150 protein-coding genes are annotated in these 172,821 nt (G+C 49.9%); 55 read left to right on the forward strand and 95 right to left on the reverse strand.

Annotation, left to right across the window (positions count from 1 at the left end):
- Positions 1-133 precede the first annotated feature (133 nt).
- Entirely contained in the window at positions 134-2,077 is a 1,944-nt protein-coding gene (acs, locus tag CWE21_RS10330) for an acetate--CoA ligase (protein WP_126834369.1), read from the reverse strand.
- Positions 2,078-2,445: 368 nt separating this feature from the next.
- On the opposite strand from acs, the gene CWE21_RS10335 reads away from it, so the two are divergent.
- The gene (locus tag CWE21_RS10335) at positions 2,446-3,606 is read left to right on the forward strand and encodes a DcaP family trimeric outer membrane transporter (RefSeq protein ID WP_126834370.1); all 1,161 of its coding nucleotides are present in this window, start codon (positions 2,446-2,448) and stop codon (positions 3,604-3,606) included.
- Between the two features lie 85 nt (positions 3,607-3,691).
- Here CWE21_RS10335 and CWE21_RS10340 read toward each other — a convergent pair whose 3' ends face one another.
- Positions 3,692-6,376, reverse strand: a complete 2,685-nt coding sequence (locus tag CWE21_RS10340) for a putative bifunctional diguanylate cyclase/phosphodiesterase (protein WP_198675109.1) — start codon at positions 6,374-6,376, stop codon at positions 3,692-3,694.
- Positions 6,377-7,124: 748 nt separating this feature from the next.
- On the opposite strand from CWE21_RS10340, the gene csrA reads away from it, so the two are divergent.
- Positions 7,125-7,313: a carbon storage regulator CsrA gene (gene csrA, locus CWE21_RS10345; protein WP_126834372.1), complete on the forward strand. Its 189-nt coding sequence runs from the start codon at positions 7,125-7,127 to the stop codon at positions 7,311-7,313.
- A 15-nt stretch (positions 7,314-7,328) separates the two neighbouring features.
- Here the strand turns inward: csrA and CWE21_RS10350 are convergent, their stop codons facing one another.
- Positions 7,329-9,239, reverse strand: coding sequence for a nucleoside-diphosphate sugar epimerase/dehydratase (locus CWE21_RS10350; protein WP_241970279.1), 1,911 nt, complete (start codon positions 9,237-9,239; stop codon positions 7,329-7,331).
- 239 nt (positions 9,240-9,478) lie between these two features.
- On the opposite strand from CWE21_RS10350, the gene CWE21_RS10355 reads away from it, so the two are divergent.
- Both CWE21_RS10355 and CWE21_RS10360 read left to right on the forward strand, forming a co-directional pair.
- The gene (locus tag CWE21_RS10355; protein WP_126834373.1) at positions 9,479-9,847 is read left to right on the forward strand and encodes a hypothetical protein; all 369 of its coding nucleotides are present in this window, start codon (positions 9,479-9,481) and stop codon (positions 9,845-9,847) included.
- Between the two features lie 66 nt (positions 9,848-9,913).
- Complete coding sequence (locus CWE21_RS10360) at positions 9,914-11,413, forward strand: MBL fold metallo-hydrolase RNA specificity domain-containing protein (protein ID WP_241970280.1); 1,500 nt, start codon at positions 9,914-9,916, stop codon at positions 11,411-11,413.
- Between the two features lie 80 nt (positions 11,414-11,493).
- Here the strand turns inward: CWE21_RS10360 and CWE21_RS10365 are convergent, their stop codons facing one another.
- A complete protein-coding gene (locus CWE21_RS10365; protein ID WP_126834374.1) occupies positions 11,494-12,345 on the reverse strand; it encodes a DMT family transporter in 852 nt (283 codons plus the stop codon).
- 97 nt (positions 12,346-12,442) lie between these two features.
- On the opposite strand from CWE21_RS10365, the gene CWE21_RS10370 reads away from it, so the two are divergent.
- Positions 12,443-13,351 (forward strand): LysR substrate-binding domain-containing protein, encoded by a 909-nt coding sequence (locus tag CWE21_RS10370; RefSeq protein WP_126834375.1) that lies wholly within the window; start codon positions 12,443-12,445, stop codon positions 13,349-13,351.
- Between the two features lie 90 nt (positions 13,352-13,441).
- Here the strand turns inward: CWE21_RS10370 and asnA are convergent, their stop codons facing one another.
- Entirely contained in the window at positions 13,442-14,386 is a 945-nt protein-coding gene (asnA, locus tag CWE21_RS10375) for an aspartate--ammonia ligase (RefSeq protein WP_126834376.1), read from the reverse strand.
- A gap of 161 nt (positions 14,387-14,547) precedes the next feature.
- On the opposite strand from asnA, the gene asnC reads away from it, so the two are divergent.
- Positions 14,548-14,994 carry a transcriptional regulator AsnC gene (gene asnC / locus CWE21_RS10380; RefSeq protein ID WP_126834377.1) on the forward strand — a complete coding sequence of 149 codons (447 nt, stop codon included), beginning with the start codon at positions 14,548-14,550 and terminating at the stop codon, positions 14,992-14,994.
- A gap of 113 nt (positions 14,995-15,107) precedes the next feature.
- Entirely contained in the window at positions 15,108-15,806 is a 699-nt protein-coding gene (locus tag CWE21_RS10385) for a transposase (protein WP_126834378.1), read from the forward strand.
- A gap of 60 nt (positions 15,807-15,866) precedes the next feature.
- On the opposite strand, the gene galE is transcribed toward CWE21_RS10385, so the two are convergent.
- A complete protein-coding gene (gene galE / locus CWE21_RS10390; protein ID WP_126834379.1) occupies positions 15,867-16,877 on the reverse strand; it encodes a UDP-glucose 4-epimerase GalE in 1,011 nt (336 codons plus the stop codon).
- A gap of 172 nt (positions 16,878-17,049) precedes the next feature.
- Here galE and CWE21_RS10395 point away from each other — a divergent pair, with 172 nt between their 5' ends.
- Positions 17,050-17,787, forward strand: coding sequence for a class I SAM-dependent methyltransferase (locus tag CWE21_RS10395; RefSeq protein ID WP_126834380.1), 738 nt, complete (start codon positions 17,050-17,052; stop codon positions 17,785-17,787).
- Positions 17,784-19,646 (forward strand): ATP-binding protein, encoded by a 1,863-nt coding sequence (locus tag CWE21_RS10400; RefSeq protein WP_126834381.1) that lies wholly within the window; start codon positions 17,784-17,786, stop codon positions 19,644-19,646. Before CWE21_RS10395 ends, CWE21_RS10400 begins: the two co-directional genes overlap by 4 nt.
- Before the next feature lie 1,044 nt (positions 19,647-20,690).
- On the opposite strand, the gene gabT is transcribed toward CWE21_RS10400, so the two are convergent.
- Positions 20,691-22,022, reverse strand: coding sequence for a 4-aminobutyrate--2-oxoglutarate transaminase (gabT, locus tag CWE21_RS10405; RefSeq protein ID WP_126834509.1), 1,332 nt, complete (start codon positions 22,020-22,022; stop codon positions 20,691-20,693).
- Between the two features lie 8 nt (positions 22,023-22,030).
- The gene (locus CWE21_RS10410; protein WP_126834382.1) at positions 22,031-23,488 is read right to left on the reverse strand and encodes an NAD-dependent succinate-semialdehyde dehydrogenase; all 1,458 of its coding nucleotides are present in this window, start codon (positions 23,486-23,488) and stop codon (positions 22,031-22,033) included.
- Positions 23,489-23,610: 122 nt separating this feature from the next.
- On the opposite strand from CWE21_RS10410, the gene CWE21_RS10415 reads away from it, so the two are divergent.
- From CWE21_RS10415 to CWE21_RS10445, 7 genes are all read left to right on the forward strand, one after another.
- Positions 23,611-24,519, forward strand: coding sequence for a LysR family transcriptional regulator (locus CWE21_RS10415; protein WP_198675110.1), 909 nt, complete (start codon positions 23,611-23,613; stop codon positions 24,517-24,519).
- A 1-nt stretch (position 24,520) separates the two neighbouring features.
- Positions 24,521-25,909 carry a hypothetical protein gene (locus CWE21_RS10420; protein WP_126834384.1) on the forward strand — a complete coding sequence of 463 codons (1,389 nt, stop codon included), beginning with the start codon at positions 24,521-24,523 and terminating at the stop codon, positions 25,907-25,909.
- Positions 25,910-26,070: 161 nt separating this feature from the next.
- Entirely contained in the window at positions 26,071-27,294 is a 1,224-nt protein-coding gene (locus tag CWE21_RS10425) for an MFS transporter (protein WP_241970282.1), read from the forward strand.
- A gap of 67 nt (positions 27,295-27,361) precedes the next feature.
- Positions 27,362-29,254 (forward strand): MocR-like pyridoxine biosynthesis transcription factor PdxR, encoded by a 1,893-nt coding sequence (gene pdxR / locus CWE21_RS10430; protein WP_126834385.1) that lies wholly within the window; start codon positions 27,362-27,364, stop codon positions 29,252-29,254.
- A 95-nt stretch (positions 29,255-29,349) separates the two neighbouring features.
- Positions 29,350-30,210, forward strand: a complete 861-nt coding sequence (locus CWE21_RS10435) for a carbon-nitrogen hydrolase family protein (RefSeq protein WP_126834386.1) — start codon at positions 29,350-29,352, stop codon at positions 30,208-30,210.
- A 30-nt stretch (positions 30,211-30,240) separates the two neighbouring features.
- A complete protein-coding gene (locus tag CWE21_RS10440; RefSeq protein WP_126834387.1) occupies positions 30,241-32,685 on the forward strand; it encodes a TonB-dependent receptor in 2,445 nt (814 codons plus the stop codon).
- A complete protein-coding gene (locus CWE21_RS10445) occupies positions 32,675-34,099 on the forward strand; it encodes a sulfotransferase family protein (RefSeq protein ID WP_126834388.1) in 1,425 nt (474 codons plus the stop codon). The genes CWE21_RS10440 and CWE21_RS10445 overlap by 11 nt, the downstream gene beginning before the upstream one ends.
- A 66-nt stretch (positions 34,100-34,165) precedes the next feature.
- Here CWE21_RS10445 and CWE21_RS10450 read toward each other — a convergent pair whose 3' ends face one another.
- Positions 34,166-35,812: a diacylglycerol kinase family protein gene (locus CWE21_RS10450; RefSeq protein WP_126834389.1), complete on the reverse strand. Its 1,647-nt coding sequence runs from the start codon at positions 35,810-35,812 to the stop codon at positions 34,166-34,168.
- Positions 35,813-35,954: 142 nt separating this feature from the next.
- Here CWE21_RS10450 and CWE21_RS10455 point away from each other — a divergent pair, with 142 nt between their 5' ends.
- The 6 genes from CWE21_RS10455 to CWE21_RS10480 all read left to right on the forward strand — a co-directional run bounded on the left by CWE21_RS10455 (position 35,955) and on the right by CWE21_RS10480 (position 44,353).
- A complete protein-coding gene (locus CWE21_RS10455) occupies positions 35,955-36,137 on the forward strand; it encodes a hypothetical protein (RefSeq protein ID WP_126834390.1) in 183 nt (60 codons plus the stop codon).
- Positions 36,138-36,277: 140 nt separating this feature from the next.
- A complete protein-coding gene (locus CWE21_RS10460) occupies positions 36,278-37,825 on the forward strand; it encodes a COG3904 family protein (protein ID WP_157982763.1) in 1,548 nt (515 codons plus the stop codon).
- 119 nt (positions 37,826-37,944) lie between these two features.
- On the forward strand, positions 37,945-38,529 hold the full coding sequence (locus CWE21_RS10465) for an RNA polymerase sigma factor (protein ID WP_126834392.1): 585 nt from the start codon (positions 37,945-37,947) through the stop codon (positions 38,527-38,529).
- Positions 38,519-39,904, forward strand: coding sequence for a FecR family protein (locus CWE21_RS10470; RefSeq protein ID WP_198675111.1), 1,386 nt, complete (start codon positions 38,519-38,521; stop codon positions 39,902-39,904). Before CWE21_RS10465 ends, CWE21_RS10470 begins: the two co-directional genes overlap by 11 nt.
- A 115-nt stretch (positions 39,905-40,019) precedes the next feature.
- A complete protein-coding gene (locus CWE21_RS10475; protein ID WP_126834394.1) occupies positions 40,020-43,169 on the forward strand; it encodes a TonB-dependent receptor in 3,150 nt (1,049 codons plus the stop codon).
- Complete coding sequence (locus CWE21_RS10480) at positions 43,157-44,353, forward strand: M14 family metallopeptidase (RefSeq protein WP_126834395.1); 1,197 nt, start codon at positions 43,157-43,159, stop codon at positions 44,351-44,353. Before CWE21_RS10475 ends, CWE21_RS10480 begins: the two co-directional genes overlap by 13 nt.
- Positions 44,354-44,386: 33 nt before the next feature.
- On the opposite strand, the gene CWE21_RS10485 is transcribed toward CWE21_RS10480, so the two are convergent.
- From CWE21_RS10485 to CWE21_RS10505, 5 genes are read right to left on the reverse strand one after another with little or no spacing between them, the layout of a single operon-like run.
- Positions 44,387-45,421, reverse strand: coding sequence for a cyclase family protein (locus CWE21_RS10485; protein ID WP_126834396.1), 1,035 nt, complete (start codon positions 45,419-45,421; stop codon positions 44,387-44,389).
- 32 nt (positions 45,422-45,453) lie between these two features.
- Positions 45,454-46,896 (reverse strand): NAD-dependent succinate-semialdehyde dehydrogenase, encoded by a 1,443-nt coding sequence (locus tag CWE21_RS10490; protein WP_126834511.1) that lies wholly within the window; start codon positions 46,894-46,896, stop codon positions 45,454-45,456.
- Positions 46,877-48,277, reverse strand: coding sequence for a sigma-54 interaction domain-containing protein (locus CWE21_RS10495; protein ID WP_126834397.1), 1,401 nt, complete (start codon positions 48,275-48,277; stop codon positions 46,877-46,879). The genes CWE21_RS10490 and CWE21_RS10495 overlap by 20 nt, the downstream gene beginning before the upstream one ends.
- Positions 48,274-49,617: a hypothetical protein gene (locus tag CWE21_RS10500; protein ID WP_126834398.1), complete on the reverse strand. Its 1,344-nt coding sequence runs from the start codon at positions 49,615-49,617 to the stop codon at positions 48,274-48,276. Before CWE21_RS10500 ends, CWE21_RS10495 begins: the two co-directional genes overlap by 4 nt.
- Positions 49,618-49,628: 11 nt before the next feature.
- Positions 49,629-50,792, reverse strand: a complete 1,164-nt coding sequence (locus CWE21_RS10505; protein WP_126834399.1) for an iron-containing alcohol dehydrogenase — start codon at positions 50,790-50,792, stop codon at positions 49,629-49,631.
- A 344-nt stretch (positions 50,793-51,136) separates the two neighbouring features.
- Here CWE21_RS10505 and CWE21_RS10510 point away from each other — a divergent pair, with 344 nt between their 5' ends.
- The gene (locus tag CWE21_RS10510) at positions 51,137-52,300 is read left to right on the forward strand and encodes a porin family protein (protein WP_126834400.1); all 1,164 of its coding nucleotides are present in this window, start codon (positions 51,137-51,139) and stop codon (positions 52,298-52,300) included.
- Between the two features lie 52 nt (positions 52,301-52,352).
- Here the strand turns inward: CWE21_RS10510 and CWE21_RS10515 are convergent, their stop codons facing one another.
- The gene (locus CWE21_RS10515) at positions 52,353-53,378 is read right to left on the reverse strand and encodes a hypothetical protein (RefSeq protein WP_126834401.1); all 1,026 of its coding nucleotides are present in this window, start codon (positions 53,376-53,378) and stop codon (positions 52,353-52,355) included.
- A 316-nt stretch (positions 53,379-53,694) separates the two neighbouring features.
- Here CWE21_RS10515 and CWE21_RS10520 point away from each other — a divergent pair, with 316 nt between their 5' ends.
- Positions 53,695-54,429: a hypothetical protein gene (locus tag CWE21_RS10520; protein ID WP_126834402.1), complete on the forward strand. Its 735-nt coding sequence runs from the start codon at positions 53,695-53,697 to the stop codon at positions 54,427-54,429.
- 32 nt (positions 54,430-54,461) lie between these two features.
- On the opposite strand, the gene CWE21_RS10525 is transcribed toward CWE21_RS10520, so the two are convergent.
- Positions 54,462-54,920: a helix-turn-helix domain-containing protein gene (locus CWE21_RS10525; RefSeq protein ID WP_126834403.1), complete on the reverse strand. Its 459-nt coding sequence runs from the start codon at positions 54,918-54,920 to the stop codon at positions 54,462-54,464.
- A gap of 222 nt (positions 54,921-55,142) precedes the next feature.
- Between CWE21_RS10525 and CWE21_RS10530 the strand changes: the two genes are divergently transcribed.
- Entirely contained in the window at positions 55,143-55,754 is a 612-nt protein-coding gene (locus CWE21_RS10530) for a hypothetical protein (protein ID WP_126834404.1), read from the forward strand.
- Between the two features lie 38 nt (positions 55,755-55,792).
- On the opposite strand, the gene CWE21_RS10535 is transcribed toward CWE21_RS10530, so the two are convergent.
- From CWE21_RS10535 to CWE21_RS10555, 5 genes are all read right to left on the reverse strand, one after another.
- Positions 55,793-56,587: a DUF3307 domain-containing protein gene (locus CWE21_RS10535; protein WP_126834405.1), complete on the reverse strand. Its 795-nt coding sequence runs from the start codon at positions 56,585-56,587 to the stop codon at positions 55,793-55,795.
- Complete coding sequence (locus CWE21_RS10540) at positions 56,584-57,222, reverse strand: hypothetical protein (protein ID WP_126834406.1); 639 nt, start codon at positions 57,220-57,222, stop codon at positions 56,584-56,586. Before CWE21_RS10540 ends, CWE21_RS10535 begins: the two co-directional genes overlap by 4 nt.
- A gap of 210 nt (positions 57,223-57,432) precedes the next feature.
- A complete protein-coding gene (locus CWE21_RS10545) occupies positions 57,433-58,377 on the reverse strand; it encodes a hypothetical protein (RefSeq protein ID WP_126834407.1) in 945 nt (314 codons plus the stop codon).
- Positions 58,378-58,574: 197 nt separating this feature from the next.
- Entirely contained in the window at positions 58,575-59,231 is a 657-nt protein-coding gene (locus CWE21_RS10550) for a hypothetical protein (protein WP_126834408.1), read from the reverse strand.
- Between the two features lie 79 nt (positions 59,232-59,310).
- Complete coding sequence (locus tag CWE21_RS10555; protein WP_126834409.1) at positions 59,311-59,559, reverse strand: hypothetical protein; 249 nt, start codon at positions 59,557-59,559, stop codon at positions 59,311-59,313.
- A 217-nt stretch (positions 59,560-59,776) separates the two neighbouring features.
- Here CWE21_RS10555 and cysQ point away from each other — a divergent pair, with 217 nt between their 5' ends.
- The 9 genes from cysQ to CWE21_RS10600 all read left to right on the forward strand — a co-directional run bounded on the left by cysQ (position 59,777) and on the right by CWE21_RS10600 (position 70,842).
- Positions 59,777-60,553, forward strand: a complete 777-nt coding sequence (gene cysQ, locus CWE21_RS10560; RefSeq protein ID WP_126834410.1) for a 3'(2'),5'-bisphosphate nucleotidase CysQ — start codon at positions 59,777-59,779, stop codon at positions 60,551-60,553.
- Positions 60,554-60,691: 138 nt separating this feature from the next.
- On the forward strand, positions 60,692-61,603 hold the full coding sequence (gene cysD, locus CWE21_RS10565) for a sulfate adenylyltransferase subunit CysD (protein ID WP_338068223.1): 912 nt from the start codon (positions 60,692-60,694) through the stop codon (positions 61,601-61,603).
- Positions 61,604-61,621: 18 nt separating this feature from the next.
- Positions 61,622-63,514 (forward strand): sulfate adenylyltransferase subunit CysN, encoded by a 1,893-nt coding sequence (cysN, locus tag CWE21_RS10570; RefSeq protein WP_126834412.1) that lies wholly within the window; start codon positions 61,622-61,624, stop codon positions 63,512-63,514.
- A gap of 149 nt (positions 63,515-63,663) precedes the next feature.
- Positions 63,664-64,578, forward strand: coding sequence for a LysR family transcriptional regulator (locus CWE21_RS10575; RefSeq protein ID WP_126834413.1), 915 nt, complete (start codon positions 63,664-63,666; stop codon positions 64,576-64,578).
- Between the two features lie 113 nt (positions 64,579-64,691).
- Complete coding sequence (locus CWE21_RS10580) at positions 64,692-67,415, forward strand: TonB-dependent receptor (RefSeq protein WP_126834414.1); 2,724 nt, start codon at positions 64,692-64,694, stop codon at positions 67,413-67,415.
- Positions 67,416-67,425: 10 nt separating this feature from the next.
- Complete coding sequence (locus tag CWE21_RS10585) at positions 67,426-68,277, forward strand: N-formylglutamate amidohydrolase (protein WP_241970283.1); 852 nt, start codon at positions 67,426-67,428, stop codon at positions 68,275-68,277.
- Positions 68,252-69,640 (forward strand): YfcC family protein, encoded by a 1,389-nt coding sequence (locus CWE21_RS10590; RefSeq protein WP_126834415.1) that lies wholly within the window; start codon positions 68,252-68,254, stop codon positions 69,638-69,640. The genes CWE21_RS10585 and CWE21_RS10590 overlap by 26 nt, the downstream gene beginning before the upstream one ends.
- 84 nt (positions 69,641-69,724) lie before the next feature.
- Entirely contained in the window at positions 69,725-70,036 is a 312-nt protein-coding gene (locus CWE21_RS10595) for a hypothetical protein (RefSeq protein WP_126834416.1), read from the forward strand.
- Positions 70,037-70,224: 188 nt separating this feature from the next.
- A complete protein-coding gene (locus CWE21_RS10600) occupies positions 70,225-70,842 on the forward strand; it encodes an SDR family oxidoreductase (RefSeq protein WP_126834417.1) in 618 nt (205 codons plus the stop codon).
- Positions 70,843-70,939: 97 nt separating this feature from the next.
- On the opposite strand, the gene CWE21_RS10605 is transcribed toward CWE21_RS10600, so the two are convergent.
- Complete coding sequence (locus tag CWE21_RS10605) at positions 70,940-72,004, reverse strand: hypothetical protein (RefSeq protein WP_126834418.1); 1,065 nt, start codon at positions 72,002-72,004, stop codon at positions 70,940-70,942.
- On the opposite strand from CWE21_RS10605, the gene CWE21_RS10610 reads away from it, so the two are divergent.
- Both CWE21_RS10610 and CWE21_RS13430 read left to right on the forward strand, forming a co-directional pair.
- Positions 71,992-72,705: a hypothetical protein gene (locus CWE21_RS10610; RefSeq protein ID WP_126834419.1), complete on the forward strand. Its 714-nt coding sequence runs from the start codon at positions 71,992-71,994 to the stop codon at positions 72,703-72,705. The two genes, CWE21_RS10605 and CWE21_RS10610, sit on opposite strands and share 13 nt — an antisense overlap.
- Positions 72,702-73,343, forward strand: coding sequence for a hypothetical protein (locus CWE21_RS13430; protein ID WP_198675112.1), 642 nt, complete (start codon positions 72,702-72,704; stop codon positions 73,341-73,343). Before CWE21_RS10610 ends, CWE21_RS13430 begins: the two co-directional genes overlap by 4 nt.
- 117 nt (positions 73,344-73,460) lie before the next feature.
- On the opposite strand, the gene CWE21_RS10615 is transcribed toward CWE21_RS13430, so the two are convergent.
- Together CWE21_RS10615 and CWE21_RS10620 are read right to left on the reverse strand one after the other, a co-directional pair.
- A complete protein-coding gene (locus CWE21_RS10615; protein ID WP_126834420.1) occupies positions 73,461-73,715 on the reverse strand; it encodes a helix-turn-helix transcriptional regulator in 255 nt (84 codons plus the stop codon).
- Positions 73,716-73,928: 213 nt separating this feature from the next.
- Positions 73,929-74,204: a hypothetical protein gene (locus tag CWE21_RS10620; protein WP_126834421.1), complete on the reverse strand. Its 276-nt coding sequence runs from the start codon at positions 74,202-74,204 to the stop codon at positions 73,929-73,931.
- Positions 74,205-74,516: 312 nt separating this feature from the next.
- Between CWE21_RS10620 and CWE21_RS10625 the strand changes: the two genes are divergently transcribed.
- Positions 74,517-75,494, forward strand: coding sequence for a hypothetical protein (locus CWE21_RS10625; protein WP_126834422.1), 978 nt, complete (start codon positions 74,517-74,519; stop codon positions 75,492-75,494).
- Positions 75,495-75,821: 327 nt separating this feature from the next.
- On the opposite strand, the gene CWE21_RS10630 is transcribed toward CWE21_RS10625, so the two are convergent.
- Positions 75,822-77,861 carry an InlB B-repeat-containing protein gene (locus CWE21_RS10630; RefSeq protein ID WP_126834423.1) on the reverse strand — a complete coding sequence of 680 codons (2,040 nt, stop codon included), beginning with the start codon at positions 77,859-77,861 and terminating at the stop codon, positions 75,822-75,824.
- Between the two features lie 229 nt (positions 77,862-78,090).
- Between CWE21_RS10630 and CWE21_RS10635 the strand changes: the two genes are divergently transcribed.
- A complete protein-coding gene (locus CWE21_RS10635; protein WP_126834424.1) occupies positions 78,091-79,047 on the forward strand; it encodes a hypothetical protein in 957 nt (318 codons plus the stop codon).
- A 39-nt stretch (positions 79,048-79,086) separates the two neighbouring features.
- On the opposite strand, the gene CWE21_RS13565 is transcribed toward CWE21_RS10635, so the two are convergent.
- The 4 genes from CWE21_RS13565 to CWE21_RS10650 form a co-directional block, all read right to left on the reverse strand.
- Positions 79,087-79,212 (reverse strand): hypothetical protein, encoded by a 126-nt coding sequence (locus CWE21_RS13565; protein ID WP_276567302.1) that lies wholly within the window; start codon positions 79,210-79,212, stop codon positions 79,087-79,089.
- 20 nt (positions 79,213-79,232) lie between these two features.
- Positions 79,233-79,604, reverse strand: coding sequence for a type II toxin-antitoxin system HicB family antitoxin (locus CWE21_RS10640; RefSeq protein WP_126834425.1), 372 nt, complete (start codon positions 79,602-79,604; stop codon positions 79,233-79,235).
- A gap of 3 nt (positions 79,605-79,607) precedes the next feature.
- Positions 79,608-79,877, reverse strand: coding sequence for a type II toxin-antitoxin system HicA family toxin (locus CWE21_RS10645; RefSeq protein WP_126834426.1), 270 nt, complete (start codon positions 79,875-79,877; stop codon positions 79,608-79,610).
- A 187-nt stretch (positions 79,878-80,064) separates the two neighbouring features.
- On the reverse strand, positions 80,065-80,343 hold the full coding sequence (locus CWE21_RS10650; protein WP_126834427.1) for a hypothetical protein: 279 nt from the start codon (positions 80,341-80,343) through the stop codon (positions 80,065-80,067).
- A 280-nt stretch (positions 80,344-80,623) separates the two neighbouring features.
- Between CWE21_RS10650 and CWE21_RS10655 the strand changes: the two genes are divergently transcribed.
- From CWE21_RS10655 to CWE21_RS10670, 4 genes are all read left to right on the forward strand, one after another.
- Positions 80,624-80,995 (forward strand): hypothetical protein, encoded by a 372-nt coding sequence (locus CWE21_RS10655; protein ID WP_126834428.1) that lies wholly within the window; start codon positions 80,624-80,626, stop codon positions 80,993-80,995.
- Positions 80,996-81,092: 97 nt separating this feature from the next.
- Complete coding sequence (locus tag CWE21_RS13605) at positions 81,093-81,359, forward strand: TonB C-terminal domain-containing protein (protein WP_198675113.1); 267 nt, start codon at positions 81,093-81,095, stop codon at positions 81,357-81,359.
- Between the two features lie 30 nt (positions 81,360-81,389).
- Entirely contained in the window at positions 81,390-82,445 is a 1,056-nt protein-coding gene (locus tag CWE21_RS10665; RefSeq protein WP_126834430.1) for a tetratricopeptide repeat protein, read from the forward strand.
- Positions 82,446-82,573: 128 nt separating this feature from the next.
- Positions 82,574-83,683 carry a hypothetical protein gene (locus CWE21_RS10670; protein WP_126834431.1) on the forward strand — a complete coding sequence of 370 codons (1,110 nt, stop codon included), beginning with the start codon at positions 82,574-82,576 and terminating at the stop codon, positions 83,681-83,683.
- Positions 83,684-83,859: 176 nt separating this feature from the next.
- Here the strand turns inward: CWE21_RS10670 and CWE21_RS10675 are convergent, their stop codons facing one another.
- From CWE21_RS10675 to CWE21_RS10800, 26 genes are all read right to left on the reverse strand, one after another.
- Positions 83,860-85,035: a DegT/DnrJ/EryC1/StrS family aminotransferase gene (locus tag CWE21_RS10675; protein WP_126834432.1), complete on the reverse strand. Its 1,176-nt coding sequence runs from the start codon at positions 85,033-85,035 to the stop codon at positions 83,860-83,862.
- Between the two features lie 17 nt (positions 85,036-85,052).
- Positions 85,053-85,685, reverse strand: coding sequence for an acetyltransferase (locus CWE21_RS10680; protein WP_126834433.1), 633 nt, complete (start codon positions 85,683-85,685; stop codon positions 85,053-85,055).
- A gap of 6 nt (positions 85,686-85,691) precedes the next feature.
- Positions 85,692-86,456, reverse strand: a complete 765-nt coding sequence (locus CWE21_RS10685) for an SDR family NAD(P)-dependent oxidoreductase (protein ID WP_126834434.1) — start codon at positions 86,454-86,456, stop codon at positions 85,692-85,694.
- Positions 86,453-87,502 (reverse strand): ketoacyl-ACP synthase III, encoded by a 1,050-nt coding sequence (locus CWE21_RS10690; RefSeq protein WP_198675114.1) that lies wholly within the window; start codon positions 87,500-87,502, stop codon positions 86,453-86,455. The genes CWE21_RS10685 and CWE21_RS10690 overlap by 4 nt, the downstream gene beginning before the upstream one ends.
- A gap of 23 nt (positions 87,503-87,525) precedes the next feature.
- Complete coding sequence (locus CWE21_RS10695; protein ID WP_126834436.1) at positions 87,526-87,750, reverse strand: phosphopantetheine-binding protein; 225 nt, start codon at positions 87,748-87,750, stop codon at positions 87,526-87,528.
- Between the two features lie 12 nt (positions 87,751-87,762).
- The gene (locus CWE21_RS10700) at positions 87,763-88,785 is read right to left on the reverse strand and encodes a 3-oxoacyl-ACP synthase III family protein (protein WP_126834437.1); all 1,023 of its coding nucleotides are present in this window, start codon (positions 88,783-88,785) and stop codon (positions 87,763-87,765) included.
- 9 nt (positions 88,786-88,794) lie between these two features.
- Positions 88,795-89,400 (reverse strand): sugar transferase, encoded by a 606-nt coding sequence (locus tag CWE21_RS10705; RefSeq protein WP_126834438.1) that lies wholly within the window; start codon positions 89,398-89,400, stop codon positions 88,795-88,797.
- On the reverse strand, positions 89,397-90,530 hold the full coding sequence (locus tag CWE21_RS10710; protein WP_126834439.1) for a glycosyltransferase family 4 protein: 1,134 nt from the start codon (positions 90,528-90,530) through the stop codon (positions 89,397-89,399). Before CWE21_RS10710 ends, CWE21_RS10705 begins: the two co-directional genes overlap by 4 nt.
- The gene (locus CWE21_RS10715) at positions 90,527-91,894 is read right to left on the reverse strand and encodes a phenylacetate--CoA ligase family protein (protein ID WP_126834440.1); all 1,368 of its coding nucleotides are present in this window, start codon (positions 91,892-91,894) and stop codon (positions 90,527-90,529) included. Before CWE21_RS10715 ends, CWE21_RS10710 begins: the two co-directional genes overlap by 4 nt.
- Before the next feature lie 92 nt (positions 91,895-91,986).
- Entirely contained in the window at positions 91,987-93,207 is a 1,221-nt protein-coding gene (locus CWE21_RS10720) for an O-antigen ligase family protein (RefSeq protein WP_126834441.1), read from the reverse strand.
- A gap of 1,268 nt (positions 93,208-94,475) precedes the next feature.
- Positions 94,476-95,513, reverse strand: a complete 1,038-nt coding sequence (locus CWE21_RS10725) for an NAD-dependent epimerase/dehydratase family protein (RefSeq protein ID WP_126834442.1) — start codon at positions 95,511-95,513, stop codon at positions 94,476-94,478.
- Between the two features lie 60 nt (positions 95,514-95,573).
- Entirely contained in the window at positions 95,574-96,848 is a 1,275-nt protein-coding gene (gene tviB / locus CWE21_RS10730; protein WP_126834443.1) for a Vi polysaccharide biosynthesis UDP-N-acetylglucosamine C-6 dehydrogenase TviB, read from the reverse strand.
- Between the two features lie 103 nt (positions 96,849-96,951).
- A complete protein-coding gene (locus tag CWE21_RS10735; protein WP_126834444.1) occupies positions 96,952-99,186 on the reverse strand; it encodes a polysaccharide biosynthesis tyrosine autokinase in 2,235 nt (744 codons plus the stop codon).
- Positions 99,168-99,620: a low molecular weight protein-tyrosine-phosphatase gene (locus CWE21_RS10740; protein WP_126834445.1), complete on the reverse strand. Its 453-nt coding sequence runs from the start codon at positions 99,618-99,620 to the stop codon at positions 99,168-99,170. Before CWE21_RS10740 ends, CWE21_RS10735 begins: the two co-directional genes overlap by 19 nt.
- Before the next feature lie 178 nt (positions 99,621-99,798).
- Positions 99,799-100,944 carry a polysaccharide export protein gene (locus tag CWE21_RS10745; protein ID WP_126834446.1) on the reverse strand — a complete coding sequence of 382 codons (1,146 nt, stop codon included), beginning with the start codon at positions 100,942-100,944 and terminating at the stop codon, positions 99,799-99,801.
- Between the two features lie 15 nt (positions 100,945-100,959).
- Positions 100,960-103,266, reverse strand: coding sequence for a YjbH domain-containing protein (locus CWE21_RS10750; protein WP_126834447.1), 2,307 nt, complete (start codon positions 103,264-103,266; stop codon positions 100,960-100,962).
- Positions 103,263-104,747, reverse strand: a complete 1,485-nt coding sequence (locus tag CWE21_RS10755) for a YjbF family lipoprotein (RefSeq protein ID WP_126834448.1) — start codon at positions 104,745-104,747, stop codon at positions 103,263-103,265. Before CWE21_RS10755 ends, CWE21_RS10750 begins: the two co-directional genes overlap by 4 nt.
- A 29-nt stretch (positions 104,748-104,776) precedes the next feature.
- A complete protein-coding gene (locus CWE21_RS10760; RefSeq protein WP_126834449.1) occupies positions 104,777-105,040 on the reverse strand; it encodes a hypothetical protein in 264 nt (87 codons plus the stop codon).
- Positions 105,041-105,483: 443 nt separating this feature from the next.
- Entirely contained in the window at positions 105,484-105,999 is a 516-nt protein-coding gene (gene rfaH / locus CWE21_RS10765) for a transcription/translation regulatory transformer protein RfaH (protein ID WP_157982764.1), read from the reverse strand.
- Between the two features lie 216 nt (positions 106,000-106,215).
- The gene (locus CWE21_RS10770) at positions 106,216-107,724 is read right to left on the reverse strand and encodes an MATE family efflux transporter (RefSeq protein ID WP_126834451.1); all 1,509 of its coding nucleotides are present in this window, start codon (positions 107,722-107,724) and stop codon (positions 106,216-106,218) included.
- Positions 107,725-107,732: 8 nt separating this feature from the next.
- A complete protein-coding gene (locus CWE21_RS10775; protein ID WP_126834452.1) occupies positions 107,733-109,025 on the reverse strand; it encodes a hypothetical protein in 1,293 nt (430 codons plus the stop codon).
- Positions 109,026-109,631: a 2OG-Fe(II) oxygenase gene (locus tag CWE21_RS10780; RefSeq protein WP_126834453.1), complete on the reverse strand. Its 606-nt coding sequence runs from the start codon at positions 109,629-109,631 to the stop codon at positions 109,026-109,028. It abuts the gene before it with no gap.
- 11 nt (positions 109,632-109,642) lie between these two features.
- Complete coding sequence (pgi, locus tag CWE21_RS10785) at positions 109,643-111,091, reverse strand: glucose-6-phosphate isomerase (RefSeq protein WP_126834454.1); 1,449 nt, start codon at positions 111,089-111,091, stop codon at positions 109,643-109,645.
- A 107-nt stretch (positions 111,092-111,198) separates the two neighbouring features.
- Positions 111,199-113,955: an SLBB domain-containing protein gene (locus CWE21_RS10790; RefSeq protein WP_241970285.1), complete on the reverse strand. Its 2,757-nt coding sequence runs from the start codon at positions 113,953-113,955 to the stop codon at positions 111,199-111,201.
- Positions 113,956-113,978: 23 nt separating this feature from the next.
- Positions 113,979-115,082, reverse strand: coding sequence for a UDP-N-acetylglucosamine--undecaprenyl-phosphate N-acetylglucosaminephosphotransferase (gene wecA / locus CWE21_RS10795; protein WP_126834455.1), 1,104 nt, complete (start codon positions 115,080-115,082; stop codon positions 113,979-113,981).
- Between the two features lie 14 nt (positions 115,083-115,096).
- Complete coding sequence (locus CWE21_RS10800) at positions 115,097-116,263, reverse strand: nucleotide sugar dehydrogenase (RefSeq protein ID WP_126834456.1); 1,167 nt, start codon at positions 116,261-116,263, stop codon at positions 115,097-115,099.
- A 116-nt stretch (positions 116,264-116,379) separates the two neighbouring features.
- On the opposite strand from CWE21_RS10800, the gene CWE21_RS10805 reads away from it, so the two are divergent.
- Genes CWE21_RS10805 through CWE21_RS10820 form a run of 4 tightly spaced genes read left to right on the forward strand, consistent with a single transcriptional unit; the run spans position 116,380 to position 120,558 of the window.
- A complete protein-coding gene (locus tag CWE21_RS10805) occupies positions 116,380-117,105 on the forward strand; it encodes a WecB/TagA/CpsF family glycosyltransferase (protein WP_126834457.1) in 726 nt (241 codons plus the stop codon).
- 21 nt (positions 117,106-117,126) lie between these two features.
- Positions 117,127-118,260 carry a non-hydrolyzing UDP-N-acetylglucosamine 2-epimerase gene (gene wecB / locus CWE21_RS10810; protein WP_126834458.1) on the forward strand — a complete coding sequence of 378 codons (1,134 nt, stop codon included), beginning with the start codon at positions 117,127-117,129 and terminating at the stop codon, positions 118,258-118,260.
- 4 nt (positions 118,261-118,264) lie between these two features.
- On the forward strand, positions 118,265-119,518 hold the full coding sequence (gene wecC / locus CWE21_RS10815) for a UDP-N-acetyl-D-mannosamine dehydrogenase (protein WP_198675115.1): 1,254 nt from the start codon (positions 118,265-118,267) through the stop codon (positions 119,516-119,518).
- Entirely contained in the window at positions 119,515-120,558 is a 1,044-nt protein-coding gene (locus CWE21_RS10820) for a glycosyltransferase family 4 protein (RefSeq protein ID WP_126834459.1), read from the forward strand. Before wecC ends, CWE21_RS10820 begins: the two co-directional genes overlap by 4 nt.
- A gap of 2 nt (positions 120,559-120,560) precedes the next feature.
- On the opposite strand, the gene CWE21_RS10825 is transcribed toward CWE21_RS10820, so the two are convergent.
- Positions 120,561-121,646: a polysaccharide pyruvyl transferase family protein gene (locus CWE21_RS10825; RefSeq protein WP_126834460.1), complete on the reverse strand. Its 1,086-nt coding sequence runs from the start codon at positions 121,644-121,646 to the stop codon at positions 120,561-120,563.
- Between the two features lie 207 nt (positions 121,647-121,853).
- Between CWE21_RS10825 and CWE21_RS10830 the strand changes: the two genes are divergently transcribed.
- The 6 genes from CWE21_RS10830 to CWE21_RS10855 are packed head-to-tail and all read left to right on the forward strand — an operon-like array spanning position 121,854 to position 128,383.
- Positions 121,854-122,663, forward strand: a complete 810-nt coding sequence (locus CWE21_RS10830; RefSeq protein ID WP_126834461.1) for a glycosyltransferase — start codon at positions 121,854-121,856, stop codon at positions 122,661-122,663.
- The gene (locus CWE21_RS10835) at positions 122,653-123,582 is read left to right on the forward strand and encodes a GumC domain-containing protein (RefSeq protein WP_157982765.1); all 930 of its coding nucleotides are present in this window, start codon (positions 122,653-122,655) and stop codon (positions 123,580-123,582) included. The genes CWE21_RS10830 and CWE21_RS10835 overlap by 11 nt, the downstream gene beginning before the upstream one ends.
- Positions 123,557-124,396 (forward strand): hypothetical protein, encoded by an 840-nt coding sequence (locus CWE21_RS10840; RefSeq protein ID WP_126834463.1) that lies wholly within the window; start codon positions 123,557-123,559, stop codon positions 124,394-124,396. Before CWE21_RS10835 ends, CWE21_RS10840 begins: the two co-directional genes overlap by 26 nt.
- The gene (locus CWE21_RS10845; protein ID WP_126834464.1) at positions 124,393-125,691 is read left to right on the forward strand and encodes an O-antigen ligase family protein; all 1,299 of its coding nucleotides are present in this window, start codon (positions 124,393-124,395) and stop codon (positions 125,689-125,691) included. The genes CWE21_RS10840 and CWE21_RS10845 overlap by 4 nt, the downstream gene beginning before the upstream one ends.
- Entirely contained in the window at positions 125,688-126,890 is a 1,203-nt protein-coding gene (locus CWE21_RS10850) for a hypothetical protein (RefSeq protein ID WP_126834465.1), read from the forward strand. The genes CWE21_RS10845 and CWE21_RS10850 overlap by 4 nt, the downstream gene beginning before the upstream one ends.
- Positions 126,887-128,383: a hypothetical protein gene (locus tag CWE21_RS10855; protein ID WP_126834466.1), complete on the forward strand. Its 1,497-nt coding sequence runs from the start codon at positions 126,887-126,889 to the stop codon at positions 128,381-128,383. Before CWE21_RS10850 ends, CWE21_RS10855 begins: the two co-directional genes overlap by 4 nt.
- A gap of 7 nt (positions 128,384-128,390) precedes the next feature.
- Here CWE21_RS10855 and CWE21_RS10860 read toward each other — a convergent pair whose 3' ends face one another.
- The 31 genes from CWE21_RS10860 to gspC all read right to left on the reverse strand — a co-directional run bounded on the left by CWE21_RS10860 (position 128,391) and on the right by gspC (position 161,417).
- Positions 128,391-129,965 (reverse strand): right-handed parallel beta-helix repeat-containing protein, encoded by a 1,575-nt coding sequence (locus CWE21_RS10860; RefSeq protein ID WP_126834467.1) that lies wholly within the window; start codon positions 129,963-129,965, stop codon positions 128,391-128,393.
- Between the two features lie 485 nt (positions 129,966-130,450).
- Positions 130,451-132,688: a heparinase II/III domain-containing protein gene (locus CWE21_RS10865; RefSeq protein ID WP_126834468.1), complete on the reverse strand. Its 2,238-nt coding sequence runs from the start codon at positions 132,686-132,688 to the stop codon at positions 130,451-130,453.
- A 159-nt stretch (positions 132,689-132,847) separates the two neighbouring features.
- Entirely contained in the window at positions 132,848-134,584 is a 1,737-nt protein-coding gene (locus CWE21_RS10870; protein ID WP_126834469.1) for a hypothetical protein, read from the reverse strand.
- A 308-nt stretch (positions 134,585-134,892) separates the two neighbouring features.
- The gene (locus CWE21_RS10875) at positions 134,893-136,926 is read right to left on the reverse strand and encodes a type II secretion system protein D (protein WP_126834470.1); all 2,034 of its coding nucleotides are present in this window, start codon (positions 136,924-136,926) and stop codon (positions 134,893-134,895) included.
- Positions 136,927-136,970: 44 nt separating this feature from the next.
- A complete protein-coding gene (locus tag CWE21_RS10880; protein WP_126834471.1) occupies positions 136,971-137,483 on the reverse strand; it encodes a hypothetical protein in 513 nt (170 codons plus the stop codon).
- Positions 137,480-138,034 (reverse strand): hypothetical protein, encoded by a 555-nt coding sequence (locus tag CWE21_RS10885; RefSeq protein WP_126834472.1) that lies wholly within the window; start codon positions 138,032-138,034, stop codon positions 137,480-137,482. Before CWE21_RS10885 ends, CWE21_RS10880 begins: the two co-directional genes overlap by 4 nt.
- On the reverse strand, positions 138,031-139,164 hold the full coding sequence (locus tag CWE21_RS10890) for a hypothetical protein (protein WP_126834473.1): 1,134 nt from the start codon (positions 139,162-139,164) through the stop codon (positions 138,031-138,033). Before CWE21_RS10890 ends, CWE21_RS10885 begins: the two co-directional genes overlap by 4 nt.
- A gap of 12 nt (positions 139,165-139,176) precedes the next feature.
- The gene (locus tag CWE21_RS10895) at positions 139,177-140,043 is read right to left on the reverse strand and encodes a hypothetical protein (protein WP_126834474.1); all 867 of its coding nucleotides are present in this window, start codon (positions 140,041-140,043) and stop codon (positions 139,177-139,179) included.
- The gene (locus tag CWE21_RS10900; protein WP_126834475.1) at positions 140,036-140,722 is read right to left on the reverse strand and encodes a PulJ/GspJ family protein; all 687 of its coding nucleotides are present in this window, start codon (positions 140,720-140,722) and stop codon (positions 140,036-140,038) included. The genes CWE21_RS10895 and CWE21_RS10900 overlap by 8 nt, the downstream gene beginning before the upstream one ends.
- Positions 140,686-141,123 (reverse strand): type II secretion system protein, encoded by a 438-nt coding sequence (locus CWE21_RS10905; RefSeq protein WP_126834476.1) that lies wholly within the window; start codon positions 141,121-141,123, stop codon positions 140,686-140,688. Before CWE21_RS10905 ends, CWE21_RS10900 begins: the two co-directional genes overlap by 37 nt.
- The gene (locus tag CWE21_RS10910; RefSeq protein WP_126834477.1) at positions 141,107-141,586 is read right to left on the reverse strand and encodes a type II secretion system protein; all 480 of its coding nucleotides are present in this window, start codon (positions 141,584-141,586) and stop codon (positions 141,107-141,109) included. The genes CWE21_RS10905 and CWE21_RS10910 overlap by 17 nt, the downstream gene beginning before the upstream one ends.
- Positions 141,583-142,782 (reverse strand): type II secretion system F family protein, encoded by a 1,200-nt coding sequence (locus CWE21_RS10915; RefSeq protein ID WP_126834478.1) that lies wholly within the window; start codon positions 142,780-142,782, stop codon positions 141,583-141,585. Before CWE21_RS10915 ends, CWE21_RS10910 begins: the two co-directional genes overlap by 4 nt.
- The gene (locus CWE21_RS10920) at positions 142,782-144,458 is read right to left on the reverse strand and encodes a GspE/PulE family protein (RefSeq protein ID WP_126834479.1); all 1,677 of its coding nucleotides are present in this window, start codon (positions 144,456-144,458) and stop codon (positions 142,782-142,784) included. The genes CWE21_RS10915 and CWE21_RS10920 overlap by 1 nt, the downstream gene beginning before the upstream one ends.
- A 13-nt stretch (positions 144,459-144,471) precedes the next feature.
- Entirely contained in the window at positions 144,472-144,876 is a 405-nt protein-coding gene (gspG, locus tag CWE21_RS10925; RefSeq protein WP_126834480.1) for a type II secretion system major pseudopilin GspG, read from the reverse strand.
- A 12-nt stretch (positions 144,877-144,888) separates the two neighbouring features.
- Positions 144,889-147,114 carry a YjbH domain-containing protein gene (locus CWE21_RS10930; RefSeq protein ID WP_241970286.1) on the reverse strand — a complete coding sequence of 742 codons (2,226 nt, stop codon included), beginning with the start codon at positions 147,112-147,114 and terminating at the stop codon, positions 144,889-144,891.
- Complete coding sequence (locus CWE21_RS10935) at positions 147,054-147,908, reverse strand: capsule biosynthesis GfcC D2 domain-containing protein (protein WP_126834482.1); 855 nt, start codon at positions 147,906-147,908, stop codon at positions 147,054-147,056. Before CWE21_RS10935 ends, CWE21_RS10930 begins: the two co-directional genes overlap by 61 nt.
- Entirely contained in the window at positions 147,905-148,537 is a 633-nt protein-coding gene (locus CWE21_RS10940; RefSeq protein WP_157982766.1) for a YjbF family lipoprotein, read from the reverse strand. The genes CWE21_RS10935 and CWE21_RS10940 overlap by 4 nt, the downstream gene beginning before the upstream one ends.
- 178 nt (positions 148,538-148,715) lie before the next feature.
- Positions 148,716-149,057 carry a hypothetical protein gene (locus CWE21_RS13435; protein WP_198675117.1) on the reverse strand — a complete coding sequence of 114 codons (342 nt, stop codon included), beginning with the start codon at positions 149,055-149,057 and terminating at the stop codon, positions 148,716-148,718.
- Between the two features lie 81 nt (positions 149,058-149,138).
- Positions 149,139-149,966, reverse strand: a complete 828-nt coding sequence (locus CWE21_RS10950) for a mechanosensitive ion channel domain-containing protein (protein ID WP_126834484.1) — start codon at positions 149,964-149,966, stop codon at positions 149,139-149,141.
- Positions 149,967-150,010: 44 nt separating this feature from the next.
- Positions 150,011-150,784 carry a type II secretion system protein N gene (locus tag CWE21_RS10955; RefSeq protein ID WP_126834485.1) on the reverse strand — a complete coding sequence of 258 codons (774 nt, stop codon included), beginning with the start codon at positions 150,782-150,784 and terminating at the stop codon, positions 150,011-150,013.
- Positions 150,781-151,293: a type II secretion system protein GspM gene (gspM, locus tag CWE21_RS10960; RefSeq protein ID WP_126834486.1), complete on the reverse strand. Its 513-nt coding sequence runs from the start codon at positions 151,291-151,293 to the stop codon at positions 150,781-150,783. The genes CWE21_RS10955 and gspM overlap by 4 nt, the downstream gene beginning before the upstream one ends.
- Before the next feature lie 3 nt (positions 151,294-151,296).
- Positions 151,297-152,460: a type II secretion system protein GspL gene (gene gspL, locus CWE21_RS10965; RefSeq protein ID WP_126834487.1), complete on the reverse strand. Its 1,164-nt coding sequence runs from the start codon at positions 152,458-152,460 to the stop codon at positions 151,297-151,299.
- Positions 152,460-153,527, reverse strand: a complete 1,068-nt coding sequence (gene gspK / locus CWE21_RS10970) for a type II secretion system minor pseudopilin GspK (protein ID WP_157982767.1) — start codon at positions 153,525-153,527, stop codon at positions 152,460-152,462. The genes gspL and gspK overlap by 1 nt, the downstream gene beginning before the upstream one ends.
- Positions 153,493-154,200 (reverse strand): type II secretion system protein GspJ, encoded by a 708-nt coding sequence (locus CWE21_RS10975; RefSeq protein ID WP_126834489.1) that lies wholly within the window; start codon positions 154,198-154,200, stop codon positions 153,493-153,495. Before CWE21_RS10975 ends, gspK begins: the two co-directional genes overlap by 35 nt.
- A complete protein-coding gene (gspI, locus tag CWE21_RS10980) occupies positions 154,197-154,655 on the reverse strand; it encodes a type II secretion system minor pseudopilin GspI (protein WP_126834490.1) in 459 nt (152 codons plus the stop codon). Before gspI ends, CWE21_RS10975 begins: the two co-directional genes overlap by 4 nt.
- Positions 154,652-155,236: a pilus assembly FimT family protein gene (locus tag CWE21_RS10985; RefSeq protein WP_126834491.1), complete on the reverse strand. Its 585-nt coding sequence runs from the start codon at positions 155,234-155,236 to the stop codon at positions 154,652-154,654. The genes gspI and CWE21_RS10985 overlap by 4 nt, the downstream gene beginning before the upstream one ends.
- The gene (gspG, locus tag CWE21_RS10990; protein ID WP_126834492.1) at positions 155,202-155,624 is read right to left on the reverse strand and encodes a type II secretion system major pseudopilin GspG; all 423 of its coding nucleotides are present in this window, start codon (positions 155,622-155,624) and stop codon (positions 155,202-155,204) included. Before gspG (CWE21_RS10990) ends, CWE21_RS10985 begins: the two co-directional genes overlap by 35 nt.
- A 12-nt stretch (positions 155,625-155,636) precedes the next feature.
- Positions 155,637-156,881 carry a type II secretion system inner membrane protein GspF gene (gene gspF, locus CWE21_RS10995; protein ID WP_126834493.1) on the reverse strand — a complete coding sequence of 415 codons (1,245 nt, stop codon included), beginning with the start codon at positions 156,879-156,881 and terminating at the stop codon, positions 155,637-155,639.
- 2 nt (positions 156,882-156,883) lie between these two features.
- Positions 156,884-158,359, reverse strand: coding sequence for a type II secretion system ATPase GspE (gspE, locus tag CWE21_RS11000; RefSeq protein WP_126834494.1), 1,476 nt, complete (start codon positions 158,357-158,359; stop codon positions 156,884-156,886).
- Entirely contained in the window at positions 158,352-160,403 is a 2,052-nt protein-coding gene (gene gspD, locus CWE21_RS11005; RefSeq protein WP_126834515.1) for a type II secretion system secretin GspD, read from the reverse strand. Before gspD ends, gspE begins: the two co-directional genes overlap by 8 nt.
- Positions 160,404-160,490: 87 nt before the next feature.
- Positions 160,491-161,417: a type II secretion system protein GspC gene (gene gspC, locus CWE21_RS11010; protein ID WP_126834495.1), complete on the reverse strand. Its 927-nt coding sequence runs from the start codon at positions 161,415-161,417 to the stop codon at positions 160,491-160,493.
- 132 nt (positions 161,418-161,549) lie between these two features.
- Between gspC and hslO the strand changes: the two genes are divergently transcribed.
- The 3 genes from hslO (at position 161,550) to hslR (ending at position 163,558) form a co-directional block, all read left to right on the forward strand.
- Positions 161,550-162,377: an Hsp33 family molecular chaperone HslO gene (gene hslO / locus CWE21_RS11015; protein ID WP_126834496.1), complete on the forward strand. Its 828-nt coding sequence runs from the start codon at positions 161,550-161,552 to the stop codon at positions 162,375-162,377.
- Positions 162,378-162,544: 167 nt separating this feature from the next.
- Positions 162,545-163,174, forward strand: a complete 630-nt coding sequence (locus tag CWE21_RS11020) for a DUF4760 domain-containing protein (protein ID WP_157982768.1) — start codon at positions 162,545-162,547, stop codon at positions 163,172-163,174.
- Positions 163,175-163,183: 9 nt separating this feature from the next.
- The gene (gene hslR, locus CWE21_RS11025) at positions 163,184-163,558 is read left to right on the forward strand and encodes a ribosome-associated heat shock protein Hsp15 (RefSeq protein ID WP_126834498.1); all 375 of its coding nucleotides are present in this window, start codon (positions 163,184-163,186) and stop codon (positions 163,556-163,558) included.
- Positions 163,559-163,701: 143 nt separating this feature from the next.
- On the opposite strand, the gene der is transcribed toward hslR, so the two are convergent.
- From der to rlmN, 8 genes are all read right to left on the reverse strand, one after another.
- The gene (gene der, locus CWE21_RS11030) at positions 163,702-165,177 is read right to left on the reverse strand and encodes a ribosome biogenesis GTPase Der (protein ID WP_126834499.1); all 1,476 of its coding nucleotides are present in this window, start codon (positions 165,175-165,177) and stop codon (positions 163,702-163,704) included.
- Positions 165,178-165,179: 2 nt separating this feature from the next.
- Positions 165,180-166,376, reverse strand: a complete 1,197-nt coding sequence (gene bamB, locus CWE21_RS11035) for an outer membrane protein assembly factor BamB (protein ID WP_126834500.1) — start codon at positions 166,374-166,376, stop codon at positions 165,180-165,182.
- Positions 166,373-166,996: a YfgM family protein gene (locus CWE21_RS11040; RefSeq protein ID WP_126834501.1), complete on the reverse strand. Its 624-nt coding sequence runs from the start codon at positions 166,994-166,996 to the stop codon at positions 166,373-166,375. Before CWE21_RS11040 ends, bamB begins: the two co-directional genes overlap by 4 nt.
- Before the next feature lie 28 nt (positions 166,997-167,024).
- A complete protein-coding gene (gene hisS, locus CWE21_RS11045) occupies positions 167,025-168,293 on the reverse strand; it encodes a histidine--tRNA ligase (RefSeq protein WP_126834502.1) in 1,269 nt (422 codons plus the stop codon).
- Positions 168,294-168,359: 66 nt separating this feature from the next.
- Entirely contained in the window at positions 168,360-169,472 is a 1,113-nt protein-coding gene (gene ispG / locus CWE21_RS11050; RefSeq protein WP_126834503.1) for a flavodoxin-dependent (E)-4-hydroxy-3-methylbut-2-enyl-diphosphate synthase, read from the reverse strand.
- Positions 169,473-169,525: 53 nt separating this feature from the next.
- Positions 169,526-170,566, reverse strand: coding sequence for a RodZ domain-containing protein (locus tag CWE21_RS11055; protein ID WP_126834504.1), 1,041 nt, complete (start codon positions 170,564-170,566; stop codon positions 169,526-169,528).
- An 11-nt stretch (positions 170,567-170,577) separates the two neighbouring features.
- On the reverse strand, positions 170,578-171,354 hold the full coding sequence (pilW, locus tag CWE21_RS11060) for a type IV pilus biogenesis/stability protein PilW (protein WP_126834505.1): 777 nt from the start codon (positions 171,352-171,354) through the stop codon (positions 170,578-170,580).
- 83 nt (positions 171,355-171,437) lie between these two features.
- A complete protein-coding gene (rlmN, locus tag CWE21_RS11065) occupies positions 171,438-172,571 on the reverse strand; it encodes a dual-specificity RNA methyltransferase RlmN (RefSeq protein ID WP_126834506.1) in 1,134 nt (377 codons plus the stop codon).
- Between the last annotated feature and the right edge of the window lie 250 nt (positions 172,572-172,821).

Genomic DNA, 172,821 nt, shown 5'->3' on the forward strand with positions numbered 1-172,821 from the left:
ATCTTTTGCCAAATCTAGTCCGATTCTGGTTACAATACTCACCTGTGTCTCCTCCAGCATGTAAATGATCACGTATCATTTTGGCACATTGCGATGCCGTATTGTTGGAGGAGACCATTACATCGGGCTACGCTTACTTGTTTAAGCGATTTTCGATTAGAGAATCTACCACACTTGGATCGGCGAGCGTAGAAGTATCGCCAAGATTTTCAAACTCATTGGCAGCAATCTTGCGCAAGATCCGACGCATGATTTTACCCGAGCGAGTTTTCGGCAAATCCGGCGCCCAGTGAATAAAGTCTGGCGTCGCAATCGGGCTCAATTCTTTGCGCACCCATTCGCGCACTTCTTTAGTCAAGTCATCGCTAACTTCGGTGCCCGACATGGCAATCAGATACACATAGATACCTTGGCCTTTCAAGTCATGTGGGTAGCCGACCACAGCCGCTTCTGAAATAGCTGGATGCTCAACCAGTACGCTCTCAATTTCAGCAGTGCCTAGGCGGTGTCCGGAAACGTTGAGTACGTCATCGACTCGACCGGTGATCCAGAAATAATCGTCTTCATCGCGGCGCGCGCCATCGCCTGAGAAATACAAATTCTTGTAGGCTGAGAAATAGGTCTGCTCAAAACGCTCATGGTCACCCCATAGCGTGCGTGACTGACCCGGCCATGAATCTTTGATCACCAGGTTACCATCGACCGCACCCTCGAGTTCATTTCCGTCAGCGTCGACCAGCGCAGGCTGCACGCCGAAGAATGGACGCGTCGCTGAGCCTGGTTTCAGGTCAGTTGCACCCGGTAATGGCGTGATCATGATGCCGCCGGTTTCCGTCTGCCACCAAGTATCGACAATCGGACAACGGCTATCGCCCATCACCTTGTAATACCACTCCCAAGCTTCAGGGTTGATCGGCTCGCCCACCGAACCCAACGTGCGTAGCGACTTGCGTGAACTGGTATCGGCAGCAGCCGTGCCTTTCGCCATCAACGCACGAATGGCCGTCGGTGCTGTGTAAAGAATATTCACACCGTGCTTGTCGACCACCTCACCAATACGACCCACACCTGGGTAAGTCGGCAAACCTTCGAATACCAACGTCGTTGCACCGTTCGCGAGCGGACCATAAACGATATACGTATGACCGGTGATCCAGCCCACGTCCGCGGCACACCAGTAAACATCTTCTTCATGGTAGTCAAACACATACTCATGGGTCATCGATGCCCACACCATATAACCACCGGTAGTATGCAATACGCCCTTTGGCTTACCTGTTGAGCCCGAGGTATATAGAATAAACAGCGGGTCTTCCGCATTCATGACTTCTGGCTGACATTCAGTAGCAACGTCCTTCACTAACTGATCCCACCAAATATCACGTTGCTCATCGAACGCCACGTCGCCATGGGTAACCTTCGCTACCACAACATGTTCAACCGACGGACAACGATTGTCTTTTAGTGCTTCGTCGACGTTGGCTTTCAACGGCGTGGTTTTACCGCCACGACGACCTTCATCGGAGGTGATCACCACCTTCACACCACAGTCGTTGACACGATCTGCGATAGCGTTAGGTGAGAAGCCACCAAAAATCACCGTATGCACCGCGCCAATGCGCGCACATGCCAGCATGGCATAGGCCGCTTCAGGCACCATTGGCATGTAAATCGCTACGCGGTCGCCCTTCTCTACACCAAGCTTCTTCAAACCATTGGCAAAACGCGACACTTCCGCATGCAGTTGCTTATAGCTGATCTCTTCACTCACTGAAGGATCATCGCCCTCCCAGATAATCGCCGTTTTGTCACCACGCTCCGCTAAGTGACGGTCGACACAGTTGTAGCAGGCATTCAACGTGCCATCTTCAAACCATTTAATGGTGATATCGCCCGGCTTGAAGCTGGTATTCTTTACTTTGCTATACGGACTAAACCAGTCAATACGCTGGCCTTGCTCGCGCCAAAAACCTTCAGGGTCCTCAACACTCTGCTGATACATTTCAAGATAACGATCATTGTCGATGTGCGCACGGCTCTTCGCTTCCGCCGGCACTTTGTATACGTTCTGCTGCATAAAACCTCCTAAATTCGTGCGCTGCGCTACTCGCTGTTTGGGTAGCCCGTGGTTCTACCACGGGTCACACCTGCCATTTTGACCATTTTCGTCGAGTTCGAGGCTCCCCGTGGTAGAACCACGGGCTACGAATAACGAATAACGAATAACGAACAACGAATAACGTTTTTTGTATGGCTATACCTTCAGTTATTGCGGCGCTGGGGACCATTAGACCATAGTCTAGATTGATTATTTGCCCCAACCATTCGATGCTTTTCTGCACTAAATCGTTGTTCGCTATTCGATGTTTGTTTAAACCTTTTTCTTTTCGAACAACGAACATCAAACATCAAACAACGCTTTTTTCTTTAACAAGGAGCACCGCAATGCTGCCAAAAACACTAACTAAATCGCTGCTTGCCAGTGCCGTAGTAGGCGCAATCGCCATGACACCGGCTCATGCTGCTGACCCCGAATGGAGTTTCAGCGGTTATATTAAACTTGATGCCTTCATGTCAGATTATCAAGACGGCACCGCACCTTCCAGCGGCTTTATTGGTCGTCAATTTTATATTCCGAGCACCACTCCAGTCGGTGGAAACGGTGACGACGTAGTGACCGATGTGCATGCGCGCCAGTCGCGCTTTTTCTTTGACGTCAGCCAAGATCTTGATAACGGAGAAACGGTCAAAGCACGCATCGAGCTGGACTTTTTGACTGTTCCAGTCGGTGACGAACGCATCACCAACTCGTATGCGCCGCGCTTACGCCAAGCCTACTTCACCTATGGTAACTGGTTGGTGGGTCAGGCGTGGTCAAACTTCCAAAACTTGAGCATCTTGCCTGAATCAGTCGACTTTATCGGCGCTACCGATGGCATCATCTTCGCCCGTCAGCCACAAATTCGCTACACCCAAGGTGGCTTCAGTGTCTCGGCAGAGAACCCAGAAACCACAGTGACACCATTCGGTGGTGGTGGCCGCATCACTTCGAGTGACGGCGTGGTACCTGATTTAACAGCTAAATACGTCGGTAAGTCGGGAGATTTATCGTACAGCATCGCCGGTTTAGTGCGCCAGCTTGCACATGATGTGGATGGCGATGGCAGCGACGAAACCGCTTCGGGTTATGGCATTTCCGTCGGGGCAAAATGGCAGCTCGGTAAAAATGACATTCGGGCGTCGTTCCAAACCGGTTCGGGCTTCGGTCGTTACTTAGGTTTGAATACCTTTAACGCAGCAGTTGTCGATGCCAATGGCGATTTGGAAACCATCGATTCGTCAGGGATCACTCTTGCGTATCGTCATATGTGGAGCGAAAAGGCGCGCTCGAACTTCGTTTATAGTCGCGGCTGGGCCGATAACGACACCGCACTGACCGGCGTAAGTGTGACCGAATACACTCAACGCATCGGCGCGAACTACATGTACTCGCCAGCGAAAAATCTTACTTTCGGTGCGGAACTTTCACGCGCGACACGTGAGACTGAGGCTGGTGTCGATGGCGATATGACCCGTCTACAGTTCATGGCCATGTACAGCTTCTAAAAAACGTTGCTCGATGTTTGCTGTTCGCTGTTTGTTCAAACCTTTTGTTTTTCGAACAGCGAACATCAAATAGCAAACAACGCGTTTAGAGGTCTTCCAGCGGGACTGGGCGGCCGAAGTAAAAACCTTGCAGAAAATTACACCCCAACTCCGTCACAAACTCCGCCTGCTGCGGCGTCTCGATGCCCTCTGCTAGCACTGCAAAATTCAAACTCTGTGCAATCTTGATCACACTTTCAATAAGCACCCTATCGCCCTTATGATGGCGAATCCCAGCGATGAAACTGCGATCGATCTTCACCACATCAAGCGGCAAACGTTTCAAGTAACTTAAACTTGAAAAACCCGTACCAAAGTCATCTAAAGCGATGCTCAAACCATGCTTACGCAACATTTCGAGACGCTCGATGGCATACTGGCTGCCTTCTAACAGAATACTTTCGGTTAACTCGAGTTCGAGCCAGGCACCGCGACAGCCGGTTTCGGCTAGGGTATCCAAAACGAAATCGACAAAGTTAGCGCGATTGAAGTGTAGAGCAGAAATATTCACGGACATTCGCAACTTAGGTTCGCGTTGCTGCAGCTTGATGGCGTCCTCACACGCCCGCTTAAAGACCCACTCGCTAAGCGGAATAATTTGCCCGGTCATTTCTGCTACTGGGATAAATTCATCAGGCGCAATAAAGCTGCCGTCAGACTGTGGCCAACGCAACAGCGCCTCCACTTGCACAACGTGCTGATCATTACTACGCACAATCGGCTGGTAATGCAGTTCAAGCTCGTCGTTATCAATCGCCTCTTGCAAGTTACTGCGCATCGATGAGGTCGAAATAAGGCGTTTCGCCATATTCGGCTCGTATTCGAGCACGTAGTTATAACCGAGCTTCTTGGCTTGGTGCATGGCCATATCCGCACGCTGGATCAGCTCTAACGGGGTCCGCACATCCGGGGTTTGGTGCGCGACGCCAATGGTCGCCGTCAGATAAACCTTGTTATCTCCGACGCGATATGGCTGTGCAACGAGGCTCATAATATCTTCGGCTAAGTTTTTTACGCGCTCTGGGAAGGTCGTTGCACCATCGAGCACCAAAATAAATTCGTCACTGGCAAAGCGCGCGAGCTCACTGCGGCGCGGCTGCTCGCTCTCCAGCCGTTCAGCCAGCTGATTTAGTATTTCATCACCGACATGCAGGCCAAGGCTGTCATTAATCAAGGTAAAGCCGTCGAGATCGATAAAGAGTACTGTGACATCTTTGGTCTCGTAGAACTTGGTCCCGATATACTGCTCAATGCTCGAGCGGTTCCACAATCCAGTCAGTGCATCATGGTGCGCTTGATAAAATAACTGTCGTCCTTGAACCTCCAGTGATACGTTACGTTCAACGGCAAGCACTACAAGCAACACCAGTCCGATACCACCGACAATTATCAGCATCTGTAAGTTCGAGGTTTCTTGAAGGGTATCAAGTCGATACAGATACGCTTCGGTCGGGATGCCGGAACTGTAATACATGGACAGTGTACTGCTATAAAGCTTAATCGCTTTGTTTTCGAGGTAGTTTGCCGTCGGCTCGGTAACCCAAAAACCACCACGGTCCATCCAACGCCCCGGTCGCACGAGGGTATAGGTTTCGATATCTGAATCGACGGTGTTCATTACAGCAGTGCCAAGCATGGCCCGCACATCGAGTACCGCAAGTACCGAATAGAGACCACTATCACGCTGCCCCTCGGGATCGACGAAATCAATGGGTACGCGCACCACCAACTTGGCGGTCAAGTCTTTTACCGCAAACTCTGGTACTAAGATCTCAGTACTTTCGCTATTTCTGGCAAGACCTTTGAGGATCTCAGGGTCATTCATCATCGCTTCGTAATAGCTGTTACGTGATGGTTTTAACCGCTCGAACACCACACTTTTATCGGGTGCAATTAAAAACAATGCGTCGAGATAATTGATGTCCTTGAGGTAGGTGACAATATCGACTTCCATCAATTCTGAATGCTCACGCAAAGGATACATTTCCCAGCGCTGCCCCAAACGGTTGAATAACTCGATAATGCTCTCGCCAATGGCGGTCCGCGTTTGCTCCAACTGCTGCACCGCACGCTCGCCGTCAGAACGTAAATCGGCCATTTGGGTATGGAACATACCGATACCAAACACCATGACCGTCAATACCGCCAAAGTGGTGAAGTTTGCCGAGGTCGGCGATAACTTGGGCAACGGCCGCCGGCCACGGTAATGCGTCGCATAGCATGCAACACCTGCGAGCAATGCGGCGACACAGACCACTAAACTGCCGGTCGGGTGCTTGGCGAGCAGCGGCGATTTTAAGAACAGGTGCATCATCAAAAAAGCAAAGCCAATGCCGGCAAAGGCAAGACCATACCCCGCACTCGCCTGCAAAAACAGCTGCTGCCAAGGCTTGCGTTGCGTTGCTTCCGGAAAAAGACTCAAAAGGCTAACGGTAAGAGGCAAAAAGCCAAGATAGGCGAACCAGGGGATCTGTGCGTTAAACGTATCAAAGTAACTACCCGTGATGCCATCGAGAATGGCAATCGAACCCAGCAGAGCAAAAACCGCGGAGAGTCTTGCTGCAATTTGGCTCCGTCGAAAGTAACTGCGGAGCAACACGGCAAGGCCAAGACTTACCATCAAGACTTGAAACGACGAGCTAGTGGAATGGTAAAGCAGTTGTTGTGAGGGTTCTAAAATGCGATAAGCAAGTATCAGCACACCGGCGAAAAAAAGCGCCGTCGCCGTCACGAGTTGTAGAACAGCTCTAGCCTGTATGTCTGTGTTTATAATTTTCATCGGCCAGTAAGATACTTTTGGTTAACGTTACTGACTCATCTAAACACAAAATTTTTTATTTGGATAGCTTCTTTATTGAGGCCAATAGAGAGTCAATAGCGGCCAAGCTGCGCTGTTAGCTTAGGCGTAAAAGAATCCAAAAAAGTCGCATGCGGCCTGTGTTTCGACCGATGTGCCAACTTTTGCCACGAACATCAATGAGATCGGCATGAGTTAAGGTGGGGTTGCGCTTGAAATGGTCACAAATAGAGGAAATAGAGCGGAACCGAGAATCCGTACTTGGTTGCACGTAAGTCGAGACAGCCTCGTTTCCGCGATACAGATAGACTTTCCGTGTTTTCTTCCTTGGCGCCATGAGTTTATCTTGTTCCGTTGTTCGTTATTCGTTGTTCGTTGTTCGTTATTCGTTTTTCGTTATTTGGTCCAATGAGTTTACATTGTAAATGTTGTGAATTACATACTTTACTGTGAAGAATTTGCGTAGCGCAGAAACGGCTTATGAAGCATTTAAGCACAGGCACTTAGCTACGGGTATATGACATATGACAGGGGTTGGAAGGATTTCGCCTACTTCGTCGGACAATTAAACGACAAAAGTTGTATCTTTTGCGTTAAAAAACCAAGACATTTGCTACCCAGGGATTATACTAGTCACGACTTATTCATTTGGAAAAACAAAAATATATAGGGATATTCAGCTATGCTTATCATCACACGTAAAGCCGGTGAGTCACTGAAAATTGGTGACGACGTAACAATCAACATCGCCGAAGTTCGTGGCACTCAAGTCAAAATTCAGATTGAAGCGCCTCGTGAAGTACCCGTACATCGCGAAGAAGTGTTCTTTCGCATTCAACGCGAGCAAAACAAAGAGTTTTCTGACGTTTAACCCTTTGGGTAAACCCTAACGCATATGTTGCCAGATGAGATCGTTGATTTCGCCGTCGCTCGGCTGGTAGTCGGTCGGCGCATTGAGCAGCAGTTCGCGCAAGTCGTCAATTCGAAAGTTTTGGCAAGCGTCGTTCAGTTGCTCAAGTAATGCGTCCATCTGCTGCCAACTCAATGCCTGCTCGTGCGCACGACAAATGCGCGGATGATCACAGTCGGTAACATTGTCGCCAATGAGTAGCTCTTCATAAAGCTTCTCGCCGGGGCGTAAACCGGTGTAGGTTATCTCGATATCGCCATGCGGGTGTTTGTTGGAGCGCACTTCAAGACCACTCAAGTGAATCATCTTACGGGCCATATCAACAATTTTCACCGGCTCGCCCATATCAAGCACGAATACCGCTCCAGAATCGCCCATGGTACCCGCTTGAATCACCAGCTGTGCAGCTTCAGGGATGGTCATAAAATAGCGCGTGATATCAGGATGCGTGACGGTCACCGGCCCGCCCTGCTCGATTTGACGCTTGAATAGCGGTACCACCGAACCAGATGAGCCGAGTACGTTACCAAAGCGCACCATACAGAACCGGGTGTTGCCTTGCGCCGCCTTGGTGCGCTCCGCTAAGCCTTGTAACACGAGCTCGGCAAGACGCTTGGTGGTACCCATCACATTGGTCGGACGCACCGCCTTGTCCGTTGAGATAAGCACGAATAACTCGACATTGGCCTTAAGTGCCGCCTCAGCCGTATGCCAGGTGCCGAAGACATTATTGCGCACGCCTTCGACCATATTGAACTCAACGAGAGGCACATGTTTATAAGCCGCAGCGTGATAGACCGTTTGCACATGGAACGACGTCATCACGGCCTCAATGCGGTTACGCCGCTGCACCGTACCAATAATCGGATAAATATCGATTTCAGGTAACTTGTGTTTGCTGATCAGCTCCCGCAACTCTTTTTCAATACTGTACAGGCCAAACTCCGACAATTCATAAAGAATCAGCGCTTTCGGCTTTTGTAGGATAATCTGCCGACACAGCTCAGAGCCAATAGAGCCCCCAGCACCAGTGACGAGCACCACTTTACCTTTGATGTGTTTCTGCATCAGCGCCGGATCAGGTTCAACTGGGTCGCGTCCGAGTAAATCCTCGATGCGGACGTCTTGCAGCTGATCAATGGTCATGTCGCCATTCACCATATCGGCCATGCCTGGCACTGTGAGCACCTTCACGTTCAGCGTTTCAAGCGATTCAAGGATTGCCTTGCGCGTCGCTCTCGAGGCACTCGGTAAGGCGAGCAATATACGTTCAATCCCTTGTTTCTTAACGGTACGTTCCACTTCACTTGGCTCAATCACCGGGATGCCCAGCAACATCGCGCTTTGCAGCGTTTTGTCGTCATCTACGAACACTACGGGGGCAAATTCTTCACCATTCGTTAAAGCTTGCGCAAGTTGACGCCCCGCCGAGCCAGCACCGTAGATCATCACCGGCGTTTTTTTGCGGCTCACCAAACGATGATAGATCTCACGCATCGCGAAACGACTGCCGCCAACAATAAGTAGCGCCGTCAGCCCGTAATTCACGATGCCAGTCGCTGGCAGGTTAATCTTAAATGCGTAAGCTAATGCCGCGAGGAGTAGCGTCGAAATGAATGCACCGGTGAAAACCACAATGAACGCCCGTACCGAAACATAGCGCACCACCGCTCGATACAACCCCAACTTCACGAACACTGCGATTGAACCGATGATTAAATAACTGTAGACACTCAGCCAACTCACCAGATTCTCTGGAATGACCGTGTCTTTACTCAGTAACATCGCCAATAGCAAAGCGATGGTCACCGCCAAGATATCGACAATAACGCTAATCGCACGCTTTGCTGGCCGTGGAAGTTGTAGAAGTGAGGTTAACAGTTTCACGTTGGCTTACATCCGAGTAATGGGCGGTACTTGAGTTCGCATGAGCCTTGGGCTTGGCTGCGAACTGTTCCTTAGTTGTGGTCAGTATAACTTTGCCTCGCTGACGCAGCAAGAGATCACGCTTAAGTGTTACGAAAGAGTACAAAAAAATTGTTTGTATTCACCCTCTCGCGTGTTATCTTTTTGTTTGCTTCGTGTAAAGCATGATGGAAAGACCGCGAAAGAAGGACCTTGGCACTATGAAATTCTTATTAATACTGTGTGCAGGCGTAGCACTTGTAACCGCCATTTGGACCGCCAATATCTTTGTCTGGCTCTTTGTTGCGCTGGGGATAATCTGCGCCTTGTCGTTAGGCGTTATTCAGCACCACCGTGAACTTTCCAGCTTGATTGGCAGCGCCTTTTTTATTGCCGCGGGCTTCACCGCTTTGCACGCACGTATCACCACCATGGCAACAGACACGCTGGAACCACAAGTCACCACTTTCGCCGCCCCCGTTGCCTTAGTCCTGCTCTCCTGCTTATTATTCTGTATTGCGATGGTTGAACGCAGCGCGGTCAACGCCGCCGAGCTCTCGGGTAAACTGCGCGCCGGTCGGAGTTTGTAAGCGTCGCGAACAAGGGACGAGCGTGTCAGCCGTAGAGGACGAGTGTGCCAGCCGTAGGAGAAGAGTGTGCCATCGATAGGAGAAGTCATTCATCACGGCGCCTTTAATGGCGTTACCGGTTCGTGCCACGAGCTCTTCCTGAGCGCCAACGACTCGGTGCTAATCGATTGTGGCTTGTTCCAGGGCGAAGAAGCTGCTGGTTCTGGGTCTTCGGGTTCTTTTGAATCGTCTGGGTCGGCCGGTGCTCCAGAAATTGGGTTTTCGTTAGCCAATGTCCGCGCGCTTATCGTCACCCATTGCCACATTGACCACGTCGGTCGTATCCCTTATTTATTAATCGCCGGCTTTCGCGGGCCAATTTACTGCACTCGCGCCACCGCAATGTTGCTCCCGTTAGTCATCGAGGACGCCTTGCGTTTAGGACTCACCCGCGACAAGGCCTTGATTGCCTCGGTATTGGAGCTTTTGCAGTCTTTGTTAGTGCCGGTTGAATATGATGCGTGGACTGATTTGACGAAGCTAATCGGGGCGGATAGTGGTGCTGGGGCTGCTGGTGCTGTTGGCAAGAATGGTCCGGCATCGCTGCGACTGAGATTACGTCAGGCCGGGCATATATTAGGTTCCGCCTATGCTGAATTTGACTGGCCCGAACGTAGCAAAGCACTTGCGGCGACAAACACGACTGACAACACCCCTGCCGACGCCGCGAAAGCTGACAGTTACCGCATCGTCTTTTCTGGTGACATCGGCTGCCGAAATACGCCATTACTACCCGACCCTACCCCCTTAGAGCGCGCCGACGTACTCTATTTGGAAAGCACTTATGGCGACCGCCTGCATGAATCGCGCGCCGATCGCGAAGAACGCTTACGAGGTGTCATCGAACACTGCGTTGCCGACGGCGGGGCCGTATTAATTCCAGCTTTCAGTATCGGTCGCACGCAAGAATTGTTGTACGAGATCGAAGACATCATCGCCACACACGGTAGCTTTTGGCCCAAGATCACCGTCATCTTGGACTCGCCCATGGCAACCGCATTTACCAAGCTCTACCAACAACTGAACGACCATTGGGACGCCGAAGCACTAGCGCGTAACCTTGCAGGTCGTAACCCGCTCGACTTCAGTCGTTTGCACGTTGTTGAAAGCCACGCCGACCATGAACATATCGTGAACTTCCTACGCACCTCAGGAGAACCCTGCATCGTCATTGCAGCAAGTGGCATGTGCGCCGGCGGTCGCATGGTGAATTATTTACAAGCTCTTCTACCCGACCCGCGCACCGACGTCGTCTTTGTCGGCTACCAAGCCGAGGGTACCCCGGGCCGCGACATCCAGCGCTATGGCCCAGAAGGCGGCTACGTCGAACTCGAAGGCGAGCGCATTACCATCCGCGCCGGCGTTCACACCCTCGGCGGCTACTCCGCCCACGCCGACCAAGCCGAACTCCTCGACTTCGTCCTGCAAGCCTCACATATCGGCCGCGTACGCCTTATTCACGGCGCTCCCAGCGCTCAACGCGCACTCACCCACGCACTCCGCCAACACCACATCACCACCCCCTAACCCCTTTAGCACCTAGGGCAGACGTCCCCCCACCCCCACTTGCATTAGAGAGGGCAGCCCTCCCTTCTGACACAGTTTTGCTATTGACCTCTGCCCTCACGCTGCAAAAAGGTTAATGTAACCAGCGGCACGACAATCAACATGGCGCCAAGATAGAACCGCAGCTCGGGTTGCTCCGCGAAAAACACCATCCCTACAAGCACTGCGCCAATCAAGCCAGTGTATTCAGCACTTGACACCACACTGCTCTGGGCGGCGCGATAGGCAAAGACGCAGGTCGCCGCGTAGATCAATACAAACACGCTGGAGCCGAAGGCCAACAGCGCCATACTCCATGACCACGTAGCACCTTCAATCCACGCCCCAAGCGCCGCCAATGGGAGTGCCAAAAGCGTTGTGTAATAGAGCGTTTCAACCACGCCATGCTGGGCAGGAAGCTTTTTGATTAGCAGGTTATTAATCGCTAACGACAGTGCTACGACCAACGCTGCGAGAGCGAAGCCGTTCATTTCCGTAGGATTTACAATCACCAATACGCCCACAAGCCCTAAGCCAGAAGCAATAAAGGACGCCAGCGACGCGCGCTCACTAAACAGCAGCACCGCCAGCACCACGGTAATCAGCGGCGCAGCGTAAAAAACCGCATTCGCAGTCGCCAGCGGCAACGTCGTCAACGAAATCACCATGCACAGCGAACTGACCAACCACACATGTGCGCGGACCCAATGCCATCGTGTATGTGTCGGTTTCAGGGGCTTTTTCAGTAGAACCATTAGCGGCATAAGCACAACTAACGCACTGATTAAGCGCAAGAAAGCAAACTGAAACGGCGCGTCATGACTGCCGACCAGCTTGATCAGCGAGTCAGACAAAATCGCCACATTGTTGCCGAACACTAGCATGATAACTGCTTGAATTACCGAACGATCCATTGCCACCTCTGTTGAGTTTGAAGGCGGCATTTTACTTTCGTTATTGCATTACATAAAATGATATAAATTTTACGTTATATGAGATTTATAGATACCAATGACCACGCCATTTCGCGCGATACATTACTTCACTGAAGTCGCTAAATCAGGTAGCTTCTCGACTGCAGCGGAGCGTCTTTTTGTGACACAGAGCGCGGTCAGCCATCAAGTCAAACTGCTTGAAGAACACCTAGGGCAGCCCTTATTTATTCGACGCGGAAGACACCTACTTCTGACCGCAGTCGGGCGAAGCTTTATCGATAAGATCCAAACACCTATCGAGACCATACAATTGGCCACAAGAAGCATTCGCAAAGGCACCGAAGGCCCGCTGCGCCTAGCGTTATTCGGTTCGTTAGCAGTGAAGTGGCTCATTCCGGCGATAGATGAATTTCGAGAGCGGTTTCCCAATGTCGAGTTAAGCTTGCAAATTCTAACCCGCGACGGAGACTTCGACAGTAGCATTGCCGATTGCTTCATAACCACCCGTCCGCCGAAGTCCGGCTTCGTGAGCTGTCATTTGTACGACGAGACACTGAAGCCCTATTGTGCGCCGCGCCTGTGGGAAGAGTTGAGCAAAATATCCGATTTTCGCGAGCTTGCGAAATATCCATTATTGTCGGCAGCTTCAACGTTTTCTGTCGCTGAGCCGGGCCGCGATTGGCAAGAATGGTTTGCCGCCGGTGGCGCTGGTGATGGGGTTCCCGAAGGTACCCGTGTGCATCATTTTAGTCATTTATTGCTAGCAGCTGAGGCCGCGAAATATGGGCAAGGCATCGCGCTTTTGAATGAGTTCTTAACGACCGAGCGTGAACGCCAAAACGAACTGTTTGAACTGCCTTTTCACGGCATTAGAACTGCCGATAGCTTTTACTTTATTTACCCTGAAGCCTTTCGTGATAGCCCCTCCCACGAAGCGCTCCGCGACTGGCTCAGCTCCCTCTGCAAAGGCCACCCCCTCAGCTAGCCTCCCGCGGGGCAGAGGTCCCCGCCTCCCTGCTGGCATGAGAGAGGGCAGCCCTCTCTCATGCTACGGCTTTCGGAGTGACCTCTGCCCTCAAGCAGCTGGAGCCTGCACATGCTGGATATGCTCCTGTTGTAACAACCACATAGCGACTCGCGACTGACCAATCCCACCTCCGATAGTGGCGGGGAATTCGCCCGCAACCAGCTGTCGATGCCAAGGTAAATCCAAAGAGGGCAGCCCTCCCTTCAGCTCTAACTGCTTAACCATAACCTCTGGGGTCACACGAATTCCCATCGAAGAGAGTTCGAGTGCATCATCTAGACCATCATGCCAGACCAACAAATCGCCGTTTAAACCATAACGCCCATCTTCATTTAATGAAGTCCAATCATCATAATCTGCAGCACGGTCATCATGTTTTTGACCATCACTTAATTCACCGCCAATCCCAATAATAAATACCGCCTTATGCATCCGAGTAATTTCTTTCTCACGCTGTTTGGCCGAAAGCTTCGGAAACATTTCGCGCAATTCTTCACTGTGAATAAAGAAGACTTTGTCCGCATAACTCTCGCTCCAGTGACCCGTAACTTTTGCCGCTGACTTTATCGCCGTATAAATTAGCTCTACGGTTTTTCTGAGCGTCATTAATGTGCGCATTTCGGGCGCAAGAACCTGCTCCCAATCCCATTGATCAACCTGTACCGAATGACGCGCACTTAATACCTCTTCATCCGGCCGCAATGCTAGCATGTGCGTAATAACTCCCTCGCCTGGCTGCGCATGGTATTTAGCGAGAATAGCTCGTTTCCACTTGGCCAAGGAGTGCACCACCTCATAACGTTGCTGCTCGGCACGCACCTCTAAACTCACAGGCCTTTCATGACCACTGAGCGTATCTTGTAATCCGCTATCCGCTGGAACAATTAGAGGAGCCTGAACAATCGCAAGGTTCAACTTTTCACATAACTGCTTCGTTATTTCATGCTTGATTGCATACGACTGTGAATGGATTTTTAATTGAGCAATAGACATGACCGTATCCTTCTTGTTGGTTTTGTCTATACTCTTCTGAAAGCACGCTAACTTTCAATAGTGACTAACAAATAAATGCTTTACTTGTTTTTTATTTGGAATAATAATCAAATTTATTAAACATAATCTACCCCCACTTTGTTTTATGGAGTAAAAATTAAATGATCGATAATTTAGATAGAGCAATCATGAGAACTTTGCAGCAGGATGCGCGAGTTTCTTATGCTGAAATAGCTAAAGCCAATAAAGTTAGTCCTGCGACAATACATGTTCGCGTGGAAAAGCTTCGTAAATCCGGTTACATCGATGGCACGCACGTTCATTTGAATGCAAAAAAGCTTGGATATGATGTTTGTTGCTTTATCGGCATTAATTTAGCCCGAGCTGGCGATTATCCGACCACCTTGGCCAAGCTTGAGGCTCTACCCGAAGTGGTAGAAGCGCATTATACGACGGGGCAATACAGTATTTTTATTAAAGTGATGGTCCAATCTATAAGTGATTTGCAGCATCTTTTAATAGAAAAAATCCAGCCCATCGATGAGATTCAAGCGACGGAAACCTTAATAAGCCTGCAACAACCCATACTTCGCCAAGTTTCGGTATAGCCGAGCAGCCCCTAGGGCAGACGTCCGCATCACCGCCCCTGCATAAGAGAGGGCAGCCCTCCCTTTTGCAAGGCTTTGCTAGACTCACCTCTGAGCCAACAAGGAGGTGCTCTATGCCGAATCAGAAACGAAATGATATACCGGGAATAGCCTTACACATCACCCAGCGAGGCAACAATCGACAGCTAATGTTTCGGGAAAACGAGGATTATCAACGCTTTGCAGGGATGTTGATTAAGTACTCAGAAAAATATCAAGTCATCGTTCATGCTTGGATGTTGATGCCGAATCACATCCATCTGTTAGTCACCCCACAAGAAAAAAATATGGTTGGCCGCATGATGATGTGTGTAACTGGAGCGTACACCAAATTCTATAATCAAAAGTACAAGCGCACCGGTACACTTTATGAAAAGCGCTATTACTCAGCTCTTGTCGATTACGATGAATACGTGATTAACGTCTATCGCTACATCGAGTTAAACCCCGTCAAAGCACGACTTGTGCAGCACCCAGGGTACTGGCATTGGAGTTCGTATCGACACAATGCTGAGGGGCTTGAGTCCTCTATGCTTGTGCCACATTTATCGTTCATGAAGCTAGGTTTGACGATCGAGGACTGTCGTAATGCCTATCAGAAGTTGGTTAACGATACTGACGTCACAAGTGAAGACTATGAGTTCTTACGACATGAAATCCGAACTGCACAAAAGAAAAACTTCGCCTTCGGTGGTGAAGAATTTAAGAAGGAAATGGGTGCGAAGCTGGGCCTAGATGGCGAAGGGGCAGAGGTCGAGGCGACCGAGGTATGAGAAGAGAGGGCTGCCCTCTCTCATGCAAGGCGTTTGATGCAAACCTCTGCCCGTAGCGACTCAGTCGCGATAACCGTTCGGGTTCTGCGACTGCCAACGCCAAGTATCCCGCATCATATCTTCCAAGGAGTGCGAAGCACGCCAACCCAGACGCTGTTCGGAGTATGCAGGATCTGCAAAGCATTGAGCTATGTCGCCAGCACGGCGAGGAACTATTTCGTATGGAATTTTCTGTCCCGAAGCTGCTTCAAACGCTTTCACCATTTGCAGAACCGACAAGCCAACGCCCGTACCCAAGTTGATCGCATCAAAGCCTGGTTGATGCAGTCCTTTAAGCGCGGCGAGGTGCCCTAAAGCCAAATCAACAACATGGATGTAATCGCGTACGCCAGTACCGTCCGGCGTTGGGTAGTCGCCGCCATAGACATTCAGTTTCGGCAACTTACCGACCGCGACCTGCGAAATATAAGGCATCAGATTGTTTGGAATATCGTTAGGATCTTCACCGATAAGTCCTGAGACATGCGCCCCAACTGGGTTAAAGTAGCGTAAAACAATCGCCGACCACTCTGGATCCGCGTGGCAGATATCGGCCAGCACCCGCTCCACCATATATTTCGATGTGCCGTAGGGGTTCGTTGTCCCACCCGTCGGACTTGATTCCTTGATAGGCACTTCTAGCGGGTCACCGTAAACCGTAGCAGATGACGAAAAGACGATTTTCTTTACGCTATGCGCCGCCATTACGTGGCAAAGTTTGAGCGTACCGACAACGTTGTTTTCATAATAACGCAGCGGTTGCTGAACGCTTTCGCCAACGGCTTTAAGCCCCGCAAAATGAATCACCGCCTCAATATCGTGGGCTTCGAACAGACTCTGCAGAAGCTCAACATCACAGACATCCCCCTCAATAAGGAGAGGTTTGCGCCCAGTGATTTGCTCCACACGCCGCAAGCTTTCGTGCGAACTGTTACTAAAATTATCTAGGACAACGACTTCATGCCCTCGCTGCAGCAACTCCACAACCGTGTGAGAACCAATGTAGCCGGCACCTCCGGTAACTAAGATCATAGCCTTTCAATCCCTTTTTCTTAAGTCAATGCTAACGCGTGATGCTTTGGGCAGAGGTAGTAATTATACAGACTTACATGAGGGAGGGCAGCCCTCTCTTATACACACAAAACCTTGCATACCTCTGCCCCATCGCCTAAAAATAAACAAAATAAACGGAGTTAAAACAAAAATGACAAAAAGTTACACCGAACATTTTGAAGAAAGAGGAACGGCCTATGAGTGCGCCATGCGTCAGTTCCCACACGCAAGAGACGAAGAATTTCAGCAACTTATTCATGCAGCACAATTGAAAAGTGGTATGCGCGTCGCTGATGTTCCCGCAGGAGGTGGCTACCTGAAGCGCTACCTACCCAACGACACTCATTGGCTGGGCCATGAGCCATGCGAAAGCTTCACTAATCATGCGACATCAAACGGCGGTTCAGCCCCGCTTCTACCGCTGCCATGGCTCGACGCCTCTATCGACTGTGCGATGAGTTTAGCTGGCGTTCATCATTTATTAGATAAAAAACCTTTATTTAAAGAATTTGCTCGCATTTTGAAGCCCAAAGGCAAATTAATTATATCTGATGTCGAGGAAAACTCCCCCGTTGCCCTCTTCTTGGATCAGTTTGTCGGAGCTTATAACAGCACGGGGCACGAAGGCATTTATTTGAATAAACAAACTACCGAAGAAATTGCTGAACAAGACTTCGAGATCATTAAAACTGAGCGCATTAACTTAGTATGGCGGCTTCCGACGAAACAGGATTTAGTCGTCTTCTGCAAACAACTATTTGACTTAAAAAATGCAAATGAAGAACAGGTAGCTCAAGCAATTGAAGACTATCTCGGTTTTCAATCTTTGGCTGACAATCAAATTGGCATGAATTGGCAACTCACTACTATTACGGCACAACGAAAATGACGCAAAAATCACTCATCGAATTTAGCCATCATCGCTACTTGCCAGGATATTTAAGAGGACGTCGACAACCCGGTTTGATTGTGTCGCTTAAACCATCTAGCGCTCTACTGAATGGGTTAGCCAAGCCAGAAAAAAGTAGAGATTTGGCAAGGTTAGCAAACCAATTTAATGATTATTGCGGGACTGCAGAAAATCACGAAAATACTCCCTCACAATACGATTGGCTTGCTCTTTTAAAGCAAATTGGAATCTGTACATCAAGCGTACTTCAATACTTCAAGTTTCCACAACTCGATAACCCTGAGATTCTTTTCGCGCCAACTTCGGATAAGTATCTGCAAAAACCAACGCAACTTCTGATAACAATCCCACATTGCGATCCTAGCCTTAATTTAAAAGCTTTAAAGTTAGTGCTTGATATCATTTCAGATGCACTGATTCGCGAAAACTTTGAATTACCGATTACTAAAATAAGCGACGTATTGTCAGACATCAAGAAGAACCTTAACTTCAGTGTTAATGCTCTATTTTTAAAAGCCGCGTACGATAACGAAATGCCCGTACTGGTATTAAATGGAGGTACCGTTCAATACGGTTTTGGTGCTCGCTCAGAATGGTTTGAGCATACGTTTTCGATGCAAACGACCAATATTTCAGTGCGTATGGCGCGCGACAAAACTAAATGCAGCCTTCGCCTACAACAGGCTGGCCTCCCCGTCGCCCCCAATACTAAAGTACGTAGCACAGAAGAAGCACTCCAATTTGGAAAACACGTTGGTTTTCCGATCGTTATTAAACCAGCGAACCTTGATGGCGGAACCGCGGTCACCGCAAATTTATCGACCCCCAATGAGGTGCGTGCAGCGGTGCAAAAAGTGCAAAAGGTCTCGAAGCAAATTAGAGCCGAGAAGCACATTATTGGACGAGACTATCGGCTCACGGTGCTTGATGGGCGCGTCGTGTGGGCGGTCGAACGCGTACCCGGTGGAGTCTTTGGCGATGGCGAGAATACCGTCGAGCAACTCATCGCCAAGGAAAACGAAACGCTTAATCGTCGTCAGGGACCCGCACAAACACTACAGCCTCTGACCTTAAACAATGAATCGATGTCACTGTTGACAAAGCAAAAATTATCAAAAGATACCGTTCCAACCAAAGGTACATTTGTGCGGCTCAGTAGCATTGCCAATGTCGCAACCGGCGGTCGACCAGTGCCGGTCTTCGAGCAAGTACACCCCGACAATATAAAACTAGCTGAGCGAGCTGCCCGCGCCCTACGCCTTGATATAGCTGGTGTTGACATCTTGATCCGCGATATCACAAAGTCTTGGCGTGAAGTTGGTGGTGTGATTTGCGAGGTCAACGGACAACCTGATTTGGGCGCGACCACTGCCCTACATTTATACAGTGATGTACTGCGCTCACGCGTCGCCGGTACCGGACGCATCCCGATCATCGCCGTAGTTGGAGGCGCTAAAGCCGCCGCCCTTATTAAACGCGGTGTCGAGGCGACTTCAGATGCCGTCAGCCTCGGCTGGATGAGTACCTCCGCCATTGGTATAGGTGATGCGGTTCTGCAAACCGGCAAGTTTAAAAGCTTTTCTGGCAGCCAAATACTCCTGACTGACAATCAGGTCGAGGCACTAATCTTTCAGGTCTCAGGTGAAGATATTCTGCAAACGGGGTTACCTTCAGATCGCCTAGATCTCGTCATCATAGCCGACGAAATCTCTCCCCCACCACTGCATCGAGAGATCGAGAAGTCACTCATTCCGGCCTGTTCAGGCGATGTTATTAGACTTGCTGGAGACGTTAGCGAGCAAACCGCCGTAGATTCGATAATGCGATTGTTGACTTAAGGGCAGAGGTAGGTGGCTTTCCATGTCGCGAAGGGAGGGCAGCCCTCCCTTCGCAACTTGCAAAAATGATGCACCTCTGGCTTCCATTCCAGTGCCAATCCTTAGCTCAGTGCTAGACAGGAAGAAACTTCGCTATCCATGTAAAACAACACCAGACAAATCAATACAGTAGATTGCTTGCTCAGCATCATTTGTACCAACTCTACCCCAAGATTCAGAACAATGGAACAACTTTTTAACCAATGGGTTACATTATTTTATGCCGAGGGCAGAGGTTGCTCATAAATAAGTACCATTAGAGAGGGCTGCCCTCCCTCGTGCTAGCCCATATGTAGCGACCTCTGCCCCTTGTTATTACCTTTTCTTTAAATATCAGCTAACCTGTAACTTGTAGCAAATATCCTACAAAACGATTAAGTGATCACTGAAAAGAAAAGCAGATTTGAACTCACTTTTTCATAACCTATAAACCCATTGAAGAGTTACACCCATTCATTCAATGTGAATTCATCATGAATTCGTTTTGTGACTTATTTTTGAATTCAATTTGAGCTCATTTATTGAGCTCAATTATTGAGTTCAACCAAAGTCTCCCACTCGCCCTCTAGCCCTTATTACGAGCGCACCACAAGGTTTACTTCGTATACATCTATTCAACTGTGCCTTGAAGCCGGAGGTAGACTTCCCAATATCATGCGTAAAGAGTCGTCCAAGGACGATAGTCGGGAGTATGATCGACAGCCTGGGTGGTCATAAGTGATGGCGGCTGTCGTGATATCAGAGGTCGTTGAAATGATTAGTGGTAGTTGGAGTGACCCATACTCCAGAAAGGTATTCTTGAACGCGGCTGAAATGGACAACAACCACTTGGTACACCTCGCTTGGGCGTGGTGATCAGCTGTGAATTTAGTAGCGACAGGCGTAACGAGATTCGGCGCCTACGTGACCAACTCTGCGATCCGAAATAACGGGGCAGAGGTTGGCACGCAAAGACTATGCACAGAGAGGGCTGACCTCTCTCATGCAAGGAGGAAATGAGAAACCTCAGCCCTCAGGGCTAATTGCAGCACGAAACAGCACTTCAAACTTGTCCAACGCCTCCGCTACAAGGTCATCCGACATGGTCAGAGGTGGCAAAAAGCGCAGGACATTACCGTAGTAGCCGCAAGCCAGTAGAATTAAACCATGTGAGGGAGCCAGCTGGATGCAACGCTGTGTCAACGCGACATTCGGCTCACCGACATCTGCGGCAGAGCCACCACCACCGGCAGAAGCACTACTCGGCGCAAATCCCGTAACCAACTCTAACGCAATCATCGCCCCCACTTGGCGTACCTCCAAAATCAACGATGGAAATTCCTGCTGCAATGACCGTAAGCGCGAAGCAAACGCCGCGCCAATTTCACCAGCTCTGCGCATCAACTCTTCTTGCTCAATCACTCGCAATACCGCCAACGCGGCAGCGCAAGCCACCGGCGAGCCGCCATAAGTGCCGCCCAGACCGCCGGGCAGAGGTGCGTCCATGATCTCAGCTTTGCCGACCACCGCCGCCAACGGAAAACCACCAGCAATACCTTTCGCCATAGTCATCAAGTCAGGCTCAACATCGGCATGCTCAAACGCAAACATTTTGCCGGTACGCGCAAAGCCCGTCTGGATTTCATCAGCAATTAACAAGATCCCATGCTGGTCACAAATGGCACGCAACGCGAGCAAAAACTCCGCAGGCGCCGGGTAAAATCCACCCTCGCCCTGCACCGGTTCAATAATGATCGCAGCCACATCAGAGGGCGCAATCGAAGCCTTGAACACATGTTGCAAACCGCGTAGCGCGTCATCAACTGAGACATCATGCGCGGCAATCGGAAACGGCGCATGATACAAATCTGCGGGAAACGGCCCAAACAAATGCTTATATGGAGCGACTTTGCCGGTGAGCCCCATGGTCAAGTTGGTACGGCCATGAAAGCCCCCAGTAAACGCAATCACACCGCGCCGTCCAGTCGAAGCTCGTGCTATTTTCACACAGTTTTCAACGGCTTCTGCCCCCGTGGTTACAAACATTGCCTTTTTCGCCGAAGCGCCAGGTGCTAATCGCGTCAATTTTTCCGCCAACTCGACTGCAACCTCGTACGGATTAATCATCACGCAAGTATGCGAAAACGCTGCCACCTGCTTGCGCACTGCCTCGACCACGGCCGGATGCGAATGCCCCGTGTTACACACGGCAATGCCAGTACCTAAATCGATATAACGATTGCCCTCAACGTCCCACACTTCGGCGTTTTCGGCACGCGATACAAACACCGGATAAACGTTGCCCTGTCCGCGCGCAAAGGCTGCAAGCTTGCGCTCTTGAAGTTCTTGATTACTAATAGCTTTACTCATAATCCACCCACACTTAAATATTTAATCGAAAGATAATCATCGAGCCCGTACAGCGAGCCTTCGCGCCCATAACCACTTTGTTTCACGCCGCCAAACGGCGCCGCAGCATTGGAAATCGCGGCGTCGTTCATGCCGACCATGCCAAACTGAAGCCCCCGTGCGACACGCCACAGACGCCCGTGATCACGACTAAATACGTAGCTCGCCAGTCCGTACTCGGTGTCGTTGGCAAGCGCCAGCGCTTCAGCCTCTGTAGCAAACTTTAAAATCGGTGCCACAGGACCAAAAATTTCCTGCTGCGCAATCGCCATATCCGCTCGGACGTCAGTCAACACCGCAGCCGGCAGCCAAGCTCCATCGGCAATGTAGTCTTGACGACGACCGCCGGAATCACCCACATGCAGCCGAGCACCCTCGGCCACTGCCTGCGCCACCAGCGTCGCAACTTTACTCGCCGCATCTGCATGAATCAGCGGGCCAAGCGACAACTCCTGCAAGCGCTCCAACAAACGCTCTACAAAAGCATCATGAATTTCGTCTTGCACCAACACGCGGTTCGCACAAACGCAGGTCTGCCCGGCATTGCGGAACTTCGCCAACAGCAAGCCCTCTACCGCCTGTTCGATATCCGCATCCGCAAATACGATAAACGGTGCATTGCCGCCGAGCTCCAGCGACAAACGTTTCACCGTTGGCGCGCATTGCGCCGCCAACTTGCGTCCGGTTGCGGTGGAGCCGGTAAAAGTAAATTTAGCCACCGTCGGATGTCCGGTTAACACCGCTCCAATACTCGCGGCATCAGTGCCGACCACCAGTTGAAACACCTCTGCTGGAATCCCCGCCTGCACCGCCAAGGCTTGCAGCGCAAAGGCCGACAAAGGCGTTTCCGCAGCCGGCTTCGCCACCATTGCACAGCCAGCTGCCAACGCAGTTGCAGCCTTGCGCGCCAGCATCGCGTTCGGAAAATTCCAAGGTGTAATCGCCGCCACAACACCGACCGGCTCCTTTATTACGGCGACTTCCTTGCTTGCGGTTGGCGCCGGAATCGTGCTGCCATAAACGCGCACAGCCTCCTCGGCAAACCACTCAATATACGAAGCCCCATAGGCGATTTCGCCCTGCGCTTCGCTAAGCGGTTTGCCTTGCTCCGCGTGCAGAATCTCCGCCAGAAGTTGTGCGTGCTGCTGCAACAACTCGGCCCAGCGTCGCAACAACGTTGCACGTTCACGGGCGGGCCGCGCAGCCCATTCACGCTGCGCCTGCTGCGCTGTTTGAACGGCCTGCTCCGTAGCGTTTGCCGCAGGCTCACTGACATAAGCAACTAAGGCCGCAGCTTCATCTGGCGCATAGGCCGGATTGTGAATCGCAAAATGAGCCGTCGTCGGCTTCGGTACCGAGACCTGCGATGGCAGCAATGACAATGATTGCGCGCGTAGAATAATGTTTTCGGACATAGCGTTTTCCCTTATTTGCGAATAGCGGCATTGCAGCATGGTCCCAAACAATGTTAAATATCAACGTATCAACCTTTGGTTTTGAAACTTTCAAACTTTGTATTCAAATATTGGGAACGCCTATGTCATGGTTGCAACGAGACCTAACCGACTTCGATCTCAAACTCTTGCAAGTTTTTCGCACCGTTGTGGAATGCGGAGGTTTTACCGCCGCTGAGACAGAGTTAGGCATCAGTCGCTCAACCATCAGCATCCACATGAGTAGTCTTGAAACACGCCTTGGCATGCGGCTATGCCAGCGTGGGCGACAGGGCTTTTCGCTGACTCGCGAAGGGCAAGCAGTGTTCAATGCACTACTCTCATTGAGCGAAGCGCACGAGGAATTTCGTCACCAAGTAGCCTCGATAAATCAAGATCTTAGTGGAGAGCTAGTGCTTCTAGCCGCGGATCAGCTTGACCCTCCAAGGCAGTTGCACATCGCCCAAGCGTTGCGCCGCATTAAGCAACAAGCACCTGATTTACAGATTCATTTTGACTTGCTGCCGCTTCAGCAGATTGAACTCGCGTTGCTTAAGAACCAAGCGCACCTGGCGTTGATGCCTGGTTATCGACGCATTGATGGTTTGGCATACGCGCATGCTTTCAGCACCCCGATTTATCTATGCTGCGGGGCCACGCACCCGCTGTTTGAGGTGGCAGATGACGCCCTAGATATCGCACGTTTGGCGGAGTTCGAGACCGTGCATCCGGGCGTTAATATTAATCCGGAAGGCCGTAAGTTATTGCAAAAGTTGAAGACTTCTGGACGTGCCTACCAATTTGACAGTCGGTTGAGCATGATTTTGTCGGGCGCCTATTTAGGCTTCATGCCGAGCGCCATCAGCGCACCGTTTCTGGCACAGAGACAACTTCGCTACTTGCTGCCTGAGACCTTTAACTACCCATTTGAGCAATTTTATGTGAGTCGGAAGCAGCCACGCGAACCAGAAAAGGTAACGCTTGCGCTCGAAGCACTGCAGGGAGAAAACTAATATGTGGCTTATCGCATCCGCCGTTTTAACCCTCACGTTTCAATTTGAACATGCGGATATTCCTGATGCTGAGGTACAAGTTCTGGAGCTTGCCGACAGCGGGCAGAGGTTACCGCTGAATCCTGGCTTCAGCGGAGGGCAGCCCTACTCCTTTGCCCTCACTCCCTCCGCCACCTCGCAAGAAATCCACTTTGCCTTGCGCGAGTACAACGCCAACTGCATCCACAACGGCGTCATCGACTTACCGCAACCGTTCACGCAAACCCCATTTACCATCAGCGCAACATTCCGCATCACCCAGAACACTTGCGCTTACGCCACCTTCGCCACCGCAGGGCAGACCTCCGTCACCATCACCGCTAGCAAAGAGAGGGCAGCCCTCCCTAATGCAAGCAAAAACACGCTGACCTACGAGCCGCTGGGGCGATCTCTCAAGCATGCGCCATGGGCGCCGCAGCCGCCGCAGGCCCAGCCTACGGTCTATGGGTGGTCGCGAATCACCAATGATCAGCAATTCGAGCACTATTCATCCAACACGCACATCGCGGTACCGGCATATTCGTTAAGCAAAACATTCATTACCACAGCGACAGCTCTACTTTATCGCAATCAGTATCAGTCGGACCTTTTGCAATTGTCGCTAGATACCTGGGGGGATATTTGCCCACAAAATACATGGCAAAGTGTCACACTCATCGACGCACTGAATATGCAAACGGGCCATTATGCATCTAAGCAACATGGCCAAGACGAAGCTTCAGCCGCAATGATCGAGAACTTCTTTGAGGCAACAACGCATCAAGAGAAAATCGCCCACGCCTGCAGCTATCCTGAGCGCGAACAGCGAAATGTTGTCTACCAAACCTCAGCAACCTACCTTGCTGCGACCGCACTACAGAACCTTTTAAGTACAGAGCAAAACACCCGGCTCGATACCTTTCTTTACAACGGCCTTTGGAACGAGCTCAAGCTTAGCCCACTGGCGTATAGTATCGACACCACCAAGGACGACAAGCGCCAGGTCTGGGGTGGCTACGGCCTGACTCTACTTCCGACCGACCTAGTGAAACTTGCACATTTTGTGCAACAAGATCCGCTAAAACTTGGCTTCGAAGAAATTCTTGAGAACCCGGAAACAGCCTGCCCAATCCCAAACACGCCCAACCTCCGCTATCGCCAGAGCATCTGGTTTTGGCAGCATCCTGAAACGCAAAAATGGTATCCGTTTCTCAGCGGCTATGGCGGCATCATCGTACTTTTTCTCGATGACCAGCACATCTACTACATGGTCAGCGATCAGCATGATCATCGCTTCAAAAGCGTCATCGATAGCTTCGAAAACTATCAACGTCAGCGTACAGCGCCCAGAGCTAGCTCACCCGGAGAGTAGCAAAGAGAGGGCTGCCCTCTCTTATGCAAGCAGAAATGCGTGGACGTCGGCCCAACTGGCACCATGAGCAGCAGCAAACTGGCGCTAGCCAGTGCAGAGGGAACAAGGCAAGCTAGCCATAACAAGGCAAACTAATAACGATAACAAAGGCGAAGAGCGACATGATGAAGGTAAAAGCAAACGGCTACGCAGCGCGCGTCATGCTAGCATTCTTAGCAACGGCAGGGTTGTTCTACGTGAACATTATGCCGGCGCTGGTTTCAGGTCTCATAAGTGGACTCGAATTTAGCAACAAAGACGCTGGCCTCATCGGTAGCCTCAATATCTACGGTGCCGCCGTTGGTGCCTTCGCTGCCATCTTTATTATCCGCCGCATTGAGTGGAAGCCGGTTTGCATCACGCTATTACTCACCATTATCGCCATCGATTTCGCCTCGATGCTACTCACCACGGAAATCGCACTCATGGTTCTGCGTGCGATCCATGGCTTCGTCGGCGGTCTTCTCGTGGGCGTCAGCTTTGCCGTCATCGCGCGCACCGAAGAGGTCCATAAAACTTTTGGCATGCTGCTACTTGTGCAGTTCGGTCTCGGCGGCCTCGGCGTGTGGGCACTTCCTCCACTGGTGCCGGTTTACGGCAGTTGGATATTATTCATGGCGCTCATCGCCTTCAGTACCGCCGCGCTTATCATGACCTTCTTCTTGCCAGACTACCCAGTCAAAATGAGAGACCCAAAAGCCGTCATCGCGCCAGTTCAAAAAGGCCCATTAGCCGCATCGGTCACCGCCGTCTTTCTTTTCCAAGCCGCCAACATGGCTCTCTACGCTTACATCATCGACCTCGGCGAACAAGCCGGCTTAACCCTCGACACCATTTCGCCAGCCTTGGGCGTCTCCGCGTGGATGGGCATCCTCGGCTCGCTTGCGGTCATCGCCCTGGCTACCAAATGGGGCCGTACCTTGCCGATCATGCTTGGCATTTTCGTCACCGCCGCGGCCACCTACGCGCTGCATTATAGCTTCAGCCCAGCAGTCTTCTGGCTCGCGAATATCGCCGTCGGCATCACTTGGGCGTTTTCCATCGCGTACATGCTTGGCGTCTGCAGCGAATTCGACAAAGCTGGACAAATGGCCGCACTCGGTGGATTTGCCTCAAAAATGGGGCTCGCCTCGGGGCCGATGTTCGCTGCCTTTATCGTCAACGACAGTAATTACGAGCAACTCATCAACGTCGCGGTGGCCCTTCTGATCATCGGCGCACTGGCAACCATCTACCCATCACGCCTGCTCGACCGCCAAGACCGCCAAGCCGCCGCCAACACCGGAGCCGCAAACGAAGCCGAAAACGAAGCCGAAGCAAACGAAGCCGCGCAAACGCCGCCCTAAACAAACGCCGCCCCAGACAAACGCCCCCCTAGACAAGCGAGCCCAAGCCACCGTACACTCGAGTCCTATGATGCAGCCGCTTTTTGTACTCGACAACGACAGCCCAGCGAACCTTCAGCAGCAACTGATCCAAAAGCTGATCCAGGCCATTCAAAATGGCCACTTCGCTTGTGGCAGTAAAATGCCCTCGACGCGCAAACTCGCCGAGCAGCTCGGCATTGCGCGCAACACGGTAGTGAACGCTTACGAACAGCTGATCGACGAAGGCTACCTGATCAGTAAAGAGCGGAGTGGCATTTATGTCGCCGAAGACCTTTACGAGCAACACGCCCAAAACGCCAGCCATAAGAAGCCAAACCAAGAAAACCAGCAACACGAACAAAACTGGCAGCAGCGCATCAATAAGCTACGGCTCGACAAACTCGCATCGCCGTATCCACACAACTGGCAACAGTATCCATTTCCATTTATTGACGGCCAGTTCGACCCAAGTTTGTTCCCAGTACAGCAATGGCGTGAGTGCTCAAAACTCAGCCTCAACGTGAATGAAATTAAAACCTGGGCTTCAGACTCAGGGCACGACGATGACGCCCTACTCGCGGAAGAAATTCGCACCAAAGTACTGCCGAGGCGCGGGATTTACGCTAATCCCGACGAAATTCTTGTTACCCTCGGCTCGCAGCATGGTTTATACCTGCTGACCAAGCTACTGCTCAACAACCAAACTCTGATCACCGTCGAGGAACCCGGCTATCCAGGCATAAGACAATTGGCGCATCAGGCTTATAGCCCGATCCACCACGCCGAAGTCGACGAGCATGGCATCATTCCCGAGCAGATCCCGCAGCACACCGACCTGCTGTACGTAACCCCGAGTCATCAAATGCCGACGGCAGTAACCATGCCACAGCAACGTCGCGAAGCGCTCATCGCCAAAGCCAACGACGACGATTTCATCATCGTCGAAGACGACTACGCCAGCGAAAGCAATTTCATGTCGTCACCGCATCCTGCGATCAAAAGCCTCGATAGCCAGGGGCGCGTCATCTATGTTTCCAGTTTTTCAAAAGTCTTGGCCCCGGGCCTCAGGCTTGGCTTTATGGTCGGCCCAGCGCCGCTTATCAAGCAAGCGCGTCAGCTACGAACCCTCATATCGCGCCATCCACCGGCCAATAACCAACGCGTCATGGGGCTGTTTCTATCACTCGGCTACTACGACCAAGCCTTAAGAAAACTCAATCAAGAAATGGCGGTGCGCTGGCAAGAACTTCGCGAGGCGCTCAACCACTATTTGTCAACGCACATCGTCACCTCACGCACCATGGGCGGTAGCACGTGCTGGATCGAAGGTCCAAGCCAACTCGACGGCCAGCAATTCGCCGCTGAAGCAGCAAAACACGGCGTGCTCATTGAGCCGGTTCAGCGCTTTTTTGCCAGTACACGCAACAACGGCAACGGCGGCAACAACGGCGCACCACAAAACTACTTCCGCCTCGGCGTCAGCAGCATCCCAACCGACAAAATCCGAGAAGGTATCGAGTTGCTGGCACAAATTATGCGCCAATGGCAAGACGACAGCAGCGGAACCGACACCGCCCGCAGCACCAATCAACAAAATTGGGGCAAACGTCTCAAGGGCGAACAACTCCGCGACTTCGCCAGCCGTGTCGAGTTCATCGGCCAAACCGTATTCGGTGACCCCTACCGCATCCGCCTGTATGCCGACGGCAGCATGGCCGGTTGGGAAGGCTACCAAGATGAACGCCAAGACAAAGGCCAATGGTGGCTCGAAGGCGACCGCTGGTTCCGTCAGTGGAAGGACTGGTCGTACGGCGAAACGCTCGGTTTTGAAATCTACATCCAGAAAAATCGCATCAACTGGGTACGCGACGGCAAACGCGTCGACTCCGCATTCTACCTGCTCCACAGCAACGAACCAGCCACCGAAACCAGTAGTTAAAACCAAACTGGCACCAGAATTCCCCCCAAACTGGCTCTACTCGCCAACCAGTTACGCTTCTAGGCTAATCAGCACATTAGTTAACGGAGCGACGCATGTCAGTTTTTACCATCGCCGGCTTGCAATTGAGCTTGAGCGCACAAGGCGACAACCTGGACACGATCAAGCAGCAAGTGCTCGCCACCAAACGGCGCTATCCGAACGTGCAACTCATTATGTTGCCCGAGCTCGCCACCTTTGGTCCGGCCCCACGCCACGCGGCAGAATTTCCGAATAATACTGATCAGGCTTTGCAACAGCTGGCCAAAGAAGCCCACGTATGGCTTTGCAACGGCTCACTATTTGAACGTGATGGCGACCGTATTTACAACACAGCGAGCGTTTACGACCCGCAAGGTAATGTCGTTTGCCGCTATCGCAAAATGTATCCGTTTTTACCCTACGAAGAAGGCATATCCGCTGGCGATACACCCGCGACCTTTACCATCCCTGGCGTTGGCGAGTTCGGGCTTTCGATCTGCTATGACATGTGGTTCCCGGAGACCACCCGGGCGCTCGCATGGCAAGGTGCTGAGGTGATTTTGCATCCAACCCTCACCAACACCATCGATCGCGATACCGAACTCGCCATCACTCGAGCATCGGCGGCAACCAATCAGGTGTACATGATTGATATCAACTCCGCTGCACCTTTGGGCAACGGTCGCTCGATTGTGGCTGGCCCCGGCGGCGAAGTTATTCATCAAGCCGCCGACAACCAAGAAGTCATCGTTATTGACCTCGATCTTGATTACCTACGCCGTGTGCGCGAACGCGGTTGGCATTGCTTAGGCCAACCGTTGAAGAGCTTCCGTGACCACCCAATTAGCTTTCCGCAGTACCAAGGTAAGCCGTCACCGGCCTTGGCCAAGCTTGGGGCTCTCGAAAAGCCAAAAAATCCAGAAAAATCAAAATAAAAACTGCATAATAACCACAGGGGAATCCTGATGAAACAGAGCAACAACCACTTTAAAATCGCACCGCTGGCACTCGCTGTCGGCTCAGCTTTAATGCTTGGCGCACCGGTGTACGCGCAAGCACAAGCGCAGTCTCAAGCGCAGTCGCAGTCGCAGCAAGAGCAAGCGGAACAAGCCGACGAGCGCATTATTGTGACGGCAACTCGCCGCCCGCAAACCGTCAACGAGATCCCGTATAACATCTCGGTGGTTTCCGGTGAGGAACTGGAAGAACAGCTCATCGTCGACCAAGTTGACGTCATGCGCCAAACGCCAGGCATTACTGTCGTTGATCGCGGCTACCGCAACTCAGGCGTGATCAACAATATCGTCATTCGTGGCATGAACGTCGACTCGGCCGGTAACGGTGACTTTGCCCTAAACGCAGTACCGACGGTCAGCACCTACGTAAATGACACGCCACTATTCGCCAACTTCATTCTAAAAGACATCGACGCTGTCGAGATTTTGCGTGGTCCACAAGGTACGCTGTACGGCTCCGGCTCCCTGGCGGGGACCGTGCGCTACACCTTGAATAAGCCAGACCTTTACGGCGGCTACGCCAAAGTTGACGCGAAGCTCAGCCAAACCGAAGGCTCCGATGGCTTTAACCAGCATTATGATGTGTTGGTCAACCAACCGCTTAGCGACAGCGTTGCCGTGCGGGCCTTCTTTGGCCGCATCGATAATGACGGCATTGTCGACTACGCCAACGTTTATCGCTTGAACAGCAACGGTGCGCCAGTAGCCGAGGGCGGTGATATCGCCAACGGCGACCCAGTCTTCACCCGCGTCGAAGATGCCGATACTGTCGCCATCGATTACGGTCGTGTGAGCATGCTGTGGCAGCCTTCCGAAGACTTCTCGGCGCTGTTAAGCCACCAGTTCCAGTCCGATGATATTGGCGGTCGCCGCCAAGTCACCACCGGCACCAACTGGGTCGGCGGCACCGAAAGCAGTTACGGTGACTACGAGAACGGCGCCGTACATCGCGAACCTTCTGAGCGAGAGGTCAGCATGACCTCATTGGAACTCGAATGGGACCTCGGTTTCGCCACCTTATCTTCAACCACCTCGGACTACGAACATGACGGCAGCTCAACCAGTGACAACTCAGGCTTCTACGCACAAAACAACTGGTTCGCTTGGTTCTACGGTGGCAGCCCGCGTCCATTAGCGATCGCTGAGCGTTTTTATGAAGACTCAGGCTTCAGCCAAGAATTGCGTTTAGTGTCAAACGGCACGCAAACGTTCGACTGGATTGTCGGTGCGTTCTACTTCGACCAAGACACCGCATCAGGCCAAGACAGCCTCATGCCAGGCTTCAGCGAATGGGCCGAAGCTAGCGGCTTTGACGAAACCCTTGCCAGCTGGGGCGGTGTGCTAGGTGACCAAGACTTCTTATATCGCGACAACCGCAGCCTGCGTGATTTATCGGTTTACGGTGAACTCACCTGGAATGTCTCGGACGTATTTCGTATGACAGCTGGTCTGCGCAGCTTTAACAATGACATTGATAATGACACCGTCATTGAGCTACCGATTTATCCGGGGCCTGCTGACGTGAGCTCATCATTTGACGACAGCGGCACCTTGTTTAAATTTAATGCTTCGTACGATATCTCTGACAGCATAATGTGGTATGCCACGGTTTCAGAAGGTTATCGTCGCGGTGGCACCAGCGCCGTGCCGATCACCGGAGGCTTTGCCGAAAACCCAGCCTATTTGAGCTACGCACCAGACAGCGTGCTCAACATGGAAACTGGTGTGAAAGGCCGCATTGGCCGTCACAATTACTCGGCAACCTTGTTCCGCATGAACTGGGACGACCCTCAATTGAATGTGGCCACACCAAATTGGGGCTTCTATGCCGCGGTGAATGGTGAAGAAGCAGTCTCACAAGGCTTGGAACTCGAACTGAAAGGCTATTTGACCGACAACTTGAAGTACAACATCGGCTACGCCTATGTGGATGCTGAACTCACCGAAGACCTAGTGGTCCCTTCAGGTACGGCGGCAGATCCATCAAGCTATGTCTATGCAGAAGCCGGCGAGCAACTACCAAGCATGGCCGAGAACACTTTCAGTGCTGGCTTGAACCATTCAATGGACTTGCCGTCAGGTATGTATTTGGTCACCAATGTGAGCACCTACTATCAGTCTTCGTCACGAAATTCATTGGGCTCAAATCCTAAATTCGACATCGACCTGGATAGCTTTGCGATTACCAATCTGAGCACCAGCTTGCATGCCGACCAATGGAAGTTTACCTTATTCGCCAAGAACATCTTCAACGAAGAAGGCGTAACTGGCGTGTTATCAGAGGCTTACATGGGTACTGACCCAGACGAAAACTTCTACGGCAACAGCTCGAAACAGTACATTTCGCAGCCGCGCACCATTGGCTTGCAGGTGAGCTATCAGTTTGGCTGGTGATGCTTTGAAGGCTCGTGAGGCTTTGAAGGCTGGTGAACTTGCTAACGCCGCGCTTCGGGAAACCGAGCGCGGCGCTTATGCTTCTGCCCTCAAACTTTATGCCTCGGCGGCGGCGTTGGCGCCGTCAGACGCTGACTTACTCTTTAACTACGCTTCGTTGGCGCGCATCACAGGTTCGTTGCCGCTGGCCGAGTCATTGTTGACGCGGGTTGTGGCCTTGCGCCCTGGGGATTCTGCTGCGTGGTTGCTGTTAAGCGGGTTGCGCCGCTGGAGCGCTGGCGATAATCATGTTGCTTCGATGCGACGAGTGCTGGCTGAGATTGCTGGGTCTTCGGCTGGGTCTGGGGTTGGGGTTGGGGCTTCGGCTGGGTCTTCGGTTGGGTCTTCGGCTGGTTTGGGGTCGGGGTCGGGGTCTGGGTCTGGGTCGGGGTCTGGGTCGGGGTCGCCGCGGCAACGGGTTGAGTTGCTTTATGCGCTCGCCAAAGAGTGCGAAGACATCGAAGACTACGACGCCGCGCGCGACTATTTGCAGCAAGGCGCCGCTCTGCGCCGCAAGCACTTGCGTTATGACGTACGCGACGACGTTACAACGATGGCGGCATTGCGAGATTTGGTGGACGAACTGGCGGGGTCGCGCGCAGCATCTGCTTCAGCTTCTGCGGCGACGGAAACTGGACCGACCCCAATCTTCATCGTTAGCCTGCCGCGCGCGGGGTCGACGCTGTTGGAGCGCATGCTCAGCACCGACTCAGGCATTGAGACCGCCGGCGAATTGCCGTTTTTCCCGCAGTTACTTGGCCGCGCATTGCAGCAGGCATATATCGCCCGCAACGGCAAACTTGCACGTCCGAAGTCCAAAGCAGAACTCGTCACTTACGCCACCGAACTCGACTGGCCACAAATCGGACGTGACTACCTACAAATGCTGCGGCAAGCAGGCCATGGTGACGCACCGTACGTTATCGACAAAATGCCTTTGAACCTTCTCAACATCGGCTTTTTACGGCGCGCCTTGCCGCAAGCGCGCATCATATACTTGCAGCGCGACCCTGACGACCACGCCCTCGCGCTCTACAAGCACCTATTCAACGAAGCCTATCCATGGTCGTACGACTTAACCGAGATTAGCGCCTACACTGACGCCGCCCGCAGCCTCTGCACCGCCGCCAGCGCGGAGCCCACCAACCACATCTTCACCCTAAGCTACGAAGACCTAGTACAGAAACCTCAGAGGTCGCTACGCAACCTCATCGACTACTGCAGCATTGACTGGAGTGACGGGGCCTACGAGCGCGCTTTGCAGTTCAATGAGAGTAATAAAAATGCCTCTACCACCGGCAGCGCCAGCCAGGTCCGAAACGCCCTGCACGCCCGCTCCATCGGCCTCGCCGCCAAATACCACCTGTTTGACTAGCATGAGAGAGGGCAGCCCTCTCTCATGCTAGCCGGAAAGACGGGACCTCTGCCCCACGAGGTGCTGTTAGTATTCGGCTTGTTCAGGAATGAGGATATTCAATGCGCGAGGCTGCAGTGAAATACGGATCTCTGTATCAGCATATATTTCGCCGTCGACGGCAAATTTTAGCTCTGCGCCATCCGCACGTCGCACCCTAACTGAAGTTGCTTGTGTATGCCCCGTGTTCACACCGAGATTGTCTTCGGTCATTCCGGCATACAGTAACTCCATCAAACTCAGTACGTTTTTCTCTCCCGAGTCTTTAGGTTCCAGCCAGGTCAGATCTAGCTTGCCATCGTCCATCATCGGATTACCTCTGCCCTGCGCTAAAAGCGTGGTAATTGGGGCCGCATTTGCCACTATCAAACTACTCGTGCGCCAGCTCTCGAACGGACCATCGTCGAGCGCGACTTCAAACTCTAACACCTCGTTTTCATTGACCGCTTGCCACAACGCCTGCAAGTACGCGAATTGGCCTAGCTTATCTTTCGCCTCGCGATCGGCCTTAGAGATCATCCGCTCCTCAAAGCCCACCGCAGCGCAGAGCAACATCGGCTTATCGTTTACCAGCCCAACATCGACCGCGTGGCATCGCCCCTCGATAACCGTGGTACAGGCGGCCGACACCGGCGATAGTTTCGAGCTCAATCCCCACAGAGCTTGGCTCAGAGAGTTCGCTGTTCCCATCGGAATCATCGCCATCACCGCGTCGGTATTGCGCAGCGCGCTGGCAACCTCGGTAAGCGTACCGTCACCACCCACCGCAATCAGCAGCTTAGCACCATGTTCCATTGCCTCTTCAGCTCGCTTTGTAGCGTTAATTTCTGGCGTAGTTTCAAGAACATGGTTATTAAAATAGGGAGCTAGGAAGTCAAGCACTTCGGCTTTCGCCTTCTTCCATTTGCCGCCGCCAGAGACCGGATTTGCGATGATCCAAACATCCTTCGCCAGCAGCAGTTTATTATCTTTGGCAAAGCGCTCAAGTGCTTGTTCCTGCATGCTATTTAGCCGCGCAATCGAGCGTTCACCCTGTATCGAGTGCAGCACCTCTGCCACCTCAGACGCCTCGGTCCGCATCAACAGGTACGCAGCCACGACAAACACCGAGCGGCCGCGGCCTAACGCGCAATGCACCAGCACTTTGCGCCCCTCATCATGCTGATGCTGAATCCACTGCAGCGCTTCATGGATCTGATGATCCGATGGCGCAACATGATCCAGAACCGGCAAATTCAAATACACCATTTCGGCCTCTTCCGAAGCCCAATCTAGCGCATCAAACTCGGCGGTCACATCCAAAATTGCACCAATACCTTGCTCTTTCAACGCCTCCACATCCGACGCAAACAGTCGACGCCCGACGTACAAGCCATCGGCAACCTCATGCCACGCGGCTACATTGTCACGCCGGCGCGCCAACCAGTTATAGACACTGACGCCCGCGAGAAACGGGTACAACAGCCAGCGAATGTAAATCGGGATCTTGCCACCTTGACGCTTGCGGAACACCCCTGCCAAATTAAACCAATAAGCCGCTGACACCATCGCCAGCGCCAAAAAGCACCAAAATAACAACGCCTTAATTATCCAGTGCTGTGCGAATATCGCCGCAAATAACGCCACCAAAGCGCCAGCTAAATAAGCCGTCGGAACCACCGGGCGGATGTGCATAAACAACTCCTTGCATGAGAGAGGGCTGCCCTCCCTTTCTACCACAAAAACGCGATGACCTCTGCCCAAGAAAAACTTGACACCTAAATGCGAATGGTTATCATTTGTATACACTCACATAAATGCAGATATGGCGGCAAATATGGCAAACCGAACGACAAACCGCGCGAATCGTCTCCGCTATAAACTTATCTACATGGCGATCATCTCAGCGCCATTGGTGTTTCATCTACTGCTGGTTGGCGGCGGGACTCTCCTCTCCTCTGCTCAGCCATCCGCCGCCACCAGCAGTGATGTCTCAAAATCAACGCCTGGTAAGAGCTAGGGCAGAGGTCAGCCGTTCGCAAGTAGCATGAGAGAGGGCAGCCCTCCCTCATGCGAGCGACGCTGGCGTTGCCGAAAGCGCACACTCACGCTAAAGTAAAGCACACAAAAACAACAACAACGGAAGTTCAAAAGTACAAAATGGAAAGTAAAAAACCGAATTATTTCGTCCGCCATTGGCGCGGCGAGCTCCCGTTGTCCGTGTCGTTTTGGGGCAACGTTGTTTTCCTAAATCTGCTGATAACCATGATTTCGCGCATCACCACATTCGGCGGATTCCTTGACGGAATTAGATGGCAAACCGCGCAAATTGTCGTTCTTAGCCTCATTCTTTTCGCAGTTATCATCGGCGTCTGGCAAATCGTCGGCACTTGGCGCAGCGCCACGAGCTATCGCGCCAAAGGTGGAAGCCCCGTCATCACTGGCATCGTCAAGTTACTCATGGCATTCGGCGTACTCTCACTTATCGGTAACCTCGGCATCGCCATCGAAGACTTCAACCTGCGCACCGAAAACGCAAAAAACCAAGATTTCGACGTTTACGTCAGCGAAAATGGCTACGAACTCGTGATCACCGGCGAAATCGGCGTCACCATTTCAGATAGCGTCGTTGCACAGCTCGAGCAACATAAAGCCATTGACACCCTAGTACTCAACAGTCACGGCGGCGATCTCAACGAAACATTTCGTATCATTAATGCCCTCAAAAACTATCGCAACGACGAACATAAAATTACCACCTACGTCGACGAACATTGCGCCTCGGCATGCAGTATTTTGTTCATCAGCGGCGACACACGCATCCTCGCGAAAGGCGCCCAGCTTGGCTTTCACCAGTTGCAGTCCTACGCCACAGCCGATCCCGACACCTCCAATATCGAGCGCTTACAACGTAAAGTGAGGAACTACTTTCAGTTGCAGGGTGTCAGCCCCAGCTTTTTGCGCGATATGTATCAAGCCGCACCGGATGACATGTGGTACCCGGAAGAAGAGCTATTGCTGACAAGTAATGTGGTCCATCACCTAGTCGAACGTGAAAGCATGGTCCCGACCTCTGCCCCAACAGCACAACCAAGCGCGGCCCAAGGTGCCGAAACGGAAAGCCAGCTCGATGTTGTAGCGCTTATACGCAACATTTCGCCAGCCCAATACGAAGAACTTGAACGTCAGCTTGAAAGCATCCCAAACGACGCCAACCACACACAAAACGCCGAATTAACAATAAGCAACTTTGTCAGCAACCTAAAACTGGAGTCCCTGCGACGCGTTGATGACCAATTATTGCTGGAGGTCATCGAGAACGAAACCGCCCTCTACAACCAGTTAGCCGAACACGCTCCCGATTTATGTATGCAAACCTTGTACCCAGGCGAGTATGGCTACCCCGACTACGAGCGCGTCATGCGCTATCAAGACGATGCGTTATTTGCCGAAGAAATTACACGTATTTTCGAGCAAGGCTTGCGGCAAGGGTTACCCACCATCGACTACGAGATGGCGTACGCAGATCTCGACCATGTCTTGGCAACAATCAACCAAGACATTACCGCCCTCGACGCATTCGAACCCTCCAACGAAGGTTACCGACTGCACTGTCAGTCCATCGCACATTTCTACGCGTACCTCGCCAAGGCCTTGCCAGACGCGCGCGCCGCGAATTTAGTACGCTATTTAATCGAGCCGGAGTAACCCCCAAAATTTCTCTAACATGAGGGAGGGCTGCCCTCTCTCATGCTAGCGGAAATGCGCGGACCTCTGCCCGCGAAAAAAAAGTGGAGGTTTTGCGGCGCGATTGCGTAAAGTAAGGTATGGGTGAGAAATTGATGGTGCGGAAGGCTCGGCGAGCGGCGAGTCATGGGTTAATCGAGCGATTGCTGGCGGAGCATACTTTTGCGCTGCGCCGGTTCATTCGCGTACGTCTGCACACCGAGCAACAGCATGAGTGCGATGACGTGCTGCAAGACGTTTATATGCGCCTCAGCCAAATCGAGGACCTTCCGGCAAAGCTAGCCGGGCGCCTCGACACCACCCGCAACTATCTTTTGCAAATTGCCAGCAACTTGATCATCGACCGCGCCAGACGAGCGCAAGCACGCAAACAAGCGAGTCATATTTCAAGTAACGATGACGACGACGAGGTTCCGCTCTACTGCGAGGTCAACTCGCCTGAGCGCAGCCTCGCCAACAAACGTAAGCTGCAGCGCATCGATCATGCGTTGCAAAAGCTCAAACCCGCGCAACGGCAGGCTTTTATGCTGCATCGCATCGAAGGGTTGAGCTACCGAGAAATTAGCGATCGGCTAGGCTTATCGGTGAGCACCATTGAGAAACACATTGCCGCGGCACTCACCAGTGCCCGCCATGCCATCGCTAAGGAAGAGCATGATGTCTAAAGCGAACGCGAACGCCAACGCACCACACGCCGCCACGGCGAGCTATTGGGTCACGCGCCTGTACTCGGGCGAGATGACGGCACAAGAAGAGCGCGAACTGCAACGTTGGCGCCTGGCAGACGCTGCGCACGAGCAGGCCTTCGAAGAGGCGCTAGCGGTGTGGGATTTGAGCGCCGAACTATATCGCAGCGGCAGCGAGAGCCACAACAGCGAGAGCCACAACAGCGAGTGCCACGACAGCGAGAACCATGACAGCGGAATCAACGGCGAAATCAGCGGCGACATCGCCAACGAAGCAAACGCTACTCCGGCGCACCCCGCTCAGCAGCAACAACGGCAACAGCACGCAACAAAAGCCACAAAAGCACCAAAAGCAACAACCGCACCACAACTATGGAAAAAGCTCGCACTAGCCGCCAGTATCGCCTTCGTCAGCGTCTTACTGGCGGTGAACTTCGTGCCGACGCCAACCAGCAAGCAGCCAGTAACACAAACCGTGCAAGTGCCAACCAGCAACGGCAATAAAACCAACGCAGAAACAGGCGCGCCAGCAAACACCGACAACGATACGTTTCGCATTACACACCAAGCCGCGCAAATGCCGCTTGCGCAAAGCCGCGTATTCAGCACCAAAGTTGGTGAAGTCAGCCACATTAGGCTCGACGATGGCTCCGAAGTGAGCCTCAATACCGACAGCACGATTCGAGTGACAATGCTGAAAGAAGAGCGCCAAATAGAGTTGCTCAGCGGCGAAGCGTTCTTCGATGTCGCCAAAGACGCCAATCGCCCGTTCACCGTGGCCACCCAAGAACAGCAAATCACAGTGCTTGGCACAGCCTTTAATGTGCGCCAGCGCGATGATGAGAATGTGCTAAAAGTCGCGGTAATAGAAGGTCGTGTCGCGGTTCAACGCCGCGCGCCAAGCGCCCGTCAAGGCACGGACACAGGCACAAGCTCAGGCCGAGACCCAGCGCAAAACTCAACCCCAACCCCAGACGCTGACGCCCAAGCTCAGCAAAATAGCCAGCAATCACAGCCAAACAGCTACACCGAGTACCTACTCGCCGGCGACATCGGCGCCTTCAGCGATGACAACAAAATCATCCAAGCACAACAATTCGAGCAAGCACAAACCAGCCAAGCTTGGCGTCGCGGCGTGGTGCGTTTCGACGATGATCCATTACAAGACGTAATAAAAGAGCTTAACCGCTATCGCACCCACAAAATCGCGCTACGCGGCCAACACACCAAAGATCTCAAAATCAGCGGTGTATTCCACCTCAAAAACGGTGATGCGATTCTTGACGCCATCGCTGCAACCCTGCCCGTGCAAGTGATTAAAGACCAAGAGCACATTTATATTGCAGCAAAATGAAAATTTCTTTGAGGTTTTCTGACCACGCTGCGTAGATACCTATGAAAGAACACCTTTGAAAGAACACCTTTGAAAACTAATAACTAAAATTCCAAAACAATTACAGGAAACCAGGATGAAACAGCCAAAACTCAGCTATGTCGCCTGTTGTACCCTACTCGCGCTCGGTACCAGCGTGGCCAGCCACCAAGCCAGTGCCCAAACAAGCAACGCCCAAAACAGCGCACAAGCCAACACACAAACCAGCGCCGCAACTACCAGCACGTACCAACTCAATCTCGAAGCGCAAGCAACCAGCGACGCCCTGCTCGCGCTCGCTGAACAAACCAATACCCAAATTATCTTCTCCCCTGAGGTCACGCGAGGCAAAAGCTCCCGCTCTGTTCAAGGCAGCCTCAGTGTCGAGCAAGCACTCAACAACGTGTTGCAAGGCACTGGGCTGACCTTCGAACAACAAGGCGCCGCCACCTACGTTATCAAAACGCAAACTAACACCTCGCGGGTGCAGCAAAATTTTCGTGAGCAACTTACCAACGCCGACGACGAAAATAGCGCAACCAATGTTGAACGTATTCAGGTCGTTGGCTCGAACATTCGTGGTGCACGCGCCGCAGGCAATTTGCCGGTCACCATTCTCAGCGCCGACGACATTGAAAATACCGGCGCCGCAACCGGTGACGAACTACTGAGAACCATCCCGCAAGTCGGTGATATCAGCTTCAACAACGAGCGTACCATCGGCGGTGTGAACGACGCGCGCGGTGACGTCGCCTCGATTAACTTGCGTGGCATCGGCACTGGCAACACCCTGACCTTGCTTAACGGCCGCCGCCTAGTGTTGCACCCCGGCACGCAAACCGAGAACTTTGTTCCGGTCACCACCGTTAACTCGAACACCTTGCCAGTCGCTGGCTTACGCCGCCTCGAAGTATTGCGTGACGGTGCCGCCGCCATCTACGGTACCGATGCCGTCGCCGGCGTTATCAACTATGTGCTGAAAGACAACATTGACGGTACCCGCTTCCGCGTGAACTACGGCGCCTCGGAAGGCACCTCGTACAACCAGATCTCCGCTAGCGGCGCAACCGGCTTCAGCTTTAATGAAGACAAAACCAAAGTCACTCTGTCGATGGCTTACTACTCGCGCGACGAGATGCCAGCCAGCGACCGCGACTACTCAGCGAGCGAAGATCGCCGTTTCCATCCTGATATTCCAGAACAGTTTCAGGGCGATACCCAACTCGACAACCGTTCACTCTCGAGCCCCTGGGCGATTTTTGACACCGACAGCTTTGGCCGTATTCACCTAGCACCTGACAGCATGGGCGACTGTGAAGTCTACGATTTCGGCGGTGGCGTTTGCGCCAACGAGGGCTCACTGCCACGCAGCATGCGCTATGACGCCGCACCGGCTGATCAAAGCATGACCTCGGCAGTTGACCGCATCAACTTGTTCTCCCATTTCACCCACAGCTTCAGCGATGACTTAGAGCTGTTCGGTGAAGCTTTGTACTACGAGGCAACCGCCAAACGCCGTCGCGAACAAAACGCCAACCTTACCGCCCAACGCTTCACAATTAGTGCCGACGCCGCATTTAACCCGTTTGGTGAAGACATCGGCTTACGTAACATCCGCCCAATGGATGTTGGTGGCCGTCGCATCGAAGTGAAAGACACCAGCTACCGCTTGCTCGCTGGCCTACGCGGCTACATTGACCTGTGGGACTGGGAAAGTGCGGTGCTCTACTCGCGCGCCGACACTGAAGATATGGCTTACAACCGTATTAACGTGGCCGCACTGCAAGCAGCCATCAACGAAACCGACCCGAGCCGCGCCTATAACCCGTTCATCGGCGGCAACTTCGACCACGTCAACTATGGCGCTGGGGCGCGTAACCCTGAAGCCGTGCTCGACGGCATCCGCACCAACATTAGCCGCGACAGCAAAAGCGAGCTCGCGTTGTGGGACTTCAAGATCTCCAACCCAGCCATTACCACCTGGTATGCAGGCGATATCGGCGTTGCCGCGGGGGTTGAATACCGCTACGAAGGCTACGCCGATGACCGCGACCCGTTACTCGACGGCTCAAACCCATTCTACGACCAAGTGACTGGAGAGTTACTCTCTGACTCGTCAGTGCTAGGCAGCAGCTCAAGCCCTGACTCTGGCGGCAGTCGCAACGTGTTCTCAGCCTATGCTGAATTCTTGGTACCGCTGCACGACACCGTTGATATGCAAGTGGCTGTGCGTCACGAACGCTTTAACGACGTCGGCAATGTCACTAAGCCGAAGCTAGCGCTGAGCTGGGTGCCAGCTGACTGGGTACAACTACGTGCCGCTTATACTGAAGGCTTCCGTGCACCGAACCTACCGCAAGTTGTTGAACAAGGTATCAGCCGCTCAAACACCCGTACCGACCCGGTTATCGACCAGCGCTACGGCATTGAAGAGCGCCGCGGCGGTAACACCAACCTCGAGCCAGAGAACTCGGAAACACTGAGTTACGGTATCGCCTTGGCACCAATTGATGGCTTGCTTATCACCGTGGACTGGTGGGACATCGAGCAAGACGGCGTAGTTGGTATCCTCAACAGCCAAACGCATCTGCTCTATGATTCATTGCTGCGCTCGGAAGGCTCACGCAATGAGGCAGTGGTGCGCGACGACGACCTTGAAGTTATCTACGTTGCCAACCAATACAACAACCTCGATGTGCGCACCATCAAAGGTATCGACACCAGCATCAACTATCGCTACGACACCGAGAGCCTGGGCCGCTTTGAGTTCACCATCAATGCAGCGCACCTGAAAGAGTTTGTGCAAAAGCCTGATCCCATCAGTGCCATCGTGCTCGAAGCGCAAGCGGCGGGCAACCCTGCAGTACCCATTGACTTGCCGGTGTACGGCGCCGGTGACCTGTTACGTCAAAGCGGCAACCCTGAATGGCGCGGCTTTGCCGGCATCGACTGGCGTTTCGACAACTGGGGCGCAGGCGTACGTTATAACTACGTCAGCGACTTTATCGAAACCAGCGTTGCCACGTCTTCAGGCGAAAACATGATCATCCCGAACTGGAGCACCGTCGACATCTATGCCGACTACCGCTTCCGCGAAGGCGCGTTAGACGGCACCCGCTTACGCTTCGGTGTCCGTAACATAGCCGACAAAGAGCCACCAATTGCTGATGAAAGCTTCGGTTACTTCTCTAGCGTGCACTCGAACCGCGGTCGTTACATCTATGGGACTTGGTCATGGGCGTTTTAAGCCATTTAACTCGCTCGGGCAGCTCTCTGCTACTTAGCGTTGCCGCTCTGACTTCGGTCGGGGCGGTGGCTGCCGCGCAATGTGAGTTTGCGCAGCTAACCATCGCCACCGACTTCGACACCGCGCGTGTCGATGGTTGCGAACAAACAGGTGAGCACGCCTACCGCTTGCACCTCAAGCCAGAAGACCTGCCGATTAATCCGAGCCCTTGGTATGCCTTTCGTCTAGAACCAAACGGCCTAACGGCGCCACAGGAAGTCAAGCTCACGCTGGTCAGCCACAACGGTCCCGCGCGCTATGCGCCGAAAGTGAGCACTGACAAATTTCAGTGGCAGCCGATCCCGTACAGTGAAAACGACAACCGCATGCAGTTCAAGGTAACCTTGCAGCCGTCGCAGCCCGTGTACGTTGCCGGCCAAGAGATCATCGACGCAACGATGTACGCCAACTGGCTGGAGAGCTTGCCACAAGGGCCACAGCAACAGCTATTTACCCTCGGCGAAAGCGCCCAAGGTCGTCCACTGCCGGCGTATCAACATATTGCCGGCGAAGGCAAGCCGTGGTTTGTCATCATCGGTCGTCAGCATCCCCCCGAAGTAACCGGTGCGCTGGCATTGATGCATTTCAGCAATGAATTGATGTTTTCGGACGCGGCCGTACTCGAACGCTTACGGAAAGAGTTTAATATTCTGCTGGTGCCGCTGATGAACCCCGATGGTGTTGCCCTCGGCAACTGGCGGCATACCACCGGCGGCGTCGACTTGAACCGTGATTGGTTTAAACGCGCCGAGCCCGAGTCTCAGCAACTCCACGCGTTCTTGCAAAAACGTGAAAAAGCCGGTGAAGAAGTATTTTTCGCGCTGGATTTTCATTCCACTCATTACAACATCTACTACACCATGCCGGCCGACTATAAGCGCCCAGATGGCTCCCCTTTGCAGCATCCGCATTTGGTGACCGACTGGCTTGCCGACCTCGCTGCACGCATCGACTGGGAAGTGAAAGACAAGCCGGGCTCGAACCCTGACCGCGGTGTGTTCAAACAGTACGTGGCCGACACCTTTGCCGTGCATTCAGTCACTTACGAAGTCGGTGATAACACGAATAGGCAGGAAATTAAAACAACCGCTGAAGCAGCTGTAGTTACACTTGCTGAAACGTTATTAGAACACTTACCTAAATAAAGCTCTGCCCCACGAAGGGGCAGAGCTTTTCTTTTACTTGATTACGATTGGATTAATCGGTGAACCCGAACCGCGCTCCATTTTCAACGGTGCAGCGGTAAACATGAAGGTGTATTGACCATCTTCAGCGCTATCAGCCGCTAGGTCATCAAGCCAATACAGTTCGCTCAACACCACACCTAGGTCACGAATTAATGCGCCATGCAATGGAATCACGTAGTCAACGCCATCAATGTTCTGCGGTACTAATTCTACCGCCAAGTTATCAGCTGCAATCACTGGGATTTCCATATCGTCGATCCAATTCACGAGTTCTTTGCTGTAACACAAGCCTGGTTCAGTTGTTGCGGTCCACTCAGCATCAGGTGTATCGGTATAGAAACGGCCGACAGAGCCAGTACGGATAAGCAAAATATCACGTTTTTCAATAGTAACGCCTTGCGCTTTTGCAGTCGCTTTTAGGTCGTCCAAGGTTACACAACTACTCGGTGCTAAACGACCTGATTCGCCACCGTTTTGCAGACCTACATCCAATAAAACACCGCGGCCGACAATACCGTGGCTTGCCAATGCACCAATATCGACATGGTCATGGCCATGCACAGTGCTATCGGCACTGACACCACCATAAACCTCATCGCCATACCAAGCATGGCCCAAAGCGTCCATGTGCGTGGTACCTTGCAAATACATGAATACCGCGTCATCAGAGTATTTAACGCCGCCCGCAAGCTCATCCAGCTTACCCGTTGAGTACATGCTTTCGTCTTGTGTCATGTAATGCATTGCTGGCACGCGCCCAGGGAAAACAGGGCCAACACCGTGAATCATTGGCAACTGTAAGGTGAATTTTTCGCCCTGCTTCACCGCTTGTACGCCACGCAAAGCTTGCGCATCGTCTAAGTAGTTCAATGCACCAATTTGGTCGTCATCGCCCCACTTACCCCAGTTCTTTGGCATGTCGGCTTGCAGCTTCTCAATCGCTGTTTGCTCGGCAACAGCACTTGCCGAAAGGCCTAAAAGCGCAGTAGCAATGGTGAGTGATAAAAGACTCTTTGTTGTTTTCATGGATTGCATCCTTTTTCTTATTGGAATTGTGGTTAGTTGTTCAGTTTGATGTACTTCGTTTCGAGGTATTCCTCGATGCCTTGTCGACCGCCCTCGCGGCCCATACCCGACGCTTTGACGCCACCAAAAGGTACTGCTGCATCCGAGATAATACCGGTGTTGAAGCCCACCATGCCTACCTCTAAATGCCGCGCAAAGCGTTGAATTTTTTCTAGGTTTTGACTGTACACATAAGCGGCTAAACCAGCTTCCTGCGCACGTAATTGCGTTAATAAGTCCTGCTCATCGGTAAAGCGAACCAATGGTGCAATAGGGCCAAAAATTTCTTCTCGAACACACTGCATGGCACTAGTGGCATCGGTTAGCACGGTAGGCTGAAACCAACGCTCAGACCAACGCTCGCCACCACATTGAACGGTGGCACCACTCGCGACTGCCGCCGCCAATAGGCCTTCAACTTTTTGCAAGGCCGCGCGATTAATTAGTGGACCAATATTGACCCCCTCCTCATCACCACGGCCCAACTTTAACTGTTTGACCTGCGCCACCAGTTTTTCAGCGAAGGCTTGGTAGACCTCGTCCGCCACGTAGATAGCATTAGCGCAAACACAGGTTTGTCCGGCGTTACGGAATTTTGCGAGCATGGCTCCTTGCACCGCAGCATCAATGTCGGCGTCAGCGCACACAATAAACGGAGCATTACCTCCTAGTTCCAACGACAGACGCTTCAAGGTAGGCGCGCACTGTGCCATGAGCGTGCGTCCAACTGCGGTTGAACCGGTAAAGCTTAACTTGCGAACTGTTGGCGATCCGGTGAGTCGCTCACCGACTTCCTGAGCATCCCCTGTCACAATGTTCAAAACACCTGCTGGAATTCCAGCCTCAGCCGCTAATTCAGCCAAAGCCAAAGCGGTAAACGGTGTATCCGGCGCCGGTTTTACAATCATCACACAACCCGCGGCAAGCGCTGGGGCGACCTTACGGGTGATCATGGCAGCCGGAAAATTCCACGGCGTAATGGCTGCACAAACACCGACAGGCTCGCTGATCACCATCATTGACAATGGCTCCTCGGCAAACGGCAGCGTCGCCCCCGTGTCTAAAAGGCTGGGTTGAGCAAACCAGTGAATGTAGCTTGCGGCATAATCGATTTCACCAAGCGCTTCGGCATAAGGCTTGCCTTGTTCAAGCGTAAGAATGCGCGCAAGCTGTTCACGCGCGGCCCGTATCTGTTCATACCACGCCAATAACCGTGCACAACGCTCACGCGCAGGAACCTCGCGCCAACGGTAAAATGCGCGTTCAGCAGCCTCAATACAGGCTTCTATTTGTACCCCACTGAGCAGCGGTACCGTGCCAAGTGTCTCGCCCGTAGCAGGATTAACAACCGTTTGCTCGCGCTGATCTTCAGCCACAAGCCATTGCCCATTCACGTAGGCTTGCTGACGTACTGCGTTAGCGTCGCTTTCGAACATCATCTGACTCCACTTCCTCGTTTTGAGTTACATCATTTGCTTTTTGCTGTGCTCGCCAGCGCTGTTGCTTTTTCACCAAAGTAGATTGATCAATATCGAGCGCGGCGGCAGCCTGACGCGTCGTACCATAGCGCTCTAGCGCTTGCTCGATTAACTGTTGCTCTAGGGCCTCAACCTGCTCTTTTAGGCTTACCCCAACACGCCCCATGCCATTGTCCGCACGCATTTCACGCGGCAACTGGGCCGTCGTTATCAACGACTGTTCAGCGGTTACCACTAAGCGCTCGGTGAGGTTGATAAGCTCGCGAATATTGCCCGGCCACGGGTACCGACAAAGCAAGTCAATAACGTCACGATGCCAGCGGCAATCAAGCTCATATTTGCAATTAAAATGGTGGAGATAGTGATTCAACAACGCTTCAATTTCTTCGGTGCGCTCACGTAATGGAGGGAGCTCGAGCGGAACCACACTCAGGCGATACAAAAGGTCCTCACGGAATGCGCCCGCTTGTACCAATTCACGCAGGTTGTGATGGGTTGCTGAAACCAAGCGCAGATTGGTGCGCTTGAACTGGGTACCGCCGACCGGAATAAAGCGATTTTCAGCAACCACTTTAAGTAACTTGGCCTGTAGACTCAGCGGTAAGTCGCCAATTTCATCCAAAAACAACGTACCGTTATTGGCCGCTTCGAGCAGGCCGGTTTTCCCTTTTTGTGAAGCGCCAGTGAACGCCCCAGGCTCGTAGCCAAATAATTCAGCCTCAAGCAGGCTTTCTGGCATCGCCGCACAATTTATCTCGATAAACGGGCCTTGCGCCACCGCACTATAGTCATGGATAGTTCGCGCCAGTAACGTTTTCCCGGTACCTGTCTCACCTTTAATCAAGATTTTCGCCGCGGTCGGCGCAACCCGCTTGGCTAAGTCGTAACACTGCTGGGTGGCGCGACTAATGACAAAAGGGTCACGTGCCTCGCGGCCACTATAGTTTTCACGCACCTGCAGAATCTGCTCGAGTTGTTCCTCTGCCCGCTTGGCCTGCAACAGCTCAGTCACATTGCGCACCGTTGTCACGATATATTCGAGCCGCCCCTGCCGATCAAACATTGGGGTACCCGAGACAAGAATTTTATGATCGTCACCAATGGTTTGTGTGAGCGTTACCGGGCCCTTCTCTTTTAGTACTTCGAGCGAGACCGAACGCGAAATATAGCCACGGTTTACCACCTCTGACATGTGCAGTCCCACCAAGACCTTGCGCGGAATACCCGAGATCCGTTCATAGGCTTTATTGACTGTAACCGTCACCCCGTTGCCGTCAGTGATGTAGACACCATCGCTCATGGCGTCGATCACACGCTGAAGATTATCACCTGACATCATGCGCGTTGCTCCCGTAACCGCCACCCATAGACCAAGAAGCAAAGCAACAGACCTGCCGCAAACGCCCAGGTCGCGCCTTTCACCACAAGAATGGCGGCAATCACACCAGCGATACCAAGATCACGCTCTGTTTGCGCCTCTTGAATACCAATACGAACACTTACATAGCCTTGAATAAGTAGGGTTAGGGCCAAGGCAATACCAAGAATCGGCTGAACTAGACTCACGACCGGAAGCAATAGCAAACCGGTATTAGTGCCCCAGCGGAAAGAGCCAGCACCACCAAAGATCGAGTCCATCGCCTTACGACCTTTTTTGAAGCGTTCGACGATAACCACGTGCATTGCCGCCCACAGCGGCCCACACATGGTGACATCCGGACCAATCACACTCATACCAAGGTTACGCGCGCCAAAAATCATGTGCGCGCGGTTAGGGTCATAATCGATCTTCTCATCTTGACGAACCTCATCGGCCTCATCAAGAATCGCTTTGCTCTGCAGCACGTCACCGAACAATACAATGTAGGCGGCAAGCACCGTAGGAATCGCACTTAGGTACATGCTTAAAGGCGGGAAACCTACACCAAACAGGGTGTATTGGCTAAACATTGTAGCGAAGTCTGGCGCGGTAAATCCCCACTCGATCTCGGGCCACGGTGCTTCAGAAAACAACGGCGCCACTACAATAGCCAATGCAATAATTGGGAAAATACCGAGTTTGCCGATGGTGGCAAAAACCCAATGCCGTGATTGCAGGCCAGCAAAGTGCTTGGAAAAGATCAGATAAAAAGCGATACCCACCGCAATGGAAATTGTAAATGGATAACTCTCAAAACGTCCGCCATCATCAAACACCACAGCAACGGCCGCGAGCCCTGCGCCCATGATAATCCCAGCTTTGATGGCACTCGGGATAAGCTGAACCACACGTTTAGCCGCGCCTGAGGCGCCAAGCACAATCGCGAATAAACCAAGCAGCATTTGAAACGCAATCAGTGCGTGTACGCGAGCCTCCCCCTCGGGAAACATCGACACATACATCATTAATAGCGGTATTGCTGGTGTTATCCAGCCGGGCACCACTGGGTCACCCAACAGGTGATGGAGTAGATAAAATAGACCGTTTAGTACGACGATTGCTAACGCCGCTTCGAACGGCATACCTAACAACTCGGTCATCAATGAGATCGCAGCCAAGTCGACTGCGCACATCAATAACCCTTGAAAATAGTCCGGCCACTCAAAACGATAGTGCACAAACGGCAAACGTACTTTGAACGGTCCTAGCGCAAAATACGGAGCTTCGGCACCCGCAACACGTTGTTTCCATAGCGACATGATGCGGCTCCTTAGTAAGCTTCGCGATAAATCGCTTCGATATCATTCAGCGATAGCTCTCGCGGATTATTCCGCAACAAGCGCGTGACGCCACTTGCCGCAACCGCCAACTCGGGGAGCTCTGACTCAGGGATATCAAAGGTCCGCAGAGTACTAGGGATATTCACGGCCTCGCACAGCTCTTTAATTTGCGCGATGACAAAATCCCCCGCCGCCATGGTTTGGATCGAATCTGGCGCGCCAAAGGCTTTGGCCAACTCCACAAACTGTTCGGGGCAACTCGACTGGTTCCAACGCATCACGGGTACAAACATCATTGCGTTACTTAAACCATGGGATAAGTGATAGCGGCCACCGAGCGGATAAGCCAAAGCATGCACAGCGCCAACGCCGGCGTTACCAAATGCCAAGCCAGCCATTAAACTGGCAGTCGCCATTTCTTCACGCGCCAGCATGCATTCGGGATCTTCATAAGCTCGGACCAAGCTGGCCTTTATTTTTCGTACGGCGGCGAGCGAGTACGGTTGCGTGAGGGCGGTTGCGAAATTTGAAAGGTAGCTCTCAACCGCATGCACCAACGCATCGATACCACTTGCAGCAGTCACCGACGGTGGACAACTCAAGGTGAGTTCGGGAGCAACAATCGCTACGTCAGGCAGTAGCTCATTACTGACAATCCCTTTCTTAAGTTGCGCTGCCGTGTCAGCCAAAATAGATATATTAGTTACTTCTGAGCCAGTACCCGCAGTCGTGGGCATACAAATCAAAGGGTAGCGGCGTGGACGCACTTGCTCTTCGCCGAATAACTCGACTAACGGTCGATCGTCACCAGCGTAGACAGCGACTGCTTTGCCGGTATCCATGGCGCTACCGCCACCAATCGCGACAATACCATCACAGGATTTTTCGACGAACAGTTGACGACAGGCTTTTACTACGGCCATCTCAGGCTCAGCATTAATCGCAGCAAAAATTTCCAGCTCGGTAATTCCTGCTTGCTGTAATTGTTCTTTGATCGTGTCAATGATGCCAGCCTCGCTGACACCGCGGTCAGTTACGATCAATGGCCGCTGCATATTAAGTTGCTGCATTTCGCGAGCCAACTCGTGACTTGCGTGGGCTCCGGTCAATAACCGACGCGCCGTTTTAAATATTTGAACGGTTGAAGTACGCATAGTCTTCCCTTGTTGTTCTAGTTCTTAGCGTTCGATGCCCAAATAGAGTGCAAGCACCGTACCAATTTTACAATATTTTATAAGACTCTGTTTTATATGCACTTTTATAAATGTTAACGGAGAAAACAGACAAGAATTGATGAAATATTTCATCAAGATAGCCTTATCGATGAATGCTATCATCATTGTTAACGTAATGTGATGATGTAAACAGCTTTAAAAACAATAAGTTAAAAATATGAACTAAGTTGGCACAGCCATTGCACCAACATGATGCACCAGAGGTCACCAGACGCTGACATCTGTCATCAAAACGATAACAACAACTACAAGAGGCAATGGTAATGACTCACAAAACAACTCGGCTCTATTTACCCAGCATCATCGCAGCACTCATGGCAGGCAGCGCTCACGCAGCCACCGAAAACGCAGCTTGGGATTTCAACTTTCATGGCTATGTGAACGCGCATGCCGTGTTTGCCGACTGTGATGATTCTGGCGCAGTTGTCGCTGGTAATGCGCTTTTGTGTACTGGCGAAGATGCGACATCAGTTTCGAATGGCTACAGCCCAGCGAGCTTTCAATTTTCTGCAAGCACACAACGCGAAGGCTTTGACATCACGGCAATGCTCGCCGTTGAGCCTGGCACCACCGATAATAGTGCTTTTAATGGCAACGGAGATAACCGCGCCTACCGCGCCTTCTTTACTGTTGGCAATGCTGAGATGGGAACGCTGAAAGTCGGTCGTGACTACGGCGTCTTCGGTATTGATGTGGTTTTGGAAGATATGGCACTCGGCGGTGTTGGTGCCCCGGCAGCAATTCGGAGCCCGCTGAATACAACTCTTGGCGCAGCCGGTTATGGTTATGTATTTGCCGACCGGCTGTCACAAATCACCTATAGCCGTCAGCTAGGTGATAACTTTCAAGCAGACATCGGTATTTTTCAGCCTCTTGATCCAGTGAGCTTCGGTGGCAACGGCTACGTCGGCGACTCAGGTTCAGAGCGGCCAGGGATTCACGGGCGCTTGCGTTATAATCACGACAAGGGCTACATCTCCAGCACCTTCTATAGCCAAGACGTAGCAACACCGAGTGGTGACTACACCGCACGCGGTATCGACGTAACTGCCGCCCTGCAATTAGGCGACACGCGCCTGGCAGCATCGGCATTTGACGGTCAAGGTTTTGGTTACTACGGACTTCTCGTTGATGGCGCAGACATTAACGGCACGCCACGCGATACCTCAGGCTGGTTTACCCAAGTTACGCACATGATGGGCGCAACTAAGTTTGGCTTTAACTATGGCGTATCGAAAGTTGACCTCGCCGGTGTCGACACACAGATCCAAGTCGAACAACAGACGAAAGCTAGCCTAGGTGTTTACCACACGCTATGGAGCATGTTCACAGTTTCAGGTGAGCTATCACGCATGGAAGCTGAAAGTCATGCCAATGAAAGTATCGAAAATACTGCCTTCAGTGTCGGTCTTGCATTGAGCTTCTAACGCATAAAAAAGCACCTCTGCCGCGGCCGGTAGAGGTGCTTCTCGTATAAGGCTAGCGGCGCTGATGCTCTAAATCAAAATACTCAGCGGATTTATACGTCGCCACTAACTGATGCAGTTTAGTGTCATCGGAGTCACGCATAAGGAGATACTTTAGAATTGCACTCAGCGTAACCATCACCTCTTTACAGCATTTATTCGCATCTTGCTGACGGTCACGACCGAGGATTAATACCTGCGCAAAAAGGCGATGCGGATTACGTTGCAACTGTCCAATCAAGCTCACACAGATATTGATAAAACGTGAGCGATCAGACTCTTCCATTTCGGCTAACGAAGTGGTGTTGGAAATCGAATGCAAAAAGGCCTCGTGCTCTTCGTCATCAATAAATGACTTGGTCCAATGATAATATTTTTCATCGTAAACCACCGAAGCCGCGAGGGGCATTAACTGACCCCGTACCTCATCGTTTTGGATAAGCGCTTCAGCTGACGCAATGTTGTTTTCAGCGCATAATTTTTCAATCTGTGCCGATAAGTCTTTCAATTCGCGAATCAATAACTGGATTTCACGCCCCTGTTCGCCATGTACTGCGGCAATCTTAAATAGCTGCTCAAGAAACTCGCGAACCAACTGCGAATCATCTTCAATGGAGTCAATCACCGGAATGATGTTGTACCGTTCAGCACTCAAGATCTCATAAAACTCACCGTTGGCGGCACGCATTTCAGATAGCAGTTCCAACACCCGCTCAAAACGCTCAGGATCTTTTAACGCTTCAATTTCTCGGTCCAAGTGCGACACGTTCTGGTTCACCCGCAACGCGCTATCGTATTCCGCGAGCGCTGCAATCAGTTTATGGATGAAAAGATCAGAAAGCTTAGAAATCGACGTTCGCAGCTGCTCTGCGGCAACACCACGGACTTGCTTATCAAAGCGCTGCTGACGCTCTTCGCGGATACGCTTGCGCATGGAAATAACGAAATAAGTTAAAGAACCGATAATAGTGAGTGAGGTAGCAATATCAAAACCAAGTTGAATGGGAACTTGAAAATAACTCTCCATGAGTGCGTTCACGGGTTTTCCTTTAATTATTAGATGGTTGGGACAGGAAATATAAAAGTTTGTTGACGTATTGTAAATACTAAATAGCCGCGATTCAGAGCTGGGCACCATGAAACGCGTCGGCAGTATCACTCCCAGAATTAGCCCGCGGCGCTCTCGCGGGACCCACCTCTGCCCCAGCAAAACCCACACCCGAACAAACACTTAGCTGCCCAACCCCACCAAAACCACCGAAAAACAACAGAGAGGGCAGCCCTCCCTTCCCATAGATTGACACGGCGACAGGTCTCGAGCTAAATTGGCAACAAATCAATAACATTGGATCGTTATGCTCAAACAACTCACCTCAGTACTCATGCTCATCGCGCTGACGGGCTGCGCAACGCAGCAGGCGCAGAAACAGGAGCCGAAAACCGAGACTGACGAGCGCAATGCCGTCGTCACAGCTACGCTAAATGACATCGGAGAAGTCGAAGTGCTCAAAGAGCACGCGCCAGAGTATTATCAAGAATTACGCACATTAATTGATCAGGTTCCGTATGAAGACGACTTTCAGCGGGCTATTGACCGGCTCATCGTTGATTATATGGTGAGCCTTCGTCGTGAATCCGTCATGCGCGTCTCAGATCTGCTGCTGCTGGAACTCTACACACGCGAGACAGATTTCTATGAAGCAATGGCCTTGGAAGAACCATTCTTGTGTGTCCAAGTCATCGACACTTCGACCTACGGTGAAGGCGATTTTGAGAAGATAATCGCTTATAAAGGTGGCCATGCAGATGAGATAGCTTTTAACACGCGCTTGCTCAAAGAGGGCTTACAAAATGACTACTATCCGATAGATTACGAACTCGCTGCATTTGACCAAGATCTGCTTTACAACACCCTCGATATGAGCGGCTTCGACGAGCGCAGTGAAACGCCTGAAGGTTTTGCCAAGCGTTGCATGGCGTCAGTCGATTACTTTCGCTTCGCCTTCTCGGCATTGCCGGCACCGAGAGTTGCGAATTTGATGCGCTATATGATGTTGGACGCTCCTCATGCGCGAAAAGATGCAGATTAGAGAGCCCGTGGCCACAACCACGGGCTACAGAGCTAAAGCTTACGGCCGAGTTTGCGCTCAACGAGCCGCTTTTCCCAGCCGGGGCTTAAGAAGCTAATCTTCTCAAAGGCAATCAGCCCCTGCACGACCAGGCCTAAACCGATACCACCGAAAACCCAATACAGCAGTGGCTCGTCGTAACCGAAGTAGAAGAATACCGCGGCCATGACAAGATAGGTGATTAACCCTTCGTAAAAGCTCTTTACTCGCTTGGCGTATTGCAGAGCGCGTTGTTCGTCGTGTTGTAATATTGCGTCGTCTTTCATTGTGTCGTCCTCAGGTTGAAGTTGAGATAAGTCGACCTCCAAGACTGCAGCAAGCGCTTTGTTTGTTTCCATACTGGCCGGGTGGCCGCGTTCAATGCGTTGAATGGTGCGTGTCGTTACACCCGCCATCTCCGCCAATTGAGCTTGTGACCAGCCGTTTTTCAAACGTAATTTCCTAACTAACATAATTCGCTTACCTTGTGTGCTTGAGGTGACTGCAGTCTGCCCCAAAAGCGACAACCGCAACACGTAATGAACACGAAATGTCGACGAAACCGATACGACAGTTTCTTAAAATCAATAACTTACTCGAACATCGGAGGGAGTGCTAGTATAGTGAACCTAAAATAATTAAGACGAGGCGGACATATGCCGCAAGTCACAGTTTGTATTTGAAGGGTACTCCCAGTGCTTAATCATTTCAGCTTCTTACTATTATTCACTCAAATCATCGCATCAGAGCCAAGTTGGTACACAGAGCCGAACACACGACAGGCGATTACGTTTGCAGTCGACTCCGTTGAACATGGATTCAAACTCACACCGAAGGACGCAGAAGCATCCGCTGGATTCGAGATCCGCTTCAATGCTGACCTTAAGTCAAATGGCTATTTCGTGGCCCCCGAAACACTCGCGATTCGAGCGTTAAACAAACAACACAAAGATACTTTGAGCTTCATGTTGCCGCGTTTTGGCTACCATTATTCAGCTGAAGTGCAGGTTCCTGAAGCGGAGTTCTCAATTCAGGCTCGCCAGCTGTTACAACCAAGCACAAACGATGTCGTGAAAATACTTATCTTCATTAACGAATCCGAGCCGGTTGCCACTTTAATGCTAGACCTGACGGCTAACGAAGCTATGCTCATCGAAAACCGCCCGTACTCGATGGCTCCGTTTTTGCTCGAGCTGATCGCGTTTGAACCGCGTAAAGACGACAACATTGGTAGTTGCTTGCAACGCTATTCAAACGATAGCTATATCTGTAAAAAACCCGGAAATTTAACCCGATTTCAAATGTAACCAAAATGGGTTACATTTTTGATTGTAACCTTATTAGGTTACACCTCGAACCCTAGCGCTACCCGTGCCAAAATACCTACCAGTAACACAATCCCAAAGCTTGCGAGCGTGCCGAGTAAAACATATTCATTCAGTTTGGTATTATTGCCACCGCTTTCGCCATACCGAAGTACCGATTTTGCCGCAATGATAAAACCAATTGCAGTGTACTGATCCACAAAAATCAGAGTCAGTACCACCGCACGTTCAATGTACCCGATCAGCTTGCCAGCCTTGGGGATCTGATTGTCGCCATTTTTAGGGGTATGGGGTGAGAGTAACAACATGACTAAGATTGACGTGGGTCTCAAAACCAGCAGGTAAGCGCCGAAAATAACTAAATGATTGACGGTCAGCAGGCCGGAAAAATTATTCAGGTCGTCGAACAGCCAAGCCCATACAATCAATATCCACATCAGATGTGCCATCTGGTCACCAACTAAGGTAATTACGGCGTTGTCGTCCGACATCATTTTAAGACGCCATCCTGACTTAAGTAGGTCAATGACAAGGTGACCTAACGCGATCGCTAGGATGGCAAGATACAAATTTGTATCGCTTAACCTAATGACTTCAATCCCTCGCAGGAAATATAGCACAAACGCCATAACCAGTGCGTGAAGAGCAATATGCAATAGGTGCGCTATCATAACGCCGAGCTCTTGGTCGAACACAATAAGCGGCTTTCGTTTTTGGCCAAAATGCTTCGCATCAACCATTGCCTTACTCTGCAAGTAAAAGTCGCCCAGAATATGGCAAATAAACAAGCTCGCCAGGATTAAATAGTCATTCATTGATTATCTCCAGCATGTTGTTCGATCAACGCTTGGGTATAAGCCAAATAGGTGTCAACGACGCTGTAAGCGCTAGCGTTTAATAATTTAGTAGTGTTCACGCGGCTTTTATCAAGACGCTCGGCTAGCGACTTATGCGGTTCATCAGGGTGAAACAAATAACAGGAAAGTACCAGCGCTTCGGTCTTGGTTAACGACGTTAAATGCGCATCAAACAGCAAGATGGTAACGCTCAAATGCCACTCCAACTCAGGCTGCGATGAGGAGAATCGAAATAGCTCCGACTTCATTTCTTCCAGTTGATGCCCTGAGCGAACAAACGCATCGCCGGTTGAGCTTTTTACATTATCCCGCAATTGATCAATCGGCCCCACCGCAATACTCTGGCGCACATCTATCTGCTCAGCTAGTAATGTTAAGCGAATTAAGGTGGCGACCCGCAGTGCGTGAGCAGGGTGCGGCAAAACCAATTGAAACTCATCCCCCCGAAAAATATCAAACCGCAGTTGATAACGTTCTGAAAGGTCATCAAACAGATCTTTTAAGCGCTTTAAGATCTGCTCATATTTCGTTTTATCGACTTTTTGCGAAGCAACAATATCGCCGGTGATAACCGCCGCAAGACACGTAACCATAGCTAACCTATTGATTAAAATTTAATAGACACTTTTAAAAGTAACCTTATTTAGTTACTTTTGCAAATGTAACTAAATAAGGTTACTTAAATCAAGTATGGTTAGTGGTTTCTTGAAGCCAGGTGTAATCCCCTGATGGCCGACTTTCCTAAAAAAAACACCTCTGCCCTATTCAGACAGAGGTGCTTGTTTACACAGCAAAGCTAGGTTTTAACGATCACCAGTAGAGCTTGCAGACTCATACAAAGCTTCACGCAACAAACGCGCTTCTGCGTATGAAATCACACCGTCAGCAACCAAGTCGTACGACACAGCTTTTTCGCACGAAGATGGACCGCTGCGAACTGAGCGAATACCACGGCGTGGCGCTTCTTCTTCAACAGCTTCACAAGCCGCATAGTGGTCAGCAATAGAACAGCCATTCGCATCAACGTAGTTGGTTACGCCTGAGTCGTACCAGCCGTCGAACAACATTGTTTCATCAAGAATCGATACAGGGCATGTATCCACATTGTCGACAACACCATCGCCGTCAGCGTCCAACACCAAATAGGACAATGTCGCAACTGGACCAAATGCATCAATGTGCACGTAAGTTTGTTCCAAGCTGTTATAGCCAAAATGCGTGTAGCCGTTCATTACGTTGGTTACAGCACCTTCGTTAAACTGCGGAAAACCGGTGGTAAAGTCACTGAAAATTGAACCTGACGGTCCGCTCAACAGAGGATCTAGCCAGAAATAAGAACTACCATTAAAGCTGATATCCCCCATTACCATAACACGATCAAATGAGCCGTTGTTACCATAGAAAATAACGTCCGGACGCGCTGCTACGTTTTCCGGTAAGTCACCATCAAAAGTGATCGTTGGGCCAGGTACCAGTTGGTCCTGTGCGTCGTAGTACTTGATATCAAATAGCGTTACCGCGTTGTCGTACTGCTTTACTTGCGGGTCTGAGTTAAGCAAAGTGGCAGACGTATCGAATTCAATAAAAATACGATAAAACGATGCCGTTGGATATACCGAAAGCGCATCACTCGCATCACCAAGACCAGTTCCCTCAATTACAAGAGTTTGGCGATTTTCTTCTTGCGCAGTGGCGTTCAGACTAAATGCTAGTGCCGCCGCAGCAAGTGTTGCTGTAAGTAGTTTCATTATTATTGTTCTCCAATGGAAGTAAACCGACACTCGTCAGTATCGGCTGCACAAGTGATTAAATCCTGCGCTCCAGTAAACTTCCACATTCCCGACCTCTGCACAAGAAAAAACGACCGCAGCATAACAACTTACATAGGAAAAGTGGACAAAATCGTTGGAAAACATGAGGGAGGGCTGCCCTCCCTTATTTAATTTTACTTTTCGGTGATATCCATGGTCTCAGGATTCGGAATCAGCCCAATAAAACGCGCCAAACTCAGCAGCGTCATAAAGAGACCGATGACCGCTTGCGCAATAACAATGGTGTAGGCCAGCACACTGAGCGGTGTGACGTTGTAAAAACCGAAGCTGGTCATGACTACGAAGCTGGTGTAAACCGCGCCGAACACGCTCTCGTTGGAACCGGGCACGGTAAAATCGAAGATTTGACTGAAAAACGCATACTGGGCAGCGAACCAGAAGATGATTTCGAAGTAGTTCTGCATCAAGAGCAAAATCATCCGTCGGTAGCCGTGCAGCGCATAACTGCGCCCTGCGCGCTTCGCGCGATACTCGTCGAACAGCAGCACGTTCATCTGGTACACGACGACCTCGAACACACGCAAAAATGCATAGCCCGCGATAATGCCGCCCACCCAAACGCTCGGCACATAAATCACCAACGGCACCGCGGCGACCGACAAGAACACATGGCTCAGCGCCCAGGCATCAACAAAACGCCCAGTTCGCGCGCCAGCAAAGAGCTTGCGCACTAGATTAAATACAGAAAGCTTGCCGAGCCAACGGAAAACCGTTTCCCAGAAGTCGACGATGAAGGTAGGTTTGGGTGGTTGTGGTTTTTGTTCTGTCACGGGCTACACTCGATGTTATTGATGTTCAATAACTTACTCGAACATCGGCGTGAGTGCCAGTAACGCGTAAGCTGAATCGCTAATCTTCCCGCGCCAACTCTTTAAAGATATAAGCCAACAAATGAACAATCAGCAGCGCTTGAGCTGCGTACGACAGCACACCGGCTAAAATGCCCAACGATTCAAATCCTAAGGTGATCGCAAGTTCAGGGGCACTCAAGAAATACGAGGCGAGGAACAATAATCCGGCAATGCACAGACCTCGAAAGAGCTTCTTGTCTGCAGCGCGCAAAGAAAAGACACGTGGTTCGGCGTTTTGTGGGGTCATGAAGAGCCCTGCCCTATTGTTTTAGTTGTCATTTAAACATGGCAGTAAGCGCATAAAACGGCAATAAAACAAAAAGCATACTCCACATCGAGTGAAAAGTTACCTTTTGGCAACGCAAATGATACTGTTAGTCTAGGTAGGAGAATAGACAAACGAATCAATTGCGATATAAAAATGTTATTGTTCATCGACAACTTTAGGTAGAAACGGACCAAAAATGCTAAGCCACGACAGCTTAAACGAACTTGAAGCGATTGCGCGCAAAGCCGGCGATGCGATTATGAGGATTTATGATGCGCCGGATTTCGCCGAACGCATAAAGGTGCAGACCAAAGGCGATGATAGTCCGCTCACGCAAGCTGACCTCGCGGCGCACGAGATCATTAAAGCGGAACTGAAAAAGTTAAGTGATTCAACCTTAGCTGAACTACCGCAACTGTCTGAAGAATCAGCCAACATCGACTGGCAAGAGCGCCAGCAATGGCAGACATACTGGCTCATCGACCCGTTGGACGGAACCAAGGAATTTATTAAACGCAACGGTGAATTCACGGTGAATATTGCGTTGGTTCTTAACGGCCAACCGATTGCCGGCGTGGTTTACGCGCCAGCGACGCAAACCATGTATAGCGCCACTCAGCAACTCGGCGCCTTCAAAAATGGTCAACCTATCAAAGCGCGCCAAGACGCCAACGCCGAAACACTCAAAATCGTCGGCTCACGCTCGCATCCGTCGGCCGACACGCAGGCATACCTTGACCAGCTCGACAAACCTTACGAGATGGTGCCAATGGGGAGTTCGCTAAAACTCTGCTTGGTCGCTGAGAGCAAAGCGCACCTGTATCCGCGTTTAGGCCCGACGAGTGAGTGGGATACTGCTGCGGCGCATGCCGTGGCGCTGGCTGCTGGGGCAGAGGTTGTGACGACTGACGGAGAGCCGCTGACCTACAACCAGAAAGAGTCGTTGTTGAATCCGTATTTTATCGTGAAGTAGCCCGTAGTTTTACTACGGGTCCACCCACCCACGATTTCGATGAAAATAACAACCTGTTAAGTGTGCCCCGCAGCATCCCCCGCACTAGAAGTGCGGGCTACGACAAGGTAGAATCGCTAAGCACAACAAGGGGCACACATAAGAATGAACCATAACCTGACCCATCTGCAGCAGCTCGAAGCCGAAGCCATTCACATCATGCGTGAGGTGGTGGCCGAGTGCGAAAAGCCCGGCATGCTCTACTCGGTCGGTAAAGATAGTTCGGTGATGCTGCATCTCGCACGCAAGGCCTTTGCGCCAGGCAAGCTGCCCTTTCCATTGCTGCACGTTGACACCACGTGGAAGTTCCAAGAGATGATTGCCTTCCGCGACCGCATGGCGGCCAAGCACAAGTTTCAGTTATTAACGCACACCAACCCCGAAGGCCTGAAGCAGAACATCAGTCCATTCGAGCATGGCAGCGCCGTGCACACCGACATCATGAAAACCCAGGCGCTCAAGCAAGCGCTGAACGAGCATCAGTTTGATGCCGTGTTCGGTGGCGCCCGCAGAGACGAAGAAAAATCCCGCGCCAAAGAGCGGATTTTCAGTTTTCGTGACGAGCAGCACCGCTGGGACCCGCGCAACCAGCGCCCCGAGCTGTGGAACATCTACAACACCAAGCTCAAACCGAAGCAAAGCCTGCGGGTGTTCCCACTCAGTAATTGGACCGAGCTCGATATCTGGCAGTACATTTATCAAGAAAACATCGAAATTCCAGAGCTTTATTTCGCCAAAGAGCGCCCAGTCGTGGAGCGCAACGGCACTTTGATCATGGTCGACGATGACCGTCTTAAGCTTGAGCCAGGCGAACAACCGCAATACAAGATGGTGCGCTTCAGAACCCTTGGCTGCTACCCGCTGACCGGTGCCATTGAGTCAACTGCAACCACACTGCCAGAGATTATTCAGGAAATGTTGCTAACCCGAACCTCAGAGCGCCAAGGCCGTGTGATTGATCACGACAGCAGCGGCTCGATGGAAAAGAAAAAGATGGAGGGGTACTTCTAAACGAAGTGCCGAACAGCCATGAGCCATCAATCGCCTCTCATTGCCCAAGACATCGAACAGTACCTCAAGCAACACGAAAGTAAGCAGTTACTCCGCTTTATCACCTGCGGCAGCGTCGACGACGGCAAAAGCACACTCATCGGCCGACTATTACATGACAGTCAGTTGATCTATGAAGACCAACTGCAAGCGATCACCCAAAACGAAGAAGTAAACTTCGCTAATTTGGTCGACGGCTTGCAAGCCGAGCGCGAACAAGGCATCACCATTGACGTGGCCTACCGCTATTTCAGCACCGCCAAGCGCAAGTTCATTATTGCCGATACCCCAGGTCACGAGCAGTACACGCGCAACATGGCGACCGGCGCCAGCACTAGCGACTTAGCGATCATCCTTATCGATGCTGAAAAAGGCGTGCAAACACAGACGCGTCGCCATAGCTTCATTGTCAGCTTGCTCGGCATTAAGCATGTGATCGTTGCCGTTAATAAAATGGACAGCGTCGACTTCAGCCAAGAACGCTACAAAGCTATTCAGCAAGAGTACATTGAGCTAGCCGGTTTATTGACGATTCCGGACATCCATTTCGTGCCAATCAGTGCGCTTAACGGCGACAATGTTGTAAACAAAAGCGCCAATACGCCGTGGTTCCGCGGTCGCACCTTAATGCAATACCTTGAAACCCTAGAAATTCAGCAGGCGCAGCAAAAAGCCTTCCGCTTGCCAGTGCAATGGGTGAACCGCCCCAACGCACAGTTTCGCGGCTATGCCGGAAACATCGCCTCGGGCGCAGTACAGCCAGGCGACACCATTCGCGTGCTGCCCTCGGGCAAAGTCACCACAGTGAAAAGTATCGAGACCTTCGACGGTGCATTAGAGCGTGCGCAGGCGCCGCAAGCGGTCACGTTAACCCTCAACGACGACATCGATATCAGCCGCGGCAATATGATCGTCGAGAAAGACGCCCTGCCCCAAATGTCACGGCGATTGCGCGCCAAACTGGTTTGGTTGCATGAGGACGCGCTGCAACCGCAGCGGGAATATCTGCTGAAGATGAACACCCAGACCACCACCGCGCAGTGTGAGAAGGTACGCTATCGCATCGATATCAATACGCTCAAAGAAGTTGAAGACAACCAGCTTGGTTTGAACGAGATCGGCATGATTGACCTGCAGGCAACGCAGCCGCTGGTGTTTGATAGTTACCAACAAAACCGTGCCACCGGCGCGTTCACTCTGATCGACAAGCTTACGCAAGCGACGGTGGCAGCGGGTATGGTCACCCAGGCGCTGAATGATAGCATTGAAGCGCGCTCGCCTCGGGTGGGCCCGGTTACTTGGCAGACGACCACCGTCAGCGCTGCAGAGCGCGCGGCGTTGAAACAACAGAAACCGGTGGTGTTGTGGTTTACTGGGCTTTCGGGCGCGGGCAAGTCAGCCATTGCCAATGCAGTCGAAAAGCGATTACTGGAAATGCACAAACACACCTACCTGCTCGACGGCGACAACGTGCGCCACGGCCTCAATACAGGGCTGACCTTCAGTGAGGCCGATCGCATCGAAAACATCCGCCGCATTGGTGAAGTTGCCAAGCTGATGGTCGACGCTGGCTTGATTGTGTTGACTGCATTTATTTCGCCACTACGTGCGAACCGGGAATTCGTGCGCTCGCGACTTGCCCAAGACGAATTTATTGAGATTTTTGTCGATACGCCGCTCGAGGTGTGTGAACAACGCGACCCGAAAGGCCTCTACGCCAAAGCCCGCCAAGGCGAAATTGCCAACTTTACCGGCATTAGCTCACCTTACGAGCCGCCTGAAGCGCCGGAGCTGACGCTCGACACCACGGCATTGAGCATCGACGAAGCCGCCGACAAAGTCATCGCCTATTTGGCAACACGTAGCCCGTAGTTCTACTACGGGTCAAACCTGCCACCACCGCCATACCCTGAACAACCACCCACGTGTGCCCCGCAGCTTCCCCCGCAGTAAAACTGCGGGCTACTGTTATTGAAGCGTTAGCGTTATGATAGGCGCTACGGACGAATTGGACGAAGAGAATGAAGAAGCTCAGCCTAAAAGCTTTAGAAGCTTTCCAAACAGTATTTCGCACCGGCTCAACAACAGCTGCTGCCACTCAATTACAATTAACGCAGCCTGCGGTTAGCCGGTTACTCGCGAGTTTTGAGGAGTATGTCGGCTTTGCGTTGTTTTATAGAGAGCATGGGCGTCTGATCCCCACTGAAGAGGCGCATGCGCTAAGTAACGAAGCAGAGGTTGCACTGGGTAGCGTCGAGCGTTTGGGGCAACTGGCCCAAAATATTAAAAACACCAGTATCGGTTCGTTAAAAGTGGTGGCCCCAGTAAGTTTTGTCGCAGGCCTATTAGCCGACGTTGTTGCCGAATTTATGCGTTTACACCCCAATGTGACGATCAACCTCGACTCTCGCAGTCCTGACTCAACCCGCGAACTAGTAGCGCATCGCGCTTTTGATTGTGGGTTTATTCAATTGCCTGAGCGCCATCCAGGAATCAATGCCACCCCACTCTTTCAAAGCCAGATGATGTGCGTGCTCAACCGTAACCACAAACTCGCACAAGAGCCACAGCTCACCCCCAGCAATCTAGCCCAAGAACACCTTATATTGCTAGGCAAAGGGCGCACTTCACGCGGGCAAATAGAACAGGCCTTTCGTGATCACAACTTGTCACTAAGACCAAAAATCGATACGCATAATGTGGCCACGGCTTGTGCCTTTGCTAGGCGGGGCCTTGGCATCGCCATTGTGAACGGCGCGCTGGCACAACAATATCTAAATCAAGAGCTTATTTTACGACCGTTTGCCCCCACTATTCCCATCGAGTACGGCTTTATTACGTCCAAGCACGCACCTATGTCACTGCTTACGCAGCGCTTTATGGAGCACTGCCAACAAGCAATGACGGTGAGTGCAAGTCGAAGTATTCATATATAACAAAACCGCATAGCTGAATGACAAAAACAGATAACATTGCATAGCAATTTAAGTATTTGGTAGCTTGCCTGCGTCGTAACAAAATAACTTATAACGCATTGCGGAGACGCATTATGAACAACCCTATTTTTATGAAGACGCTCGTAGCAAGCGGCATTACCCTCGCATTATCGGCGGCGTTAAGCGCGCCAGCGCAAGCACAAGAGCAAACCGAGCCAACGGCGGAACAGACACAAGTACAAGAAAAAATCACCGTTACAGGTTCGCGGATTGCCCGCCGCGAAGAATCCGGCGCACCTGTACAAGTAGTCGACCAAGAAGACCTGGAAATTCGTGGCGCACTTAGCTTAGGTGAAGTATTGCAGGAGCTGCCGTCAGTCGGCGCCAGTTTAAATGGAAACGGCTCAGCCGGTACGTCACATGGTTCGAGCACAATCAACCTTCGCAACCTCGGTGAAAACCGTGCGTTAGTGCTGGTTAATGGTAACCGTTGGGTTAATGGTGCCGGTACCCGTGGTTTTCGTGACTTTGTTGATCTCAACACTATACCAAGCGCTATTGTGAAGAGCGTCGAGGTACTCCAAGACGGTGCGACGGCCATCTATGGTGCCGACGCCATCGCCGGCGTCGTCAATATCCAAACCTACAAAGACTATGTAGGGACGCAAGCAAAAGCTTATTACGGGCAAGCCAGCGAAGGCGATCGTGAATCTGTCAACTTTGACTTTCTTCATGGCAGCGACTTTGGCGCCAACAATCTAATGATTGCGATCAGCTATACCGATCAACAACCTATCTATAGCCAAGATCGTGCTCTCACTCGCGTCCCCTTGAACGGCCTTACCACCGGTACCACCGAAGGGATCTTCCTTGAATCGGATCTTGCCTATTTGCCCTATTACGAGAACGGCGGCATCACCCGTGATCCAAACACCGATGGCAGCAACCCTGATAACTGGCGCGCCGCGACAAGCTCTGATGAATACAACCGTTGGGACAACAACTACGTAGTGGGTCCACTCGAGCGCAGCGCGGTATATGCGCAGTGGGTACAACCGTTTCAAGATGTCACCATGCGCATTGAAGCGCTTTATAATAACCGCAAATCCGATCAGCAATTTAGTCCCGCACCGCCCGTTATTCGGGGCAGCCGCGGCTTCATGATTGCCAACGACGCGCGCGTTAATCCGTTTGGCGTTGAGTTCTCTGGCAGCGACTTTCGAGTGTTGAACTTCTTCGACGAGGTAGGGCCGCGCGTCAACTCACAAGACGTAGACACCATGCGCTTTGGTATTGGTTTTGACGGTTATCTCGGCGCTACTTGGAGCTGGGACGCATTCGCTAGCTACGCCAGCAACGAAGCGACCTTCGTCAGTAATAACCAGCTCGATCTCGACCGCTTAGCGCTGGGATTACGCGCCTGTGACACCACGGGTATTGCCGCTGATGTCAGTGATTTAGCAGCCAACTGCACACCCGTGAACCTCTTCAACCCACTGACAGCCGACATGGTCGATTACATTCGTTTTCAAGGGCATGACCAAAACGAATCCAAGCAAACCCACGCGCGCATCAACTTTAGCGGTCCGGTAGCCGAGCTCGATGCCGGTGAAATTTTGGTTGCGACCGGTTTTGAATACCGTAAAGAACAAGGCGTTGATAACCCAGATGCGCGTATTAGCGCTGATCCACGGGTCAACAGTTATCGTGCAACTACTTCGTCACCACGTGAAGGCACCCGCGGCGAATACGACCTATACGAAGCCTATGCTGAAGCCACGATCCCGCTCTTAACCAATGCTGCGCTGGCAAAAGATCTTGAACTGAACCTAGCCGCGCGGTTTAGCGACTACTCCACCTTTGGCAGTACCACCAATACCAAAGTGGGCGTGCTCTGGCGCGTGAACGACGATCTGATGTTCCGCAGCAACTGGGCTGAAGGCTTCCGTGCGCCAAGCATTCTGGAGTTATTCGAAGGCCAGCGCGCAACATTTGCACCGGTCATCGACCCATGCTCCGGCGGTAGTAACTTACCCGGCTGTCAAGGCGTAGCAAGCAGTTACGTACAGACCGACTCGCTCCAGCCAGTTACAGTAGGCGGTAACCCCGATCTGCAACCGGAAACTTCAGATAACTTCAATATCGGCATGGTGTGGAGCCCTGCAGCGATAGAAGGCTTCAGCTTAAGTTTGGACTACTATGATATTGAAGTGAGCGACACTATTAGCACGTTCGGTGCGCAAAACTTACTCGACCTATGCGCCAATACTGGTCGTAACTGCGGCGTCATCACGCGTAATAGCAACGGTGAACTGGTAAACATCGTCGATGGTCCAGTGAACCTTAACCGCACCGCTACCAGTGGTGCTGACCTGCTCGCTAGCTATCGTTTTGACAATCACTATGGACGCTTCGACATGACTTTGAACATGTCCTATTTGAGTGAGTTTGAGCAAGCAAGCACACTGGCTGATGGCTCGGAAAATGTCGAAGACCTCGTAGGCATTGCGCGTTCACGTGAAGCGTTCCCTGAACTGCGCAGTAACTTCCAAGTGCAGTGGCAGCGTGATGACTGGAGCGCAACCTATAGCGCACGCCACATTGGTGATACCACTGAAACCTACAAAGGTGAGGACTATCACATTGGCACCGTGGTCTATCACTCAGCTTCGGCCGGTTATGACTTCGGCAATGGTTTGCGAGCTAAGTTCGGCGTCAATAACATTGGTGATAAACAACCACCAGCGAGTCGTACCAACTTGAATATCAACTTTGATATCAATACGTACAACGCAATTGGTCGCTTCTACTACACCCAATTGACTTATAACTTTTAAGGAGTCACAGGTGTCAAACGAACAAGCATTTACCATGTGGTTGCCCCCAACGGGGCAATCACAGCCGTTGGTATTCGATTCACCGCATAGCAGCTGTCGGTTTCCATCACATCCACTACTCGCCGCCACCGAAGCGCAACTGAAAACCGGTTGGGACGCCTACGTCGACGAGCTATGGCAACCGAGTGTGGCGCGTGGCGCCAGCCTAATTGCGGCCAACTTTTCACGCATGTTCATTGATCCTAATCGGGCGGCGACAGATATTGACGCGGCGCTCTTGGCTGAGGCTTGGCCCGAAGATTTACAGCCAACGCCGTATAGCGATCGCGGGATGGGCTTGATCCGGCGCTTTGCCTTACCCGGCGTGCCAATGTATGCAGGACGATTAAGTGTTACCGATGTACAAGAGCGCATTAGTGCGTATTATCAGCCGTACCACGAGGCCCTTGCTACGCGCTTAGATACCCTTAAAGCGCAATTTGGTAGCGTTTGGCATGTTGATTGTCACTCCATGAAGTCGACCGGTAATGCCATGAACATAGATGCGGGCATCGCCCGCCCTGACGTGGTGATCAGCGATGCCAATGGCACTTCGGCGTCGCGCGAGTTCAGTTCGGTGGTGATCAACGAGTTTCAGCGTCTTGGCTTGCGCGCCGCATTGAACCACCCCTATCAAGGTGGCCACATTGTGCGCCACTATGGCTTACCCTCGGCCGGAATGCATAGTATTCAGATCGAGTTAAATCGTGCGCTTTATATGAACGAGGCGACCTTTGAAAAATCAGCGAACTTTGCGCAGTTGCAGCAGGACTTGGCGCAAGTAACGGAGACGATTCTTGAGTACATCAAAGCAAACACGTAATCCACTAGTCGTGCTGTTTGGCATTTTGCTCTTGGCCGGCCTGCTTACTTATTTGGTTGACTCGGGCAGCTATGAACGCGAAGGTCGTCTCGTCTTGCCTGGCAGCTATACGGTGCTTGATAAAGATGCCAGCGTCAGTAATCTTTGGCGCGTATCCCCTGTCGCCGACGGCGCCGCTCCCGTGAGTATGGCTGAGCTGTTTCTAGCCATTCCAGAGGGCTTAGAGCGCGGTGCTGGCTTAATCTTCATGGTACTGGTGATTGGCGGTATGTTTGGCATCTTAAAGCAAGCTGGGGCAGTCGATGCCGGTCTGGAGCGGCTATTGAGCTCAGTGCGGGGTAATGTATACGTGCTGGTGCCAACACTGATGGTAGTGTTCGCCGCCGGCAGTACCTTTTTGGGTCTAGCGTCTGAATATTTATTGATTATTCCACTGATGGTGGCCATGGCCGAGCGTTTGGGCATGACACGGATCATCGGCTTGGGCATTGTGACCGTTGCGGTAAAAGCCGGCTATTTAAGTTCGGTCACCAACCCACTACCACTGACCATCGCGCAACCCTTAGTGGGAGTACCTATTTTTAGCGGCGCCGGGCTGCGTTTTGTATTTTTCTGTATCTTCACTCTGGTTGGCATCGGATTTATGCTGCTGGTCATTCATCGCTACAGTAAACACCATGCGGTACGCGAAGAAACCGTTATAAGCTTTGACGCCAAGCCTTTGTCAGCACGTCATACCTGCATGTGGTTGGTATTATTAAGTGGCATTGGTTTTCTGGTCTATGCATCGAATACCTGGCAGTGGAACAAAGAAGAGCTGACTGCGTTTTATCTGTTTCTGAGTGTGATTTTAGCTTTTATCAGCGGCCTAGGCCTAAGCGGCGCCGCCGATGCTTTCGTTGCGGGCATGAAAAAGATTTTGTTGGCGAGTTTTTTAATTGGCGTCGCCTTTGCTATTGCAGTAACGCTGGAACGCGGGCAAATTCTCGACAGCGTGATCTTTGGCCTCACCAGTATTATCGGTGAAAATAATTCCTGGCTAGCCGCCCAAGGCATGTTGCTGTCACAGCTGAGTTTGGACTTTTTGATCCCATCAACCTCAGGGCAAGCTGCGGTCTCGATGCCGATTTTAGGTCCCTTAGGCCAAATTGCCGGGGTCGGCCCACAAACAACCGTATTGGCGTTTTTATTTGGTAATGGCATCACCAACATGATCACCCCCACATCAGGAACCTTGCTGGCATACTTAGCCACCGCGCAAGTTCCCTGGACCCAATGGGCGAAGTTTATCTTGCCTCTGTGTGTGGTGTTCATTGGCTTGGCAATGCTAATGCTTACGTACGCGGTAAGCCTTGGGGTGTAGTCAAAGCCTATTTATCGACGCATTCCTGATACCCGCGAGGCGTTCACTTTTAGCGTCAATGAAATAAGCGGTGAGTACCTACTGGTGTCGAAGCGTAATACCGATACATCTGGTTTTCGAGTCAGTTTTGACTCTGAGCTTGAGTCCGAAGGTTATTTTAAGGCACCAACTATTAAGATCTTAATCTACACTGGTGAGCGCGACGCGGTTGCCACACTGATGCTTAACTTAGCAGAGCAGGAAGCTGTGCTGGTCGAAAACCGCGCCTATTCAATGGCACCATTTCTACTTGAACTTATTGCTAATGACAAGCAATCGAATGAAATAGTCGCCTCTTGCTTGAGACGGTATTCGAATGATGATTATGTTTGTGTGAAGCCTGCGTCGCTGCGTTAGATTGCGAGAATAGGTATTACGAAGTTCGGAGTTGCAATAATAAAAAAGCAGTACCCACAAAACAGATACCGCTACACTCTGAAAAATTCCCCCGCAGTAGAACTGCGGGCTCCCCTTGATTTCACCACTTTCGCCCAAAGGTAATAAAGAGCACGCAAATTCAATCAACGAGATAAGCGAGGTTCTAAATGCGAGTTGCAGTGGTAGGAGCCAATGGAAAAATAGGTCAACAGCTGGTAGAGCTGTTGCACAATGATGCCGAGCATGAGGCCGTGGCGCTGGTGCGCAAAGAAGCGCAGCAAAAACAGTGGCAGGATAAAGGTGTGGAAACACGCCTAACAGATTTAGAAGGCTCAGTGGCGCAGCTGGCCGATGCATTCGCAGGTGTTGACGCCATCGCCTTTACCGCAGGTTCAGGTGGTAATAGCGGTGATGACAAGACCTTGCTGGTCGATCTCGACGGCGCCGTGAAAACCATGGAAGCCGCGCAAGCTGCAGGCATCAAACGCTTTGTAATGGTCAGCGCCTGGCAGGCCAACAATCGCGAGAACTGGGCGGACGAACTCAAGCCCTACTACGCCGCCAAACATTACGCCGACCGCGAACTGATGCGCAGCGGCTTGGAGTGGACCATCGTCCGACCAGGTGCGCTCACCGACGACAAAGGCAGCGGCCGCGTCGACATTGGCGAGCATCTGCCCGCCGGCAAGATACCACGCGAAGATGTCGCGCATGTGCTGCTCGGCTGTCTGACAACTGATGGTATGGTGGGTAAGGCGTTTGATGTGATAAGCGCCTACGAGTAGCCCGTGGTTCTACCACGGGCCCACCCCGCCACCACCTCGGTGGCTTTAATAATTACCCGAGTGAGTCCCAATGCGTAACCCGCACTACAAGTGCGGGCTACTTTTTATGCTGGGCAGCTTCCGTTATCGGCCATCCGAGCCGTGTGGTGTGGTCGAAGGTAAAGCAATGCTCAGTCGGATTATTATGACAAGCACCGATCACGACATGTGAGGATTTAAAATGGGGCTTACGTAGGCGAATCACACCACCGCACACTGGGCACGAAGAACCAGCGCTGATGACTTCTAATGTTGGGGCATTATCGAGGTTAGTTTTCATTACTACCACTGACTGCGGTGCAGAAATTCTTGCTAGCGCATCATGTGTCAGCGCAATACGATGTGTCATGAAGCGGTCAAATGCGCGTAGCCAACGTAGCGCAAAGTAACCAATCAGCAGGTAGGCAGCAAGCCCCATCAATGAGTTCGTAGACATAACGCTCAACGCTGCCTCGACTAGAAAAACCCCTACCGCAAAATAGCCCATAATCAAAAGCCACAGCACTATGCCAGCTATTATCATAGGCCCGGTGCGCAAGCGCAGCCCCGATATAAATCCAAACAAACGCCATAATTCATGTTTTTCTTCAAATGTATAGCGTATTGCGCCTGGAGGTATCTCGTTTGCGCGGGGAATATCCCCCTCGGGAGTTTCGACAGCACTGAACTTCGCAACATTGATTCGCTCAGATTTATCTAGTGACACCTTTGGAATGAACGCAAAGTCGCTGTCGATGGCAAACTCTCGTAAGCCGTCATAAAACTGCTCTAGCTTTTCTTCAAATTTTGAGAATGCTTTACCGTGCGCGGAGTTGCTTTCAGACTTTGCCACTTCGTCGACGACGTCCGTTAGGTTAAAAGCCAACTTCTCTCCGTCAGAGTCAATAACCTGCTGACTCATACTGTGAAGCAATTGATGAAATGCTTGTGTGGGCTTTTTGTTCTTTTTCAGCGCTTCAACCCATTCCTTCGCACAGCGCGCAGCAATTATAAGCCTTTGTTTTTCCATGGCGATTCTCTGAGATTCTCTGTGTTTCGCTAACTTTTCTTCAGTTTCTGCGGTTATCTGGTTCCCGTCAATACGACATTTATTAACACGAGGAAGCAGATATGAAATACCCACTCATCCCATTTGCCATTCACAAGTTCTCAGGACGCTGGCTAGAGGTGACAGAGGTAGAGCAAGGACTTGAATGCGACTGTATGTGTTCCGGTTGTTTTGGCGACTTGATAGCCGACCAAGAACAGCCAAAGTACTGGCACTTTGCTCATACCTCCGATGATGCCGAGCAATGTTGTTATTACGCATTCGCAGAGTCGCTTTATGGCGTCATTCATCAGCTGCTGAATCAGCTCAGTGAGTTCATGACGCCCAGCTCGGCGTTACTTTGTAATCGCCCTGTCGCAATTGACGCCATTGAAGCTGGCGTTGAATTTGACGAGTACCAAGTAGATTTCGTCATTCATACCGAAGACACGCAAATTGCTGTTGTCATGACCCACACTCGGCGTCCGTTCCGCCAGGACTTACTCACTGCAATTCCGAAAACATACCCAGTTTTAGAGTTGATATTGAGCGAGTACAACGAGGAGTTCAGAAATACCGAACCGGAAAACTACCGAACTCGTTTACTTCATTTACTCAGCCAATCGATAACCGCAAAAGCTTGGCGGCGCATCCCAGAAAAATGCGAGTTCCCGCTGCGACCGCAATTCGACTACCACTGCATCGGTTGTGGTTCGCGTTGGCAAAGTCATGCCTGCGCGCACATGTGCGAGACCTGTCGGAGCCCTCTGCTTGCGTTACAGGAGCCATCGTCATGATGATTTATGGTATAGCTAAAGAAAGTAGGGAACGTGTTCACGTTACTGAGGCAGTCAACGGCGGTGATTTTATTTGTGCACTTTGTCGTACAAAGGTCATCGTCGTGAGACGAAATAACGAGCCCCATCACTTTCGTCACCATTCTGGGACGCGTCAAGCAGGAGGTGGCGGTAAAACCCGCCTCCACGAGGACGCCATAGATAAGATTAAAGAATTGGGTGAATTAAAGTTACCTAACGGAGAGATTATACGCTTCGATAAGGTTGACACTGGTGCTCGTCTAGGAAGAGACGTAGTTCCTGATGCAATAGGCTATGTCAACGAGCGCGCCTATGCGATTGAGATTTATGTCACGCACCGTGTCGACGAGGAAAAGATTGCGAAATTGGAGCAACACAACGTGGATACCGTTGAAGTTGATTTGAGTCATTGGTACCGCGCGTGTCCCTCTTTCTCAAGCCCCATCGGACTGGAAGAGCTGCTAGTAAAGTATGCACCTCGGAGGTGGATTGTGCGGCGGCGGAGGTTTCCGCGTTTACAACGATGGTGGACACGAGTGACAAATAGAGTCTTAAGGAACACTAGAGCCAAAACCGGTAACTACCGAGCTCCGAAGCAGCTGCATCTTGGAATATAGCCTCGGCATTAAGCTCGACGTCAGAATGATACTTCAAAACGAACTCGGCACTTAGCGCAAATAGTTTTTGTGCACTTATTGTAACTCTCCGTTGAACACACACTAGCAATATGGGTCTCACACTGGTTCCGGCCCCACTGGCAAGAAGACCTTAGGCTCTATACCCAAAGCAAAACAGAAGTCTGAAAGCGAACCTAATGTCATGTTGCGGGAGCCACTCAAGACCTGCGTCACATAAGCCCGAGATTTTCCTAAACGACGAGCTAACTCCGACTTTGAAACGCCCTTATCTTCGAGAATCACTAGGAGATCCTCCGTAACGGTGTAAATCAGGCTCTCACGCGCATATAAGCGCTGTTCTGCGTTGCTCATCTATGCTCTCCCTATAGGCGATAACGTGATCAAGTAGCTGTTGCGAAGTACTCACAACACACCTGTTAACATATATGTTAGCGGAGCGATATTATCAAGGTCTCTGTTCAAAATTGCAACTTCCTTTTGCTTAAGGTCCACTGACCTAAGGTGTCAGCACGGTCATAAATGGTCAAGACAACGAACTAAAATAACTCACGCCTGCGTCAGCTATTACTTCAGCAGCGCCCCGCGCACTAAATATTGAATTACTGCCGCGAACAAGATAAACCCGGCAACCATATTCAAGAACCCACGAATCAATTCGAACATGGGTTGCAGCGTTTCGGCGGTGATAGTGTCTGGCGATGACTCGTCGGGCGATACGAAGAGCTGGAAGAAAAAACCTGAGGCCCAAATGGCAATCGCCAAGAGTACGCCGGACACCAAAGCTTCAGCTGGTGGCTTGTTCAACAATAGCGTGAGAAGATCTTTGTTACGTCGAGCCATGAGCAACACCTCGAAAAAAAGCGGTACCCGCTGACGTCACCGTCAAAAACAGATACGACTTCATTCTGAAAATTGGAGTCAATGTTATAAAGCAACCATGCCAGCGAACGCAGCGTTTAGGATTCAGCTTATGACAAGGCTGGCTCTATTCGTCTGAGGTTAGCTCTGAAAATATATAAACGACCAAGTTCACCAATAAAAGCGCCTTAGCCGCACCAACGAACAACGAAAACTTCACTTGATTTAAACTTCTTATTAAGCAATTATTCGTAGCTTATTTTTTGCAAACGAAAACAAATAATAGGGAAGAAAATGCAAAACAATACGAAGCTTGGAGTGCTCCTTTCGCTGACTGCAACGCTGCTTATTGCCGGGTGCTCGAGCACCGCAACAACTTCGACAGGTGAATCAGTAGGTCCAATTTTTATGACTGATTACATCGATCTCAAGTTGGGATTATGTCAAGTTCCGGTGAGTTACGATCAAGCGACGGAATATGCCGGTGTCAATGCAACCATGTCTCCAGCGGAACGACAGGCAGAGAAAAAAGAGGCGTGGGAATCATGGATGACAGTGATTCAAGAGCATAAAACAGACGTCACCGCCAAACCTCAAATTTTCAACGTTGACACAGTTGCAGTGTTTGAGCGCGATTCCGACCAAGACGGCGTTGTTTATTTCCAAGATGATAGATCAACATCTAACTCATCACAGAGACAAAAATTTAAGTGGATCGATTATCACTCGAGTGAATCCACAATGCCGTCGCAAATACTAACCATTCTGCGCGGTGAGGGCTACCATTTTCCCATCCCATACGGACTTGTAGATTGGCAGGTTCATCCCAACATGGAGTTCCGAAGAGAAGCAATCATCAATCAACGCAAAAGCAGCGCAATAGAAGACTACTATCAGTCATATTTCTCCACAAGTGCTGAACAAGTTCACGTGGTAACACATAACTTTAATGCCAGAACTAAAGTCACATCCGATAAAACATCGATTGGCTCGGATCGATACGGACATGGAGTTCTGATCAATGTCGGCGAATGGTTTGAACATCCTGACTCGCTAATTAAAAAGACAGAGAACGGAGAATTCGTTTTTGATTTCAGAAATATCGATTTTGTTGAAAAGTTTGGATTCTATCCCGATGCTAAAGATCTATTTGTCCGAGTTTCATATATTTATCAAATCTCTCGCTGCGAGGGTCGAAACCTAATGGGAGACATTAAAGAAGTAGTCGTTTATACGCCAAACAATACTGAAATTTTTAGGATCTCAATTTAACGATTTCACGTGAGGCGGGTTTAACCGACCGCCTCACGTCAGCTTAGAGCACTGAACGCGCACAAAAACCTGCGACTCTATGGCATTTGCGCTATGGCAACGAGCAATCTGACACTGTCATCGGAGGCATTCCGTCCAAACAATTAACGCAAGCCTCTCACTTCTATGGAAATCTCATCGATGTCATGGTCCTATTTTTAGGGTAGAGGTCACGGCGCCGTCAATGGGACACTTACAGCCAATACCTCTAGCGCGGCAGATTATAATCCTAGCTCATCCAACCGAACCAAACGTACCCCTACGTCTGATTCGGTCTATTGCTAACACTTAATTAAACTCGCCATTCTCATACAACGCCAAAAATGCACTGGCTTTCGTTTTACTAATCTCAGCCATTGGTAAAACCAGTTGGGTAACCCCATCGTTGAGCACCATATCTAAAGAATCAGCGTCAACTAGGCAACGAAGGAAGGACAAGCCTTCATTTTTTGAAGGTACACTTTCGCCTCTATCAAATGTCCCCGAGACGCTTACCCCATCACTATTCCAGTATGAGTAATCTGATGCGTTCGACACTGGCACTTGTGATAAACAATTTGCCGAATTCGAAACGATACTAAAATTCGGTCGCAAAGCAGCCTCGATTCCTTCTGCATGTCCATACAGCCCGAGAGACAGTCCTGGAGCCCCCTCCCCCAACGCCGAAGAGTATGCGGCAACAGTTACCCCTATATTTCCATCGATACTTGTAAAAGTAGTATAAATAAAAGAGGAATTGCTTGAACATGCAATAAAGTCAGCCTCTGGCTCAAAACCATTCGACGCACAATATTCTCGAGCTATATCAACAGGGATACCGCTCCCCTCAGAAAAGCTCAAAAGCTGCTCTTCAGTCAAGGGAATCCGTTCAAAAGTAAGTCGACGCTTATACTGATAGGTCATCTCAATCAACTTAGAGATGCTCTCGTAGGCATCAGGGGCATCAGCCTTAATAATAGGCCGTGATCCGTCAACTAGCTCCACGACAAAGGAAGTGTCTGCGAATGTCTTTAGCTCTGGCAAGTTTTGCCGAGCAAGCTCATAATCAAAGTCGGAAGTTAATGTATCATTAGTAGTCACAAGGTGAAAAGTAGCAGATTTAGTAACAGTTTCATCGCCCACCTCGGAAACTTCCAAGTCATCTCTTAATTTTAGTCCTACCCCCTCGTTAACCACAAACCAGCTGTCAAGCCAAGCTCCAGAAAAACCAGAATCCTTCGGCGTAACGACTGTGATTGCGTTATGTTTCTCGCGCACCCTTTGGTCGTAGGGTTGTATAATTGGCGACTTGACTGAAATGGAATACTCTCCTGACATTAATTCAGCAATCAAGACAATATTACCGAGATAATCTTCCTCTACATTAGGGTTTTCTGTCCGAAAAATTTCAATACTGCAACTAAAATTCGGCGTCTTATAACAGTCTTCATAAAGCTCCAACTCGGTAAACCCCGTTTTTTCGGCAATGTGCGGAAGCCAACTTGGGCCCACCTCTATGATTTTACTTTCCTCAGCCAAAACTCGTTGAAGCTGGTCTAACATAGCGACTTTCAACTCGTATCGCCCTTCTATATCTGGCACAAAGCTTAGTTTTTCAGACGACGCATCAGCCAAAATCAGCTCGCTTTCATCCGGCCGACTCGCTAACTCCCAAGAAATCTGACTTGTCTGCGGAATGCCGCCACTTTCGCCAATCGACAGTGTGATTTCTTCGTCAACAAGAGGGAATTCATCGGGTTGGATAGAGCTTTCAATGGTTAATGCAAAAGCTGGGTATTCTATAAATGAAACCTCAAATGTACAGTTTTCAGCGCCCGCAACAATGTTATACAGCATTCCATCTAAATCACCATCGCACCCAGAGATAGTATCTAAATACCAGCCGATATCTGGCAACAATTCAAAGCGATGCTCGCCTCCTATAGATGTTGTTACACTACTCGGTGTAACCGTACCGCTACCAATGACTTCAGCGTCAATGGTCACTTCAGAGGCTGTAAATTCGGCTGATACTGTGCAATTACTAGTAAGCGAAGCTATTACATAATTATTACCATCCAATGAACCGCCACATCCAGAAATTTCACTTAACTCATGCCCTGTATCTGGTGTAACTGTTAGCGACACGCGGGAACCTTCTATCACGGTCACAGTTTCCGGAGCGAGAGCTCCATTTCCTGTCACAGTAGTTTGTACAGTATATCTTCTGACCTCAGGCTCTGACGTGCTCCCCCCGGAACCACCACAACCAATAATCGAACTGACAAATAGAAAACAAAATATTGCACGCGCATAGATTGGGCCACGTTTTCGAATGAGACGTTTCATGACTTTTTTATCCAATGAGTTCTTTTCAAGTGAGAAGCTTAATTGTATACACTATCCCGTTACAAAAAACATAAATAATGTCACAAATTTAAAAACAATATTATTAAGCGAGGCTCTAATGCGAGTCGCAGTGGCATAGAACGGCTTAAAGTATACACAATTGTTACAAGTAATTAGAGATTAAGTATACAATACCACTAATGTTTGAATTTCTGGCGGGTACAGTGCAATGGCGCACATTATAAGCATAGTTATTTTACTAGCCGTATTCGGTACGATTGGCTACTTTATTTATTCGTTAACTATAGATTATGTCTGGCCTTTTTTGACATCTTTTTGGGTCGGGTTCCAATGGTTCTCATGGTTCGTAGTCATTTCAGTTCTTTTTTTGTTGCTTTACCGAGTAATACTTTTGTTGGCGTTTTACGCGAATAAACTTAGAGGCGGCGAAGTTGGGCAAGCTCAACGTATAGCCCAGCTCTGGTATCGACAAGAAACAACGACATCGTGTGCAATTGCCTGCCAAAGGATCATTTTACAGCTCTACGGTCTAGTTCGCTCAGAAGAAGACCTGAGTAAACGCCAAGCTGCAGTGGGAGCATATAAAGAAGGTAAAGGTGCTACCTCTGTTACTCAATTACTTCATGGCTACAAGCTCAAGTTATCGGGGTATACAGTCGATGAGTTGAAAAGCTTAGAACGAACGCTGTGGAGTGAGTTGGTCCGCTCTAAAGTGATCATCACATCAGTAAACTCTTACCTATTAAACAACCAAGATTCAAATTTCGAAGCAAAAAATCCAATTCCTGACCATGCCATTCTTATTACAGGACTCGTTTTCGAGCGTACCAAACCATATGTTTTATATTGCGACCCAGGAGTTGAAGGTGGCGCCTTAAAAAAAGTCTCTCTTAGCTTCTTTAAAAATGCATTGGGCTCAAAGATTTTTAGCGTTTCAAAACAACGCAAAATACCGATAGAATTGCCCACTTTTTTCTCGTCTTGGTTGTTAAAACGCGAGCACAAGAGTGCCAACAGTTCTAGCCAAAGCTCAGCCAAAGCCATCGGCACTTGCAACCAGTGCGCACAAAACTTCAAGATACCTGCCACTGGGAACATCATCGCCCGATGCCCAAAGTGTGGAGTTAAGTCACAGTTTGTTGACGGTCAAAGCGTTCAAAACTAAATGCTAAGTCCTGTGCAGAGTTTGAACGCTACAAGCAAATTAGTTCATCGGCAACCGCACCGACTTAAATGGTGTCCTCTGCAGAACACTCTCACCTAAAAAGTGGCTAATGATGGCGTTGCGGCGTCTTACAATCCATTCGTTGTCGAGCAGAGACTGTTTCATGTCCTCTTCGCTTGTCTCTTTTAGTCTCCACTAATCATTTCTAAATTCGGCATCCGCGTTTTAAGGCACTCGGTTTCAAGTATGCCCGTCACTAACTTATTAAATGTGACACCGCTCTCCACAGCTCGGATTGTCAGCTTTTTATGAACTTCAGGTGTTGTGCGAACCTGGAAGGTGCCACTAAATGGTTTCTCGGGTTCTACACCTAATGCCTCGCAATCAGCAATGTAGTCTTCTACTTCTTCTTCAAAGCTAGTACGCAACGCATCGGGGTTATCACCACAATAGGTAATTAGACTTTTAATATGCAGAACCTTGCCAGTAAGCCGGTTGTTTTCAAAGTCGACCTCAACAGTGCCTTGATAGCCCTTGTGTTTGAGTATTTTAGTCATCGTTTAGTCCAAAAATCCCATTTCTTTGAGTTGCGCAATGGTCGCTTTCAGCGCACCGCGATCTACAGGAGTACTACCGTGAGCCTTATGCAAACGGATTTGCTCACTTTTATTATGTGGATTAACAAACCTGATCCTAGAACCTGAAGTTTTTCCCATCGATATCTCTTCGAGACCAAGTTGTTCAAGAAAGGTTTTGAGCTCTTGATTGGTGATGTCGCTGGGTGTGGGCGAGCTCAAGATCCTTCTTCTAAGCTTTTCGGCTTTAGTCATTTAGTTTCGTCCGTTGATTTTAGCTCACCGCTAAATTTTTGCAATCAATTTGTAAGTGCAAAACAATTCAAAAAAGTCTCTAACCTAGTCGCTTCTGTTGGTTAAAATTAAGATCGCAGGAGCCACACTAGTGGTCAAGGTTTCAACCTCATACATTGACATCTTAGATTGCTCACATGCCTGTCAGCTATTTCTTCAGCAGCGCCCCTCGCACCAGATATTGCAGCACCGCCACCAGCAAGATAAACCCGGCAACGATATTCAAGAACCCACGAATCAATTCGAACATGGGTTGCAGCGTTTCGGTGGTGATGGTGCCTGGCGATGACTCGTCGGGCGTTACGAAAAGCTGGAAAAAGAAACCAGCGGCCCAAATGGCAATCGCCAAGAGTACGCCGAACACCAAAGCTTCCGCTGGAGGCTTGTTCAACATTAGCGTCAGAAGATCTTTGTTACGTCGAGCCATGAGCAAAACCTCGAAAAAAAGCGATACCCGCAAAACAGATACCGCCCCACCCTGAAAATTGAAATCAATGTTATAGAGCAACCATGCCAGCGAACTCAACGCCCAGCAATTAGACAAAACTCATAAAACAACAACCAAACTTGCGACGCCTTCTGTCGAAAGGTGTCAATTGAGCACAAAAGTGTCATTTGACACCTCCCACAACCAACCGAAGAACCATACAATTGACATTATAAAAACATAATATTAAAACTATGCCCATCATAAAAAGGAGTTCATCGTGTATAGACCAAGGGAAGTCGACCAAGCCGTTATCGCAATCTGGGTATCACTCGGAATATCTGTTGCTTCAGCCATTATTAGTAAATGGATGAACTACGTTACTGAGGGGTACTTCGTATTCTACGTTGTCTTATATGGGCTCTTCTGCCTGCTGCCGTATCACATAGGTCGCGGTAGTAACACGGCACGGTGGATTTACACTGTTTTGTCGGCGTTCGGCTTAGTCTTGTTTCTGGGGTTGGGTTTCGCCGATATGCCGCCGCCAGATGTGATTGCCTCGATTATCGGTATCCCTCTTACACTATTCGCGATTGTGCGGTTGTTTCAGGAGAGGTCTAAGGACTGGTTTGAAGAACAGGGGTCGAATTAATATGCGTAGTCTATTCGCGGGCCTTTTTGCCGTAACACTATTTGTTTCACTACCCGCAACGAGCGCAGAGACGCGACGTACCAATCATTACTCTCCCATGGCCGAATATACAGCCAGTATCTTCAAGGCCGTAAAGCAATACCTTCCCTCAGAATCCGAAGCAAGACGCGGTGTTAGCTGCAAAGTATCGTTTAGGCAAAACCGTTCAGGCTATGTTCAGGAGATTAAAGTGATTAAATGTAGCGACGGAACAACCAGTAACCTGCTGTTCCAAGCGATAGCAAAGGCGTCACCGATGCCACAGCCAACACGACCTGAAGATTTCCAGGAAGAGGTTACGATTACTTACGCTCCCCAACCGTAATTCCCTGCCTCATTAGGAGAGTTAACGACAATGAAATTCAGAACCTTTGCTCTTTCCTTACTTTTTGCTTTTACCTTGGCGTCATGCGCGGCGTTTGACCCCGTGAATTTAGGCGTCATCCAGTTCGAGAATGGCAACTACGATAAGGCAGCGAGTTTTTGGAATGGGCCGGCACAAGAAGGGAACATGTACGCCCAGCATAACGTAGGCTTACTGTGGCTCAACGGACTTGGAAATACCCCCAAAGACACCGGTGAGGCGTCGCATTGGTTTATACGCGCAGCTCGCCAAGGCTATGTACCGTCGATGTACCTATTAGCTACGCTGCAGTTTGAGGCCGGGTATACAGAGGCAGCCCACAGTTGGGCTTACCTCGCTGCTCGATGGGGGCATCATGAATCGCAGGTTTTGCTTCGGCAGAAAGGATATGACGTTCCAGAACCTGATCTGTTGATTGCGCAGCAACGAGAACTAGAAAGACAAGAAGCGGAAGCAGCCGAGCGTACTGAAAATGCGCTCATTTTTGCAGCCGCTCTGCTTGGGGCGGCGGGAAATTATTATACGAAAAAATCCGAAGCCCGGACCGAGGCGCTGAAGCGCAAGACCGAACGTCAGCAAACATATCCAAGCAGTAACTCACGCCCCAAGCAGCAACAGTCGGGTTATACGCCTAAACCCTTTGTTAATAGTTTTATGAATAATGAGCGTAAGTCAGTAGACGCCGAGAACACACGGCCTAAATCACATTGGTGGACAAGTAAAAGGGAACAACAAAGTACCGGCTTTTCGGAATCTACTCAACGCAAGTCAGCGCCCTCACCGATGACTGTAGATCAGGTCAGTGCAACGCAATGTACCTATGATGCCGATTGTGCTGGCGGTCAAATTTGCATCAGAGACCTGAATCGATATAAAGGTGTTTGCGCGGTACCGAGCCGGGAGTCACGCGAAACCCTTGATTTGAATCCGCGTAGCCCATTTGAAATAAAGCGAGGCAGCGAACGAGCGTGTCGTGGTAACACGGACTGCAAGATTGGCTACTATTGCAGCTCCGAGATTAATGCCTGTGTTAGAAAGGGTGACTGAACAATCGCAATCACCACTCTCCGTATTTAATTACAGCAATTTACACCCTAATTACGATTAAACTGTAATAGATGATTGATCTATCCTGCTTCTTGCGTTATAAACCAATAACTAACCAAGGAGTGAATATGCGCAAACAGAAACTATCATTTAGTGATTCGAAACGCTTAGTGGAACATGCAATGAATCATGTTTTGCAGCGAGAGTTGGCCGAAATATTGGGAGTCGCAGCATCGCGCCTATCGGAGGCCAAAAAAGGCCAGTACGCGCTGAAGCCCGAGCACCGTGAAAAAGTGGAACAGTTGTTTGGTCCTTTACAAACCGTCAAAGGGCAATGGCTTGTAGGCGAACTACTCTCAGCAAAGGAAAGCCTGGAACAACGAGTGGCCGGCACGGTCGAGGCATTTCATACGCTGCAGCGCGTTGTTGAATTCAATCAACGTCTGGGGTCAAGTTTAGGTAAGGTCATTTCATTTGTCGACACATCAGATCTTGAAGATGATGACGAACTATCAATTTCTTTTCTCGAGTCTTTGCCTGCCGAAAAGGCCATAGAAAAGTTCAACGAATTAATCTATTCGCCGGTCGTGCGAGCATTCTTTCAAGCCTACGGTGAGCAGCTTACCGATGAACGTGCATTCACAAAAGGGCACAAAAAGCTGAGTGAAGAAATTGCTTCGCTTCCTGGTGCACGTGACCAAGGCCGTCATACATTCAAAGAATATCTTTTAGCAAACTATGGCTTGATACTGGGAGCCTCTAGCGATAGCAAAATAATAGAAAAGTGCCGATTGATCCACGAGGGGGTTACTCTTACTGAAGCGTATCAAGCCACACTGGAACAATTAGCAATGCCATTACCCGGAAAACTCGTATTCACGAAGCCCCATGGCCGCTACTATTTCGGCTCATCTATGGAAAGAGAGTACATTGTTGCTGCGCAGCACATCTTGAAAGCTAACATAGCCCGAGAGCTAGTTAAAGGTCAGTGCGAAATCAACTTGGATATCTACTTAGGTGAAGACGCCACACACTACATTATTATTGAAGTTGCTGCTAAGTCGGGTTTGAACAAGAAGCTCATCAAGGGAAACGTGCCGTATCGGGAACTTATTTCGCAGCTCGATGCAATAGCTGATGAACTTGCTATCTCCCGTTCTGTTTTAGTCGATAACAAATTCAAAGAACGGCTGGCTGAACATGGGGGCTATATACCAACGGCCACAGTACTTGAGTAAACCTCCTAACGTCTTCCCCAAAACGCAAAAAGCGACACCTGCATCAGCAGATGTCGCTTTCTCAATCTAGGTAGCCCGTAGTTCTACTACGGGTCTAACCACCCAACTACAGCGATGTCAATCAAACCACCCGAGTGTGCCCCACGGCTTCCCCCGCAGTAGAACTGCGGGCTACGTTACTTCGAAGCCAGCGCCAGCACCTCGCGCACGACCGAGCAAGTCTTCTCAATCTCGGCAGAGGTTAACGTCGGATGCACCAAAAACATCAGCGACGTCTCACCCAGCTCACGGGCGACTGGCAACGGCTCAGCAGGGCGCCAGCCGGTGCCATCAAAGGCTTTCTCTAAGTAAACTTCTGAGCATGAGCCTTGGAAGCAAGGTACGCCACGCGCGACGATTTCTGAGACGATGCGGTCGCGGCTCCAGCCGTCGGCTAAAAGCGATGGTTCGACAAAGCAGTAGTGCTTGTAGCAGGCATGGTCCATGTGCGCGGGTACATCGGGGGTACGAATCAACGCAAACGACGAACAGGCCTCAACTATCGCGGCGGTATTGCGCTGACGGGCGGCGGTCCAGTCAGCCGTGCGGCGTAACTGAATGCGCCCGATTGCAGCTTGCATTTCCATCATGCGCCAGTTGGTACCGAAGCTTTCGTGCAACCAGCGGAAACCTGGTGGATGCTCGCGCTCGTAAACGGCTTCGTAGCTCTTGCCGTGATCTTTGAACGACCACATTTTGCGCCACAAAGCTTCGTCGTTGGTGGTAACCATGCCACCTTCGCCACCGGTGGTCATGATTTTGTCTTGGCAGAAGGACCATGCGCCGATGTGGCCGATGCTCCCCACTGCGCGACCTTTGTAGCGTGCGCCATGGGCTTGGGCGCAGTCTTCAATGACAAACAGACCGTGTTTGTCGGCCAATTCCATAATGGCGTCCATTTCGGCAGGACGCCCAGCCAAGTGCACCACAATAATGGCTTTGGTACGTGGCGTAATGACTGGCTCGATGGTGTGTGCTTCGATATTCTGCGTGTCACGATCGACATCAGCAAATGCAGGCGTAGCGCCTGCATTCACTACGGTCGAAATCGATGCAATGAAGGTACGTGGCGTAACGATAACTTCATCGCCCTCACCCACTCCCAACGCTTTCAACGCAACATCCAGCGCTAAAGTACCGTTGCCGAGTGCGACAGCATATGACGCATCAGCCCATGCGGCGAACTCTTTTTCAAACTCGCGGCATTCGATGCCAGTCCAATAGTTAACGCGATTCGATAAAACGACATCGTGTACCGCCTTGGCCTCTTCTTCAGTGAATGATGGCCAAGGGGAAAAGGGGGTGTTTAGCATTTAGTTGTTCTTCCTAATTAGAAGAGTTTTTTCGCCGGCGCGGTATAATATGTCCCACTGCCTTTTATAGAGCTTTGGATTGTACATCCTGCTCCGATATTAACTCTGTTTCCTATTTTTTTCTTCGGCACTACTCGAGCTCCAGAGCCTAAAAAGCAACTTTCCCCGATTTGAACAGCGCCAGTAATATCAACATGTGAACTGAGCGTTGAAAAGTCGCCTATTACTGCATCATGCCCGATTGACGTATAGCAATTGAGAGTTACAAAGTTCCCAATCCGGGTGTTCGCAGACAAAACCGAGAACGGACAAACTATCGTTCCAACTCCAATATTAGAAGTTCTCGTAATTACAGCAGTAGGATGAATTAGAGTTTGAAACTGAGCTTTATAACCCGCGAATTTTTTTAAGATATTTCTTTTGGCTTCAGGGGAACCAACCCCCAAAAGAAACCTGTCGCTTTTCTCGGGCTTGAAATTGGTAATATCACCTAAAAAATCCAAGTTGTATCCGAAAGATTTTAAGTCTGCGTGTTTATCGTCAAGGTAATGCGTTATTAAATGATTAGCGGTTATTTCATTGGTATCACTGGCCCATTCCAAAACTTCTCTAGCGAAACCTCCAGCACCAATAAGAATCAATCTAGACATCTACAGTTACCTTACCGTATAACCGCCATCAACTCTTAATGAGCTGCCGGTAATCCAATTACTTCCATCGGACAATAGAAAAATGACAGCATTAGCTACATCTGACGTTTTTCCCAGTCCGAGCAAGTGCCTATTTTCCAGCTCTTCCTGAGCGGAGCTGCCACTGTTTTTAAATCGTTTCTCTAGCATTTCTGTGAGTACAGCACCTGCGTTTACACTATTAACTCTGATTTTACGCTGCGCAACTTCACATGCCAATGATCGAGTTAATCCATCTATCGCTGACTTCGAAGCACTGTACATTCCATAACCAGCTTGTCCGGTCAAACTTGCTACCGAGGACATAAATACTAAAGATCCTGCGTCTTTCATTATATTCTTTTTGGACGCGGCGCGAGCAACGCCAAACCCAGCAAAAACACTAGCAGCAAATATTTCATCAACGTTTCTTTGTTTAACCAAACGTGCGGGTAATACCGTTTCAATTCCCGCTGAATGAAAAATACCATCGAGAGGGCCTACTCGTTCAACTGCATCCGAAATCAATTGATACGTATTATCAGCGTCGCGCAACTCACCAACCATAAGTTCGTGATTGTCGCCGTCTAGCTTTTCGCGAATACCATTGAGTCTTTCAAGGTTTCGCCCACCGAGAATAAGCTGACAACCAAGTTGCGATAATTTTACCGCTGTGTGAGCACCGATGCCTGAGCTCGCACCGGTTATGAGTATCTTCTTACCGCTAAAACTGTTTCTATCAAATAAATTCATAGTTCTATCGTTTCCACACACTTCAGTGGTCCAATATCAACAGATGCTGCGCCCCATGAATAGCCGACACCGAACCCAAACATTGCGATATGATTCCTTCGTTGTGACAGTTCAGATTGCATTCGTGTTGTCATCAAAAGAGGTATCGATGCAGAGCTCGTGTTTCCAAACTCTTCAATATTCATGGGAACTTTATCGAGTGGTAAACGAGATTTTTTGCACAAATGATTCAGCATGAACTTATTTGCTTGATGAAAAAGAAATCCATCAAATTCATCTAGCGAACCATTTGCAGCAGTCAAAAGAGAATTCACTAAAGCGGGTACTCTCTTTAACGTAAAATTAAATATAGCCCCACCATCCATATAGAGCTTATCCATATCTCGTTCCTTCAAGCGCGTATCCAAAGATACATTCCCATAAATTGGGCTATTTGGAACAATCAAGTTTGCCGCCCCAGACCCATCACTCCCTAAAACGAAAACGCTTTCTGATGATGAGTCAGTGTACTCGATAGCGGTGGCCGTTCCAGCATCACCAAATAACATCGCGGTTGCTCTATCATTTGGATCTGATATGGAACTTATGGTGTCGCCAACTAACAAAAGCACTCTTTTTAAGGATTCACCATTTATTAAACTCGAACAAAGCCAAACCCCATAAGGGTAAGCCGAACAGCCCAAATTCACGTCAAATGCTATACAACTTGATGATAACTCGAGTTGACTCTGTAATTTACACGCCGTGGCAGGCAAAACATGAGATGGCGTTTGACTCATGAATATAATTGCATCCACCGAAGAACGCTCCCAACCCAATTTATCGAGAAGCGTGTTAGCGGCTGCAAAACAAAGATCTTCTGTACGAACTCCATTGGGAGCTCTTCGTCGACTTTGCACACCAGTCATTTTTGAAACGTCGGAAATTTCCTCTGATGAGAATCGATCAAGGAAGTAATCATTTCCGACATTTATTTCTGGAACACATGATACTACCCCGACAATTGAAGTTCCCGAGGTTATGCGGACTTTAGGTTCATCAATCAAGCGCGTGTCCCCCATTATAAGCCTTAACTATTCTCTTTTATTAACTTTTCAATGTCTGCAACCGTTTCGCACTCTGCTAACTTCACACCGTCTAGCGCAACATCATACAAATTATCCACTAGCGCTATTGTCGAAACCACCGCCATGGAATCCCACTCTTGCTCGCCATTAGCTAGATCAAAAGAAGCATCTACACTATCTTCTGGCACTTCCAGGATTTCTGCAATTCCACTATATAAGTCTTTCATTTAAATCTCCTTTTAGATTGTTACTGTGCAACCTGCCCATGATAAACCTACACCAAAGCCGAGAAAAACAACTTCATCTCCGGGCTCCAACATCTTACCATCGAACATTCGCTCTAAAGCCATAGGGATGGTGGAAGAAACAGTGTTACCTCCGTCCTCCATCAAAATTGGAACTTTTTCTTTGGGAACTTTCAATTTTTTGCTCAAAGCTTCAAGCATGAATTTATTGGCTTGATGTAAAACAAAAAATTTATAATCTTCTTTGTCTCGACCACTCTTCTTTAAGATTTGATCAAGAGCCTTCGGAACCTCTCTGAGCGTGAAATTTAGAACGTTCGCCCCATTCATAAACAAGTTACATTGTGTGCGAATATTACCGGAAGAATCCGTAACTTCCTCGTAATCTTTTTCGGTGCGAATTGGTTGCCTCATGCCACCAACAGGTACTATTAGATCTTTTGCTCCGCTACCATCAGTACCGAAAACGAAATTAGATATCCGTGGACAATCACTATTACACGCCGAAATTAACGTTGCTGCTGCACCGTCACCAAAAAGAGTTCGCACACTTTTGTCCATCGGATGTATAAACTTGGTATAAGTATCCGCTGTCAAAAGCAACACATTATTAACTTGCCCTGATTCAATAAGACCTTTGGCCAAAGACAGACCGTAAACAAAACCGGAACACCCCAAATTAATGTCTACAGCACCAGCAGAACGATTAATGTTCAATCTATCTTGAATAATACAAGCCGAAGTAGGTAAAAAGTAATCAGGCGCTTGTGTGCAGAAGATAACGTAGTCAATGGATTCATGCGATACTTGATGTTCTGAAAAAAGTCGTTCAGCAGCATGACAAGCTAAATCCAATGCTGTCTCGTTTTCATCTGCAATGTATCGATTCTCGATTCCGGTCTTACTGTAGATTTTATCTGCAGTCCAATCGCTAAATACTTCTGATAAATGTTCATTCGTTAAAACAGTTTGCGGAAAATAAGACGCTATTTTTTCAATTTTTGCTACACGATTCATGTTAAATACTTAATTCTTTTTCTCTGGGTGAGTACCCTCGAAGCGATGCATGGTAACACTTCCCTCAGCCGTTATCCCTTCGCGTTTAAAAACTTTTTTCACAGTCATAAATATAATTTTAATGTCTAACCATAGTGATTGATTATCAACATACCAGACATCTAGCTTGAACTTTTCTTCCCAACTAATGGCATTGCGACCATTCACTTGTGCCCAACCTGTAACGCCCGGGCGAACTTCGTGTCGACGTGCTTGTTCGGGGGTGTACAAATCGAGATATTCCATTAACAGTGGGCGAGGACCGACCAGACTCATGTCACCTTTTAGTACATTCCATAGTTCGGGGAGTTCATCCAGGCTTGTTGCTCTTAAAAATGCGCCGAATTTAGTGATGCGCTCTGAATCTGGTAAGGAATTGCCGTTGCTATCAAAGGCATCGCGCATGGTGCGGAACTTGAACATTCGGAATGGCTTTCCATGAACACCTGGGCGAAGTTGATAAAAGAAAATGGGTGCGCCAAGATTGATGCTGATCAGTAGGCTCAATACTAGAATTAACGGAAGCAACGCTAGCAATCCAATCAGCGCAGCACAAAAATCTAAGAAGCGTTTCATCCTTTAATAATTCCCATTGCCTTAAGCATCTCGTCATTCACTCTATGAACATCGTATTTTTCACAAGCAATTTCGCGAGAGCGCTGCCCCATTGAATCGATTAACTCGGGTTGCTGAATAAAACGCTCCATTGCGGTAATTAGTTGTTCAACAGATTGTACATCGACCAAAAAGCCATTATCGCCATCGACAACTGTCTCACGACATCCTGGAGCATCTGTTGTTATGATCGCACGACCCATTGACATCGCCTCTAATACGGAGCGTGGCGTTCCCTCTCGGTAACTTGGAAGTACATAGACGTGACTATCCGAGATAAACGGACGTACGTCGCTTACCGCACCGCGCCATTGAACAATACCCTGTTGTAACCAAGATTTTACTTCCCCTTCTGAAATACCGTTTGGGTTGGTATCAAGCCCCCCCACCAAATGAAATTGGGTTTCAGGATATCTATTTGAAATTTCTCGTGCAGCGGCGACATACTCACGAATACCTTTATCTCCTAAAAGGCGAGCGATAAGGAGGTAATTGATTGTCGCCTTTGACGGGAGCGGGGCCTTCGCAAAGTTACCGGTATCTACGCCCGAACCATTCACGACTTTTGTCCGAATATCTCTAGGCAAAAGGCCGTTCGTAGTGAATTCTTCCAAATCATCAGGGTTCTGAAAAAAGACCAGCGAAGCCTTCCTCAATGAATACTTATAGAGTGACTTTGCGATTTTTTGTATAACTCCTCGTAATCCTCTGGCCTTTCCGGTAAACGCGTACCCAAGCCCAGTAATCAAAGCTACGCGACTACTTACTCCAGCATAGTAAGACGCAACAACACCCCATATTACGGGCTTAGCTGTGTACCCGAAAAATATATCTATTTTATGTAGCTTAACTAGACGATAAAGCTGATAGCAAGTTCTTATGTCGCATAATGGATTAAGGCCATTGCGCTGCATAGCAATATTGTGACAGACGACTCCCTTTTTTTCTAGTGTTTGCCTAACGCTCGCCCCCGGCGATAGACTTGGCGCAGCGACATGGACTTCTATGCCGACATCGATAAAGCTTTGGATAAGCTCGCCTCTGAAGTTTGTAAGAGATTCAGCCAAAGATGCTACTAAAACGATCCTCATTCTGACAGCGCCTTTAATTGTTCCTCGGAAAGGTCGTTTTTGACTATTCTGTATTTACCACTCTTCTCCCGAGGAATATCATTAACGTATTTCAGTTCCACCTGCATTCTAGAACCCAATCTACTTTGTAGATTATCGAGAAAGATAATTTCATCCTCCATAGAGTATAAATTGTTAGTTACAAGCAAAATTCTCACAGCATCTGGAGATTCCTGATGAACTTGGAATTGAACGATCCCCGACGTACCCTTTGTACAATTGCTGATATTGCCTAAATTTACCTTTCCATGCTCCGGTGACCAAATAAAATCTGAACTACGACCGACTATTTGCTTGACTAACGGGTGGTGAGAGCCACAATCACAATTCTGATTGGATGTATCAAGTACTAAACTGTCACCTATACGATATCGTATGAGTGGAGTGCCTCTCGTAGTAAATGAGGTAACTAATAACTCGCCCTCCGACGCCGACTTGCCATTAATGTCTACCACTTCAAAAACACCTGACAAGAGGTGTATGTGAAGATTTCCATATTCGCATTCCAAAATGAACGGCGCCCCCTCGGATGAGGCGTATTGGTCCACAAGCCTGCAACCGAGAATATCTCCGATGACGTCTCTATGTTCTTTTAAGACAACTTCTGCCGTAGGGAAAAACACCTTAACTTTATTCCTAAGTCTGAGTCCTCTCTGCTTAGCCATAAGGCAAATATCGTAAACACTCGAAGGAAAACCGACTAAAAATTCTGCCTCAAAATTTTCGAGAGCCCTCCAGTAAACATCGAAATTTTTCTGATTAATGTGAAAGGTAGAGAAAAATCTAATTTTGTTAAGCCAATCATCGCGATAGCAATAGCCTTTCGATATGTCCCTCTGTCTCACAATATCCTTACCGCTAAACCACGCAACTCGTTTTCCTAACTTGTAGCCATGTTGTTCTCTAAAATGGTCTAGAAGTGCATGTCGCTCCTGCACATCCTCACTAGTATACACAACTTTCATCGACGCCCCGGTCGTTCCCCCTGTAAGACTTACAACACCATCCGATTCAGAAATAGTGCAAATACCTTCGAGGTTTTCTATTAGGTGAGATTTTTCGAGAACATCGAAATCGGATAATTCAAGATTCCTTTTTGAACTATAATAAGTTGAATTTGTTGTCGCCCAACATAGGAAGCTTTTAAGTCTCCTCTGTTGCTCAGAAATGAGCGTTTGCAAACTTGCATTCTCGTAGTCCGCAAAGTATTTTCTATAACGGCGGTATAAACCTGTGTGCCTGCGATGATATAACCTTGAATTATAAATGCTGATCAAGAAATTCTGAATAAATATTGGTGCATACTTTAGAATATATTTCTTCACGTTTTATACCTATTCAAAACGATTAAACTTTAAGAACCAAATCTAGAAAAACAATTAAAACTTATAAAAGTGGAAAGGGAAACAGTTTTCGTTCATCCAATGTTTTTCATTTCACGAGAAATTCGCAAACGATTAATAGCTAGAGCAATTAGTGCAATCAGAAACCAAAACTCACGTTTCCTAAGATGATAGGTGTAACCCCAAGCTACAAACATAGCCAATATAAAAGGAGTTAAAATAAACAAAAAAGCAGCCCATTTATTCGTCTTACGCCATTTTCTTCCAGAAAAAGCTCCGCCTAATATGTGCGCTACAAAAAATAAATAGGTTAGAACTCCAAAGATTCCACCGTAAGCTAAAATCCCAAAATAGGTAGAATGAATTTCATGAAATTGATAAACGCCGCTCACATTACCAAGGCCTACACCGAAAAGCGGGCTATCCGTAAAAGCATTTAGAGACGATTTAATATTCTCAGCAATAAATCCATCACCAAAGCCATCCACAACATCAGAAGAAAACTTATACGAAAATCGAGAGGAGGCTTGTTCCACATTATCTAGCGCAAAAAAGAAAGCGGTTGTTATGAAGATCGAAAAAAGCCCAATGGCTAGAAGAGAAACAATTCCGAGTTTTTTGTCCTGACGTGAATTAGAGAAAATCAAGAAACACACATAAAATATACAACCCAATATAAAGGACAAAATAGACGCTCTTTTAAAGGTCAGAATCAAAGCAATCATTATCATTAATATAATAACCGCGTTTATCAGATTCCTTGGTATTAATCTAGTGACGTAAAGACTCAAAATAATAAAGAGGTGAACAACAAAAAAGGAGCCAGCCTGTCCAGTGTTTCTGAATGGACCTTGAATCCCTCCCAGATTTCGACTACTAATTAGGCCAGGCAGAAAAAAGAAGTCAATTAAACATAATAGCGTCAACACCCCGATTGAATAGGTATAGCCTAGAAGAAGCTTAGCCAGCTGACTATCTGAAAGCGTATTAATCACGTTATATATTGAAATTGAACCCACGAAACCGAATATCATTATCGCTAATTCAAAAAGTGCTGAGATCTTGTTTTGAGCGACCATAACACTTATTGATAAAGAAATGATTAATGGCACAAAAGATACAAAAATTCTGGGCAGGCTTATGATTCTTTTTTTAATTGAAGTCAACATCGTAACGATAACTATAAGAAGCAGAACAATGTCGGCTGGGACAATTCTAGCACCTAAAGTGATTTCTAGAAAGGCACTTAGAAAAACATACGATATAAATAATGAAATCGTCAAGCTAAAATTCAATTCAAGGCCTCTTTTCTAACTATTCTTCGACAATGTAGTCATAGGATAAAAGGCATAAACCCGCTTCAACACAAAACTTATAAGCGCAGTTCATAATTAAAAAACATAAAATCATCTAATATTTTGCCTGCATATTCAATGATGAGTAAACAGAACTCGCCGAAATGACAAGACGTAACAAAAAGCACAAAAATATGACTAAAGCATAGCCAAATCCATTCCATAAATCAGCAATGCAATTCGATAAAAGTAGAGATGCTACAGCTGTCACCAATGTAGAAATTACAATCAAACCCTCTATATTTCGAATGCTTGAAAACGCTTCTATAAAATTCACGAGAAAGATAAGAGGCATACAAATCAAAAGGCTAAGAATTAATAGCATTTCATGTTTTGAAAAAACGAATACATTTAGGAGCGCTAATGAATAAATCATCAAGAATAAAAAAATTATTAATAAGCAAGATAATACAGATATGATTTTAACTTTCCCTTTAAGCTTTCTAAGTATCGATCCATCCGTATGGTCGAATCTAGGAAGTAACACAGGCAGCATAGCTGATATGATTACTTGCCCTATCAAGTAAAAATACGAAATGAAACTCACCAATGATAAAATACCATCTTCGATATTCTCTGACGATCCGATAACAATCCGTGGATATGCAACTACTATACTTGATATACTTGCGACGAAGCCGAGGTAAATTGCCGATACCAATCGTATTTTTATTATTCCGTCTTGAGTCGTATAAAAATATGTATATAGACCATATAACACTAGCCAAGGCGCTGTCGAAATCATGAAATAAATGATTCCACTATTGAAAAAAGCGAGGAAAGCCACAAACATTAATAGCCTAATAATAGATATAATACAAAGACCTATTACATTCTTATCAATCTGCAACTCGAGACTCACTGCATCGATACAATAGTCATTGATCTTCCAAAATAGAATCATATAAAATACTTGACTTTTCTCTTCTGAAAGAAAAAATGCTAAGACCGTAAAGCAAAACAAACTAATGAATCGTACTAGATGAGCATTGCTCTTGGTCAACCTTTCAGATAAACGTAGTTGTCGAACTCCTAAAAGAAAAAACGTATACACAGGCAACAAGTAGGACAAAATGTAAAAAAATTCGTCAAGTAATTCAATGCTATAGTTTAGATAGATGAAGGCGATTAAGAGCCCCTGCGCGGAGATCAGTGTCAGCTGGTAAATTACATTCGCATAAAATAAATGGTTTGCATTAGGGCGCATGTTAATTACAGCTTTGTACATACCAATTGATTGTCTGCTCAAGTCCCTCATAAACATTCTCAGAGGGTGCAAACATTAGTTTATTTTTTGCTTTTGATGTATCAGCCTGTGAATGACGAACGTCACCAGAACGAAACTCTCGGTAATCTGGTCCATTATTATACTGAACACCATGGTGCATGAGAGCATCTTTAATCCCAAAAAACAATTCATTCAGCGTCGTACGGTCACCCAACGCCATGTTATAAACTTCATCTTTGGCCGCGTCATCTGCTGTCGCAGCAAGAAGGTTCAATTGCACAGCATTCGCCACAAAAGAAAAGTCACGGCTAGTCTCGCCATCACCATTAATAAACACTGGTTCGCCTTTGATCATGGCCGCAGTCCATTTAGGAATAACCGCTGCGTATGCACCATCAGGGTTCTGACGCGGACCAAACACATTGAAGTAACGTAAACCAATGGTTTTAAAGCCGTAGACTCTCGCAAATACGCTAGCATAGAGCTCATTCACGTATTTGGTCACAGCATAAGGTGACAACGGATTACCAATGTTCTCTTCGACTTTTGGCAGTGCTGGGTGGTCGCCATATGTCGAGCTGCTTGCAGCGTAGGTGAAGCTATCCACACCAGCATCTTTAGCTGCCACTAGCATATTCAAAAAGCCGTCGATATTGCTTTTATTGGTACTAATGGGGTCATCGATGGAGCGAGGCACTGAACCTAGCGCAGCTTGGTGTAAGACATAGTTAACATCACCGGCTGTCGCATGTTTCATAACAGACTTGCAGGTATCTAGATCGCAGATATCACCTTGAACGAACTGGAAGCGCTGCCATTGCGCTTCGGTCACGCTATCTTGAACTTCATCTAGATTATGCTGAAAGCCAGTGGAGAAGTTATCTAAACCCACAACATGTTGGTCCAGCTTTAACAGCGTTTCGAGCAAATTTGAGCCAATAAAGCCTGCAACGCCGGTGACAAGCCATACTTTGGGCGATGACTTTAATTGAGTCTTTATTTCTTCGTATCTAGTCATATGAATCTTTTATGGTTTCATTTGATTGCTTTATGAGATAAAGGGTGTCATTTGACACCTTTAGAGCCGGATATCAGCAATGCCTGCATCAACAATGTATTTTAGGTCATAAATGACATGTTCACTTTTCGCGAGGGCTTTCATGCCATCAATACCCATTTGCTTGAATTGGTTGTGCGCTACAGCCACCACAACGCCGTCGTAGGAACCTTCTGTTAGTTCCGCCACAGGCGTTACACTGTATTCCTGTTGCGCCTCTTCGGCATCCACCCAAGGGTCGTACACATCGACATCAACACCGTATTCCTTGAGCTCATCAATAATGTCGACGACTTTGGTGTTACGAATATCAGGACAGTTCTCTTTAAAGGTTAGGCCCATAATGAGTACTCGAGCACCTTTTACGGTAATACCTTTTTGTAGCAAGGCTTTCACAAACTCTGACGCGACATAGCGGCTCATGTTGTCGTTAATGCGGCGGCCCGCAAGAATCATTTCTGGGTGATAACCAATGGATTCGGCTTTATGGGTCAGGTAGTACGGGTCCACGCCAATGCAATGACCGCCGACAAGACCTGGGCGGAACGGTAAGAAGTTCCATTTGGTGCCTGCGGCTTTCAATACGGCTTCGGTATCGATGCCCATGCGGTTGAAGATCATCGCCAGCTCGTTAATCAGGGCAATGTTTACGTCACGCTGGGTGTTTTCAATGACTTTAGCGGCTTCGGCGACTTTAATGCTTTCGGCTTTGTGAGTACCCGCGGTAATGATGGACGCGTATAGGCTATCTACGAAATCAGCCACTTCTGGGGTGGAGCCGGCGGTAACTTTTAAAATCGTGGTCACGCGGTGTTCTTTGTCGCCTGGGTTAATGCGCTCTGGGCTGTAACCTGCGAAGAAGTCTTGGTTGAAGGTTAGGCCTGAGACTTTTTCGAGTACTGGCACGCAATCTTCTTCGGTCGCACCTGGGTACACGGTGGACTCGTAAATAACGATATCGCCCTTTTTCAGGGTTTTGCCGATAGTTTCTGATGCTTTGATGAGCGGCGTCAGGTCTGGCTGCTTGAACTTGTTGATGGGCGTTGGCACGGTCACGATGTAGATGTTGGCCGCTTGCAGATCTTGTGTGTCTGCGCTGTAGCTGAGTTTGTCGGCCTGTGCCAGTTCTTCGGGTTCGACTTCGAGGGTGTGGTCGTGGCCGCCCTGTAGTTCGGTGACGCGCTTTTGGTTGATGTCGAAACCAATGGTTGGATAGTGTTTGCCAAATTCGACGGCCAACGGCAGGCCAACGTAACCGAGTCCGATGACGGCGATTTTTGCGTTGTTTAGATCCATGAAGGTACTTCTCTTGGAGAGTTAGTTTTTGGAATGAGGTTTTAATTACCACCGTGGTGGTGGCGGATTGAACCCGTAGTAGAACTACGGGCTACCCAGTGCGTTATGCGTTGTCTGATTTATAGCTATAACCGTAAGAGTACCCATAGCCATAACCGTAGTACCCACCAGCACGGCGCTGCACGCCATTCAAAATAACGCCGCGAATATCAACGCCATTCTGTCCAAAACGCTTCACAGTAGCTTCAACTTCTTTCGCTGGAGTTTCACCGAAGCGTGCGACTAGCAGCGACGTGCCTGCGTAGCGTCCGACAATGGCGGCATCAGTTACGGCAAGCACTGGCGGTGTATCAATCAGCACGTAATCGTAGTATTCGTTCACTTTTCCGAGCATTTTTTCCATGCGTGGATGCATCAATAGCTCAGATGGGTTCGGTGCTGCGGTACCGCGTGCAATAAAGTGCATGTTGGGCACTTTGGTTTTGTGAATGATGGTCGACAGATTGTTTTTGTCGATGGGGCCACCATCAGGTGACTTATCAACGCTTGCTAAGAAATCTGACAGGCCGTAGTTGTTTTGTACGCCCACAGACATATGCAAATAGCCACGACGTATATCCCCGTCAATGACCAACACGCGTTGCCCTGCTTGCGCTAATACTGCAGCAAGGTTCAGAGTTACGAAGCTTTTGCCGACGCCAGGTGCTGGACCCGACACCATGATAACTTTGTTCTTGGCTTCGAGCATCGCAAAGTGTAGGCTGGTGCGCAGTCCACGCATGGCTTCAATGGCTAAATCGGCTGGGTCTTCCAAGGCCAAGAACGGCAAGTCGTGCACTTCTTTCGTGCGTCCTACCAACTTGCCGAGCTTCTCGTTCAAATCGACTTGGGTCGGGCTTTCAGGTATCGACGCATACACGTTAATGCCCAGCTCTTCAATTTGCTCTGGCGATTCCACCCCGCGGTTCAGTGCCGCCATTAAGAACACGTAACCTATACTCACCATACCGCCCAACATGGTCGCTAGAACCACGATAAGGCTTTTCTTCGGTGCCACTGGCTGCGGATTGGTGACGGCTTCATCAAGAATACGCACATTGCCAACGGTACCGGCTTTAAGTACGTTCAGCTCTTGCATACGGTTCAGTAGCTGCACGTAAATCTCTTGCGAGACTTCCACGTCACGGGCTAAGCGCAAGACTTCTTGTTGGGTCTCAGGTAAGTCACCGACTTGGTCGTTGATTTGCTCTTGCTCGCGCAATAGCTGCTGCTTTTGCTCTAAAAGTGACTGATAGGTTGGGTGTTCCTTGGTGTACAAGCGTGACAGTTCTTTTTCTTTCAGTTCTAACTCGTTCAAACGCTTTTCGATTTCAACCACACGCTCAAGCAAGCTTTGCGTCTCAATAGAGAGATCAACTGACTGGCTTTCATTGCGGTATTGGTTCAATTTATCTTCAGACGCAGTCAAATTACCTTTAACTTCGGGTAGTTGACGCTCAATAAACTGCAAGCTGTTCTCAGCTTCGGCTGCGTTACGGCGAATGTTCTGCAGCATGTATTCTTGTGCAATGGCATTGAGTACATTTTCAGCGTAGTCGCGATCAGGGTGTTGGAAGCTTGCGCTTAAAATACCCGTTTGTTTGCCGCGCTCGCTTACGCTAAGCGCTTGTTGCACATCGCGAACCGTGCGTAAACGATTGGCCTTGCTGATAACGAACTCCTGCGTGTCAGTTAACACGACATCATTAACCATCAGCTCGAAGCCATCCATGACCGCCAACTGGCCAACATTCCCGGCTAATACCAAGTCGCCCTCTTCGTCATGGATTTCATATTGGGTGCCGTTGTCTGCAAACTCTAAATACAACGGCGCACCTTCGTAGCCACGTGGCACGTTGAAGGTAGTAATGCTCAGCTCGTCTTGTCCCGGCGTGCGACGTGCCAACCAGCCACCGATGAACGGCATATACTGCGGCGTGACTTTATGGGTGAGCTGTAATTGATCCACCACAGCGCCAATCACCATCCGCGACTTCATGATCTCGATTTCAGTGGCGGCTTCACTGTCGCTGGTGAACATCTCACCGAATTCATCGCCTAGGGCAGGTAAACCGCTGGATTTTTTCTCGACTTGCAGCAGAGCGTCGGCTTGGTAAATCGGCGTTGAAAGCACGGCGTAGATGACACCGCATACCATAAACACAAAAGTCACGCCGATGATCAACCAACGGCGATCGAGCAGCATGCCAAACAAACGGCCGAGATCGATTTCGTCGTCGTTACGGTCCTGAGTTGCTACTGGTGGTTTCACAGGTGTGTTCACAGTTTTGTTTTCCATTGATTACAGCTCTTTTCGATGAGATCAAATACGTGGTCGTAAACTTCGTTGCTACGTTTAAATGGATCCGGTATGTCTTTGCCTTTGCCGTCGTCAGTTAGCCATTGGCCGAGCAGCATTGTTTTGGCCATGGCTTCGGGGTAGCGCTTGCCAATGTACTGGCGATGTTCGTTTTCCATGACCAGGATAAGGTCATGCGCGTTGATAAGGTCACGCGTTAGTTGTTGTGCGGCGTGCTCGCCGAATTCGTGGCCTTTGGCTTTGGCGGTTTCGCGGGCTTTGGCGTCCATGTCCCAGGCTTTGCCGTCCCTTACCATAGCGGTTATTCCCGCGCTGTCGATGTGTTTTTCGGGTAGCGCTTGTTGGAGTAGGAATTTGGCTGTTGGTGACCGGCAAATATTTCCCAAGCAGACGACTAGAATCTTATTGAACATGGTTTCCTGTAGCCCGCAGTTCTACTGCGGGTCAAATTATAACGTTTCGTGGTGGTTGTAGCATACACCGAGGTTGCGGGTGGTTGGACCCGTGGTAGAACCACGGGCTACCCGGTACCCGTTTTTCGAACAGCGAAGCGGACGAACAGCGCAGCGTACGAACAACGAACAACGCTTTTTAGTTACTAATGTCGTCCGAGAAACGGCCGATGCTGTACAGGCCGGTAATCGAAGGCAGCAATTGGCTAATTACGCGGTTCCAACGTGCCACAGGCGCGGCTGTTACATACACGATGTCGCGTTGCTGCAGCTCAAATTGCTCGGCCATGACCAAAGCGATGGCGTTTTCGGCGTTCAGCTGATACACCTGTGCGATTTTGCCGCTGTCGGCTTCGGCTTGGCGAATGACGAAAATGCCTGAGGCATTGGCGGTCGATTCGAACATACCACCGGCGTCAGCTAAGGCTTCAGCAAGGGTGGTGCCTGATTGGCCCATCATGTACGACTGTGGTTTGCGCACCTCACCCAACACAAACACTTTGTTGTCGTCGTTACGTGCTACGTGCACCACGTCGTTTGGTTGCAACAAGATGTTCTGGTCAGTGTTACCGGCTTGGTACAACTCGCGTAAGTTAAAGCTACGCGCGGTGTTGCCACGGGTCAGCGTCACTTGATTCCAGTTGGCGGCTTCGTTCATGCCACCGGCGGCGTTCACGGCTTCGATGAGCGTCATTGGTACGTTGGTGACTGGCACGGTGCCTGGCTGGTTCACGGCGCCAGTTACGTACACACGCTGGCTACGGAAGGCCGCTACAGTCACATCGACCTGCGGGCTTTCAATGTACTTGGCCAAGCGCTTGGTGATGTCTTCGCGGATCTCGGTCACGCGCTTACCCGCCACCTGCACTTTGCCGATGTACGGATAGAAGATAGTACCGTCGCTATGCACCCAGTTGCCCGCTTCTTCGGCGCTACGCATGGAGCCTGCCGGAATCGTCAGCTCTGGGTGGTTCCACACGGTAATGTTCAGAATGTCGCCGCGGCCCACAGTGTAGTCATAGTTATTGCGGGCTTGCTCGAGGGCGCTATTGAACTCCGGCTTAGTGGCTGGGGTTTGCATTTCGCTGATCAGCATTGGCGAGATCTGGTACACGTCGACCAGTTTCATCAGCTCGGCTTCGCTGAACTCTTGTTCATAGGCGCTACGGCTGTCATCACTGAACAGACCGCCGCTGCTGTCGTCGGGAATGTGCCCGCCCGGAGCTAATGCACAGCCGCCGAGCCATAAGGCGAGGGTTGATACTGCTGTCAGTTTCATGTTCATGATTGTTGTTCCTGGTTAGTTCTGCCCAGCTTTATAGCCACGCGCTTCCGTAGTTTCGTATAAATTAATACTGCGATTGAGCATCTGTCCACCGTCACGCGTAATTGGCTGCCAGCCGATGCGGCCGCGCGCCAAGGTATTCCGTACGGTGAACAGGTCAAACGGAATACTTATGTAAAAGCCTTTGGTAAAGCCACCCTCGCCGTATTCTTCTCGCGAGACATTGGTGAAAGCGGCGTAGGCACCAGCGCGGACGCCGGAGTCAAATTGGTGACTGAAGTCCACTTGCACGCCTTCGTCACCAGCCAAGAAGCGCCCTGCTTGCAGTTTGATCAAGCTTTGCGGCAAGAATTCAGGCTGCCAGTAGATGCTGGCATGGCCAGTGAGCACGTCGTAGTCTTCAAAGCCGAAGCTGTTATCTGGTTCGCGTTGTTTAGCCCAGTTCAGGTCAACACCGAAGGCGAAGCGGCTGTTGAGGGGGCGATATAGTATTTCGCCACCGATACCGCCAAAGATGCGCTCTAAATAACCGCCGTAAAGGGCGTAATAGACGCTGTCGCTGGCTTGGTCGGTGTAGACCAGTTGCAGGTTTTGCAGCCACAGGTCTTGGTTGTCGTAATATTCACGAATGCGGGTGCGCACGCGTGGCAATGGGTTTTCGAGGTCATCGACCAAAAAGTTGAATTCGTCGTAGTTGTTGACGATGTTCACGCCCACGGTACCGCTGACGCGCAGGTTCGGCGTGAAGTGGTAGTAGCCTTCGCCCATCATTGCTAACTGGTAGATGTAGAAGTCTTCGGCGCCACCGAAGGACTGGCTTAAGTTTGGCGTAATGCTGTATCCGGCTTTCGTGCGGGTGGCTTGGTAGCCCGTGGTTCTACCACGGGTCACACCTGAAGTTTCCGTTGCGCTTGAACCGACACCACCCGTGGGGGTGGTTTGACCCGTGGTAGAACCACGGGCTACGCGGACATTCGACAGCGTGAACGCGTCGTCTTCTTCGCGGTAGAAACGTTCGCCGCGAGCGGCGGATTTATAGAACGGTGCGTTGACGTTGTATTGCACGATGCCGAGGCCGTCTTTAATTTCAGCGATTTCGTAGCGGGTGACGCTTTCCGGTAGCTCGTTACTCAAAATCCGTGCGGCTTTTTCTACGGCTTCTTCACGGTCTCGGTAGCGGGTTTGCTCGGCGTACAGCGTGACGCGTTCTTGTTGCACCGCTTCGTTATTGTCATGTTCAACAGCCTTGACTGCGAAGCCGGTTTCGTTGAGCAAGGCTTGGCTTAAACGGTTCAAATCCACGTCACTAAAACCTTGCGCGCTGCTGCGTTTGGCGTCACGCAGCGGCGGCTCGGTTTTCACCTGATATGCTGTCGCTAGGTTATAACGCAAACTAAAGCCAAAGGTCATTGTGTTACCACGCTGATAACCCAGCTTTAGATTAATGAGATTGTTGTAGGCGTATTCGGCACCGAAGTTCCAGAAGCTGTCTTGCACGATTTGGCGTGGGTTTTCTGGATCAATCGGCGCTGGCAAACGTTCGCTTTGATAATCGTTCGGGTCGTATTCGGCCTTTAAGCGCAGGCCTTGAATAGGTGTACGCCACTCGACGCCACCAAAAGTCGCCGCTGGGCCTTTGAACATTTTCTCCCATTCAATATCACCGCCACCAGGCGTGGTGCCGCGCGGACGCCCGCAGAATTCGTCGGTAATTTCACAGAACGGGTTATACGAATTGTCACGTCGGCCTAAATATCCAAAACCCAAGCCTAGGTGAAAGTCGAAGGTACCGAGATTTTCGGTATGCCAGGCTTTGCTACCGACAATGTATTCACCGCCAAATAAACCGGTACCGCCTAAGTCACGTAAGCCAATCGCCACTTCTGGTAGCCATTTTGACTCTTTCAGTGCGCGGAATTTTAGGTCGAAGCCTTTGTCTTTCAGCGTCTGATCACCTGAGAACTCAGGGTCGCGGCTGTAAAACGAATAGCGCAAATCGGTATACCGCGCGGTCGCCTCCATCCAGTCAAACAACTGCAAGGTAATGCTGGTACGGCGATAGTCGTCGGTGTCGTAGTAGCCAAGGGTCAGATGCCCTTCGCTGTTCATGCGTGCGGTTGGGGTTTGCAATAAGCCGACGCCGCCGTAATCACTGGTGGTGTATGGGTCGCGCTGGAAGCTTTGGCCGGTGGGTGGCTCGCTGCGATCTTGTGCGTGTGCCGCTGGCATTAACGGCAGGAGCACCCCTGCCCCTGCGACAGAATATGTCGCAGCTAGTACTACGGTTTTCAGCATCACGAGCGCGAGCGGCTTTAATTTCATTGCGCGCTCCGTGTTTTGGCTTGGGCTTGCGTCATTAATTCCTTGGGTAGCAACGCCGCCACCGGAGCTTGCGTATAATCCCAGTGCTGCAAAAACATCGCCAATTGCGCGTTCAGATCGCGGAAACCGCGTGGTAATTGTGCTTCAGCAATGGTGGTCAGAGTCACACCCGGCATCGCGCCGATCGTTTGCGCGGGCTTGCCGGCAGTGCTCGGCTCGAGCTTGCGGATGCTGCCATCAGGCTGTACCAGCCAACGTTCGGTCGCAACCGCATCCGTTAAGGTGTTAGTCGCTTTGCTCAGGCCCGTCGCCAGCGCCAAAGCGGGTGCCAACACTATTTCATATTCTTTATCGGCGTCATGCGGGTTCAACGCCGGGTTCTCGCCGATGGTCAAGCGCATCTGCGCTGGGTCGATGCCATGCACGTAGCTGGCCCGCAATGGCCATTGCTGAAATTGCTGGGTCAGTGCGTGCGCCGCATCGGCAAGTGCCGTTTCACCGTCATGTCGATAGGTTTGCTCTAGCATGCGCAAGCGCTTCAGCATACCGGCTTTGCGCGCACTAAAACGCTGGTCGAGCTTATCGCTGTAGATGCGCAGCCCGGGCCAATAGCTATCTGGATACAGCTGACGCTGCATGGCGGTCACGAATTCGTTGAGGCGCGGCGCGATTTCTTCACCATTGATGTTGCGCACTTGCACCGGCGCTTGGAAGCGGGTGATTTGCGGCTCGCCCCGTGGCGCGTTCGGGCTAGTAAGGCTGACCATCTCGAGATTTACATAGCCGTGCATGGGGCTCAGCCATTGCTTGCTCTCGATCACGTACTTGCCGTCGGAGCTTAAGCGATAACTGTTAGTGAATTCGTACTGCTCGCGCTTGCCTTCATTTGAAGCTCCAGTCGTAACGGCCGTGCCAGTTTCGGTGATATCACGGCCGTTACGGTTGAAGCTTGAGTTGAGGGTGAGGCTGACGATTTCGTATTGCGGGTTGTGCGGGTCAAAGGTGGCGACGGGGCGTTTGAGCTGGATCGTTCGCTCAAAGTCGGTCGGGCACGTTCGCTCGCTGCTGCCTTGCGCCGCTTGGCTGTTGTGCAGATAACAACTCAGTGGGTCGTCGGCGAGGTAAGAGGTATGGATGCGGTTTTCTAGTTCGAGCTGGCTGCTGCGGATCACGCGACCTTGCCATAAAGTCAGTGCTTCGCCACCGGCGGACACCCAGTACTGGCCGTCGGTGCCATTTACAGCTGCGGCGAGAATGGTTCGAGGTGCGTCACCGATTTGTACGTACGTAACCGGATAAGGCGCTTGCAGGAGGGTTTCGCGATCAGGCGCTTGCGGCGCATCGCCGAACAGAAAATCAAAAGACGCTTGCGCAGCAGAAAGCTGACTGCTTTCTTCCGAGCTAAGCGATTTAAACGTTGAACAGCCGCCTAAGCCACTTGCAACTGCAAGCGCCAGAGCGGCTGTTATGACACCACGCATCCGTGTGACGTCCGCTTTTGCTGTCTAACTTATTGAGTAGTGATAGCGGTTGAAGAACCGTCGTCATCGCTGGTCACGATAAGCAAAGTCGCTGCTGCTAAAGCACCGGCTGCAATCGCTGCGCCAACGGTCATTTCAACACCACCGATGGTGATCATTGAGTCTTTAGCTGATTCAGCTGCCACAGTTTCTTGTGGTGCTGGCTTTGGTTCAGGCTTTGGTTCAGGGTTGGCGATTGCCGAGGTGCTGAACGCCAATGCTGCCGCTGCTGCTAATGCTGTGAATTTGTTCATGATTACTCCTTGCCTGTGGGCTTTGCTGGACCGTGATGTTGTGCTTCACTACCTCGTTACACGGTTACGGGCAACGGGTAGCCCGTAGTTCTACTACGGGTTAAACTTAAACATTACGGTAATTTTTAAACAGTTACGCTAAGTTATAGCATCTGATGATGTTTTGAACAACCGCTTTACAATCGGAATTTACATCGCGGATCAATTCGGATTTTCCCCGTGGTAGAACCACGGGCTACCAAGACCGCACAACGGGCGTGGTATCAAATTTAGTCGCAGGCACGCTACCGCCCCGAGGGTTACCGCTCCTCATCGCGCCCCGCATTCTGCGGATGTTCATGTTTTTTCGAGAAAAAGCCGCTCTAGACCAGTAAACACGGCGTTATTTTATCGTAAAATATGGGCCGATTATCTCACGCATGTGCCGTTTTTGCTACGTTTGATTAACGTTTTACGTCCGACAGCTCAAATTCTGCACGAACCTGCTTATGCAGAAAATCCAGCAGTACGACACAGCGTGACGCACCATCTAATTTCAGGATTTCAGCAAACAAGCCTTTGAACGGGCCATCGAGGATCTCGACTTTGTCTCCAGGCTGCGGCGCAGCGTAACGCTGCATCTCTTGCACCTGCGGTGAATCATCGCCGAGCGCTAACATATCTGTAACGAGTTGTTCTGACAGACGTGCGGGCGCATCACCAAACTTCACCACTTTGGTCACGCCAAAGGTACTACGAATCTTATGAAAGTTTTGTGAATAATCGGGTAACTTTACGAAAATATAACCTGGGAACAGCGGTTCTGTGGTCGGCGTGCGTTTGCCGCGCTTTATTCGCTCAAGGGTGAGCATAGGTAGGGCTACATCAAAAGCTTGGTTCTCAAGATTCGCGCGCGCTCGCAGCTCCTGCCGCGGCTTCGTCTGAACCACATACCACCACTGCTGTGAAATCTCGGACATTTTCGCTTCCTTGGAATCGCCAACCTCAATGCCCGCCATTGTACCCACAACTCGCGCTCTCTTCTACCACGGGACTGGCCGTTTGCAATCATGTAGCCCGTAGTTCTACTACGGGCCTAACGCGAACCCACCACAGTGTTTGCTACAAACTTACCGCGGCGTCTTGAGCAACCACTCGAGTGCGCCCCACAGCTTCCCCCGTGGTTGAACCACGGGCTACGGTCTGTGTATCAGCTTGAGCAGGGCGCGGCGTTCGGGGGCGGCGAAGCCGAAGAATACGACGATCACGAGGGTGCCTAGCATGAGTGCGGCGATACCGAGCAATAGCATGAGAAGACCGTCGGCAGCAAGCAAAGACGTCACCAGCCACGCGAGTCCACCGAGCAGCACGCCGACGCATACGACCGGCCAAAGCACGTCAACGGTAAAGCGGCGAGCGGAAAACTCATAGATGCGCTTAAGCATAATTACGCGCAGCAGAGCTGAAATTACCATCATGCCAAATGCTACGTAAAATACCCACTCGGGACCTGCTCCCCAAGTGAGTACCAACCAAGCGATCGGAATGTTGAGCATTAACGTCCCACCAACAACAAACTGATAAAGACGAATGCGTCCCGTTGCATATGCTGCAGTCACTAATGGCTTAGAAACGCTTTCGACTACTACTTTTGCCAATAAAATTCGTAAAAACAGTGCAGCATAGTCGGGGACTTCAACAAGCCACAAAGCCAGAATATCCGGAGTATAAACCATCACTGGCAAGGCCAAAAATGCGATGAGGAAAAAGTTATATTTGCCGCCGTAATAGATAAGTTGGTCGGTGTATTCTCGATCCTCTGCTGAATACGATTTCATCAACTGCGGATTTATCGCTGACTGCAAATTGGTAACAAATTGGTTAAGTCCCACTGAGGCTTGTGCAGCAACAGATTTTGCCGCATTAACCGCCGGTCCAAAATAGATATTCAACAGCAGTGTTGCGCCCTGATTCGCAAAAACTGATGCGGCATTCCCCCACATTGACCAACCAGAGAAAGAGGCAAGGGTCTTAAAAAGATCAGTATCCCAAAATAGCTGATAGCGAATACTTGAAAATGAATTTAGAACGTAAACAAAGTAACTTACGGTCATTGTAAGCGCGACGGCGAAAAGCAGAATTGCGTAGGCTAGAAGCGAATGGATTTCACCAATTGGTAACACCAGCACTACCACCAGTTTCAATACGGCTTCAAGGATACCAAACCAAGCGAATGTCTTCATATGTTCATGGGCTACGACAACCGCATGACACGGCAGAACCACGAGGTTCATGATGAAAGTACCGATAGAGAAGACGAAAACCCACATAACAATATCTGGGTCGGTTGTGCCATAGTTGATAACATCTAGTAGAAAAGCATACCCGAGCACCAGCGCGACCAGCGCAATCACCAGAGCAAAAAGGATATGGATATTGGTGCTCATTGAAAAAATGCGGCTCAGCTGAGAGTGGTCCTCTTTGCCAAGTTCAACCGCCACAAAGCGCTGCGTCATCATTGACAACGCGCCTTGCAAGAATCCTAATAAGACAACGACTCCAGCAAGCACATGATAAAGTCCAAAATCGCTTTCGCCGAGAACATCAAGTAATACACGTGACGTGTACAACATGATAAGTAAAGTGATAAGCATGCGCAGATATAAAAAGCCGGTATTTTGAGCTATCCTCTTTATTGATTTCATTAACTCTACTACCAACGCAGTTCAAACGAGGCAATTACATTGCCGAAGGAGTCGTCGCGGCCGGAAACGTAGGTTTCTTTCCATGCCTGTAAGCCAAGTTCGACAATGGAGTTGAAGCCGACAGGGTAAAACAGCACGGCTTCAAATTGTTGGATGCGCTCAATACCGGGGCGGTATTCTGGTACTAACTGCCAGCGTGGCGCCATGCCGTATGAATTGTGGTGGCGGCTTACGCGGGTGTCTTGGATGCGGAAATCGTAGCCGAAGCCGTTATTGGCGAAGGTGGCGTAGCCAATGGTCAACAAGCTACGTAAGTCGCTGCGGTCGTATTCGGCGTACACACGCGCCAAAGACGCTGGTTCTGAGAAACTCCAATCAAGGCCGATCATATGGCCGTTGCCACGGCGACCGTCGACATCGTGCTCGCTGATGCTGCCGTAAACATTGAACTGATACGGCAATGACAAACGCGCATCGAACACCCAGTTGTCTGAGGTGTCCGCCAATTCTGAAGCGACGTAATGCAGACCTAGCTCAAGTCGTTCATGGGCACGCCAGCCTAAGCGTGCTCCATAAGCTTCCTCTCGTTCCCAAGCATCAACCGTCGGATCCAACAAAAACTTCTCTTCCGATTCGCCCGCAAACGCCGCAAAAGAAAACTCAGAAGAAGCCGGCGCATACACCGTGCGTATGCCACGCAACGGCAAGGTACTCACGGTATGCAAGCCATCTTGCGCTGAACCCGGTGACCACCAGGTCTGCATTTGGTCGGCGGCGATCATCCAGTCACCGGCCATGGCGGCCACGTAAGAGCCCTGCCAAGAGACATTCGATACATCTACGCGCGGATTCAGGCTGACACCGCTGTCGCGGTAGGTGACACGCACCCGCCCCGCTACGTTGGAGCCAATACGTTCATGGGTCAGAGCAGCAGAAGCCTTGCCTTCCATCGGCCGTGAAAAGCTTGGCTGTGCGCCGGTATCGGTCACACCGGCCAAGCGTACGCCGGTATACGAACCACCTTTGTGGTAGTTCAGTAAAGCCATCAACTTAAAATATGCGACGCGTTGTAATTCGGTCAACGCAGCAGGGTCAATGCGTTCAAGATCGGCAATCAGCGGTCGCCACATCACCGGGAACGAAGTCACCGGCGCGCTCAACAGCCCAGCGTCAGCCAGAACTTGCAACGAATGACGTACATGCAGCTCTTCGGCATCCAGCCACGGTGTAGCCTGCGCGGGCGCGGGCAGAACAGCCAGAGCCAAAACGAGCGCCAGAACCGCACCAGACAAAAAGCGCACTTATTTAAACTCCCGCTCGTGGAACCAAAGATTAAACGCCCACTTCTCGCCTTGCGTTACCGGCATCCCGGCATGCAAACTTTTCGGGTGTACGTTGGTGGTGCCATCGACCACATTGGAAAATATCAGTAGACGTCCCGGCTTGGCCGCAACATTGATGTCTAATTTAGGAAAGTAGGTCGAACCGCCGCCTTCAGGTCGATTGATGTAGCCAAGCACGGTCACCAAACGCTGCCCGCCGCGAGCGGTACAACGCTTGCCACGTTCGGTGGACATGTCATAGGCATCAAAATGCGCGCGGTATTCTTGCTGCTCGCCGTAATGAATCACTTGGTAGCTTTCCGCGTTTGCCAACGGCAACCCTACTTCGGCAGCAATACGCACACCTAGCTCGGTGGTGATCAGGTTCTGCGAGTGGCGCACCCAAGCAAGGCTGTTGGTGCGGGCATTGCTTAGCACGCCTTCTTTGTCGGAGCTGACTTTCGCACGGTCCATCAAAGCTTGAGCAGCATTGACTAACTGCTGGCCCTCAGACTCGGTAAAGAAGTCATCGACAATATAAACCTTGGGGTCATTGCACAGCACATAGGTACGCGGGTTACTCATCACAGGCTCCGTTACATGCGACTGATAATACTGTCAGTGCTTTCATCAAAGGTTTCGTCACTGGCGCCGGTCATCGCCTCTAGCACGGTTTTGGCGATCTGCTTACCACGCTCCACCCCTGGCTGATCGAACGAGTTAATGTTCCAAATCACGCCTTGGGTAAACACTTTATGTTCGTAAGCAGCGATCAGTGCACCGAAACTTTGTGGTGTTAGTTCATCAACGAACAACAGGTTCGACGGATGCTGCCCCGGATACGACGGGCCATCACCGAACCACATCAAGCGGCGGTGCGCCAAGCAGTTCGCCACTGACAATACTTGTTGCTGACGCAGACCTTCTTGCACGTCGGCGTTAAAACCGGGCGCTTTGCGATGCAGCACCGCGACAAAGTCCGCGGCAAAGTCGTCATACCCCTGGTGCAGATGCTGGAAGAACGCGTGCTGGCCGTTGGGACCAAAGCCACCCCAAATAATAGGCCCGGTGGGATAGTCAATCGCATGGCCCTGCAGGTCTTGTTGCTTGCCGTTGCTTTCCATGTCGAGCTGTTGCAGGTAGCTCGGTAGGTAACGCAAGCGACCGTCATAAGGCAGCACAGCGACGTTGTTCAGGCCCCGCTCTTCGCGGTTATACACACCGAGCAACGCCATCAATACTGGAATATTTTCGAGTAACGGCGCTTGGCCAAAGTGTTCATCCATGGCACGAGCGCCGTCAAGCATACGCGCAAATTGGTTGGCGCCAATGCTCAACGCAATTGGCAAGCCAATCGCAGACCAGAGTGAATAACGGCCGCCGACCGAGTCTGCAAAGCTAAGTTGCTGCGCGGCAGGAATCCCGAACTCAGTCATGGCCTTGTTGTTTGAGGAGACGCCAATGACGTGCTGCGCAAGCCATTGCTCTTGACTTAGCGTGCCAGAAACCCAGCGTTTGACGGTATCGACGTTGGCTAAGGTATCGATGGTACCAAAGCTTTTCGAGGCGATAATAAATAAGGTGGTTTCAGGGTCGATAATCGGCAGTACGGCATATAGTTGGCCGCCGTCCATGGAGCTGACGAAGTGCACATCAAGGTCGTGCTCAACGTTGTCGTCGGCGAACTCTTTTAAGGCGAAACTGCCCATCATCGGGCCTAAATCCGAGCCGCCGACACCGATGTTCACCACGTCGGTAATAGGTTTGCCGGTCGCGCCGAGCCATTTGCCGGCACGCAATAAGCGTACGATTTCGCTGAAACGGTTGCGTCCACCACCGGCGGCCACCACTGAGTGGCGGCTACGGTTCAACACGTGGGTGACTTTGCGCCATTCGCTCGGGTTTTCGTATTCGCCTTTCAGTAGCAACGCACGCGCTTCGTCAAAACCGGCAGGCATACGTTTGGCCGCATAGGCTTCAATTTCCGCGGCACTTAGGCCTTGGAAGGTAACGTCTAAGTTTAAGTGCTCCGTTGTTACTTGCATTGCTCATCCATTGGTAGCCCGTAGTTCTACTACGGGGTGAGTTCGACGTTTTCCGTAATGTTAAACATTTCCCGTGTGGCGCGTTTGACCCGTGGTAGAACCACGGGCTACAGGCCGCTGAGCGCCGCCAGCGCGACACCGACTTGATACATGATTTGCGTTGCGGTGGTCCACATTTCGATGTTGTTCATGTATTGGGTGTCCATCGGTACGACAATCGTATCACCTGGCTCGATTTGATCCGAACCCCCAGAGCTAAACCATGAACGACGCTCCGGCACCACCACGCTGCCGTTAGCTTTGACGATATAAATACGTTCGTCATCAGCTTTCTGGCGCATACCGCCGGCACGCTGGATGTAGTCTTCAAGCGAGACGCCGCTCTCATACTGATAGGAACTCGCCAGCTGCACTTCGCCAATAATCGACACCGTGCTCTGTACCGTTGGTACATACAGGCGGTCACCATTTTTCAGCTGGATATCAGAAGCAACCGATGCGTGCTCACCTATAACTTTTCCTAGATCGATGACCAAGCGACCGACCGCATCGATATTGGTTAGATCACGTAATAGCTGGTTCATTTCGCCGTAAGCAACCTGTGTCCCGCTATCAGTAATCACATTCGAGGCGATTTCACGGCGTAATTGCTGCGCCAGCTCGTCTAAGCGTTTCCGCTCGGCTTCACGCAAGTCAGCACGGGTGAAAATCGCACCGTCCACAAAGGCGTATTCGGTTAAGCCACCAGCTCGCTCAAGCAGGCCTTGCAGCGTTTCACCGCGACGAATGGTGTACGTGCCTGGAAAGCGTACTTCGCCCTCCAACCGAACCTGCAGGGTATTTTGCCACTGCGGAATCGGCAGTACTTGCATGCGGTCACGCCCTTGCATCGCGATGGCGCTTTCACCTTGCAACACACTAGCAAGATTAAACGGCACGTAAACCGCTTCAGCTTCGCCATCGACAATTTGCGTACGGGTGATTTCGGCTCGAGCCAAGTAGGCTGATTCTTTCAAGCCGCCGGCAGCTGCAATCGCTTGTCGTGCGTCGGCGCCCTGCACCAACGGATAGATCCCCGGATAACGCACTTCGCCGTCAACGTACACCAACGGTAAGCTACCGGTGGCGCTATATTGGTTGCGCAGCTGATACAAGATCGGCTGCAACAGGTTATGCCGCGAGAATTTCGCGTAGTAGCCGGCTTCTCGTTTTTGCTGCCCGTCGTCAATGGCAAACAAAGAGCTTAACTGGTTATCCAACTCTTCCGAGCGTTCCGGCGTAGTTTGCTCTAATAACTGACTAAAGCCGAGGTCATCGGTGATGAGCTTCTGCAGATATTGCTGGCGATACACTTCCAGCACCCGCTCCCGCTCTTCACGCTGCCGGTCGCTTTCCGACTTCAACCATGCACTCAATTGGTTTTCTTCGGCTTTAGCCGATTCATAACGGCTAAACAACACGATTTGGTCACGCGGCTGCAAAGCTAAATTCGCCGTAGCGTCGCCATGAATCGCCCGCGCCACATCAAACTGCAATACACTGATGGTACGGCGGTCATCACTGCTGCGCACCACGATACCATACGTGAGGTCAGTGATTGGTAGTAGTGAACCATCAACCGTCGGTAGCAAATCTTTAATGCGCAAATCGTCACGCCACTCGTAAACACCCGGGCGCACAGCGGCACCAACCACCATCACGCTATCAACGGTGTCTTGTGCGACTGGGAATACGGTAACTTCATCACCACCTTGCAGCGGCGTTTTCACCTTACTGGCGGTTAAATCTATGGTTTGTACGCGACGCGATCCGTTGCTGATGCGCTGTAACTGCACCGACTTGCGGTAGGCTGTGGGTAACAAACCACCGGCATAACTTAGAGCATCGGCCAAATTTTCTTCAGGAAGCAATTCATAAATCGCTGGACGTAGCACTTCACCGCTAATGCTCACCATGTCGCCACGGGTCGGAATAAACACCACGTCGCCCGCTTGCAAGCGGAAATCGTTCGAGGCATCACCTTCGGTTAACAATTTATAGAGGTCAAAGGTCACCACGGTTTCGCCAGCGCGTTTCAATTGCACATTTCGTAGGGAAGCTATGTCACTGACGCCGCCCGAAACAAAGAGCGCTTGGCTAATGGTGGTCAGCGAGCTAACGGTATAGGCACCTGGTTTGTAGGCTTCGCCCACGACAAAAATTTGCATACTGCGCAGCTCGCCCATGCTGACCGCCGCTTCCATGCCGATCATGCGCTCGCGCACAGTGCTTTTGATCAGTTCTTTCGCTTCGTTGTAGCGCAAGCCGGCGACGCTTAAAGGACCGAGGTTTTCGATAACGATTTGGCCTTCATTATCGATAGCGGCGTCAATGCTGCGGGTTTCTTTGCCATAGAGCTGAATACGCAGGGTATCGCCAACACCAAGTACGTAATTCGACGGCACCGGCGCGTTCGCCATTGGCGCAAACGTACTTGGCTCACCTTGGAATAGGTTGTAACCGAAAGGCTCAAGTTCGTTGTCGTTCTCGGCGAGGCGTTCGGCAAGTTCAGACGGGCTCAGCTCACTAAGGGGGCGGTTATCATCAGTTCCACGCTTTTCTGATGTCGCTGCACGCTCACCTAGTTGGGCTGCTTGCACATTGTTCGTCGCTCCACCACCCTTCATTAAGCTTTCAAGCTCGCTTAAATCAACACCAAACTGACGCGCAATAGCTTCTTGTTGCGCGCGGGGTAGTTTTTGAATTTGTTCAATTTGCTGTGGAGTTAAGCTCGACAAGTCTTGCGCCTGCAGAGTTTGTACAGGTACGAAAAGGACAAACGCCAGCGCGGCTGCCGTTAGCGTTTGTTGCAACCATGCTTTCACGCTATTTCCCCTATTTATAATTTTTAGTTAGATGGTTCGATGTGGCGCCGTTGGCGTACCCAAGATACAACTTTCCAAATATGCTTGAGCATCATTAAGTAGAGAACAAAAATTGCCACAAAAATAATCAAGACAATTGTTTCTGAAACTTGCATCCATTCGAGTGTCAAACCAAGCGCCAACTTAGCGACCGCAATGACACTGATAATAGCAAGAGCTTGGCGAGCAGAGAAGCCCGCGCGCATAAAGATGTGATGTAAATGTTCACGATCAGGCTTAAACGGCGACTGTCCTTTCATCACGCGACGCGAGAGTATGGCAAACATATCCATAAGTGGGACGGCAATTAGCCATAGCACGGCGACCGGTCGTACGGCTGTGACGTCAGGAGTGCTCGCAAACCAAGTTTCGAGAATACGCTCTGGATGGGTCAGCATGATGAGCATCCACACCACTACGAAACCGACCAGCATAGAGCCTGAATCACCCATGAAAATTTTACGTACTGGGCGATACTTGAAACCGATATTGCGGATTAAATAAGGAATCATCGCGCCAAACAAAATAGTGGCGACGAGGAGTGGCAACTGCTGCCCGTTCATAAATGCCAGCGCCGCAACGCCAGCAAACGCGACCATCGCCATCGAGCCGAGCAAGCCATCAATACCATCGATCATGTTGTAGGCGTTCATTGCGGCAACAATACAAAGCAAAGTAAATGGCATCGAGAAAGCGCCGAGCTCAATCACGCCAGTACCGAATAAGCTACCGAGCTGGGTGATTTGCACACCTGCGCCAAAAACCACTACCGCCGCCGCCAGCATCTGCGCAATAAATCGCACACCGGCGTCAATGTCGTAACGGTCATCAAGGGCGCCGATGAGTACCATAAAACTGGCAGAAACCAAGAACAAACGGATATTTACGTCAAGTGGCAATAGTGCAACCATCATGATCAGCATAGTGCCATAAACCGCTAAACCACCAACCAACGGAACGGGTGAGCCATGCTGTTTACGTTCGCAAGGCATGTCGACCAGCGCGGTGCGCCAAGCCATCGGTATCAGGACGTTACATAACACGCTCGAAAGTGCGGCAGCGGCTATTAACACCATCCAAATATTCATTTAATCGCTTGTCCCTAATCACTATTGTAGATATCGCGCGTATAGACTTTTTGCGCAACGTCGCTTAATTCTGCAGCCATTCGATTGCTGATAATTATATCTGATTTCTCTTTAAATTCTTGTAATTTTTTCTCAACACGACAATTGAAGAAAGTTTCTTCGCTAAGTGTCGGTTCATACACAATAATTTCGATGCCCTTCGTCTGCAGGCGTTTCATGATGCCCTGTATTGCGCTTGAGCGAAAATTATCCGAACCCGCTTTCATGACCAAACGGTACACACCGACCGTTTTCGGCTGCTTGGCGATTATAGCATCTGCTATAAAATCTTTACGGGTACGGTTGGCATCCACAATCGCGCCGATAATGACCTGCGGCACATTATCATAATTTGCCAGCAGCTGCCGTGTGTCTTTCGGCAAGCAATAGCCGCCATAACCAAAGCTCGGGTTGTTGTAATGGTCGCCAATGCGCGGATCTAAACAAACACCGTCAATAATTTGGCGGGTATCTAAGTCATGATGCGCCGCATAGGTATCGAGTTCATTAAAGAACGCCACCCGCATCGCCAAGTAGGTATTGGCGAACAACTTAATCGCTTCGGCCTCTGTCGGTTCAGTATATTGCACTGGAACATCGGGCTTCAGCGCACCTGCTTGTAAAAGTTGTGCAAAGATTTCAGCCCGTTCGGAACGCTCGCCGACGATAATCCGCGACGGATATAAATTGTCGTGCAACGCTTTGCCTTCGCGCAAAAACTCAGGCGCAAACAAAATACGCTCGGTGCCCAGCTCAGCGCGCTTCTTGGCAACGTACCCCACTGGGATGGTAGATCGTATCACAATGTTACACTGGTTATTATATTGTATTACTTGTTCAATCACTTCGTCCACCGAACTAGTGTTAAAGTGATTGGTTTTCTGATCGTAATTCGTTGGTGTGGCAATAAGCACCCAATCCGCCGACGGAAAAGCTTCAGCAGAATTTGTAGTAGCACTCAACTGTAGCTCTCGATATTTAAAAAAATATTCAATATCGGCATCTTGGATAGGGCTTCGCATCTGCTTTAGTAGCGCCACTTTTTCGGCATCGATATCAATTGCGATGACCGAATTGTGTTGAGCCAACAAGACAGCATTTGAAAGGCCTACATAACCGATACCTACAACGACAATGTTCATGGGATTCCTTTGAAGTCCTAGGGTGTAAAGTTCTACTTAACTTACCCCTATGACATTGCAGTTTTATTTAAGCCTAGATAGAATGCCTTCTCCTAATATCGAGATCAATTTTTTACATGCGTTCAACAAATTCAAAGCAGATTACCGTAGGCGGCTTGCAAGTGATGCCTTTCGCTTCAATGGCTGCTGCTGTACGTCACATTATTAAGCCCGACGGTAGCGTCGTACCTGGCTTCGGTATCGCCATCAATCCCGAAAAAGTAATGCTCGCGAGAGCAGATGCAACGCTGCGCGAATTAATCAATAATGCCACGTTAAGGTTCGCTGATGGTACCGGCGTGGTGCGGACGATGCGTAAAAAAGGTGTTGCGAATCAGCGGATTCCTGGCTGTGAATTATGGGAAGCGCTGATGCGCCAAGCGGCGAAGCAGAGCTTGCCCGTCGTTATCATTGGTGCGAAACCTGAAGTAAATCAGGCATGTGAAGCCAAATTAAAAGCACAGGGCACGCCTGTCGTTGCCGCAATCGACGGTTACTTTGACGATGAGCGCCAGCTTCACGATGCGTTAACCAAGCACCAACCTAAGTTGGTTTCGGTTGCCATGGGCTCGCCTAAACAAGAAAAGTTGATTCAGCGTTTACGCAAGGTTTACCCAGATGCTTTTTATCTGGGCGTCGGCGGCACTTATGATGTCTTTACTGGTTATGGCAAGCGAGCGCCCAAACTCTTTTGCGATTTGCACCTCGAGTGGTTTTATCGGCTTTGCTCGCAGCCAAGTCGAATCGGTCGCCAGTTAGCTTTATTAAGCTATTTGCGTTTGCACCTCATGCACAAACTATAAGAACACTATCACTGAGACTCTATGAGCAAGAAAGTTCTAATCGTATTTGGCACTCGACCAGAGGCCATTAAAATGGCGCCTTTGGTGCAGCAAATGCAACAGCTTAAGACAATTGGCTGGGACGTACGGCTTTGTGTAACCGCACAACACCGCGAAATGCTTGACCAGGTATTAGCTCTGTTTAAGTTACGACCTGACTATGACCTCAACTTGATGCGCCCAGACCAAACATTGCATGAGCTCGCTGCACGAGTATTAACTGGCATAGAGCCCGTACTTAATGAATTTAAGCCTGACTTGATTTGTGTTCATGGCGACACACTTACGACATTAACGACGGGCCTCGCCGCTTATTTTAAACAAATCCCTGTTGCACATATCGAAGCTGGCTTGCGCACCGGCAATATTTATTCGCCGTGGCCCGAAGAAGCTAATCGGCGTTTAGTTGCTGGTATTACGCGCTGGCACTTTGCCCCAACGGCGCAAGCTCGAGATAATTTGTTGGCGGAGAATATCCCTGCAGAGCATATTCATGTGACCGGCAATACGGTGATAGACGCTTTGCTTCACGTTAGTGAACAGTTAGCGAAAGACAGCAAAAAACAAGAGATGTATGCAGAACGATTCGCATCGATTCGTCTAGAACAACCTCTCTTACTGGTTACGGGGCACCGCCGTGAAAGTTTCGGACAAGGTTTTGAGCGAATCTGCCAAGCGCTCGCCACACTTGCTAAAGAAAGACCTGAGTTACAAATCGTTTATCCTGTGCACTTGAATCCCCACGTACAGGAGCCGGTGAATCGCCTGCTGAGCGACTATCCTAATGTACATCTCATAAAGCCTCAAGATTATGAGCCTTTTGTTTATCTGATGAACAGAGCAACCGTCATTTTGACAGATAGTGGAGGCATTCAAGAAGAAGCGCCTTCGCTTGGCAAACCAGTATTAGTCATGCGTGACACAACAGAGCGCCCTGAAGCGATAGCGGCTGGAACAGTTAAGTTGGTAGGCACCGACGTGAGCACAATAGTAAGTAATGTAACTGAGCTACTTGATAACAAAGAACTCTACCAAGGGATGAGTCACGCTCATAATCCGTATGGAGATGGCAGAGCTTGCGAACGCATTATTGACGTATTAAAGAGGGAACTCTAAATCTATGAGTATCACGCAGACGGTTTCAGTTATCGGTCTTGGCTACATTGGCCTGCCTACCTCAGCAATATTTGCGAAACAAGGCATGCAGGTCATTGGCGTTGACGTGAACCCACAAACGGTGAAAACCATTAATCAAGGCAATATCCACATTGTTGAGCCTGGTTTACGCGATGTTGTTGCAAGTGCCGTAAAAAGTGGATTATTAAGGGCAACCCTACAGCCTGAATCCGCTGATGCATTTATTATGGCAGTTCCGACGCCATTCAATGACGATAAAACTGGCAACCTTTCCTATATCGAATCTGCGGCGAAAGCACTCGCTCCAGTCCTCAGCAAGGGTAACCTCATTATTCTTGAGTCGACCTCACCGGTGGGTACCACCGAGCATCTCGAAGCATGGTTAAAAGAGGCTCGTCCCGAACTTACTTTCCCTTCGACCCACGGTAGTGATGCCGACATTCAGCTCGCCTATTGTCCGGAGCGAGTTCTTCCAGGCAAGGTTATGGAAGAGCTTGTCTATAATGACCGTGTCATTGGTGGGTTATCTCCGCGCGCCAGCGAAATGGCAGCTGAACTCTACCGAACTTTTCTAAAGGGTGATTGCCTTTTGACGGATGCTCGCACAGCTGAAATGGCTAAGCTTACTGAAAACAGTTTCAGAGACGTCAATATCGCCTTTGCTAATGAGCTTTCGCTGATCTGTGACAAACTTGCTATTAACGTTTGGGAGTTAATACGCCTCGCCAATCACCACCCTCGCGTAAATATTTTACAACCAGGGCCCGGTGTAGGCGGGCATTGCATCGCAGTTGATCCGTGGTTCATCGTGAGCTCAGCTCCCGAACAAGCACGACTTATTCGTACCGCCCGCGAAGTTAACGATTACAAACCTAAATGGGTACTCGAACAGGTTCAGCAACAAGTGCAAAGTCTGAGTAAGCCTGATAACGAACTCGTGATTGCCTGCTTAGGCTTGGCGTTTAAGGCTAATATTGATGATCTGCGCGAAAGTCCAGCACTCGATATTGCAAGAGGCATAGCGGCACAACATAATGGTCAAACATTAGTCGTTGAACCCAATATCTCGACACTGCCAGATGACTTCTCAAATGCTATGCTGACCGAACTCAATGACGCACTTGAAGCCGCAGATATTATTGTATTGTTAGTCGATCACGAACCATTCAAAGCCATTACTCGCGCTCAACTTGATGGCAAGGTTTGGGTAGATACCAAGGGTTTAATCGACGGATGATTTATTTGGTGGCGACAGCGGTGAAACACGGACGTGGTGGGATTAGCACAGCTCTCGTCGGATTATGTGCTTCTACAGACCTGCAAAAAGCGGGTTTAACACTCATTGAGTCGCATCGCGGCAATCAGAGCAAGCTCAAAGCCTATTACGAAGCTGTCACGCAAATACACAAGCAAGTGCAAGAAAGTGATATTGTTTGGTTGCACTGCGCACGTTGGCTGTCGATGCTACGTAAGTACTTACTTGCACGCCATGCACGCAAGCAGGGAGCGACTATTGTTTTTCACTTTCACTCCGCGGTCACTGATGATTACTTACGTTCGCCTTGGCGACGCTGGCTACTTAAGCAGATGGTTCAGCTCGCCGACGGCATTTGCGTACTAACACCTTGGTGGAGACAACGCTTTATAGATGAACTTAAACTCCCAGAACATAAACTCCACGTCGTTCCAAACACGCTCGACGAAGAGTTTTTACAAGCGACACCGAAACTCCTCTCAATTGACAACGGGCCAATCAAAATGCTCTGCATGACACGGTTGGTTGCCGGCAAAAATGTCGCTGCTGTGCTACATGCGTTAGCAATCTTGCCCACACGTTATCACCTGAGTATAGCTGGTGAGGGGCCCGAGCTGCAAAACTTACAACAGTTAGCAATCGATTTGGGAATAAAGGAGCGCATAAACTTTCTTGGCTGGGTTGACTACGACAAAAAGATAAACGTGCTGCAGCAGCATCATCTGTTTATCTTGCCCTCGCAGTTCGATGCTTTCGGGATGGGTTTTATCGAAGCAATGGCTATAGGGCTTCCGGTGATTGCTCTAACACAGGGCCCAACCCCCGACGTGGTCCCACATCAACAAGCTGGCTACCTATGCGAAGATGTTTCTACGGCAGAGTTGTTACGAGCCATCGATTTCTGCACAACGCATTACACCTCTTTGACCACAGCGGCACGCGAACACGCGCGTCAGCAATTTGCTGTTGCGCCGACAGTGCAAAGCTTGCTTAACTTCTTTTCTACGCTACCGCAGCGCTGAAATTAATCAAGTAAGCTAAAGACCTCATCCCACATCTTTTCTACGGCTTCGCGTTGCCATTGTCCTGACTCAACTATCCGTGCACGCAATTCTCCGTAGTTCGTTGCGTCGTTCAAGGTCTTGTGAATGCGCTGCCACACGGCAACCGCATTCTGTTGTGGCTCCACTAGGGCATCTTGACAAGTGTAGTCACTTAATAACTGCTCATACTTGTGACTCCAGCCGGTTGCGGTAACGGGAACGCCCTGTGATAAAGCACTCACTAGACCATGATAACGAGAACTTATCACCCAGCCACTGTGTCCAATAAGCCACTTGTTCTGTCGCGCATCACTCGGTGCAACCACTGCCACCGCTTTGCTTAGCCGGGCGTTAATGGTGGCTGCCAAGCCTTGGTCCTGTTGCTGTTCATGCAGCAGCATAAATACAGGTTGCTCGTCGTTTTGTATTGCGTGAATCAACTCGACCAGCCAATTCACATAAACATCGCCGTCTTTTCGCTTCTGCAGCATCTTACTATTGGGGATCACGCAAACACTGTTCGCTGATGGTTGATATGCCTGATAGGGTCGTGGTTTCAAGAGGTTAGTAAAGTCTGGACAACGCTTTACGCTAGCCTCCTGCTGATAGTTTAGCAGAGAGGTACAATGATCAAATGAAGTAGTATCACGCGCGTATGCCAAATTAGCATACGCAAGAATATGTTGCATCTGCCTTTGCCATTTTGCTTCACGAAATGGGCCAAAGGCCTGTGGTAACAACACCACCGGTACACGACGTTTGTGGTATCGGCGCATACTTGTTGCTAATCGATCATGAGCAACACGCCAAGGCCATTGATCTCCATAAGAAAAGCCTGAGGCATCAAGCACCAAATCAATATCGCTATCATTTACCAACCCCAGCTGTGTACGGCAACTGCGCGGTAACAACTGTAGTGGCGCTAGATAGTTGATGTGCTTTCGAATCGCTCGTGTTTTTTGCCACAAGCCGAACTGTGCACGACGCTCGTATGCTCCTTGTGGCTCCACCACAAAGCGAGCCGAAATGCCACGCTGTTGAAACTGCTCGATGATAGCATGAAGCATAAGTTCAGCTCCTTGATTAACGAAGCTGATTCCTTTGACTTCGACAGTAAGAGGCACCTTCTGCACGTTTATTAGCCTATAAAGATAAATCTAATTAATAGCTAAAGTCTAACGACTTACACAATAATTCCAAGCGCTTTGTTCACTATATAAAACTTAATTGCTACAATCGGTTCTTGCTTTTTTACCACCAACGAAGATGATGCTATGCCAGCAGTTACCGTTTACATTCCTACCAAGAATCGCGTGCAGCTTTTGCAACGTGCGGTTACTTCTGTGCAAGCACAAACCATGTCCGACTGGGAACTTATTATTGTTGACGACGGCTCAACAGACGGCACATTCGAGTACCTAACAGCGGTTACGAAATCTGACCCACGGGTGCACATGCTTCGCAACGAGACCAGTATTGGCGCTTGCGCGAGCCGTAATCGGGCAATAGAGCTTGCTGCCGCACCGCTCGTAACTGGCCTTGATGACGACGATGAATTTTTACCCGAGCGACTTGAAGTTATGCTCGCAAATTATAATGACGAGTATGCTTTCGTTTGTACCAGCTTGTATTGGGTCACGCACAACTCGCGAAAAGTGATCCTCGACGGCGAGCAAATCTTAACGCTTCGCAGCGAGCTTGGTCGCAATCACACGGGAAACCAAGTCTTGGTTCGAAAAGAACGCCTATTGAGCATTGGCGGATTCGATAGCGATTTCCCCGCTTTGCAAGACTATGACTGTTTCGTGCGTTTGATCGAAGCCTATGGCCCCGCCAAGCGGATCGGCCTCCCCTTAATGAACATATACGTCGCGCATGGTCATGAACGAATTTCATCCGGGCCAAAAGCTGTAGACGGATACGATGTATTCAGAAAAAAGCATGGCTACAAGATGAGTCTGCGGCAACGCTTTAATCATTACTTGCAAGTACTTGCCCGTAAAGGCTTCAGCCGCAGTCTACGTTATCGCATTATGTTGATGATACTCAGCATTAGCTATGTTAGGAAAAAACATGAGTTCTAATAAAAAGATCACCTTATTCTCGTCACAATTATTTTATCGAGTCACACTTAAATACTGGAAACTCTGGGTAGCTGTCCCTATCTTACTGGCATTTACATTTGCCGGCATACGCAACTTAAAGCCAACTGAATACGAAGCAATTGCGGTGTTGGCGCCAAGTGAGGAACGTACAGGCGGATTAGCTGAAATGGCCGGGGCCTTGGGTGGTTTAGCTGGATTAGCGGGGATCGATCTTGGTGCGTCGAGATTGAATAATACCCAAATGGCCGTTGAAATTATGAAGTCGCGGAGTTTTGTGTACCCGCTAATCCGAGCCAATAATTGGTTGCCCTACTTGCTAGCTGTTGATGAATGGGACAGTGAGCGTGAACAGGTTATTTTTGAAGATAATCTTTACAACAAAGAATCACAACAATGGATACGTGACGTTGATCCGCCATTAAAACCAGTACCTGAGCTATGGGAAGGATATGAAGCATTTCAAGGGCGTTTCGACGTTTTTTACGATAGAACCACTCGCATCGTTACGCTTAGATTACGTCACGAGTCGCCGGAAGTTGCTGCCAACTGGCTCAATATCATTGTTAGAGAGATCAACGAAGTGATGCGCCAGCGTGAAGCAACAAATGTAGCAGCTCAAATCGAATATCTGAACGAAAGCATTGATAACTCACAACAGACCGAGGTTCGCGAAGCATTATATCAGCTTCTACAAGAGCAGTATAAGCGAGCTATGTTAGTCGAAGTAAATGAAGATTATGTGTTCGAATTTATAGACCCTCCGGTCGTCCCTCACAAACCGTCGTCTTTCTCATGGAAAGTTTGGTTTGTGATTGGCGGATTTACTGGCTGTCTAATTATGTTTACCACAAGTTTGTTATTAAGTTATCGGCGTGTCGAACAGCAAATTAAATATTAAAAGTTACTTGCAATGGCTACTTCGTCATTGGGTAGTAACGATATTATTTGTCATCAGCGGAGCAGTATTTAGTGTGGGCTATACCCTAGGGCTCAGCCACCTATTTCAAGCGCAGGTGTTTTTTGTATTCGGTGATGAGGCTTATGCGCAGGGACTGATGCGGAAAATTGATGATAAAGTGTTGGTTTCTACAAGTGCCGAATTCTCTAAACCCGTTACAAGGCGTCCAGAAATTCGATTGGCATACCTCATGAGCAGTGAGTATTTCACACAACGCGTTGTACAAATGCTGGAAGGCAAGTATGCTCACTCAATCACAAAATACAGCTCTGCGATCTCTCAATACAGCGACTCTCCGGATAAGGCTTTGTTCCTGTATGTAAGACAGAATTTGCACTACTATCGTCACGAGCTCGATGAATTTCACAAATTGCGGTGGCACTTCTTTGAAGAAAAGCTTGCCGAGCAACAATTGCACGATATCCTTGAGCTTTTTGAGAGTGTTCTACGCGAGGAATTAACTGCTGAACTTGATTTGCGTTTATCGCGCGCAACGACCTTTAGTTTGCGCAACGCTGCAAAAACAGATTTATCTTTCGTCAGTGACTTTATTACAATTCTTAAAGCACGAAAACAAACGTTAAGTTCTAAACTTCCGCTACTGTTTAAGAGTTCCGATATCACTACCACCGCCAAAGAGGTCTATCCCAACAAGTCAGCTGTCGCTGTTATTGTGTATTTCGCTTGGATAACAATAGGGCTAACCGCGCTAAGCTTCTACTTACCTCATCGCAGGTCTAGGTCGCTATTATGAAGCTAACATCAACTGAACATAAATTGGGACTCGTGCTGTTTGCACTCTTAGTCTACCCTGTAATCTGGTTAGACACTATTTATGGACTCTTCAGTTACCTTGGCCTGGGAGGCCTACGCATCAGTCTCGCCTATCGCCTGGTGCTCATAATGATAGGTCTATACCTTGTTTTTACTCGCGAAAACTATGTTACTATCATGGTTCGCATTATGGTTCTTGCTTGGGCATGTTTTGCGGCATGGTCGACTTTTCCAACTGGCAACTTTAATCTTGTAAGCGAAATTACGCTCTTCTCTCGTTGGCTTTTTCCGTTTGCTGTGCTTGTGATCACACTAAAACTATTTGAGCGTTTTGGCGATGAGACCCGTCTGTTGCTCATGGGCATTGCATACTACGGTTTAGTTTTCGGGAGCTTTATGCTCTTTTCATTTGCAACAGGTCTCGGGATTCAAAGTTACGGTGACCACGCTTTTGGTATTAAATCATTCTATGTTGGTGGCAATGATATCGGCTTAGCTGCACTCATATCCCTTTGTTTTATTTATTATTTTCTATACCAACATGTAACATTAAGCGGTATTATAAAAGCAGCACTATGTATTGCCGGTTTAATTTTACTCGGAACTAAAGCTGGCTGGGGCGGAAGCGCTGCATTAACTCTCTTGTTTGTATTTTTAATAGTTGTATTTAAAGTTGCGAATACAGTTTTTAAGAAGGTAAGCAAGTATTTATTAATGACAGTAATCATCACTGGTGTCATAGCCGCCTACCAATATACTAATAAAAATATTGATGAATTTCGTTATCAGCTCACTCAAGTTAACCAAATTATTGAGGGCGCCAGCCCCCGCCAACGTTTGATAAATGCAGCCGATCGTAGTTTAGCTCGATTTGACGAAGAGGTGATCTGGACTGGTGGAGGCGTAAAATTCTATGAGATGGTAGGTCGGGAATACTACCTTGAGCAAAATAATATTGATGAATTTCTTACCTACAAAAACATTGAGCAGGAATGGTACGACCTCTTCGGTGGGTACGGTATCATCTTTGCGTTGCTCGTCAGCATTATGCATTTATTTTTCGTACTAATGTCTTTACTTCTCTATGTTCGGGCGCCAAGTTCACTTCACCTGTTTTTGACTACTTCAGTCGTCGTATTTTTCGCGCATGGTATGTTTGCTGGACACGCATTTGTTAGCGGACAGCCGGGGGGGCTAATAGGTGTCGTCTACGCAATTTTGTGTTTACGTTTACGCATATTTTTCGGTATTTCAACCTCGAGAGAAAGCGCATGAAAGCGCTCGCTTCACTTTTTATAAGTATCGCTCCGGGTGCGTTCCGCATTTTGGTTGTGTGGCTTGCGGCTCACCTCTATACCCCCCAATATGCGGCTCCCTTTACTGCAATGTATTTATTCGCCACAGCACTTTGCATGATTAGTGGTGGTGGTTTTGGACTTGTACTCATTCGGCATTCAGCGGGCTCCAACCGAAAAAGTAAAGTTATCATCAGCCTATTTTTATTGATTACAGGCGCCGTGACTGCTGTACTTATGACAGTAGTCACTATCCCTTTTTTACAGTTCGAACTACTGCCTTTTCTAGGCATAACCACCGCACTGAGCTGCTGGCAGATTGAACGTCACGGATGGATCGCTGAACGCAAATTTATGTTTTTAAGTCTATTAGACTTATTACTGGTGATAATTCTTGTTCTGACCCTTTGGACTAGCAAGCTATCTATAGTCACCGCTTTGGTTTCTAGCCACGTAGTGCTCATCACTGTAAGCTTCTTATGGCGCTTTCGTCAGACAAAAAGCGGAGGTCATCCAACAGTGTGGTCATGGAGCCTGATATGGAGTGCTATAAAAATAGGTGGCAGCACTTTTATAGCGGGAGGCTTTCTTATGATCCTTCCGGCACTTGTCGAATCAATGATTACGCCCATCATACTCACAAAATTGAGTTTGATGGTAACTGCTGTGGGGGCTCTGTTTGTTGTTCCGCGTTCATACTTAAACCTCTTCATCGGGTCGTTAGCCAAAGTAGTTCGCGCAAGAAAAGTAGATTCAAGAATTGTACACACTTGCGTGCGCCGCATTCACCGATTGGGTCTAATCATGCTGATCCCAGCATATCTATTCGTGTTGTTCTACCTCATAGTTTCGGGCCAACAGCTAACCCCGCACGATCTACTTCTCAGTATGACGGTTTGCAGTGCGATGGTGATTGGCCAACTATATTTAGTTGAGGGTAACCTTCTAATTTTACTTCAACGAGAGAATATTGCTTTGATCAGCAGTTCAGTGATGTTCGTTGTAATGTTAGGACTTGCTTGGTTATTGGGACAAAGTATTGAACATGATTATAAATTCCTTATAGGGCTCTTTACCTGCTTAGGACTTTGTTACAGTGTGCGCTGGGGTGTTTACTTGACTATCCTAAAGCCTTATTTTCAAAAGCCTCAAAAAACGGACAAGGTAACTAAATCATGAACTGGCTATTCCTAAACGTTTCGTTAGAACACCAACCAGAGCAAGTTAAAGAATTAACCAAAAATTTCAAACTTCATCAGGAACAGCTTTGTGACGGCAGCAAATGCGACATTATTTATGATCCGCGACTAACACTCGGTAAGCCTGTTGCTCACGGTAATCGAAGTAAGCTCCTCATTGCCGGATGGTTTTTACTCGAAGGCACCGTCAATAATTACAACCGTTTACTAGAGCGAATCGAGCAGAACGGGCTAAGTGAGGCTCTTTTTAGTATCGAACAAGGCGTCTTTATAGGGATCTTTGATGACGGTGTAACGCCACATGTCTTCGTTGATTGGTTTGGCTTAAGTGCTCATTACTTAACCCGCGTCGGAGGACAATTGCAAGTAGCACCATCGGCACTTGCCTTGCGTTCAGAATTGACCCCTATTAATCCCGTCCATCTTGGAATTATCGAAAAAAAGGGTCATATTTGGGGACACCGAACGCGCTATCAAAATATTGAGCGCATTCTACCCGGTCATATTAATAGCCTAGACAAGCAAAAGTGTTACATAGATTTTAGTCGTATTCCAGCTGTACCAATCGCAGAAATTCCGTTACACATAAAAAAAACAACGGATGCATTTGATTCTACCAGCAAGTTTGTCTCGATCTCCGCAGGCTTTGATTCGCGGTTGCTCGCGATTATTGGGAATGCCTCAAGAGGCTACACATGGGGACCAGAGCAATCTAAGGATATTATGAACTCGGGCGTGATCGCCAAAAAATTACAGCTTAAGGTACATCACTTTAGGTTCAAAGAAGAACAGCCCAATGCCGATGATGATGTTATTTGTGAGTGGATATTAGCAGGTCAAAACAAACAATTGCAGCAACAGTTTTTTGTGAACTACCGAAAGGCTTCACAATTATGCAAACCTGCTTTCGTCGCACTTGACGGCTACCTTGGAGACGTATTACAACGCGGTGTCTATTTATACGGCTCCTCCTTGCGTAGTGAGATTAAAAGGCTCTTTCCTGGCTGCTTTACCCGCGATGCAGATATACAAATTCTCCGCGAACGCTATTGTAAGCTGTCAGATAAAGAACTCAAACTACTAGAACACGATTACACGGAACTACTAGAAAAAATTAATCTCACTGGTGTAGATAGAGCAAATTACGTTACAGCATTTGAGTTCATGTTTGGTCGTGGTTTTGCCCACATCTATATGGGTGGTATTGCGCTCAATAGTGTATTTAACGTGGTTCTTCCAGGGTTTGCCGAGCGTCGCATATTCACAGCGTGTTTACGCAGTCCAGTAGAAGAAGTACTTAAATACCAAGTCTTTAAGAATACTTGGCTCCTCCTTGACTCCGACATTGTTAGGTTAAAGTCTGAAGGTCTTTATAGCCCTAAGACAAGTCAGCTATTCATTCCTTTCGCTAACTTTATCGGGAGGGTAATAACCAACTACTTACCTAAATATAAAAATTACGGCAAAGAATAAGTGTTGGTTAATTGAATGTATTGTAATCACTTTTATTTTGACTCCCATAATCGTGAATACCTGGATAAAAACCAACAAATGTATTGTTCAGCAACAGATTGCCAGTAGAAGAATTATTAAGCTTGATCCCGCCAAAGCTCTCAGATTTTCCAAGCTGGCTTGGTCTCAAGTAGTTGCGCTTAATAAAACTTTCGGTGACGCCGTTCAGCGTAATTAAGTTCCAATTAACGGATGTCGGCGTCGCAATTAAATAGTTATTTTCAATAAATAATCGATTTTGATTGTTCGCGACTATCAATGGCCCATCGGTTGTGATTCCAGTTCTATGCCAGGTCGGGTCTTGCAATATAGTATTTTGTACCACGATGTTGTTTGAACTAACCGTTCGCGAGCGTAATGCTATGTTATTCCCAAGTACTCTATATAATTCATTTCTAACTATCGAAATACTGTTGAAATCTGCGCCCTCTATATCTTCAACGACAATGCCTGTATGACCATCGTTGATTTTATTCTCGTTAATATCAACGTCGCTTATATTTTTCCAGCTAACGAGCGCAATACCTACCGCGTGATTATCAATGCAGTTATTTTCAATTTTAATGTTCTCAAGGTAATGCCCCTTTATAGCAATTCCTGTGTCTTCTATGATGCTAGAAGTACTAGTGCTTGTATTAGTGCAATATCCTGATGGGTTAAAGTTATTATAAGCGACACGAATATCACTACCATTAATACGTACGCCATTAATCGTCCCAAGGAACGTATTGCCTAGAATTTCAAAGTTAGAAAACTCCATGATTTGATTTAGGTAAACTCCCACAGCGCCTTGAAATCCATAGCGCTTTGTTGGAACCTCATAATGCTTTAAGTCAAACAAGTTGTTCGCAATGGTAACGTTTTTGCTTACAATATGCGTAGAATCAAAGTAAATTCCAATTTTCTTAATTTCATAAAAATCATTTCGGATTATATTTGCATCAACAATATTGTTTACAACGACACCACTTCCGATTGGCCTTTCATCACCCGGTATTAGCATAACTTCTATATGGTCAGCAAGACCTGCCCGTTGAAAACGGTTGTTGTGTATACTGACGTTTGTACTATTCCACACCGCCAATAAGTCTTCGCTTGCGTTCGAAAAGTCATTATTCTCGATACGAAGCCCGCTGGTCAAATCATGACCTACTGTAGTTTTCAGCAAATACCCTTTGTTACCCAGCGTCGGCTCATAAGGTTTATACCCCTCAAACCGAAGCCCTGAAATAGACATTCGTCCATTTATAATTAAACTCATTCCCTCAGTAATTACAGTTGGTTGATTACCTTCATGAGCAACACCGACAAGATTAACAACCTCTAAGGTTGGATCGTTTAACTCAATTCCTCGCAACCAAAACTTTTCATTACCGTAGAAGTAAAGCGCATCATTCTTCTCTGCAGCGGCGTACAGTGCATCAACAAACTCACTGGAACAGTCAACACTAGCATCCGTATGTGGACAGAAATCGTTGAAGTTCGTTGCGTGAGCTGCCCCTAACGAGAAATAAAAACCTAGCGTGATAATAAGTCGATTCATTTTGGTTCTCTTATGTTCCTTCCTATACTCTCAATCAAGCTAACCTCGTAAAAGCGAGATTTATCTCTTGATCTAAAGCCCACTCTGATTTATTGATTAAGAATAAATTACGTTCGTCATCTTAAATTTTTATTTTTAGATAGCGGGTATCTTTCTATCCAAAATTTATAACCGGGTACCCTGTGAGAAAAGTTTTACTTCTGATTTCATAAGAGACCATACTTGAAAACACACACGTTTTCTTCAGTTATCGTTTTCATATTCAATTGAAATTTTAGTCTATCGCTTTTTAATCTATAGCGATAGGATAACTTCGTGTTAACCAGCCCCTTCAGAATCGGTTCTTATACAATGCAGCGAAGGCGTGAGAGACTGGCAGAGAAACACGCAATTTGCTCAACTCACTTCCTCATGAATAACCAAAAGGCATATTAAATTCAGTAACTAACAATTTTACTCGTTATAGTTCATTAGTTTTCTCAACACTATTGGCTTTCCATAATTGTGACACTTGGATTGAGACTTGCTACGTCGGCTAGGAAAAGTATGTGGGAGCCCATATCAAGTTCATAGCTTAACGAGTCCTCATCAATAGCTTGCAGGCTCGCCAGAGGCTCCTCTGCTAGTTGGCTACTCCTAAGCTCACTAACTGCATTAAGTTTTTGTCCAGCACTCACAAACTCTAAAACAGGCGCCGGGCTCCTTGTGCCAAATGCCGGCTGAACCCAACCTTGAGTATACTCTTCGTTTTCGACGCCTACAAAGTACTGAACCTCTTGCGAGATATTTGCCTTCACCTGAAGACAAAATACTTTGTCAGACGCTAAGGTAAGACGCTGACACTTAGTGCTGTCTTCGCGACCCTCCACCTGAGTTGACTCCGCCATGTGATAGATAAGCTTGAAGTCATGAGCAACACCTTCGCCCGTTAGGTCACTGCTGTTAGGTCGAACTAAATCAACAATAGTCCAACGTGGCCCCTTGTCACTCTTCACCGTTACGACTAAACGCCAGTGTTTATAGTTTACTTCTTCTATTTTACCCAAACTGTAGCAAAGCTTCCCCTGACAGTCTGCACTTAATAATAATGCATCATTTGTGAAATGCGCTTGACTGTTAACAACGACTGTATTGTGAGCGTACGCTGAGCGATAGTATTCCCTTTTAGGACTGTTGTAGAGGTAAGGTCCACCGATATCGATCAGTAATTGCTCGCCATTAATAGCCGCAATAACATTACCTGCATCATGATGGCCATGTGAGAACAACCTCTTGCCAAAATCAGTGAATGTATAAACTTCGTCATCAGTGATTAAATAATCTGGTCGCTGTATAACATATCCATCACTTTCGGCTATGTAATTGTCTTCGAGAGACTTACCGGCTTTGCCCTCTGTTAATACAAAATCGACATAGTCAGACTGAATATCACCGTCCTTTATGATTCGCTCTAAACGGTTCCACCAAATGGGTCTATTGTAATTCGTGTCGCCCATAGCAGTCGCAAGACCGTTTCGGTAGATGAAATGCGCTGCAAAATCAGCCATCTGACCTAAATTAGTGTCTAATCCAGACAATGGCTCTGAGGTCATTGTTCGAGCAAGATCATTAGCTTCGATAAAAAGCTCCATAGCGATAAAATGGTAGCTAGTTGACTGCTCAACCGACACTCCCGTTTCGTTGTTAACCATTTCATCAAACAACTCGTTAATTCGTTCAACAGCGTCCCCGCGATAGCTCTGCAGCTCATTCTCTACCGGAAATACAAAACTGAAGTTGTACAAAGACATCGCATGAAACATGCTGTGGTTATGCGCAAAATAACGATCATCCCCAAGAAGTATCTGCAATTCGTCTGCGTGCTCAAAAACATCATAGAGCTGCACCTTTTTCCCTTCGGCAGACCACTTTGCACGAAAATATTTCTGATAAAAGTAAGTCAAAGCTTCAAGACGCCATGCAACCGAATGATCATTCCAAGCCATATAATTATTTTCACCAGCTCTTGGGTTGTCTTTCAAGTAATCCATTATCAAAAACTCGATGCGCTGGAGCACTGCTACATCACCTGAGGTTTCATACTCATAGTCTAACGCATACAGCCATCCCAGCGAATGATAATAGAGGAGCCAAGTATTGTTATCAAAGGGGTCTTCTCGCCAGGAGGGATTATCTGGAATCGGCCATAGGTCGAAGTTAGTCCCGACGACTTGAAGTACGCCTTCATCCCATACGCGTTGCGATTGCTGTTCATTCGACCACTTGTTCCCGTTGGAGTTTAATAATTTATCTGCAGGAGGTGGTACAAATAAGGTAAAACCAGACGAGGATGCGTGGCTCTCATTGAGTGAGACGCGTATCTTTAACTGATGAGCGGTATCATATTGCGCCGTATCGATCTCCGGCGTAGTGAGCTGAATCAATTTGGTCTCAATACCTTCTTCAAGGTCTACTTCTTGGGTTGCAATAATCGACTGTTCCTCTACAGAAACCCACTCAATGCCGAGCTGCTGAGGAGCGTTGAGCTGACGATTGAATTGAACCGAAAGTTTAATTGTGTTTCCACTCACAATAGCTGATTCTTGGTCAACAATTTCGATATCCTCGACGCTCAGAGGAGCAACTAAGGTCTTCTCTGAAGAATTGCTCCCGCCGCATGCCGTCACCATTAGCGCAAAGAAGCAAATATAAAACTTACTCAGCGACTTCCATGTGCAATCCATTTTCAACTACCTCTTTCATTCAGGTTAAGCATTTAAATTAAAACATCTATAGCACCCATTGGAAACAAATGAGTGAATTCAAATATACAAAAAAAACGCTCCCGAAGGAGCGTTTTAGATTTACTCATATCAACTTTAACGTTGGCTTGAACCAAGTTCTTAGTCGATGATTTCGTTGTAGTCATAAAGGTCGAAGTCAACACGAACTGAATCGTTTTGAACCCAACCACGGTCTGAACCATTCACGTTGTACGCAGAGTAAACAGATACGTTAGTTGGATAATCCGCTACGTTCACAGTTAACGAGAACTTCGTACTGCTATCCAGTGCGCCTTTCTCGAATAAGCAAGAACGGATGACACCAGCTAGCTTAGTGATGCCGTAATTAGCCAAAACACCGTCTAAGTCATCGTTAGTACAACGGAAGTTAGTACCGTCTTCGCGAACAGCGTCAACCCAGATAATGCGGTTTACGTTGTTGTTGACTGGAGTCTCGCCTTCACTTACTGGATCAGGGTAAGAGCCGCCGTCAGACGCGTCATCGAAACCAGGATCACGATAGATGTTGGTTACGTAGATGATCTGAGACATCGGAACTAGTTCATCAGCTTCAGACTGAGCGCTGTAAGGCATGTAAGGGATGTGAGTGATAGAACCGTTCACGCCCCAGCCGCCAGCTGCGTCAGGACCTAGGTCAGTTGAACCAGTAGTTGGATCAGCTAACAATACACCGTCTTCTGGGAAGTCAACGCCTGGACTCATGCCTGAATCGCTGTACTGAGCTTCAGTGTTTTCCCAGTTTACAGTCGCAGACAACATGAAGTCACCGTCTTGCTTAGGATTCTGAGCTGAGTCAGGACCGCCAAGCAAATCAAACGCTAAATTCACTGGAATGTCAGTCTCATCACAATCGAATACGAATTCGTTCGCAGTGTGGCTAACGTATACACAGTTGGCCGTGTTCGGGCCTGGGAAGAATGCTTCACCTGCAAGTGGGCTGCTCGCAATCCAGCCGAACATGTTCGCACCAGAGAGTGTATAGCGAACTTGCCAATCTGCACTCACGTCTTCGTTTACTACGAAGTCCCAGCTACCGCCGTCAGGGTTCGTTGTGGTGTATACCCAGAACTCACCTTCGTCAACTCGGTAAAGATCACCGTGTGAACCACCGTCAGTGCGGAATTGACGACGGTAGTCCCATACGTCGATTTCGCCATCATACGGAGTTTCTACGTTCAATGCGTACTGGTCACCCATTTTGAACAACTGAGTTTCTTCAACGTCAGCTGTATCGAACGGCCATGGGTTAGTGTTAGTAGGCCAAGGCTGGTTGTCTAAACGAGAGAATGTATCAAACATTACGCCATTCAAAGCAACAACAGTTTCAGCGTCAAAGTTGAAACGACCGAAATCAAGTTCGATACCATAAGTAGTATCGTTTGAAGCCGTCACTTCATCACCGAAAATATTAGTTACACGATAGATAAGAACGGTGTTGTTGTCGTCGTCAGTCGTTTGAGCAACGAAATCAACAGTCATACCTTTGTTGACATCTTCTGAGTCAGCGTCATCGTTGTAGCTGCCAGGATCCGCAGCGATTGCACCGTTACCAGCGAAGTTACCTTCGTCGAACTGCTCACCAAAACCGATAGTTAGTTGGTCTGGATGGCCATCGATGTAAGCACCGTTTTCAAGACGTAGGTAGATGTAATCACCCTCTTTGTACTCATCGTTCAAAGTGATGATAACGTTTTTCGACAAGATCTCATCCATGGTGGACATGAACTGATCTGTCGCATAAGTAGTTTCAGTGAGAGAGACGTCTGCAGCCATCGCTCCCGTGCTAACGCCGGCAATTGCCATAGCGATTAGCGAACGTTTAAACATGTTTGTCATGATGTTCTCCAATTTCATGAAATAAGAGAATCAGGCATTATCCCGCCATCTTCCCTGTAGTTATCAAAATGACTTCGTTGTGATTAGCAACTCCGTCGCTTCGATTTTGTTGAACCTTCACGCTTATCCAAGTTGCAGGTCATAGGTCTTGGTTGATTAGGCCGCCTATGAACACTCTTCAAAGAGCTACAGCTCAAAGTTTAAAAACTCCTAACGCGGAGTCCCCTTAAAAGCTTTGCTGTTGAGATTGTTAATTATGGTTATATGCACTCCATAGCCTCAACATTTTTGCAAAGTTGACTGCAAGATTAGTCGTTAACCGAGATAGTTGTCAAGCCATCTGCGATAGTTTTTCTGATTTCTTCCCACTGTTCCGTGCGCTCAATAATTCGAGGTGTTATAAAAATAACCAATTCGGTTTTTTCGCTTTGTTCACTCTCGGATTTAAAAAGGTTTCCAAGCACGGGAACATCACCTAAGAGTGGAACTTTACTATCACCGCTCGACTTATTTTCTGATATCAGGCCGCCAAGTAAAACTGTTTGACCACTTTGTGCAATCACCTCAGTTTTAATAGAACGCTCAAAGATACTCGGGTTGCCTGCTACAGAGGGACCTGTCGGCGACGTATTGGAAATCGTTTGGTCAATTTGCAGTACCACGAGCCCTTGTGCGTTAATTGTTGGTGTCACTGACAGCTGCACACCGGTTTTCCGGTATTCCACCGACTGTGTCTGACTTTGTAAGTCATCCGTAAAAGTGGTGGAGCCTACGGTGGGGATGTCATTGCCAACCTGAATTGAGGCTGAGATGCCGTCGCGAACGACCAAGGTTGGATTCGAGATAACATTTACTAAATTCGAGCTTTGCTGCAGGTTCGCGATAAATCTGTCGAAGCCATCAACCCAGTTTAACCGGAAGCCACCAATATCTTGTGCGCCGAGCGCCCCAAAGGTGCCGCCACTAATCTTGCCACTGCGAAATGCGAACTCAAAACCTTGCGCAAACTCATCCGTAAGCGTGACTTCCGCAATGGTCGCATCGAGGACAATTTGCTTTGGCATGATGTCGAGGCGACGCACGACCGGCAATAGCGCCTTATAGTTGCCACCTGTAGTGTAAAAGATGATTGAATTTGAACGTTCGTCAACCGTCATTGAAATATCATCGTTGCTTGCAGAGACTGAGCCACCTTGTCCTGTTCGACCACCACTTGCGTTGCTCGGGTTGCTCGACTGCGTATCACGACTACTATTGCCCATGCCACCGTAGCCACCGATTAGGTTTCCGATGGACTCACCGAGATCCGACGCGCGAGCATATCGTGGATGATAAATATAATAGCCTTTCTCAGGGCCTTTGCTAGCTTGGTCGATTTGCTCCGTCCAATAACGGGCTCGGTCAAGGACTTCTTCATTGGAGGCAAACATCGCCACAGCGCCTAATTGATTAACCGGCACAGTTAAAATAGCCACACCCAAACCTGCCTGACGACCTACAGCGATACCTTCTGCTTCCATTAACTCTTTCAATTGTCCGATGTAATCATTTGGTGCCAGATAAGTAAGTTCAACCATTGCGATATGGCGCCCACGATTCGCCGGCACATCGAGTAACTGCACCAGGTCGATAAAACGCACAATTTCGGCACGTGAGCCTTCAACAAAAAAGGCATTTTGGGTCATGTCTGAAGAAACACGCACGCTCGATAGATCACGCAATGTGCGCTCTAACGAGGCTTTAAAGCCATACTTCAACGGTACCACTTGTAAAATCTTCTGGGCGGTATCCGGTACGTCTTGATAGCGGCGACCAAAACCAATCACGACATCGGTGCGATCTTCTGAGCGCGGATAAATGTAATAGGTGTTGTCTCGCAGCGCGACATCAAGGCCGTTATCGATGAGCAACTGACGCGACAAACTAAAGAGTTCACGTGAGCTAACTTCGTTTGATAGGTTAAGCGTGACGTTATTCCGCAGCTCACCTTTAACTGCAATGATATAGTTTACGTTCAGCGCTTTACCAAAAACGGTCTCTATAAAATTGCGGATAGGAAGGTCATTAGCGTTGAGCGAGTGGCTATCGCGTGGACTGAACTCTAAAGCAGGGTCGGAATCGCTACGTTGCAAATAGTTGTCGTAGTTAAGCGAGTTCAGCTTGGTAAAGCCCTGACTCTCCACCGTTGCGTCATCACGCACTTCTTGTTCGGTAAACTCTTCGCTTTCCGTCGACATCCGATTCGGCTTGACCTGCAACGGGTCCGGAGTTTGCGTACAGCCAACCATCGTCAGGGAGACGACAAAAGCTAGCGCTACTGTTGTGACATTTTTATTTATCATGCTGTTCCCACCCAAGCGTTGACGCGAGTCATGCTCGTCGTGTGCTAATAATCAAATACAGGTATCGTCAGCACTTCACCCTCGGCGGAGCGGAATGCGACGGTGTTAACGTCAATAGCCTCTAATTGATAGCTATCGACGGTGAAGCCTTCTTCGGCCTCAATGATCTCGACCGAACGTTGTTCGATACTTTGGATATCGAGCAGTGCCAAACGTGTTTGGCTATCGGTGGCAGTGTAAATCGCGCGAACGCGAACGCGCATATTGCCTAAGTTGGTGCCACCTTCGAGCAACGGAATTGCGGGCTCTTTGCTAGTCTCGTTTTCAGGCTGAGCTGCCGCTTGGCGCCGCGCTTCGCGCTCCGCAAGCCACTCTGTTATCGCCGGCGACATCTCGTTGGCAGCCAAAGTATAGGCCACAGGGTCGAATACCGTTGTATCACGCATACTGGCATCCGCGCTCACCCAAACACGCTGGCTAAAGTCCCAAACGCAAAGCAGAGTGAAAAGCAGCAGCGCCAATTTTGCACTTAATGGCAAGTTCAGAGCTGACTTCATGCGCCACCTCCTTGCTGCTGACTCTGCACATTGACTCGCAGTTGCAAAGTCATGACATAGGCACCGCGGCGGCGGTTATCGCGCCGTAATTCCATCGACTCATGAATGGCATTAGGCATGGCGCTTTGCAACTGAAACTGTGCTTCGGTAAGGCGTCCGATTTCGCCCGCGAAGCGCACACGCGCACGTAAATGGCCAAGTCCCGAGCCGTCTTGCTGCAAGCTGGTCAGCCAGGCGAACTCTTGTAGGCTGACTTGACTTGCTCGAAGCTGTTCTTCTATCGAGCTTTGCAATTCAATTTGTAGCAACGAGCTTTCGCTGGCAACAGGAAACTTTTCGCGAACTTCGTTCGCCAATGCAGCGGCCGTGTTCGCTGCCGTGTTTATCTCTTCTTCTGACGCCAACAGCTGTTCGCTACGCTCAATGCGCGCTTCGTTGAGCGTCAGCTCTGTGATCAGGCTGTTTTGCCAAGCTAATATCGGCTTCACCCCAAATTGCAGCGCTGCTAAAATCGCGGCTATCCACAGCAGTTGTTGTTGCGACTTGGTCATGCTGAGCCCCCCGCAGGGTTCAACGTGATGTCGATACGGAAGGTCTGCCCACCGCGACCATTGCGCAGTGGTGAGGCAAACTCTGCGCTACTAACCGCAGGTAAGGCGTGCAAGGTTCGTAACAGCTCTAAAGCATCCGGCGACTGGCCGCCCACGGTGAGTTTTTCGCCATTATAATTGCTGTAATCTAAGGTCGCTTTTGCTTGCTCGGTGGTGGCAACGACCGTCCAGTATTGGTTTAACAGGTCAGCCTTCATTAGGTTGGCGTGTAAGCTGTCTAACTGCTGTTGTGCTTGTTGCAGTTTTTGTTGTTGGGTCAGCACGTTGGTTACTTTCGGACTTATTTCTTCGAGTCGTTGTTGTGACCAAACACTGGTGCCATAAAGATAGAGGCTGCTTATAAGCAGGTACACGACACCGATACTGCCCAGCCCAATCGCCAGCTTCTGCCAAGGAAAGCTCGACTGCGATGCTTGGCCAGCACCCTGCCATCCCTGGGTCCAAAAGTGCGGAGGTAATTTGACGAGTGCTTCCGCCAAAGCTTCACGTAATTGCGGTTCGTTAAGGGAATGCTCGCTAAGGTCCGCTGCGCTGCCCAATGCTAGCTTTGCCTTTGCGACAGAATTGATGAGCTTGGAACTTAGCAGTGTTTGCCAGCTGCCATCAGGCTTTTTATGCAGAAAGTAATCCTGGCCCTTCGGCTGCACATGATAAAAAGCGTGTTCGGCGGCATTGGCGAGAACCAACGTTTCAGGGAAAATCAGCTGTGCCTTTGGCAGCTCATCTTTCAGTGCCTCGGTCACGCGGATCGTCAGAACTTCGCGTTTGCCATTTTGCCATGGGCCAATATAAAAGAATTCGCGCGCTTGGCGCTTCAGTTCGAGCACTTTCTTTAAAGCGCGCGCCGAGCGAATGGTGTAATTCGACCAAGACTCTTGGTAGCTATCGCGGGAGATTAAGGCGACGAGATAACGCTTTTTCTCGCCTTTTGCCAAGGGGGCTTTCGGGCTGCCAGTTTGCAGCGGGTGCCATTCACCCTGCGCGTTTAAGCGCCAAGCTAAGCCTGTAAGGCGCTGCTTGCTGCGCGCTAAGAGTCGACTTACTGTGCTTGGCTGCTTGGTGTTTGGCATCTTCTTTTATCGTTATTCTTGTTGGAAGTATTTTGCATAGAGACGCATCGGACTGGGGTGCCGTGGTCGATAATCTACTTCTCTATAAAGCTCAAGTCCCGAACGCTCATCGGTCAGGCGCATGCGTTGCGCGATACCAGGAAACGTTCCTGTGTCCGCCGCGTCGACTTCACCGAAGAAATCTTGTAGCAAACCTGCAGAGCTTTCGTTAGATTTTCGTAATGCTCGGATAGTATCAGCTTGCTCAGGGGTTAGCAATACGGGCAACAGCTCGTTTGGCATCCACACTGGATTGAAAAGAGGTGCACTCACCGAGGTTAAATTGCGAATCGATGCAACATCCTCCACGGTCCATGACGCAAGGTGGGCAAGGTCCGCAACATTCTGAAAATAAATCTGCTCCGGCTCACGTAAAAAGGTTCTCAATTCATCTACCATTTGCCGTGCCTGCAACGGCGACTTGCCGAGCTGCAGCAAAAGCGGCTCAATGTCATTGGTGCGGAAGTTGAGATCCAGCAAGCTGGCCTCGTTTTGCAGTTGCAGCGCTAAGCTTGGGCCCAATGGCTCGTATGCGGCGCGCTGCGGCAGCGGTATCCTGTGCGGCTGACCATAAAAGTTGATTTGGTGTAGCGGGCTTTGTGGATCGTTGCGACTCATTAACCAGTCATTACTGAGCAATAAACTATCGACATAGGCTGCCGCTGACGACAGCGCCAGCTCGCGCTCGACCCGGTCTTGTAGGAGCTGCGCCTGTTGCACGGTGGATTGCGTCTGCTTGCTCATGATAATTAACAAGACACTGATAATGGCAACCATCAGTAGCACTTGAAACAGTGCCATACCGTGTTGTTTGTGAGGCTGTTGTGTTGGCTTATGCATCGCTGGTATACCTCGCGATGGCGCCTTCGACTGCATCGGGTACTTCAATGCTCCAGTTAAAGCCATTCAGATCAATGTGTATGGCTTGGGGGTGTAACACCCGCTGCAGGCCATCATATTCGTCAAACCAACGTAGTTCGAAGGTATCCCCCATGTCGGCAGCAATGGTTTGATTGCGCTCGGTCAGAGAGCCAAAGCCGTAGTAACGGAAGTTAATTTGTTCGACGTTGTCATACAAGACACGACGAAAATTAAACGGCAGGTCTTGATTGGCGTGTGTCAGGTACTCGTGGTCGAGCACCGCCTCTTCATAAACCAAGCGATAACCGCCCTGCCCGTTCTCTTCACGGAAGATACGGTACACGGCGGTGGCGTCGGGGTTTTGCACACTCATACGCGAGGTGCCAGTAAACCCGTTGTCCCGCCCGAGAAAATAAAAGCCTAAGCGCTCTTCACCGCTATACACCACTTTCGGAAACGAATTAGCGGTAACTTTTTGTACTAGGCTCAGCAAATGATGACGCTCTAGGGTTGCGTCCGCCAAACCTTTATTGCGTTGCCAATTCTGGCTGAAATAGTCGTACGCCATGGCACCGCTGATCATCAATAAGCTCAGCAGCACCATCGCGATCAGTGTTTCAACTAAGGTGAAGCCGCGCGTTGTAGGTTTTCGTCCCATACCAGCTCCTCGTAGTTGAACACCCGTGTGGTGGTGCCGTAGTTCATAGTAAGCGTGATTGCGTACAAATGATAACGCGGCCCCATTTGCGTGTAGCCGTCGGCGTTTTCATCAAAATAAGGTGCGGGTGGCAAATAAGCGACTTCTTCTGCTTGCCAATCGACTTTTACGTCTTGTGTGTAGAGGTCTTGCCCTCTGGTTTCTTGCTCGTGTTGTAGCGAAAACTTAATTGAGCTGCGCGCCGCTTCGACTTGGCTCAGCACATGCAAGACTTCTGCGGCTTTGGCGGAGTTTTGCATGTTGTTTTGAAACGCCATCACGCCGCTAACCACGGCGGCGAACAGGATCGTCATCGCGACCAAGATTTCTATGAGGGTGAAGCCCTTACTCGAGCGGCGCATCGTTGCCTCCAGACTCGGCTTGTGCGGCGCTTTCGACGAGCTTCATGTTGAGTTCTTTACTGAGTTCCCGTTCGCCTTCGAGCCATTCAATGACACTCGGCTGCCAGAAACCATGCCGATTCAAACGAATTTGTTGCGCTGGAAATGCCAAGTACTCAAATTCGAAGGTCTCGCTAGAAACTGCGTCTGCATCCCCCTGCCACGACTTATCCACAGAGGGCAGCCCTCTGTGGATAACAATTTTGTTGTCCTCGGTGACGAGGGTGTACGCCTGATTCTGGCTGTAGGCGTTGAAGGTGTAGTGGTTGAGTAGGCGCAAGAGCGCTTCGCGTTCGGCGGTTTGTTTGCTGCGGTCGTATTGATTAACTGCGAGCGGGCCCACCAACGTAGCGGCAATCGAAATGATGGCCATCACCACCAGCAGTTCGATCAGGGTAAAGCCGTGACGACGACGGGTCATCATAAAGGTGTGTCTGTGACGGCCGAAATACTTAGCATCATGATGACGACGATCGAGCCGACCACAGCCCCCATAAATAAGATCAGGGCAGGTTCCAATAAGCTGGTGAAACGGGTCACCCAGCTATAAAAAGTGCGCCGCGAGCGATCGGCGATTTCGCCAAAGACGCGTGCCAGCTCGCCACTTTCTTCACCAATGGACAGCAGTGCGGCGAAATACGGTGGGTATAAACGTGATTCGCTTAAGCACTCGGCTAAGCTCTCGCCGCGATTGACGCGTTCAGCGGCGCGTTGGACTTCGCTGCGCAGCGATTCGGTACGTAAGGTCTTCGCGGCAAGCTTCATGCTGCGATCGATGGCAACTCCTGAGTTCAGCATCACATTCAACGCCGCATTGAAGCGAATTCGTTCAACTAAAATATTGGCCCCCGCGACGACAGGTAAACGTTCGCGGCACCAACTCCCCAGCCGCTTAACGCTGTCGTGTTCGCGATAATTCCACAAAGCAATACCGCCACCGACGATAAGCAACAGCAGCCACCATTGATAAGCCAAGAAGAACTCACTGACCGCAATCAGCCCCACGGTATAACCGGGGAGATTTTCGGCGTCTTGGAACAAGGTAGTTAAGTTCGGTACGACGAAATTAAAGATAAACACAATAGCGGCGATACAAACGGTGAGAATTACTGCCGGGTAAACCAAAGCTTGTTTGATTTTCTCACGTAATTCCATTTGATAGTGCAGTTCGTCAGCCAAGCGTTGGAAGGTGGCCGCAAGCTCACCGGTTTCTTCGGCGATTTGCACCAAACCGATATACAACGAGTTGAATACCGAGAACTTGGCCAAGCTGTCTGAGAGTTTGTGACCTTGCTTCAGTTGCTGCAATACGTCTTGCAACATGTCGCGCAACGCCGGCTTCTCGACATTATGCAGCAAAATTTCAAGGCCTTTATCGACCCGCAGCCCAGAAGTTAATAGTAGGCTGAGTTCGGCGGTGAAAAACTCGACGTCGCTAACATTCAGTCCGCGTTCGCCAAACACATTTGCGTTGAGGCCGCCGGAAGCAGATTTAATTTCGGCAACCATCAATTGTTGCTGTTCGAGTCGCGCGCGTGCGGTATCGGCATCGACCGCATCAATTCGGCCTTTCTGCTCAACGCCACTGGTGTTATAGGCGACGTACGTGAACAGTGCCATTAGCCTGCCACCCGTACGACTTCAGCGATGGTGGTTTCACCCCGCAGCGCTTTCAATACACCGTCTTCTAATAGATTGCGATAGCCACGCTCACGGTTAAGGCGGCGCGCTTTGGTTAAGAACTCGGCATCGCCCAACAAGGCAGTGAGTTGCTCGTCGCAGCGCATGTATTCGATGAGTGCAACACGGCCGCTATAGCCGGTGTGCGCGCATTTTTCGCAGCCCACGGCTTTATGAAAATCTGGTGTTACTGCGAAACGCTCTACCAGCCAATCCATTTTCAGTCGGCGAAACGCTTCCGCAGCATCGGCATCGGGTGCACGGCAATGGGTACAAAGCTTGCGCGCCAGCCGTTGGCCGACAATCACTTTGATCGCTGCCGACAACAGAAACTCTTCAACGCCAAGATCAAGCAAACGCGTATAAGCACTGGCTGCATCGTTGGTGTGCAAGGTACTGAAAACGAGGTGACCGGTCAGCGCCGATTGCAGCGCGATGCCGGCGGTTTCGGCGTCACGGATCTCACCGACCATGATAATGTCAGGGTCTTGCCGCACCACCGAGCGCAAGGCATTGGCGAAGGTGAAACCGATGTCGCTCTGCACCTGCACCTGGTTGATACCGTCAAGCTGATATTCGACTGGGTCTTCGATGGTGATGATTTTCACATCCGGTTCGTTCCGGCGTGACAAAAACGAGTACAAGCTGGTGGTCTTACCCGAGCCCGTTGGGCCAGTGAGCAAGATGACCCCGGAGGTGGCTTGAATATCGTCCAGCAATAAGGCTTCGACGTCCGGCTCGATACCGAGGGTGCGTACGTCATAAGCAAGGTTGTCTTGCAGCAAGAAACGCATGACCACGCTTTCGCCCTCACCTACCGGCAAGGCCGAAACCCGCACATCAACGTTTAAACCATCGATACGCAGCTCAATTTTGCCATCTTGCGGGCGACGTTTTTCAGCAATATCCATGCTCGACAAAAGTTTCAAGCGGGTCACTACTGGCAAGACCATGTGCATGGGAATAAAGTCGGCTTCGTGCAACACACCATCGATGCGATAGCGCACGCGGCCTTTGCCCTTCCACGGCTCGATGTGCATGTCCGATGCACGGCGGCGTAAAGCTTTTGCCATCAGGTTGTTAAGCAAGTTAACGGTCGGCGCTTCCGAGGCCATTTCCCGCAGGCGATCTTCTTCGAGCATGGTCAAACCGGCAGTATCGCCAGTACCATCAGTTTCTTGTTGCAGGCGATTCTTCAACTGGTTGAAGTTGTCTTCGCTAACTAGCAGCAATTCCAGCGGCTGCTGAGCGATAAACTCGAGCAACGATGGCTGGCTTGGATTGGTACACACCGCTTGCAGTGCACCATCGCTGTAACGCAATGGCACACAATGATGTGCTAAGCAGCGAGCTTCAAGGCCTTCAGGGAGGGTCTCGTGCAGTTGTTGCCAATGACTGTCGTCATCCAGCACCTGCTGTAAAAGAGCGTCATCGAGCTGTTCGAGGTCATACACTTGAGCATAGTAAGCCGGCAAATACTCAGAACTCAGCGCGCCCATGCGCACTAAGATCTGCTCCAATTGGCCGCCGTTACGGCTTTGGAATTGCAACGCTTTGTTTAGGTCGTCATGATTGACGCGAAAGCGTTCGGTAAACAGTTGCTCAACGTTGCTCATGCTGCATCGCTACTTATTTGTGAATAATATCAGCGTTGTTTTCTTCACCACCGGCTTGTCCGTCAGCACCGTACGAAAGTAAGGTATAGGGTGCGCCGTCATCGCCTGGCATGCGGTAAACATATTCGTTACCCCAAGGATCAGGTGGCACTTCTTTCGGGAAGTACGGTCCCTGCCAATTCGGTTTTTCACTCGCTAGCAGCTCATCGAGGCTCTCAGGGTAACTGCCCATGTCGAGCCGATAGGTATTCAACGAGGTTTCGAGCATTTTCATTTGGGTTTCGGCGGTTTTAATCATCGACGAATCAACCTTCGAAAACATCTGTGGCGCAACTAAGCTCGCCAGCAACCCCAAAATCACAATCACGATCAAAAGCTCAATGAGGGTAAAACCATTACGCGTCTGTGCACGTTTCATACCATTACTCCGTTATTCTTTATAAAACGGACTGCGCAAGTCCGTCGCATGGAACAGTTGAATACTGCGATTCAACATTTGCCCACCATCCCTAGTCAGCGGTGTCCAACCAATGTAACCACGGTTGGGACTATGCTCCGTTTGTAATAAATCGATCGGGAAGCTTATGTAGAAGCCCTTGGTAAAGCTACCTTCGCCATATTCTGCTGACGAAATGTTGGTTTTCGCCGCATAAGCACCAACTAGGACACCACTTTTAAACTTGTGTTCAACATTTAACTGCAAGCCGTTGTCTTGTGCAAGGAATTTACCGTATGCAGCCTTAATTAATGTGTTCGGTAAGAACGACGGTTCATAGTAACCGGTGATATGTCCGGTAAAGGTATCGTAGTCTAAGAAGCCGGTGTGGCTATCGTAATCACGTTGTTTGACCCAGTTTAGGTCAACCCCAACCGCCCAGTTGCTGTCTAGTTCACGATACAACAGCTCGGTACCCACACCACCAAACATACGCTCTAAGTAACCACCGTAAACACTGGTGTAAACATTCGGCGCAAGCTGGTTGACGTGGCTTAGCTGCAAGTTACTTAGCCAAATATCACTATAAGTCACGTATTCGCGCACGTAAGTACGTACCCGCGGTAGCGGTGAAGCGAAGTTGTCGACCAAGAAATTAAACTCATCAAAATTGGTCATCAAGTTACCGCTAAGCGTGCCGTGGGCAAACGTGCCTGGCGCTAACCACATCGATGCATTCACATCGAGACCAAACTGATACATGTAGAAGTTTTCTGGGTTACCGAAACTTTGGTCCAAGAACGGACGTACGCTAATACGTGGCCAGGTGCGCTTGTATTGCGCTTCGTAGAAACCTGTCTCTTCGCGCTGCGCTAAGTCCGTGTCTTTGCGCGTAAAAGAATCCTCGAGCTCAGTACTAAGATCAAGGTTTTGGATCGCTATACGCGCTTCTTCTAGGTCAATGACCGTCGTGTTGAGCTGAATTTGGTCATGCTGTTCGACCACTTCCACAAACTTATAATTTTCGGGAAGACGCTGCTCGGCAATACGCGCTATTTGGCGGATGCCCTGCGTGGAGTCACGGTAATACAGTTGCTGGCCATACACCCGCAAGGTATCGACTTCATCACTTTGCGCAGAACGGTCATCTTGCATCTCAAGCACTGACAAGCCGCCAAAGGTGTAGAAGTCGCCCGCTGCTTGACGGAAACGACGTTTATCGTCTTTGTCTTCAGCACGGGTTAAGGCGGTTTGCGTGTTCGGCGTTGGCACCCGACGATTCGCGGTTTTCACCTGCCCCATATTGTTCAGGTCGATTTGCCCTGAAAAACCAAACATGAGGGTATTGCCACGCTCATAGCTCAGTTTCAGCGTCCAGTTATCGGTCACCGCATAATCCGCACCGAAGTTCCAAGCGGAGTCGACTTCTAGCTGGCCTAAATAACGTTCATTGCTGTAATCGTTACCATCGTACTCCGCTTTGAGTACCAGCGGGTCAAATGGCGTTTGGTACTGTAAACCGCCAAACACAGAGGCTTCGCCACGGAACCATTTATCGGTTTCAAAGCGTCCACCGCGACCACTAAAGCCGCCTTCGCGGACACAGAATCGATCGGAGAGCTCACAAAATGGGTTGCTGATGTTGTCGCGTCGCCCCATGTAGCCCCAGCCCATGCCAAGCGTGACATCGAGCGGGCCAAATTGCTTGCTGGCCACAAGGTATTCACTGGCGAAAATGCCGGTGCCAGCGAGGTCACGCCAGCCGACTGCAACTTGTGGTAACCAGTAGCTCTCTTCCCATAAGCGTAATTTAACGTCGAAACCTTTGTCTTTACCGGTTTGATCACCACTAAAGTTGGGGTCGGCGCTGTATTTAATTGGGCGAATGTCGTTATAGCGAATGGTGGTTTCTAACCATGGGAACAACTGCAAGCTTACCGCTAAACGACGGTATTCTTCGTTGTCGTAATAGAGCCCTGAGAGGGTGCCATAGTCAGCGAAACGCGCGTTCGGCATTTGCATAAGACCGACACCGCCAAAATCTGATTGGCTGGCGTACTGGTCGGCGTGCGCGCTCGGGCTCACAAAGGCTCCGCAGAGGCCTAAACTTACCGCGGCAGCGACCAAGCTTTTGGTGGTTTTGGGCGTTGCTAAATGCTTCATGATTGCGGATTCCAATAACTTAAGAGTGCGCCAAGTTGGGCGTTGATACGTTGCCATTTTGCATCCATGGCACTGAGATCAAGATCAACAAAGATGATGCCGTGTACCGGCGGCATGGCCTTAGCGTCGTTATAATAGGCTACGGTGGTACGGCTGCTTAACCCCGTCAGCGAGATCAAGGTCACCTCTGCTACATCGTAATCTGCTGCAAATACGCCCGCTTCTTTAAGAATGCCACGCACGGTGTCTTCGCTACTGAAAGCCACTTGCTGCACGCCGAGCGGGCTGACCACGGTTACTTGCCAAGGGCCTAGGTTTTTCGGTGGCAATAGCTGCAGTGTACCCGCTGGCAACTGCGGATTCGCCTGCAGGTTTGCGGCGGCGTCATTAAAACTGCTGTACAGACTCGGGCGTTCCACTTGCACGCCACTTTGTACTTCGAGGCGGTCGTCGATTTTAGTTAGCCCTACCCACTCAGCACCAATCAGCGGCCAGCTCGGGAGCTGATCGGCGTAGGCTGCCGCAGCTTCTGCAAGCGCGTTATCACCTTCAATAATAGCCGACTGCTCAAGTTCGCTCAGTTGCCCCAAAACATAGCTGCGGCGTTGTTTTAGCTTATCGGTTTGTTCAGCACTGATTAAGCGGCTGCTCGGCCAGTAAGCATTGGGAGACAACTCGGCGGCTTGATACAGGTTCAACAAGCGGGTCGGTTGCGTAAAGCCCAGTACATTTTGTTCGATGATAACCTGGGTGACAGGCTCCGCTTCATTCGCTTGCTGCGCAAGTGCTGACGGCACTGCTGCTAGCACCGACCAAGCGGCGATCGTTAGGCTTAAGAGAGTCGTTTTCATTGTCCATTGCCGCCCTGTTGTTGTGGCAAGTCACCACTGTAAGGTTTCATTTCACGCCAAGTTACATAACCTAGCTGCGGCGAAACCCAATGGTGAGCGTAAACCACACGACCATTGGCTGCATAAAAAGTATTTTTGAATTCATTACTATCGGCGCGGCCCTGCTCTTCAATCACCGCCACCTCTAGCTCCGTGCCATCTGGGTGCGTATAGGAGCTGTTACCCACCACGCGGGTCGTGCTAGTGAGTTTCCACTGCTGCACTTTATTGGCGCCGTAGTTGCCGACTTCCACGATCCGCTCCCAGTTGCTTGGGCAGAGTTCTCTGCTACCACGGAATTGCTGCACCACATGGCACTTCAGTGGGTCCGCTGCAGCATTTTCGGTAAACAATGGCATACCAGGCACACCTGAACTGCCAATGACACGGCCATAGCGTGTGGTGATGGCTTCATCACCACCGGTCCGGTAGACGCGTTGGTCACCACTGACACGGTCAAGGACAGCGATGGCTTGCGGAAAATCATCGGTTTTGATGTAAGCAGCAGCATAAGGATAGGCATTGACCCGTTCAGTACTAAGTTCGACACCTTGATGACCAAACAAGGTTGTCTCGATGGTGTTTGCCATATTTTCAACACGGTTGCTGCAACCGCTCAAAAGCAGAAAAGTTAAACTGCAAACAACAAGAATGCGGGGAGAGCTGGCCATAGGCGTTCACTTCATTCAAAATTTTGGGGCGCTAGTTAAAAAAATACCGCAGTGCGCACCTGCGGTATTTTTATCTTTTTTACAATAACCTCAACAATTAGTTGGTCGTTGTGGTTACTGTTGGAGCCGTTGTGGTTACCACTGGTGCCGTTGTTGTCGTTACCGGTGGCTCTGGCTCAGGTTCTGGTTCTGGCTCTGGCTCAGGCTCTGGCTCAGGTTCTGGCTCCGGCTCCGGTGGTGGAGTCGTGTCAGAATCATCGCTGTCAAGAGTAGCAGCAAGCGTTAATGCAACGATTGCACCTGCGGCAACGGTACCTTTAGTGATGTAACCACCACCATCAGTGTCGCCATTTGCAGGAGCTGCTCCTGACTGCGCAGCGATAGCTACAGGGCTTAAGATTAAGCTTACTGCCGCTGCAATTGCAGTTTGTTTCAACATATTCAATACACCTCTATGTGCTTATTGATTGGCCAATCAAGGAATTTTCTTTCCAAGACACTGTGAGATTAGCACTTTGTACTAATCTTGTGAAGCCTGTTTAAACAAATGTACGTCCATTTGTGGGTACGGAATACCGATGTCATTTTTATCAAGTGCAATCTTGATTTCACGCATCAGGTCCCAGTAAACCGGCCAATAATCCGTGCTATTAACCCATGGGCGAACAATGAAGTCGACCGACGAGTTATTCAGGGCATGGACTTGAATATTCCAAGCCGGTTCTTTCAACAGGCGTTTCTCAGCTTTTAATACGCTTTCCAACACTTCTTTGGTTTTATGCAAATCGGCGTCGTACGAGACACCAATCAGCAAATCGACGCGACGCGTATCTTCGCGACTGTAGTTGGTGATCGGCTGCCCAGTAATTTGCGCATTAGGTACATATACAACCTTATTGTCCGGAGTTTTCAATACCGTTTGGAAAATATTTACTTCGTTAACGGTACCTGACACGCCACCCGCGTCGACATACTCTCCGGCTCGGAAGGGGCGGAACATGATGATTAGAACGCCCGATGCCATATTCGACAGTGAGCCTTGCAACGACAGACCAATAGCTAAACCAGCGGCACCCAAAATCGCGATAAACGAAGTGGTTTGCACGCCGACCTGCGACAAGGCCATAAGCACGGCGGCAATGAAGATCACACTTTTGACGATCGCGCTTAAGAAGCTAATGACTGCACCATCGACGCCTTTCTTGGTCATACCGCGACCAAGTAGTTTAGCGACACTGTTGGCGATCATCTTACCGATGATCAAGATCAGAATAGCAACGATGAACTTAATGACATAACTGACAATCAGATCTTGGTTTTCAGTTATCCAACCCATGAATTGATCCATTTGGCGACTCCTTTTTGTTATTGCCGCTGATTAAAAATTATTGATTACAGCGTGAAATTAAAACGGTACGCCCCGCTGTTGTCTGGGCGACCTAAGAAAACGAGCATTTCGGAAACTTCGCGCGGCGTTTGCAGACCTGGTTGTAATGCACCTTGAATCCGCACCCGCGGTGCCTGCTGGTTACCACTCACTGTTGTAGTAAAGCTTAAGCCGAGGCGATTGTCACCTTGCATGGTAGCAATAATTTCGTTTTGTGCCGAACAACTTAGTGTGGTGGCGAACTCGCCCAAGTCACTCCAATTATTGTTAAAGCGCACCGCGGTGCCGCGACTGCTTGCTGTTCCCTGTAACTTTGTACACCACTGACCGCCCGCAAGATCATCGAGCGTGTAGTCCGCAAGAGACAGAGCCCAACGGCCGTCTAGGGTAACTGGTACGGGTAACCGATACGCTTGGATAGCTTCTTGCAGGTTGCCATTGAACTCGCCCTGTAGATTAACGCTGCCGCCAAAGCCGAGAGTTGCCGTGCCTGAGCCCACCACAACATTGTCTTGCGGAAGGTTGAAGTCGAGTTGCGCTTTGCCGCTTAACAGCGCTAATGGGCGCAACTGCCATTGCACCTGTTGGAAATTCGCGGTGACTTGCGGGCTAACCGTTGCGCTCACCGAGGCTTGCCCATTCCATAGCGTGCCCGATACCGAGCTGAGGTTCACGCCACTTTGTTCAGGGATAAACCACAGTAACGCCCGCGCTGGAGCAAATACGATCAAGCCAATAAGATAAATCGGTATTAGCCAAAGTAACCATCTCCAACTCATGCTAACCCCACGCGTAGACGTCTTACATGTACGTGGCCGGGCGTGTTACCTCGTGTGATGTCCAGTTGTTCAATACTCAAGCCAGCTTGGCTTTGCAGTGCGTCGAGCAGCGCCAACACCTGATTAAACGGCACATCGTTCATGACCACCACTAAAGCCTGACCTTCAGGGCTCATGCGGCCGACATCGAGTTGTAAGCGGCGTGCTTGTTCAGTCACGATGCGTGGAATGTCGCCTAGCTCGGTTGCGCCAGCGTTGCTTGTCGAGCGTTGCGGTGTCCCTGATTGCTTACTTAACGCAAGGTAACGCCCAGTGTTTTCCCGCACCCAACTTAAAGTCTCTTGTTGCGCATTGCGTTGCAGTTCACGCTGCTCGATACCATTTTGTAGAGGTTGCCACAGGGCAAAATACACCACACAAATAAGCAGCACCACACCGGCAATACTCACGAGGAAACGTTCACGGCTATTGAGTTGCTGCCAACGTTGTTGAAGTTGTTCTGGTAGCATCGCTTAAGCCCCCTCTCTCGTATTCGCGGTCGTAACGTCAAGTGCGCCACTTACCACGCCGTTTTGGTTGGTCACTTGCCCTTGACTCACGGTTAATCCCGTTTGCTGGGCGGCTTCTTGAAAACGTTGTAGGACATCAAAATCTTCTGCGTTGACTTGTAGTTGCAGTGTGCCGCCGTTGTAGCGAATGCGCTCCAGTTCGACACTAGGTGTCGCACGGAAAGCTGGTTCGAGCTGGCCTAACATATTAAAACTACCCGCATTTTGGGCTGTGCCGTCACTTGCAGCACTGGCGTTCCCGCCGACGCTTGCGAGTTGTTGGCGTAACTGGCTTTTCACGTTGACGATGCGCGTGGTGTTGGGGAATGCCTCACGATAGGTTGCTTCAATCGCTTGCTGTAGCTGCTGGTTCTCTTGGCCTAGTTGGACATAGGTGACGAATTGCTGAGCAAATACTGCGACAAGGGCGACGGCAGCTGCGATGGTCGCCGGTTGCCAAGGTAAGTTTGCGCTTTGTTTACGACGCTTGCGCGCTGGGCGGAACTCGCCTTGGCGCAGATTAATCGCTTGTTTGATAGCACCGCTGGCGGCAACTTGGAGTGGCAGCTCGTAATTGTCGGTGATGTCTTCTGCACTGATATCAAAGAGCGGTGGCACGTCAATGCTGTAGGCTTGCCACTGCGCCTCACGCACCAGCATGCTTGCACCTAAACGTAACAGGCTCCCCTGCTCGGTCACCGGCAAAGCAAAATAATCTGGGTACATAGCATCCGCTTCGATACCCGCACTCTGCAAGGCCTCAAGCCATTCTTGCATATGCGCTTTACTGACCACCGTCACTGGGATCGGGGTATCCACACCTGCTGGCTTCGCGTTGCTCGGCCAGGCAAAGTGCAGGCTATCGATATCACTGGCGAGTTCATCTTCCAGACTGTTCGGGATCAGTTGCTGCAATAAACGTTGCGAACCGGCTGGCAACCGCACCTCGGTCAAGAGCACGTCTTGCCCCGGTACCAGCACTGTTACTGCGCAGCGCTGCGCTTTGTCATGCAGTTGCGGCAGCTCACTCAGGTCGTTGAGCTCGCCACTGGCGATGACCTCTTGTTGGCTGGGGTGCCACACCAACCAACGCACCGGCGTTGCCAAATGAATATAGAGCTGTTCCATTAAGGTTCTCCTAGCCCACGCAGTAAGACGACACTGTCGTTTTCTTCTACGTAGAGTTTACTTTGCCCACGTAATTCCATATCACCGAATTTTACTTGGGTATCTAACTCGAAATAATTACTTTTTACCACGAAGTCGTCAAACATACCGCCGAGTGACTCTTCAGTAATGCCGCTTGGGCGCGGCGCACCACCGAAATTTGGATTAATCTTTTGCTGACTCGCTTGCGCCAAGATACTGTTATTTCTCGCATCCTCAACAGTGCTGTAGCCTTCGTCAGGGCGGTTTTCGATGGCCGCGTTGCCAGCATCAACGGTCACGGCACCAAGCATCATCGCATGCAATACTTCGCCATGCTCTACAGTGTTGAGGTTCAATTGGTTACGGTTGCTATTTGGGATCACACAGACGAACGGCTTTAACGCCTGATAGATCGGCTGAGTGATACCGCGAACCAAGCGCAATTCGCTCTCATGCACGAAGTAATCATTTGCCGCCTGATAAGGCACGGCTAAGCTCTCGTAATCTGAGCGCTCCGCGCCATAACTGGTGTTCATCTGTTCGTCGCGGTCGAGCCAGTCAGCGATACTTTCGACGATGACATCAGCGTTATAGTCGTCCATGTCGGGCTGCGCGGCTTGTAGCAACATGCGCATTTGCACTTTACGCCTTACTAGTTGCTCGGTACTCAAGTCATCCGCTTTGAGCGCATTGACGTTAAAGCAGCTTTGCAAGTCTTTGATACCGACATTGGCCATACCACCGCCTTCCAGCGGGTAAACGCGTTCTTCTTCGGTCTGCAGGTACCACACTTGGCCTTGGTGGATCACACCGTTGCTGTCACCGACCTGCAATTGCAGTAATTGCCGCGCGATTTCTTCGGCGCTCAGCCAATACCAATAGGCTTGTTCGCTCTGCTGGTAGTTCATGGTGCGCACTACGTTCATTTGCAGGCGCTTGCTCAGTTGCACGGCCAACACGGTGACCAACGCCACCACCAGAAGCACCATGATCAGGGCCACGCCCTGCTGCTTATGGGGAAGGTTGGCTGGAACTTTGCGGTTCACGGAAATCCCCCCCATTTAAAATAAAAACGCGAACAATGGTACCCCAACGTTCGGTTTCGATGGTGACTTCAACGCCATCTGGGATAGCCATTGGGCCGTCTCCATCTCCTTGGCTGGCTTGAGCAGCTTGAGCGGCTTGGGTGCTGAAGCTATTGCGCTCAGAGCCTTTAACAAGGGGTTTCACTTGGAATTCACTGACGCCCTCGAGCATGACGCGCTCGGTCGGCTCGGTGGTTGCGCTCATATCGGCATAGGTATAGTGCTGACGCACCAGTTGCTGTTCTTCGTTGATGAAGTAACGCACCGGTTGCAATTCGCTGCGTGCCAATAGATTACCTGGGTTAAACCAGCCAGCACGCACATAATATTCTTCGGCCGGCGTACGCCGCGACACGGCTTGGCGCAGATCGGTTTCGAGCATCAGCATCGCTTGCTGCAACTGCTGCAATTGTTCGCGCACTTCGGCGCTCTGCTCGTTGGTGCGCATCATGCTATTGACCACAGCTGCACTGGCAAGGCCGATAATCGCGAACACCACAATCGCCACGAGAACTTCAACCAGCGTAAAACCGGTAGCCCGTGGCTCTACCACGGGGGCAGTCCGAATTGAACAACCAATGTTGTAGCGTCGGGGTTGTCCCGTGGTAGAACCACGGGCTACATATCTACTCATTCCGGGGCCCTCAGGTAGCGGCCGAGGATGTAGCTCTTGGCGGTGCTCTCTTCGCTGGGGCGGACGGTGACTTCGACGTAGCTAACATCGGCGGTCACGGTTTCGGTAAAGGTTACCGACCAATGCCATTCTTTGTTAGCGATGGTTTCAACGCCGGTTTCCATTTCTCTTGGGTCGTCGCTGAGCGACAAGCACGCGAGCGCATTAGCGGCGGCGTAGCGCGCCATGGTGCGCTCTTCCATGTAGGCGAGATCATTCAGATGATTGGTAGCGGCGGCCACACCCGCAAGTGCCGCCATGGCGAAAATCGCCAACGCCGCCATGACCTCCACCAAGGTAAATCCAGCCTGCTTGGTAGCCCGTGGTTCTACCACGGGGTGCGGCTGACGTTGCGGCAATGGTTGTTGAATTCGAGCTTGCCCCGCAGTAGAACTGCGGGCTACGGATGGCGTCATTCCACGTCCTCCGCGCGCTGTAGGCTGATATTGTAACCGTCTTCACTGCGCAGCAGCCAACCTTCGCCGGCAAAGCTGTTTTCCGGTTGTAGGCGAAGGGTAAATACGGATACATCGCCGCTGCCAAGGATCCACAGCTGAGGTTGCTGCGCTTCAAGTTCTTCGGCGCTTACGGTTGCGTCTTCTGGCGGTGCAAAAAATGCCTCGACCGCGTCCTCGTTCTGCCCTAGCAGATCTTCTGTTTCACTTTCGAGCTCGTAGATCACGCCTGCCGGCCAATCTTGCGGGCGCAGACCACGAAAATTCAACGGCTGCCATTCCTGCTCACGCCACTCAACAAAGGTGTAGCCCTGCTCGTCAAAACGCAGACCCAAAATGGCGTGGCGCAATAACGCGTACTCTTGGGCATAGCGCATACGCTGATACAGATCTTCCGCGGCGTCATCGAGCTGATCGTCTTGTTGATCAGGCACGACAAAGGTCACCGCCACTGCCATCAAGGCAATAATGGCAATGGTGACCATTACTTCAACAAGGGTAAACCCCTTAGTTTTGTTCAAGGTTCCAGTTACCGATGTCATCTTCGGTGCCTGGCTGACGGTCTTCACCTGCTGAGAAAATATCAATATCGCGATACTCGCCTGGGCTCAGCAACATGTACTCAGAACCGTACGGGTCGAGCGGCAAACGTTGAATGTAACCACCACGGCGATAATTACGCGGTAATGGGTCAATTGTTGGCTCATTAATCAAAGCTTCAAGGCCCTGTTCAGTAGTTGGGAACATACCATTGTCGAGTTTGTACTGCGACAAAGCGTTCTCCAACGCAATAATATCTGATTTCACTTTCTGGCGATTAGCTTGATCGGCCGAGCCCAAAACGTTCGGCAAAATAAGTGTGGCCAGTAGGCCTAAAATTACAATCACCACCATCACTTCGATAAGTGAGAAACCTTTATTTCGTATCATACTTCCTCCAGTTTATAAGCCGACTGCTTGGTTGAGCTGCAAAATCGGCTGAATAATTGCCATCACAATCACTAAGACCACTGCCGCCATGACAATGATCAGTGCTGGCTCAAATATTTTTAACGCCACACTCATGGTGTTTTCAAAATCGCGGTCTTGGTTGTCGGCGGCACGCCCCAGCATTTGCTCGAGCTCCCCTGATTTTTCGCCCGCTGCAATCATGTGGAGCATCATCGGCGGAAATAATTTCGTCTGTGCCAGCGCTGCGCGTAATGACGAGCCCTCACGCACACGATCGGCCGCTTCGGTTACCGCGTGCTGCATGGCCCGATTACCGAGCACGCGCGCGGTAATTTGCAGGCCCTCTAGCAGTGGGACCGCTGAGGCCGTCAAAATGCTTAACGTGCGCGAAAAACGTGCGGTATTCACCCCTTTAATGACGCGTCCAACCAAAGGGACTTTCAGTTGCCAAGCATGAAACTTATCGCGTCGCTTTTCGTTCTTGAGCATTTGCCCGAAGATCACCAAGCCAACTAGAATGGCCACTAGAATAAAGGGCCCGAAGGTTTGTAAGAACTCACTTACGGCAAGCAGTGCGCGGGTGATAAACGGCAATTCCTGACCCAAATCACCAAATTGCTCAACGATTTGCGGCACCACCGAAACGAGCAAGAAAATGATCACGCTGATGGCGACAAACGTCAGTACCGCAGGGTAAACCAGCGCTTGTACCAACTGCCCTTTGAGCTGATTGCGTTGTTCGGTGTAGTCGGCCAAGCGATTCAAGACTTCGTCGAGATGGCCGGAACGCTCACCGGCCGCCACCATGGCGGTGAAGAGCTTGTCGAAAATGTGCGGATAGTCACTCATCGCTACGGCTAACGAATAGCCTTCAACGACACGCGAACGCACCGCCATGACAAGTTTTTGCAAACGTGGTTTGTCGGTTTGCTCCGCCACGGCAAGCAACGCTTGCTCAATTGGCATCGCAGCAGCGACTAAGGTGGCCAACTGACGGGTGATAAGCGCGAGATCGGCCGAGCTTATTTTGCGGACTTTACGGCGTGCCCACCAACCAGCAAGGCCTTTTTGTTGCGTTGCGACATCACCGCCAGACTGCTCTGCTTCGCCCACACTTACCGGGATCAAGCCTTGGTCACGCAATAACTGGCGAACTTGGCGCTCGGTGTCAGCTTCGAGCACACCGTTTTTTTTGCGCCCTTTGGCGTCCAGCGCTTGGTAGGAAAACGCTCCCATGACTACTCCTCGCGCGTCACACGCAACACTTCTTCGCGTGTGGTGAGACCCTGCGCTACTTTATCCAGTCCGTCCTGACGAATACTTGGTGTGCTGTTGCGCACGTATTTCTCGATGGCTTGCTCGCCGTGACCGTTATGAATCAGATCGCGGATGGTTTCGTCGACCACCAGCAGCTCGTGAATCCCGGTACGCCCGCGGTAACCCGTGTAATTACACTTGTCACAACCGACCGCGCGACACTCTTGGCTGTCTGCGGCAATAGGTGCTTTACAGTCATCGCATAAAGTTCTGACAAGGCGTTGCGAGAGCACCGCTAACAGCGACGAGCTGAGCAGGAAAGGTTCTACGCCCATGTCTTCGAGACGCGTAATAGCGCCCGCTGCGGTATTCGTGTGCAAGGTCGACAGCACTAAGTGGCCGGTCAACGACGCCTGTACGGCAATTTGTGCGGTTTCCACGTCACGGATCTCACCGACCATCACAACGTCAGGATCTTGGCGTAAAATCGCCCGCAAGCCACGCGCAAAGGTCATATCGACCCGCGGGTTGACCTGCATCTGACCAATACCTTCGATGGCATACTCAATCGGGTCTTCGACGGTCAGAATGTTGCGGTCTTTGGAGTTGATGTCCATCAACCCAGCATACAAAGTGGTGGATTTACCTGACCCCGTTGGGCCGGTCACCAAGATAATGCCATGAGGCTTTTTAATTAGTTCGGCGAAAATCTTGCGATTGCCATCGGTCATGCCGAGTTGCTGCAAGTTTAACCGTGCGTTGTTCTTATCAAGGAGACGTAATACCACGCGCTCGCCATGATTCGATGGCATGGTCGAGACCCGCACATCCACTGCGCGACCGGCAATTAGCAGGCTGATACGTCCATCTTGAGGTACGCGCTTCTCAGCAATATCGAGCTGTGCCATAACTTTTATACGGCTGACCAACAATGAACTGAGCTTACGGTTCGGGCGAATGACTTCGCGCAACACGCCGTCAATACGGAAGCGTACCAGCAGGTCTTTCTCGAACGTCTCAATATGGATATCCGAAGCGCCTTCTTTGATCGCTTCCGAAAGCATCGCGTTGATCAATTTGATGATTGGCGCGTCGTCTTCACTCTCGAGCAAATCTTCGGTTTGCGGCAGTTCATCGGCTAATGAAAACAGATTGCTTTCGTTTCCGATATCTTCCATCAGTTGCTTCGCTTCCGACGAATCACGCTGGTAGGCTTGCGTCAGAATGGCGTCAAAGGCTTCGGCGCTGTGCTTACTTACGGTAAACGGCTTACCGACAGCACGCCGGACTTCCAGCAAGACTTGTGGTTCAACGTCTTCACGGCAATGCACGGTAAGCAACGCGTTAACATCGTCTGCTTCGGCATGATCCGCGACCACAACCCCATAGCGTTTCGCGAAACCAAAGGGTAAGCGCCGCGGAGTGACGCGTGCCGCTAGCTCGGCAACATCAGTCATTGCCGTTGCCTCCCTCCCGCTCGTCGAGGTACTTCTGTAGCTCTGGCGGAATGGCTAAGTCGCTATCTTTAAATTCAGGCAAAATTGGCGTCTCGGTATTTGGCATTAAGGTCACGCCTTCTTCGCTACGCTGCAACTGCTGAGCGCGCATGTAGTTGTATTTGCGGCTACTCAAGCCATTAGCGGTACCTGAATCACGTACAATTGTTGGGCGTAAGAACACCATCAGGTTGCGCTTTTGCTTCGTGGTTGAAGTGCTGCGGAACAACGCACCAACGAGTGGAATGTCGCCAAGTAATGGAATTTTTGATTCGCTCTCTTGCACGTCTTCATCAATCAAGCCACCCAACACGATAGTTTCGCCGTCATCGGCCATAACCGTGGTTTTTAGGGTACGTTTGTTGATGGTGATATCCACCGCCGTGGCGCCACTTAAACTTGAAACTTCTTGCTCAATGACCAACTGTACGGCATTGCCTTCGTTGATCTGCGGCGTGACGTTCAGCTTGATACCGATGTCTTCACGCTCAACGGTTTGGAATGGATTTTCGTTGTTAGCGCCGGCGGTTGAGCCGGTAATCGTCGGCACTGATTGACCGACTAGGAACGAGGCTTCTTCGTTGTCGACGGTCATAATGCTTGGCGTGGCCAAAATATTCGACTTGGTATTGGTCGCAACGGCTTGCAAAATTGCACCCCAGTCGTTTTTCACGACGCCGACCATCATGCCATTCACATTACCAAGCAACTGCGCCAGCAAGCTCACATCACCTGGCTCATCTGGCTCAGTGGTGGTGACCAAGTTGCCATCGACGATGGTTTGCGTGGTGCGGCCTTCGCGCTCACGCGCTTGATAGGCTGCAGCAGCCAGCGGGCCGATAGGTACTTGGCGACCGTTGTTGTACTGCACCATGCCACCATCTTCAGAAATCCACTGCAAGCCAAGGTCAACACCGTCACCCTCGAAGATTTCCACGATAATCGCTTCGACATGAACCTGAGCACGACGAATATCAAGCTGACGAATGACATTCTCGAGATTTGCGAGCAAGTCCGGCTGCGCGGTAATTACCAGTGAGTTGCTGTCTTCGTGGGCCGAAATGCTAATTTGTTGATTGCTGTTGTTATTGCGTAAGTTACGTGCCATGCGTGCTTGCTGCGGGTTACCGCCGGCACTCTGCATTTCGGCTTGAATGCTTTCACTCACGCCTTGCAGCACATCGACTAACTCATCCGCTTTTGCATATTTAAGATAATAAACGCGGGTATTGCCTTCGGTTTTAAGGTCTTGGTCGAGTTGGTTGATCAGCGCGATCACGCGCTGACGTGCACGCGGTTCACCGCTTACCACGACCGAGTTAGTACGCTCGTCGGCGACTATTTTCGGTATCAAGAGTGGCGGTGTACCTTCGTTGGTTTTTTCAAACAACGACGAAGCGATGCGCACCACTTCAGCGGCTGATGCGTATTCAAGTTTTACCACGTCGACATCTTGGTTACCGGCGCGGTCAACGCGCTCAATGATTTCTGTGAGACGCTGCACGGTCTCACTACGGCCGGTGATCATGATCACGTTCGACGGGTCATAGCTCACCACGTTGCCGCCGCCACTACTGTCGGCAAGTAACCGTAACAACGGCGCTAATTCGCGCACGCTGACATTGTTCACTGGCACTACCCGGGTGACCAATGTGTCGCCACCCAAAGAGTTATCGTCAACCACTGGAATCGCACCATTGCGCGCGTCTTTGTCGCGCATGACCTTTATCACTCCCGACTCCATCGCGACCGTTGCGAAGCCATAGACCTCGAGGACGTTCAAAAAGAACTGCCAATACTGCTCTTCACTCATTACATCGTAACTACGCACGTTAATGGTGCCGCGCACGTCAGGATCGATAATCATCGTTTTACCGAGATTACGGCCCACAACTTGGATGAATTCAGTGATGTCGGTATTTTTAAAACTCGCAGCATATTCTGCCGCTTCTTGATTAGCTTGTTGCTCAGCTTGTTGGGCGAATGCTGAAGCACTCGCGCCCATGGCGCAGGCCAAGGTAATGCTGGTAAGCAAAATAGATGCGGTGGTCAAGTTACGCATAGTTGCGTCCTATTGTTCTCGTTGTTCTGGTTACTCGCTCGGAACTGCTAGTTCTAAGTCGAGATATTCTTCGTCACGCAGCACCGTCACAATGATTTGGCGTGCGTTGCGTAGTTCTCCAATGGCGACTTGCGCACTGGAGACATCAGTTAAATCTTGTCCGTTAATCGCGACAGCAATATCGCCTGCTTTGAACCCTGCTTCAGTAAAGAGTTCCGGGTATTTGCCTGGGCTTAAGCGATAGCCCTGTAAACCATCGCCTGACATGGCTGGGCTAATGCGAATGTAATCTAGCAAAGCGGCACTTTCACCGCTACGGCGCAATTCGCGATACGCTTGTTGAGCTTCAGACACGCGGCGCAATTGATCATCACTCATCGGCGCATCATCATCTGCAGGGGCTTGCGCTCGCTGTTGATTTTCGAGAGTCAGACTCAAACCTTCGCTAAGTTCGCCGATACCTTCGAGTTCGAGGGTTTCGAGCGCACCGTTATTATTGAGGATAACGCGGTCGGCGTAGATCTCTTCGATACTGACCTGCGTGCCGGTGATTTTGTCACCGATGACGTACACTTCTTGATTGCGATCTTTCTCAATAATTGCAGCCGAGCGCTCAGGAACGTTACTTGCGGTGACGCCTAATAAACGCACGTTAAGCTGCGTTTTTGGCGCATTGCGCGTGTCGCTTGGCGTTACCACACTGGTACCGAACAAATTCAGGTCGGCAAGGCGACTTACCGAGGTAGGACGATTGCTATTATTCGCTTGCACTTGTACCTGCAGCGGGCCGCTCGCCGGTGGACTCGCAGGCGCAAACATTTGCCACGTCATTTTGGCTAAGGTCCAGACCGCATAAATAGCGAACAGCGCTGTGAGCACATATAAGAGTGCACGCAAGAAGCGTGGGCCCGTCGTGACGGCAAGTAAGCGCTGAAGTTGTGGGTTCTCAATCTGCATTTTTAATTTCGTTATAATTTTGTGACAGCACAGAGTTATCAGCCATTCTAACCCCTAAGCCACAAAGTGAACAGATCAAAATGGGGGATTGTGGTAGAATACGTACAAAATATTACATTGTGATGAAGTACTATGACTTACCCAACTGATCAACTCTTTCGCTATACCTTTTCTGAACAAGATGTCCGTGGTGAACTGGTACAATTAAGTAGCAGTTATCAGCGCATGATACAAGGCCACAATTACCCTGCCCCTGTACAGCGTTTGCTCGGCGAATTGATGTCTGCAACCGCGTTATTGAGCGCCACTTTGAAGTTTGAGGGGCATATTAGCCTTCAAGTTCAAGGCGATGGCCCAATTAATTTTATTGCGGTCAATGGCAGCCACGACCAAGACCTACGCGGCCTGGCACGAGTGCGCGGAACGATCGCCGATGACAACAATGATTTTCGCGCATTGTTTGGTAAGGCGGTGATGATTATCACCATTACGCCTGATGACGGTGAACGGTACCAAGGTGTCGTTGATGCCGATGCAGAAAGTTTAGCGCAGGTCATTGAGCGTTATTTTGCACAATCTGAACAATTGCATACCCGTGTTTGGTTGCACGCAGACGGTGAGCATGCGGCCGGTATGTTCTTACAGGTGCTGCCAGCGGCTGGCCATGACCTCACTGCGTTTGAACATTTGGAAACGCTGACCGGCTCGATGACCGCCCATGAGCTTTATACTTTGCCTGGCTTAGAGGTGCTGCATCGTTTGTACCATCAGGAACAGGTCGAGGTATATTCGCCACAGCAGGTTTCGTTCCATTGTGGTTGCTCGCGCGAGCGCACTTTGGAGTCATTGGCGGCGGTACACCCCGATGAACTACGCCAAATTCTTGCCGAAGACGGCGAAATCGTCATGACCTGCGACTACTGCCTCGCCGAATACCGCTTCCGCGAGAACGATTTGTAACTTGATTTTTTATCCAGCAATTTCTATTCTTAGTTATCGGTGAACAGAAGGAGACTGTTATGTATCGCGAAGAAGATTGGGGCTACGGTAATAAAGCCTAAACCTTAAAGAGCTCTGCGGAGCTCTTTTTTGTTATATTCAGGAAGTTCTATGGAAGGAACGATTTTGTGCGCACGAAAACAAAGCTTAAACTCTATTTTTTTCTCCTTATCTTTACACTTGCGGTGATTGGGATTTATTTTCTCCATCATGTAGACACTAGTTTCATATCTGCCGGAGCGATTTTACTCTCTGCGTCTCTAGCGTTGTGCGCTGCATTACTAAATATTTTGTTTACAAGAAAGACCGCTCGCGAATCCAATTCGCTAGAGTTTCAGCGCAATCTACTGAGCGATAAATCTTATAAAATGCATGAGCTTAGAGCTTTACGAGCGGTTAGAGAGCGGACAAATCTCCATGAACTGGCGCAAACCAAATTTCGATTTGATAAAGACTCCATTTCTATACGCTATGTTTTGAATACTTGGGAACGTGCGGCAAATGCGATGCGTCATGGCTTATACGACGAGCTCTATCTATACGAAGCCCATAAATCCATGGTTATTGCCTTGAGTATGCACTTCCGAGAATTCATCAAGGAAGCGCAGAAGAGACAACCAAGTTTTTATGAGAATTTTAGTTGGCTTGCGTTAAAGTGGGTGATCCGCAGAGATTCCCATTCAGATAAAAATCGTAAAACTAAGCTGAGACAAATTCTGGCCGAACTTGATAAAATAGCGTCACACAAGATTCATTAGGGAGGTTTTATGGAAAATGTACGACTCGACAAATGGTTGTGGGCGGCACGTTTCTATAAAACCCGCTCGCTCGCGCGGCAGATGGTGCAATCTGGCAAAGTTCAGGTGGACGGTCAGCGCCCGAAGCCAGCCAAGACTATCAGTGTTGGGCAGTTGATAAAGCTTAAGAAAGGTTACGATGTTGTCGAGGTCGAGGTTGTAGAACTGAGTGATCAACGGCGCGGGGCGCCCGAGGCGCAGGGGTTGTATCAAGAGACCGAAGCTTCAATAGAACGCCGTGAGCGCGAAGCCGAGCTGCGCAAAGCCAATGCCTTGTACAACCCCCACCCCGACCATAAGCCTGACAAGAAAGAGCGCCGTGAATTATTGAAGATGAAGCGGTAGCCGGCAGTTCTACTGCGGGGGATGTCGAATTGAACCGCTATGGTCGAAGCGTAAGATGCAACCTGTGGTAGAACCAAGGGCTACGGGCTGAATCCAACAGACATGGTCGAAACGTCAGGCTAGCCCCATAGTAGAACTAAGGGCTACTTCTTCTTCTTGATATGCTTCATTAGGCGTTTGCGCTTGCGCTGCTGCGATAACGTGAGTTTGTTTTTGCGACCTGCAAACGGGTTCTCGGATTCACGGAATTCGATTTTTATGGGAGTGCCCATCACCCCTAATGACTTACGGAAGTAATTGGTGAGGTAGCGCTGATAAGCGCCGGGCAAATCGTTGACTTGGTTGCCGTGAATTATCACGCGTGGTGGGTTATAGCCACCGGCGTGCGCGTATTTCAGTTTAACGCGGCGACCACGCACCAAAGGTGGCTGGTGCTCTTCCGCTGCCATTTCCATAATACGAGTTAGCTTCGAGGTACCAACGCGCTGAGTCGCGCTGGCGTACGCTTCAAGCACAGACTCAAATAAGTTACCGACGCCGCTGCCGTGCAGGGCAGAAATAAAATGCACGCGCGCGAAGTCGACAAAGCCTAAGCGGCGGTCGAGCTCACGTTTAATTTCTTCTTTGTGGTCGCTGTCGAGGCCATCCCACTTGTTCACGGCGATAACAATTGAGCGACCGGCGTTCAGGGCAAAACCAATCAGGTTCAAGTCCTGATCAGAAACAGTTTCGCGAGCGTCGAGTACGCAAATCACCACGTTGGCGTCTTCGATGGCTTGCAGGGTCTTAATAACCGAGAACTTTTCGACGGTTTCGTCAATTTTGCCGCGACGACGCACACCGGCGGTGTCGATCAGAATATATTCACGACCATCGCGTTCCATAGGGATATAGATCGAGTCACGCGTGGTGCCAGGCATGTCATACACGACCACCCGCTCTTCACCGAGTATACGGTTGGTGAGTGTCGACTTACCTACGTTTGGGCGGCCAACGATGGCGAGTTTTAATGGCAGGGCATCGTAGTCGATTTCGTCGTGGGTGAGATCTTCTTGCGTTTCGACATTTTCTTCGTCATCAGCATCCCCCGCAGTAGAACTGCGGGCTACGGACATATCGGGGTAGTCGTCGAGGAGCGGCGTGAAGCACTTATGCAGCAAGCTTTCTACGCCACGACCATGCGCCGCGGCGATGCCGTACACGTTACCGAGGCCAAGCTCATAGAAATCGGCTTGTGCGGCGTCAGCATCGATGCCATCGATTTTGTTCGCCACCACATAGGCCTTCTTGCCAATCGAGCGTAAATGCTTGGCGATGCCTAAATCGGCGCTGGTGATACCGTCACGGGCATCCACCATAAACAGCACGACGTCGGCTTCGTCAATGGCGCGCAGTGACTGCGACGCCATCTCTTTGTCGATGCCCTCTTCGTCGCCATGGACACCGGCGGTGTCAATAACGATAAATTGATAGCCATCGTAATCGGCTTGGCCGTATTTACGATCGCGTGTCAGACCAGGAAAGTCCGCTACCAGTGCGTCCCGAGTACGGGTCAGCCGGTTAAACAGGGTGGATTTGCCCACATTCGGGCGCCCGACCAGGGCCACAACAGGTAACATTCTTAGTTAGTCCTTACCGCGAGTAAAGTGCCGTCGCGTGTTTGTATATAGAGTTCGTTATCGGCCACTACCGGTGCAACATACACGTCGCTACCTACTTCGAGGCGGCCTTCTGTTTCGCCACTTGCGGCATCAATAAAATGCAAATAACCAAACGAGTCGCCTACCACGATAGAGCCGTTGTAATAAACCGGCGCTGTCAATTCGCGACCTTCGAAATCGGCGTTCACCCAACGCTCGATGCCGCCATCAACGTTGATCGCATACACACGGTCATCAGCGTCAGTGGCATAAATCGTTTGGCCGTACATATCGAGGTTTTGGAACGATGAGTATTCGCGCTGCCAAACCACGCGTCCAGTGCGCATTTCAACCGCAGCAAGCTGACCGTTGTAGGCAATGTTGTAGATCAGTTCGCCACGTGAGATGGGTGCAGCATCGACATCGACCAAGCGTTGCAGCTCGGTTGCCCCTTTCGGGATAGCTAAGCGTGCTTCCCAGACTTGCTGACCGTTATCAAGCACGGCCACGGTGAGTTTGCCGTTGGCGGTACCAAAGATCGCACCACCTGAAGCTAGGGTCGGCGCACCGGTTCCACGCAAGCTCAACGCAGGTACATCAGTAACCATGCTCCAACGCTCTTCACCAGTTTCAGCGTTCAAGCCAACGACTTTACCGTTGCTTGCAGTGATCACTACATGGTTCGCGTCAAGAGCAGGGTCCGAGACAACTTCAGCTTTAATGTTGGTGTGCCAAAGTACGCTACCGTCCACACCGTTCAGCATGATGACATCACCATTCTCGGTGCCGAGTACAACATTATCACCGTAGCTCACCAAACCACCGCTTATGCGCAGTGACTCAGCGCCATCTAACCAGCCTTCGCCCTGCGCAGCGAACTGCGCCTGCAGGTCACGCTCCCACACGCGGTTACCGTTGGCACGGTTGAACGCCATGATCATGCCTTGACGATCGGCCACGACTACATGGTCACCAACCACCGTAGGGTTCAAACGTGAAAAGAACTCACCAATGCCGTCACCTGCGCCGGCGTCCCACTGCACGCTTGGCTGTACGCTGGCATTAAAAGGTTGCAGTTCTTTGTAGCTCAGCTCTTCATCACCAAAAATCGAACAGCCACTCAAACCGAGGGCTGCAGCGATAACGAGACTGTGCTTCAGGTACTTAACTTGTTTCATGATGCCGCCGGAATGCTGTTGAGTTTGGTTTCGACCAATACAGTCGGAACACCCGCTTCAGTCGCTGCTGCAATCGCACTTTCATAGGCCTGGCGTGCACCTGCTGCATCGCCTTGGGCTAGCAATACGTCACCACGTAGTTCAGCAGCTTTGGCTTTAAAGCCTTCAACTTGGGCTACTTGCTCGAGCGCGGTTAAGGCCGCTGAGTAATTTTCTTGCGCCATTTGTAAGCGCGCGAGACGCAGGCTTGCAACATGCTTTAATGCGCCTTGGGCGTTGCTTTGCGCACCTTCCAGGGCAGTGATAGCTGCTGCTAAGTCACCCGCTTCTGCAGCTTTACGTGCTACCTCAAAAGCCGCCAAGGTGGCGTAGGTGCTGCCGCTCGCTTCGCTAACGAAAGACTTGGCACTATCCAAAGCTTCTGCGCCATTGGCTTCGAGCTGCGCCACCACTTGTTCATACTGCTCAGACTGCGCTTCTTGCTTCGCCAACGTCTGGGCATCGTAGTAACGCCAGCCGTAGAATAAAGCAAAACCAATGACTAGGCCGGCAACGATGCCTTTGCCGTGCTCTTTCCAGAATGCTTTTATCTGTTCGACTTGTTGTTCTTCTGTTTCCATCGGGAAATTCCTTTAAAACCGTTGTTTGCTATTTGCTGTTTGTTGTTTGAAAAACACTTGCTAGCTGCGCGAGATCGGTGATGATTAGATCGTCTTTGTCGCGGTTGCGTAGGTGTTTTAGTTCAAAATCGTTGTCGCGGATGATAATGGCATATTCGGCGCCTGATTTGTCAGCTTTTGCCAGCTTCTTCTTCATATTTTGGCTACCGCTATGCAGCTGTACCTTTAACCCCGCGAATTGGTCACGAAGCTTTTCGGCAACAGCCGGCGCCTTAAGTTCCGCGCTTTCACTTAACGCCATAAGATAAACATCGACAACTTGGCTGGCTGGGATCTTGTTCTGCGACTCAAGTAACAGCACAAGACGTTCGATACCCATGGCAAAGCCCACCGCTGGTGTTGCTTTGCCACCGAGTTGTTCGACCAAGCCATCGTAGCGGCCACCGGCACAAACCGTACCTTGTGCACCTAGTTCGGTGGTCACCCACTCGAATACGGTGCGGTTATAGTAATCAAGACCACGTACCAGACGCTCGTTCAATACGTACTTAATGCCTGCTGCGTCGAGGCGTTGCGTTAAGCCCTCGAAATGCGCACGCGATTCATCGTCCCAATAGTCTGAGAGTTTCGGTGCGTTCTCAAGTACTTGTTGCGTTTCTGGCGACTTGCTGTCGAGTACGCGCAGAACGTTGGTGTCAAGGCGACGCTTGGAATCTTCGTCGAGTTGCGCTTCGTGTGCGCGCAAGAACTCGCGCAAAGCTTCGCGATAGCGCGCGCGAGCTTCGTTCGAGGCGAGTGAATTAAGCTGTAGCTCAACTTGTTCGCTGATACCAAAGGCCTGCCACAAGCGCGCCGAAAGCAAAATAACTTCCGCATCGATGTCGGGGCCCGGCATACCAAACGCTTCGATACCAAACTGATGGAACTGACGATAGCGGCCTTTTTGCGGGCGTTCATGACGGAACATCGGGCCCATGTACCATAGCCGCTGGGTTTGATTGTACAGCAGGCCGTGTTCATTACCGGCACGCACGCAACTGGCAGTGCCCTCAGGACGCAGCGTTAGGCTGTCACCGTTGCGATCGTCAAAAGTGTACATTTCTTTTTCAACAATATCGGTCACTTCACCGATCGAGCGCTTGAACAAGTCGGTGCTTTCCAGCACTGGCATGCGGATCTCTTGGTAGGTGTAGGCTGCTGCAACGTCACGAAGCACGCCTTCAACGTACTGCCAGGCCGGACTTTGTTCCGGCAACAGGTCATTCATTCCACGAATTGCTTGGATTGTTTTTGCCACGATTGCACTTACCGTTTCGTTAAATTGAATTCAATTTGAAAAAATGACGGGTAGTATACCGCAGCTTTACGCTTGCTTCACAGGAATCTGTTCAGCTTCGAAGCGTTTTACCTGTTCACGGATGTGACGCTCGAGCTGATCGACCAGATCGTTGTTATCCAGACGCTCTTTTTGGCGTTCACCGTTGAGGTAAAATCCGCTTTTATTTTTCGCACCAGCCAAGCCAATATGCGAAATCAAGGCTTCACCAGGCCCGTTCACGACACAGCCGATAATCGACACGTCCATTGGCGTGGTGATGTCTTCCAAGCGTTGTTCGAGCGCGTTGACTGTACCAATAACGTCGAATTCTTGGCGAGAGCAGCTTGGACAAGCAATGAAGTTGATACCGCGGCTACGAATTCTGAGCGATTTCAAAATATCGAAACCAACTTTGACTTCTTCCACAGGATCCGCTGCGAGTGAAATTCTTAGGGTATCGCCAATACCTTCAGCCAATAGCATGCCAAGGCCAATGGACGATTTCACTGAGCCGCTACGTAAGCCGCCGGCTTCGGTAATACCTAAGTGCAAGGGCTGCTCGATTTGCTTGGCAAGTAAGCGATAGGAATCGACAGCAAGAAACACGTCAGAGGCCTTGACGCTGACTTTGAAATCTTGGAAGTTGAGGCGGTCGAGGATATCGACGTGACGCATCGCTGACTCTACCAAGGCTGCCGGCGTCGGTTCGCCGTATTTTTCTTGCAGGTCTTTCTCTAGCGAGCCGCCATTTACGCCAATTCTGATTGGAATATTACGGTCCCGCGCGGCGTCCACTACTGCGCGAATACGCTGCTCATTACCGATGTTGCCAGGGTTGATACGCAAACAATCAACACCGTACTCCGCTACTTTGAGAGCGATACGATAGTCGAAGTGAATATCTGCAACCAATGGCACAGGGCTTTGTTGCTTGATAAATTTAAAGGCTTCGGCGGCATCCATGGTCGGGACTGAAACACGCACAATGTCGGCGCCCGCGTTCGCGATCGCTTGGATTTGCTTGACTGTTGCTTCGACATCGGTGGTTTCAGTGTTGGTCATCGACTGCACCGCAATCGGTGCGCCGTCACCAATAGGCACATTGCCTACGTAGATACGGCGTGATGGACGACGTTTTATTGGGTTCTCATGCATCATGGTTACTTCGTGTGCCTTTCAATCTGTGCTCGTTACGCTCTTTTTTAACGCTCTTAGTTTAACGTAAGGGTCACGCTGCGGTTACGCACGTAATCATCAAGATTTACGTTGTCACCATTATACGTCAGGGTAACGGCTTCTGGTTTGCATAAGATGATATCAAAAGGTGGCTCGCCCGTCAGCGGCATGCGATAACCTGCAGCTTTTACGCCGATAGCGATATCGTCGCCGGTGGCGTCGGTGACTTTAATCCAGCACGCTTGGTTGAATTCGAACACGAGTTGTTCGGGAGCTGGTGCTGTTGTAGCTGGTTCTGTTGTAGTTGGTTCGCTGGTTGTGGGTTCGCTGGCTGTCGCTTCGTTAGTTGTCGCCTCGGTGGTTGTCGGTTCGGCCAAGTCGGTGGTGTCGGCTTCCCCCGTGGTAGAACCACGGGCTACTTCAGTGTTGGTTGCCGAGTCGACAGTATCGCTGATGTCGCTGCTGTTCGTATTCTTCGCGGCAGTCGTATTGCGGGCGACGGCTTCTTCTTCGGTCATGCGAGCTGGGCGCACGACTTGCGGAATGTTTTGCACTGTTGCACGTTCTTGTTTTGCTTCTTGCTCGGTCGGTGCATCTTCGCTGCCCGTGATGGTTTTCAGGCTGAAGTTGCTTTCTTGCCACCACCAAATCAGCACCAAGGCTAACACCGCAAGGATGATGATATAGCTAACCCATTTTAACCGGCTGTCGTTGCGTTCACGTACCTTACGCCGCGAAAAGCTTTGCATCTTCACATTGCTGGCTTGGCTGGTGTCATAGCCATGCTCATTGAATGCCTTGAAGACTTTTTCTTCGTTCACCTCTAAGGCTTTTGCCATCGAACGCAGGTAGCCACGAACGAAAGTAGTCGAGGCAAGCTTTTCATAGTCATCAGCCTCAATCAATTGTACAACAGTTAAGCGCAAGCGCAGACTATCAGCCACTTGCTGCTGGCTGAGGCCTTTTTGCTCGCGTGCTTGGGCTAAGATTTGCCCTGGCGTTTGTGCTGCTGACTGATCAGTTTGGGTGCCCTCTTCAGGCAGCTCATCATTGAGTAAATCTTTATTCGAGGTCATGGGTTACTTCATTAAGAGTTGGTTGCGGCGCGCATGCGGTAAGCGTCGGCTTGACGCGAATCCGGAAAGCGCGACAAAAGTAAATCGCCGAAACTCCGTTGCCGCGCACGGTCATTTTGTTGCCGAGCGAGTTCGCTTTCAAGCCAGAGATACTCGGCTGAAAGTTGCGGTAACTGGGAGCGGCGCTTCAAAACATCTGCGGCCTCTTGATAACGTTCTTGCTCTAACAATACCGCAGCATAGGTTTCTAAAATAGTGCTATTGCGCGAGCTATGGTTGATAGCTCGTTTAAAATAGTTGTCTGATTTTTGCTGCTGTCCGGCGCGGGCAGCGCAGCGGGCAGCATTCTCATAGGTTGCGGCAACTTTCACATAGTCAGGAATATTGAGCGCGCGGACAAAACTTTGTTCAGCTTCATCGTAACGGCCCATGTTACAAAGCAGCGCACCCAAATTATTATGGGTGTCGCCATTGCTTGGCTGCAGCTGAATCGCCTTGCGATAGTACTGCTCGGCCATGTCGAAATCCTGTACCTGCTGGTAATAAAAAGCTAAACCGGTTTGCACGGAAGGATTGTCGGGCGTGTAATCGCGAGCGCGCTCAAGGTTAACCCTCGCTTGCTCATAATTCCCGCTTTGCAGATATTGAAGACCGAGCGCCAAGCGTGTTGCTGCTGCTTCTTTTGCATTAAACTCTTGCGCAGGCTTTTCTTTACCATCCACTGTGCGCTGACTTACGCAGCCAGTACAAAGTGTTGCAAGAAGAAGAATGTAGAGCAAATTGCGCATGTCGGGTCCTCGTTGCTGAATTACCTATGCTACCCTGAATGCGCCGTGCCTGCCTATGTTTTTTGCGGCTTTTCGCGATGGATTTACGAAATCTTGACGTCGATTCCGCTACCGCCACGCTGGGCGCGTTGCTTTTTCAGGATACGTTTGGTGCGGTCGACGACATCGCCGACGAGCTGGCCACAAGCGGCATCAATATCGTCGCCACGTGTTTTCCGCACCGTCACAATATAACCCTTTTCTATCAGAACCTTAGCAAAGCGGTCAATGCGCGAGTTACTCGAGCGCCCATAATCGTTGCCAGGGAAAGGGTTGAATGGAATCAAATTGATCTTGCACGGCGTGTTTTTAAGCGTTTCGGCAAGTTCATGTGCCTGGTCCATGCTGTCGTTTACATGGTCCAGCATCACGTATTCAATGGTAATGTTCTTGTTTGCTTTCGAGCCGTCAATATAGTGGCGGCTAGCTTCAAGAAACTCTTCGATATTGTACTTCTTGTTGATCGGTACAATTTCGTTTCTAAGTTCATCGTTTGGCGCATGCAAACTGATGGCAAGAGCTACGTCGATCTGCTCTTTCAGCTTGTATAGCGCAGGCACTACGCCCGATGTACTCAGTGTTACACGGCGTTTGCTCAGACCGAAAGCGTTGTCGTCAAGCATCAGGTCCATGGCCGGAACCACGTTATTGAGGTTCAAGAGCGGTTCGCCCATGCCCATCATGACAACATTGGTGACAGGCTTGATACCGGTATCACCGAAAGGACCGAGTAACTTATTTACCCGCCAAACTTGGCCGATGATTTCCGCAACACGAAGGTTACGATTGAAGCCTTGCTGCGCCGTTGAGCAGAATGTGCATTCGAGCGCACAACCGACCTGTGAGCTTACGCACAAGGTAGCGCGGTCGCTTTCTGGAATCCATACCGTCTCGACGTCTTGGCCGTCGAATAACGTCATGGCAAATTTGATGGTGCCATCAGAAGATTGTTGTTGCATACGCACTTCTGGTGCACGAATCTCAGCGATTTCTTTGAGCTTTTCTCTGAGAACTTTGTTGAGGTTGGTCATCTCATCAAAGTTGTCGACGCAGTAATGGTAAAGCCACTTCATGACCTGATCGGCACGGAAAGGCTTCTCGCCCAGTTCTTTAAAGAACTCGCGCATACCTTGGCGATTGAGATCGAGAAGGTTAACTTTTTTGTCGACTGCGTTCATAAAATCCTAAAACGTTGTTTGCTATTTGCTGTTCGTTGTTCGCGTAGCCCGCAGTTCTACTGCGGGATATTTCGAATTCAACAAACTCAGTAGAAGCGTCAGGTTAGGCCCGTAGTAGAACTACGTATATGGTCTCCTCCAACTTTGCAAGTTAAAACCGGTCGTAAGCGAAGTTGCGTTCGTATATTCGGCCTCGAGTCACAATGTATTCACTTCTAGCTCATTGTAGGGCCTTGATGTAATCCGCGCA

It is taken from the genome of Pseudidiomarina aquimaris (assembly GCF_003987395.1).
GTDB lineage: Bacteria > Pseudomonadota > Gammaproteobacteria > Enterobacterales > Alteromonadaceae > Pseudidiomarina > Pseudidiomarina aquimaris.

Excerpts from the sequence above, each read along its gene's own strand:
- acs (WP_126834369.1), bottom strand. The coding sequence starts at position 2,077 with ATGCAGCAGAACGTATACAAAGTGCCGGCGGAAGCGAAGAGCCGTGCG.
- CWE21_RS10335 (WP_126834370.1), top strand. The coding sequence starts at position 2,446 with ATGCTGCCAAAAACACTAACTAAATCGCTGCTTGCCAGTGCCGTAGTA.
- csrA (WP_126834372.1), top strand. The coding sequence starts at position 7,125 with ATGCTTATCATCACACGTAAAGCCGGTGAGTCACTGAAAATTGGTGAC.
- CWE21_RS10355 (WP_126834373.1), top strand. The coding sequence starts at position 9,479 with ATGAAATTCTTATTAATACTGTGTGCAGGCGTAGCACTTGTAACCGCC.
- CWE21_RS10365 (WP_126834374.1), bottom strand. The coding sequence starts at position 12,345 with ATGGATCGTTCGGTAATTCAAGCAGTTATCATGCTAGTGTTCGGCAAC.
- CWE21_RS10370 (WP_126834375.1), top strand. The coding sequence starts at position 12,443 with ATGACCACGCCATTTCGCGCGATACATTACTTCACTGAAGTCGCTAAA.
- asnA (WP_126834376.1), bottom strand. The coding sequence starts at position 14,386 with ATGTCTATTGCTCAATTAAAAATCCATTCACAGTCGTATGCAATCAAG.
- asnC (WP_126834377.1), top strand. The coding sequence starts at position 14,548 with ATGATCGATAATTTAGATAGAGCAATCATGAGAACTTTGCAGCAGGAT.
- CWE21_RS10385 (WP_126834378.1), top strand. The coding sequence starts at position 15,108 with ATGCCGAATCAGAAACGAAATGATATACCGGGAATAGCCTTACACATC.
- galE (WP_126834379.1), bottom strand. The coding sequence starts at position 16,877 with ATGATCTTAGTTACCGGAGGTGCCGGCTACATTGGTTCTCACACGGTT.
- CWE21_RS10395 (WP_126834380.1), top strand. The coding sequence starts at position 17,050 with ATGACAAAAAGTTACACCGAACATTTTGAAGAAAGAGGAACGGCCTAT.
- CWE21_RS10400 (WP_126834381.1), top strand. The coding sequence starts at position 17,784 with ATGACGCAAAAATCACTCATCGAATTTAGCCATCATCGCTACTTGCCA.
- CWE21_RS10410 (WP_126834382.1), bottom strand. The coding sequence starts at position 23,488 with ATGTCCGAAAACATTATTCTACGCGCGCAATCATTGTCATTGCTGCCA.
- CWE21_RS10415 (WP_198675110.1), top strand. The coding sequence starts at position 23,611 with ATGTCATGGTTGCAACGAGACCTAACCGACTTCGATCTCAAACTCTTG.
- CWE21_RS10420 (WP_126834384.1), top strand. The coding sequence starts at position 24,521 with ATGTGGCTTATCGCATCCGCCGTTTTAACCCTCACGTTTCAATTTGAA.
- CWE21_RS10425 (WP_241970282.1), top strand. The coding sequence starts at position 26,071 with ATGATGAAGGTAAAAGCAAACGGCTACGCAGCGCGCGTCATGCTAGCA.
- pdxR (WP_126834385.1), top strand. The coding sequence starts at position 27,362 with ATGATGCAGCCGCTTTTTGTACTCGACAACGACAGCCCAGCGAACCTT.
- CWE21_RS10435 (WP_126834386.1), top strand. The coding sequence starts at position 29,350 with ATGTCAGTTTTTACCATCGCCGGCTTGCAATTGAGCTTGAGCGCACAA.
- CWE21_RS10440 (WP_126834387.1), top strand. The coding sequence starts at position 30,241 with ATGAAACAGAGCAACAACCACTTTAAAATCGCACCGCTGGCACTCGCT.
- CWE21_RS10450 (WP_126834389.1), bottom strand. The coding sequence starts at position 35,812 with ATGCACATCCGCCCGGTGGTTCCGACGGCTTATTTAGCTGGCGCTTTG.
- CWE21_RS10455 (WP_126834390.1), top strand. The coding sequence starts at position 35,955 with ATGGCAAACCGAACGACAAACCGCGCGAATCGTCTCCGCTATAAACTT.
- CWE21_RS10460 (WP_157982763.1), top strand. The coding sequence starts at position 36,278 with ATGGAAAGTAAAAAACCGAATTATTTCGTCCGCCATTGGCGCGGCGAG.
- CWE21_RS10465 (WP_126834392.1), top strand. The coding sequence starts at position 37,945 with ATGGGTGAGAAATTGATGGTGCGGAAGGCTCGGCGAGCGGCGAGTCAT.
- CWE21_RS10470 (WP_198675111.1), top strand. The coding sequence starts at position 38,519 with ATGATGTCTAAAGCGAACGCGAACGCCAACGCACCACACGCCGCCACG.
- CWE21_RS10475 (WP_126834394.1), top strand. The coding sequence starts at position 40,020 with ATGAAACAGCCAAAACTCAGCTATGTCGCCTGTTGTACCCTACTCGCG.
- CWE21_RS10480 (WP_126834395.1), top strand. The coding sequence starts at position 43,157 with ATGGGCGTTTTAAGCCATTTAACTCGCTCGGGCAGCTCTCTGCTACTT.
- CWE21_RS10485 (WP_126834396.1), bottom strand. The coding sequence starts at position 45,421 with ATGAAAACAACAAAGAGTCTTTTATCACTCACCATTGCTACTGCGCTT.
- CWE21_RS10490 (WP_126834511.1), bottom strand. The coding sequence starts at position 46,896 with ATGTTCGAAAGCGACGCTAACGCAGTACGTCAGCAAGCCTACGTGAAT.
- CWE21_RS10495 (WP_126834397.1), bottom strand. The coding sequence starts at position 48,277 with ATGATGTCAGGTGATAATCTTCAGCGTGTGATCGACGCCATGAGCGAT.
- CWE21_RS10500 (WP_126834398.1), bottom strand. The coding sequence starts at position 49,617 with ATGTCGCTATGGAAACAACGTGTTGCGGGTGCCGAAGCTCCGTATTTT.
- CWE21_RS10505 (WP_126834399.1), bottom strand. The coding sequence starts at position 50,792 with ATGCGTACTTCAACCGTTCAAATATTTAAAACGGCGCGTCGGTTATTG.
- CWE21_RS10510 (WP_126834400.1), top strand. The coding sequence starts at position 51,137 with ATGACTCACAAAACAACTCGGCTCTATTTACCCAGCATCATCGCAGCA.
- CWE21_RS10520 (WP_126834402.1), top strand. The coding sequence starts at position 53,695 with ATGCTCAAACAACTCACCTCAGTACTCATGCTCATCGCGCTGACGGGC.
- CWE21_RS10525 (WP_126834403.1), bottom strand. The coding sequence starts at position 54,920 with ATGTTAGTTAGGAAATTACGTTTGAAAAACGGCTGGTCACAAGCTCAA.
- CWE21_RS10535 (WP_126834405.1), bottom strand. The coding sequence starts at position 56,587 with ATGAATGACTATTTAATCCTGGCGAGCTTGTTTATTTGCCATATTCTG.
- CWE21_RS10540 (WP_126834406.1), bottom strand. The coding sequence starts at position 57,222 with ATGGTTACGTGTCTTGCGGCGGTTATCACCGGCGATATTGTTGCTTCG.
- CWE21_RS10545 (WP_126834407.1), bottom strand. The coding sequence starts at position 58,377 with ATGAAACTACTTACAGCAACACTTGCTGCGGCGGCACTAGCATTTAGT.
- CWE21_RS10555 (WP_126834409.1), bottom strand. The coding sequence starts at position 59,559 with ATGACCCCACAAAACGCCGAACCACGTGTCTTTTCTTTGCGCGCTGCA.
- cysQ (WP_126834410.1), top strand. The coding sequence starts at position 59,777 with ATGCTAAGCCACGACAGCTTAAACGAACTTGAAGCGATTGCGCGCAAA.
- cysN (WP_126834412.1), top strand. The coding sequence starts at position 61,622 with ATGAGCCATCAATCGCCTCTCATTGCCCAAGACATCGAACAGTACCTC.
- CWE21_RS10575 (WP_126834413.1), top strand. The coding sequence starts at position 63,664 with ATGAAGAAGCTCAGCCTAAAAGCTTTAGAAGCTTTCCAAACAGTATTT.
- CWE21_RS10580 (WP_126834414.1), top strand. The coding sequence starts at position 64,692 with ATGAACAACCCTATTTTTATGAAGACGCTCGTAGCAAGCGGCATTACC.
- CWE21_RS10600 (WP_126834417.1), top strand. The coding sequence starts at position 70,225 with ATGCGAGTTGCAGTGGTAGGAGCCAATGGAAAAATAGGTCAACAGCTG.
- CWE21_RS10610 (WP_126834419.1), top strand. The coding sequence starts at position 71,992 with ATGAAATACCCACTCATCCCATTTGCCATTCACAAGTTCTCAGGACGC.
- CWE21_RS13430 (WP_198675112.1), top strand. The coding sequence starts at position 72,702 with ATGATGATTTATGGTATAGCTAAAGAAAGTAGGGAACGTGTTCACGTT.
- CWE21_RS10615 (WP_126834420.1), bottom strand. The coding sequence starts at position 73,715 with ATGAGCAACGCAGAACAGCGCTTATATGCGCGTGAGAGCCTGATTTAC.
- CWE21_RS10620 (WP_126834421.1), bottom strand. The coding sequence starts at position 74,204 with ATGGCTCGACGTAACAAAGATCTTCTCACGCTATTGTTGAACAAGCCA.
- CWE21_RS10625 (WP_126834422.1), top strand. The coding sequence starts at position 74,517 with ATGCAAAACAATACGAAGCTTGGAGTGCTCCTTTCGCTGACTGCAACG.
- CWE21_RS10630 (WP_126834423.1), bottom strand. The coding sequence starts at position 77,861 with ATGAAACGTCTCATTCGAAAACGTGGCCCAATCTATGCGCGTGCAATA.
- CWE21_RS10635 (WP_126834424.1), top strand. The coding sequence starts at position 78,091 with ATGGCGCACATTATAAGCATAGTTATTTTACTAGCCGTATTCGGTACG.
- CWE21_RS13565 (WP_276567302.1), bottom strand. The coding sequence starts at position 79,212 with ATGAAACAGTCTCTGCTCGACAACGAATGGATTGTAAGACGCCGCAAC.
- CWE21_RS10640 (WP_126834425.1), bottom strand. The coding sequence starts at position 79,604 with ATGACTAAAATACTCAAACACAAGGGCTATCAAGGCACTGTTGAGGTC.
- CWE21_RS10645 (WP_126834426.1), bottom strand. The coding sequence starts at position 79,877 with ATGACTAAAGCCGAAAAGCTTAGAAGAAGGATCTTGAGCTCGCCCACA.
- CWE21_RS10650 (WP_126834427.1), bottom strand. The coding sequence starts at position 80,343 with ATGGCTCGACGTAACAAAGATCTTCTGACGCTAATGTTGAACAAGCCT.
- CWE21_RS13605 (WP_198675113.1), top strand. The coding sequence starts at position 81,093 with ATGGCCGAATATACAGCCAGTATCTTCAAGGCCGTAAAGCAATACCTT.
- CWE21_RS10665 (WP_126834430.1), top strand. The coding sequence starts at position 81,390 with ATGAAATTCAGAACCTTTGCTCTTTCCTTACTTTTTGCTTTTACCTTG.
- CWE21_RS10670 (WP_126834431.1), top strand. The coding sequence starts at position 82,574 with ATGCGCAAACAGAAACTATCATTTAGTGATTCGAAACGCTTAGTGGAA.
- CWE21_RS10675 (WP_126834432.1), bottom strand. The coding sequence starts at position 85,035 with ATGCTAAACACCCCCTTTTCCCCTTGGCCATCATTCACTGAAGAAGAG.
- CWE21_RS10680 (WP_126834433.1), bottom strand. The coding sequence starts at position 85,685 with ATGTCTAGATTGATTCTTATTGGTGCTGGAGGTTTCGCTAGAGAAGTT.
- CWE21_RS10685 (WP_126834434.1), bottom strand. The coding sequence starts at position 86,456 with ATGAATTTATTTGATAGAAACAGTTTTAGCGGTAAGAAGATACTCATA.
- CWE21_RS10695 (WP_126834436.1), bottom strand. The coding sequence starts at position 87,750 with ATGAAAGACTTATATAGTGGAATTGCAGAAATCCTGGAAGTGCCAGAA.
- CWE21_RS10700 (WP_126834437.1), bottom strand. The coding sequence starts at position 88,785 with ATGAATCGTGTAGCAAAAATTGAAAAAATAGCGTCTTATTTTCCGCAA.
- CWE21_RS10705 (WP_126834438.1), bottom strand. The coding sequence starts at position 89,400 with ATGAAACGCTTCTTAGATTTTTGTGCTGCGCTGATTGGATTGCTAGCG.
- CWE21_RS10710 (WP_126834439.1), bottom strand. The coding sequence starts at position 90,530 with ATGAGGATCGTTTTAGTAGCATCTTTGGCTGAATCTCTTACAAACTTC.
- CWE21_RS10725 (WP_126834442.1), bottom strand. The coding sequence starts at position 95,513 with ATGACTAGATACGAAGAAATAAAGACTCAATTAAAGTCATCGCCCAAA.
- tviB (WP_126834443.1), bottom strand. The coding sequence starts at position 96,848 with ATGGATCTAAACAACGCAAAAATCGCCGTCATCGGACTCGGTTACGTT.
- CWE21_RS10735 (WP_126834444.1), bottom strand. The coding sequence starts at position 99,186 with ATGGAAAACAAAACTGTGAACACACCTGTGAAACCACCAGTAGCAACT.
- CWE21_RS10740 (WP_126834445.1), bottom strand. The coding sequence starts at position 99,620 with ATGTTCAATAAGATTCTAGTCGTCTGCTTGGGAAATATTTGCCGGTCA.
- CWE21_RS10745 (WP_126834446.1), bottom strand. The coding sequence starts at position 100,944 with ATGAACATGAAACTGACAGCAGTATCAACCCTCGCCTTATGGCTCGGC.
- CWE21_RS10750 (WP_126834447.1), bottom strand. The coding sequence starts at position 103,266 with ATGAAATTAAAGCCGCTCGCGCTCGTGATGCTGAAAACCGTAGTACTA.
- CWE21_RS10755 (WP_126834448.1), bottom strand. The coding sequence starts at position 104,747 with ATGCGTGGTGTCATAACAGCCGCTCTGGCGCTTGCAGTTGCAAGTGGC.
- CWE21_RS10760 (WP_126834449.1), bottom strand. The coding sequence starts at position 105,040 with ATGAACAAATTCACAGCATTAGCAGCAGCGGCAGCATTGGCGTTCAGC.
- rfaH (WP_157982764.1), bottom strand. The coding sequence starts at position 105,999 with ATGTCCGAGATTTCACAGCAGTGGTGGTATGTGGTTCAGACGAAGCCG.
- CWE21_RS10770 (WP_126834451.1), bottom strand. The coding sequence starts at position 107,724 with ATGAAATCAATAAAGAGGATAGCTCAAAATACCGGCTTTTTATATCTG.
- CWE21_RS10780 (WP_126834453.1), bottom strand. The coding sequence starts at position 109,631 with ATGAGTAACCCGCGTACCTATGTGCTGTGCAATGACCCCAAGGTTTAT.
- pgi (WP_126834454.1), bottom strand. The coding sequence starts at position 111,091 with ATGCAAGTAACAACGGAGCACTTAAACTTAGACGTTACCTTCCAAGGC.
- wecA (WP_126834455.1), bottom strand. The coding sequence starts at position 115,082 with ATGAATATTTGGATGGTGTTAATAGCCGCTGCCGCACTTTCGAGCGTG.
- CWE21_RS10800 (WP_126834456.1), bottom strand. The coding sequence starts at position 116,263 with ATGAACATTGTCGTTGTAGGTATCGGTTATGTAGGCCTTTCAAATGCT.
- CWE21_RS10805 (WP_126834457.1), top strand. The coding sequence starts at position 116,380 with ATGCGTTCAACAAATTCAAAGCAGATTACCGTAGGCGGCTTGCAAGTG.
- wecB (WP_126834458.1), top strand. The coding sequence starts at position 117,127 with ATGAGCAAGAAAGTTCTAATCGTATTTGGCACTCGACCAGAGGCCATT.
- wecC (WP_198675115.1), top strand. The coding sequence starts at position 118,265 with ATGAGTATCACGCAGACGGTTTCAGTTATCGGTCTTGGCTACATTGGC.
- CWE21_RS10820 (WP_126834459.1), top strand. The coding sequence starts at position 119,515 with ATGATTTATTTGGTGGCGACAGCGGTGAAACACGGACGTGGTGGGATT.
- CWE21_RS10825 (WP_126834460.1), bottom strand. The coding sequence starts at position 121,646 with ATGCTTCATGCTATCATCGAGCAGTTTCAACAGCGTGGCATTTCGGCT.
- CWE21_RS10830 (WP_126834461.1), top strand. The coding sequence starts at position 121,854 with ATGCCAGCAGTTACCGTTTACATTCCTACCAAGAATCGCGTGCAGCTT.
- CWE21_RS10835 (WP_157982765.1), top strand. The coding sequence starts at position 122,653 with ATGAGTTCTAATAAAAAGATCACCTTATTCTCGTCACAATTATTTTAT.
- CWE21_RS10845 (WP_126834464.1), top strand. The coding sequence starts at position 124,393 with ATGAAGCTAACATCAACTGAACATAAATTGGGACTCGTGCTGTTTGCA.
- CWE21_RS10850 (WP_126834465.1), top strand. The coding sequence starts at position 125,688 with ATGAAAGCGCTCGCTTCACTTTTTATAAGTATCGCTCCGGGTGCGTTC.
- CWE21_RS10855 (WP_126834466.1), top strand. The coding sequence starts at position 126,887 with ATGAACTGGCTATTCCTAAACGTTTCGTTAGAACACCAACCAGAGCAA.
- CWE21_RS10860 (WP_126834467.1), bottom strand. The coding sequence starts at position 129,965 with ATGAATCGACTTATTATCACGCTAGGTTTTTATTTCTCGTTAGGGGCA.
- CWE21_RS10865 (WP_126834468.1), bottom strand. The coding sequence starts at position 132,688 with ATGGATTGCACATGGAAGTCGCTGAGTAAGTTTTATATTTGCTTCTTT.
- CWE21_RS10870 (WP_126834469.1), bottom strand. The coding sequence starts at position 134,584 with ATGACAAACATGTTTAAACGTTCGCTAATCGCTATGGCAATTGCCGGC.
- CWE21_RS10875 (WP_126834470.1), bottom strand. The coding sequence starts at position 136,926 with ATGATAAATAAAAATGTCACAACAGTAGCGCTAGCTTTTGTCGTCTCC.
- CWE21_RS10880 (WP_126834471.1), bottom strand. The coding sequence starts at position 137,483 with ATGAAGTCAGCTCTGAACTTGCCATTAAGTGCAAAATTGGCGCTGCTG.
- CWE21_RS10885 (WP_126834472.1), bottom strand. The coding sequence starts at position 138,034 with ATGACCAAGTCGCAACAACAACTGCTGTGGATAGCCGCGATTTTAGCA.
- CWE21_RS10890 (WP_126834473.1), bottom strand. The coding sequence starts at position 139,164 with ATGCCAAACACCAAGCAGCCAAGCACAGTAAGTCGACTCTTAGCGCGC.
- CWE21_RS10895 (WP_126834474.1), bottom strand. The coding sequence starts at position 140,043 with ATGCATAAGCCAACACAACAGCCTCACAAACAACACGGTATGGCACTG.
- CWE21_RS10900 (WP_126834475.1), bottom strand. The coding sequence starts at position 140,722 with ATGGGACGAAAACCTACAACGCGCGGCTTCACCTTAGTTGAAACACTG.
- CWE21_RS10905 (WP_126834476.1), bottom strand. The coding sequence starts at position 141,123 with ATGCGCCGCTCGAGTAAGGGCTTCACCCTCATAGAAATCTTGGTCGCG.
- CWE21_RS10910 (WP_126834477.1), bottom strand. The coding sequence starts at position 141,586 with ATGATGACCCGTCGTCGTCACGGCTTTACCCTGATCGAACTGCTGGTG.
- CWE21_RS10915 (WP_126834478.1), bottom strand. The coding sequence starts at position 142,782 with ATGGCACTGTTCACGTACGTCGCCTATAACACCAGTGGCGTTGAGCAG.
- CWE21_RS10920 (WP_126834479.1), bottom strand. The coding sequence starts at position 144,458 with ATGAGCAACGTTGAGCAACTGTTTACCGAACGCTTTCGCGTCAATCAT.
- gspG (WP_126834480.1), bottom strand. The coding sequence starts at position 144,876 with ATGAAACGTGCACAGACGCGTAATGGTTTTACCCTCATTGAGCTTTTG.
- CWE21_RS10930 (WP_241970286.1), bottom strand. The coding sequence starts at position 147,114 with ATGGCAACGTATCAACGCCCAACTTGGCGCACTCTTAAGTTATTGGAA.
- CWE21_RS10935 (WP_126834482.1), bottom strand. The coding sequence starts at position 147,908 with ATGAAAACGACTCTCTTAAGCCTAACGATCGCCGCTTGGTCGGTGCTA.
- CWE21_RS10940 (WP_157982766.1), bottom strand. The coding sequence starts at position 148,537 with ATGGCAAACACCATCGAGACAACCTTGTTTGGTCATCAAGGTGTCGAA.
- CWE21_RS13435 (WP_198675117.1), bottom strand. The coding sequence starts at position 149,057 with ATGTTGAAACAAACTGCAATTGCAGCGGCAGTAAGCTTAATCTTAAGC.
- CWE21_RS10950 (WP_126834484.1), bottom strand. The coding sequence starts at position 149,966 with ATGGATCAATTCATGGGTTGGATAACTGAAAACCAAGATCTGATTGTC.
- CWE21_RS10955 (WP_126834485.1), bottom strand. The coding sequence starts at position 150,784 with ATGAGTTGGAGATGGTTACTTTGGCTAATACCGATTTATCTTATTGGC.
- gspM (WP_126834486.1), bottom strand. The coding sequence starts at position 151,293 with ATGCTACCAGAACAACTTCAACAACGTTGGCAGCAACTCAATAGCCGT.
- gspL (WP_126834487.1), bottom strand. The coding sequence starts at position 152,460 with ATGGAACAGCTCTATATTCATTTGGCAACGCCGGTGCGTTGGTTGGTG.
- CWE21_RS10975 (WP_126834489.1), bottom strand. The coding sequence starts at position 154,200 with ATGAGTAGATATGTAGCCCGTGGTTCTACCACGGGACAACCCCGACGC.
- gspI (WP_126834490.1), bottom strand. The coding sequence starts at position 154,655 with ATGACGCCATCCGTAGCCCGCAGTTCTACTGCGGGGCAAGCTCGAATT.
- CWE21_RS10985 (WP_126834491.1), bottom strand. The coding sequence starts at position 155,236 with ATGACATCGGTAACTGGAACCTTGAACAAAACTAAGGGGTTTACCCTT.
- gspG (WP_126834492.1), bottom strand. The coding sequence starts at position 155,624 with ATGATACGAAATAAAGGTTTCTCACTTATCGAAGTGATGGTGGTGATT.
- gspF (WP_126834493.1), bottom strand. The coding sequence starts at position 156,881 with ATGGGAGCGTTTTCCTACCAAGCGCTGGACGCCAAAGGGCGCAAAAAA.
- gspE (WP_126834494.1), bottom strand. The coding sequence starts at position 158,359 with ATGACTGATGTTGCCGAGCTAGCGGCACGCGTCACTCCGCGGCGCTTA.
- gspD (WP_126834515.1), bottom strand. The coding sequence starts at position 160,403 with ATGGGCGCGAGTGCTTCAGCATTCGCCCAACAAGCTGAGCAACAAGCT.
- gspC (WP_126834495.1), bottom strand. The coding sequence starts at position 161,417 with ATGCAGATTGAGAACCCACAACTTCAGCGCTTACTTGCCGTCACGACG.
- hslO (WP_126834496.1), top strand. The coding sequence starts at position 161,550 with ATGACTTACCCAACTGATCAACTCTTTCGCTATACCTTTTCTGAACAA.
- hslR (WP_126834498.1), top strand. The coding sequence starts at position 163,184 with ATGGAAAATGTACGACTCGACAAATGGTTGTGGGCGGCACGTTTCTAT.
- der (WP_126834499.1), bottom strand. The coding sequence starts at position 165,177 with ATGTTACCTGTTGTGGCCCTGGTCGGGCGCCCGAATGTGGGCAAATCC.
- bamB (WP_126834500.1), bottom strand. The coding sequence starts at position 166,376 with ATGAAACAAGTTAAGTACCTGAAGCACAGTCTCGTTATCGCTGCAGCC.
- CWE21_RS11040 (WP_126834501.1), bottom strand. The coding sequence starts at position 166,996 with ATGGAAACAGAAGAACAACAAGTCGAACAGATAAAAGCATTCTGGAAA.
- ispG (WP_126834503.1), bottom strand. The coding sequence starts at position 169,472 with ATGATGCATGAGAACCCAATAAAACGTCGTCCATCACGCCGTATCTAC.
- CWE21_RS11055 (WP_126834504.1), bottom strand. The coding sequence starts at position 170,566 with ATGACCTCGAATAAAGATTTACTCAATGATGAGCTGCCTGAAGAGGGC.
- pilW (WP_126834505.1), bottom strand. The coding sequence starts at position 171,354 with ATGCGCAATTTGCTCTACATTCTTCTTCTTGCAACACTTTGTACTGGC.
- rlmN (WP_126834506.1), bottom strand. The coding sequence starts at position 172,571 with ATGAACGCAGTCGACAAAAAAGTTAACCTTCTCGATCTCAATCGCCAA.